Origin of the sequence: Streptomyces sp. YIM 121038 (assembly GCF_006088715.1) — a bacterium.
GTDB lineage: Bacteria > Actinomycetota > Actinomycetes > Streptomycetales > Streptomycetaceae > Streptomyces.
Map to the genome: position 1 here is coordinate 3,251,537 of NZ_CP030771.1, position 230,686 is coordinate 3,482,222.

156 protein-coding genes and 3 tRNA genes (2 of these 159 cut by a window edge) are annotated in these 230,686 nt (G+C 73.8%); 70 read left to right on the top strand and 89 right to left on the bottom strand.

Annotation, left to right across the window (positions count from 1 at the left end; translation table 11 throughout):
• Both C9F11_RS13675 and C9F11_RS13680 read left to right on the top strand, forming a co-directional pair.
• Positions 1-445 carry the end of a rod shape-determining protein gene (locus tag C9F11_RS13675; RefSeq protein ID WP_138959557.1) on the top strand. 593 nt of this gene lie to the left of the window's left edge, so the window shows 445 of its 1,038 coding nt (coding positions 594-1,038); its start codon lies beyond the left edge, outside the window; it ends in the stop codon at positions 443-445.
• Between the two features lie 39 nt (positions 446-484).
• Positions 485-1,978, top strand: a complete 1,494-nt coding sequence (locus tag C9F11_RS13680) for a GAF domain-containing protein (RefSeq protein WP_138959558.1) — start codon at positions 485-487, stop codon at positions 1,976-1,978.
• 118 nt (positions 1,979-2,096) lie between these two features.
• On the opposite strand, the gene C9F11_RS13685 is transcribed toward C9F11_RS13680, so the two are convergent.
• Positions 2,097-3,317: an MFS transporter gene (locus C9F11_RS13685; RefSeq protein WP_249401719.1), complete on the bottom strand. Its 1,221-nt coding sequence runs from the start codon at positions 3,315-3,317 to the stop codon at positions 2,097-2,099.
• A 350-nt stretch (positions 3,318-3,667) separates the two neighbouring features.
• Between C9F11_RS13685 and C9F11_RS13690 the strand changes: the two genes are divergently transcribed.
• Genes C9F11_RS13690 through C9F11_RS13725 form a run of 8 tightly spaced genes read left to right on the top strand, consistent with a single transcriptional unit; the run spans position 3,668 to position 11,162 of the window.
• Entirely contained in the window at positions 3,668-4,684 is a 1,017-nt protein-coding gene (locus tag C9F11_RS13690; protein WP_138959560.1) for an ABC transporter substrate-binding protein, read from the top strand.
• The gene (locus C9F11_RS13695) at positions 4,674-5,840 is read left to right on the top strand and encodes an iron chelate uptake ABC transporter family permease subunit (protein ID WP_138959561.1); all 1,167 of its coding nucleotides are present in this window, start codon (positions 4,674-4,676) and stop codon (positions 5,838-5,840) included. Before C9F11_RS13690 ends, C9F11_RS13695 begins: the two co-directional genes overlap by 11 nt.
• Positions 5,837-6,634: an ABC transporter ATP-binding protein gene (locus C9F11_RS13700; protein WP_138959562.1), complete on the top strand. Its 798-nt coding sequence runs from the start codon at positions 5,837-5,839 to the stop codon at positions 6,632-6,634. The genes C9F11_RS13695 and C9F11_RS13700 overlap by 4 nt, the downstream gene beginning before the upstream one ends.
• Complete coding sequence (locus C9F11_RS13705) at positions 6,634-7,371, top strand: methyltransferase (protein ID WP_138959563.1); 738 nt, start codon at positions 6,634-6,636, stop codon at positions 7,369-7,371. The genes C9F11_RS13700 and C9F11_RS13705 overlap by 1 nt, the downstream gene beginning before the upstream one ends.
• Complete coding sequence (locus C9F11_RS13710) at positions 7,368-8,198, top strand: DUF364 domain-containing protein (RefSeq protein WP_138959564.1); 831 nt, start codon at positions 7,368-7,370, stop codon at positions 8,196-8,198. Before C9F11_RS13705 ends, C9F11_RS13710 begins: the two co-directional genes overlap by 4 nt.
• Positions 8,195-9,208 carry a GHMP kinase gene (locus C9F11_RS13715; RefSeq protein ID WP_138959565.1) on the top strand — a complete coding sequence of 338 codons (1,014 nt, stop codon included), beginning with the start codon at positions 8,195-8,197 and terminating at the stop codon, positions 9,206-9,208. Before C9F11_RS13710 ends, C9F11_RS13715 begins: the two co-directional genes overlap by 4 nt.
• Positions 9,129-10,178 (top strand): pyridoxal-phosphate dependent enzyme, encoded by a 1,050-nt coding sequence (locus C9F11_RS13720; RefSeq protein ID WP_138959566.1) that lies wholly within the window; start codon positions 9,129-9,131, stop codon positions 10,176-10,178. Before C9F11_RS13715 ends, C9F11_RS13720 begins: the two co-directional genes overlap by 80 nt.
• Positions 10,179-10,202: 24 nt before the next feature.
• Positions 10,203-11,162, top strand: coding sequence for a DNA-binding protein (locus C9F11_RS13725; protein WP_249401720.1), 960 nt, complete (start codon positions 10,203-10,205; stop codon positions 11,160-11,162).
• Here C9F11_RS13725 and C9F11_RS13730 read toward each other — a convergent pair.
• The 5 genes from C9F11_RS13730 to C9F11_RS13750 all read right to left on the bottom strand — a co-directional run bounded on the left by C9F11_RS13730 (position 11,137) and on the right by C9F11_RS13750 (position 16,961).
• A complete protein-coding gene (locus tag C9F11_RS13730) occupies positions 11,137-11,910 on the bottom strand; it encodes an FHA domain-containing protein (RefSeq protein WP_138959567.1) in 774 nt (257 codons plus the stop codon). The genes C9F11_RS13725 and C9F11_RS13730 overlap by 26 nt on opposite strands.
• 79 nt (positions 11,911-11,989) lie before the next feature.
• On the bottom strand, positions 11,990-13,894 hold the full coding sequence (locus tag C9F11_RS13735) for a serine/threonine-protein kinase (protein WP_138959568.1): 1,905 nt from the start codon (positions 13,892-13,894) through the stop codon (positions 11,990-11,992).
• A 98-nt stretch (positions 13,895-13,992) separates the two neighbouring features.
• A complete protein-coding gene (locus C9F11_RS13740; protein WP_138959569.1) occupies positions 13,993-14,817 on the bottom strand; it encodes an ABC transporter ATP-binding protein in 825 nt (274 codons plus the stop codon).
• A 6-nt stretch (positions 14,818-14,823) separates the two neighbouring features.
• Positions 14,824-15,897, bottom strand: a complete 1,074-nt coding sequence (locus C9F11_RS13745) for an iron ABC transporter permease (RefSeq protein ID WP_138959570.1) — start codon at positions 15,895-15,897, stop codon at positions 14,824-14,826.
• A gap of 2 nt (positions 15,898-15,899) precedes the next feature.
• Positions 15,900-16,961, bottom strand: a complete 1,062-nt coding sequence (locus C9F11_RS13750) for an ABC transporter substrate-binding protein (RefSeq protein ID WP_171075731.1) — start codon at positions 16,959-16,961, stop codon at positions 15,900-15,902.
• Positions 16,962-17,069: 108 nt separating this feature from the next.
• On the opposite strand from C9F11_RS13750, the gene msrA reads away from it, so the two are divergent.
• On the top strand, positions 17,070-17,744 hold the full coding sequence (gene msrA, locus C9F11_RS13755) for a peptide-methionine (S)-S-oxide reductase MsrA (RefSeq protein ID WP_138959571.1): 675 nt from the start codon (positions 17,070-17,072) through the stop codon (positions 17,742-17,744).
• A 75-nt stretch (positions 17,745-17,819) separates the two neighbouring features.
• Here the strand turns inward: msrA and C9F11_RS13760 are convergent, their stop codons facing one another.
• A complete protein-coding gene (locus tag C9F11_RS13760; RefSeq protein WP_138959572.1) occupies positions 17,820-19,154 on the bottom strand; it encodes an acyltransferase domain-containing protein in 1,335 nt (444 codons plus the stop codon).
• 272 nt (positions 19,155-19,426) lie between these two features.
• Between C9F11_RS13760 and C9F11_RS13765 the strand changes: the two genes are divergently transcribed.
• A complete protein-coding gene (locus C9F11_RS13765; RefSeq protein ID WP_138959573.1) occupies positions 19,427-20,818 on the top strand; it encodes a helix-turn-helix domain-containing protein in 1,392 nt (463 codons plus the stop codon).
• Positions 20,815-27,255 (top strand): type I polyketide synthase, encoded by a 6,441-nt coding sequence (locus C9F11_RS13770; RefSeq protein ID WP_249401721.1) that lies wholly within the window; start codon positions 20,815-20,817, stop codon positions 27,253-27,255. The genes C9F11_RS13765 and C9F11_RS13770 overlap by 4 nt, the downstream gene beginning before the upstream one ends.
• Before the next feature lie 101 nt (positions 27,256-27,356).
• Here C9F11_RS13770 and C9F11_RS13775 read toward each other — a convergent pair whose 3' ends face one another.
• The 17 genes from C9F11_RS13775 to C9F11_RS13855 all read right to left on the bottom strand — a co-directional run bounded on the left by C9F11_RS13775 (position 27,357) and on the right by C9F11_RS13855 (position 77,802).
• Positions 27,357-28,505, bottom strand: coding sequence for an acyltransferase (locus C9F11_RS13775; RefSeq protein ID WP_138959574.1), 1,149 nt, complete (start codon positions 28,503-28,505; stop codon positions 27,357-27,359).
• Between the two features lie 431 nt (positions 28,506-28,936).
• Complete coding sequence (locus tag C9F11_RS13780) at positions 28,937-34,384, bottom strand: type I polyketide synthase (protein ID WP_138959575.1); 5,448 nt, start codon at positions 34,382-34,384, stop codon at positions 28,937-28,939.
• 12 nt (positions 34,385-34,396) lie between these two features.
• Positions 34,397-42,748, bottom strand: a complete 8,352-nt coding sequence (locus C9F11_RS13785; protein ID WP_138959576.1) for a type I polyketide synthase — start codon at positions 42,746-42,748, stop codon at positions 34,397-34,399.
• Between the two features lie 219 nt (positions 42,749-42,967).
• Positions 42,968-44,197: an acyl-CoA dehydrogenase family protein gene (locus tag C9F11_RS13790; RefSeq protein WP_138959577.1), complete on the bottom strand. Its 1,230-nt coding sequence runs from the start codon at positions 44,195-44,197 to the stop codon at positions 42,968-42,970.
• Positions 44,198-44,423: 226 nt separating this feature from the next.
• Complete coding sequence (locus C9F11_RS13795) at positions 44,424-45,905, bottom strand: MFS transporter (RefSeq protein WP_138966452.1); 1,482 nt, start codon at positions 45,903-45,905, stop codon at positions 44,424-44,426.
• Positions 45,906-46,005: 100 nt separating this feature from the next.
• Entirely contained in the window at positions 46,006-48,870 is a 2,865-nt protein-coding gene (locus tag C9F11_RS13800) for an aminotransferase class III-fold pyridoxal phosphate-dependent enzyme (RefSeq protein WP_249401722.1), read from the bottom strand.
• Between the two features lie 15 nt (positions 48,871-48,885).
• Positions 48,886-59,232, bottom strand: coding sequence for a type I polyketide synthase (locus C9F11_RS48615; RefSeq protein ID WP_138959578.1), 10,347 nt, complete (start codon positions 59,230-59,232; stop codon positions 48,886-48,888).
• A 35-nt stretch (positions 59,233-59,267) separates the two neighbouring features.
• A complete protein-coding gene (locus C9F11_RS13810; protein WP_138959579.1) occupies positions 59,268-65,588 on the bottom strand; it encodes a type I polyketide synthase in 6,321 nt (2,106 codons plus the stop codon).
• 131 nt (positions 65,589-65,719) lie between these two features.
• A complete protein-coding gene (locus C9F11_RS48620; RefSeq protein WP_249401723.1) occupies positions 65,720-67,585 on the bottom strand; it encodes a BTAD domain-containing putative transcriptional regulator in 1,866 nt (621 codons plus the stop codon).
• Between the two features lie 87 nt (positions 67,586-67,672).
• Entirely contained in the window at positions 67,673-68,764 is a 1,092-nt protein-coding gene (locus C9F11_RS13820) for an HAD-IIIC family phosphatase (protein WP_138959580.1), read from the bottom strand.
• A 27-nt stretch (positions 68,765-68,791) separates the two neighbouring features.
• The gene (locus C9F11_RS13825) at positions 68,792-69,892 is read right to left on the bottom strand and encodes an acyl-CoA dehydrogenase family protein (RefSeq protein ID WP_138959581.1); all 1,101 of its coding nucleotides are present in this window, start codon (positions 69,890-69,892) and stop codon (positions 68,792-68,794) included.
• The gene (locus C9F11_RS13830) at positions 69,885-70,160 is read right to left on the bottom strand and encodes an acyl carrier protein (RefSeq protein WP_138959582.1); all 276 of its coding nucleotides are present in this window, start codon (positions 70,158-70,160) and stop codon (positions 69,885-69,887) included. Before C9F11_RS13830 ends, C9F11_RS13825 begins: the two co-directional genes overlap by 8 nt.
• A 14-nt stretch (positions 70,161-70,174) precedes the next feature.
• Positions 70,175-70,846 (bottom strand): class I SAM-dependent methyltransferase, encoded by a 672-nt coding sequence (locus tag C9F11_RS13835; RefSeq protein ID WP_138959583.1) that lies wholly within the window; start codon positions 70,844-70,846, stop codon positions 70,175-70,177.
• On the bottom strand, positions 70,846-71,706 hold the full coding sequence (locus C9F11_RS13840; protein WP_138959584.1) for a 3-hydroxyacyl-CoA dehydrogenase family protein: 861 nt from the start codon (positions 71,704-71,706) through the stop codon (positions 70,846-70,848). The genes C9F11_RS13835 and C9F11_RS13840 overlap by 1 nt, the downstream gene beginning before the upstream one ends.
• A gap of 704 nt (positions 71,707-72,410) precedes the next feature.
• The gene (locus C9F11_RS13845) at positions 72,411-73,394 is read right to left on the bottom strand and encodes a LuxR C-terminal-related transcriptional regulator (protein WP_138959585.1); all 984 of its coding nucleotides are present in this window, start codon (positions 73,392-73,394) and stop codon (positions 72,411-72,413) included.
• 537 nt (positions 73,395-73,931) lie between these two features.
• The gene (locus tag C9F11_RS13850; RefSeq protein WP_138959586.1) at positions 73,932-74,546 is read right to left on the bottom strand and encodes a flavin reductase family protein; all 615 of its coding nucleotides are present in this window, start codon (positions 74,544-74,546) and stop codon (positions 73,932-73,934) included.
• Between the two features lie 262 nt (positions 74,547-74,808).
• A complete protein-coding gene (locus tag C9F11_RS13855; protein WP_138959587.1) occupies positions 74,809-77,802 on the bottom strand; it encodes a BTAD domain-containing putative transcriptional regulator in 2,994 nt (997 codons plus the stop codon).
• Between the two features lie 222 nt (positions 77,803-78,024).
• Between C9F11_RS13855 and C9F11_RS13860 the strand changes: the two genes are divergently transcribed.
• From C9F11_RS13860 to C9F11_RS13875, 4 genes are all read left to right on the top strand, one after another.
• On the top strand, positions 78,025-79,251 hold the full coding sequence (locus C9F11_RS13860) for a sensor histidine kinase (protein WP_138959588.1): 1,227 nt from the start codon (positions 78,025-78,027) through the stop codon (positions 79,249-79,251).
• A gap of 14 nt (positions 79,252-79,265) precedes the next feature.
• Positions 79,266-79,940 (top strand): response regulator transcription factor, encoded by a 675-nt coding sequence (locus C9F11_RS13865; RefSeq protein WP_138959589.1) that lies wholly within the window; start codon positions 79,266-79,268, stop codon positions 79,938-79,940.
• A 153-nt stretch (positions 79,941-80,093) separates the two neighbouring features.
• Positions 80,094-80,585: a hypothetical protein gene (locus tag C9F11_RS13870; RefSeq protein ID WP_138959590.1), complete on the top strand. Its 492-nt coding sequence runs from the start codon at positions 80,094-80,096 to the stop codon at positions 80,583-80,585.
• 834 nt (positions 80,586-81,419) lie between these two features.
• Entirely contained in the window at positions 81,420-81,932 is a 513-nt protein-coding gene (locus tag C9F11_RS13875) for a hypothetical protein (RefSeq protein WP_138959591.1), read from the top strand.
• 273 nt (positions 81,933-82,205) lie between these two features.
• On the opposite strand, the gene C9F11_RS13880 is transcribed toward C9F11_RS13875, so the two are convergent.
• From C9F11_RS13880 to C9F11_RS13890, 3 genes are all read right to left on the bottom strand, one after another.
• Positions 82,206-82,279, bottom strand: a tRNA-Ile gene (locus C9F11_RS13880).
• 264 nt (positions 82,280-82,543) lie between these two features.
• A tRNA-Asn gene (locus C9F11_RS13885) sits at positions 82,544-82,616 on the bottom strand.
• 5 nt (positions 82,617-82,621) lie between these two features.
• Positions 82,622-82,694 (bottom strand) — tRNA-Asn (locus tag C9F11_RS13890).
• 168 nt (positions 82,695-82,862) lie between these two features.
• Here C9F11_RS13890 and C9F11_RS13895 point away from each other — a divergent pair.
• The 4 genes from C9F11_RS13895 (at position 82,863) to C9F11_RS13910 (ending at position 89,102) form a co-directional block, all read left to right on the top strand.
• Complete coding sequence (locus C9F11_RS13895) at positions 82,863-83,165, top strand: YtxH domain-containing protein (protein ID WP_138959592.1); 303 nt, start codon at positions 82,863-82,865, stop codon at positions 83,163-83,165.
• A 315-nt stretch (positions 83,166-83,480) separates the two neighbouring features.
• Positions 83,481-84,908, top strand: a complete 1,428-nt coding sequence (locus C9F11_RS13900; protein ID WP_138959593.1) for an FGGY family carbohydrate kinase — start codon at positions 83,481-83,483, stop codon at positions 84,906-84,908.
• Positions 84,909-85,443: 535 nt separating this feature from the next.
• The gene (locus C9F11_RS13905) at positions 85,444-87,177 is read left to right on the top strand and encodes an ABC transporter ATP-binding protein (RefSeq protein ID WP_138959594.1); all 1,734 of its coding nucleotides are present in this window, start codon (positions 85,444-85,446) and stop codon (positions 87,175-87,177) included.
• 26 nt (positions 87,178-87,203) lie between these two features.
• Positions 87,204-89,102: an ABC transporter ATP-binding protein gene (locus C9F11_RS13910; protein ID WP_249401724.1), complete on the top strand. Its 1,899-nt coding sequence runs from the start codon at positions 87,204-87,206 to the stop codon at positions 89,100-89,102.
• Between the two features lie 2 nt (positions 89,103-89,104).
• Here the strand turns inward: C9F11_RS13910 and C9F11_RS13915 are convergent, their stop codons facing one another.
• The 5 genes from C9F11_RS13915 to C9F11_RS13935 all read right to left on the bottom strand — a co-directional run bounded on the left by C9F11_RS13915 (position 89,105) and on the right by C9F11_RS13935 (position 96,213).
• Complete coding sequence (locus C9F11_RS13915) at positions 89,105-90,436, bottom strand: RNA polymerase sigma factor (RefSeq protein ID WP_138959596.1); 1,332 nt, start codon at positions 90,434-90,436, stop codon at positions 89,105-89,107.
• Positions 90,437-90,586: 150 nt separating this feature from the next.
• Positions 90,587-92,485 (bottom strand): DNA primase, encoded by a 1,899-nt coding sequence (gene dnaG, locus C9F11_RS13920; RefSeq protein ID WP_138959597.1) that lies wholly within the window; start codon positions 92,483-92,485, stop codon positions 90,587-90,589.
• A gap of 150 nt (positions 92,486-92,635) precedes the next feature.
• The gene (locus C9F11_RS13925) at positions 92,636-93,898 is read right to left on the bottom strand and encodes an FAD-dependent oxidoreductase (protein WP_138959598.1); all 1,263 of its coding nucleotides are present in this window, start codon (positions 93,896-93,898) and stop codon (positions 92,636-92,638) included.
• Positions 93,899-94,016: 118 nt separating this feature from the next.
• Positions 94,017-95,396, bottom strand: coding sequence for a deoxyguanosinetriphosphate triphosphohydrolase (locus C9F11_RS13930; RefSeq protein ID WP_138959599.1), 1,380 nt, complete (start codon positions 95,394-95,396; stop codon positions 94,017-94,019).
• Positions 95,397-95,442: 46 nt separating this feature from the next.
• The gene (locus C9F11_RS13935; RefSeq protein WP_138959600.1) at positions 95,443-96,213 is read right to left on the bottom strand and encodes a CbiX/SirB N-terminal domain-containing protein; all 771 of its coding nucleotides are present in this window, start codon (positions 96,211-96,213) and stop codon (positions 95,443-95,445) included.
• 347 nt (positions 96,214-96,560) lie between these two features.
• On the opposite strand from C9F11_RS13935, the gene C9F11_RS13940 reads away from it, so the two are divergent.
• On the top strand, positions 96,561-98,693 hold the full coding sequence (locus tag C9F11_RS13940; protein WP_171075733.1) for a molybdopterin oxidoreductase family protein: 2,133 nt from the start codon (positions 96,561-96,563) through the stop codon (positions 98,691-98,693).
• On the opposite strand, the gene C9F11_RS13945 is transcribed toward C9F11_RS13940, so the two are convergent.
• On the bottom strand, positions 98,647-99,096 hold the full coding sequence (locus tag C9F11_RS13945; RefSeq protein ID WP_138959601.1) for a gamma-glutamylcyclotransferase family protein: 450 nt from the start codon (positions 99,094-99,096) through the stop codon (positions 98,647-98,649). The genes C9F11_RS13940 and C9F11_RS13945 overlap by 47 nt on opposite strands.
• Positions 99,093-99,428 (bottom strand): divalent-cation tolerance protein CutA, encoded by a 336-nt coding sequence (gene cutA, locus C9F11_RS13950; RefSeq protein ID WP_138959602.1) that lies wholly within the window; start codon positions 99,426-99,428, stop codon positions 99,093-99,095. The genes C9F11_RS13945 and cutA overlap by 4 nt, the downstream gene beginning before the upstream one ends.
• Positions 99,429-99,678: 250 nt before the next feature.
• On the opposite strand from cutA, the gene C9F11_RS13955 reads away from it, so the two are divergent.
• On the top strand, positions 99,679-100,410 hold the full coding sequence (locus C9F11_RS13955; RefSeq protein WP_212767816.1) for a hypothetical protein: 732 nt from the start codon (positions 99,679-99,681) through the stop codon (positions 100,408-100,410).
• On the top strand, positions 100,407-101,849 hold the full coding sequence (locus C9F11_RS13960; protein ID WP_249401725.1) for a HAMP domain-containing sensor histidine kinase: 1,443 nt from the start codon (positions 100,407-100,409) through the stop codon (positions 101,847-101,849). Before C9F11_RS13955 ends, C9F11_RS13960 begins: the two co-directional genes overlap by 4 nt.
• Positions 101,850-101,864: 15 nt before the next feature.
• Here C9F11_RS13960 and C9F11_RS13965 read toward each other — a convergent pair whose 3' ends face one another.
• A complete protein-coding gene (locus tag C9F11_RS13965) occupies positions 101,865-102,500 on the bottom strand; it encodes an NAD(P)H-dependent oxidoreductase (protein WP_138959603.1) in 636 nt (211 codons plus the stop codon).
• Positions 102,501-102,563: 63 nt separating this feature from the next.
• Here C9F11_RS13965 and soxR point away from each other — a divergent pair, with 63 nt between their 5' ends.
• The 9 genes from soxR (at position 102,564) to C9F11_RS14010 (ending at position 111,883) form a co-directional block, all read left to right on the top strand.
• Positions 102,564-103,022, top strand: coding sequence for a redox-sensitive transcriptional activator SoxR (gene soxR, locus C9F11_RS13970; protein WP_138959604.1), 459 nt, complete (start codon positions 102,564-102,566; stop codon positions 103,020-103,022).
• A 105-nt stretch (positions 103,023-103,127) separates the two neighbouring features.
• The gene (locus tag C9F11_RS13975) at positions 103,128-103,976 is read left to right on the top strand and encodes an aminotransferase class IV (RefSeq protein ID WP_138959605.1); all 849 of its coding nucleotides are present in this window, start codon (positions 103,128-103,130) and stop codon (positions 103,974-103,976) included.
• 204 nt (positions 103,977-104,180) lie between these two features.
• Positions 104,181-104,726, top strand: coding sequence for a hypothetical protein (locus C9F11_RS13980; RefSeq protein ID WP_138959606.1), 546 nt, complete (start codon positions 104,181-104,183; stop codon positions 104,724-104,726).
• A gap of 109 nt (positions 104,727-104,835) precedes the next feature.
• Positions 104,836-105,483 (top strand): class F sortase, encoded by a 648-nt coding sequence (locus C9F11_RS13985; protein WP_138959607.1) that lies wholly within the window; start codon positions 104,836-104,838, stop codon positions 105,481-105,483.
• 414 nt (positions 105,484-105,897) lie between these two features.
• Positions 105,898-107,115: an FAD-dependent oxidoreductase gene (locus C9F11_RS13990; RefSeq protein ID WP_138959608.1), complete on the top strand. Its 1,218-nt coding sequence runs from the start codon at positions 105,898-105,900 to the stop codon at positions 107,113-107,115.
• A 1-nt stretch (position 107,116) separates the two neighbouring features.
• The gene (gene nirB, locus C9F11_RS13995) at positions 107,117-109,663 is read left to right on the top strand and encodes a nitrite reductase large subunit NirB (RefSeq protein ID WP_138959609.1); all 2,547 of its coding nucleotides are present in this window, start codon (positions 107,117-107,119) and stop codon (positions 109,661-109,663) included.
• Positions 109,660-110,004 (top strand): nitrite reductase small subunit NirD, encoded by a 345-nt coding sequence (gene nirD / locus C9F11_RS14000; RefSeq protein ID WP_138959610.1) that lies wholly within the window; start codon positions 109,660-109,662, stop codon positions 110,002-110,004. The genes nirB and nirD overlap by 4 nt, the downstream gene beginning before the upstream one ends.
• Before the next feature lie 62 nt (positions 110,005-110,066).
• A complete protein-coding gene (locus C9F11_RS14005) occupies positions 110,067-110,843 on the top strand; it encodes a glucose 1-dehydrogenase (RefSeq protein WP_138959611.1) in 777 nt (258 codons plus the stop codon).
• A gap of 107 nt (positions 110,844-110,950) precedes the next feature.
• On the top strand, positions 110,951-111,883 hold the full coding sequence (locus C9F11_RS14010) for an oxidoreductase (RefSeq protein WP_138959612.1): 933 nt from the start codon (positions 110,951-110,953) through the stop codon (positions 111,881-111,883).
• Positions 111,884-111,896: 13 nt separating this feature from the next.
• Here the strand turns inward: C9F11_RS14010 and C9F11_RS14015 are convergent, their stop codons facing one another.
• Entirely contained in the window at positions 111,897-112,481 is a 585-nt protein-coding gene (locus C9F11_RS14015; protein ID WP_249401726.1) for a hypothetical protein, read from the bottom strand.
• A 224-nt stretch (positions 112,482-112,705) separates the two neighbouring features.
• Between C9F11_RS14015 and C9F11_RS14020 the strand changes: the two genes are divergently transcribed.
• From C9F11_RS14020 to C9F11_RS14035, 4 genes are all read left to right on the top strand, one after another.
• Positions 112,706-114,565, top strand: a complete 1,860-nt coding sequence (locus tag C9F11_RS14020; RefSeq protein ID WP_138959613.1) for an APC family permease — start codon at positions 112,706-112,708, stop codon at positions 114,563-114,565.
• Positions 114,566-114,792: 227 nt separating this feature from the next.
• On the top strand, positions 114,793-116,052 hold the full coding sequence (locus C9F11_RS14025; RefSeq protein ID WP_171075734.1) for a sugar ABC transporter substrate-binding protein: 1,260 nt from the start codon (positions 114,793-114,795) through the stop codon (positions 116,050-116,052).
• Positions 116,049-116,993, top strand: a complete 945-nt coding sequence (locus C9F11_RS14030) for a sugar ABC transporter permease (protein ID WP_171075735.1) — start codon at positions 116,049-116,051, stop codon at positions 116,991-116,993. The genes C9F11_RS14025 and C9F11_RS14030 overlap by 4 nt, the downstream gene beginning before the upstream one ends.
• Positions 116,994-116,996: 3 nt before the next feature.
• Positions 116,997-117,833 carry a carbohydrate ABC transporter permease gene (locus C9F11_RS14035; RefSeq protein WP_138959614.1) on the top strand — a complete coding sequence of 279 codons (837 nt, stop codon included), beginning with the start codon at positions 116,997-116,999 and terminating at the stop codon, positions 117,831-117,833.
• Between the two features lie 22 nt (positions 117,834-117,855).
• On the opposite strand, the gene C9F11_RS14040 is transcribed toward C9F11_RS14035, so the two are convergent.
• Positions 117,856-119,391: an alpha/beta hydrolase gene (locus tag C9F11_RS14040; RefSeq protein ID WP_249401727.1), complete on the bottom strand. Its 1,536-nt coding sequence runs from the start codon at positions 119,389-119,391 to the stop codon at positions 117,856-117,858.
• 221 nt (positions 119,392-119,612) lie between these two features.
• On the opposite strand from C9F11_RS14040, the gene C9F11_RS14045 reads away from it, so the two are divergent.
• Positions 119,613-122,384: a BTAD domain-containing putative transcriptional regulator gene (locus C9F11_RS14045; protein ID WP_138959615.1), complete on the top strand. Its 2,772-nt coding sequence runs from the start codon at positions 119,613-119,615 to the stop codon at positions 122,382-122,384.
• Between the two features lie 150 nt (positions 122,385-122,534).
• Entirely contained in the window at positions 122,535-123,284 is a 750-nt protein-coding gene (locus C9F11_RS14050; RefSeq protein ID WP_138959616.1) for a DUF4232 domain-containing protein, read from the top strand.
• Between the two features lie 96 nt (positions 123,285-123,380).
• Here the strand turns inward: C9F11_RS14050 and C9F11_RS14055 are convergent, their stop codons facing one another.
• From C9F11_RS14055 to C9F11_RS14070, 3 genes are all read right to left on the bottom strand, one after another.
• Positions 123,381-123,617: a hypothetical protein gene (locus tag C9F11_RS14055; RefSeq protein ID WP_138959617.1), complete on the bottom strand. Its 237-nt coding sequence runs from the start codon at positions 123,615-123,617 to the stop codon at positions 123,381-123,383.
• A gap of 359 nt (positions 123,618-123,976) precedes the next feature.
• Positions 123,977-126,703 carry a pyruvate, phosphate dikinase gene (ppdK, locus tag C9F11_RS14060; RefSeq protein ID WP_138959618.1) on the bottom strand — a complete coding sequence of 909 codons (2,727 nt, stop codon included), beginning with the start codon at positions 126,701-126,703 and terminating at the stop codon, positions 123,977-123,979.
• A 441-nt stretch (positions 126,704-127,144) separates the two neighbouring features.
• Entirely contained in the window at positions 127,145-128,395 is a 1,251-nt protein-coding gene (locus C9F11_RS14070) for an ROK family protein (RefSeq protein WP_138959620.1), read from the bottom strand.
• Positions 128,396-128,567: 172 nt separating this feature from the next.
• On the opposite strand from C9F11_RS14070, the gene C9F11_RS14075 reads away from it, so the two are divergent.
• Positions 128,568-130,082, top strand: a complete 1,515-nt coding sequence (locus tag C9F11_RS14075; protein WP_249401728.1) for a hypothetical protein — start codon at positions 128,568-128,570, stop codon at positions 130,080-130,082.
• The gene (locus C9F11_RS14080) at positions 130,075-132,102 is read left to right on the top strand and encodes a glycogen debranching N-terminal domain-containing protein (protein WP_138959621.1); all 2,028 of its coding nucleotides are present in this window, start codon (positions 130,075-130,077) and stop codon (positions 132,100-132,102) included. The genes C9F11_RS14075 and C9F11_RS14080 overlap by 8 nt, the downstream gene beginning before the upstream one ends.
• Before the next feature lie 200 nt (positions 132,103-132,302).
• On the opposite strand, the gene dusB is transcribed toward C9F11_RS14080, so the two are convergent.
• The gene (dusB, locus tag C9F11_RS14085) at positions 132,303-133,454 is read right to left on the bottom strand and encodes a tRNA dihydrouridine synthase DusB (protein WP_138959622.1); all 1,152 of its coding nucleotides are present in this window, start codon (positions 133,452-133,454) and stop codon (positions 132,303-132,305) included.
• A 62-nt stretch (positions 133,455-133,516) separates the two neighbouring features.
• Positions 133,517-134,464, bottom strand: coding sequence for a helix-turn-helix transcriptional regulator (locus C9F11_RS14090; protein ID WP_249401729.1), 948 nt, complete (start codon positions 134,462-134,464; stop codon positions 133,517-133,519).
• A 107-nt stretch (positions 134,465-134,571) separates the two neighbouring features.
• On the opposite strand from C9F11_RS14090, the gene C9F11_RS14095 reads away from it, so the two are divergent.
• From C9F11_RS14095 to C9F11_RS14115, 5 genes are all read left to right on the top strand, one after another.
• Positions 134,572-136,056: an MFS transporter gene (locus tag C9F11_RS14095; protein WP_138959623.1), complete on the top strand. Its 1,485-nt coding sequence runs from the start codon at positions 134,572-134,574 to the stop codon at positions 136,054-136,056.
• Between the two features lie 51 nt (positions 136,057-136,107).
• Positions 136,108-137,565: an MFS transporter gene (locus tag C9F11_RS14100; RefSeq protein WP_138959624.1), complete on the top strand. Its 1,458-nt coding sequence runs from the start codon at positions 136,108-136,110 to the stop codon at positions 137,563-137,565.
• 270 nt (positions 137,566-137,835) lie between these two features.
• Positions 137,836-138,852 (top strand): aldo/keto reductase, encoded by a 1,017-nt coding sequence (locus C9F11_RS14105; protein ID WP_138959625.1) that lies wholly within the window; start codon positions 137,836-137,838, stop codon positions 138,850-138,852.
• Positions 138,853-138,887: 35 nt separating this feature from the next.
• Positions 138,888-139,481 carry a TetR family transcriptional regulator gene (locus C9F11_RS14110; protein ID WP_138959626.1) on the top strand — a complete coding sequence of 198 codons (594 nt, stop codon included), beginning with the start codon at positions 138,888-138,890 and terminating at the stop codon, positions 139,479-139,481.
• Positions 139,482-139,572: 91 nt separating this feature from the next.
• Positions 139,573-141,102, top strand: a complete 1,530-nt coding sequence (locus C9F11_RS14115) for a GMC family oxidoreductase N-terminal domain-containing protein (protein ID WP_249401730.1) — start codon at positions 139,573-139,575, stop codon at positions 141,100-141,102.
• 18 nt (positions 141,103-141,120) lie between these two features.
• On the opposite strand, the gene C9F11_RS14120 is transcribed toward C9F11_RS14115, so the two are convergent.
• Positions 141,121-141,330, bottom strand: a complete 210-nt coding sequence (locus C9F11_RS14120) for a hypothetical protein (RefSeq protein ID WP_138959627.1) — start codon at positions 141,328-141,330, stop codon at positions 141,121-141,123.
• Positions 141,331-141,405: 75 nt separating this feature from the next.
• Entirely contained in the window at positions 141,406-142,788 is a 1,383-nt protein-coding gene (locus tag C9F11_RS14125; protein ID WP_138959628.1) for a glycine--tRNA ligase, read from the bottom strand.
• A gap of 286 nt (positions 142,789-143,074) precedes the next feature.
• On the opposite strand from C9F11_RS14125, the gene C9F11_RS14130 reads away from it, so the two are divergent.
• The 4 genes from C9F11_RS14130 (at position 143,075) to C9F11_RS14145 (ending at position 146,359) form a co-directional block, all read left to right on the top strand.
• Positions 143,075-144,049, top strand: a complete 975-nt coding sequence (locus C9F11_RS14130) for a metal ABC transporter substrate-binding protein (protein ID WP_138959629.1) — start codon at positions 143,075-143,077, stop codon at positions 144,047-144,049.
• Positions 144,050-144,090: 41 nt separating this feature from the next.
• A complete protein-coding gene (locus C9F11_RS14135) occupies positions 144,091-144,885 on the top strand; it encodes a metal ABC transporter ATP-binding protein (protein WP_138959630.1) in 795 nt (264 codons plus the stop codon).
• Positions 144,886-144,895: 10 nt separating this feature from the next.
• Entirely contained in the window at positions 144,896-145,789 is an 894-nt protein-coding gene (locus tag C9F11_RS14140) for a metal ABC transporter permease (RefSeq protein WP_138959631.1), read from the top strand.
• A gap of 159 nt (positions 145,790-145,948) precedes the next feature.
• Positions 145,949-146,359, top strand: coding sequence for a Fur family transcriptional regulator (locus C9F11_RS14145; protein WP_138959632.1), 411 nt, complete (start codon positions 145,949-145,951; stop codon positions 146,357-146,359).
• Positions 146,360-146,416: 57 nt separating this feature from the next.
• On the opposite strand, the gene C9F11_RS14150 is transcribed toward C9F11_RS14145, so the two are convergent.
• The 4 genes from C9F11_RS14150 to C9F11_RS14165 form a co-directional block, all read right to left on the bottom strand.
• A complete protein-coding gene (locus C9F11_RS14150) occupies positions 146,417-147,238 on the bottom strand; it encodes an isoprenyl transferase (RefSeq protein WP_138959633.1) in 822 nt (273 codons plus the stop codon).
• Between the two features lie 58 nt (positions 147,239-147,296).
• Positions 147,297-148,043: a DNA repair protein RecO gene (gene recO / locus C9F11_RS14155; protein WP_138959634.1), complete on the bottom strand. Its 747-nt coding sequence runs from the start codon at positions 148,041-148,043 to the stop codon at positions 147,297-147,299.
• A 128-nt stretch (positions 148,044-148,171) separates the two neighbouring features.
• On the bottom strand, positions 148,172-148,387 hold the full coding sequence (locus C9F11_RS14160) for a hypothetical protein (RefSeq protein ID WP_030674182.1): 216 nt from the start codon (positions 148,385-148,387) through the stop codon (positions 148,172-148,174).
• Entirely contained in the window at positions 148,384-148,626 is a 243-nt protein-coding gene (locus tag C9F11_RS14165) for a hypothetical protein (RefSeq protein WP_138959635.1), read from the bottom strand. The genes C9F11_RS14160 and C9F11_RS14165 overlap by 4 nt, the downstream gene beginning before the upstream one ends.
• 115 nt (positions 148,627-148,741) lie before the next feature.
• On the opposite strand from C9F11_RS14165, the gene C9F11_RS14170 reads away from it, so the two are divergent.
• Positions 148,742-149,584 (top strand): helix-turn-helix transcriptional regulator, encoded by an 843-nt coding sequence (locus C9F11_RS14170; protein WP_138959636.1) that lies wholly within the window; start codon positions 148,742-148,744, stop codon positions 149,582-149,584.
• Entirely contained in the window at positions 149,566-149,760 is a 195-nt protein-coding gene (locus tag C9F11_RS14175) for a DUF397 domain-containing protein (RefSeq protein ID WP_138959637.1), read from the top strand. The genes C9F11_RS14170 and C9F11_RS14175 overlap by 19 nt, the downstream gene beginning before the upstream one ends.
• Positions 149,761-149,817: 57 nt before the next feature.
• Here the strand turns inward: C9F11_RS14175 and C9F11_RS14180 are convergent, their stop codons facing one another.
• Positions 149,818-156,429 (bottom strand): non-ribosomal peptide synthetase, encoded by a 6,612-nt coding sequence (locus tag C9F11_RS14180; RefSeq protein ID WP_138959638.1) that lies wholly within the window; start codon positions 156,427-156,429, stop codon positions 149,818-149,820.
• 559 nt (positions 156,430-156,988) lie between these two features.
• Positions 156,989-157,591 carry a TetR/AcrR family transcriptional regulator gene (locus C9F11_RS14185; protein WP_138959639.1) on the bottom strand — a complete coding sequence of 201 codons (603 nt, stop codon included), beginning with the start codon at positions 157,589-157,591 and terminating at the stop codon, positions 156,989-156,991.
• A gap of 83 nt (positions 157,592-157,674) precedes the next feature.
• On the opposite strand from C9F11_RS14185, the gene C9F11_RS14190 reads away from it, so the two are divergent.
• Positions 157,675-158,106, top strand: a complete 432-nt coding sequence (locus tag C9F11_RS14190; protein ID WP_138959640.1) for a nuclear transport factor 2 family protein — start codon at positions 157,675-157,677, stop codon at positions 158,104-158,106.
• The gene (locus tag C9F11_RS14195) at positions 158,099-159,010 is read left to right on the top strand and encodes an NAD(P)H-binding protein (RefSeq protein ID WP_138959641.1); all 912 of its coding nucleotides are present in this window, start codon (positions 158,099-158,101) and stop codon (positions 159,008-159,010) included. The genes C9F11_RS14190 and C9F11_RS14195 overlap by 8 nt, the downstream gene beginning before the upstream one ends.
• Here the strand turns inward: C9F11_RS14195 and C9F11_RS14200 are convergent.
• Positions 158,968-160,902 carry a beta-galactosidase gene (locus tag C9F11_RS14200; protein WP_138959642.1) on the bottom strand — a complete coding sequence of 645 codons (1,935 nt, stop codon included), beginning with the start codon at positions 160,900-160,902 and terminating at the stop codon, positions 158,968-158,970. The two genes, C9F11_RS14195 and C9F11_RS14200, sit on opposite strands and share 43 nt — an antisense overlap.
• A 219-nt stretch (positions 160,903-161,121) precedes the next feature.
• Between C9F11_RS14200 and C9F11_RS14205 the strand changes: the two genes are divergently transcribed.
• Genes C9F11_RS14205 through C9F11_RS14225 form a run of 5 tightly spaced genes read left to right on the top strand, consistent with a single transcriptional unit; the run spans position 161,122 to position 167,861 of the window.
• Positions 161,122-162,750, top strand: coding sequence for an ABC transporter substrate-binding protein (locus C9F11_RS14205; RefSeq protein ID WP_171075736.1), 1,629 nt, complete (start codon positions 161,122-161,124; stop codon positions 162,748-162,750).
• 57 nt (positions 162,751-162,807) lie between these two features.
• Entirely contained in the window at positions 162,808-163,767 is a 960-nt protein-coding gene (locus C9F11_RS14210) for an ABC transporter permease (RefSeq protein ID WP_138959643.1), read from the top strand.
• A complete protein-coding gene (locus tag C9F11_RS14215) occupies positions 163,767-165,869 on the top strand; it encodes a dipeptide/oligopeptide/nickel ABC transporter permease/ATP-binding protein (RefSeq protein ID WP_171075737.1) in 2,103 nt (700 codons plus the stop codon). Before C9F11_RS14210 ends, C9F11_RS14215 begins: the two co-directional genes overlap by 1 nt.
• A complete protein-coding gene (locus C9F11_RS14220; RefSeq protein ID WP_138959644.1) occupies positions 165,856-166,941 on the top strand; it encodes an ABC transporter ATP-binding protein in 1,086 nt (361 codons plus the stop codon). Before C9F11_RS14215 ends, C9F11_RS14220 begins: the two co-directional genes overlap by 14 nt.
• Complete coding sequence (locus C9F11_RS14225; protein WP_138959645.1) at positions 166,938-167,861, top strand: dihydrodipicolinate synthase family protein; 924 nt, start codon at positions 166,938-166,940, stop codon at positions 167,859-167,861. The genes C9F11_RS14220 and C9F11_RS14225 overlap by 4 nt, the downstream gene beginning before the upstream one ends.
• A gap of 19 nt (positions 167,862-167,880) precedes the next feature.
• Here the strand turns inward: C9F11_RS14225 and C9F11_RS14230 are convergent, their stop codons facing one another.
• The 5 genes from C9F11_RS14230 to leuA form a co-directional block, all read right to left on the bottom strand.
• A complete protein-coding gene (locus C9F11_RS14230) occupies positions 167,881-168,555 on the bottom strand; it encodes a response regulator transcription factor (RefSeq protein WP_138959646.1) in 675 nt (224 codons plus the stop codon).
• Positions 168,552-169,862 (bottom strand): histidine kinase, encoded by a 1,311-nt coding sequence (locus tag C9F11_RS14235; protein WP_138959647.1) that lies wholly within the window; start codon positions 169,860-169,862, stop codon positions 168,552-168,554. Before C9F11_RS14235 ends, C9F11_RS14230 begins: the two co-directional genes overlap by 4 nt.
• A 75-nt stretch (positions 169,863-169,937) precedes the next feature.
• Positions 169,938-172,034, bottom strand: coding sequence for an MMPL family transporter (locus tag C9F11_RS14240; RefSeq protein ID WP_138959648.1), 2,097 nt, complete (start codon positions 172,032-172,034; stop codon positions 169,938-169,940).
• A 200-nt stretch (positions 172,035-172,234) separates the two neighbouring features.
• Positions 172,235-172,903 carry a TerB family tellurite resistance protein gene (locus C9F11_RS14245; RefSeq protein ID WP_249402176.1) on the bottom strand — a complete coding sequence of 223 codons (669 nt, stop codon included), beginning with the start codon at positions 172,901-172,903 and terminating at the stop codon, positions 172,235-172,237.
• A 296-nt stretch (positions 172,904-173,199) separates the two neighbouring features.
• Complete coding sequence (gene leuA, locus C9F11_RS14250; RefSeq protein WP_138959650.1) at positions 173,200-174,921, bottom strand: 2-isopropylmalate synthase; 1,722 nt, start codon at positions 174,919-174,921, stop codon at positions 173,200-173,202.
• A 384-nt stretch (positions 174,922-175,305) separates the two neighbouring features.
• Here leuA and C9F11_RS14260 point away from each other — a divergent pair, with 384 nt between their 5' ends.
• The 3 genes from C9F11_RS14260 (at position 175,306) to C9F11_RS14270 (ending at position 178,189) form a co-directional block, all read left to right on the top strand.
• Positions 175,306-176,391: a M4 family metallopeptidase gene (locus C9F11_RS14260; protein ID WP_138959651.1), complete on the top strand. Its 1,086-nt coding sequence runs from the start codon at positions 175,306-175,308 to the stop codon at positions 176,389-176,391.
• Between the two features lie 70 nt (positions 176,392-176,461).
• Positions 176,462-176,728, top strand: a complete 267-nt coding sequence (locus C9F11_RS14265; protein ID WP_138959652.1) for a protealysin inhibitor emfourin — start codon at positions 176,462-176,464, stop codon at positions 176,726-176,728.
• Positions 176,729-176,794: 66 nt separating this feature from the next.
• On the top strand, positions 176,795-178,189 hold the full coding sequence (locus C9F11_RS14270; protein ID WP_171076082.1) for a GH1 family beta-glucosidase: 1,395 nt from the start codon (positions 176,795-176,797) through the stop codon (positions 178,187-178,189).
• Between the two features lie 9 nt (positions 178,190-178,198).
• Here C9F11_RS14270 and era read toward each other — a convergent pair whose 3' ends face one another.
• The 3 genes from era to C9F11_RS14285 form a co-directional block, all read right to left on the bottom strand.
• The gene (gene era, locus C9F11_RS14275; RefSeq protein WP_138959654.1) at positions 178,199-179,152 is read right to left on the bottom strand and encodes a GTPase Era; all 954 of its coding nucleotides are present in this window, start codon (positions 179,150-179,152) and stop codon (positions 178,199-178,201) included.
• Between the two features lie 307 nt (positions 179,153-179,459).
• Positions 179,460-179,810, bottom strand: a complete 351-nt coding sequence (locus C9F11_RS14280) for a cytidine deaminase (RefSeq protein ID WP_138959655.1) — start codon at positions 179,808-179,810, stop codon at positions 179,460-179,462.
• A gap of 49 nt (positions 179,811-179,859) precedes the next feature.
• Complete coding sequence (locus tag C9F11_RS14285) at positions 179,860-180,765, bottom strand: helix-turn-helix transcriptional regulator (protein ID WP_138959656.1); 906 nt, start codon at positions 180,763-180,765, stop codon at positions 179,860-179,862.
• A gap of 85 nt (positions 180,766-180,850) precedes the next feature.
• Here C9F11_RS14285 and C9F11_RS14290 point away from each other — a divergent pair, with 85 nt between their 5' ends.
• The gene (locus C9F11_RS14290; RefSeq protein WP_138959657.1) at positions 180,851-182,287 is read left to right on the top strand and encodes an MFS transporter; all 1,437 of its coding nucleotides are present in this window, start codon (positions 180,851-180,853) and stop codon (positions 182,285-182,287) included.
• Positions 182,288-182,351: 64 nt separating this feature from the next.
• On the opposite strand, the gene C9F11_RS14295 is transcribed toward C9F11_RS14290, so the two are convergent.
• The 19 genes from C9F11_RS14295 to hrcA form a co-directional block, all read right to left on the bottom strand.
• Positions 182,352-182,708 (bottom strand): MmcQ/YjbR family DNA-binding protein, encoded by a 357-nt coding sequence (locus C9F11_RS14295; RefSeq protein ID WP_138959658.1) that lies wholly within the window; start codon positions 182,706-182,708, stop codon positions 182,352-182,354.
• Entirely contained in the window at positions 182,705-184,003 is a 1,299-nt protein-coding gene (locus C9F11_RS14300; protein ID WP_138959659.1) for a hemolysin family protein, read from the bottom strand. Before C9F11_RS14300 ends, C9F11_RS14295 begins: the two co-directional genes overlap by 4 nt.
• Before the next feature lie 4 nt (positions 184,004-184,007).
• Positions 184,008-184,505: an rRNA maturation RNase YbeY gene (ybeY, locus tag C9F11_RS14305; protein ID WP_138959660.1), complete on the bottom strand. Its 498-nt coding sequence runs from the start codon at positions 184,503-184,505 to the stop codon at positions 184,008-184,010.
• 13 nt (positions 184,506-184,518) lie between these two features.
• Positions 184,519-185,571 carry a PhoH family protein gene (locus C9F11_RS14310; RefSeq protein WP_138959661.1) on the bottom strand — a complete coding sequence of 351 codons (1,053 nt, stop codon included), beginning with the start codon at positions 185,569-185,571 and terminating at the stop codon, positions 184,519-184,521.
• A 135-nt stretch (positions 185,572-185,706) separates the two neighbouring features.
• Positions 185,707-186,879, bottom strand: coding sequence for a PfkB family carbohydrate kinase (locus tag C9F11_RS14315; protein WP_249401731.1), 1,173 nt, complete (start codon positions 186,877-186,879; stop codon positions 185,707-185,709).
• Positions 186,880-186,918: 39 nt separating this feature from the next.
• Positions 186,919-188,208, bottom strand: coding sequence for a glucarate dehydratase family protein (locus C9F11_RS14320; protein ID WP_138966478.1), 1,290 nt, complete (start codon positions 188,206-188,208; stop codon positions 186,919-186,921).
• A gap of 76 nt (positions 188,209-188,284) precedes the next feature.
• Positions 188,285-188,869: a hypothetical protein gene (locus C9F11_RS14325; RefSeq protein WP_138959662.1), complete on the bottom strand. Its 585-nt coding sequence runs from the start codon at positions 188,867-188,869 to the stop codon at positions 188,285-188,287.
• A 1-nt stretch (position 188,870) separates the two neighbouring features.
• Positions 188,871-189,374: a hypothetical protein gene (locus C9F11_RS14330; protein WP_138959663.1), complete on the bottom strand. Its 504-nt coding sequence runs from the start codon at positions 189,372-189,374 to the stop codon at positions 188,871-188,873.
• Between the two features lie 167 nt (positions 189,375-189,541).
• Positions 189,542-190,876, bottom strand: coding sequence for a hypothetical protein (locus C9F11_RS14335; RefSeq protein WP_138959664.1), 1,335 nt, complete (start codon positions 190,874-190,876; stop codon positions 189,542-189,544).
• A complete protein-coding gene (locus C9F11_RS14340) occupies positions 190,876-191,184 on the bottom strand; it encodes a hypothetical protein (RefSeq protein ID WP_138959665.1) in 309 nt (102 codons plus the stop codon). Before C9F11_RS14340 ends, C9F11_RS14335 begins: the two co-directional genes overlap by 1 nt.
• Positions 191,185-191,291: 107 nt before the next feature.
• Positions 191,292-192,293, bottom strand: coding sequence for an adenosine deaminase (locus tag C9F11_RS14345; RefSeq protein ID WP_138959666.1), 1,002 nt, complete (start codon positions 192,291-192,293; stop codon positions 191,292-191,294).
• 213 nt (positions 192,294-192,506) lie between these two features.
• The gene (locus tag C9F11_RS14350; protein ID WP_138959667.1) at positions 192,507-193,415 is read right to left on the bottom strand and encodes a ribonuclease Z; all 909 of its coding nucleotides are present in this window, start codon (positions 193,413-193,415) and stop codon (positions 192,507-192,509) included.
• Between the two features lie 6 nt (positions 193,416-193,421).
• Entirely contained in the window at positions 193,422-193,775 is a 354-nt protein-coding gene (locus tag C9F11_RS14355) for a histidine triad nucleotide-binding protein (protein WP_138959668.1), read from the bottom strand.
• A gap of 104 nt (positions 193,776-193,879) precedes the next feature.
• A complete protein-coding gene (locus tag C9F11_RS14360; RefSeq protein WP_138959669.1) occupies positions 193,880-197,110 on the bottom strand; it encodes a S41 family peptidase in 3,231 nt (1,076 codons plus the stop codon).
• Positions 197,111-197,155: 45 nt separating this feature from the next.
• On the bottom strand, positions 197,156-197,713 hold the full coding sequence (locus tag C9F11_RS14365) for a hypothetical protein (RefSeq protein WP_249401732.1): 558 nt from the start codon (positions 197,711-197,713) through the stop codon (positions 197,156-197,158).
• 156 nt (positions 197,714-197,869) lie between these two features.
• Positions 197,870-198,619 (bottom strand): 16S rRNA (uracil(1498)-N(3))-methyltransferase, encoded by a 750-nt coding sequence (locus C9F11_RS14370; protein ID WP_138959670.1) that lies wholly within the window; start codon positions 198,617-198,619, stop codon positions 197,870-197,872.
• On the bottom strand, positions 198,616-199,698 hold the full coding sequence (locus tag C9F11_RS14375; RefSeq protein WP_138959671.1) for a nitronate monooxygenase: 1,083 nt from the start codon (positions 199,696-199,698) through the stop codon (positions 198,616-198,618). Before C9F11_RS14375 ends, C9F11_RS14370 begins: the two co-directional genes overlap by 4 nt.
• A gap of 207 nt (positions 199,699-199,905) precedes the next feature.
• Positions 199,906-201,042 (bottom strand): molecular chaperone DnaJ, encoded by a 1,137-nt coding sequence (dnaJ, locus tag C9F11_RS14380; RefSeq protein ID WP_138959672.1) that lies wholly within the window; start codon positions 201,040-201,042, stop codon positions 199,906-199,908.
• Positions 201,043-202,059, bottom strand: a complete 1,017-nt coding sequence (gene hrcA, locus C9F11_RS14385) for a heat-inducible transcriptional repressor HrcA (RefSeq protein ID WP_138959673.1) — start codon at positions 202,057-202,059, stop codon at positions 201,043-201,045.
• A gap of 251 nt (positions 202,060-202,310) precedes the next feature.
• On the opposite strand from hrcA, the gene C9F11_RS14390 reads away from it, so the two are divergent.
• The gene (locus C9F11_RS14390) at positions 202,311-203,063 is read left to right on the top strand and encodes an MBL fold metallo-hydrolase (RefSeq protein WP_138959674.1); all 753 of its coding nucleotides are present in this window, start codon (positions 202,311-202,313) and stop codon (positions 203,061-203,063) included.
• A 56-nt stretch (positions 203,064-203,119) separates the two neighbouring features.
• Positions 203,120-203,938, top strand: coding sequence for a DUF3097 domain-containing protein (locus tag C9F11_RS14395; RefSeq protein WP_138959675.1), 819 nt, complete (start codon positions 203,120-203,122; stop codon positions 203,936-203,938).
• 38 nt (positions 203,939-203,976) lie between these two features.
• On the opposite strand, the gene hemW is transcribed toward C9F11_RS14395, so the two are convergent.
• Both hemW and C9F11_RS14405 read right to left on the bottom strand, forming a co-directional pair.
• Positions 203,977-205,203, bottom strand: coding sequence for a radical SAM family heme chaperone HemW (hemW, locus tag C9F11_RS14400; RefSeq protein ID WP_138959676.1), 1,227 nt, complete (start codon positions 205,201-205,203; stop codon positions 203,977-203,979).
• Positions 205,204-205,257: 54 nt separating this feature from the next.
• A complete protein-coding gene (locus tag C9F11_RS14405) occupies positions 205,258-207,183 on the bottom strand; it encodes a SpoIIE family protein phosphatase (RefSeq protein ID WP_138966484.1) in 1,926 nt (641 codons plus the stop codon).
• A 530-nt stretch (positions 207,184-207,713) separates the two neighbouring features.
• On the opposite strand from C9F11_RS14405, the gene C9F11_RS14410 reads away from it, so the two are divergent.
• Positions 207,714-211,901, top strand: a complete 4,188-nt coding sequence (locus C9F11_RS14410) for a HAMP domain-containing protein (RefSeq protein ID WP_138966486.1) — start codon at positions 207,714-207,716, stop codon at positions 211,899-211,901.
• Positions 211,902-211,913: 12 nt separating this feature from the next.
• Positions 211,914-212,498, top strand: a complete 585-nt coding sequence (locus C9F11_RS14415) for a response regulator (RefSeq protein WP_138959677.1) — start codon at positions 211,914-211,916, stop codon at positions 212,496-212,498.
• Positions 212,499-212,535: 37 nt separating this feature from the next.
• Here the strand turns inward: C9F11_RS14415 and C9F11_RS14420 are convergent, their stop codons facing one another.
• Both C9F11_RS14420 and lepA read right to left on the bottom strand, forming a co-directional pair.
• Positions 212,536-214,425 (bottom strand): AMP-dependent synthetase/ligase, encoded by a 1,890-nt coding sequence (locus C9F11_RS14420; RefSeq protein WP_138959678.1) that lies wholly within the window; start codon positions 214,423-214,425, stop codon positions 212,536-212,538.
• A gap of 400 nt (positions 214,426-214,825) precedes the next feature.
• Positions 214,826-216,688 (bottom strand): translation elongation factor 4, encoded by a 1,863-nt coding sequence (gene lepA, locus C9F11_RS14425; protein WP_138959679.1) that lies wholly within the window; start codon positions 216,686-216,688, stop codon positions 214,826-214,828.
• 201 nt (positions 216,689-216,889) lie between these two features.
• Between lepA and rpsT the strand changes: the two genes are divergently transcribed.
• Positions 216,890-217,156 (top strand): 30S ribosomal protein S20, encoded by a 267-nt coding sequence (rpsT, locus tag C9F11_RS14430; RefSeq protein ID WP_138959680.1) that lies wholly within the window; start codon positions 216,890-216,892, stop codon positions 217,154-217,156.
• Between the two features lie 470 nt (positions 217,157-217,626).
• On the opposite strand, the gene holA is transcribed toward rpsT, so the two are convergent.
• Entirely contained in the window at positions 217,627-218,613 is a 987-nt protein-coding gene (holA, locus tag C9F11_RS14435; protein ID WP_138959681.1) for a DNA polymerase III subunit delta, read from the bottom strand.
• A 90-nt stretch (positions 218,614-218,703) separates the two neighbouring features.
• Between holA and C9F11_RS14440 the strand changes: the two genes are divergently transcribed.
• Complete coding sequence (locus C9F11_RS14440) at positions 218,704-218,949, top strand: hypothetical protein (RefSeq protein WP_138959682.1); 246 nt, start codon at positions 218,704-218,706, stop codon at positions 218,947-218,949.
• A gap of 3 nt (positions 218,950-218,952) precedes the next feature.
• Here the strand turns inward: C9F11_RS14440 and C9F11_RS14445 are convergent, their stop codons facing one another.
• The 6 genes from C9F11_RS14445 to leuS form a co-directional block, all read right to left on the bottom strand.
• Entirely contained in the window at positions 218,953-219,855 is a 903-nt protein-coding gene (locus C9F11_RS14445) for a YceI family protein (protein ID WP_138959683.1), read from the bottom strand.
• Positions 219,856-220,077: 222 nt separating this feature from the next.
• Positions 220,078-222,771, bottom strand: a complete 2,694-nt coding sequence (locus C9F11_RS14450; protein WP_138959684.1) for a ComEC/Rec2 family competence protein — start codon at positions 222,769-222,771, stop codon at positions 220,078-220,080.
• On the bottom strand, positions 222,768-223,934 hold the full coding sequence (locus C9F11_RS14455; RefSeq protein ID WP_138959685.1) for a ComEA family DNA-binding protein: 1,167 nt from the start codon (positions 223,932-223,934) through the stop codon (positions 222,768-222,770). The genes C9F11_RS14450 and C9F11_RS14455 overlap by 4 nt, the downstream gene beginning before the upstream one ends.
• Before the next feature lie 119 nt (positions 223,935-224,053).
• Positions 224,054-224,899 (bottom strand): DegV family protein, encoded by an 846-nt coding sequence (locus C9F11_RS14460; RefSeq protein ID WP_138959686.1) that lies wholly within the window; start codon positions 224,897-224,899, stop codon positions 224,054-224,056.
• A gap of 145 nt (positions 224,900-225,044) precedes the next feature.
• A complete protein-coding gene (locus C9F11_RS14465) occupies positions 225,045-225,827 on the bottom strand; it encodes a hypothetical protein (RefSeq protein WP_138959687.1) in 783 nt (260 codons plus the stop codon).
• A gap of 294 nt (positions 225,828-226,121) precedes the next feature.
• Positions 226,122-229,031, bottom strand: coding sequence for a leucine--tRNA ligase (gene leuS / locus C9F11_RS14470; protein ID WP_138959688.1), 2,910 nt, complete (start codon positions 229,029-229,031; stop codon positions 226,122-226,124).
• 457 nt (positions 229,032-229,488) lie between these two features.
• Here leuS and C9F11_RS14475 point away from each other — a divergent pair, with 457 nt between their 5' ends.
• Positions 229,489-230,686, top strand: partial view of a cytochrome b/b6 domain-containing protein gene (locus tag C9F11_RS14475; protein WP_249401733.1) — the 5' portion only. Its footprint extends 53 nt past the window's final position; the window shows 1,198 of its 1,251 coding nt (coding positions 1-1,198); it begins with the start codon at positions 229,489-229,491; its stop codon lies beyond the right edge, outside the window.

Sequence of the window (230,686 nt, forward strand, 5' to 3'; positions counted from 1 at the left end):
CCTGCGCCACCAGCACGAACTGATGCTGCCCTCCCAGTCGGTACGCCCCCTCCAGCTCGCCCTCAGCGGCAACGGCCTGACCCCGCACGGCCCGGAGTCCACCGAGATCCACGGCAGGGACGTCGCGACGGGCCTGGCCCGCTCCGTCCAGGTCGACACGGCCGCCGTCCGCAACGCCATCCACACCCCGCTCACCGCCGTGCTCGACGGCATCGGCAAGGTGCTGCGCGACTGCCCGCCGGACCTCGTGGCCGACCTCGCCGACCGGGGCATCATGATGGTCGGCGGCAGCGCGCTGCTCCCCGGCCTCGACCAGATGCTGCGGAACGCGACGGGCATGCCCGTGCACATCGCGGAGCGCCCCGACGTGTGCGCGGTGCTCGGCCTCGGTGCCATGCTTGAGGGCAAGATCCAGCCGCTGGTCCTCGCTCCCCTGACAGGCTGACGAGGCCCGGCCCGTCCGGGACGGGAGTACGCCGCCGCCATGACCGACGACGTCGTCAGCGGAGCTCCGCCGCCCCTGCCGCTGCTCCTGGACGCGGTCATCGGCATCGGCACGGAGCTGTCCCTGCGCCCCACGCTCCAGCACATCGTGGACAGCGCCGCCGCGTTGACCGGGGCCCGGTACGCCGTGCTGCGGGTCCCGGCGGCGGAGGGCGCGCGGCCGGAGCGGTTCACGGCCGGGGCAGAGCGGGAGCCGGAGCCCGGCGCGACGGACTCCGGGGGCGGCACGGACCCCTCCATGCTGAGCGTCCCCATCCGCGTCCAGGACGAGGAGTTCGGCCTGCTCCGCCTCACCCACGCGCGGGGCGGCGCCTTCACCGCCGAGGACCGGGGGATGCTGCGGGTCCTCGCGAGCCAGGCGGGCATCGCCATCGCCAACGCCCGCCTGTACGAGACCGCCCGGCAGCGGGAGCGCTGGATCGAGGGCGCGGCGGCGGTCACCACGGCCCTCCTCACCGGTGAGGCGGCGCCCGACGCCCTGATGACGGTGGCTCAGCAGGCCCGGCTCCTCGCGGACGCGGCGGCGGGCGTCGTCCTCCAGCCGACGGCCGAGGGCGGCATGCGGATCGTCGCGGCGGCGACCTCGGGGGCGGCCGGGCCGGGATACCGGCGCCACCCCGCCGCGGCCGCGCAGAACGACCTCATGGGGACCACCATCGAGCCCGGCAGCGCGGTCCTCGAACAACTCCTGGGCGGGCAGCCGGTGTTCATCGAGGACTCGGCGACCGACCCCCGGATGACGACCCATGTGCGGTCCCGTTTCGGGCCGAGCATGATGCTGCCGCTGCAGGCTGGCGGCCGTCTCATCGGTACGCTCGCGCTGCCGCGCCGCCGCGGCGAACGCCCGTACACGGCGGTGGAGCGGCTGCTCGCCACCCAGTTCGCCTCGCAGGCCGCGCTCGCCCTCGTGCTCGCCGACGCGCAGCAGTCCCGGCAGCGGCTCGCCGTGTTCGAGGACCGCGACCGCATCGCCCGCGACCTGCACGACCTCGTCGTCCAGCGGCTCTTCGCGACCGGCATGATGCTGGAGTCGACGCGCCGCAGGGCCGGTTCCGCCCCCGAGCAGTCGGCGCTCGACCAGGCGGTGGACGAGCTGGAGTCCACCATCCAGGAGGTGCGGACGGCGATCTTCGCGCTCCAGCAGCCGCCCGCCGACGCGCCGACGACGTTCCGGGGCAAGGTGCTCAAGGAGACGGCCGGGGCGGGCGCGGTGCTCGGGGTGCAGCCGTCGGTGCACTTCACGGGCGCCGTGGACACCCGGGTCACGGAGCCCGCCGCGGGCCGCCTCCTCGCCGCCCTGCGCCGGGCCCTGGCCGCGACGTCGCGGCGCCCCGGCGTCTCCCGGATCGAGGTGACGGTCGAGGCGGGGGTCCTGCCGGACGGGCGTGCCGGGGTGCGGCTCGTCGTCCACGACGACGGCGAGACGGACGCCGCCTCCGACACCGGCACCACCACCTGGCAGGCCCCGCTGTAGCCGGGCCCTCCGGGGGCTGCCGCCCCTCGGACCCCCTCCTCACCGGCGCTCCGCGCCTTGTCCTCAAACGCCGGACGGGCTGAATCCTTCGGCCGCGCGCCGTCGCCTTCCGCCGGGATCAGGCCGGAGACCTGCTGAACCCCCGACTGCTCGGCACCAGGGCCGCCGCCGCCGGGGCCGCGAAGCACAGGGCCGCGCAGGCCGCGAGGACCGGGCGGGGGCCGAAGGTGTCGATGGCCGGGGCGATCAGGGCGAGGCCCGCGGGGGCGAGGCCGTAGGACAGCATGAAGTCCAGGGACGACACCCGCGCCAGCTTGTCGGGCGCGACCTCGCGCTGGGTGGCGGTGAACCACGGCACGTTGAACAGTTCGATGCCCACCCCGGCCACCGCGTACGCCGCCACGACGACCGTCCAGTGCACCGGCAGGACGAGGCTCAGCGGCGCGAAGCCGTAGAGGGCGAGGCCCGCGAGGGCGGCCCGGCCCTGGGCGCGCGGCCGCCAGCGGGCGACGACCAGGGCGCCGCCGAGCGCCCCGAGGGTGTACGCGGTCATGGCGGCGGCCAGGACCACCCCGGTGCCGTACTTGTCGCGGCTGACCAGCGGCAGCGCCACGCCGGTCGCCGAGTAGCCGGTGGCTATGACGGTGGTCAGCGCCCCGAGTCCGGCCAGGAACCAGGGGTGGCGCCGGGCCTCGCGCAGCCCTTCGCCGAACTCCGCGAGGAAGGAGGGGCGTTCACCGGGCGGGCCCGCGTCCGCCGCGGCCGCCGTGTCCGCCCGGCCGGGGCCCGGCACCAGCGCCGCCACCAGCCACAGCACGCCGATCCCGAGCAGCAGCGCCCAGGTGTCGAGGACGACGGCGAGCAGCGCGGTGAGCGCGGGCCCGGTGAGCGTGGTGACCCGTACGGAGAGGGTCATCGCGGCGTTGGCGGCCTGGCGCCGGTCCTCGTCGACGACCTCGGCGGTCAGCGCCTGGAAGGCGGGGCGGCACGCGCCCTGCCCGGCGCCCGCGACCGCGGCGGCCACGAGCGTCAGCGCGAGCGAGCGGCCGAGGCCGAGCGCGAGGAGGGGCGTCGCGGCCGCGGCGGCGAGGCCCGACCAGAGCACCACGCCGCGCCGCGAGTACCGGTCGGCGAGGACGCCGCCGACGGCGACCGCGACGAGGAAGCCCGCGGTGCGGGCGGCGAGCAGCAGGCCGAGGGCGGCCGCGCCGATGGTGCGGTCGAGCACGGCGAGCCCGAGGACGAAGGGCAGCGCCCAGGTGGCGAGCCCGGACGCGGTGGTGCCCGCCCAGAGCCGCAGGAAGGCGGGTTCCCGCAGGACGCTCCGCGCGGGAGCCACGCCCCCTTCCGCGCCCCGTTCCACGCCCCCTCCCGTGCCCCGTTCCGCGCCCCGTTCCGCGCCCTCTTCCGCGCTTCCTACCGCGCTCCCTTCCGCACCCTCGGCGGGCCCGGCCGCTTGCGTTGGCGTGGTCGCCACGTGACGTACTCCTCTGCTGTCGTCCGCGCGGACCGCGCGGTCTTGAAATCGTTATGCGGCCTCGTTGGAGACCCCGAGTCCCCGCACTGGCAAGGGATTTGGCGCCCACCCACGGGTGGCCGCGCCACGTCGGCGGGCACCCCGAGACCTGTTAATGAAAATGATTGCCATTACAGTACAGTGGTCGCGTCCCCATCCACACCGGAGGTCCCATGCGTCCGCGTCACCCCGCCCGCCTCGGCACCGTCGCCCTCGCCCTGTCCCTCACGGCCGTCGGCTGCGCCTCCGGCGGCAGCGACCCGTCGGACGACGGGGCGGCCGCCGCCCACAGGACGACCGTCACGAGCTGCGGGAAGAAGCTGGAGCTCGACGGTCCGCCGAAGCGCGCCGTCGCCCTCGACCAGTCCTCCACCGAGGTGCTCCTCGCGCTCGGGCTCCAGGGCCGCATGGCCGGCACGTCCAACCTCAAGACGAAGATCGCGCCGGAGTACAAGGCGGCGTACGACGAGGTGAAGGTGGTCAGCCCGAAGATCCTCACGAGCGAGCAGCTGCGGGCCGCGGCGCCCGACCTCGCCGTCGGCGGCTTCGCGGACTACTTCACCAAGGACCGCGTCGGCACCCGCGAGGAGCTGGCCCGCCTCGGACTGCCGTCGTTCGTGAGCGCCGTGGACTGCCCGCCGCGGGGCACCGACCGCACCCCCTTCGAGCTGCTCTTCAAGGACTACGCCGACCTCGGCAAGGTCTTCGGCGTCGAGAAGCGCGCCGAGAAGCTCGTGCGGGAGCAGCGCGCCGCGCTCGCCGGGGCCGCGAAGACGAAGAAGCGGGTCAAGGGCGAGCCGACCGTGGTGTGGCTGTACTCGGTGTACGGCGACACGCCGTACGTGGCGGGCGGCTCCGCGATACCCAGCGAGATGAGCCGCGTGGTCGGCGCGCGGAACGCCTTCGACGACGTCGACGAGGACTGGCCGCAGGTCAGCTGGGAGGAAGTCGCCAAGCGCAAGCCGGACTTCATCGTGCTCGGCGATCTGTCGGAGCGCGGCAAGCCGGGCGACAGTGCCGCGGACAAGCTCGCCGCGGTCCGTGCCGACCCGGTGATGGCGAAGCTGCCCGCCGTGCGGGAGAAGCGCTTCATCGAGATACCCGGCACGGAGATGGACCCCTCGGTCCGCGCGGTCGGCGCCCTGCCGCGGCTCGTCACGGGGATGAAGGACCTCGGGTATGTCCGCTAGCCCGGGTCCGGTGGGCGTCGTCGGCCCGCCCGCGCCGCCGGGTCCAGGCGGCGGCGCGGTGGACCTGCTGCACCCGTCGGCCCGGACGGCGGCGCGCTCCCCCGGGGCCGCCGCCCCCTCCCCCGCCGCCCGGAACGTGCTGCGGGGGCCGGGCGCGCGGGCCGGGCTCTTCCTCCTGGCCGCGCTCGCCCTCGTCGCGTCCGCCGCCGTGTCCGTGCGCATCGGCACCACCGACGTCGGCTACGGGGACATCGCCCGCAGCGCGGGCTACCACCTGGGGCTCGGCGCCGAGCCCCCGGCGCCGCTCGTGGACTCGCTGATCTGGGAACTCAGGGTGCCGCGCGTGCTGCTCGCGGCCCTGGTCGGCGCCACCCTCGCGGTGTGCGGCGCCGCGCTCCAGGCGGTCACGCGCAACGCCCTCGCCGACCCCTATCTCCTGGGCATCTCCTCGGGCGCCTCGACCGGCGCGGTCACCGTCGTGGTGCTCGGCGTCGGGTCCGCCTCGCTCGGTGTGACGGGCGGCGCGTTCGTGGGCGCCATGGTGTCGTTCGCCCTGCTGATGCTGCTGCTGCGGCGCGGCGGCCTGGACTCGGTGCGGATCGTCCTGACGGGCGTCGTGGTGTCGCAGCTGTTCACGGCCCTCACCTCGCTCGTCCTGATGGCGTCCGGCGACGCGGAGATGATCCGGGCGATCACGCAGTGGCTGCTCGGCTCGATGGCGCCCGCGCGCTGGGACGCGGTGGCCGTGACGGCCGTCGTGACGGCGGTGGGCCTGCTCGTGCTCTGGCTCAACTCGGCGGCCCTCGACGGGTTCTCCTTCGGCGCGGACGCGGCCTCGTCGCTCGGCGTCGACGTGCGCACCACGCGCTGGGTGCTCCTCGTCGTGACGTCCCTGATGACGTCGGTGGCCGTCGCCTCCGTGGGCGCGATCGGCTTCGTCGGCCTGATCGTGCCGCACGGCGTACGGTTCCTCGTCGGCCCCCGGCACCGGGTGCTGCTTCCGCTGTCGGCCCTGGTCGGCGCGGTGTTCCTGGTGTGGACGGACGCGCTCGCGCGGGTCGCGTTCACCCCGCAGGAGGTGCCCGTCGGCGTGTTCACCGCGCTGCTCGGCGTGCCGCTGTTCCTGCTCGTCCTGCGCGGGCGGGGTGAGCTGTGAGGATCACCGCGCAGAACGTGAGCTGGGCGGTCGCGGGCCGGGCCGTCGTCGACGGCGTGTCCCTGGACGTCGCCCCGGGCGAGACCGTCGGCCTGATCGGGCCCAACGGCTCCGGCAAGTCCTCCCTGTTGCGGTGCCTGGCCGGGCTGCGGGCGCCCACCGAGGGCGTCGTCCGCTACGACGGCGAGCCGATCGGGCCCTGGGGCGCGCGGCGCGTCGCCCGGCGCGTCGCCTTCGTGGAGCAGGCCGCCGACACCGACAGCGAGCTGCGGGTCGTGGACGTGGTGGGCCTCGGCCGGACGCCGTTCGGGGACCGGTGGCGCGGGCCCGGCGCGCACGACCGGGCCGTCGTCGAGGCCGCCCTGGCGCGGCTCGGCCTGACCGGGCTGCGCGAGCGCGCCTGGAAGGCCCTGTCCGGCGGCGAGCGCCAGCGCGCCCACATCGCCCGCGCGCTCGCCCAGCAGCCGTACGCGATCCTCCTCGACGAGCCGACCAACCACCTCGACGTCAAGCACCAGTTGGAGCTGCTCGCCCTGCTCGCGGGCACCGACCAGACCGTCCTGGTCGCGCTGCACGACCTGTCGCTCGCCGCCCGCCACTGCGACCGGCTGCTCCTGCTGCACGGCGGACGCCTCGTCGCCGCCGGGCCGCCGAAGGACGTCCTGACGCCCGAGCTGCTCGCGGAGGTCTTCGAGGTCGACGCCGAGCCGGGCCCCGACGCCCTCGGCCATCTCGCGATCAGCTACCGCGGCCCCCTCCCTCCCCCCGACTCCCCTACGGAAAAGGACAGTTGATGAACACCCGAGCCACCGGCCCCGACCTGCTGCGGCAGCTGCCGCCGCCCCTGCCCGCCGAGCGGATCGTCGCGCTCAACCAGCCGAAGGCGGACCTGCACACCACGCGCGCGTACGAGTGGAACGGCTGGAGCTTCGACGTGCCGCCCGGCGTGTTCCTGCCCGGCGAGACCAGCCGGATGGTGCACGAGCGGATCCTCGACGGCCGCATAGAGACCCGCGGCCTGCGCTACGGCGCCATGGGGGCCGGGCTCGGCGTGGAGGCCGTGGCCGCCGGGGTGCGCGGGGCGCGCGAGATCTACGCGATGGACGTGCACGCCACCAGCGTCGCCACCGCGGCCCGGCACTACGCCCGTCTGGTCGGCCCCCGGGAGGGCACGGCGTTCCTGCCCGCCGCAGGCGACCTCTTCGACGGGCTCCCGCCGGGCGCGCGGCTCGACGTCGTCACCTTCAACCCGCCCGCCGTCAGCCGGCCGGTGAGCGACGACCCCGACGTCGTGCGCAACACCTGCGTCGGCTCGGGCCTGCTCGCGCGGTTCTTCACCCAGCTCGCCGAGCGGGACCTGCTCGCGCCCGACGGCGTGGCGTACGTGATCGCGTCGAACACCGCCGATCTGCGCCGCATCGTCCAGGACGCCCAGGAGCGGGGCTTCGCGCCACGGGTCGACTCGGTGCGCGACTGGCACGACGGCGTCCTCACCTTCCTGTTCGCCTTCACCCGCGGAGGCCGGGCATGACGCGCCCCGGGAACGTCCAGGAACTCCTCGGCGCCGCCCTCGCGGGCGAACTGGGGCCCGATCCGGCCGGTCTCACGGCCACCAGCGTGTTCTGGATCCACCACGGCACGCGGCTCGCCGGGGGCGACGTCACCTACCTCAACCAGTACGTCCTCGTCCGCGTCGGCGGGGCCTTCGGCGGCTGCGCCTTCGAGGCGGGCGAGATCGACCCGGCCATCTGCCGCGAGGCGTCGGGGAGTTCGCTCGGCACACTCCTGAAGGACGCGCCGACGCCGCTGCGCACGGCCGCCCTCGACGCCTATCTGGCCTGTGTCGCGCCGCACCGGCGAACGCCCGGGGCCGAGCCGGTGACGCTGCCCGCCGGGCCGCCGGAGGTGCGCGCGGTGGCCCGGGACACGGCCATCGCGGGCCTGCTCGACATCGAGCCGGGCGCCAGGGTCGCGCTGATCGGCGTCGTCAACCCGCTCGTCGCGGCGATCCGCGAGCGCGGCGGCGACCCGCTGCCCTGCGACTTCAACCTGCGGACGACCCAGTGGGGCGACCCCGTGAGCCGCGACATGCACGAGGTCCTCGACGCCGCGGACGCCGTCGTCGCCACCGGCATGACCCTGTCCAACGGCAGCTTCGACACGATCCTCGCCCGCTGCCGCGAGCGGGGCGTCCCGCTGGTCGTGTACGCGCAGTCCGGCAGCGCGGTCGCGCGGGCCTTCCTGGGCGCGGGGGTCACCGCGCTGTCCGCGGAGCCGTTCCCGTTCTCGCAGTTCAGCGCCGAGCCGACGGTCCTGTACCGGTACCGGGCCGCGCCGGGCGACGAGGACGGGGCGTGAGGGCCGGGACCGGGCGGGCCGCCTGTCACCACGGCGAGATCCTCCAGGGCGTGTTCCTTGACGGGCGCGGGCGGCGCGTCGCGGGCCTGGTCACGCTGCCGCTCGCCGGGCTCGGCACCCGCGCGGAGTTCACCCGCCGCCCGGGCACCGCGGCAGTGACGGTGGTCCCCGCCGACCGCACCAAGGCGCTGCGCGCGGCGACGTACGCCCTCGCCGAGTGCGCCGCGCACTGCCGGAGGCCGCTGGGCGGCGGCGAGTTGCGGCTCGTCGGCGACGTCCCGGTGGGGCTCGGCATGGGTTCGTCCAGCAGCGACGTGATCGCGGCCGTGCGCGCGGTCGCCGACGCGTTCGGCGTGCGCCTCGCGCCTGCGGCGGTCGCGCGCCTCGCGGTGCGCGCCGAGCGGGCCTCGGACCCGCTGATGCTGGACGGCCGCGCGCTGCTGTTCGCCCAGCGCGAGGGCCGCGTCCTGGAGGACCTCGGCGCGGCCCTGCCCCCGGCGGTCGTCGTCGGCTGCGCGCTCGGCGGCGGCCGGTCGGTGGACACCCTCGCGCTGCCCGCCCCCGCCCCGGCGGACGACACCGACGTACCGGCCTACGAGCGGCTGCGGGGACTGCTGCGCCAGGCCGTCGCCGCCGCCGACCCCGCGCTGCTCGGCCACGTCGCCACCGAGAGCGCCCGGCTGCGCCAGCGGGTCCTGCCGCACGCGGAGTTCACCGCGCTCACCGGCATCGCGGGCCGCGTCGGCGCGCTCGGCGTACAGGTCGCGCACAGCGGCAACGTGGCGGGGCTGCTCTTCGACCCCGCCGCGCGGGACCTGCGCGGCCGGGTGCGCGCCTGCCGCCGGGCCCTCGCGGCCACGGGCATCCCCGCCACCTACACCTTCCACACCACCCCCACCCCGCCTGCGACCCCGAGCGAGGAGTCCCCGCATGGACGAGCACATCGCGGAAGCGATCGGCCGCCCCGACCTGATACGCGTGGCCGACGGGTTCGTCTGCCTGCGCTTTGAGACCATGAAGGCCGTCTCGGCCCTCGCGGCCGTGCGCCACCTCCTGGACACCGGCGCGGTGCGCCGCGGCGACACGCTGCTCGACAGTTCGAGCGGCATCTACGCCTACGCGCTTGCGCTCGCCTGCCACCGCTACGGCATGCGCTGCCACATCGTCGGCTCCACCACCGTCGACCACACCCTGCGCACCCAACTGGCCGTCCTCGGCGCCACCTTGGAGCAGATGCCGCCGAGCGACGACCTGAAGCTCGACCAGCGGCGGCGCGTCGCGCGCGTCCACGAGATCCTGCGCGAGCACCCCGAGTACTTCTGGATGCGGCAGTACCACGACGACATCCACTACCTCGGCTACGAGGCGATCGCGGACCGCGTGTGCGCGGAGACCGGCGCCACCGGCGGCCTCACCCTCGTCGGCGGCGTGGGCTCCGGCGCCTCCACCGGCGCCCTCGCCCGCTACGCGCGGGCCCGCCGCCCCGACGTGCGCCTGGTCGGCGTGCAGCCCTTCGGCAGCGTCACCTTCGGCAGCGAACACGTCGCCGACCCGGAGATCATCATCGCCGGGATCGGCAGCTCCATCCCGTTCGCCAACGTCCGCCACCCGGCGTACGACACCCTGCACTGGCTGTCCTTCGACACCGCGCTCGCCGGGAGCGTGGACCTGCTGCGGCGGCACGCGGTGTTCGCGGGCCTGTCCACCGGCGCCGGATACGCGGCCGCGCGCTGGGAGCACGCCGCCGACCCCGGCCGCACCACGGTCTTCGTCGCCGCCGACACCGGCCACCGCTACGTGGACACGGTCTTCGCCCGGCACGCGGAGGCGGCCCCGCTGGCGTCCCTGGCGCCGCGCACGGTCACGTCCCTGGACGCGCTCGCGCTGCCCTGGTCGCGGATGGAGTGGGCGGGCGCGGCGGCCCCGGCCCCGGCCGCGGCGGGAACAGAGTCCGCGCGGGGGCCGTTGCAGCGCACATAGAGATCATTGCGGCCGCGGGGAGGCGTGGTGGAGCACGGGGCGGGCGAGGAGGGCGACGTCACCGCGTACGCCGTGGACGCGGTGCGGCGGCTCGTCGCCGTGGACGCGGCGCACGGCGCCCGCGCCGCCGTGCCGCTGGTGCGCGCGGCCCTGCGTGGCCTGCCCGGCACGGCCGCGGGGCCGCACGCGCACCCGGCCCGCCGCCGCCCGCCCGGCGCCGCGCGGGGCGCGGCCGGCGACCGGCTCGCCGCCCTCGCCGAGCTGTACGAGGTCGCCGGGTGGGTCCTGTTCGACGCGGGCCACTACCGGCGGGCGCACCGGCTCAACGCGCGTGCGCTCGCCCTCGCGGAGCGGTGCGGCGACCGCTGGACGGCCCGCCTCACGCTCCTGAACGACAGCATGCTCCTGGCCCACACCGGGCGCCCCCGCGCCGCGCTGGCCGCCGCCGCCCGCGCGCGGGGGCCGCGGCCGCTGCCGCCGCGGGTGGCGAGCCTCGTGCTGGTCCGCGAGGCGCACGCGACCGCGCTGCTCGGCGCCCGGCGGGAGCCGCGCGTCCTGCTGGCGCGGGCCGGGAGCCGGTTCCTCGACGGCGTCTCGCGGCACGACCCGCCGTGGGCGTGGTGGCTCGACGAGTGGGAGCTGCTCGGCCACCGCGGCTGGGTCCTCGCCCGGCTCGGCGACACCGAGGGGGCGGTGCCCGCGCTGCACCGCGCGGCCACCGCCCCCGGCCCGTCCTACCGGCACCTGTTCACCGCCCAGCTGCTCGCGGCCCTCGTCCGCGCGGGGGCCTGGCGGGACGCGGAGCACCTGGTCGCGGACCTCGCCCCGCACGCCGGGGCCATCGGCTCCGCGCGCACCACGGAGGTCCTCGGGCGGCTCGCCCGCCGCCTGCGGGAGCCCGGCGCCGCGCCCCCGTCCCTGCGGGACGCCGCCGTGTTCCTCCTGGAGTCACTGCCCGCTACCGGTCCGGCTCGTCGTCCATGAGGCCGAGGTCGGGCGGCACCAGCGTGGTGGACTCCACCAGGCCCCTGAGCAGGTTGTGCAGCAGGCTGTTGTCGGACGGGCGGCCCACCGACGTGTCGTGCAGGAGCGGGTACGGGAAGCCGCTGTCGTGCAGCCTGCGCCGCACGACCTCGATCCGGTACTCGATCCTGCGCTCCCCCCAGAGCTCGTCGGGGCGCAGATAGGCGAGCTGCTCGGCCGCCCTGGGATAGGTCAGCGGGCGCGGGCTCTCCTCGTACAGCAGGTACTCCTGGCCGAGGACGACGAGCAGCAGCCGCTCCTCGTCCGACAGCGCCCACCGCTTGGGCGGCACGGTGTCGGCGCGGCGGCGGGAGACCGGGCCCAGGTCGTCGTGGCCCGTGACGTACAGCTCGACCAGGTGCTCGCGGTAGCCGGAGCCGCGTACGAACAGTGGGGTGTAGCCCGGCGCGAGCGGCACCGGGTCGGTGCTGGAGTGCATCATCCGGCCGCGCGGCAGGCGCAGCAGCTGGCGTCCGGTGTTGCGCAGCCACCAGGCGCGGTCGCGGTAGGTGAGTTCGCCGTGGCGGCGGCTCACCATCAGGTCGTGCTCGCCGACGCCGAGGTCGACGCCGGGCTCCTCGCCGCGTCCGAACCGCACGGTCAGGCCGGGCCTCGGCGGGGCCTGGAGGTCGCCGGTGACGGTGCGCGCGTGCAGGGTGCCCGGCGGCGCGGGCGCGACGCCGCGCGCGAGGCTCGCGGGACCGTTCATGGGCGTCTCCTCCTTGACCGCACGGTGTCCGCCAGTGTGGGCGGCCGGGCCCGGGACCCGTCCCGGAGCGCCCCTGCGGTCAGCGGAGTTCGGCCACCGCCGCCGTGGCGAAGCGCAGGGCGAGGCGGCGCAGCCGCTCCTGGGAGGGGTCGCCGCCGACGGTGACGTTCAGGGTCTCGACGGAGCGGCCGCCGCCCGGGCCGCGGTGGACGACGCGGACGCGGCAGGTGCGCGGCCCCTCCGCGCCCGGCTCGACGACGGCGCGGCGGCCGCCGACGCGGGTGAGCGTGCCGTCGCTCGCGTCCGGCACCGAGCTGCCCTGGTCGAAGCGCAGCTCCAGCCAGAGGCGGCTGGTGGTGCTCGCCCACTTGCATTCCCAGTTGCCGAAGCCGACGTGGGGGTCGCGGGCGTCGACGCCGGGCATGGCTTCGAGGGCCCGCCCGGTCAGGAGCGCGCAGGCGTCCTGGTGGACGAGGGAGTCGGGCCCGGCCTCGGGGCGGCGGGCGAGCGGCCCGGCGTTGAGCCGCCGCACGGCCGTGCGGGTGGCGGCGTCCGCCATGGCGCACAGCCGCGCGGCGTCGACGCGCTGGGCCCGATTGCCGGACCCGGTGTCCTCCACGACGACGACGGCGTGCGCGTCGCGTTCGGTGGCCGGGAACAGCGCACGGACGCACTCGTCGCTGTCGCCGGACTCCTTCGCCACGGCCACGTCGCCCTGGGTGCGGTGGGGTGCGGGCCGTCCGGATGCGCCGCCCGTGTCGAGGTGGAACTGGACGTCCACGGGGGCGTCGCCGCCGGTGTCCACGAGGATGTCGCAGCGGTCGAAGTTGCCGTAGCGGCGGTCGAGTTCGGTTTCGCCGAAGCGTTCGAGGGCGGCCGGGTCCGCGAGGGCACACGGGTCGACGGTGCGGTGGTCACCGAGGGGCGGGGCCGCCGGGGTCCGGTGCGCGCCGCCGGAGCCGTCGTCGTGGCCCCCCGGCCGCAGGGGCGGCAGCCACAGGGCGGCGGCGAGCGTCACCCCGGCCACGGCCGCCACGATCAGGAACTGCCGTGACCTGCCCGGCAGCACCATCCGCCCGGAGCTCTCGCTGTCCTGGCCGACGCCCTCGCCCGCGCCGTCGCCGCCCATGTCGCCGCGCGGCAGCGGCTCCTGCGGGCCCGCGATCCCGGCGAGCAGCCGGCCCGCCTCGGCCGCGCCCGGGCGGTTCTTCGGCGCGGGGTCGAGCATCGCGGGAAGGAGGTCGCCGAGCGGGCCGAGGTCCGGGTCGAGGGCGACCTCGCCGCGCTCGGCCTGCCGCTCGGCGACGAACGGGTCGACGTCGCCGCCGGTGCGCGGGCGCGGCGGGCGGCCGGTGACGAGGGTGTGCAGCAGGGCGGCGAGGGAGAACACGTCCGACGCCGGTTCGGGACGGCCGCGCACGACTTCGGGGGCGGCGTAGTCGGGCGTGTAGCTGAGCGTGCCGGGCGGGGTGAGGGTCTCCTGACCGCCCACCCGGTAGGCGGCGCCGAAGTCCGCGAGCTTGGCGAGGCCTTCGGGGGTGGCGACGACGTTGCCGGGCTTCACGTCGCCGTGCACGATCCCCTCGGCGTGCAGGGCGGCGAGCGCGGCCGCGACCTGGGTGCCGACGCGCGCGGCCCGCCGGGGCGTGAGCGGCGGCCGGTCCGCGAGGCTGCCCCCGGACACGTACTCCATGACCAGCCAGGACGCGGTCCTGCGGCGCGGCAGGGCGCGCTCGGGCAGCGTGAGCACGTCGTGCAGGGTGACGACGTGGGGGTGGCTGAACCGCGCGAGGGCGCGGGCCTCGGCCTCCAGGCGGTCGGACTCCCTGCGGTCGGTGCCGCGGCGGCCGCGCCGCCGCAGCCGCTTGAGGATGACCTGGCGGGGCAGCCGCTGGTCGCGGGCGATCCACACCTCGCCCATGCCCCCGTGGAGGGGGCCGCGCACCAGCCGGTAGCGCCCGCCGACCGTCGTGCCCCGGCGCACCCCTGCTCCCCTCAGCCGTGGTCAGCACCCCGCGGGCGGCCGTGGGCGGCCACGCGCTCACCGAACCTACTGCGGGTACGGGGCACGCCACAGGGCCTTCACGGGATGTCCGCGCACCGCACGCGCTCCGGCGCACCGTCCGCGGGCTCCCCCGCCGGTTCCCGGTGGTCGAAGGCGATCAGGGGGTCGCCGGTCAGCGGGTGGTCCAGGACGGCCGCCCGGACGCCGAACACCTCGGCGAGCAGCGCGGGCGTGAGCACCTCGCGCGGCGGCCCGGACGCGACGACGCGCCCGCCGTGCAGCACGTGCAGGCGGTCGCAGACCGAGGCGGCCGCGTTGAGGTCGTGCAGGGACACGAGCGTGGTGCGCCCCTTGCCGCGCAGCAGGGCGAGCAGTTCCACCTGGTGGCGCACGTCGAGGTGGTTGGTCGGCTCGTCGAGCACGAGGACGTCGGGGTCCTGGGCGAACGCGCGGGCCAGCAGGACGCGTTGGCGCTCGCCGCCGGACAGGGCCGCGAAGCGGCGCCCGGCCGCCGCGTCCATGCCGACCTCGGCGAGGGCGCGCGCGACGGTGTCCCGGTCCGCCGCGTCGTCCCCGGCGAAGGCCCGCTTGTAGGGCGTGCGTCCCATCGCGACGACCTCGCGCACGGTCAGCTCGACGTCCGCGCCGCGCTCCTGCGGCAGCGCGGCGACGTGCCGGGCCGACCGCGCGGGGGTCAGCTCGCGCAGATCGGTCCCGTCCAGGAGCACCCGGCCCGCCACCGGCCGCAGATGGCGGTAGACGGTGCGCAGGAGCGTGGACTTGCCGCTGCCGTTCGGGCCGACGAGCCCGGTGATCTGCCCCTCGGCGGCGACGAGGTGGGCGCCCGCGACGACGGTGCGCCCGGCGTAGGCGACGGACAGGTCCTCGATGTCGACGCGCACGCGGCCTCAACTCCCGTTCTTCAGACGCCGGTCGAGCAGGAACAGCATCGCCGGGGCGCCGATCAGCGAGGTGACTACCCCGACGGGCAGCTCCTGCGCGTCCATGGCGGTCCGGCACACGATGTCGACGACGACCATGAGGACGGCCCCGCCGAGCGCGGACAGCGGCAGCAGCCTGCGGTGGTCGTCGCCCACCAGGAGGCGCAGGGTGTGCGGCACCATCAGGGCCACGAAGGCGATCGCCCCGGACACCGCCACCAGGGACCCGGTGAGGACGCTCGTCACCACGAACAGCTCCCGGCGCAGCCGTCCCACGCCGACGCCGAGCCCGGCGGCCGTCTCGTCGCCCATCAGGAGCGCGTTGAGGCCCCGGGCGCGGGCCTGGAGCAGCACCAGGGCGGCCGGGACGGTCACCGCGGGCACGGCGATCAGCTGCCAGGTGGCGCCGCTCAGGCTGCCCATGAGCCAGAAGAGCACGCTGTGCGTCTGCTGCTCGTCCCCGGCCTGGAGCACGAGGTAGCTGGTGAACCCGGACAGGAACTGGCCGATCGCGACCCCGGCGAGCACGAGCCGCAGGGGCGCGAAGCCGCCGCCGCGCCGGGCCACGGCCCACACCAGGGCGAAGGTCACGAGGGCGCCGGCGAAGGCCGCGCCGGAGAGCCCGAGCGCGCTGCCCGCGCCCGCCCCGAGGACGATCGCGGCGACGGCCCCCAGGGAGGCGCCGCTGGAGACCCCCAGCAGATAGGGGTCGGCCAGCGGGTTGCGTACGAGCGCCTGCACGGCGGTGCCGACCAGGCCGAGCCCGGCGCCGACGAGCGCGGCGAGCAGGGCGCGCGGCACCCGCAGCTGCCACACGATCAGGTCGCTGGTCCCGGGCCTGGGCGCGGCGCCGGTCAGCCTGCGCCCGACGACGCCCCACACCTCGCCCGGCGGCAGCGACGTCGAGCCCCAGGACACGGCCGCGGTGAGGGCCGCGAGGAGCAGCACGGCCAGACCCGCGGCGACGGGCCCGGCGGGCAGGACCCGCGCGTCGCCGTCGGCGCGGCCCGCCTCCTTCGCCCCGGTGCGCGGGGACGCCACGGCTAGCGGACCTTGCCCGGGTAGAGGGTCTTGGCGATCCGCACCACGGTGTCGGCGTTGGAGACGCCCGCGATGGTCGTGGCCTCGGAGCCGACGCGCAGGAACTTCCCCTGCCTCACCGCGCGCAGGCCCTTGGTGGCCGGGTTGTTCTCCAGCCACTTCCTGGCCTCGTCGAAGGCCTTCTCGTTGGCCGCGGCGCTGCCGCGGTTGCGGACGCCGAGCTGGATCCAGTCCGGGTTCTTGGCGACCACGTCCTCCCAGCCGACCTGCTTGAACGCGCCGTCGCAGGAAGCGAAGACGTTCCGGGCGCCCGCGAGGTTGATCACCGCGTGGCCGACCTGGCGGTTGCAGACGGCCGTGGGCTGCTTGGTCCCCGCGTCGTAGTCGAAGAAGAAGTACGTGGGCCGCTTCCGCTCGGGGACGCCGCGCACCGCCGTGCGCACGGCGGCCAGCTTCGTCCGCATGCCGTCGACGAGTTCCGCCGCCGTGCTCCGGTTGCCGGTGACGGCGCCGAGCGAGGTGATGTCCCGCTCCACGGCGGACAGATCGGTCACGGGGCCCTTCCGGCCCTGCGCGCAGGCGGTGGACTTCAAGTAGATGTGCTTCATCCCGACGGCCTTGTACTCCTCGGGGGTCGGGGCGTCACCCATGCCGCCGCCCATCCCGCCCATGGAGGCGAAGGTGTCGATGTACAGCTCGGCCCCGGAGCCGAGCAGCTTCTCCTTGGGGATCACGGAGCGGCTGAGCACCTTCACGTCGTCCGCCCGCGCCCCGAGCGCGCCCGGCAGCGTGCCCTTGCCGGGCGGGAAGCCGGTGCCGACCACCCGGTCCCCGGCGCCGAGCCTGAGCAGCAGCTCCAGGGCGGCGGCGTTGCTGGTCACGATCTTCCGGGGCGCGGCGGAGAAGGTGGTCGCGTCGCCCTCGCAGTCGGTGACCCGCACCGGGAACCCCGCGGCCCCGCCGTCCGCTGCGGAGCCGTCCGTGCCGTCGCCGCCACCGCCGCAGCCCGCGACCAGCAGACCGCCCACCGCGACCGCCACACCCCACCCCGTACGCGTACGCATCGCACCTCTCCTGGAACCGCTCGAAGGGCCGGGCCTCGCGCACCGGCAGCCCAGGAGTCGCGCCGGGGCCCCGCCGGGTTCCCGCCGCTTGCGCACGGGGGCGGGCGCATGCGCCGCCGAACCCGCGAAACCGCCGAACTCCCCTTCCCGCACAGGCTCTTCACCCACCCGCTGGAATTGTTATTCCTGCTACAATCCAGCGAAAATTCGGACCTGAGTCTGGGGAGGACTCCGATGGCCGATGAAATATCCGAATCCGGGAATGCCGAGACCGCGACACTCGGTCCCGGATGCTTTTGGTCCTTCGACGCGGTGATGCGTCGGACCCCCGGTGTGACATCAAGTGTCGCGGGTTTCGCGGGAGACCACGGCCCGCCCCCCAACTACGAGGACTACGAGCGCTACGGACTCAATCCGCAGAAGTTCGTCGAGGCGGTGCAACTGACGTTCCGGCCCGACACCATCTCTTTCGAGGAGATACTCACCCTCTTCTTCCAGAGCCATGATCCGACCACGCCGAACCAGAGCGGCGCGGACCACGGCACCGTTTACCACTCGACGATCTTCTACGCCGACGAGGACCAGCGGGCGCGTTCCGAGCAGGTCATGAACCGGGTGCGGAAGGAATTGGGGCAGGACATCGTGACCGATCTCCGGCCCTATCAGCAGTTCGTCGTGGCCGACTCCGATCAGCAGGACTTCTACAACAAGAACCGCTTCCAGCCGTACTGCCGGGCGGTCATCGAACCGAAGCTCCGCACGCTGGGCATCGACGTCGACTGACGGCGCGACCCCGGCCGCGTACGGGAAGGCCCTGACCGGAACCCCGGTCAGGGCCTTCGGCCCCGTGGGGGTCCGTCACGCGAAGGCCGCCGTCCAGTCCACGGCGACCCCGTGCACGTACGCCTCCGCCAGCGCGGCGAGGAACCGGGCGGCGCCGCCGTCCTCGTTGCGCAGCGTCGCCATGAGCACCGCCGAGCGGCCGAGCTCCTCCACGATGTCCTGCATGCCGACGGTGAGCACGGGCTGGGCGCTGCACTCGACGAAGACCTCGTGGCCGTCGGCGACCAGGGAGCGCACGGCGTCGTCGAACCTGACCGTCTGGCGCAGGTTCCGGTACCAGTACTCCGCGTCGAGGCCCTCGGTGTCGACGCGCCGCCCGGTCACCGTCGAGTAGAACGGCACGTCGCCCGCCGCCGGTTCGACGCTCGCGGCCAGGTCGAGGAGGGTCTCCCGGAGGTCCTCCACGTGCGGCGAGTGCGCGGCGAAGTCCACGCCCGGCACCCGCCAGCGCATCATCCGGGCGGCCCGCAGCGCGGCGCCGAAGTCGGCCATGGCGGCCGCGTCGCCCGAGACGGTGATGGTCGCCGGGCCGTTCACCGCGGCCACCGAGAGGGCGCCCTCCCAGTCGGCCAGCATGGTCCGCACCTGGTCGCCCGGGGCGAGCACGGTCAGCATCTCGCCCCGGCCGCGGATCTTCGTCAGGGCCTGGCTGCGCAGCGCGACGATCCGCGCGGCGTCGTCGAGGGACAGCGCGCCCGCGACGTGCGCCGCGGCGATCTCGCCCTGCGAGTGGCCGACCGCCGCGCCCGGCTCGACGCCGAAGCGGCGCCACAGCCGGGCCAGGGACACCATCATCGAGAACAGCACCGGCTGCACGACGTCGACCTGGTCCAGCGGCGGGGTGCCCGGCACGCCGCGCAGCACGTCCTCGAGAGACCAGTTCAGATACGGCGACAGGGCCTTCTCGCAGTCCCGGACCGCCTCGGCGAACACGGGCGAGGCGTCGAGCAGCGCCACCGCCATGCCGGCCCACTGGGTGCCCTGGCCGGGGAAGACGAACACCGGCCGGGTGCCCGGCCCGGCCTGCCGCGGCGCCCGGCCGCTGATCACGTGCGGCGCGGGCCGGTCCTCGGCGAGCGCGCGCACCCCGTCGAGCAGTTCGGCGCGGTCGCGCCCGATGACCACGGCCCGGTACTCACCCGCGGCCCCGGCCGCCACGAGCGACCGGCCCACCTCGGCGAGCAGGCCGGCCTCGGCCTCGGCCGCGCCCGCCGCCGGGCCCGGGGCGAGCCGGGCGAGGAGGCGGCCGGCCTGGGCGCGCAGTCCCGCCGTGCTGCGCCCGGACAGCACCCACGGCACCGTGCCGGTCACTGCGCCGGTTCGAAGGTCTTGCGTGGCGGGCTTGGTCACGAGCACTCCTCGTCACTGCCAATCAGGGGGGACCGGTCGATGGCGGGGCGCGGCGCAGGACCGCTGCCCGTCGGCGGGACCGGGCAGCGCCAAGGCCACTGCCGATCGGTGGACCGCGAGCGCAAGATATCCCCGAAGCCCGGAACTACCGCCCACCGCGCGGTAATTCCGCCGGTCAGGCCCGGTTACCGGGCGGTTACCCGCCGTGGCCGAAAGCGCGTATAGGCTGCCCGCACCCAGTCGCGTCCGCTTTCCGTTAGGGAGGCTACTCGTTGTCAGGCTGCCCGACTTCGCAGGCCACTATTCCTGCGCGTCCACAGATCACGTCCACCAGTTCCCTGCTGCATCTACTGCGCCCCGCTGACGACTCCGTACTCCATTTACCGGCGACGAATCCGCAGCTGGTCGAGGAGGTAGTCGCCCGCGTCGGTACGGGTGCGACCGGCTGGGCGATCGAGAACAGCCGCCTGCTGCTTGCCGAACTCTCCGGAGAGCCCTTCGCCCGTTTCGACCAGAAGTCCCGCAGCGAGACCAGGCTCGTCGAGGCGATAGCGCTCTGGGTGGTCCTGCGGCTCAGCGGCATAAGATCCATCACCGGCGTCCTTTCCGCGGAGCTCACCCATACCATTCGGGAACGCATCTCGGACAACACGACCGTCGACCACGTCCTTCGCTATGTCCGAGCCGCCCACGCGAGTTTCACCCGTGAGCTGTTCGAGTTCCGCGACGCCGTGATCCCCGCCGAGGACCAGGCGACGATGATGCGGTCCATTTCCGCCGACCTCTTCGAGGGCATGGAGACGCTGTCCGCCGCGGTCGCCGAGAAGTTCGCCGCCGAGCGCGACCGCTGGTTCGCCGGTTCGGTGGGCGAGCGCCTGGAGCTGGTCTCCTCGATCCTCAAGGGCAAGCCCGTCGACACCATGCGGGCGCTGCGCCAGCTCGGGTACGACCTGACGCTGCACCACGTCGCGCTCGTCCTGTGGCAGGACGAGATCACCCCCGACAGCAGCCGCGAGCTGGAGGCCACGGCCCTGCGCCTGCTCGACCAGGTCGGCTGCTCCTCGATGCTGATGCTCCCCGCGGGCCCGGGGCGGCTGTGGGCGTGGGGCGGCCGCGCCACCGACCGCCCGGCCGAACTGCGGCGCTCCGAGCAGCCCGTGGACCTGCCCCCGCACATCCACGTCGCCTCCGGCCTGCCGGGCGACGGCGTGGCGGGCTTCCAGCGCTCCCACGAGCAGGCCGTCACCGCGGAGCGCGTCGGCGGCATCATCGAGCCGGGACCGTACGGGCTCTGCGACTACGGCGACCTGGAGCCGGTGATCCTGCTCGGCAACGACGCCGAGGCCACCGCCGACTTCGTGCGCCGCGAACTCGGTCCGCTCGCCGCCGACAACAGGTCCATGGCCGCGCTGCGCGAGACCGTGCGCTGTCTGCTGGACAACGAGCGCGGCGTCGCCCTCACCGCCAAACACCTGCACATCGCGAAGAACACCGTGGTCTACCGGGTGAAGAAGGCGGAGCAACTCCTCGGGCGGTCCCTGCGCGAGGACCGCCTCCGCTTGCACCTCGCGCTGTACCTGGCGGGACGGCTCGGCTCCACGGTGCTCGCCGACCACGATCCCGCGACAGGCCTTGAGAACTCGATTCGGGCGGTAGCCAAATGAGCGGTCAGCAGATGAACAAGGACGAGAAGCTCCTCGACTACCTCAAGTGGGTCACCGCCGACCTGCACAAGGCCCGGGCCCGGGTCGAGGAACTGGAGGCGGGCCGCTCCGAGCCCATCGCCATCGTCGGCATGGGCTGCCGCTACCCCGGCGACGTGACGACGCCCGAGGACCTGTGGCGCCTTGCCGCCGACGGCGTCGACGCGGTCTCCGGCTTCCCCGCCGACCGCGGCTGGGACGTGGACGCCCTGTACGACCCGGACCCGGACGCCACCGGCAAGGTCTCCGCGCGCGAGGGCGGCTTCCTCAGCGACGTGAAGGGCTTCGACGCGGCCTTCTTCGGGATATCCCCGCGCGAGGCCCTCGCGATGGACCCGCAGCAGCGGCTGCTCCTGGAGACCACGTGGGAGGCCGTCGAGCGGGCCCGCATCGACCCGCGCTCGCTGCGCGGCAGCGACACCGGCGTGTTCGTCGGCGTGATGTACACGGGCTACGCGTCCGACGTCGACGCCTCGGCCGCGGGCACCGAGGGCTACATGATGACCGGGATGCTGACCAGCGTCGCCTCCGGCCGGATCTCGTACCTCCTCGGCCTCGAAGGCCCGACGGTCACCGTGGAGACGGCCTGCTCGTCGTCGCTGGTCTCGATCCACCAGGCCGTGTCGGCGCTGCGCGGCGGCGAGTGCTCGCTGGCCCTGGCGGGCGGGGCGATGGTCCTGCCGGTGCCGGACCCCTTCGTGGAGTTCTCGCGGCAGCGCGGCCTCGCGCCGGACGGCCGCTGCAAGGCCTTCGCCGCCGCCGCGGACGGCACCGGCTTCTCCGAGGGCGTCGGCGTCCTCGCCCTCGCGCGGCTCTCCGAGGCCCGGCGGCGCGGCCTGCCGGTCCTCGCGGTGATCCGGGGCACCGCGGTGAACTCCGACGGCGCCTCCAACGGCCTGACCGCCCCGAGCGGACCCTCGCAGCAGCGCGTCATCCGCGCGGCCCTGGCCAACGCCGGGCTCTCCCCCGCCGAGGTCGACGTGGTCGACGCGCACGGCACGGGCACGATGCTCGGCGACCCGATCGAGGCCCAGGCGCTCCTCGCGACCTACGGCCAGTCCCGGACCGACGACCAGCCGCTGCTGCTGGGCTCGTTGAAGTCGAACATCGGGCACACGCAGGCCGCCGCCGGGGTCGCGGGCGTGATCAAGATGGTCATGGCGATGCGGCACGGGGTGGTCCCGAAGACCCTCCACGTCGACGAGCCCACCCCCGCCGTCGACTGGACCGCCGGGTCGATCGAGCTGGTCACCGAGGAACGCCCCTGGCCGACGACCGGCCGCCCGCGCCGCGCCGCCGTCTCCTCCTTCGGCGTCAGCGGCACCAACGCCCACCTGGTCGTCGAGCAGGCCCCGGCGGCCGATCCCGGCGAGCCGGTGGAGCCGACGGCGACGCTGCCGGTGGTGCCGGTGCCGGTGTCGGCCAGGAGCGAGCAGGCGTTGCGGGCGCAGGCGGAGCGGTTGGCCGCGGTGGTGGCCGAGGGTGCCTCGGCGTTGGATGTGGGTGTGTCGGCGGCGGGTTCGCGGTCGGTGTCGTTCGAGCATCGTGCGGTGGTGCTGGCGGCCGACAGTGCAGAGCTGGTGGCGGGGTTGGAGGCGTTGGCTCGTGGTGAGTCGGTGCCGGGTGTGGTGGCGGGGGTTTCCGGTGAGGGGCGTACGGCGTTCTTGTTCACCGGGCAGGGCGCGCAGCAGCCGGGTATGGGGCGGGAGTTGTACGAGGCCTTCCCGGTGTTCGCGGCGGCGTTCGATGACGTGTGTGCGGGGTTCGAAGGCCTGGTACCGGGTTCGTTGAGGGAGGTGGTGTTCGGCGGGGCCGGGCTGGACGAGACGGGGTGGACGCAGCCCGCGTTGTTCGCGTTCGAGGTGGCGCTGTTCCGGCTTGTGGAGTCCTTGGGTGTGGTGCCGGACTGCGTGACCGGGCATTCGGTCGGGGAGCTGGCGGCGGCGCATGTGGCGGGTGTGCTGTCGCTGGAGGACGCGTGTGCGGTGGTGGCGGCGCGGGGTCGTTTGATGCAGGCGCTGCCGTCCGGTGGGGCGATGGTGGCGGTGCAGGCGGATGAGGCCGAGGTCCTGGAACTGCTGGAAGGCCATGAGGCGCAGGCGGGGATCGCGGCGGTCAACGGGCCGACCTCGGTGGTCATCTCCGGGGTCGAGGACGTGGTCACCGGCATTGCGGAGGTGCTGCGGGAGCGGGGTCGCAAGACGAACCGGCTCACGGTCAGCCACGCCTTCCACTCTCCGTTGATGGATCCGGTGCTGGAGGAGTTCGCCGCCGTCGTCAATGGCGTGACCTTCACGGAGCCGCAGATTCCGATGGCGGCGGACAGCGAGCAGGTGTGTTCGGCCGCGTACTGGGTGGAGCACATTCGTGGGGCGGTGCGGTTCGCTGATCACGTCGTACGGCTGCGGGAGCGGGGGGTGTCCCGGTTCCTGGAGATCGGGCCGGACGGGGTGCTCACCGCGATGGGGGCGCAGAGTGTGGAGGCGTCGTTCACGGCGTTGCAGCGGCGTGAGCAGCCTCAGGTGCGGACCGTGCTGGCCGGGCTCGCCCGGTTGCACGCGGCCGGGCACGCGGTGGAGTGGGCGCGGCTGTTCGAGGGCACCGGGGCCGCTCTGGTCGACCTGCCGACGTACCCCTTCCAGCACCAGAACTACTGGCTGGACAGCACATCGGCGGCCTCGCGGAGCACGCCCGGGCTCGGGCTCGCCGCGCCGGGGCACCCGTTCCTCACCACGGCCGTGCGGCTCGCCGGTGGTGACGGCGCGGTGTTCACCGGGCGGCTGTCGCTGCACGCCCACCCCTGGCTCGACGGGCACCGCGTCGGCGGCACCGCGACGCTGCCCTCGGCCGCCCTGGTCGAGCTCGCGGTCCGCGCCGGTGACGAGGCGGGCTGCTCCGGCGTCGCCGACCTGACGGTCAACGCCCCGCTGACCGTGCCCGAGAGCGGCGGCGTCCAGGTGCAGGTGGCCATCGGCGCGGCGGGCGAGGACGCGTACCGGCGGATCACCATCAGCTCGCGGCCCGACCGGGACGAGCAGGGCGCGCCGTGGCGGACGCACGCCACCGGCCTGCTCACCGAGGCGCAGCCCGCGCCCCTGGTGTCGCTGGCGGCCTGGCCGCCGCCGGGCGCGACCCCGGCCGGGCTCGACGGCTTCTACCAGCGGCTCGACGAGAAGGGCTTCGCGCACGGGCCGGTGTTCCAGGGGCTGCGGGCGCTGTGGCAGCGGGGCGACGACCTGTTCGCCGAGGTCGCGCTGCCCGACGACGCGGACCTGGACACGTTCGGGATCCACCCCGCGCTCCTCGACGCCGCGCTGCACCCGCTGCTCGCCGCCGGGCGCGACACCACCGGGCTGTCCTGGCACGGCTTCAACCTGTACGCCTCCGGGCCGCGCACGCTGCGGGTCTGGCTCAGGTCCAAGGGCGACGACGCGTTCCGGCTGTGGCTGGCCGACGGGGCGGGCGAGCCGGTCGCCGAGGCCCGCGCGCTGCGGCCGACCCCGGTGGCGCCCGCGGAGCGGCTCGCCGGGGCGGCAGGCGACTCGCTGTTCCACGTGGTCTGGTCGCCGGTCGGCCTGCCCGACCCGGAGGACCTCACGCCCGCCCGGCTCGCCGTGCTCGGTGAGGCGCCGGACGGGCTCGGGCACCGCGTCGAGAGCGTCGCGGAGGCCGCGGGGGACGTCCTCGTGGCCGTACTCGACGTACCGTCCGGGGACGGGGTCGGCACGGTGGACGCGGCGCACCGGAGCACCCTGCGGGCGCTGGAACTGGTGCAGGACGGTCTCGCCCTGGAGACGTCCCGGCTCGTCCTGGTCACGCGGAACGCCGTCGCGACCCGTGACGGCGAGGACGTCGACCTCGGCGCGGCCCCGGTGTGGGGCCTGGTCCGGTCGGCCCAGGTGGAGAACCCCGGCCGGATCACCCTGATCGACCTCGACGACGACCCGGCGAGCGCCGGGGCCCTCACCGCCGCGATCGCCTCCGGCCACGAGCAGGTGGCCCTCCGGGCGGGCCGCGCGAGCACCCCGAGGATGGCCCGGGTGCGCCCGGCCACCACGGCCGTGCCGGTGTTGGCGGCGGAGGGGACGGTGCTCATCACGGGGGGTACCGGTGCGCTCGGTGGTCTGTTCGCCCGGCATCTGGTGGGGGCGTACGGGGTGCGGCATCTGGTGTTGACCAGCCGTCGGGGCCAGGACGCTCCCGGGGCCGGGGAGTTGGCCGCGGAGCTGGCCGGTCTGGGCGCCACCGTCACGGTTGCCGCGTGTGACGCCGCCGACCGCGACGCGCTCAAGGCCGTCCTGGACGCCATCCCCGCCGAGCACCCGCTGACCGGTGTCGTGCACACCGCCGGTGTCATCGACGACGGCATCATCACCGCCCTCACCCCCGAACGCCTCACCACCGTCCTGCGGCCCAAGGCCGACGCCGCCTGGCACCTGCACGAACTCACCCGCCACCAACCCCTCGCCCTCTTCACCCTCTTCTCGTCGGTCGCCGGTGTCATCGGCTCGCCGGGGCAGGCGAACTACTCGGCGGCCAATCTGTTCCTCGACGCCCTCGCGCAGCACCGCCGCGCCCACGGCCTCCCGGCGGACTCGCTGGCCTGGGCGGCGTGGGCGCAGGAGCACGGCATGGCGTCGCGGCTCTCCGAGGTCGACTGGAGCCGGGCGACCCAGTCGGGCCTGAGGCCCATCGCGCCGGAGGAGGGGCCCGAGCTGTTCGACGCGGCGCTCGCCTCCGCGCACCCGGCGACGGTGCCGATGCACCTCGACGTCGGGCTCCTCGAACGGCAGTCGGGACCGCTCTTCCCGGTGCTGCGGAGCCTGGTGCGCAGGCCGGACCGGCGCGTGGTCACCGCCGCGGCCGCGCACAGCGGGCGGCTCGCGGAGCGCCTCGCCGAGCTCGACGGGCCCGGCAGGCACGAGCTGCTGCTCGACCTGGTGCGCTCGTCGGTGGCCGCGATCCTCGGCCACGGCAGGACCGACGGCATCACCCCCGCCACCGTCTTCACGGACCTCGGCTTCGACTCGCTCACGGCCGTGGAGCTGCGCAACCACCTGGAGGGCGTGACGGGTCTGCGGCTGCCGCCGACCCTGCTGTTCGACCACAACACCCCCGCGGCGCTCATCGACCACCTCGGCGCGGAGCTGGCCAGCCGGTCCGAGGCGCCCGCCCGGTCCGCGGTGGACTTCGCGGCCGAGGTGCGGCTCGCCGACGACGTGGTCCCGGCCGCCGAGGTCGTCCGCGTGGTCGCCGACCCCGGGCAGGTGTTCCTCACCGGGGCGACCGGGTTCGTCGGGGGCTTCCTGCTCCGGGACCTCATGCGGTCGACGGGAGCCACCGTGCACTGCCTGGTCAGGGGCGCCGACGAGGCGGCCGCCCTGGACCGGCTGCGGTCCGGCCTGACCTGGTACGGCATCTGGGACGACATCGACCCCGACCGCCTCAAGGTGCTCCCCGGCGACCTCTCCGCACCGCGCTTCGGACTCACCGCGGAACGGTACGACCGGCTCGCGCGGGAGGTCGACGCGGTGTACCACGCGGGCGCCACCGTCAACTGGCTGCACCCGTACCAGTCGTTGAAGGCGGCCAACGTCACCGGCACCGAGGAGGCGCTGCGGCTCGCCGCGCTGCACCGGACGGTCCCGCTGCACTACGTGTCGAGCACCGGCGTCTTCGCCAAGGCGGCTCCCGGCGGCGCCGGTCTGACCCCCGAGGACCCGACCGGGCCCCCGGAGGAGCTGACCAACGGCTACCGGCAGAGCAAGTACGTCGCCGAGAAGATCATCGGGCTCGCCCAGGAGCGCGGTCTGCCCGTGTCGGTCTACCGCGCCGACGTCATCTCCGGGGCCCGGACCAACGGAGCCTGCCAGACCCGCGACTTCGTCTGGCTGAGCCTCAAGGGCAGCCTCCAGGCGGGGAAGGTGCCGACGGGCGCGAACGCGCTGTTCCCGATGGTGCCGGTGGACTACGTCAGCGCGGCCGTCCTTGAGCTGTCCCGCACGGCGGACAGCCGGACCTTCCACCTGTTCAACCCGGTGGCGGTCAGCTTCGCCGACATGGTGACGCGGCTCCGCGCCCTCGGTCACGTCCTGGACGAGGTGTCCTGGGACGAGTTCGAGGCCACGGTCCGCGACGACCGGGAGAACGCGCTCTTCCCGACGATCGACATCTTCCGCGCCTACATGACGGCGGGCGAGGCCCTGTACATGCGGGTGGACGTCAGCGCGACGGAGACCGCCCTGGCCGGCACGGGCATCACCTGCCCGGAGATCGACGCCGAACTCTTCGCCACGTACGCGGAGTTCTTCACGGAGGCCGGATACTTCCCGGAGCCCGACGGCGCCCCGCAGGGGCGCGGGGAACTGCGCGACCAGCCACAGTCGGCCGGCAGGTGAACGACGGCCCGACGCGGCACTCCCGGTAGAGCACTGGGCCCAGGCACGGAGGGCCGGACGCGTCCCACGGACGCGTCCGGCCCTCCGGCTTGGGGTGGCGCTCAGTCGAGTACGCGCTGGCCCTCCGCCTTCGCGGGGGGAACCGCGGCGACCGCGGCCGGGCGGTGGCGGCCGAAGCGGCGCATCAGGGGCCTCTCCACGCACCAGTACAGGACGGTGGCGGACACCACGGCCGCCGCCAGCAGGACGAGGACCATGAGCGAGCCGGTCGCGAGGGAGAAGGTGCGGGTGGGGCCGAGCCAGTCGGCCACCGTCACGATGATGATCCAGTGGACCATGTAGAAGGCGAAGGAGATCTCGCCGAGGAACACCATCACGGGCCTGCGGAACACCGACGGGGTCTGCTGCCGGTCGGCGACCGCGGCGGCGGCGATGAGCGGCGCGGTCCACACCGTCGACATCCCGGCCGTGCCCGCCAGGTACGGCAGCTTCAGGGCGAGCACATAACCGGCGACGGCGATCGCGAAGGCGGGCACCAGGCCGATGCGCGGCCACCGCCCCGCCGCCACGATCCGGGCCAGGACGATGCCGAGGACGAATTCGAGCGCGCGGACCGGCGGGAAGAAGTACACGAACCACACCTGGTCGAAGGAGACCTCGCCGGTCAGACCGAAGCCGATGAGACCGGGCCGGTCGCTCACCGCGTAGGTGGCGACGAGGAACGCGCCCACGATCAGCCCGAGCACCACGGCGAGCGCCGGCCACAGCCATTCCTCGCGGATGCGGCGCACCACGGGGAAAAGGACAGGAAAGGCCAGATAGAAGAAGAATTCACAGGCCAGTGACCAGCTCACCCCGTTGACGGCCGAACTCGTCCGGATGTCCGGGAACCACGCCTGCTGCATGGTCAGGGACGCGAGCCAGTCGACGGTGCGCGTGGGCCGGTCGGTGCTGAGCACGAAGAGCGCCGCGAGACCGAAGGTGACCCAGTGCATGGGCCCGATCTTCACCAGGCGGCGGCGCCAGAACGAGGTCGTCGTGTCGCTCGCGCGGGCGGTCCAGGCGAGGACGAAGCCGCTCAGGATGAAGAAGAAGCCGACGCCGTACGAGCCGGAGAGGGCGAAGGCGTCCCGGAGCTTCACCCCGGTGTCGCCCGGGATGAGCTGGGTGTACCAGACGACGTGCGTGGCGAAGACCATCAGGGCCGCCACGAAGCGCAGGCCTGTGAGGGACGGCAGCCGCGTCAGCATGCGGTCCGCCCGGAAAGCGAGCGGCCGTGCGCAGGCCGGGCGGAATACGGCCGCCCGGAAAGCGACTGACGGGAAAGCGACCGGCCACAACGTGACCAGCCGGAACTCGGCCGAAAACAAACGGAATTGGTCTGTGATTGCGCAGGAATGGCCCACGCTATCGGGTAACCTGACATGGGTGGCCTCCGTACCGGAAAGCGAATGTGACTGGGTAGCGGAAGACTGACACGCTTTCCCACGCGCGCGGTCATGCCACGGTAACCGCGCGCCCCGGAGGGAATTACCGCGCGATGGGCGTGGAATTGCCGCGCGGGCAGGAAAGAGCGAAGGGCCCGTTCGGAGCAGCGGCCGATGCCCCGAGCGGACCCTTCGCGACTTTCGGGCCCGCCGCCCCGCGGCGCCTCAGCGCGCGGTCACGGCGGGCCCCGCCCTCAACTGCCGTCCAGGAACTGGAAGAGCTCCTCGTCCGTCGCGTCCGTGACGTCGAGCTTCGGCCCGGACCTGTCGGCGTCCCGGAGCGTGCGCAGCCGTACCAGCAGGCCCTCGATCCGCTGCGCGATCTCGTCCCCGTCGGGCCCCGTCGCCGAGGACGCCGTCAGGGCCGCCTCGACCCGGTCGAGCTCCGTGAGGACCGAGCCCGGCGCGGGGCGCGGCGCCCGGTCCGCGAGCTCGCGGACCAGTTCACGGGCCACCGCCACGGCCGTCGGATGGTCGAACACCAGCGTCTGCGGCAGCCGCATGCCGGTCTCCGCGCCGAGCCGGTTGCGGAACTCCACGGCGGCCACCGAGTCGACGCCCAGCTCGGAGAACGCCCGGTCGGGAGCCACCGTCCGGCCCGCCGGATAGTCCAGGACCCGGGCCATCTCCGTGCACACCAGGTCGAGCAGCACCGCGTGGCGCTCGTCCTCCGCGAGACCGGCCAGCCGGTCGAGGACGGAGCCCGCGCTCACCGGCGCCGGGCGCACGGGGCGCGGGGCCCCGCCGCGGCCCGCGAGCCGCCGCAGGATCGGCGGCACGTCCGCCTGGGCGCGCATCGACGCCAGGTCGAGCGCCACCGGCACCAGGACCGGCTCGTCGAGGCCGAGCGCGGCGTCGAGGAGCGCCACGCCCTGCTCCGACGAGGACAGGGTCACGCCGAACCGGGCCAGCCTGGCCAGGTCCATGTCGGTCAGGTGCTCGGTCATCGTGCTGCGCTCGGCCCACATGCCCCACGCCAGGGACACACCGGGCAGGCCCCGGGCCCGCCGGTGCTGCGCGAGGGCGTCCAGATAGGCGTTGCCCGCCGCGTAGTTGGCCTGGCCCGCCGGGCCGATCAGACCGGACATCGAGGAGAAGAGGACGAACGCCGACAGGTCCAGGCCGCGGGTCAGCTCGTGCAGGTTCCACGCGGCGACCATCTTGGGGCTGAGCACCGCGTCGAGCCGCTCCGGGCTCAGCTCGGTGAGCACCCCGTCGTCGACGACGCCGGCCGCGTGCACGACCGCCGTCAGCGGGGCGTCGGCCGGGACGTCCGCGAGGACGCGGACGAGCGCGGCCCGGTCGGAGGTGTCGCAGGCGGCGAGGACGACCTCGGCCCCCAGCTCCGTCAGCTCGGCCGCCAGCTCCGCGCCGCGCGGCGAGTCCGCGCCCGCACGGCTGACGAGCACCAGGCGCCGTACGCCGTGCGCGCTCACCAGGTGCCGGGCCACGACCCCGCCGAGCGTGCCGGTGCCGCCGGTGACGAGCACCGTGCCGGTGCCGAACGCCCCCGCGGGCGCGGTGGCGCCGCCCGCTTCGGCCCGGGCGAGGCGGGGCACGAGGACCCGGCCCTGCCGGAGGGCGAGCTGCGGCTCCTGGTCGAGCAGCGCGGCGAGTTCGCCCCACGCCACGGCCCCGGCCGCCGCCTCGTCCTCGTCCACGTCCACCAGGGCGAACCGGCCCGGGCTCTCCGTCTGCGCCGAGCGCACCAGGCCCCACACGCCCGCCTGGGCGAGCCCGTCGACCGGCTCCCCGGACGCGGTGGCGACCGCGCCCCCGGTCACCAGGGCGAGCGTGCCCGAGGCGCACCGCGGGTCGGCGAGCCACTCCTGCATGACGGCGAGGACCTCCGCGGTGACCTGCCGCGCGTCGGGCCCGTCCGGGCAGCGCAGGAACACCACGCCCGGGTCGTCGGGAACCTCCGCCAACTCCCGTACGAGCGTCCACCGGGCGGCGGCGGCCGCTTCGGCGGGCGCGGCCGACCAGTCGACGCGGAACATCGAGTCCGCGGGCGCGCCCGGCCCGTCGGCGGGCATCTGCCGCACCCGCAGCGCGTCGACCGACGCCACCGGCACCCCGGCGGTGTCCGCCAGCTGCACCGACACCGCGTCCGTCCCCGCGCCCGTCATCCGCACCCGCAGCGCGGCCGCCCCGGCCGCCGAGAGGGACACGCCCGACCAGGCGAACGGCAGGACGGCGCCGTCCGACCCGTCGAGGAAGGAGCCGCACCAGATGGTGTGCAGGGCCGCGTCGAGCAGCGCCGGGTGCAGCCCGAAGCGGTCCGCGTCGGCCGCGGCCTCCGCGGGCAGGGCGACCTCGGCGAACACCTCGTCGCCGCGCCGCCACAGCGCCGAGAGCCCCTGGAACACCGGGCCGTAGTCGTAGCCGCGCGCGGCGAGGGAGGCGTACAGGTCGCCGAGCGCGACCTCCCGCGCCCCCTCCGGCGGCCACACCGCGGCCTCGAAGCCCGCGGGCTGGGCCCAGTCGGCCAGCGAGCCCTCGGCGTGCCGGACCCACTCGCCGCCCTCCGCCTGGGCGTGCACCGACACCGCCCGGTGGCCGGACGCGTCGGCGTCCTCGACCACGACCTGGACACGGGCCCCGGTCCGCTCGCCGATGACCAGCGGGGCGTGCAGCGTCAGCTCGTCGAGCAGGCCGCAGCCGACCTCGCGGCCCGCGCGCAGGACCATCTCCACGAACGCCGCGCCGGGCACCACCACCCGGCCGAACACCGCGTGGTCGGCCAGCCACGGCTGGGTCTCCAGGGAGAGCCACCCGGTCAGGACCGTCGCACCGGACTCCGGCAGCGCGAGGACCGCGCCGAGCAGCGGGTGCTCCCCCGCGGTCAGGCCCGCGGCCCGCAGGTCCCCGGCCGCCGCCGTCCCGTCCATCCAGTACCGCTCGCGCTGGAAGGCGTACGTCGGCACCTCCACGGCCCGCGCGCCCGACCCGGCGAACACCTGCTGCCAGTCGGCCTCCACGCCGTGTACGTACAGCGCGGCGAGCGCGGTCAGCGCCGTGGCCGCCTCCGGCCGTTCGGCGCGCAGGACCGGCACCACGACCGGCGCGGGCTCCCCGCCCCGCTCCGCGAGGCAGCCCTCCGCCATGGTCGTCACCGCGGCGTCGGGGCCCGCGCCCACGAACCGGGTGACCCCGTCGTCCTGGAGGCGGCGCACCGCGGCGGCGAACCGCACCGGCTCGCGGACCTGGCGCACCCAGTACTCCGGCGAGCACACCTCCCGCGCCGTCAGCGGCTCGCCGGTGACGGTCGACACGACGGGCAGGACCGGCTCGTGGAACGCCACACCGGTGAGCACCTCGCGGTAGGGCTCCAGCATCGGGTCCATCAGGGGCGAGTGGAAGGCGTGGCTCACCCGCAGCCGCTTGGTGCGCCGGCCGAGGGCCGCGAAGTGCCCGGCGACCGCGAGGACCGCCTCCTGCGCCCCCGAGACGACCACGGACCGGGGCCCGTTGACGGCGGCGATGCCCACCCCCTCGCCGGCGGCGCCCGCCAGGGCCTCGGCACCGGGTGTGCCCGCCAGGGCCTCGGCGACCTCCTCCTCGGTGGCCTGCACCGACACCATCGCGCCGCCCCCGGGCAGCCGCTCCATCAGCCTGCCGCGCGCCGCCACCACGCGGCACGCGTCGTCCAGCGTCCACAGGCCCGCGACGAACGCCGCCGCGAGCTCGCCGATCGAGTGCCCGGCCAGGACCTCGGGGCGTACGCCCCACGAGCCGAGGAGCCGCGCCAGGGCCACTTCGACCGCGAACAGCGCGGGCTGCGCCCAGCCGGTCCGGTCGAGCAGTTCGGCGCCCTCCGCCGCGAACAGCACCTCGCGCAGCGGCCGGTCGAGCAGTCCGTCGAACCCGGCGCACACCTCGTCGAGCGCCGCCGCGAACACCGGGAACGCCGCGTACAACTCGCGTCCCATGCCGAGGCGCTGGGTGCCCTGCCCGGCGAACACGAAGGCGGTGCGGCCGCCCCGGGCGACGCCGCGCACCACGCCGGAGCCCGCGCCGCCGCCCGCGATCGCCCGCAGGCCCGCGAGCAGCCCCTCCTGGTCCTTCGCCACCACGGCGGCCCGCTGCTCGAACGCCGTCCGGGTGGTCGCGAGGGCGAACCCGGCGTCCAGCGGGTCCAGGGAGTCCACCGCGGCGAGCAGCTGCCGGGCCTGGGCGGCGAGCGCCTCGGGGGTCCTGCCGGAGAGCACCAGCGGCACGGCGGGCAGGGGGACGTGCTCCTCCCGCGCGGCCTCCGGCGCCTCGGGCGCCTGCTCCAGGACGAGGTGCGCGTTGGTGCCGCTGATGCCGAACGAGGACACCGCGGCCCGGCGCGGCTCGCCGGTCACCGGCCACTCGCGCCGCTCGGTCAGCAGGTTCACCGCCCCCGTCGACCAGTCGACGTGCGACGACGGGGTGTCCACGTGCAGGGTCCGGGGCAGCACGCCGTGCTGGAGCGCGAGGACCATCTTGATGACGCCGCCGACCCCGGCCGCGGCCTGGGTGTGCCCGATGTTGGACTTGAGCGAGCCGAGCCACAGGGGGCGGTCGCGCTCGGCGCCGTAGGTGTCGAGGACGGCCTGCGCCTCGATGGGGTCGCCGAGGCTGGTGCCGGTGCCGTGCGCCTCGACGGCGTCGACGTCCGCGGGGGTCAGGCCCGCGTCCTCCAGGGCCTGCCGGATCACCCGCTGCTGCGCCGGGCCGTTGGGCGCGGTCAGGCCGTTGGACGCGCCGTCCTGGTTGACCGCGCTGCCGCGCACCACGGCGAGGACCGGGTGGCCGAGCCGCCGGGCGTCCGAGAGCCGCTCCACCAGGAGCATCCCCGCGCCCTCGGCCCAGCCGGTGCCGTCGGCAGCGTCGGCGAAGGACTTGCAGCGCCCGTCCGGGGACAGGCCGCGCTGCCTGCTGAAGGCGACGAGCATGCCCGGCGTCGACATCACCGTGGCACCGCCCGCGAGCGCCATCGTGCACTCGCCCCGGCGCAGCGACTGCACCGCCAGGTGCAGCGCCACGAGCGACGAGGAGCACGCCGTGTCGACGGTGACCGCGGGGCCCTCGAACCCGAAGGTGTACGCGATCCGCCCGGAGGCGACGCTGTTGGTGGTGCCGGTCAGCAGGTGCGCCTCCGCGCCGCCGACGGCCTGGTGCAGCCGGGGCCCGTAGTCCGGGGCCATGGCGCCCGCGAACACCCCGACCCGGGCGCCGCGCAGCGAGGCCGGGCGCACCCCGGCCCGCTCCAGGGCCTCCCAGGAGGTCTCCAGGAGGAGGCGCTGCTGCGGGTCCATCGCCACCGCCTCGCGCGGCGAGATGCCGAAGAACTCCGGGTCGAAGTCCGTGGCCCCGCGCAGGAATCCGCCGCGCCGGGTGTACGTACGACCGGGGGTGTCGGGGTCCGGGTCGTACAGCGCGTCACCGTCCCAGCCCCGGTCGGCGGGGAACACGGTGATCGCGTCGCCGCCCGCGTCGAGCAGCCGCCACAGCTCCTCCGGCGAGCCGACGTCGCCGGGGAAGCGGCAGCCCATGCCGACGACGGCGATCGGCTCCCGGCTCGCCTTCTCGGCGTCGGACAACCGCTGCTTGGTCTGCTGCAGTTCGGCCGTGACCCGCTTGAGGTAGTCGACCAGCTTCTCTTCGTTACTCACAAGACCCCCGCTTCAGGACGTGCCAAGTTCGCCATCGATGAGATCGAAGAGCTCCGCGAGCTCAAGACCGTCGAGCTCGCCGCCGGGCGGCGCGGACTCCGGTGCGGCCGTGGCCTCTTCGGCCGGTTCGGGTACGGCGGGCGCGGCCGGGCCGAGCGCGGCGCAGATGTGCGCGGCGAGCGCCGACGGCGTCGGGTAGTCGAACACCAGGGTCGCCCGCAGCCGGAGGCCGGTCGCCGTGCCAAGGCGGTTGCGCAGCTCCACGGCCGTCAGGGAGTCGAAGCCGAGCTCCTTGAAGGTGCGGCCCGGGTCGACCCCGCCCGGCTCGCCGTGGGCCAGGACGGTCGCGGTGTGCTCGCGCACCAGGGTGAGGAGGGCCTCCGCGCGCTCCTCGGCGGACAGCGCGGCCAGGCGCTCGCCGAGCGGGGCGGGGCCGCCGGGGCCGCCGGTGGCCGCCGCGGCGCGGCGGACCCGCTCGCGGACCAGGCCGCGCAGCAGCGCGGGCACCGCCCCCTGGGCCCGTACGGCCGCCGGGTCGAGACGGGCCGGGACGAGCAGGGGCGCGGCGGAGGACACCGCCGTGTCGAAGAGGGCCAGGCCCTCCGCCGACGTCAGCGGCGCGAGTCCGGCGCGGCGCATCCGGCTCAGATCGGCGTCCGCGAGGTGGCCGGTCATGCCGCTGGCCTCGGCCCACAGGCCCCAGGCGAGCGACACGCCGGGCAGGCCCCGCGCGGCGCGGTGCTGCGCGAGGGCGTCCAGGAAGGCGTTGGCGGCGGCGTAGTTCGCCTGCCCCGGGAGGCCGAGGATCCCGGCGACCGAGGAGAACAGCACGAACATCGACAGGTCGAGCCCCAGGGTCAGTTCGTGCAGGTTGAGGGCGGCGTCGACCTTGGGCCTGAGGACCCGGCCCAGCTGCTCGGGGCGCATCGCTTCGAGCACGCTGTCGTCGAGCAGCCCGGCGGCGTGCACCACGCCGGTCAGCGGCCGGTCGGCGGGGACCGCGGCGAGGAGCGCGGCCAGCGCGTCCCGGTCGGCGACGTCGCAGGCCGCCACGGTGACGTCCGCGCCCAACTCGGTCAGCTCGGCGGCGAGTTCGGCCGCGCCGGGGGCGTCGGGGCCGCGCCTGCTGGTGAGCAGCAGCCGCGTGGCGCCGTACCGGGTCACCAGGTGCCGGGCGAAGAGGCCGCCGAGCGTGCCGGTGGCGCCGGTGACGAGGACCGTGCCCCGCGCCAGGTCCGGCCGGGCCGTCGGCAGGCCCGTGGCGCGGGCGAGCCTGGGCACGAGCAGCCGCCCCTCGCGCAGCGCCAGCTGGGGTTCGGCCGCGGCCAGGGCGGTGGAGAGGGCCGCGGTGGACGCCGCGTGGGCATCCAGGTCGATGACCGCGAAGCGGTCGGGGTGCTCCCGCTGCGCGGTGCGGACCAGGCCCCACGCTGTGGCTCCCGCCATGGTGGGCCGGTGCTCGGGTGCGGGTTCATCGTGGCTGGTCGCGCAGTTCCCCGCGCCCCTGCGGGGCGCGTCTGCCGCCACCGCTCCGCGGGTGACGAGGACCAGCTTCGACGACGCGAAGCGCTCGTCGGCCAGCCACTCCTGGATCAGGCTCAGGGCGCGGCCCGCGACGGCGTGGGCGTCGGCCTCGGTGAGTGGGGCGAGGACGGTGTCCGGCACGGATCCCGCGGCGGCGAGCGCGCCGAGTCCCGCGTGGAGGGGCGCGCCGGTCGCGAGGTCGTCGGTGCCGACGGCCGCCCACGCCGGGGCCGCCTCGGGGGCCTCCGGCACGCGCGCCTCGGTCCAGTCCACGCGGAACAGCGCGTCCGGGGGCCCGGCGGTCAGCTCGCCCGCGGGCATCGGCCGCAGCGCGAGGGCCTCCACCGAGGCCACCGGCGCCCCGGAGGCGTCGGCGAGCCGCAGGGCGAGGGTGTCCGGGCCGTCAGGGGTGATCCACACGCGCAGCGCGGCCGCGCCGGTGGCCCGCAGCGACACGCCCTGCCAGGAGAACGGCAGACGGCAGTCCGGGCCGTCCCCGACGGCGGCGTGCAGGGCCGCGTCGAGCAGCGCGGGGTGCAGTCCGAACCGGCCCGCGTCCGCCGCGACCTCCTCGGGCAGGGCGACCTCGGCGAAGGTCTCCGCGCCCCGCCGCCACCAGGAGCGCAGGCCCTGGAACGCCGGGCCGTAGCGGTAGCCGAGCTCGGTCCAGCGGTCGTAGCCGCCGTCCCAGTCCACCGCGACGGCGCCGGGCGGCGGCCACGCGCTCAGGTCGAACTCCTCGGCGGGGCCCGAGGCGAGCAGGCCGCTCGCGTGCCGGGTCCAGCCGCCGGAGCCGTCCGCCGGGCGGGCGTGGACGGCCAGGGCGCGGCGGCCGTACTCGTCCTCGTCGCCGACCGTGACCCGGACGGCGACCGCGCCGTGCGGCGGCAGGACCAGCGGCACCTCGCAGGTCAGGTCCGCCACCTGGTCGCAGCCGACCTCGTCGCCCGCGCGGATCGCCAGTTCGGCGAAGGCCGCGCCGGGCAGGACCACCGTGTCGCCGAGCCCGTGGTCGGCCAGCCACGTCTGGGTCCGCGCGGAGAGCTGCCCGGTCAGGACGACGCCGCCGGAGTCGGGCAGTTCCACCACCGCGCCGAGCAGCGGGTGGTCGGCGGCGGCGAGGCCCGCGGCCGTCACGTCCGCCGCCGCGTCGGTGCGCGCGGGCTCCAGCCAGTAGCGCCGCCGCCGGAACGCGGAGGTGGGGACGTCGACGGGCCGGGCGCCGGGGAAGACGGCCCGCCAGTCGGGCCGCACGCCGCGTGCGTACGCCTCGGCGAGCGAGGTGAGGAAGCGCTCCTGGCCGCCGTCGTCGCGGCGCAGAGAGCCCACGGCGACCGCGTGGTCCACCAGGTCCTCGACCGCGGTCGTCAGTGCCGGATGCGGGCTGACCTCGACGAACACCGAGTGCCCCCGCTCGGCGAGCACGCCCACGGTCTCGGCGAAGCGGACCTGTTGGCGCAGATTGCGGTACCAGTACGCGCCGTCGAGGGCGGTGGTGTCCAGGGCGTCGGCGGTGACCGTCGAGTAGAACGGGATCGCCGCGGGGCGCGGCGTGAGGCCGGTCAGGAGCGCGGCGAGGTCGTCGGCGATCCGCTCCACGGGCGCCGAGTGCGAGGCGTAGTCCACCGGGAGCCGCTTGACGCGCACCCCGTCGGCCTCGCAGGAGGCGACGAGTTCGTCGAGGGCGTCCAGGGCTCCGGCGACGACGACCGCCCCCGGGCCGTTGACGACGGCCACGGAGATCCGGCCGTCCCACGGGCGCAGGCGTTCGGCGGCCGCGTCCTCGGACAGGGCGACGGAGACCATGCCGCCGGTGCCGGACAGGGCCAGGATGGCCTTGCTGCGCAGGGCGACGACCTTCGCCGCGTCCGCGAGGCCGAGGGCCCCGGCGACGCAGGCGGCGGCGATCTCGCCCTGGGAGTGGCCCACCACCGCGGCGGGCTCCACGCCGTAGGAGCGCCACAGCGCGGCGAGGGACACCATCACCGCGAACAGCGCGGGCTGGACGACGTCCACCCGCTCCAGGGCGGCGGCATCGCGCAGCACCTCGAACAGGTCCCAGTCGACGTGCGGGGCCAGGGCCTCGGCGCACGCCCGCATCGACGCGGCGAACACCGGGGCCGCGTCGAGGAGTTCCACCGCCATCCCGGCCCACTGCGAGCCCTGGCCGGGGAAGACGAACACGATGCCGCCCGGCTCGCGCGCGGTGCCGCGCACCACGCCGGGGGCGTCGCTGCCCTCGGCGAGCGCCGCGAGGCCCCGGCGCCGCGCGGGCAGGTCCGCCGCGACGACGGCGGCCCGGTGCGGCAGTCCGGAACGGGCGGCGGCCAGCGCGAACCCGGCGTCCACCGGGTCGAGGCCGGGGTGCGTGTCCAGGAAGGACAGCAGGGCCGCCGCCTGGTCCGCGAGGGCGTCCGGCGCGCTCGCGGAGAGCACCCAGGGCAGCGCGGGGCCGGGCTCCGGGCGCGCCGAGGGGGGCCGTGCCGCCTGCTCCTGCTCCTGCTCCTGCTCCTGCGGGGCCTGTTCGATGATGACGTGGGCGTTGGTGCCGCTGATGCCGAACGAGGACACCCCGGCCCGGCGCGCCCGGCCCGTCTCCGGCCACCGGCGGGCCTCGGTCACCAGCTCCAGGCCGCCCGCGGCCCAGTCCACGTGCGGCGTCGGCTCGTCGACGTGGAGGGTCCGCGGGACCGTGCCGTGCCGCAGGGCCTGCACCATCTTGATCACCCCGGCCACGCCCGCGGCGGCCTGGGTGTGGCCGATGTTGGACTTCAAAGAGCCGAGCAGCAGCGGGCGTTCCGGTGCCCGGCCGCGGCCGTACGTGGCCGCGAGCGCGTCGGCCTCGATCGGGTCGCCGAGCGTCGTGCCGGTGCCGTGCGCCTCGATCACGTCGACGTCGGCGGGCGACATCCCGGCACCGGCGAGCGCCTGGCGGATGACGCGTTCCTGGGCGACGCCGTTGGGCGCGGTGAGGCCGTTCGACGCGCCGTCCTGGTTGACCGCGCTGCCGCGCACCACGGCGAGGACGCGGTGGCCGTTGCGCCGCGCGTCCGAGAGCCGTTCGAGCACCACGGTGCCCGCGCCCTCGGCCCAGCCGGTGCCGTCGGCCCCGGCGGCGAACGCCTTGCACCGGCCGTCCCCGGAGAGGCCGCGCTGCCTGCTGAACTCCACGAACATGCCGGGCGTGGACATCACCGCGACGCCTCCGGCGAGGGCCAGCGAGCACTCCCCCGCCCGCAGGGCCTGCGCCGCCAGGTGCAGCGCCACCAGCGACGAGGAGCACGCGGTGTCCACGGTGACGGCGGGGCCCTGGAGGCCGAGCGTGTAGGCGATGCGGCCGGAGGCCACGCTGATGGTGCTGCCGGTGAGGCGGTAGCCGTCGGACTCGGCGTGGGCGGCGTGCAGCCGGGGCCCGTAGTCCTGCGCCATCGCCCCGACGAACACGCCCACGGACGCGCCGCGCTGCCCGGCGGGGTCGAGCCCGGCCCGCTCCAGGGCCTCCCAGGACGTCTCCAGGAGGAGGCGCTGCTGCGGGTCCATCGCGAGGGCCTCGCGGGGCGAGATGCCGAAGAACTCGGGGTCGAACTGGTCGGCGTCGTGCAGGAATCCGCCGTGCCGGGCGTAGGACGTGCCCGCCCGGTCCGGGTCGGGGTCGTAGAGCCGTTCGGTGTCCCAGCCCCGGTTGGCGGGGAACTCCGAGATCGCGTCGGTCCCGTCCAGGACGAGGCGCCACAGGTCCTCCGGCGAGGCGACGCCGCCGGGGAGGCGGCAGGCCATCCCGACGATCGCGATCGGCTCGTCGGCCGCCGCGACGGCGGCGGGGGCGGAGGCCGCGGGGGGCCGCGCGTCCGTGGTCCGCTCTCCCGCGGGCGTCAGCGTACGCAGATGGTCGGCGAGCCGGGCCGGCGTCGGGTGGCCGAACAGCGTCCCGGCCGGGAGCGCGAGGCCGGTCGCCGCGGACAGCCGGTCCCGGAGCTCCACCAGGGACAGCGAGTCGAAGCCGAGCTCCTTGAAGGTCGTGCCGGGCTCCACCGCGTCGCCGTCCGCATGTCCGAGCACGACGGCGACCGTCGACCGTACGAGGGCCAGCAGACCGGGTCCGGCGGGGAGGGCGGGGGCCGCCACCGCGGCGGCCGTCGGGGGCTCGGCGCCCAGGGCCTCGGGGACGTCGGGGGCCGCGGGCCGGGCCGTGGCCTCGGCCAGCCAGTACCGCTCGCGCTGGAAGGCGTACGTGGGCAGGCGCAGCGTCCGGGCGCCGCGCAGGGCGAAGACGCGCGGCCAGTCCACCTCGGCGCCGCGCGCGTGGAGTTCGGCGAGCGAGGTGAGGAACCGCTCGGGGCCGCCCTCGCCCCGGCGCAGCGAGCCGGTGACGACGGCGGACGCGACGCCGGCCCGCTCCACCGTCTCCCGCAGCGGCGGCACGAGCACCGGGTGCGGGCTGCACTCGACGAACACGCCGTGCCCGTCGCGCACCAGCGCCTCGGTCGCCCGCTCCAGCTCCACGGTCCGGCGAAGATTGCGGTACCAGTACGCCGCGTCGAGCTCGGCGGTGTCCAGCAGGCCGCCGGTCACCGTGGAGTAGAACGGCACCGCCGACGTCCTCGGGCGGATCCCTTCGAGAACGGTGTGCAGGCGTTCCTCGATCTGTTCCACGTGGGCGGAGTGGGACGCGTAGTCGACGGCGATCCTGCGGGTCTCGACGCCTTCCGCGGTCCACCGCTCGACGAGCCGGTCCAGGGCGTCGGCGTCGCCCGAGAGCACCACCGACGACGGGCCGTTGGCCGCGGCGATCGACACCGCGCCGTCCCACGCGGCGATCCGGTCGCGCACCTCCGCGGCGGAGCGCAGGACCGACACCATGCCGCCGCGCCCGGAGAGCGCGAGGACGGCCCGGCTGCGCAGCGTCACCACGCGCGCGGCGTCCTCCAGGGACAGGGCGCCCGCCACGCAGGCGGCGGCGATCTCGCCCTGGCTGTGCCCGACGACCGCCGCGGGCTCGACCCCGCAGGAACGCCACGCGGCGGCCAGGGACACCATCACGGCGAACAGCGCGGGCTGGACGACGTCGACCCGCTCCAGGGCCGCCGCGTCGCGCAGCACCTCGTCGAGGGACCAGTCGACGTAGGGCGCGAAGGCCTCCTCGCACGCGCGCATCGACGCGGCGAACTCCGGTACGGACTCCAGGAGTCCGACGGCCATGCCCGCCCACTGCGAGCCCTGCCCGGGGAAGACGAACACCGTCTTGCCGGCCGCCGTGGCCTGCCCCTCGACCACTCCGGCGACGGCCGTGCCGGAGGCGAAGGCGGCCAGGCGGGCGCGGAGTTCGGCCCGGTCGCCGCCGGTCACGACGGCGCGGTGCCGGAAGGCGGTCCTGGTGGTCGCGAGGGACAGGCCGATGTCCGCGGCGGGCACCGCCGCCCGCGCGTCGGCGAAGGAGAGGAGCTGGGCGGCCTGGGCGCGCAGCGCCTCGGGGGTGCGGGCGGAGAGCGGCCAGGCCAGGGCTGCGGGGGCCGGGCGCTCCTCGGCGGCCGGGGCGGCGGTCGGGGCGGTCGCCGGGCCGGTCGCGGCGTCGGCGGTCGGGGGCTCGCTGACCACCAGGTGGCAGTTGGTGCCGCCCATGCCGAACGAGCTCACCCCGGCCACCAGCAGCTTGTCCGGCTCGGGCCACGGCGTCAGCTCGGTCTGCACCCGCAGGCGCAGCTCGTCGAGGGGGATGTCCGCGGGCGGCGCGGTGAAGTGCAGGCTCGGCGGCAGCTGCCGGTGGTGGATGCTGAGGACCACCTTGAGGAGCCCGGCGATGCCGCCCGCGCCCTCCAGGTGCCCGATGTTGGACTTGACCGAGCCCACCGCGAGCGGGGCGTCCGGCTGCCGGGCGTGCCCGAGGGCGGCGCCGAGCGCGGCGGCCTCGATGGGGTCGCCCACCCGGGTGCCGCTGCCGTGCAGCTCCACGTACTGCACGCCGCGCAGGGCGACACCGGCGCGCCGGTACGCCTGCCGGACGACCTCCTCCTGCGCGGAAGCGCTGGGCACGGTCAGGCCCGCGTGGTCGCCCTCGCCCGCGCCGTCGTTGTTCATGGCACCGCCGTTGAGGACGCAGTAGACGTCGTCGCCGTCGGCGAGCGCGTCGGCCAGCGGCTTCAGCACCAGGACGCCGCCGCCCTCGCCGCGGACGAACCCGTTCGCCCGCTCGTCGAAGGTGAAGCAGCGGCCGTCCGGCGACAGGCCGCCGAACCGGGCGGCGCCGAGCGTCGTCTCGGCCAGGACGTTGAGGTTCACGCCGCCCGCGATGGCCACGCCGCACTCGCCGCGGCGCAGGCTCTCGCACGCCATGTGGACGGCCACGAGCGAGGAGGACTGCGCGGTGTCGACGGCGAGGCTCGGCCCGCGCAGGCCGAGGTGGTGCGAGACGCGGTTGGCGATGATGCCGCGGCGGGTGCCGGTCATCGTGTGGCGGCCGATCCCGGCCTCGCCCAGGCGGTCCTGGAGCGCCGCGTAGTCGTCGTACATGACGCCGACGAACACGCCGGTGTCGCCGCCGCCGAGCGTGGCGGGGACGATCCCGGCGTCCTCCAGGGCCTCCCAGGACAGTTCGAGCATCAGGCGCTGCTGCGGGTCCATCGCGGCGGCCTCGCGCGGCGAGACGCCGAAGAAGGAGGCGTCGAACCGGTCGATGCCGTCGACGAACCCGCCGAGCCGGTGCGGCAGTCCGGCGCCGCGCCAGCGGTCGTCGGGGGCCTCGCGTATCGCGTCGGTCCCGGTCCGCAGCACCTGCCAGAACTCGTGGCCGTCGCTGGCCCCAGGGAACCGACAAGCCAATCCGACCACGGCGATCTGTCTCATGCCATGCAGTCAACAATGCGTACGGGAGCCCCGGCTTGTCGCCGGGTCCCAAAACACGATGCGGAATCTGGTGGCCGGGAACAGCGTAGGAAAAGAAGGCCCATACAAAAGGGCGCACCGGCATTATCCAGTGACCGTATTCTTTCGGCCACGGATAATACCGGCGCGCGGGCGACACAGGGGTCCGGACTCCCTTTCCGGAGGGCCGGACCGATGGTGTCAGTAGAGCAGGGTCACCGCCGGGTGCACATCGAGGACGGCACGGCTGTAGTCCTCCAGGATGAGCGGCGCGTTCAGCGCGTTGTGCCGGCTCATCACCGCGATGTCACGCCACAGGCGCTGCAGCGGGTTCGAAAGGGCGAAGGCGCTGCCGCCGACCGCGTCGAGGAGCTTCTCCACGCCCGCCCGCGACTTCTCCTGGGCGGACTTCTCGTGCATGCGGATCCGCGCCCGGTCCGCCCACGGCATCTGCTGGGTCTCCGGAATGCCGTCGAGCGCCCTGCCGACCTCCGTCAAATGCAGCTGGGCGGTCTCGATGAGGTGCGCGGCCTCGCCGAACCACATCTGCACCGAGGGCGCGTCCGCGGCCCGCTCGAAGTTGGCGTACGTGATCGGACGGCCCTTGTCCAGGTGCGCCTTGGTGACCTCCAGGGCGCCGTGGGCCGCCCCGACGATCGCGGCGAGCGACTGCGCGCTGCCCTGGATGAGCATGCTGTCCCGGTGGTCCTCGCCCACGAGGTCCGTGAGGCTGAACGGGGTCGCCCGGCGCTCGGGGATGAACACGTCCTCGGCCACGACCGTGTGGGTGCCGGAGCCGGACAGACCCGCGGAGTGCCAGGTCCGCTCGATCCGCAGGTCGCTCATGGGCACCACGACGCCGACGAGGTCCGTGGTCTGCTCGTCGCCGTCGTAGACGTGCACGACCGGGATGTACGCCCAGTCCGCGATCTCACAGCCCGAGCTCCACGGGAAGGTGCCGGTCACCTTGAACCCGCCCTCGGCGCGCCACGCCTTGGTCGTGGACAGGTGCGCCGTGGAGATCACGTACGCGTCGGGGTTGCCCTCGAAGACGTCCTCCAGCGCGGTCTCCGGCAGCGCGTTCAGCGCGAACCGGGTCGACGCGGTGTCGATGGACAGGTTCCAGCCCGCGGAGCCGCAGGCCTTGCCGACCTCGACGATGATCGACAGGAGGTCGGGCATCGGCAGCTCGTAGCCGCCGAACCGGGTCGGCGTCGTGAGCCGGAAGAGACCGGCGTCCCGCAGCGCGACCACGACCTCCTCCGCGAGCCTGCGGTCCTGCTCGGTCTTCACCGCGTGCTCGCGGATCAGCGGAGCGAGCTCGCGGGCCCGGCGCAACAGCTCCGCCGCGTCCACCGCTGCCGCTCCGGTTGTGATGTCAGCCCGCTCACCGGCCACTGCTGTCACGAAGTCCTCCTCGGTAGGTCGCATCACTCCGTGCGGCCCAGTCAATCCAGTGGGGCCTTGCGGCCCCAGGGGCCCCGAACACCAAAAGCGGCCGCCCCGCTGGTACTTGGGACCAAGTACCAGCGGGGCGGCCGCATCGCGTCTTGCCACGATGCGCCCGCCTTTCGCCTGCGGGTGCACCGTGGCTCGTCGCGCCCGCGCGGCGGAGCCGCATATCGACGCAGCCCCGCGCCCCTTTGGGGCGCTGTCCTCACACCCCGGGTACGGGGGCTGCCCCTCCCACCTCCGCGTCGGCCTGGGCCGTCACATGGCGGTCGAAGAGGAGGCCGCAGATGACCGCCCCCGCGAGGAAGACCACCGCGCCCCAGAAGAAGGCCGTGGTGTAGCTCTCCACGGATGCCTCCGCGGCGAGCTGCGGCGTGGGCTGCTTGCCCTCGACGAAGTTGTCCGCCGCGGTGATCGCCAGGGTGCTGAGCAGCGCGGTGCCGATCGAACCGCCGACCTGCTGCACGGTGTTGACCAGGGCCGACGCGGCTCCGGCGTCCTGCGGTTCGACCCCGACCGTGGCGACCGCCGCGCCCAGGGAGACCACCAGGCCGAAGCCGACGCCCGCGATGAAGATGGGCGCGAGGATGCCGGCGGCGTACGAGCTGTCGACGCTGAGCTGGCCGAGCCAGAACGAGCCCACGGCGGCGAGGACGAGACCGCCGGGGATCAGCACGCGCGAGCCGAGCTTCGGTTCGAGGACCGGCGGGATGGTGGTGGCGCCGATCGCGATGCCGACGATCATCGGCAGGAAGGCGAGACCGCTCTCGATCGCCGAGAAGTCCAGGACCAACTGGAGGTAGTAGGTCAGGAAGAGGAACTGGACGAACAGGCCGATGCCCAGCAGGAACATGCCCAGATACGCGCTGCCGCGGTTGCGGTGCAGCACGATCCGCATGGGCAGGAGCGGGGTGCGCGTACGGAGTTCGAACAGGACGAACGCGATCAGCAGGACGCCGCCCGCGAGGAGCAGGCCCCATACGTCGGTGCCGCCCCACTCGCCGTCGTCGGCGTTGGACAGGCCGTAGGCCAGGCAGAACAGGCCGAGGGACGCCGTCACCGTGCCGGGCAGGTCGAGCTTGTCCGGGCGGTGCTCCGCCTGCCGGTTGTGCATGGTCAGCATCGCGCCGACGAACACCGCCGCCGTGAAGACGACGTTGACGTAGAGGCACCAGCGCCAGTCGAGCCAGTCGGTGAGGGCACCGCCGAGCAGCAGGCCGAGCGCGAGCCCGCCGCTGCCGAGCGCGCCGTAGACGCCGAAGGCCTTGACCCGTTCCTTCGGATCCTTGAACACGGTCAGCAGGAACGACAGCGCGGCCGGTGCGACCAGGGCGGCGAAGGCGCCCTGCAACGCGCGCGCCGTGACCAGCATGGAGAAGCCGTTGGCCGCGCCGCCGAGCACCGACATGATGCCGAAGCCGACGATGGAGATCATCAGCGACCGCTTGGCGCCGATCAGGTCGACGACCCGGCCGCCGAGCAGCAGGAGGCTGCCGAAGGCGAGGGCGTAGGCCGTGACCACCCACTGCCGGTCGCCGTCGCCGAACCCGAGGTCGGCCTGGGCCGACGGCAGCGCGATGTTGACGACCGTGGTGTCCAGGAAGATCGTGAACTGGGCGACACCGATGACGGCGAGGATTAACCAGCGCTTGGCGTAGTGCGGATCGGACGAGAGTTCCGCCGCCACCTTTGCTCCGGATTCTGCTGACTCTGACATTCCACTTACCCTTTGTCGATCAGGCCGGACCATCGGCCGATGGTCCGGCGAGCTGAATTCCCGGCAGACGTCAGGTGGAAATCGCCTCGAACCCGTGCTGCTGGGCGAGGTCGATGATTGCGTGCACCCGTTCCTGGGTAATGGCGCCTTCGCTCAACGTTCCGCCAGCGCCGGACAGGGCGAGGACGATTGCTTCCGCAGTCCCCGCCAGCAATTCACCCGTGTTCAATGGACCATTGAAACCACGCGGCAGAATAGTATCCTCCGCTACCGAAAGAACACCACCCCGGATGTAAAGCAAATCGTCCCGCCCGGTGACAATGGCTGATTCCGCACCCGTGCCGAAGAAGGAGAGATCGGCGACGATCGCGCCCTGGGCGAGATGCTTCTCCGCGAGAACCGGAACCGGACTCGAATGCGCCGCAAGGACCGCGTGCGCATTCCGCACCTCGGCCAGGTCGTCGGTCGCGACGACGAACGGGTTGACGTCATAGGAATCAGCGAGATGCGCGGCGATGGCCGCGGCGCTCGGCTCGTCACCGGAGCGCCCGTCGGCGAGCCACTTGGTGACGAGCGGCTCGGCGGACAGCGCCGCCGCGATGCCGCTCAGCTCGCCCCCGGCCGCGATCCGCGTCCACGCGTCCTGGTAGATCCGGTGCTCGGTGGCGCGCAGCCGCTCGGCCGAGCCCTCCCGGCCGCTGCCCACCAGGACGATCCTCGCGACGTACTCGGCGCTGAGCGCGGCGAGCGCGGAGCCCACGCGGCCACCGCCGCCGACGACCGCGACGGTCAGCCCGGCCAGGTCGCCGAAGCGGGCCAGCGCGGGCTGTTCGAGCGCGGCCAGGGTGGCGCCGACCGCGAGGGTGCTGCCCGCGGTGACCGTGACGCCGGGCACCCGCAGCGCGCCGCCGTGCCCGCTCACCGTGCCGAGGCCGAAGCCGATGCCGACGGTCTCGTGGCCGTCCGCCTTGGCCGCGCGCACCCGGCGGTCGAGGTCGAGGCCGATCAGGAAGGTCTGCCCGGTGGTCCGGTAGGCGCGCAGCTGGTGCTGCGACACCAGGAGCGGGTAGACGGTGAGGTCGACGGAGGCGCCCTGCGGGGACGTGTAGCGGACCGGGGGCGTCGCGGGCAGGTCCTTGAGCAGCTCGGAGCGCTGGACGTAGGCGAGCAGCGCCGCGTCGTCCAGGTCGGCGAGCGAGGGGTCGAGCTCGCGCAGCGTGTCCGGGGTCAGCGGGTAGCTGACGAGCGCGACCTTGTGGGCGGCCGGCTCGGCGGGCGCGGCCGGCTCCGGTGCGGCGGCCTCCGCCTGGGGCGTCCGGAAGTCCTGGATCTCGCGCGGCTGCCCCGCGGCGCCGGTCAGCGGGTGGATCAGCGGCAGCGCGTCCTGGTGGCGCAGGATCTCGCAGACCGCGGTGAGACCGGTGCGCAGCTGCTCGATCTCCGCGTCGGTGAGGTGGATCGAGGGCTCGATCCGCAGCATGTTGGGCACGCTGGCCGTCGGCCCGGTGCGGATGCGGTGGACCAGCTGGAGGTAGCTGCCGATCAGGAAGACCAGCAGGCCCGCGGCCGCCTTCTCGCGGATGACCGGGGAGGCGGCCTGGCTCTGGTCGGCGAACTCCAGGCCGATGAGCAGGCCCTTGCCGCGGACGTCGAGCACCACGTCGGGGTACTCCTCGGCCAGCTCGCGCAGCACGCCGAGGACGCGTTCGCCGCGCTCGGCGGCCAGGTCGTAGGCGGCGCCGCCGTCGGCTTCGAGGAGTTCGAGGGTGCGCAGGGCGATGGCCGTGGTGAAGCCGTCCTTGGCGAAGGTCGAGCTGTGCACCAGCTCGAACTCGGGGCGGTAGCGCGACTGCCGGACCAGCATGGCGGAGGTCTTGCCGATGCCGCCGCCGAGGGACTTGCCGAGGAGGTAGTAGTCGCCGAGCAGCCCGATGTGGGAGCTCGCGAAGAACTTCCCGGTGCGGCCCATGCCGGTCTGGATCTCGTCGATGACGACCGGGCACCCGGCCGCGTCGCAGATCTCCCGGACGCGGGCGGCGTACTCGGGCGTCAGCGCGTGGATCCCGCCCTCGCCCTGGATCGGCTCCACGATCAGCCCGCCGACGACGGGGAAGGGCCGCTCGACGAGGGTGACCCTGCCGTCCACGACCTCGACGTCGAGCGCGGCGAGCCGGTGCTCGGCGAGGGCGCTCTCCAGCGCCGCCGCGTCGTTCGGCGGTACGAACGTCACGGGCAGGCCGAGCGAGGCGAACGCCGCGCGGAACGTCGGGTTGAAGGTGAACTGGGTGCTGCCGAGGAGCTTTCCGTGGAAGGCGCGCTCCAGGGCGAAGAACACCGGGCTCGTGCCCGCGAGGCCGATGTTGTGCGCGGCCACCGCGCCGAGCAGCGCGCCGAACTCCTCGGCGGTGGTCGGCACCGGCACGTCGCCGGGCAGCAGGGACGTGTCGTCCGGCAGCCGCGCGGAGCCGTCGCCCACGGCCCGCACGGCCGCGTCGACGTTCCACTCGACCTGCTCGAACAGGCTCTTCACCCGCAGCACGCGGTCGAACTCGCAGTGCTTGACGGCCGCTTCGACGGCCTCCGCGCCGCTGTTGGCGAAGATCACCGGGTAGGGCTCGGCGCCGGGGAACTCCCGGCCGAGTATCCCGTTCAGGACCGCGCCGACCCGGTCGGCGGTCGGGTGCTCGGAGAACTGCGAGTGCACGGGTACGCCGGTGTCGAGGAGCTCCTTGGCGTGCGCCACGATCTCCGGGTGGTTGTGGCCGAGCATGAGCGAGCCCCAGCCGCCGACCAGGTCGAGCACCGGCACCTCGGTGCCGCTCTCGTCCAGGTAGTACAGGGAGTTCCGCTCCGCCCGGACGTACTTGAGGTTCAGGCCGAAGGTGCCGAGCATGCCGGTCAGTAGGGCTTCGGCGTATCGGGTGGGTGAGTTCACCGTGTCTCCTGGTGGTCAGCGGTTCGGTTGGGCGGAAGCGCGGCCGAGTTCCCGGTCGATGAAGTCGAAGACCTCGTTCTCCGTCGCGGTCTCGATCGCGGCGGCCAGGTCCGTGTCGCCGGTGCCGGGGACCGCGTCGGGCCGCGCGTCGGTCCAGGCCTTGTTCCAGCGGGTGAGGATGGCGTTGAGCCGGGCGGCGATCTCGGTGCGGCCGGACTCCTCATCGGCCTCCGCGTCGACCGGGACGGCCATCAGGACGGCCTCCAGCTTGTCCAGTTCGGCCAGGGCCGAGCGCCGGCTGACGCCGTCGGTGAGGGCGAGGCGTTCCAGCAGGTGGTCGACGAGGGCCCCGGGCGAGGCGTGGTCGAAGACCAGCGTCGTCGGCAGGGACAGACCGGTCTGCTCGCCGAGCCGGTTGCGGAACTGCACGGCGGACAGCGAGTCGAAGCCGGAGTCCCGGAAGGACACCTCCCACTGGAGGTGGTCCGGTGCCGCGTGGCCGAGCACCGCGGCCGCCTCGGCCCGCACCAGGTCCCGCAGGTGCGCCTCGGCCTCGGCCCGGCCCATGCCCGCGAACCGGTCGCCCGGCTTGTCGGCACTGGCCCGGCGGCGCTCACCGCGCGGCACGAGTCCGCGCAGCACCACCGGGACCTGCGCCGGGTCGCGGCGCAGGGCGGCCAGGTCGAGCGGCGCGGGCGCGACCACGGCGAGCCCGGTGGCGAGGGCGGCGTCGAACAGCGCGCACGCCTCGTCCCCGGCGATCACCCGCAGGCCCGGCTGCCCGCCCTCGACCATCCGGCCCCAGGCGAGCGACACCGCGGGCAGCCCGCGGGAGCGGCGGTGCGCGGCGAGGGCGTCCAGGTAGGCGTTCGCCGCGGCGAAGTTGGCCTGCCCGGGGCTGCCGAGCAGGCCGACCACGGAGGAGAACAGGGCGAACAGCGCGGGCGGGGCGTCGGCCGTCAGCTCGTGCAGATGCCGGGCCCCGTCCACCTTGGGCCGCAGCACGGCGGCGACGCGCTCCGGGGTGAGCGCGGTGAACACCCCGTCGTCCAGGACGTTCTCGGTGTGGACGACCCCGGTGAGCGGGTGCTCGGCCGGGATGTCCGCGAGCAGCGCGCGCACGGCCTCGCGGTCGGCCAGGTCGCAGGCCACCACGGTGGCCCTCGCGCCCAGGGCGGTGAGTTCGTCGCGCAGCCCCTCGGCGGGCGAGCCGGGGCCGTGCGGGTCGGCGAGCACCAGGTGCCGCACTCCGTACGCGGTGACCAGGTGCCGGGCGAACAGGGCGCCCAGTTCCCCGTCGGCGCCGGTGACCAGCACGGTGCCGCCGTCCACGAGGGCGGGCGGCGCCGCCTCGGACGCGGCCGTGGGCACGAGCCTCGGCGCGTACAACTTTCCTGCCCGGACGGCCAGTTGGGGCTCACCCGCCTGGGCCACCAGGGGCAGCTGGTCGACGGAGGCCGGGTCGTCGTCCAGGTCGACGAGCACGATCCGGTCGGGGTGCTCCGCCTGGGCGGAGCGCAGCAGGCCCCACACGGCGGCTCCGGCCGGGTCGCGCATCTCGTCCTCGGCGCCGCGGGACAGCGCGCCCCTGGTCACCACGGCCAGGCGGTTGTCCGGCAGGTCCTCCTGGGCCAGCCAGCGCTGGGCCGCGTCCAGCGCCCGCGCCACGGCCCGGTGCGCGGCGGCCACCGGGTCGCCCGCCGGGTCCGGCTCCGACGGCTCGACGAGGAGGACGTCCCACGGGGTGAAGGACGCGGCCGCCTCGTCGACGCCGTCGAAGCGCAGCGACGCGATCTGGGCGAGGTCGCCGGTGGCGTCGCCGAGCAGGGCGAGCAGGCTCTCCGGCTCGTCGTCGGACACCGGTGCGACCGGTGTCCACTCGGGCGCGAACAGCGGGGCCGTACCGGCGGACACCGGAGCCGCACCGCCGTCCCTGGGGGTCAGGACCGCCGGGGCGAGCCGCACGGATTCGGCCACGAGGACGGGGAGCCCGGCCTCGTCGACGGCCTCCAGACGGAACGCGTCCGCACCGGCGGGGGCCAGGCGCACGCGCACGGCCGTCGCCTCACCGGCGTGCAGGGCGACGCCCTCCCAGGCGAGCGGGAGCAGCGCGGAGCCGTCCGGGCCCGCCCCGGGCCCGCCGAGCAGGAGGGGCTGCACGGCGGCCTCCAGGAGGGCCGGGTGGATCCCGTAGCCTCCGGCGTCCGCGGCGGCGCCTTCGGGCAGCCGGACCTCGGCGAACAGTTCGTCGCCCCGGCGCAGGACCGACGCGAGGCCCTGGAACGCCTCGCCGTAGCGGTACCCGGCGTCGGCGAGGTCCTCGTACGCCCAGTCCACGGCCTTGGCCTTGGCCGGCGGCCAGACGGCCGGTTCGGTGTCGGCCCGGTCGGCGGCGGGGGCGAGCACGCCGGTGGCGTGGCGGGTCCACTCCGGGGCGGTGCCGTCGCCGTCCCGTGCGGGGTCTTCGGCGGGCCGGGAGTAGATCCCCACGGTCCGCCGCCCGGCCGCGTCGGGCTCCCCGGTCACCACCTGTACGCGTACGGCGCCCTGGTCGGGCAGGACGAGGGGCTCGGTGACGGTGAGTTCGGCGAGGTCGGGGCAGCCGGTGGCGTCCCCGGCGCCGATCGCCAGGTCCACCAGGGCGGCCCCGGGCAGCACCGGCACCCCGGCGACGACGTGGTCGGCGAGCCACGGGTGGGTGGTCAGGGACAGCCGGCTCGTGAACACCGTCTCGTCCCGGCCCGCCACGGCGACGGCCGCGCCGAGGAGGGCGTGCTGCCCGGCCCCGGCGCTCTCGCCGCCGGCGGGGGCAGACTCGGCGGCCCAGTACCTGCGGCGCTCGAACGGATAGGTGGGCAGGGCCGTCCGGCCCGCTCCGGTGCCCGCGAACACGGCCGCCCAGTCGACGGCCGCACCGGCGACGAACAGCTCCCCCACCCCGTCGAGGACGGCGTGCACGGAGGGACGCCCCTCGGCGAGCAGGAGCACCGAGCCCGCGAGCACCCGCCGGGGGCCGGACTCGACGCACCGGGTCACGCCGTGCTCGGTGAGCCACCGCTCGGCGGCGGCGCTGCCCTCGGTCCCGCCGTCGCGGCCGGGCCGGTCGTCGGCGGTGAGCGGCGTGCCGGTGCGCAGCGACACCACGGGGATCCGCGGCGCGTCGTACGTCACGTCGGCCGCGCCCCGCGCCGTCAGGAGGCGGCCCGCGTCGGCCAGGGAGAGGGCCCCGGCGACGTGCGCGGCGGCGAGCTCGCCGACACCGGTGCCCGCGACACAGCCGACGGTGACGCCCCAGGCCCTGACCAGGCGGTACAGCGCCACCTCGGCGGCGAACCCGGCCGCGTCCCGGCCCTGTTCGCCGAGCCCGGCCAGCGTCTCGTCGTACGCCTTCGCGTACGCGGGCAGCGTCTCGTACAGCACCTGGTCGGGGCCGTCGGCGGACCCGGTGAACAGGAACGCGGTCCGGCCGTCACCCGCGGCGGGCGCGTCGGCCCCGGCGATCGCCCGCAGCCCGGTCAGGGCCGCGGCGCCGCCGCCGGTGACGAGCACCGCGCGGTGGTCGAACGCGGAGCGCTGCGCCAGCGAGAACCCGACGTCGAGCGGGTCCGGCTCGGTGTCGGCCTCCAGGAGGGCGAGCAGCCGCTCGGCCTGGACGCGCAGGGCCTGCGGCGACTTGGCGGAAAGGACCCACGGCACCACCGGCAGGGCCACCTCGGCCCGGGGTCCGGCCGGGGCGTCGGGGGCCTGCTCCAGGATGACGTGCGCGTTGGTGCCGCTGAGCGCGAACGCGGAGACCGCGGCCCGGCGCGGCCGGTCGAGCTCCGGCCACGGGCGCGCCTCGGTGAGCAGCTCGACCGCGCCGGACTCCCAGTCCACGGCGGAGGTCGGCTTGTCGATGTGCAGGGTCTTCGGCAGGACGCCGTGGCGCATGGCCATGATCGCCTTGACCAGGCCGCCGGCGCCCGCGGCGTGCTGGGCGTGCCCGATGTTGGACTTCACCGAGCCGAGCCAGGCCGGGCGGTCGGCGGGCCGCTCCCTGCCGTACGTCGCCATCAGGGCCTCGGCCTCGATGGGGTCGCCGAGCTGGGTGCCGGTGCCGTGCGCCTCGATGAGGTCCACCTCGGCCGGTGCGACACCGGCGTTGGCGAGGGCCTGGCGGATGACGCGCTGCTGGGAGGGGCCGTTGGGCGCGGTCATGCCGTTGGAGGCGCCGTCGGAGTTGACCGCGCTGCCCCGGACCACGGCGAACACCGTGTGCCCGTTGCGCCGGGCGTCGGAGAGCCGCTCCAGGACGAACAGGCCCACGCCCTCGGACCAGCCGGTGCCGTCGGCGGACTCGTCGAACGCCTTGGACCTGCCGTCGGGCGCGAGGGTGCGCTGCCGGGAGAACTCGACGAACCCGATGGGCTGCGCCATCACGGTCGCGCCGCCCGCGAGCGCGAGGCCGCACTCGCCGCTGCGCAGCGCGTTCGAGGCGAGGTGCAGGGACACGAGGACCGAGGAGCAGGCCGTGTCGATGGACATGGTCGGGCCTTCGAGGCCGAGGACGTAGGAGATCCGGCCGGAGCCGAAGGACGTCGTGGAACCCGTCAGGAGGTAGCCCTCGGCGCCCCCTTCGGCGGCGCCCGCGCCCGCGCCGTACTCCTGCGCGGTCAGACCGGTGTAGACGCCGGTGTCGCTGCCGCGCAGCGACTGCGGGTCGATGCCGCCGCTCTCCAGGGCCTCCCACGAGGTCTCCAGGAGCAGGCGCTGCTGCGGGTCCATCGCGAGGGCCTCGCGCGGCGAGATGCCGAAGAAGCCCGCGTCGAACTCGGCGGCGTCGTAGAGGAATCCGCCTTCCCGCGTGTAGAAGGTGCCCGGCTTGTCGGGGTCCGGGTCCCACAGCCGCTCGATGTCCCAGCCGCGGTCGTCCGGCATGTCGCCGATCGCGTCGACGCCGTCGGCGACGAGCCGCCACAGGCCCTCGGGCGTGCTGGCCCCGCCGGGGAAGCGGCAGGCCATGCCGACGATCGCGATGGGCTCGTTCGCGCCGCCGGGGCCCGGGACCGCCGCCGCGACGGCCGCGGCCGGAGCCGCGAGGTCGCCGCTCAGCTCGGCCAGGACGTACGCGGCGAGCGCCGAGGTCGTCGGGTAGTCGAAGACCACGCCGGGCGACAGGCGCAGGCCGGTGACCGCGGCGATCCTGTTGCGCAGCTCGACCGCCGTCAGGGAGTCGAAGCCGAGGTCCCGGAACGGCACGTTCTCGCTGATCCGCTCGCCCGCGCCGAACTGGAGCACGGCGGCCACCTCGGTCCGCACCAGCTCGGTGACGTGCTCGTGCCGGTCCTGCTCGGGCAGCGCGGCGAGCCGTCCGGCAAGCGCCCGCTGGTCGCCCGCGCCCTGGCGGACCACCCGGCGCGACGGGCGGCCGACGAGGCTCCGCAGCATCGCCGGGACCGGCACGGAGCCGGACCGCAGCGTCCGCAGGTCGAGCCGCGCGGGCAGGGTGACCGGGCTCGCCAGGGCGAGGGCCCGGTCGAACAGGGCCGCACCGGCCTGTGGCGTCAGGGGCCGCAGGCCCGTCCGGCTCAGCTGCTCCGCGGCCCCGGCCTGCAGCCCGCCCTCGGTGTCCCACAGGCCCCAGCCGAGGGAGATCGCCGGGAGGCCGTGGGCGCGGCGGTGCTGCGCGAGGGCGTCGAGGAACAGATTGGCCGCGGTGTATCCGGCCTGCCCCGCGTTGCCCAGCGTGCCCGCGAGGGACGAGAAGAGGGTGAAGAGGGCGAGGGGTTGGTGGCGGGTGAGTTCGTGCAGGTGCCAGGCGGCGTCGACCTTGGGCCGCAGGACGGTGGTGAGGCGTTCGGGGGTGAGGGCGGTGATGATGCCGTCGTCGATGACACCGGCGGTGTGCACGACACCGGTCAGGGGGTGCTCGGCGGGGATGGCGTCCAGGACGGCCTTGAGCGCGTCGCGGTCGGCGGCGTCACACGCGGCGATCCGCACGGTGGCGCCCAGGCCGGCCAGCTCCTCGGCCAACTCCCCAGCCCCGGGAGCGTCCTGGCCCCGGCGGCTGGTCAGGACCAGATGCCGCACCCCGTACGCCCCCACCAGATGCCGGGCGAACAGACCACCAAGCGCACCGGTACCACCCGTGACCAACACCGTCCCCTCCGCCGCCAACACCGGCACGGCGGCGTCCGTCGGGGCCTGCGGGGCCAGGCGCGGCGCGGTCACCGCACCGGCGCGCACCGCGGCCTGGTCGTGGCCCGCCGCGAGCACCGCGGGCAGGGCCGTGAGCGAGGCCGGGTCGTCGTCGACGTCCACGAGCACGATCCGGTCGGGGTGCTCGGCCTGCGCGGACCGCAGCAGGCCCCACACGGCGGCGCCCGCCAGGTCCGGCGCGCCGTCGTCCTGGCCGGTCGTCACCGCGCCGCGGGTCACCACGACGAGGCGGCCCGACAGGAACGCCTCGCCGGTCAGCCACTCCCGCACCAGGTCGAGCGTTTCGGCGACCGTGTCGTGCACCGAGGCCACGACCTCGGCGTCCGCCTGCCCGGCGGGGGCGAACAGGAGCACGTCGGCCCCGGCCGCGTCCGCCAGGGTCGCGCAGCTCTCGACGGGCAGTGCCTCGCCGACCGGCAGGGCGGGGGTGCCGAGCAGGGCCCAGCGACCGGCCGGTTCGGCCGGGGCCGCCTCGACGGGCGCCCAGTCCACGCCGAAGAGCGAACCGGCCGTCTCGTCCCGCCCGGCGGGCTGGTCGGCCGAGACGGGGCGGGCCTCCACGGAGCGCACCTCGGCGACCGGCTGCCCGGTGTCGTCGGCGAGCTGCACCTGGCAGGACGTCTTGCCGTCGGTCTCGGCGCCGATGACCACGCGCACCCGCAGGGCGGTGGCGCCGGTCGCGTAGAGGTGGATCCCGTTCCACACGAAGGGCAGCTGGAGCGTGAAGTCCTCACCCGCGTCGGCGATCGCGGCGACGACGCGCGGGTGGATGGCCGCGTCGAACAGGGCCGGGTGGATGCCGAACCGCGCCGTGTCGGCGCCGTCCGGCAGCGCGACCTCGGCGAAGAACTCGGCGCCCGCGTCGCCGTCGCGGCGCCACAGGGTGTGCAGGCCGCGGAAGAGCGGGCCGTAGACGTAGCCGCTCTCGGCGAGCCGGTCGTAGAACCCTTCCGTCGTCACGGTCTCGGCGCCCGCGGGCGGCCACTGGCTCAGCTCGAACGCGGGCTCCGGGGCCTCGGGCGCGAGCACGCCGGTGGCGTGGCAGGTCCACTCCTCCGCGGCGTCCTGGCCGGCCTCCGGGCAGGAGTAGATCGCGAACGGCCGATGGCCGGAGTCCCGCTCCTCGCCCACCACGAGCTGGACGCGGACGCCGCCCGACTCGGGGACGCGCAGCGGCGCGGTGATCACCATCTCGTCCACACCGGCGCAGCCGACCTCGTCGCCCGCCGAAACGGCCATGTCGATCAGCGCGGTGCCCGGCACCAGGGCGCGGCCGCCCAGCTCGTGCTCGGCCACCCAGGCGTGCGTCCGCGCGGAGAGGCGCCCGGTGAACACGACCTCGTCGGCACCGGCGACGCGCACCACCGCGTCGAGCATCGGATGGCCCGCGGCCACCTGCCCCGCCGACACGACGTCGCCGGACGCCGGGCCCGCCATCCAGTAGTTCTGGTGCTGGAAGGGGTACGTCGGCAGGTCGACCAGGACGGCCCCGGTGCCCTCGAACAGCCGCGCCCACTCCACCGCGTGCCCGGCCGCGTGCAACCGGGCGAGCCCGGCCAGCACGGTCCGCACCTGAGGCTGCTCACGCCGCTGCAACGCCGTGAACGACGCCTCCACACTCTGCGCCCCCATCGCGGTGAGCACCCCGTCCGGCCCGATCTCCAGGAACCGGGACACCCCCCGCTCCCGCAGCCGTACGACGTGATCAGCGAACCGCACGGCGTTGCGGATGTGCTCCACCCAGTACGCGGCCGAACACACCTGCTCGCTGTCCGCCGCCATCGGAATCTGCGGCTCCGTGAAGGTCACGCCATTGACGACGACGGCGAACTCCTCCAGCACCGGATCCATCAACGGAGAGTGGAAGGCATGGCTGACCGTGAGCCGGTTCGTCTTGCGACCCCGCTCCCGCAGCACCTCCGCAATGCCGGTGACCACGTCCTCGACCCCGGAGATGACCACCGAGGTCGGCCCGTTGACCGCCGCGATCCCCGCCTGCGCCTCATGGCCTTCCAGCAGTTCCAGGACCTCGGCCTCATCCGCCTGCACCGCCACCATCGCCCCACCGGACGGCAGCGCCTGCATCAAACGACCCCGCGCCGCCACCACCGCACACGCGTCCTCCAGCGACAGGACACCCGCCACATGCGCCGCCGCCAACTCCCCGACCGAATGCCCGGTCACGCAGTCCGGCACCACACCCAAGGACTCCACAAGCCGGAACAGCGCCACCTCGAACGCGAACAGAGCAGGCTGCGTCCACCCCGTCTCGTCCAACCCGGCCCCGCCGAACACCACCTCCCTCAACGAACCCGGTACCAGGCCTTCGAACCCCGCACACACGTCATCGAACGCCGCCGCGAACACCGGGAACGTGTCGTACAACTCCCGGCCCATACCGGGTTGTTGCGCGCCCTGCCCGGTGAACAAGAACGCCGTACGCCCCTCACCGGAAACCCCCGCCACCACACCCGGCACCGACTCACCACGAGCCAACGCCTCCAACCCCGCCACCAGCTCTGCACTGTCGGCCGCCAGCACCACCGCACGATGCTCGAACGACACCGACCGCGAACCCGCCGCCGACACACCCACATCCAACGCCGAGGCACCCTCGGCCACCACCGCGGCCAACCGCTCCGCCTGCGCCCGCAACGCCTGCTCGCTCCTGGCCGACACCGGCACCGGCACCACCGGCAGAGAACCGGTCGGCTCCACGGCGGTCGGCTCCACCGAGGTCGGCTCCTCCGCCGCGGGCTCCTCCGCCGGGGCCTGCTCAAGGATGACGTGGGCGTTCGTGCCGCTGATCCCGAAGGAGGAGACCGCCGCGCGGCGCGGCCGCCCCGTCTCCGGCCAGGGGCGTTCCTCGGTGACGAGTTCGACCGCACCGGCGGTCCAGTCGACGGCGGGCGTGGGCTCGTCGACGTGGAGGGTCTTCGGGACCACCCCGTGCCGCATCGCCATGACCATCTTGATCACGCCCGCGACCCCGGCGGCGGCCTGCGTGTGCCCGATGTTCGACTTCAACGACCCCAGCAGCAGCGGCTGGTCGTCCGAGCCGTCCGTACGCGCCTGCCCGTACGTGGCGAGCAGCGCCTGGGCCTCGATCGGGTCGCCCAGCTTCGTGCCGGTGCCGTGGGCCTCCACCACGTCGACCTCGGCGGGCGAGAGGTCGGCGTCGGCGAGGGCCTGGCGGATGACGCGCTGCTGGGAGGGGCCGTTGGGCGCGGTGAGGCCGTTGGAGGCGCCGTCGGAGTTGACCGCGCTGCCCCGGACCAGGGCGAGTACGGGCAGGCCCCGCTCCCGCGCCACCGAGAGGCGGGCGAGGACGAGGACGCCGACGCCCTCGGAGAAGCCGGTGCCGTCCGCGGCGGCGGCGAAGGCCTTGCAGCGGCCGTCCGGCGCGAGGCCGCGCTGCCGCGAGAACTCCACGAACACGCTGGGGCCCGACATCACGGTGGCGCCGCCCGCGAGGGCGATGTCGCACTCCCCGTTGCGCAGCGCCTGCTCCGCGAGGTGCATCGACACCAGCGACGACGAGCAGGCCGTGTCGAGGGTCACCGTCGGGCCCAGCAGGCCGAGCACGTAGGAGATGCGGCCCGAGGCGACGCTCGTGGTGCCGCCGGTGAGCACGAAGCCCTCCAGCTCCTCGGGCGTCTCCCCCGCGCGCGGCATGTACTCCTGCGGGATCACGCCGACGAACACGCCGCCCGAACTGCCGCGCAGCGACGCCGGGTCGATGCGGGCGTTCTCCAGGGCCTCCCAGGACGCTTCGAGCAGGACGCGCTGCTGCGGGTCCATCGCCTGCGCCTCGCGCGGCGAGATCCCGAAGAACTCGGCGTCGAACCCGGCCGCGTCGGCCAGGAACCCGCCCTTGGTGAGGTACGTGGTGCCCGGCGTCCCCGGGTCGGGGTCGGAGAGTCGGTCGAGGTCCCAGCCCCGGTCGTCGGGGAACTCCGTGAGGGCGTCGCCGCCGTCGCGGAGCAGCTCCCACAGCTCCTCGGGGGTGCGGGCGCCGCCCGGGAAGCGGCTGGCCATGCCGACGATCGCGATCGGCTCGCGGGCGGCGGTCCGTACGTCGTGCAGCTCCCGCCGCGCCCGCTGCAGGTCGGTCGTGACCCGCCGCAGATACTCTCGAAGCTTCTGCTCGTTGGAGTTGGACATCCCGGGCAGCCCCCTTTCGTTCGGCACAGGCGAGATCACGCGATGTCGAGTTCGCCGTCGATGAAGTCGAAGATTTCGTCGTCGGAGGCCTCGGTGAAGTCCCGTTCCTCCCCGCCCGCCTCGGCCGGCGCCGCGAGGCGGCGCAGCACCTCCTGGAGCCGCTTGGCGAGCACGTCCCGCTCGTCCTCGTCGAGGTCGGCCACGGCGAGCCGGTCGAGTTCCGTCACGAGCGAGCCGACGGTCGTCTCCTGCGCGGGGACGAGCAGTCCGTCCAGGAACGCGGCGAGCCCGGCCGGGGTCGGATGGTCGAACACGACCGTCGGCGGCAGCCGCAGGGCCGTGGCGGTGCCGAGGCGGTTGCGCAGCTCCACCGCCGTCAGCGAGTCGAACCCGAGGTCCTTGAACGCGCTGTCCTCGTCGACCGACTCGGCCGTGCTGTGGCCGAGGACGACCGCCGCGGACTCCCGTACGAGTTCCAGGAGTTCCTTGCGGCGCTGCCGCTCGGGCAGCTCGACGAGCCGGTCCGCCTGGGTGGTGGCCGCGGCCCGCGCGACGACGCGCCGCCGGACCCGCGCGGCCGGGTCGAGGGCCGAAAGGAGCTCCGGCACCGGCTGTCCGCTCTCCCGCAGCCGGGCCACGTCGACGGGCACCGCCACCGCGAGCGGGCGGTGCAGCCCGAGCGCCGCGTCGAACAGGGCGAGCCCCTGCTCGTCGTCGATCGCGCCGAGGCCCATCCGGGCCAGGCGGTCCTTGTCGCCCTCGCTCAGATGGCCGGTCATGGCGCTCTCCCGCGCCCACAGGCCCCACGCGATGGACGTGCCGGGCAGGCCGAGGCCGCGCCGGTGCTCCACGAGCCCGTCGAGGTAGGCGTTGGCCGCGGCGTACCCGCCCTGGCCCGCGCTGCCGAGGACCCCGGCGACCGAGGAGAACAGCGCGAACAGGGCCAGGTCGTGGTCCTGCGTCAGCTCGTGCAGGTACTGGGCCGAGCGGGCCTTCGTGCGCAGCACGGCGTCGAGGTCCTCCCGCGTCAGGGCCTCAAGGACCCCGTCGGACAGCACGCCCGCCGCGTGCACCACGCCGGTGAGCCGGTGCGCGGAGCGGACGAGCCCGGCGACGGACTCCCGGTCGGACACGTCGCACGCCACCACGGACACCTCGGCGCCCGCGGCCCGCAGGTCCGCGACCAGGGCGTCCACGCCGTCGGCCGCCGGACCGCGCCTGCTGGTCAACAGCAGCCGCCGTACGCCGTGTTCGGCGACGAGGTGCCGGGCGACGAGTCCGCCGAGCACCCCGGTGCCGCCGGTCACGAGGACCGTGCCGTCGGGGTCGAGCGGCGCGGGCAGGGTGAGGACGATCTTGCCGACGTGCCGGGCCTGGCTGAGGTACCGGAAGGCCTCCGGCGCGCGGTGCACGGGGTACGTGGTGAGCGGCATCGGCCGCAGCGCGCCCTCGTCGAACAGGACGCGGATCTCCTCCAGCATCTCCGCGATGCGGTCGAACCCGGCCTCCATCACGTCGAAGGCCCGGTAGCGCACGCCGGGGTGCGCCGCCGCGATCTCGTCGGCGTCGCGGATGTCGGTCTTGCCCATCTCCACGAACCGGCCGCCGCGCGGCAGCAGGGCGAGGGACTCCTCGACGTGCTCGTGCGCGAGGGAGTTGAGCACCACGTCCACGCCGCGCCCGCCGGTGGCCTTCGCGAAGTGCTCGGCGTAGCCGAGGCTGCGGGAGTCGGCGAGGTGGTCGTCGTCGAAGCCCCAGGCCCGCAGCACGTCCCGCTTGCCGGAGCTGGCGGTGCCGAAGACCTCGGCGCCCCAGTGCCGGGCGAGCTGGAGGGAGGCGAAGCCCATGCCGCCGGTCGCCGCGTGCAGGAGCAGCGACTCGCCCGCCGTGAGCCCGGCCAGGTCCGCGAGTCCGTAGTACGCCGTCAGGTACACCACCGGCACCCCGGCGGCCTGGGCGAACGTCAGGCGCTCGGGCATCGGGACGACCAGCCTGCGGTCGGTGACCGTGACCGTGCCGAGGCCGCCGGTGAACAGGCCCATCACCCGGTCGCCCGCGGTGAGCCCGGTGACGTCGGCGCCGACCTCCAGGACGATGCCCGCGCCCTCGCCGAGCGACGACCACTCGTCGCGGGCCACCATGCCGAGTTCCAGGAGCACGGCCTTGAAGTTCAGGCCGCCCGCGCGCACCGCGACCCGCACCTCACCCGGCTCCAGCGGGCGCAGCACCTCGGGGCACGGCGTGAGCGACAGGCTGTCGAGGTCGCCGCGGTAGGTCAGGCCCAGGCGCCAGGGCCGCTCGGCCGGTTCGGGCAGGGCCGGGGACGCGGCCGCGCGGGTGAGCCGGGGCACGGCGGCGGTCGCGCCGCGCAGGGCCAGCTCCGGGTGGTCCGCGGCCATCGCCGCGGGCAGGGCGGCCCGCGCCAGCGGGTGGCCGTCGATGTCGATGTGGCGCAGGCGGCCGGGGTGTTCGCCGCGCGCGGTGCGGAGCAGCCCGGTCACCGCGCGGTGGGCGAGGTCGTCGGCGCGGGTGAGGACGACGAGCGGGACGTCGGTGAGGTGCGGCTCGGCGAGCCACTCCCGTACGACGTGCAGCGTCCGGTCGACGACGTCCTCGACCTCGCCCTCGGGGCAGGTCCACAGGGCGGCCGTCGCCGACACCGGTGCGGCCGGGCGGTCGCCGCCGTCGGCGCCGAGCTCGATCCAGGTCCGCTCGGCGGGCGGCTCCGGCAGGTCGACCGGCACCAGGTCCAGGGCGAAGAGCGCCGAGGTGTCCGCGCGCCGGTGCCCGAGCGCGGCCACGTCCACCGGCCGCAGGGCCAGCTCGCCCACCGAGGCGACGGCCTGCCCGGCCTCGTCGGTGACGAGTACGGCGACCGCGTCGGGCCCCGCCGGGGTGAGGCGGACCCGGGCGGCCCGCGCGCCGGTGGCGTGCAGGCGCACGTCGCTCCAGCTGAACGGGGCCCGGACGCCGTCGGCACCGGAGAGGCCCGCCGCGTGCAGCGAGGCGTCGAGCAGCGCGGGGTGCAGGCCGAAGCCGGTGACGTCCTGCTCGTCGGGCAGGGCCACCGAGGCGTAGAGCGCGTCACCGTCCCGCCAGGCCGCGCGCAGGCCCTGGAAGGCGGGGCCGTAGGCGTAGCCGCGCTCGGCGAGGGTCTCGTAGAACCCGTCGAGGGGCACGGCCGCGGCGCCCGGCGGCGGCCAGGCGGTCAGGGCGTCGGGGGCCGGGTGGCTCTCGTTGGTCAGCCGGCCCGTCGCGTTGCGGATCCAGTCGTCCGTCCCGGCCAAAGTGGTGTGCACGCTCACCGGGCGTCCGTCACCGCTCTCCGCGCCGATGAGGACCTGGAGGTCCAGGTCGGCGTCCAGGACGACCGGCGCGTGCAGGGTGAGCTCGGCGAGGTGCCCGCAGCCGACCTGGTCCCCGGCGTGCAGGGCCAGTTCGACCAGGGCCGTGCCGGGCAGCAGCACCGACGTGCCGAGCCCGTGGTCGGACAGCCAGGGCTGTGCGCCGCGGGAGAGCCGTCCGGTGAGGACGAGCGTGTCCGCGTCGGCCGTGCGCAGGGCCGCGCCGAGCAGCGGGTGCTCCGCCCTGCGCAGGCCGAGGGCCGAGGTGTCGCCGACCGCCGCGGGCTCCTCCAGCCAGTAGCGGCTGCGCTGGAAGGGGTAGGTGGGCAGCTCCGCGGCGGTCGCGGCGCCGGGCGGGATCCGCCAGTCGACCTCGACGCCGTGGACGTACGCCTTGGCGAGCGCGGTGTGGAAGCGGGCCCGCCCGCCGTCGTCGCGGCGCAGCGACTCCAGGACGACCGCGTCGGCCGCCGCCTCCTCGACGGTCTCGCCGATCGCGTTCACGAGGACGGGGTGCGCGCTGACCTCGACGAACACTGCGTGTCCCTGGTCGAGCAGGGCGCGCGTGCCCTGGGCGAAGCCGACGGTCCTGCGCAGATTGCCGTACCAGTACGCGGCGTCGAGCTCGGGTCCCGCCACGGCCTCGTTGGTGACGGTGGAGTGGAACGGGACCCGGGACGGGCCGGGGGTGATGCCGGAGAGCGCACTGAGGATCTCCTCGCGCAGCGCCTCGACGTGGGCCGAGTGCGAGGCGTAGTCCACCGGGACGAGGCGGGCGCGGACGCCGTCGGCCTCGCAGGACGCGACGAGCTCCGCCAGGTCCTCGGGCCTGCCCGAAACGACCGTGCTGCCGGGGCCGTTGACCGCGGCGACCTCCACGGAGCCGCCGTACGCCTCGATGCGCCGCTCCGTCTCGTCCTGCGCCAGCTGCACGGAGGCCATGCCTCCGGTGCCCGCGAGCCGGGTGATGGCCTTGCTGCGCAGGGCGACGACGGCCGCGGAGTCCTCCAGGGACAGCGCCCCGGCGACGTACGCGGCGGCGATCTCGCCCTGGGAGTGGCCGAGGACCGCGTCGGGGGTCACGCCGTGGTGCCGCCACAGCGCGGCGACCGAGATCATCACGGCCCACAGGGCGGGCTGGACGACGTCGACGCGGTCCAGGGGCCCGGCGAGCGCGTCGAGGAGGTTCCAGTCGGTGTACGGCTCCAAGGCGGCGGCGCAGGCGTCCAGTTGGGCGCGGAAGACGTCCGAGTCGCGGTACAGGTCGAGCGCCATGCCGGACCACTGCGAGCCCTGCCCGGGGAAGACGAACACCGTCTTGCCGCGCGGGCGCGCGACCCCGGTCAGGACGTCCCGCGACGGCCGCCCCTCGGCGAGGGCCAGCAGGCCCGCCGCCGGGTCGTCGCCGGTCACGGCCGCGCGCTGGGGAAGCCGGGGCGCGCGGGTGGCGAGCGCGACGGCCAGGGGGCCGCCCGCGGCCGCCGGGGCGAGGGCGTGCAGCTGCTGCGCCCTGGCCGCGAGCGCGGCCGGGGAGGAGGCGGAGAGGAGCAGCGGCAGGGCGGCGCCAGCAGGCCGCGGGGTCTCCGCCCCGGCCTCCGGTCCCGCCCCGGCCGAAGGTTCCGGTGCCTGCTCGATGATCAGGTGGGCGTTGGTGCCGCTGATGCCGAACGCCGACACCGCGGCCCGGCGCGGCCGGTCGTTCTCGGGCCAGTCGCGCGCCTCGGTGAGCAGCTCCACCGCGCCCGACTCCCAGTCCACGGCGGGCGAGGGCTCGTCGGCGTGCAGCGTCCGCGGCAGCACGCCGTGGCGCAGCGCCTGGGTCATCTTGATCACGCCGCCGACCCCGGCCGCCGCCTGGGTGTGGCCGATGTTGGACTTCAGGGAGCCCAGCCACAGCGGCCGGTCCGCGGGGCGCTCCTGGCCGTAGGTGGCGAGGAGGGCCTGCGCCTCGATCGGGTCGCCGAGGCGGGTGCCGGTGCCGTGCGCGTCCACGACGTCCACGTCGGCCGCGGTGAGGCCCGCGTCGGCGAGGGCCTGGCGGATGACGCGCTGCTGGGAGGGGCCGTTGGGCGCGGTCAGGCCGTTGGAGGCGCCGTCGGAGTTGACCGCGCTGCCCCGGATCACCGCGAGCACCCGGTGCCCGAGCCGCTGGGCGTCGGAGAGCCGCTCCAGGACGACCATGCCCGCGCCCTCGGACCAGCCCGTGCCGTCCGCGGCGGCCGAGAACGCCTTGCAGCGGCCGTCCTCGGCGAGGCCGCGCTGCCGGCTGAACTCGACGAAGGTGTCCAGGGTCGCCATCACCGCGGCCCCGCCCGCGAGGGCGAGCGAGCACTCGCCGCCGCGCAGCGCGCGGGCGGCCAGGTGCATCGTCACGAGCGACGACGAGCACGCCGTGTCCACGGTGAGCGCGGGCCCCTCCAGGCCGAGGAGGTAGGCGATCCGGCCGGAGGCGACGCTGGCCGCGCTGCCGGTCCCGCCGAACCCCTCGCCGCCCTGCCCCGACTCCTCCGCGCCGAGTCCGTAGCGCTGCCCGCCGTGGCCCATGAGGCCCACGAACACGCCGGTGTCGCTGCCCCGCAGCGTCTGCGGGTCGACGCCGGTGCGCTCCAGGGCCTCCCACGACGTCTCCAGGAGCAGCCGCTGCTGGGGGTCCATGGCGAGGGCTTCCCTGGGGGATATCCCGAAGAACTCGGCGTCGAACTCGGCCGCCTCGTACAGGAATCCGCCCCCGCGGGCGTAGTAGGTGCCCGGCACGCCGGGGTTCGGGTCGTAGCGCCCCTCGACGTCCCAGCCGCGGTCGGCGGGGAACGCCCCGACGGCGTCCCGGCCCTCGGTCACCAGGTCCCACAGGCCGTCCGGCGAGACGACGCCGCCCGGGTAGCGGCAGGCCATGCCGACGATCGCGATCGGCTCGCTGGCCGCCCGCTCCAGCTCCTGCAGGCGCTCGCGCGTGTCCTGCAGCTCGCCGACGGCCTGCTTGAGGTAGTTCCGCAGCCTGCCCTCGTTCTCCATCGTCTCGTCACTCCTCCGGCCGGGGTACTCAGCTCGGCCAGTCAACATTGCGGGGGTGGTGGGCAGCCGGGTTCGAGAACACCGGACCGGGCGGCGAATTTGGCCCCCGGAACCAACCGGCGGGCGCGTTCTCAACTGGCGACATGGCAGAGCCTCACCAGGCGGGGTGCCCGGGGCGCCTCGACGCGCGGTTCGACCGCCACCGGTTCGAGGGTCATCCGGCTGGCGTGCCGCTGCCCCGCGCCCCACCCCGGGCGCCTGCGGAACAGCTCGGAGCGGGCCGCGGCGACCACGAGCACCGGCAGCGGCTGCGGCGCGTCGAGGAGCTCCTCGACGAACTCCAGGACCGCGGTGTCGGCCCGGTGCAGATCGTCGGCGAACACCACCAGCGGACCGTGCTCGGCGAGCTTCGCCACGTTCGGCGTGCCCGCCCCCGCGGGGCCGAGCCGCACGGTCGCCGCGTTCTCCACGCGCCGCTCGAACGCCGCGAGCAGGGGCGACTTCCCGATGCCCGGCCCGCCGACGACCAGGACGAGATGCGGCCGCGAGCGGCGCCTGACCCGCTCCAGGAGGCTGTTGAGCACGCCGAGTTCGGGCTCGCGGTCGAAGACCTCCGCCCTGGCGAAGGAGTCGCGGTAGCGGCCCTTGACCGCCCAGCGCGGCCGGGTGCCGCCCTCCCGGCCGTACGCGATCGCCGCTCCGGTGAGTCTCCTGGTACGGCCGCACACCACGATCTCCGTGTCCTCGGCGGCCTGGAGCAGGGACTCGCTGTCCACGAGCAGCGCGCCGTTGACGGGCAGTGGCTCCCGGTCGGACCCGCCCGGGCGCGCCCGCATCTCGCCGGTCGCCACCGCGACGCGCAGCACGGGCCGCTCGCCGTCCGGTACGTCGAAGCAGATCCGCTGCCGCAGCGCCATCGCGGCCCGCACCGCGCGCTCGGCGGCCTGTGCGGCGCCCTCCTCGCGCGGCGTCGCGGCCCGGAACAGGGCGAGGGTGACGGAGCCGGTCGACCCGGCGACCACGCCGCCGAGCCGTCCCACCTCCTCGTGCACGATCCGCGCGGTGCGCTCCAGGGCCCGGCCGACGTCCCCGGCCCGGCCGCCGGTGGCGTAGTCGGCGCGGATCAGGACGGTGCTCACCCCGCTCCGGGCGACGGAGCGCTGCGCGGGGACGAGCTGGACCGGCCGGGCGACCGGGCGCTCGCGGGGCTCCGTCTCCTGCCCGAGGCCGGAGAGCACCACCGGTCGGGCGGGCACCGCGGGCGCCGCGATGGCCGGGTCGTGCACGAGGATCGCGTGCTGCAACAGGCGCAGCTCACGCCCGGGTTCGAGCCCGAACTGCTCGGCGAGCCGCACCCGCACCCGCCGGTAGGCGGCGAGGGCGTCGGCCTGCCGGCCGCCGCGGTAGAGCGCGAGCATCAGCTGGTGGCACGCCCGCTCCCGCAGCGGCTCGGCCTCGACCATGGCCTCCAGGTCGCTGAGGACGGCCTGGTGGCGGCCGCCCGCCAGCTCGGCCTCGTAGTAGTCCTCCATGACGTCGAGCCGCGCGTTCTCCAGGGCGGTGAGCTCCGCCCAGGAGTGCCCGGACTCGACGAGGTCGGCGAGGGCCCGCCCGCGCCACAGGGCGAGCGCCTCCCGCAGGGTGGCCGCGGCGGCGCCGGGGCGGGCGGCCGCCAGCTCCGCGCGGCCCACCCGGGCGAGGCGGTGGAAGCGGAACATGTCGACCTGTTCGGGGTCGACGTCGAGCCGGTAGCCGTGCGCGCACGTCAGCAGGGCGGGCGGCCGCGCGTCGCCGTGCGCGTGCTCGGCGAACGTGACGCGCAGGCCCCGCACGGCGTTCTGCAGGACCTTCCGCGCCGTCACGGGCGTCTCGTCGGTGCCCCACAGCCCGTCGAGGAGCTTGCTCGTCGCCACCTCCCGGTTGGCGTTGAGCAGCAGCAGGCCGAGCGTCGCCCGGCGGCGGTCGCCGCCGAGCGCGATCGGCTTCTCTTCGTCCATCAGTTGCAACGGGCCAAGTACCAAGAACTGCAAGACATCCCCCGTAGATCGTGCGTGTTCAGCGTGAGCCGTGCGTGCTGTCCCCGCCTACCGCCACTCCGCCTCGGCCCCGCCGACGAGCGGCTCGGGGGCGAGGACGCGCAGGGTGGTCGGCGGGTCCTGACGGACCGGCTCCAGATGCAGGCACTCGGTTCCCTCGGGCGCGGAGAACGCGGCGAGGCAGGCGCACTCGGCGGCGGCGAACCCCGCGAACCGGTAGGCGACCTCCATCATCCGGTTGCGCTCCGTACGCCTGAAGTCGGCGACGAGGTGTACCCCGGCGCGCGCGGCGGCGTCGGTGAGCCACCGGAGCAGCACCGCGCCCGCGCCGAACGACACGACCCGGCACGAGGTGGCGAGCAGCTTGATGCGCCAGGCGCCCGGCGTCTTCTCGATCAGCATGACCCCGACCGCGCCGTGCGGCCCGAAGCGGTCGGCCATGGAGACCACGAGGACCTCGTGGTCGGCGTCGGACAGCAGGGAGCGCAGCGCGGCGTCCGAGTAGTGCACGCCGGTCGCGTTCATCTGGCTGGTCCGCAGGGTCAGTTCCTCGACCCGGGTGATCTCCTCGTCCCTGGCCTTGCCGATCCGCATCACCAGGTCGAGCGAGCGCAGGAACTCCTCGTCGGCGCCCTGGTACTCCTCGCGTTGCTGGTCGCGCTGGAACCCGGCCTGGTACATCTCGCGGCGCCTGCGCGCGTCGACGGTGACGACCGCCGGGCTGAACTCCGGCAGGTCGAGCAGCTGGCCCGCCTGCTCGGCCGGGTAGCACCGCACCTCGGGCAGGTGGTAGGTGACCTCGGCGCGCTCGGTGGGCAGGTCGTCGATGAACGCGATCGTCTTCAGGGAGAAGTTGAGGCGCTCGGCGATGGAGCGCACGGACTCCGACTTGGGGCCCCAGCCGATGTGCGGAAGGACGAAGTACTCGGCGAGGCCGAGCTCCTCCAGCTTCGCCCACGCCTCGTCGTGGTCGTTGCGGCTCGACACGGCCTGCAGGACGCCCCGGGCGTCGAGCTCCGCCACGACCTTGCGGAGGGTGTCGTCGACCTCGACGTGGCCGTCCTCGACGAGTGTGCCCTGCCACAGGGTGTTGTCGAGATCCCAGACCAGGCACTTCACGATGGGTGGTGCTTCTGACATGTTCGCTCCCCCGTTCCGTGGGACCGTTCAGCCCGCCGCCGCGGCGGCGTGCTCGGCGAGTATGAGCTGGCAGATCTCGTTGCTGCCCTCGATGACTTCCATCAACTTGGCGTCCCGGAAGGCCCGTTCCACCACGTGTCCGCCCGCCGCTCCCGCGGAGGCGAGCACCTGTACCGCGGCGGCCGCGCCCCGGGCCGCGTTCGTGGCCGCGACGTGCTTGGCGAGGACCGAGGCGGGCACCTGCTCCGGCGAACCGGCGTCCCAGGCGGCGCTGGCCCGCTCGCAGGCGAGCGTCGCCGTCCGCTCGGCGGCGTACAGCTCGGCCAGGTGCCGGGCGACGAGCTGGTGCTGGAGCAGGGGCTTGCCGAACTGCTCGCGGGTCTTGGCGTGCCGGGCGACGGCCGCGAGACAGGCGCGCAGGATGCCGACGCACCCCCAGGCCACCGAGAGCCGGCCGTAGGTGAGCGCGATGGTGGTCAGCATGACGACCGGCTGGCCCGCCACGGCGAGCAGCTGCCCGGCGGGCAGCCGTACGTCGTCGAGCTGGACGGTGGCGTGTCCGGCCGCGCGGCAGCCCAGCGGTTCGGGCACCCGCGTCACCTGGACCCCGGGGGCCGTGGCGGGCACCACGGCGGCGGCTCCGCCGCCCTCGTAGCGGCCGAAGACGATGATCAGGTCCGCGTACCCGGCGACCGTGATCCACGTCTTGGTGCCGCTGACGACGATGTCATCGCCGTCGCGGCGGATCTCGGTGCTCATCGCGGCGAGGTCGCTGCCCGCGCCGGGCTCGCTGAACGCCACCGCGGCGAGCTCGCCGCCGGTGAGGCGGCCGATGTACTCGGCGCGCTGGGCCTTGTCACCGAACCGCTGGAGCGTCCACGCGGCCATGCCCTGCGAGGTCATCACCGACCGCAGCGAGCTGCACAGCGCCCCGGTGTGCGCGGTGAGTTCGGCGTTGTCCAGGCCGGACAGGCCGAGCCCGCCGAACTCCGGCTTCGCCTCGGCGCACAGCACACCCTTGGCGCCGAGGCCGCGCAGCACGCCGATCGGGATCTCGCCCGTCACGTCCCACTCGCTCGCGGCGTCGCCGACCGTCTCGGTCACCAGCGCCGTCAGGGCGTCAAGCACCGGTGCCCCCGCCGCGCAGCCGGGTCACGAGCGCGCTCATGGTCCGCAGGGTGCGGAAGTTGTCCAGGGCGAGGTCGGGGCCCTCGACCTCGACGTCGAAGGTGCTCTCCACGAACACCACGAGTTCCATGGCGAAGAGCGAGGAGACCGCGCCCGAGGCGAACAGGTCCACCTCCGGCTCCCAGGTCAGCTTGGTCTTGGCCTCAAGGAACGCGCCGATCTGCTGCTCGATGGCGGCGACGGGCAGTTCCGTTGTCGAGTCCGTCATGGGAAGTCCCTTTCTCACTGCGCCTTGTTCTTGCGTGCCAATGTGATGCCGTCGGCCATGGGGAGCAGCGAGAGCTCCACCCGGCTGTCGGCGTGGAGTGCGGTGTTGAGCTCGCGGATGGCCTCGGTGTCGGCGTCGTGCGCCTCGGGGTCCGCGACCCGCCCGAAGTAGAGGGTGTTGTCGAGCACGACGAGGCCGCCGGGCCGCAGATGGGTCAGCGCCTCTTCGTAGTAGCGGGCGTAGCCGGTCTTGTCGGCGTCGATGAAGACCAGGTCGAAGGTCTCGGGGCCGTGCTCGGCGAGCAGCGCCGCCATGGATTCGGCGCCGTCACCGAGGCGCAGTTCGATGCGGTCGGCGACCCCGGCGCGCTCCCAGTACCGCCGGGCGATCTTCGTCCAGCGCGCGCTGATGTCGCAGGTGACGATGGACCCGCCGGCGGGCAGCGCCCGCGCCATGCACAGCGTGCTGTACCCGGTGAACGTGCCGACCTCCAGGACCCGGGAGGCGCCGGTCAGACCGACGAGGAGGGCGAGCAGCTGCCCTTCCTCGGGCATGGTCACCATGGCGTTCAGGGACGGCATGAACGCCGTCTCGTTGACGAGGTCGCGCAGGATCTCGTCGTCGCGCAGGGACACCGAGCGCACGTAGTCGAGGACGCTCTCGTCCAGCTCCACCTGGCCGGCCATCAGCGGACCTCGTACTCGTAGAAGCCGCGCCCGGTCTTGCGGCCGTGGTGGCCTTCGGCGACCTTGCGCAGGAGCAGCTCGCTGGGGCGGCAGCCCTCGTCCCCGGTGCGCTCGTGCAGCACCCACAGGGAGTCGACGAGGTTGTCGATGCCGATCAGGTCGGCGGTCCGCAGCGGGCCCGTGGGGTGTCCGAGGCAGCCCTCCATCAGGGCGTCGACGTCCTCGGCCGTGGCCCGGCCCTCCTCGACGACGTTCGCCGCGTCGTTGATCATGCGGTGCAGGACCCGGCTGGTGACGAAGCCGGGGCCGTCGCCGACCACGATGCCCTTGCGGCCCAGGACGGCCAGGAGTTCCCGGACGGCCGTCATCGTCCGCTCCGACGTGCGCGGGCCGCGCACGACCTCGAGGGTCCCGATCAGGTACGGGGGGTTCATGAAGTGGATGCCGGCCAGGTCCTCGGGGGCCGGAACCTGGCCGGCGAGCTCGTCGACCGGGATGGACGAGGTGTTGGTGACCCGCAGCGTGCCGGGGGCGACCGCGGCGGCGATCTCCCGGTGCACCTTGGTCTTCAGCTCGGCGACCTCGGTGATCGCCTCGATCACCCAGGTCGCGTCCGCCGCGGCGGCCACGGAGTCGGCGAGCTCCAGCTCACCGGCGGGGCCGCTCCTCGGCAGGGCGCCCATCATCTGCGCGAGCCGCAGCTCGTCGCGGAGCCGGCGCCGTGCCGTGCCCAGGCGCTCCTGGTCCACGTCCACGAGCGTCACCGGTACGCCGCGGCCGACGGCCAGCGTCGCGATGCCGATGCCCATCACGCCCGCGCCGAAGACCGCGAGCCGCTGCTCTCCCCCGTTGCCGGTCATCGTCCGACCACACCCGTCCGTTCCCGAGCGGCCGGGGGGTTTCCCGGCCCCCGACCGGCGCCACACACGACAGACCCGCTCATTGAGCACACCTCAGCTTTACGTCCGACAAGGATTTTCCGGAAGAAAATAGCCGAATTCAGAGAATCGCGCTTGATGTATGCGAACACGAAAATGGATCGCCAGGCCGGTCAAGCCGCATGTGCGGCGCCGACGATAAAGACCTCGCCACCGAGGACTTTACGATACTCGACCCAAAGGAAGTAACCAAGAAATATTAAACATTCGCATGGGTCGCGCGCCACGAAACTCGTGTGCACCGCCCTATGCGCAGATTACCCCGCCGCGATGACTTCGGAGGCACAACATGTACTGCCCCGACCGGTCTGCGAAACGAGGAATGAATAGATGGACGCGGCCCCCTTGGTGTTCAGCGAACAACTCCGCGGTTGCACTGTTGCAACGGCCCACAGTGTCTGACATAACGCACGGCGGCTCCACCCCACAGCCCGCTCATCAAGCTGCACTTCCACTTGAGGAACCTCCCCCACCCCCCGCCCGACCTGGGCACACCTCGGCCCCGGGGCAGGGCGGCCCACCGGACGCGGCGGGCGCGGGCCAAGGCCCCGGGGCAGCGCGCGGCCGCCCGGCGTCCGGCTGTGTTGCGTAAGGCCGGGCGCCGTGCGGCTTCCTCGGGTCGCGCTTTACACGTCCTCCTCCAGGTTCGCCTCCTTCACGAGGTAGCCGAACTGGAAGCGGCTTGTCGCGCCGAACATCTGCATGACCTGACCGATGTGTTTGCGGCAGGTGCGCACGGATACGCCGAGGCGCCGGGCGATGGCTTCGTCCTTGGCGCCGGAGATCAACATCTTGACGATCTCCTTTTTCATGTCACCGCCGATGACATCGATTTCCGCCCGCCGGGTGTCGAACTCCTTCGCGGTCGCCCAGACGTGCTCGAAACAGGAGTGGAGGAAGTCGATGAGCGAGCGCTCCTGGATGACGACGGCACCGCCGTCCTCGCCGCTCGCCGGTATGTACGCCGCGGTGCGGTCGAAGATGACTATCTTGCCGAACAGCGCGCCGGCCGTCCGTATCTCGGCGCCGGACTCGATCAGCTTCCCCGCGTGCTCGCGGGTCGGTGTGTCGAACCTGGCGGCGTGCTGGTAGAGGACTCGCAGACGCACCCCCCGCTTGAGCGCCTGAAAATCGTTGTTCTGCGACTCGACCAGGTCGTCGGCGGGCCAGCCGCTGCCGGGCTGCATGCAGACGACTTCCTGGGAACTGTTCGCGGCCGCCTCCGAGAGCAGCAGTCGGACCGTCTCGGGGACTTTCACAATATCGAACGAGTTTGTATATTGACTACCGAACTTGCTCGACCGGAAGAGCAGCGAGAGCCGCGCGAGGTCGTTTCTGAGCTGGCCCACGGCCAGCTTGCGTTCGAGCAGGTCGAGCTCGCCCTGGTTCAGGAGCTGCGAAGAGGCGATGCCCGGGTCCGTGGGAATGAACCAGGCGTCCCGGTCCCGGGACGGCTGAATGAGCTGGAGCTCCAGGAGCTTGGCGACGATCTCCTCACTCTCGGCAGGACGGAATCCCAGCTCATGGGCGACGTCATCGACGGCGAAGCCGTCCCTGTCTAAACTCCATTCATAAACTTCAAAAACTCCAGCAACCGGCTTGGGAAACAAAGGCGCTCCAAGTTCACTAAGTATCCCCTCCAATTCCCCCAGGATGGGATAATCTGCCCGAGCGGTGTTCGATGTTTCTACCAATACGCCAATGTATAGGACTCACCCCCGATGAGCCAGGTGCCATTAGCCGTGGTTGCTGTGGTAAGTCTGGTTTATTCGCTTCTCTGCCCCGATGGGCGACACGCGAAAAGAAGAATCGTTTCTGCGGAGCTCGCCGCACGTCCGCCCCGACGACCGGGGAGACCTGGAAGTGCGCGGCAAAGAGTGCCGAACGCGATATTCCGCTCTTCTATCCGAAACCACTGACCTGCGGAAAGGCGCGGCGATCGCGCGTCACACGGGGTCACGTCCGGGCAGTGGACACGGGGGCGCCGATCGCGGGCGGCCATGCCGCCCCGCCACCATGGCACAGTTATCCGGACCAATGAATTCCGGGGGTCCGCATTGCCGGACAGTCCAGAATCTGGACAGCGCATACCCCTGCCCGGTTCCGCGGCCGAAGCCCCGGTACGGGACGCCGGCGGCCTGCGCCCCTTATCCGTGCGCGTATCCGTACGCGTATCCCTGCGCGTATCCGTACGCGCCCGGCGCGGCCGGTGGTACGCGACGGCTGCCGCCGACCGTCTGCCGGGGCAGTGCGGCCACCGCGGAAAGCGGTTCCACGCTCTCGTAGAACGATCCGAACTTTCCGCGGTGGAACACCAGCGGCGCGGGCTCGTCCGGGTTCACGCGCAACGCGGTCACCCTGGCGATGATGATGACGTGGTCCCCGGCATCGTGCTCGACCTCGATGACACAGGACATCCAGGCGACGGCACCGCCCAATTCAGGGCCGACGGGCGAATCGGTCCACGGAACACCGGCGAACCGGTCGATGTCCTTGATAGAGAACTGCCGACACAGCTCCCCTTGGTCGCCGCCCAGGATATTGACGCAGAATCTGCCGCTCCGCCGGAAGTCGACCAGGGTCGCCGACGCTTTCCCGGCGCAGAACATGACCAGCGGAGGATTCAGCGAAACCGACATGAAGGAGTTGCAGGCCATGCCCACCGGCTCGCCGAACTCCCCGGTGCTGGTGATGACCGTAACCCCGGTCGGCAGATAGCCGAGGGTCCGCCGGAACTCCGTCGCGTCGAACGGGGCAACCATAATCGACTCCTCGACTAGCCAACTCCTCGATATATCGAAAGTATATGGAGCCCGGAGATCCCCATGTTGGGACGAGTCACCAAGACCGTCGACCGGATTTGGCCTTCGAACGCAGTCGGCCGGGGCCGGGGCGCGGTACGCCGAGCCCGTCGAGGACGATGCCGACGGCCCGGCCGAACGCCTCGCCCTCGCCGGGGTCCTGGCCGTCACCGGGCTCCAGCGCCCGGGCGGTCAGCTGGGGAACCCGCGCCGTCCCCGTCCGCTACGCCGGGTCCATGGAGGCCAGGACGCCGGAGATGTGGTCGACGTCCCGCGTCATGTCCAGGCTGGTGTAGGCGGCGAGGGCGGAGTGGAGGTGGGGGCGGGCCGCCGCTTCCCTGCCGACGCCGGCGAGGGCCTTGCCCATGGCCTGGTGGGCGCGGGCCGTCATCACGTCGTCGCCGCACAACGAGGCGCCGTCCACGGCTGCTTCGGCGTGGTCGAGCGCACACCGCAGCAGTGCGTCCCGAGGGCCCGAGGCGGCGGCCAGGTACGCCTCGGCGGCCCGGTAGTGGCACAGCGTCTCGATCATGGTGCGGTCGAACTTGCGGGCGAGGGCCGCTGTCCGTTCGTAGACGTCGGCCGCCTCCACGGGCCGCTCTCCGTGGAGATGCGCGAGTCCGGCGAGGACCAGGGCGGCGATCTGCCCGTCGCGGTTCCCGGCCTGCTCGAACCAGTCCGCCGCTTCGAGTGACCGGGCCGCGATGGTGCCGAGGTCCGTCTCCCGGTCGGGGTCGAACGCCTCGATCTGGAGCGCGGTGATGTGCTGCTGGTGCACGAGGGCCTCGTGGCCGGTCAGGCGTGCCGCCTCGATGCTCAGCCGGGCGTGGTGGCGTGCGGCACGGTAGTCCCTGAGGCGGATCAGGATGTCCGACACCCCCTCGTGGCTGTGGCTGAGGAGATGGTGCGTCCGCGGGTCGTCCGCCGGACCGCCGTCGGCGTAGCGGACCGCTTCCTGGAACGCCGCGAGGGAGGCGTCGTGCTGCGGCCCGCCGAAGCGGAGGGAACCCAGTGCGCAGCAGGCCGCGCCGTGGACGAGGTCGTCGGAGTAGGCCCGGCCGCCGGGTGCCGTCGCGACGGCCAGTGGCTCGGCGGCTTCGAGGAGGGCCGCCATGGGCACGGCGTCCGTCCAGCAGCTGAGCAGGCTCAGCAGGGCCACGCTGTGGGCGGCGGCGTGCCGGTCGCCCTCGGCCGCCACCTGGACGGACAGGGTCACCAGGGCGGGCAGGTGCGCGCGTATCCAGGCCACCGCGGTCGCGTTGTCGACGATGTCGGGGGCACCGGGGCTCGCGGTGGGGACGTCACCGTCGGGACCGAGGTACGGGACGACGCCCGAGGCCGCGAGCCTGAGGGCGGTCCGGACGCTGGCGTGGCAGAAGTCCGCGGTGCGGGTGAGGGCGGCGATGCGTTCCCCGTCGGCGAGCCGGTGGACCGCCTTGGTGCGGGCGTAGGCGACGACCAGGTCGTGGAAGGCGTACTGGCCCGGCTCCGGCGAGGTCAGCAGCGCGGTGTCGACCAGTTCCTCAAGGACCGTCTCGGCCCGCTCCTCCGGGAGGTCGAGCACCGTGGCCGCGGCGGCCAGGCTCCAGTCGTGCACCTTCGGGACCGCCAGCGTGACGAAGGCGGCGGCCTGCTCCGCGGTGAGCTGGCCGAAGGAGAGCTCGAAGGCCCGGTCGACGCTCAGGTCCCCGGTGCGCAGCTCGCCGAGGAGCCGGTCCTCGCTGGACAGCCGCTCGACCATGGACCGCACGCTCCAGCGGGGGCGCTGGGCGAGCCGGGTCGCCATGATGCGCAGGGCCAGCGGCAGGTGCCCGCAGGCCGCCGCGAGGGCGGCCACGTCGGCCGGTTCGGCCCGGGCCCGCCGCTCGCCGATGATCGCCGTGATGAGCCCCTGGGCCTCGCTCTGTTCCATCCCGTCCAGGACGACCGCCGTGCTCACCGCGGTGGTCACGCGGGTGCGGGAGGTGATGAGGGCCGCGCTGCCGGGGGCGGGCGGGAGCAGCGGGGTGAGCTGGGTGGCGTCGGCCGCGTCGTCCAGTACGACGAGGATCCTCTTGTCGGCCGTGACGGTGCGGTACAGCGCGGCCCGCTCCCGCGTGCCCTCGGGCAGCCGTTCCGGGGCGACGCCGAGCGCGAGCAGGAAGTCGGCCAGGATGTCGCCGGGCTTGGCGGGCGCGTCGGAGGCTCCGTGCAGGGCGGCCCAGAGCCGTCCGTCGGGGAAGTCCTCCGCGACGGCGTGCGCGACCAGGGTGGCCAGCGTGCTCTTCCCCTCGCCGCCCATGCCGGTGATGAGCCCCACCGCGTGGTCGGTCGTACGGAGCGTCCCGGACAGGTGCGTGACGTGTTCGTGGCGTCCGGTGGCGTCCGCCGGGGGCGCGGGAAGCTGGTGCGGCACGATCTTCGGTGCGGTGAGCGGCGGGAGGGGTGCGGGCGTGGGCGGTGGGGCGGGTGCGGGGTCGGGAGGCCGGGGTGCGGCGTACGGGGGGCCCGGGTCGTCGCCGCGCAGGATGGCGTCGTGGACCTGGGTCAGTTCCTGCCCGGGGTCGATGCCCAGTTCCTCGGTGAGGGTGCGGCGCACCCGGCGGTAGGCCTGGAGTGCCTCGGCCTGGCGCCCGCAGCGCAGCAGCGCGCGCATGTGGGTGGCGTGCAGGTGCTCCGCGTAGGGGTGGTCGGCGCAGGCGTCGGCGAGGTCCGAGAGGATCTCGGCGTGCTGCCCCAGGTCCAGTCGCCGGTCGAACCAGCGCTGGCGGACGGCCTCGCGCAGCACGGTCAGGGACTCGCGCTGGCGGGCACACCACGGACCGGGCAGCCCGGCAAGGGCGATCCGCCCGGACCACAGGTCGAGGGCGGCGGCCAGCCGTGCCGCTTCCGCTCGCGGGTCGTCCAGGGCCGGTGCGCCCGCCGCCCGGAGGAAGGCGGTCGCGTCCACGTCGGCGGGGTCGGCGTCAAGGAGATAGCCCGCCGGGGTACGGACGATCAACGACGGCACCAGCGCCTTGCGGAGCCTCAGCACGTAGTTGGCGATCACGTTGGTGGCGCTGGCGGGCGGCGACGCGTCGTACAGGCCGTCGATGATCTCTTCCACGCCGACCGGTGTGCCGGCCCGCAGGGCCAGAGCGGCGAGTACCGCCATCTGCTGCGGTGACATCATCAGGGCCTGGCCGCCGTCGCGCGCCACGGCAGGCGGCCCGAGCAGCACAAACCGGTATGTGTCCATGGTTCCCCCTGAAACGACCGCGCGTCCGGCCCCCCGCCGGTTGGCGCATCTTAAGTCACCGCAAGACGGGCAGCAGCGTGGCTTCGGGGCGTGGCGGGGCGGGAAATTCCGCTGGGGCACCGCCGCGCGGGACGGGCCGGCAAGGGAAGTCCGTCGCAGGTTGACGGCGACTCAACCGCGGGGCTGACGACAGGCGTGGCGCGCGGGCCTACCATCCCCCCGATGCAGGTGAGATCAGTGCGGTCCGCGCCCGTTCAGCGGATCGTCTACGCGGCGCTCGCCGCCGGGCTCGCGGTGAGCGGAAGCGTCGCGGGGCACGAGTACCACCCCGAGGGGTGGGCGCCGTTCGACGCGTGGGCGTACCTGCTCACCTGTCTGGTCGCGCTGCCCCTCGCGTGGTGCCGCTCGGCGCCCGTGGTGGCCCTCGCCGTGTCCTGCGCGGCGTACACCGGCTATCTCGCGCTCGACCACCAGCCCTCGCTGAACTGGTGGGCCCCGATGATCGCCCTGGTGAGCGTGGCCGCGACGCGCGCGCCACGCGTGTCGCTCGCCTCGGCCGCGCTGACCGGCGCGGTGATCCTGTACAACGGCGTGTGCGGGCGCCTTCCCGCGATCCTCGTCCTCGCCCAGGGGCTCCTCATCCCGGCGATCGCCCTGGCCTTCGGGCACGCGATGCGCCTGATCACCCAGCGCAACCTCGAACTGCGGCGGCTGAGCGCACAGTTGGCGAACGAGCAGGCGGCGCACGCGCGCACCGCCGTCCTCGGCGAGCGGGTCCGCATCGCCCGCGAACTGCACGACGTCGTCGCCCACCACCTGTCGGCCATATCCGTGCAGGCCGGGCTGGCCGCGTACGTCTTCCACTCCGACGGCGCGACGGCCCGGTCGGCCCTGTCCGCCGTGGCGGACTCCAGCCGGGAGGCCCTGGACGAGCTGCGGCGCCTGTTGTCGATGCTGCGCGTGGACGACGTCGGAGACGAGCAGGGGGACGGCGCGCCGCGGCACGCTCCGCCCGGGCTCAGCCGGGTCGGCGAGCTCGCCGAACGGCTCGGGGCGGCCAACGTCAGCGTCACCGTCCGTACCCGGGGCACCGTGCGGAAGCTGGCCCTGGGCCCGGACCTGTGCGCGTACCGCGTCGTCCAGGAGGCCTTGACCAACGTGGTCAAGCACGCGGCGCCCACCAGCGCGTACGTGCACATCACCTATGGGGCGGACCAGGTGACGGTCGTCGTGCGCGACGATGGCAGGGCGCCCGGCGACAGCCACGGACCGGCCATATCGGCGCCGGAGAGCGGGTACGGCTTGATCGGGATGCGGGAACGGGCCAACCTCTGTGGGGGTTCGCTGTCCGCCGGGCCGCGGCGTGACGGGGGGTACGAGGTCCGGCTCACCCTTCCGACCGGCGCCGCGACGCCGGTGCCTGACGCACCGGACGGCAGCGAAGCGTAAGGGGGAGCTCGTACATGACCAGTGTTCTCGTCGTCGACGACCAAGACCTGATCCGGGCGGGGGTGGCCGCGCTGGTGCGCGCCACGCCCGGCTTCACATCCGTCACGGAGGCCGCGGACGGCGAAGAGGCCGTGTCCCTGGCCGAGCGGCACCGGCCCGACGTGGTGCTCATGGACGTCCGGCTGCCCGGCATCAGCGGCCTCACCGCGGCGGAGCGCATCCTCGCCCTGGACCTCGCTCCGCCGCCGCGCGTCGTCGTCCTCACCACGTTCGACGTGGACGAGTACGTGTACGACGCGCTGCGCGTAGGCGCCTGCGGCTACCTCCTCAAGGACACCCCGCCGGAGCGGCTGCTCGGCGCCATCGCCACCATCGCCGGTGGTGACGCGCTGTTCGCGCCGACGGTCATGCGCCGCCTCATCGAGGCGTACACGCCCCGCCCGGGTGCCGCGCTGCGCCGGCCCGAGCAGCTGGCCGAGCTGACCGCGCGCGAACTCGACGTCCTCACCCTGGTGGCGCGCGGGCTCACCAATGACGCGATCGCCGCCGAACTCTTCCTCAGCGAAGGCACGGTGAAGACGCATCTGCACCGCATCATGTCCAAGCTGGACCTCAAGAGCCGCGCCCAGGCCGTGGTCGTCGCCTACGAGAGCGGGCTCGTGGTGCCGGGGTCCGCGCCGGGAGCCTGAACCGGCCGGCTGCCGCCCAGGTTTACCCCGGTTACGTGCTCGGTTGACGAGCAAGGTCTAACGAGCGCCTGACGCGCGCCCCGAGGCCCTCCCCCTAGGTTCTCGTGTCGAGCACACCACCGGAGAACAACCGGATAACAAGGGGGAATCACCATGCGCACAGCACACGCGTTGACGGGCCTCGCCCTGGGCGCCACGCTCGCCCTCGGAGGCACGGCCGTGACGGCCCAGGCCGCCACGGGCGCCGAGAGCCGCGGCGCCGCCCTGGCCGTGTCGGACCCGGGAACGACCTACCAGAGCGGCGGATGGTGCCACTACAGCAACTGGGGCGGCAGCTTCTACTGCGACAGCCAGCTCAAGCACAAGCTGCCCAACGGGCAGTGGCAGGTCTTCGTCATCGGCACGAACAAGCAGGCGTACACGAAGTGGGGCTCGGGAACCGGAACGAGCGGCTGGACCTCGCTCGGAGGGCAGTGCACCCAGCCCGGCAACCACTCCATCGACATGGCCTGGGCCAACGGCTGGAACTTCGCGATCACTTGTAAGGGGACCGACGGAAGGGCCTGGTACAAGGAGCGGTTCAACGGCGGCAACACCGGCGGCGCCCCCGGGCACTGGAGCAACTGGCGCCTGAACAAGTACTGAGCCATCCAGCGCGGTTCCTGACAGCGCGGCGCACGCTCTGCCGACGCGTCGTCCGGTTCCGCGGTGCGCAGGCCCGGCGCGAGCGCGCGAGGGGCCTGCGCACCAACGGGGAAGGCGAGCCCGGCCGCGCCACGCGGCCGGGCTCGCGCCTGCCGCCGACGCCATCGCCGGAACGGACGAGGCCCGCGCGGGCTGCCACGCCGCCACCGTCCTGCTCCCCCTCCTCGGGGGCGCCCTCATGGGCGCGGTCTTCACCGCCACCTGCTTCCTGGAGAGAAAACGCCAGCAGAGGCTGTCCGGAGACCACTGACCTCGCTGGAGAGTCGCTGCGGAGTCGCATGCATCCACCGGTCCACCTGATGCGACCCTGCCCTGCCGATGACGCCCGACCAAGGCTCACGCCGACACATCTCTACAGACGTGGCTCCAGCACGAGTTCGCCGCCGGGACACTGTGGCCAGGAAGGCCTTTACGGCACGTGGCAGCGGTTTGCGCGCATCCAGGCGGAAGGCCGGTATCGCTAGAAGGTAGGGGAAAGTCCACCGCCGCCCGCATCGAGCCGCAGGTCACGCCCTGCGGCCCCCGCGTGCGGGAGTGGCCCTCCGCAATTGGGCCCAGCAGGTCCGCAGGCGGAGCGGTCCGTCCCCGTCCGGGGGGATGCCCCCACCGCAGCCACCCCCGTGATCGCCACACCGCAGTACACCGATCGGCCCCGCAACCCGAGCAAACGACAGGCGCCCCCGTCACCCCACTGCCGCTCGCCCGGCCTCCCTCCGATCCACTGCGTAAGTTGAGGCACAGCACCGGTCCGCGCAGCTGACCCGAGGGAACGGAATGAACCCCGCCGCCAAAGGCATAGCGATCGGCTCCGCCCGCCTCTCCCTCCTCATCGCGGCCATCGCCGTCATCTACACCCCATGGATCGCCGGATGGCCCCACTTCACGTCCGTCATCTGGGACGCGTCCCTCGTCGTCCTTGTTTACGCCGTAAATCTCTCGCTGTTACGCACCGTTGCCCGATGGGACATCCGGGAGCAAGTACCGCAAGGTGAACAAGTGAGACTGGTGGTGGCAGTGCGCCGGAAGGTTGGACGACTGCCCTTCTCCCTGCTCGGCGATGAGTTCTCTGTAGCGCTGACCGACCAGCGCCTGCTCATCCAGTCACGATCCACGTTCACCGGACGCCCGAAAGGGGCGCTGCACCTGGGCAAGCACGTCGCCTTCCGCCAGGGAAAGGTCCTCTCCGTCGAGATGGAATCCGGCGCCAGGATCGACGCGCTGGTGCAGATGGCGCATCGAGGCGACGTCGCCCATTGGATACGACAGCGGCAGGAGCGCTCACCATGACCTGCCCTTCTGGGCCGGCAACGATCTGGCGGCCTGCCGCACATAGCCGCATCCCCCGGCGCAACCGCAACAGCTGTTGAACCCACCCCGCCTGGGACTACGAACAGCAGCCACCTGGCAGCAACGCCGCGCCTCTACAGGCGCGACTCGAGCACGAGTTCGCCGCCCGGCTCCCGAACGGCAGCGGCCCCAGCCGGGTCGAAGCCGGTGGGGCCGCTGTGCGATTGCCTCGCGTAGTGGCAGGTGTCACGTTTCTGCACCTGCGCCGCGCAGTGGGGCGGGTGGGACTCGAACCCACGGCCGACGGATTATGAGTCCGCTGCTCTAACCGGCTGAGCTACCGCCCCTAACGGCGCGTCGCGCACATTTGTGCGCGCCGTCTGCCGCAGCATAGCCGCTCATACGATCTCCTGCTCCGGCTGGTCGGCATCGCACGACCATGAGGATGCCGCTGCGGCCCGCGCGGTTCCACCAGGGGCGGAACGAGTTCGTGTGCGCGGGCCTCGAGGGCCCGGGCGAGGGGCCGTTGGGGGCCGGGGCGGGGGGCGGCTCCGGCACGCGCGAGGACCCCTGGGCGCCGTGGTGGTGCCTCAGGGGTCCTCGTCGTACAGCTCTCCCGACTGGACTCGAACCAGTAACCTGCCGGTTAACAGCCGGCTGCTCTGCCAATTGAGCTACAGGAGACCGAGCTCCCCCGACTGGACTCGAACCAGTAACCTGCCGGTTAACAGCCGGCTGCTCTGCCAATTGAGCTACAGGGGAATGACTCTTGGTGACGGAGTCACTGCAACAATGTCACCTGCCTGGGGATTCCCGGGCGGCGTGCGCTCGCTGCGACACATACATTAGCGCAAGCAGGGGGGTGCTCCGCCAATCGGTATCCCCAGGCGACCGACGTCGGCAGTCGAGGCAAGGGAAAGGGTGGCCGTCATGCGCTACCGGCTCACGTTCGTGGCAGGTCTGGCTCTGGGGTACGTGCTCGGCACGCGCGCCGGGCGCGAGCGTTACGAGCAGCTGAAGAAATCCCTCCGCGAGGTCTCCCAGAACCCCGCCGTGCGCAACACCGTCGAGTCCGCCGCCCTCCAGGGGCGCGAGGTCGCGGGCAAGGCCTTCCACACGGTCTCGGAGAAGGTGGGCGACCGCATGCCCGAGTCCGTGGCCGAGCGGGTGCGGTCGCTGCGCGAGCGCGGGCAGGGCGACGTCGAGGACGACTGGGGGACCAGTAACACCTAGGTGGTCGGGTGACGCCCGGGCCGTCAGGTACGACCTGGGCCGTCAGGTAGGGCCTGGGCCGTCAGGTATCACCCAGTAGTCAGGCGGGGCGGAGGTGGCGTGATCGCCTCCCCCCGGGCCCGGCGGGGAGTGACGTGATCGTCGCCCCCGCCCGGCCGCGCCGCCGCCCCGGGCCGGAGCTGGGACTTTCCGCCCGGGGCGGATCCATGCCCGGGGCCGTGCCAGGGCGTCGCCCGTGGCCTTCCCCGGCCCCCCGCCACCGCCTTTCCGGACGTATGTGCGGGGCATCCCCCCGGGTGCGGCAGAATCCTCGGCATGGGGATAGTCGCGGGGTTGGACAGCTCGCCCGATTTCACACGCATCGTGGTCTGTGACACCGACACGGGCGCCGTACTCAGGCAGGGGTACGCCCCGCATCCGCTGGAGGGCCCCGAAGGCGCGCGGCCCAGCGACGTCGACCCACAGGCCTGGCTGCTCTCCCTCGGCGAGGCGGCGGGCGGCGGGCTCCTCGAAGGCGTCCAGGCGATCGGCGTCTGCGCGCAGGAGCACGCCCTCGTCCCCCTCGACGCGCAGGGCGCGACCGTGCGGCCCGCGCTCGTCGGCAACAACCCGCGCGCCCAGGTCGCCGCCGCCGACCTCATCGACGGGCTCGGCAGCCGCCAGGCCTGGGCGCAGGCCGTGGGCTCCGTCCCGCAGGCCGCGCAGCCGGTCGCGAAGCTGCGCTGGCTGGCCCGGCACGAGCCGGAGGCGGCGCTGCGCACGAACCTGCTCATGCAGGCCCCCGACTGGCTGGTGTGGCAGCTCCTGGGGCGGCCCGCGCGGCGCACGACGGACCGGGGCGGCGCGTCCGGCACCGGCTACTGGTCGGCGGCGACCGGCGGGTACCGGCCGGACCTGGTCGAGCTCGCGCTCGGCCACCAGGCGATGCTGCCCGAGGTCATCGGCCCCGCGGACGCCGCCGGGACGACGCCGGAGGGGCTGCTGATATCGGCGGGCACGGGTGCGACCATGGCCGCGGCGTTCGGGCTCGGCGTGATGCAGGGCGACGCGGTGGTGTCGCTCGGCGCCTCCGGCTCCGTGATGGCCGTCCACCACGAGGCCCTGGTCGACCCGAGCGGCACGATCACCTCGCTCGCCGACGCCACCGGCATGCACCTGCCCGTCGTGCACACGGCGAACGCGGTGCGCGCGCTGCGCGGCACCGCCGAGATGCTGGGCGTCCCGGACCTGGAGACGCTCTCCGACCTGGCCCTGAAGTCGACCCCCGGCGCCCACGGGCTCGTCCTGCTGCCCTATCTGGAGGGCGAGAAGACACCGAGCCTGCCGCACGCGGCGGGCACCCTGACCGGGCTGCGGCGCGAGTCCATGAAGCCGGAGCACCTGGCGCGTGCGGCCTTCGAGGGCATGCTCTGCGGGCTCGGTGACGCGCTCGACGTGCTGCGCGGGCGCGGGGTGGAGGTGCGGCGGGTGTTCCTGCTCGGGTCCGCCGCCGAGCTGCCCGCCGTGCGGGCCGTCGCGCCGATGCTCTTCGGTACGCAGGTCGTGGTGGTCCAGCCCGCCGACTACGCCGCGATCGGCGCCGCGCGCCAGGCCACGTGGGCGCTGACCGGGCAGCTGCCGCAGTGGCGGGGCGCGGTCACGCAGGTCTTCGAGCCGGGCGAGGAGCTCGCGGTGGGGCAGGCGGTGCGCCAGCAGTACGTGACGGTGCGCGAGCAGGCGCACCCGGGCGCGTTCGCGCCCTGAGCCGCCCCCGCACCCCGGCGCCCCCGCCTCCTCACCCCGCGCCCAGCATCCCGCACCCCGCACCCTCCATCTCGCACCCCCGCTCATCACCCGGCACCCCGCGCTCCGCCCCCGCACCTCGCGCCCAGCACCCCGCAGCCCGCACGCCACGCGCCGCGCCTCCCCCGGCCCCGGGGCGGCGGCCACCGCCGTCCCGGATGCGTGCCCCCGAGCCGCGCTCGACGCCGAGGCCGCTCCCGTGCGCCCCACGCCTCCCCCACGCCCCGGAAGCCCCGGACGCCCACACACCCCGACGCACTTCCGCACGCCCCGGCACGCCCCCACCCACCCCCCGGCCCGGAATATGGCATTCCGCCACGTTCCGTGAGGGAAATGAAGCGTTCAGTGTGCCCAGAACTTGACCAGGGCTGATTTTTGACCCGGTCATGGGTTAATCGGTTGCACACGCCCGGGGTCGGTGGCGCAGGATGGTGGGCGGCCCTTCGCCCGCCGCCCCGACTCCGTCCCAACTCCGAGACTCTGCCGAGAGACGAGCGTGCTCATACGACTTCTGCGGACCCACTTGGATCCGTACAAAAAGCCCATCGCCCTGCTGGTGCTCCTGCAGTTCCTGCAGACCTGCGCCTCTCTCTACCTCCCCACCCTGAACGCCGACATCATCGACAACGGCGTCGTGAAGGGGGACACCGGCTACATCCTGACGTTCGGTGCCGTCATGCTGGCCGTCACCGTGGTCCAGATGGTGTGCAACATCGGCGCGGTCCTGTACGGCGCGCGCACCTCCGCCGAGCTCGGCCGCGACGTACGGGCCGCCGTCTTCGACCGCGTGCAGTCGTTCTCCGCGCGCGAGATGGGGCAGTTCGGCGCGCCCACCCTGATCACGCGGACCACCAACGACGTGCAGCAGGTGCAGACGCTGGTCCTGATGGCGTTCACGCTGATGGTGTCGGCGCCGATCATGTGCGTCGGCGGCATCGTCATGGCGCTCGGCCAGGACGTGCCGCTGTCCGGCGTGCTGCTCGCCGTCGTGCCGGTGCTCGGCATCAGCGTCAGCCTGATCGTGCGCCGCCTGCGGCCGCTGTTCCGCACCATGCAGGTGCGGCTCGACACGGTGAACCGCGTGCTGCGCGAGCAGATCACCGGCAACCGCGTGATCCGCGCCTTCGTGCGCGACCCCTACGAGAAGGACCGCTTCCGGGGCGCCAACAGCGACCTGACCGACGTCTCGCTCGCCAGCGGCAAGCTGCTCGCGCTGATGTTCCCGGTCGTCATGACGGTGGTGAACCTGTCGTCGATCGCCGTCGTCTGGTTCGGCGCGCACCGCATCGACAGCGGCGCCATGGAGATCGGCGCGCTCACCGCGTTCCTCGCGTATCTGCTCCAGATCGTCATGGCCGTGATGATGGCCACGTTCATGTTCATGATGATCCCGCGGGCCGAGGTGTGCGCCGAGCGCATCCAGGAGGTCCTGGACACCGAGACCAGCGTGGTGCCGCCCGCCGAGCCCGTCCGCGAGCTGCGCGGCCACGGCCACCTGGAGCTGCGCGGCGCCGGGTTCCGCTACCCGGGCGCGGAGGAGCCGGTGCTCAAGGGCATCGAGCTGACCGCGCGGCCCGGCGAGACGACCGCCGTGATCGGCTCCACGGGCAGCGGCAAGTCGACGCTCCTGAGCCTCGTACCGCGTCTGATGGACGTCACCGAGGGCGAGGTCCTCGTCAACGGCGTCGCGGTGAGCGCCGTGGAGCCCGCGCTGCTCGCGCGGACCGTGGGGCTCGTCCCGCAGAAGCCGTATCTGTTCGCCGGGACCGTGGCGGGCAACCTGCGGTACGGCAACCCGGACGCCACCGACGAGGAGCTGTGGCACGCCCTGGAGGTGGCGCAGGCCAAGAACTTCGTGGAGTCCCTGGAGGAGGGGCTCGACGCGCCCATCGCGCAGGGCGGCACGAACGTGTCCGGCGGGCAGCGGCAGCGGCTCTCCATCGCGCGCACGCTCGTGCAGCGCCCGGAGATCTATCTGTTCGACGACTCGTTCTCCGCGCTCGACTACGCCACCGACGCGGCGCTGCGGGCCGCGCTCACGCACGAGACCCGCGAGGCGACGGTCGTGATCGTCGCGCAGCGCGTGTCGACGATCCGCGACGCCGACCGGATCGTCGTCCTGGACGAGGGCCGGGTCGTCGGCACCGGCCGCCACCACGAGCTGATGGCTGACAACGAGACGTACCGGGAGATCGTCCTCTCCCAGCTGACGGAAGCGGAGGCCGCGTAATGCCCCCTGGTGGCATGGGTGGACCCATGATGGGACCCGACTCCCGGTCCATGGACTTCAAGGGCTCGGGGAAGCGGCTGCTCGGGCAGTTCCGTTCGGAGCGGGCCACGATGTACGGGATGCTCACCGCGGTGGTCCTGAGCGTCGCGATGTCCGTGCTCGGGCCGAAGATCCTCGGGCACGCCACCGACCTGGTGTTCGCGGGCATCGTCGGGCGGACCATGCCCGAGGGCGAGTCCAAGGGCGAGGCGATCGAGCGGCTGCGCGAGCACGGCGAGGGCGGCATGGCCGACATGCTCACCGGCCTCGACTTCACGCCGGGCCAGGGCATCGACTTCGGCGCGGTCGGCGAGGTGCTGCTGCTCGCCACGGCCGTGTTCGCGGTGGCGGGCCTGATGATGACCGTGGGCACGCGCCTGGGGAACCGCGCCATCAACCGCACCGTGTTCCGGCTGCGGGGCGACGTCCAGGCGAAGATGTCGCGCCTGCCGCTGTCGTACTTCGACAAGCGGCAGCGCGGCGAGGTGCTCAGCCGGGCCACGAACGACATCGACAACATCAACCAGACGCTCCAGCAGACGCTGGGGCAGCTCATCAGCTCGCTGCTCACGATCGTCGGCGTCCTGATCATGATGTTCTGGATCTCGCCGCTGCTCGCGCTCGTCGCCCTGGTGACGGTGCCGCTGTCGTTCGTCGTGGCGACGAAGGTCGGCAAGCGGTCGCAGCCGCAGTTCGTGCAGCAGTGGAAGTCCACCGGGCAGCTGAACGCGCACGTGGAGGAGATGTACACCGGGCACACCCTGGTGAAGGTGTTCGGCCGCCAGGAGGAGTCGGCGAAGGCGTTCGCCACGCACAACGACGCGCTGTACGAGGCGTCGTACAAGGCGCAGTTCAACAGCGGGCTCATGCAGCCGCTGCTGTTCTTCATGTCGAACGTCAACTACGTCCTGGTGGCCGTGGTCGGCGGTCTGCGGGTCGCCTCCGGCGCCCTGTCGATCGGTGACGTCCAGGCCTTCATCCAGTACTCGCGGCAGTTCTCGATGCCGCTCACGCAGGTCGCGTCGATGGCGAACCTCGTGCAGTCCGGCGTCGCGTCCGCCGAGCGGATCTTCGAGCTCCTCGACGCCGAGGAGCAGGGGCCCGACCCCGTCCCCGGCGAGCGCCCCGCCGAGCTGCGCGGCCGCGTGGAGATGGAGCACGTGTCGTTCCGCTACGCCGAGGACAAGCCGCTGATCGAGGACCTGTCGCTCGTCGTGAAGCCGGGCCACACCGTCGCCATCGTCGGCCCCACCGGCGCGGGCAAGACCACGCTCGTGAACCTGCTCATGCGGTTCTACGAGGTCACGGGCGGCCGCATCGCGCTGGACGGCACGGACATCACGAAGATGACGCGGGACGAGCTGCGCGGCGCCATCGGCATGGTCCTCCAGGACACCTGGCTGTTCGGCGGCAGCATCGCGGACAACATCGCGTACGGGGCCGCCGGCGAGGTCACCCGCGAGCAGATCGAGGAGGCCGCGCGGGCCGCGCACGCCGACCGGTTCATCCGCACCCTGCCGGACGGGTACGACACGGTCATCGACGACGAGGGCACGGGCGTCAGCGCGGGCGAGAAGCAGCTCATCACCATCGCGCGGGCGTTCCTGTCCGACCCGGTGATCCTGGTCCTCGACGAGGCGACCAGCTCGGTCGACACCCGCACCGAGGTGCTCATCCAGAAGGCCATGGCGCGGCTCGCGCACGGGCGCACGTCGTTCGTGATCGCGCACCGCCTGTCCACCATCCGCGACGCCGACACCATCCTCGTGATGGAGGACGGGGCGATCGTGGAGCAGGGCACGCACGACGCGCTCCTGGCCGCGGGCGGGACGTACTCCCGCCTGTACGCCGCTCAGTTCGCCCAGGCCGTGGCGGAGGTCGGCTGACCTCAGTCCAGATAGCCGCGCAGCTGGTCCGCGAAGGCGTGGTCCCGCAGCTTGTTGAGGGTCTTGGACTCGATCTGGCGGATGCGTTCGCGCGTCACGCCGAAGATCCGGCCTATCTCCTCCAGGGTGCGGGGCCTGCCGTCCGCGAGGCCGTAGCGCAGCTGGACGACCTTGCGCTCGCGCTCGCCGAGCGTGGAAAGGACGGCCTCCAGGTGCTCGCGCAGGAGCAGGAAGGCGGCCGACTCCACGGGGCTCGCCGCGTCGCCGTCCTCGATGAGGTCGCCGAGCGCCACGTCGTCCTCCTCGCCCACGGGCGCGTGCAGCGACACGGGCTCCTGCGCGAGCCGGAGCACCTCGCTGACGCGCTCGTGCGGCAGGTCGAGGTGGGCGGCGACCTCCTCGGGCGTCGGCTCGTACCCGCGCTCCTGGAGCATGCGGCGCTGTACCCGCACCACCCTGTTGATCAGCTCGACGACGTGCACCGGCACGCGGATGGTGCGGGCCTGGTCGGCGAGCGCCCGGGACATGGCCTGGCGGATCCACCAGGTCGCGTACGTGGAGAACTTGTAGCCGCGCGCGTAGTCGAACTTCTCGACCGCCCGGATGAGGCCCAGGTTGCCCTCCTGGACGAGGTCGAGCATCGTCAGGCCGCGCCCCACGTACCGCTTCGCCACGGACACCACGAGGCGCAGGTTCGCCTCGATGAGGCGGCGCTTGGCCATGCGGCCCACGACGACCAGCCTGTCCAGGTCGAGGGCCAGCTGGGAGTCCAGGTCGGGGGTGCCGGCCAGCTTCTCCTCGGCGAAGAGCCCGGCCTCGACGGCGCGGGCGAGCTCGACCTCCTCGGCGGCGGTGAGCAGGGGGATGCGGCCGATCTCGCGCAGGTACTGGCGGAACAGGTCGGAGGACGGGCCGCCGGTATCGGCCCGGCCGCGCGGGCTCGGCAGCTCGATCGTCTCGACGCCGGGCTCGGCGGGCTCGGCGGGCTCGACGGCCTCGGGGGCTTCCGCCCCGGGCGCGGGCGGGCCGGCCAGGCGTTCGTCCGGCGCGAGCTGCGGGTGCCGGGTGCCACGGCTCTGCGGCGGCACGGTCGTGATGACGTCGGCTTCCGCCTCCACGTCGGCGCCCGGCGCGGTGTCGGTGTCGGTGAGGGTCTGGGTCTGCACGGGGGCGACCTCCAGGGTGATCGCTGCTGAGGCGGGTGGCAGCGGTACAACGGGACCGGCGTCGACGGCCTCGCCGCTGTCCGTCCCGAACACGATGTGTGGAACCGCGGAATCGTCGGACCCGCAGGCACTGTCTGCGGTCCGGCCGCGCTCCGAGGACTCAGGCACCGCCCCCCAGTGTGGAGTACGACACACGGCCGCCACGAGGGGCGTGCGGTGACTTTTTGAGTCCGGTCCGTAACCAGTCGGTTACCCCTCGCGGGGCGCCTCAGACCCGCCTCTCGAAGATCCCGGTCGCGGCCCGGCGCGGCGCGCGCGTCAGAGGGCCGCCGCGCCCCGTTCGCGCAGGGCGCGGGCGTACTGCTGGAGGACCCACAACTCGTTCTGGACGTTGGTGAGTTGCTGGGGGTCGCCGTGGCCGCCGCTGAGGCGGGTGAAGGTGCCCTGGACGTCGCGGATGCGCCGGTCGACGGCCCGCAGCCGCACGGTGACCAGCTGCTCCCCCGCGTACGCCTCGTCGACCGTGCGGCGCATGATCGCCTCCACGGCCAGCTCCGTGACCATGGCGCGGACCGCGTCGTCGGGTGCGGCGTCGCGCACCCGCACGAGGTACTCCTGCGGGTCCTGGGCGCCGAACTCGGTGCCCCCCGCCTCCATGACGGCCTGGCGCACGGCCGCGTACGGGGCGGCCGTGAACTCGTCCACGCCGTACGCGTCGAAGGCCGGGGAGACCAGGTCCGGGCGCTGGAGGGCGAGCTTGAGGAGCTCGCGCTCGGTGGCGTAGACGGGGTTGCGGAGGTTCAGGGCGGGCCCGGACGGGGCCGTGGGCGCGGCCTGGGTGACCGCCTGGGGGCCGCGGCCCGGCGCCGGGCCCTTGCCGCCGCGGTCCCGCGCCCAGCGGGCGAGCTGCGCGACCCGCTTGACGACGAACTGCGTGTCGAGGATGCCGAGCATGCCCGCGAGCTGCACGGCGACCTCGTGCTGCGCGCCGCTGTTCTTGATGCGGGCGACGACGGGCGCGGCCTCGTCCAGGGCGGCGGCGCGGCCCGCGGGGGTCTCCAGGTCGTAGCGCGCGACGATCTGGCGGAGCGCGAACTCGAAGAGCGGCGTGCGGGGTTCGACCAGGTCGGTGACCGCGGAGTCGCCCTTGGCGAGGCGCAGGTCGCAGGGGTCCATGCCGTCGGGCGCGACGGCGATGTACGTCTCGGCGGCGAACTTCTGGTCGTCCTCGAAGGCGCGCAGGGCCGCCTTCTGCCCGGCCGCGTCGCCGTCGAACGTGAAGATCACGCGGGCCGAGCCGTTGTCCATGAGCAGCCTGCGGAGGATCTTGATGTGGTCGCCGCCGAAGGCGGTGCCGCAGGTCGCGATGGCCGTGGGCACCCCGGCGAGGTGGCAGGCCATGACGTCCGTGTAGCCCTCGACGACGACGGCCCTGCTGGACTTGGCGATCTCCTTCTTGGCGAGGTCGATGCCGTACAGGACCTGGGACTTCTTGTAGATCGGGGTCTCGGGCGTGTTCAGGTACTTCGGGCCGTTGTCGTCGTCGCGGAGCTTGCGGGCGCCGAAGCCGACGACCTCGCCGCCGATGTCCCTGATCGGCCACATCAGCCGGCCCCGGAAGCGGTCGATGGGGCCGCGCCTGCCCTCCTGGGAGAGGCCGGAGAGGGTCAGCTCCTTGTCGGTGAAGCCCTTGCCGCGCAGGAAGCGGGTGAGGTGGTCCCAGCCCGCCGGGCTGTAGCCGACGCCGAAGTGCGCGGCGGCGGCCTGGTCGAAGCCGCGCTCGGCGAGGAACTTGCGGCCGATCTCCGCCTCGGGGGACTCCAGCTGGGCCGTGTAGAACTCGGCGGCCGCCTTGTGCGCCTCGACCAGGCGGATGCGCTCGCCGCGCTGGTGGGAGGGGTTGTACCCGCCCTCCTCGTAGCGCAGGGTGATGCCCGCCTTGGCCGCGAGGCGCTCCACCGCCTCGGAGAAGGTGAGGTGGTCGACCTTCATCACGAAGGTGAGGGTGTCGCCGCCCTCCTGGCAGCCGAAGCAGTGGAAGAGGCCCTTGCTGGGGCTGACCTGGAACGACGGGGACTTCTCGTCGTGGAAGGGGCACAGGCCCTTGAGGTTTCCGCCGCCCGCGTTGCGCAGCTGGAGGTACTCGGACACCACGGCGTCGATCGGGACCGCGTCCCGAACCGCCTTCACATCCTCGTCATTGATCCGCCCAGCCACGCCGAAATTCTACGGCCCGGCGGCGACACTCCTGCCCTCGCGGTGCGCCCCGGGCCCGCCCCTTCCCGATTCCGGGGGCTCCGCCCCCCGGACCCCCGCTCCTCAAACGCCGGAGGGGCTGGAAGATCCAGCCCCTCCGGCGTTCGGCTGTCAGGCGAGCAGGGTCGTCAAGGGGCGGGACGGGTCCGCCAGGGCGTCGGGGTCGGGGCGGGTGCCGGACCTGATGAGTTTCTGGACGGTCTCCGTGACGTCCCACACATTGACGTTCATCCCGGCGAGGACCTGCCCCTCGCTCAGCCAGAAGGCGATGAACTCGCGCTTGCCCGCGTCACCGCGGATCACCACCTGGTCGTACGTGCCCGGGGGCGCCCAGCCCGAGTACTCCAGGCCGACGTCGTACTGGTCGGAGAAGAAGTACGGCACGCGGTCGTAGGTGACCTCCTTGCCGAGCATGGCGCGGGCGGCGGCCGGGCCGCCGTTGAGGGCGTTGGCCCAGTGCTCGACGCGCAGGCGGGTGCCGAAGAGCGGGTGGCGGACGGCGGCCACGTCCCCGGCGGCGTAGACGTCCGGGTCGGAGGTGCGCAGGCTGAGGTCCACGGCGATGCCGCCGCCGTCCGCGCGGTCGACGAGGGCGAGGCCCGCGGACTCCGCGAGGGCGGTGCGCGGGGCGGCGCCGATCGCGGCGAGCACGTCGTGGGCCGGGTGCTCCTCGCCGTCGTCCGTGCGGGCGGCGAGGACCATGCCGTCCTGCCCGGTGATCTCGGTGAGGCGGGCCCCGAAGTGGAAGCGGACGCCGTGCTCGGCGTGCAGGTCGGCGAACATCTGGCCGACCTCGGGGCCGAGGACTGAGTGCAGCGGGGTCGGCTCGGGCTCGACGACGGTGACCTCCGCGCCGTACTCCCGTGCCGCCGCGGCGACTTCGAGGCCGATCCAGCCCGCGCCCGCGATCACCAGGTGGCCGTTGTCGCGGCCGAGGGCGGCCAGGACGTGGCGGAGCCGGTCGGCGTGGGCGAGGCGGCGCAGGTGGTGCACGCCCGCGAGCCCGGTGCCCGGCACGTCGAGACGGCGGGGCTCGGCGCCGGTGGCCAGAAGCAGCTTGTCGTAACGGATGACGGTGCCGTCGCCGAGCCGGACGGTGTGCGCGGCACGGTCTATGGCGACGACGGTCTGGCCGAGGTGCAGCTCGACGTCCGCCTGCGCGTACCACGCGGGCTCGTGGACGAAGACGCTGTCGCGCTCCTCCTTGCCGAGGAGGTATCCCTTCGAGAGCGGTGGGCGTTCGTACGGGTGGTCGCGCTCGTCCCCGATGAGGATCACCCGGCCGGTGAAGCCCTCGGCGCGGAGCGTCTCCGCCGCTTTCGCACCCGCGAGACCTCCTCCGACGATGACGAACGTCTGATCCGCGTCGACCACTTGATGCCTCCTCGAAACCTTTAAGTCCACTGGGAGAGTCCCGCACGCAGCGTGAGGGCGGAAGGGGCTGTACCCCAATCCGGCCACTTTCCGTCACATCCTGTGGTCACCTCCCCGGTCACTCACCACTGTGCGCATTCCGGGACGATCCGGTGAGCCGCGCGTGCAGGGAACGGGCGGCGGCGTCCGTGAGCGACGCGATCTGGTCGATGACCACGCGCTTGGCGGCGCGGTCGTCGGGCGCGGCGTCGTACAGGGCGCGGAACTGGGGGTCGAGGCCCTCGGGGGCGCGCGCGGTGAGCGCGTCGGCGAGCTCGGCGACGCAGACGCGCTGGTCGGCGCGGAGCCGGGTCTGGGCGGGGCGCTGCATCACATAGCGGTCGGCGACGGCCTTGAGGACCGCGCACTCCAGGCGCGCCTCGCGCGGGACGACGAGCTCGGCGGCGTAGCGCGTGAGGGGGCCCGTGCCGTACCGCGCGCGGGTCGCGGTCTCCGCGGCGAGGCAGAAGCGGCCGATGAGCTGGCTGGTGGCGTCCTTGAGCCGGGCCTGGGCGACGGCGGACCCGTCGTAGCCGTGCGGCCACCACTCCTGGTCCTGGAGGCGGTCGAGGGCCGCGGCGAGCTCTTCGGGGTCGGTGTCCGCGGGGACGTAGCGGCCGATGGCGACCGCGTACACGTCCCGGCGCTCGGGCTCGGCGCGCAGCGCCTTCGGGTCGATGTGGCCCGCGTGCAGGCCGTCCTCCACGTCGTGCACCGAGTACGCGACGTCGTCCGACCAGTCCATGATCTGCGCCTCGAAGCAGGTGCGGTGGCCGGGGGCGTCCTTGCGGACCCAGTCGAAGACGGGCCGGTCGTCGTCGTAGACGCCGAACTTCACGGAGTCCGGCTCGGTGGGGTGGGCGCCGCGCGGCCAGGGGTACTTGGTGGCGGCGTCGAGAGCGGCGCGGGTGAGGTTGAGCCCGACGCTGACCAGGTCGCCGGTGTCGGCGCTGAGGACGAAGCGCTTGGGCTCGATGCGGGTGAGCAGGCGCAGGGACTGGGCGTTGCCCTCGAAGCCGCCGCAGTCCTGGGCCAGGTCGTTCAGCGCCTGTTCGCCGTTGTGCCCGAAGGGCGGGTGGCCGAGGTCGTGGGAGAGGCAGGCGGTCTCCACCAGGTCCGGGTCGCAGCCGAGGGCGGCGCCCAGCTCGCGGCCGACCTGGGCGCACTCCAGGGAGTGGGTGAGGCGGGTGCGGGCGCTGGCGTCCCAGGCCTGGGAGGGGGTCTCTCCCGCGCGGGCGAAGCCGCGGACCTGGGGAAGGGTGCCGGGCGTGACGACCTGGGTCTTGCCGGCGAGGCGGCGCAGCGCCGCGGAGTGCAGGACGCGCGCGCGGTCCCGCTGGAAGGCGGTGCGCCCCGGCCGTTTGTCGGGCTCGGCGGCCCAGCGCTCGGCGGCGGCTTCGTCGTAGGCGGAGGGGTCCGCCGTGTGCTCGGTCCGGGCGTGCGGTGCGGTGCCTGCCATGCCCCGACAGTAGACGCAGGCGTCGGCGGGGCGTGCCGCGGCCCCGTCAGGCGGGCGCCGGGCACGGCGGCGGCGCCGGGGCGCGGCCTGCGGAACGCGCCTGGTCGTAGCGGTGCAACAGGAGCGCGGCGAGGGCCGGGTGCGCGCCGAGCGGGGCGGCGGCGAGCCACGGCGTGGCGGCGGCGGCCTCGGTGGCGAAGCGGCCGGGCGCGGTGAAGTACGAGGCGACGGCGGCGCGGCGGACCCCGGCGGCGGTGAGGGCGCGCACGGCGGCGGGCACGCCGGTGGGGGTCGCGGGGGTGGGCGCGGCGTAGCCGGGGACGACGGGCACGCCGAGGCGGCGGGCGAGCAGGGCGGCGGCGCGGCGCGTGTCGGCGGCGTACGCGGGGTCGCGGGAGCCCGCGGCGGCGAGGACGACGCCGTGGCCCGCGGTGGCCGCGGTGGCCGTGGGCCAGCCCGCCTCCAGGAGCCGGGCGTGCAGGACCTCCGTGAGCAGCGGGTGCGGGCCCAGCGGGGCGGCCACGCGGGTGTGCGGGTGCGCGGAGGCCGCGGCGGGGATGTCGTGGCGGGCGTGGTGGCCGTTGCTGAGCAGGAGCGGTACGAGGACGGCGGGCCTGGCCCCCAGGGCGTGCAGGGTGTCGCTCAGCAGGGGGCGGGTGAGCTCGATGTGGGTGAGGCGGACGTCCAGGCCGGGGCGGTGGGCGCGGGCCGCCGCGAGCAGCGCGGTGGCGGTTGCCAGGGCGCGGGGGTCGCGGCTGCCGTGCGCCACGGCCAGCAGGGCCGGGGCCTGGCTCTCGGTGGGGTGGGGCGGTGTCATGGGGTGAGGGTGGCGGGGGCGCGTTGCCTTGCTGTTGCGGGGCGGTTTCTGGCGGGGGCGCCCTGCGCCGGGCCTTCCCGCCCGCCCACCCGTGGCTCCCCGGCTTCGGTCGCCCGGCCCCGGCGCTCCGCGCTGCCGGTGGTGCCCCGCCCGTGCCCGCCGCTACCGCGGCGGGAATCTCCCCACCCACCCACCCGTAACGCCCCGGCTTCGCCCGCCCGGCCCCGACGCTCCGCGCTCTCCGTCCGCGTCCTCACAAACGCCCCAGCGCCTCGTAGAGGCCCCCGTACCGGAGGCGTAACCCGCCGGGGGCGGGCGGGAAACACGCGCGGGGGAAGGTGGCGGGCATGCAGCTCTCCCCTCCCGTTCAGGGCGCCGTGTCCGGTGCCGTCACGCCCACCCACTGTCCGTACTGCGCGCTCCAGTGCGGCATGGGGCTCGCGCGGGAGGGCGGCGGCGTGAAGGTCGTGGAGCGGCCCGCGTTCCCCGTCAACGGGGGCGCGCTGTGCGGCAAGGGCCGTACGGCACCCGAGGTGCTCTCCTCCCGGGTGCGTCTGACCGAGCCCCTCGTCCGGTCCCACGCCACGGGCGGGCTCGTACCGGCCACCTGGGAGGAGGCCCTGGACCGCGTGGCCGAGGGGCTCGCCCGGACGCGCGCGGCGCACGGCGCGGACGCGTGCGGGGTGTTCGGCGGGGGCGGGCTCACCAACGAGAAGGCGTACGCGCTCGGCAAGTTCGCGCGGGTGGTGCTCGGGACCTCGCAGATCGACTACAACGGGCGGTTCTGCATGTCGTCCGCAGCGGCGGCGGGGCAGCGGGCGTTCGGCCTCGACCGGGGGCTGCCTTTCCCGCTGGCGGACGTGGCCCGCACCGGGTGCGTGCTGCTCGTCGGCTCGAACCTGGCGGAGACGATGCCGCCCGCGCTGCGCTACCTGACGGAGATGAGGAACAACGGCGGCACGCTGGTCGTCGTCGACCCGCGCCGCACCCGCACCGCCGAGCAGGCCGATCTGCATCTGGCGCCGCGCCCCGGCACGGATCTGGCGCTCGCCCTCGGCCTGCTGCACCTGGTGGTGACCGAGGGCCACGTCGACGAGGAGTACGTGGCCGCGCGCACCAGCGGCTGGGCCGGGGCGCGGGCGGCGGCGATGGCGCACTGGCCGGAGCACGTGGAGCGGATCACGGGCGTGCCGGTGCCCCGGCTGCGGGAGGCCGTACGGCGGTTCTGCGCGGCCGAGCACGCCATGGTGCTCACCGCGCGCGGCCCCGAGCAGCAGGCGAAGGGCACGGACACGGTGACCGCGTGGATCAATCTGTGCCTGGCGACGGGCAGGCCCGGACGGCCGCTGTCCGGGTACGGCTGTCTGACCGGGCAGGGCAACGGGCAGGGCGGCCGTGAGCACGGCCAGAAGGCCGACCAGCTGCCGGGCTACCGCAAGCTGACGGACCCCGCGGCGCGGGCGCACGTGGCGGCGGTGTGGGGCGTGGACCCGGACTCCCTGCCGGGGCCCGGGCGTTCGGCGTACGAACTCCTCGACGCGCTCGGCGGGGACGTGCGGGCGCTGCTGCTCATGGGCTCCAATCCGGTGGTGTCGGCGCCCCGGGCCGCGCACGTGGAGGAGCGGATCGGGTCCCTGGACTTCCTGGCGGTCGCGGACGTGGTGCTCTCGGAGACCGCCGCGCTCGCCGACGTCGTCCTGCCGGTGACGCAGTGGGCCGAGGAGACGGGCACGGTGACGAACCTGGAGGGCCGGGTGCTGCTGCGCCGCAAGGCGGTGGACCCCCCGCCCGGGGTGCGGACCGACCTCGACGTCCTGCACGGACTCGCTGCCCTGCTCGGTCACGGGAAGGGATTCCCCGCCGACCCGGAGGAGGTCTTCGACGAGCTGCGGCGAGCCGGCGCGGGCGGCCCCGCGGACTACGCGGGCATCACGTACGAACGCCTCGCGGAGGGCGACGGCGAGGGGGTGTTCTGGCCCTGCCCGGAGACCGCGGACGCGGGGGCGGCGCACACCGGGACGCCCCGGCTGTTCCTGGAGCGGTTCGCCACCGGGGACGGGCGGGCCCGGTTCGTGGCGGTGGCGCACCGGGAGGCCGCCGAGGAGCCGGACGCGGAGTACCCCGTGGTCCTCACCACGGGGCGGGTGCTCGCCCAGTACCAGTCGGGGGCGCAGACGCGGCGCGTGGCCGAGCTGAACGCCGCCGCGCCGGGGCCCTTCGTGGAGCTCCATCCGCGGCTCGCGGCGCGGGTCGGGGTGGCCGACGGGGAGCCGGTCGTTGTGGTGTCGCGGCGCGGCCGGGCCACCGCGCCCGCGCGGGTCACGCCGGACATCCGGCCCGACACGGTGTTCATGCCGTTCCACTGGCCCGGCGAGGGACGGGCCAACGTCCTGACCCACCCCGCGCTCGACCCGGTGTCGCGGATGCCGGAGTTCAAGGTGTGCGCGGTCCGCCTGGAGGCGCCGGCGGGACCGGGGTGACCCAGGAGCCGCCGCGCAGCGGCTCCGCCGTGGCCCGCAGGCGTGCCGCCAGGGGCGGGGCCGCCACGTACACCCAGGCCCGCGCCGTGGTGCCGTCCTCGCGGACGACGGCGAGGGCCTCGCGGAGGTAGAGGCTGCGGGGGTCGCCGGGGACGTACTCCTCCAGGTGGTCGAGGTCGGCGAGCAGCCGCCCGTACGTCTCGGGGCGCGCGGTCACGAGGTCGCCGTGGACGGGGCCCGCGCCGGGGGCCCGGACCGCGTACGGGTAGCCGGGTCCGGCGTAGAGGACGGCGTCGGGGAGCAGGGCGGGCGCGCGGGCCAGGACGCGTCCGGCCAGGAAGGCGTGGTTGCGCTCGCCCGGGCGCAGCGTTCCGTACACGAAGAACGGCAGCCGCTCGGTCACTCGGCGGTCTCCGCCGCGAGCCAGCCCAGATAGGCCGCGCTGCCCCGGGTCACGGGGGTGGCGATGATCTCCGGCGTCTCGTAGTCGTGGGTCTGGAGCAGCCAGGCCTCCAGGGCGGCGTACCGCTCCTGCGTCGTCTTCAGGAAAACCTGCCACTCGCGGGCCGTCTCCACGGCGCCCTCCCAGCGGTAGACGGAGGTGACGGGGCCGTTGATCTGGGCGCAGGCGGCGAGGCGGGCCTCGACCGCGGCGCGCGCCAGGGTGTCCGCCTTGTCGGCGGTGTCCGTGGTGGTCAGGACCAGCAGGAAGGCGGGCGTGCTCGGTTCCGTCACGGCGTGTGTTCCTTTCGTACGGGAAGGCCCCGCGCGCGGGGAGAGTCCGGTGCGCTGGGGAGGCTACCGGCCTGGCCGAAGGTCCCGAGCCGGAGGTTTTCCCACCTTTGGGGGCGACTGTTACACAACCTCCCGGTTTCCGTGATGCGTCCTTCCTAGCGTCGACCTCAGGTGGCCGGTCCCGTGCCGCACTCCCGGTGCTTCCCTCGGGCCGGCCGCCGTTCAGCCGCCGTCGTCCATCGGTCCCGTCATGACTCTGCGTCTCCGCCTCCTCCTGGGCGTGCCCCTGGCCGTCCTGACCGTCGTCGTGCTCTGCGCCTGCGGGTCGACGGGCGGCCTCGACGCGTCCGAGCCCGCGCCGCCGGTGTCGGTGCAGCCGAGCCCGAAGCCGCTGTGGCCCGGCTGGTCGGGTACGACGCCGTCGGCGCCGGGCGCCGAGACCGCGACGAAGCTGCCGCCGCCCGAGCCGCTCGACGGCCTCGGCGCGCTCGGGCCCGGCGGGCTCGCCAAGCTCGACGTGCGCGAGCTGCTGCGCGCGGACCCGCGCCTCAGGACGTTCGCGGACCGGCCGATGATCGAGAAGCCGGGGCGGTCCGGGATCCGGCCGCCGGTGCTCGTGGACCTGTCGGGGGACGGCAGGCCCGAGCTGCTGCTCGCGATCGACCTGGAGAGCGGGCGCAGCGCGGTCGTCGTCTACGCCGAGCGCGGCGGCAAGGTCTACCCGGTGCTGTTCACCGCGGGCAAGCGGATCGCCGTGGAGGTGCTCGGCACCGATCTGCTGGTGCGCAGCCCGTGCGCCGACGGCGGCGAGCAGGCCGTGCGCTACCACTGGGACGGCAAGCGGATGTCGACGGTCAGCGACACCAAGAGCTACCGGAAGCCGGACCGCTCCCCCGGCCACGGTGGGGCTGCCTCCCCGTCAGCCAGGCCGTCGTCCACGCCACCGCCCACGCCCTCCGCCCGCCCGGGAACCCGCCCGTGACGCCCGGACAGGTCAGCGGCATGGACGGTCGCGCCTTCGACAAGGGCGGCGGCGCCGCCGAGAGCGGCGCCGCCGAGCAGGGCAGCGTCCCCGAGCAGGGTGGCGCCCCCGCCGAGGGCCGCGCCCGCGCGCGGTGGCTCGTGCGGGCCCCGCGCCGCGTGCTCGGCGCGCTCAACACGCTCGGCCTGCGGTGGAAGATCGCCGCGCTGCTCGCCGCGGGCTGCGCGGTCGTGGCCGTGGCGATCGGGCTCCTCATCCACCAGGCGCGGCTCGACCAGGTCGGCGCGAGCGCGCGCTCCGGGGCGACCGCGCAGCTGGTGCGGGTGCGGCAGCTGTACGAGCTGACGGGCCAGGTCGACCAGGACGGCACCCGGGACGGCACGCGCGCCGCCCTCGACGCGCCGGGCCTGCCGGAGCCGCTGCGCGCGGCGGCGCTCGCCGGGCGGCGCGGCACGTACCTCGACATGGAGTCGGGCGACCCGTCGGTGTGGGCGGCGCGCCCGGTCGGCGACCGGGTCCTGTCCGTGCGGCTGCCGCTGCGCGAACAGGCCGACGAGATGGCCGAGTTCGACCGGCAGCTCCTGGTGTCCGGCGCCGTGGTCGTGGCGCTCGCCGCGCTCGGGGGCGCCGCGCTCGCCAGCAGGCTCAGCCGGGATCTGCGGGCCGCGGCCGCCATCGCCCGCCGCATCAGCCAGGGCGATCTGGACGCCCGCATCGGCCATCCGCTGCCGCCCGGCTTCCGGCACGGCAGGAACGAGGTCGCCGACCTGGCGACGGCCGTCGACACCATGGCCGCGACGCTCCAGCGGCGCCTGGAGGCCGAGCAGCGGTTCACCGCGGACGTGGCGCACGAGCTGCGCACCCCGCTGACCGGGCTGCACACCGCCGCCGAGCTGCTTCCGCCGAGCCGCCCCACGGAGCTGGTGCGCGACCGGGTGTGCGCGCTGCGCGCGCTGACGGAGGACCTCCTGGAGGTGGCGCGGCTCGACGCGGACGTGGAGCGGCCCGACCTGGACGTGCACCCGCTCGGCGCGCTCGTCGGGGGGATGGCCCAACGGGGGCTCTTCGCGGGGCAGTCCACGGACCGCGGCGTACGGTTCGCCAGTGCCGGGGAGCGGCTGGTGCGGACCGACGCGCGCCGCCTGGAGAGGATCCTGGCGAACCTCGTCGGCAACGCACGGCGGCACGGCGGCGACCCCGTCGAGCTCAGCGTCGACGGGGCCGTGGTGACCGTGCGCGACCACGGGCCCGGCTTCCCCGAGCACCTGCTGCGCGAGGGCCCGCAGCGGTTCGAGACCGGCGCCCGTGAGCGCGGCCAGGGCACCGGGCTCGGCCTGACCATCGCGCTCGGCCAGGCCGCGGTCGTCGGGGCCCGGGTGGAGCTGGCCAACGCGCCGGACGGCGGCGCGGTCGCGGTCGTCCGGCTGCCGGAGGCGTGAGCGGGGCGGACGGGGTCAGCTCCCGTACGGCCGGACCTCCTTGGCCGCGCGCAGCGCCCACGCCCACCACGCGAGCTGGTCCAGCATCGCCTTCGCGGCGGCGTCGGCGGCCGCGGGCTCCTTGTGGTTGCCCTCGTCGTCGAAGAGGGCGCCCGCGTTGTGGAAGGAGACGGTGTCGCGGATGGTGACGGCGTGCAGCTCGGCGAAGACCGGGCGCAGGTGCTCGACCGAGCGCAGGCCGCCGGAGAGCCCGCCGTAGGAGACGAACGCGATGGGCTTGGCCTGCCACTCCGGGTGGTGCCAGTCGATCAGGCTCTTCAGGGACGCGGGGTAGGAGTGGTTGTACTCGGGGGTGAGGACGACGAAGGCGTCGGCGGCGGCCAGCTTCGGGGAGACCTTGGCGAGTTCGGCGCGGGTCGCGGCGTCCGGCCGGTGCGAGAGGGAGGTCGGCAGGTCGACCTCGGCGAGGTCGACGACGTCGACCTCGAAGCCCTGGTGCGCGCGCACGTGGCGCAGCAGCCACTCGGCGACGACCGGGCCGAAGCGGCCCTCGCGGTTGCTGCCGACGACGACGGCGACCTTCACGGGCTTCGCGGCCGTGGCGGACAGGGCGGCGGCGGGGGACGGGGAGACGTCGGTGGTGGTGTTCATGCGGCAAGCCTCTTAGTTAAACCTTGGTTCAGGTCAAGCGGCTTCCGTGGCTAATCTGTCGGCATGACCTCGCACCTCGCACCGGACGCCAGGGAAGCCACCGTCGGCGAGCTCGCCGAGCGCAGCGGAGTGGCACCCTCCGCCTTGCGCTTCTACGAGCGGGAGGGGCTCATCAACAGCCGCCGCACCACCGGCAACCAGCGCCGCTACAGCCGGGACACGCTGCGCCGCGTCGCCTTCATCCGCACCTCGCAGCGGCTCGGCATCCCGCTGGCCACGATCCGCGAGGTGCTCGCCCTGCTGCCGGAGGACCGCACGCCGACCCGCGAGGACTGGGCCCGGATATCCGAGTGCTGGCGGGAGGACCTCGACCGGCGCATCCGCACCCTGCGGCGGCTGCGCGACAACCTCACGGACTGCATCGGCTGCGGCTGCCTCTCGCTCGACAAGTGCGCCCTGTCCAACCCGTGGGACGAGCTGGCCGCGCACGGGCCGGGACCGCGCCGTCTGATCGAGGACTGACCGGGGGCCGCGCCGGGCACGGGGGCCGGGGCGCCATCCGCCCCTCCACGCCGGGGGCGCCGCCCGCCCGTCCGCGCCGGTGCCCGCGTCCGTACGGTGGTCCCCATGACGACATCGAACCCCGCCGCCCCCGACCGCCTGGAGATCGACGGGGCCCCGGCCACCGCCGAGCAGCTGCGCGCCCGCGCCCTCGACGGCTTCGGGCACTTCACCGCGATGCAGGTCAGGGGCGGTACGGTACGCGGCCTCTCCCTCCACCTGGAGCGGCTCGACGCGGCGAGCCGCGAGCTCTTCGACCAGGGTCTCGACGGCGACCGGGTCCGCGCGGCGATCCGGCACGCGCTCGCCGGGGACGGCTCCGCGAACGGCGGGGCGGGCGGCGGGACGGGCAGCGGGGTGCTCCAGAACGCCGCCGTGCGCGTCTACGTGCACGCCCCGGACGGCGAGCCCTCCCTGATGGTCACCGTCCGCCCGCCCGTCGAGCTGCCCGCGACCATGGCCGAGCGGGCGCAGTCCCTGAAGTCCGTCCCGTACGTACGGCCCGTCGCGCACCTCAAGCACCTGGGCGGCTTCGGGCAGACGTACCACCGGCGCGAGGCGGAGCGGCTCGGCTACGACGAGGCACTGCTCACCGGCCCGGACGGCGCGGTCAGCGAGGGCGCGGTGACGAACGTGGCCTTCTTCGACGGGCGCGAGGTCGTCTGGCCCGAGGCGCCGCACCTGCGCGGCATCACCATGGGGCTGCTCGAACCCCGGCTCGCGGACGCCGGGCTGCCCACCCGGCGGGGTCCGGTGTTCCTGCGGGACCTGCCCTCGTACCGGGCCGCCTTCGTCACGAACTCCTGGGGCGTCTCCCCCGTGCGGCGCGTCGACGACCAGGACTTCCCCGTCGACGAGCAGCTCATGGCGACGGTCGCCGACCTGTACGAGGGCGTGCCCGGCGACGTGATCTGAGGCCGGGTCACCCATTCACAGGTGCCGCGCCGCGCCTTCGGAGTCTTTCCGCCGATACGCCGGTGACCTGCTGGAACGCGACCGCGGAAGCGCCGGGGCACGGACCGGCGCGGCATTTCTGATGGGGCATCAGCAGGCGTGCGGGGCGGAGTGCACGTTACCTCGGAGGTGTGTCCCGTACGCGGCCCGACAGGAGCACGCCCCATGCGCACCGCCCGCCACCTGACGACCACCGCCGCACTCGCCGTCGCCTCGGCGGGCCTGCTGGCAGGCCCCGCGTCGGCGGCGGGCACGGGCGGCCTCGGCATCGCGCCGTCGCCGGTGACGCCGGGCACCACCGTCACGGTGCGCACGGCGGCGTGCGGCGCGGACGGCACCGCCGCGGGTGACGCGAGCGCGGTGGGGGCGGGCACCTTCGCCCTGGCCTCCGCGACGGGCGCGGCCGAGGCGACCGGGCGGTTCCGGGTGCCGCCGTCCGCGCAGCCCGGCACGTACGAGATCGTGGCCCGCTGCTCCGGGTCCGCCGCCCGCGGCCGGACGGTCACCGGCGATCTGACGGTGACGCTCACCTCCACGGCGGCCGCGCGCGAGCAGGTGCCCGCGCATCCCAGGGGACACGTGAAGACGGGGGTCGGCGGCGCGCTCGGGCCCGACCCCGCCCAGACCGCGGCGGGCGTGGCTGCTCTCGCCGTCGCCGCCGCGGGCGGTACCTGGCTCCTGCATCGCCGGGCGAGAGGCGACAGGATCTGACGGACACCCTCCGCAGTCCGCAGGTACCACCGTCCCCTCCCCCCGCCGGGCCGCCGTGTCCCTCGCGGCCGCGGCGGCGGGGAGGGGCCCCGACCTCCGAGGGGACGCCATGGCAGACCGCTCGCGCGCGGGCCGCGGCAGGGCCGGGACCGCGCTCATAGGGACCGTCACCGCGCTCGCCCTGTGCTCCGGCGCGTGGCTGCTGCACAGCGGCACGGCCGGGCATCCGCCGCCGCAGCCCTCGGCCGCGCAGGCCGCGTCGCCGGGGGCGCGTTCCGTGTCCGCCGCCGCGCCGCTGCCGCCCTCGCCGCCCGACCGCGTCCGCGTCCCCGCCATCGGCGTGGACGCGCCGCTGATGGGGCTCGGCCTGACCCGCCAGGGCAGCCTCGACGTGCCGCCGCCGCGGCACACGAACCTCGCCGGGTGGTACGAGGCGGGCACCACGCCCGGCGAACGCGGCACGGCGGTCGTCGCCGGGCACGTCGACAACGCCGACGGGCCCGCGGTCTTCTACCGCCTCGGCGCCCTCAGGAAGGGGCAGGTGATCGAGGTGGAGCGGCGCGACGGCACGGTCGCGCTCTTCGCGGTGGACGCGGTGGAGGTGTACGACGCGAAGTCCTTCCCGGACGAGAAGGTGTACGGGGCCGCGGCGCGGGCCGAGCTGCGGGTGATCACCTGCGGCGGGGCGTACTCCAAGCGCACGGGCTACCAGGGCAACGTGGTCGTCTTCGCCCACCTGACGGGCTCCCGCCAGTAGCGGGCGCCCCGCCCCGCGCGGCCCTTCCCCGCCGCCCGGCGGTCCTTCCCCGCCGCTCCGCGGCGGATTCTCCCACCCGCCCACCCGTGACTCCCGGCTTCGCCCGGCCCGGCCCCGACGCGGGGCGCCGCGGCCGAGTGGGTGGCTCCGCCGCTGCCGCGGCGGTGGTTTCCCTTCGCGGACCCGGGTGGGGGCGGGTGGGTGGGACCGCCCCGCGGTTCACGGCCGTCGGCCCCTGCCCTCCCCGACCCCTCCCGCTGTGGGCAGCTGGTCCGCCCAGGGGCGGAACGGGTGGGCACAGCCGACCGCCGCCCCGCACCTCACAGCTCCCCGGGCCGGGGCCTGAGGTCACCGTTCCCCCGGGGAAACACCGTGGTGGCCGTCGGGTAACACCCGGCCCGCAGGCTGCGGGGCATGACCAGTGACTGCGCGCGGACCGTCGTGGTGGGGGCCGGGCTCGCCGGAGCCCGGCTCGCCGCGCGGCTCGGCCCGGACGCCCTGCTGATCGGGGAGGAACCGTACGCCCCGTACAACCGCGTCCTGCTCACGGACGTGCTCGCGGGACGGCTCGCCCCCGAGGTGATCGCGCTGCCCGCCCCGGCCCGGCACCTGCGCACCCGGGCGGTGCGGATCGACCGCGCGGAGCGGGTGGTCCGGTGCGCGGACGGCTCCCGGGTGCCGTACGGCACCCTCGTGCTCGCCACCGGCGCGAACCCGGTCCTGCCCCCGCTGCGCGGCCTCTTCCCGCCGGGCGCCACGGACCTGCCCGGCGGCGTGCACGCGTTCCGCACCCTCGACGACTGCCTGGCGCTCTCCGCCGCCGTGACGCCCGGCTGCCGCGCCGTGGTCATCGGCGGCGGCCTCCTCGGCGTCTGCGCGGCCCGCGCGCTCGCCGACCGGGGCGCCCGGGTCGTCCTGGCCCAGCAGGGCGGCCGGCTGATGGAGCGCCAGCTCGACCCGGCCGCCTCGGGCCTGGTGCGCGAGCACCTGACGCGGCTCGGCGTGGAGGTGCACACGGAGTGCCGGGTGCGGGGCGTGCGCCGCGACGGGGACGCCGTGACGTCCGTCGAGCTCGCGGACGGGTTCGTGCTCGACACCGAGCTGACCGTCCTCGCCTGCGGCGTCCGCCCCCGCGTCGGGCTGGCCCGCGCCGCGGGCCTCGCCGTGCGCCGGGGCGTCGTCGTCGACGACGCGCTGCGCACCGACGACCCCCGCGTCCGCGCCGTCGGCGACTGCGCCGAGCACGACGGCCGCGTCCCCTGCCTGGCCGCGCCCGCGCTCGACCAGGCCGACGCGCTGGCCGCGGCCCTGACCGCGCCGGAGTCGGCGCGGCCCTACGCGGGCACCCGCTCGCTGACCCGCCTCACGCTCCCGCACGCCGAACGCCCACTGGACGTGGCCGCGTTCGGGGAGCCCGAGGCCCGCCCCGACGACGACGTCCTGCGTCTCGCGGACGCCACCCGCGGCACGTACCGCAAGGTCGTGGTGCGCGGCGACCGGCTCGTCGGCGGCGTCCTGCTCGGCGATCTCGCGGCGGTCGGCGCGCTCGCCCGCGCCTGGGAGGCGGACGAACCCCTGCCGGACGACGGCGTCCCGCCGCTGCATCTGCTCACCCACGACGGAGGTCACTGACATGCCGCCCACCCTTGTCCTCGTCGGCCACGGCATGGTCGGCCAGCGCTTCCTCGAGGAGCTGGCCGAGCGCGGGGTCACCGCCACGCACCGCGTGGTCGTCCTGTGCGAGGAGCCGCGCCCCGCCTACGACCGCGTCCGGCTCACCTCGTACTTCGAGGGCCGCACGCCGGACGAACTCTCCCTCACCGACCCGGAGTTCCTCGCCCGGCACCGCGTCGAGCTGCGCGTGGACGACCCGGCCGAGCGGATCGACCGGCAGGCGCGCACGGTCACCGCGCGCTCCGGGTTCACGGTCGCGTACGACACGCTCGTGCTGGCCACCGGCTCGTACCCGTTCGTGCCGCCGGTGCCGGGGCGGGACGCCACCGGCTGTTTCGTCTACCGCACCGTCGAGGACGTCCTCGCCATCGAGGAGTACGCGACCAAGCACGCCACGACGGGTGCGGTGGTCGGCGGCGGGCTGCTCGGCCTGGAGGCGGCGGGCGCGCTCCAGGGCCTCGGACTCGCCACGCACATCGTGGAGTTCGCGCCCCGCCTGGTGCCCGCCCAGGTGGACGAGGGCGGCGGCGCCGCGCTGCTGCGCACCCTGACCGGGCGCGGCCTGAGCGTGCACACGGGCGTCGGCACGCGGGAGATCGTCGCGTCGGACGAGGGCGCCGTGGCGGCGATGCGCCTGTCCGACGGCTCGGAGCTGGCCACCGAGATGGTGGTGTTCTCCGCCGGCGTCCGCCCCCGCGACCGGCTGGCCCGCGACTGCGGCCTGCCGGTGGGCGAGCGCGGCGGGATCACCGTCGACGGCCTGTGCCGCACCGGCGACCCCGCGGTGTACGCGATCGGCGAGTGCGCGCAGGCCGCGGACGGGCGCGTGTACGGCCTGGTCGCGCCCGGCTACGAGATGGCGCGCACGGCCGCCCAGGCCATCGCCTCCGGTACGGGGCAGGCGTTCACCGGCGCCGACCTGTCGACGAAGCTGAAGCTGCTCGGCGTGGACGTCGCGTCGTTCGGCGACGCGCACGGGGCCGCCGAGGGCTGCCTCGACGTCGTCTACTCCGACTCGCGCTCGGGCACGTACAAGAAGCTGGTCGTCGGCGCGGGCGGGGAGCTGCTCGGCGGCGTCCTCGTCGGCGACGCGGCGGCGTACGGCACGCTGCGGGCGCTGACCGGGCAGGTCCCGCCGGTCCCCGCCGAGCAGCTGGTGCTTCCCGCGGGCGCGGGCGCGGCGAAGGCGCTCGGCCCCGAGGCGCTGCCCGGCGACGCGGTGATCTGCACCTGCCACAACGTCACGAAGGCCGCGATCCAGGCCTGCGCGACACTGCCCGAGGCGCGGAAGTGCACCAAGGCCGGTACGGGTTGCGGCAGTTGCGTGAAGGTCATCGGGCAGCTCCTGCCGGACTCCGGCGACCAGGGGCTGTGCGGCTGCTTCCCGCACACCCGCGCCGAGCTGTACGAGATCGTCCGGGTCCGCCGTGTGACCTCGTACGCGGAGCTGCTTGACACCTGCGGCCGGGACGGCGCGCGCGGCGGCGAGGGCTGCGAGACGTGCAAGCCCGCCGTCGCCTCGGTCATCGCCTCGCTCGCGCCCTCGATCGGCGCGGACGGCTACGTCCTGGACGGCGAGCAGGCGGCGCTCCAGGACACCAACGACCACTTCCTCGCCAACCTCCAGAAGAACGGCTCCTACTCGGTCGTGCCGCGCGTGCCCGGCGGCGAGATCAGCCCGGAGAAGCTCATCGTGATCGGCGAGGTGGCCCGGGACTTCGGCCTCTACACGAAGATCACGGGCGGGCAGCGCATCGATCTGTTCGGGGCGCGCGTCGAGCAGCTCCCGCCGATCTGGGCGCGGCTCGTGGACGCGGGCTTCGAGTCCGGGCACGCGTACGGCAAGGCCCTGCGCACGGTGAAGTCCTGCGTCGGCTGGACCTGGTGCCGCTACGGCGTGCAGGACTCGGTGCGCATGGCCATCGGCCTGGAGCTGCGCTACCGGGGCCTGCGCGCGCCGCACAAGCTGAAGTCGGCCGTGTCGGGCTGCGCGCGCGAGTGCGCGGAGGCCCGGTCGAAGGACTTCGGCGTGATCGCCACGTCGGGCGGCTGGAACCTGTACGTCGGCGGGAACGGCGGCGCGAGCCCGCGCCACGGCGACCTGCTCGCCCAGGACCTGGACGACGGCGAACTGGTGCGCCTGATCGACCGGTTCCTGATGTTCTACATCCGGACGGCGGACCGTCTGGAGCGCACCTCGACGTGGCTGGAGCGGATCGAGGGCGGCGTCGAGCACGTGCGGGACGTCGTCGTCCACGACTCGCTGGGCCTCGGCGCCGACCTGGAGGCGCTGATGGCCGAGCACGTGAGCCACTACCGCGACGAGTGGGCGGCGACCCTCGACGACCCCGAACGCCTCGCGCGCTTCGTGTCGTTCGTGAACGCGCCCGGGGCCCCCGACCCGACGGTGGCCTTCGTACCGGAGCGCGAGCAGATCAAGCCGGACCTGCCGCTGCTGGCCATCGGCCCCCGCCGGGCCGCCGACCTGGAAGGAACCTCCGCGTGACGACGACCGACGCGAGCGTGCAGCTGCGGCTCGACGGCGGCTGGCTGACCCTGTGCGCCGCCTCCCGGCTCACGCCGGGGCGCGGGGTGGCCGTCCTGCTGCCCGACGGGCGGCGGCAGGCGGCGGTGTTCCTCGACCGGTCCCGGCGCGTGTACGCCATCGACAACCGCGACCCGTTCTCCGGCGCGGCCGTGCTCTCGCGCGGCCTGCTCGGCTCGGCGGACGGCCGCGTGTTCGTGGCCTCGCCGCTGCTGAAGCAGCGCTTCGACCTGGCGACGGGGCAGTGCCTGGACGATGACGACGTCCGGGTGGGGGTGTACGCGGCGCGGCTCGGGACCTAGTATTGGATCGCTCGGTCCAGAATGGGGCCGGGCCCGTCCGCGTCCCGCCGTAGGAGTCCGCCATGACCGTCGCCCCCCGCACCCGCTTCACCGGCCGCACCGCCCTCGTCACCGGCGGCGGCTCCGGACTCGGCCGCGCCGTCGCGCTCGCCCTCGCCGCCGAGGGCGCGAACGTCGTCGTCGCCGGGCGCTCCGAGGCCCCGCTCAAGGAGACGGTCGCGCTGATCGAGGAGGCGGGCGGCACGGGGCTCGCGCACGTCGCCGACGTCACGCGCGCCGCCGAGGTCCAGGCCCTGGTGCGGGCCGCCGTCGACCGCTTCGGCTCGCTCGACGTGGCGGTGAACAACGCGGGCGTCTTCAAGGGCGGCGCGCCCGTCGCCGAGCTCTCCGAGGACGACTGGCGCACACTGCTCGACGTCAACGTCAGCGGCGTGCTGTTCGCCCTCCAGGCCCAGGTGCGCCAGATGCGCTCCCAGACCGGCGGCGGCGCCATCGTGAACATCGCCTCCAACCTGGGCGCCCACAAGCGCCGCCCGGGCATCGCCGGGTACGTCGCCTCCAAGGCCGCGGTGTCCGCGCTGACGCGCGCGGCCGCCCTGGACCACATCCAGGACGGCGTGCGCATCAACGCCGTGTCCCCCGGCGCGTCCGCCACCACCATGTCGCTGCGGCCCGGCGAGACCGAGGCGGATCGCGCTGCGCGGATGCTGAACGAGTCGCCGCTCGGCCGGGTCGTGGACTCGGCCGAGATCGCGGCCGCCGTGCTGTACCTCGCGTCGGACGACGCGGCGTCGGTGGTGGGCACGGACCTCGTCGTGGACGGCGGGGCCTCTTCCTGACGTGGGCGTCCTGCGCGGGTTATCGGCCTTCGGCCTCGTCCTCAAACGCCGGACGGGCTTGAAAACGCCGCTCGTCCGTTCACGTGTTCCGGCGTACGCTCGCGCGCATGGGATGGAGCGCTGCCGACATGCCCGATCTGAGCGGACGCGACGCCGTGGTCACCGGGGCCAACAGCGGCCTCGGTTACTGCACGGCACGGGAGCTGGCGCGGCGCGGCGCCCGGGTGGTGCTCGCCTGCCGCAGCGAGGCGCGCGGCGCCGCCGCCCTGGACCGGCTCGCCGCCGAGGTGCCGTCCGCCGACGCGCGGGTGTGGCCGCTCGACCTCGGAGACCTCGGCTCCGTACGGGAGTTCGCGGAGCGCCACGACCGCGAGCGCGGCGGGCGGCTCGACCTGCTCGTCAACAACGCGGGCGTGATGGCCCTGCCCCACCGCCGCACCGCCGACGGCTTCGAGACGCAGTTCGGCGTCAACCACCTGGGGCACTTCGCGCTGACCGGGCTGCTCCTGCCGGCGCTCCTTGCCGCCCCGGGCGCCCGGGTCGTCACCGTGTCCAGCATGCTCCACCTGCTCGCCACCGTGGACCCGCGCGATCTCAACAGCGAGCACCGCTACCGCCGGTGGCTCGTGTACGCGCGCTCCAAGTCCGCGAACCTGCTGTTCACGCACGAACTGGCCCGCCGCCTGCGCAGTGCGGGCGCGGACGTCGTCGCGGCCGCCGCCCACCCCGGCTACGCCTCGACGAACCTCCAGGCGGCCGGGCCGAGGATGGAGGGCCGCAAAGCCGTGGAGGCGGTCATGGCGCTCGGCAACCGCCTGGTCGCCCAGCCCGCGGAGGCCGGGGCGCTCCCCGTCCTGTACGCGGCCACGGCGCCCGGCGTGCGCCCGGACTCCTTCACCGGGCCCCGCCTGCTCAACTGGCGCGGCTCCCCCGCGCCGTCCCTGCGCGCGAAGTGGACCCGCGACGACCGGGCCGCCGCACGGCTGTGGAAGGCGTCGGAGGAACTGACCGGCGTGCGGTACGAGGCCCTCAAGGGCTGACCGCACCGCCGCGTCAGCGCAGGCCCGACGCCTCGAAGACGGCCTTCGCGCAGCTGCCGTCCAGGCGAGCCGTGAGCCGGGCGAGGTCGGTCACCCCGCAGCGCAGCAGGCCCGACGCCCGGGCGGCGCGGGCCCCCGCGTCCAGGCGGTGCAGCAGCAGCGGGTTCTCGGCCAGGACCCTCGGGTCGAACTCGACCCGGTGGCCGAGCGAGTCGCACAGGACGAGCCGCGCGGCGACGGTCCGGCTGACGTGGACGCTGGTCAGCAGGTTCGTGCACACGTGCCGCTGCCGCAGCGGGCCGCGCACCGCGAGCCAGCCGGGGCCCGCCGTGACCCGCGCCGGGTGCAGGATCACGTACAGGAGCACCGCGAGGACCGCCCACAGGGTGACGCGGAGCGCGCTCAGCGTGCCCGCGCCCAGGTCGACGAGGACGATCAGGACGAGCAGGGCCAGCGAACAGAAGACGGCGGCCCGCAGGTCGGCCCCCCAGCGCCGGTCGGTCACCACCTCGTCCCGCGTCGGCATCCGGTGCTCGCGCGTCCCCCCGCGGACGGCGCCGCGGTGCGCCGCGGCCCGCGTCCTCCAGTCACGTCCCATGAGCCGCACCGTAGAGCGGCCGCACGGGCCCGGACGCGCTGTTGACGTACCGCATACACATTCATGCCACACCTTGACGCGAAGCTGACAGCTCTCCTTAACAAGCCGTCAAGAAGCAGCTCACCCCCGCCAAGGAGCCGCCAAGAACGGGCGCCGGGGCAGGTCCGCGCGCTGACGCTGAGGTCAGCCGCGTTTTTGGCCATCCCGTTCGAAAGGCACCCACCATGACGACCGTCTCCCAGCGCCCCGGCGCCCCGGCCATCGAGGAGCCCCCCGATACCGGTACCGGCGTCCCGGACCCGGGCGACCGTCACCGCCTCACCGCGCTGCAGGGCCTCGCCGCCCTCTCCCTGGACGCCATGGCCTCCGTGGCCTACGGGCCCGAGGCCATCGTGCTCGTCCTCGCCGCCGCCGGCGGCTACGGCCTCGGCTTCACGCTGCCCGTGACGCTCGCGATCGCCGGTCTGCTCGCCGTCCTCGTCGCCTCCTACCGGCAGGTCATCGCCGCCTTCCCCGACGGCGGCGGCTCCTACGCGGCCGCGAAGACGCATCTGGGCCGCCGCGCGGGCCTGGTAGCCGCCGCGTCCCTCGTCCTCGACTACGTCCTGAACGTGGCCGTGGCCGTGACCGCCGGTGTGGCCGCCCTGACCTCCGCCTTCCCCGAGCTGTACGGCGAGCGGCTGTGGCTGTGCCTGGGCGTCCTCGTCCTGATCACCGCCGTGAACCTGCGCGGCATCGTCGACTCGGCGCGGGTGTTCATCGTGCCGACCGCCGTGTTCGTGGGCGCGATCCTCACCATGGTCGCCGTCGGCCTGTTCCGGGACGGACCGGTCTCCACCGAGGCCGCCGCGGGCCACGCCTCCGCCCTGGCCGACAACGCCACCACGGTCGGCGCGCTGCTCCTCCTCAAGGCCTTCGCATCCGGCTGCTCGGCCCTCACCGGCGTCGAGGCGATAGCCAACGCGGTGCCGTCCTTCCGCTCCCCGCGCGTCAAGCGGGCCCAGCACGCGGAGGTCGCGCTCGGCGCGCTCCTCGGCGTGATGCTGATCGGCCTGTCCGTCCTGATCTCCCGCTTCGGGCTCCAGCCCGTCGAGGGCGTCACCGTGCTCGCGCAGCTCACGGACGCGTCCCTGGGCCACAACTGGGCCTTCTACGTGGTGCAGTTCGCCACCATGATCCTGCTCGCCCTGTCCGCGAACACCTCCTTCGGCGGACTGCCCGTCCTGATGAGCCTGCTGGCCCGGGACAACTACCTGCCGCACGTGTTCGCCCTCAAGGCCGACCGGCAGGTCCACCGCCACGGCGTGCTCGCGCTGGCCGTCGCGGGCGCGGCCCTCCTGGTCTTCTCCGGCGGCGACACCAACACCCTCGTGCCGCTCTTCGCCATCGGCGTCTTCGTCGGCTTCACGCTCTGCCAGACCGGCATGGTGCTCCACTGGCGCGCGGCGGGCCGGCCCGCGAAGGCGTTCCTGAACGGCTTCGGCGCGGTCCTCACCGGCGTCTCCGCGGTCGTCGTGACCGCCACCAAGTTCACCGAGGGCGCCTGGCTGATCGTGCTCGCGCTGCCCGCGATCGTGTGCGGCTTCGAGGTCGTGCACCGGGCGTACGGGCGCATCGGCGAGGACCTCGGCCTCGGCCGCGTACCCGAGCCGCCGCACCGCGACCACTCCCTGGTGATCGTGCCGGTGTCCGGCCTGTCCCGGCTCACCTGCGAGGCGCTCAACGCCGCCGTGTCCCTGGGCGACGAGGTCCGCGCCGTCACCGTCACGCACGACGACCCCGAGGACCGCGCGGCCACGGCGGCGCTGCGGCGCGACTGGGAACTGTGGAACCCCGGCGTCGACCTGGTCGAACTCCCCTCGGCCGCGCGCACGGTCGGGCGGCCCGTCGCCGCGTACGTCCGCCGGGTGTACCAGTACCACCCCGGCACCCGGGTCACCGTCCTCATCCCCGAGGTCGAGCCCGCGCACCTGTGGCAGCGGCTGCTGCAGAACCAGCGCGGCGCCGTCCTCGCCCACGCGGTGCGCCGCGACACGGACGCGGTCATCTGCCGCCTCCGCTTCCGGCTCGCGGCCCGCAGGTAGCCCGTACGCCGAAGGGGCGGCGCCCTGTGCGGGTGCCGCCCCCGCTGCCGCACCGAGCCGCGCTCGCAGCGGCCGCTCGGGCGCGGGCCTCCCACCGCGGGCCGGTCAGGGCCTGAGGGGAGCCGACCGGGGCAAACACACGGCCGCAATACGCCTGTCGTAATCCCCCTGCATGGTTGATCGTTGGGCCCGACACGTACCCGTCGATCCACGCAGGGGGACACGTCATGACCATCAACCGCAGGACACTGCTCGGCTCGGCCGCCGCGCTCGGGCTGCTCACCGCGTGCGGCTCCAACACCGGCCGCGACGGCGGCGGTTCGGGCGGCAAGGGACCACGGCTCTCGCACTGGTACCACCAGTACGGCGAGGCGGGCACCGAGCAGGCCGTCAAACGGTACGCGGCCGCGTACCGCGAGGCGGACGTCGCGGTCCAGTGGCGCCCGGGCAACTACGACGAGCAGACCGCCGCGGCCCTGCTCACCAAGTCCGGCCCCGACGTCTTCGAGGTCAACGGCCCCAGCCTGGACCAGATCCGGGGCGGCCAGGTCGTGGACGTCACCGACCTGCTCGACGGGGTGAAGGACGACTTCAACCCGGTGGTGCTCGCGCCCAAGACGTACGACGGCCGGATCTGGGCGGTCCCGCAGGTCGTCGACATGCAGCTGCTGTACTACCGCAAGAGCCTCCTGGCCGACGCGGGCGTCGAGCCGCCGCGCACCCTCGACGCGCTCGTCGACGCGGCGAAGGAGCTGACCACCAAGAAGACCAAGGGGCTCTTCCTCGGCAACGACGGCGGCGCGGGCGTCCTCGGCGGCACCCCCCTGTACGCGGCGGGCCTCACCCTCGTCACCGACGACGGCAAGGTCGGCTTCGACGACCCGGCCGCCGCCCGCGCGCTCGCCAAGGTGCGCGAGCTGTACAAGGCGAAGGCGCTGCTGCTCGGCGCGCCCTCCGACTGGTCGGACCCGTCGGCGTTCGTGCAGGGCCTCACCGCCATGCAGTGGTCGGGCCTGTGGGCGCTGCCCGCCGTGCAGAAGGCGCTCGGCGACGACTTCGGGGTGCTCGCGTTCCCCGCGGACGGTCCCGACGGCAGACCCGCCGTGCCGGTGGGCGCGTACGGCGCGGCCGTCAGCGCCCGCACCCGGCACAAGGACGCGGCCAAGGACTATCTGAAGTGGCTGTGGGTCGACAAGACCGCCTACCAGCGGGACTTCGCGCTCAGCTACGGCTTCCACATCCCCGCCCGGCTCTCCCTCGCGAAGAAGGCCGACGCGCTCGCCGAGGGCCCCGCGGCCGACGCCGTGCGCTTCTCCACCGAGAACGGCCACGCCGAGCCGCTCCTGTGGACACCCGCGAGCCGCGTCGCCTACCAGGACGCGCTCAGCCGCGTCATCAAGTCCGGCGCGAATCCGGAGAGCGAGCTGCGGTCCGTCGTCCGCAAGGTGTCGGCGGAGCTGTCCCGCGTGCGGAAGAAGTACGCGTGAGCGGCGGCCGCCCCGGCCTCGCGCGGCGGCTCGCCGGGCCGCAGAACCGCAACCTGTGGTTCTGGGTGTTCGTCGGCCCCTTCGTGCTCGGCCTGTTCGTCTTCACGTACGTCCCGCTCGGCTGGAGCGTCTACCTCAGCTTCTTCGACGCCCACAACACCGTCTCGCCCACGGAGTTCGTCGGCCTCGACAACTACACGGCGATGCTGAGGAACGACGCGTTCACCGACAGCCTGTGGACGTTCGCCGTGTTCACGGCCTTCATCGTGCCGACGACGTTCGTCCTTTCCCTGTCGCTCGCCCTGATGGTGAACCGGCTGCGGCGCGCGCAGGCGTTCTTCCGGTCGGTGTTCTTCCTCCCGGCGGCGTGCAGCTATGTCGTGGCCGCCCTGATCTGGAAGATGTCGATCTTCAACGGGGTGCGGTTCGGGCTCGCGAACACCGTGCTCGGCTGGTTCGGCGCCGACCAGACGGCCTGGCTTTCGACCACGGACCCGCCCTGGTACTGGCTGGTGATCGTCACCGTACGCCTGTGGCTCCAGGCCGGTTTCTACATGGTCCTCTTCCTCGCGGGGCTCCAGCGGATCTCGCCCACCCTGTACGAGGCGGCCGCCGTGGACGGCGCCCGGCCCGGCTGGCAGGTGCTTCGCCACATCACGCTGCCGCAGCTGCGCGCCACGTCCGTCGCCGTGGCGCTGCTCCTGGTCATCAACGCCTTCCAGGCCTTCGACGAGTTCTACAACCTGCTCTCCGACGCCCGCGGCTACCCGCCGTACGCCCGGCCGCCGCTGGTCTACCTCTACTACACGGCGCTCGGCCAGGGGCAGAACCTCGGCCTCGGCAGCGCGGGCGCGGTGCTCCTCGCCCTGATCATCGCGGTGGTGACGGTCGGGCAGGCGCGCTGGTTCGGGCTCGGCCGGAGCGACGAGAAGGGAGCCTGAGCCATGCACGACGCGTGGGTGCGCGTGGGCCGGGCACTGCGGCTCGCCCTGCTGATCGCCCTTGCCCTGCTCTTCCTGGTCCCGTTCTACCTCCTGGTGCGCAACGGCCTCGCCGCGGAGGAGGACATCACCTCGCCCGACTGGACGTTCTTCCCGTCCACGCTGCACTTCTCGAACGTCACCGAGCTGTTCCGGGACTCGACGGTGCCCATGGCCCGCTCCCTGCTCAACTCGGCGCTCATCGCGGTCCTGACGACCCTCGGCACGCTGCTGCTCGCCTCGCTCGCGGGCTACGGCCTGGCCCGCATCCCCTACCGCTACGCCAACCACGTGTTCTACGCGATCCTCGCCACGCTGATGGTCCCGGCCGCCGTCACCTTCGTGCCGAGCTTCGTCCTCGTGTCGTCGCTCGGCTGGGTCTCCACCCTGCGTGGCCTGATCGTGCCGACGCTGTTCTCGGCCTTCGCCTGCTTCGTCTTCCGCCAGTACTTCCTGGGCTTTCCCCGGGAGCTGGAGGACGCGGCGCGCGTGGACGGGCTCGGCTACTGGCGCACGTACTGGCGCGTGGTCGTGCCGAACACGCGGCCGGTGTTCGCGGCGGTGGGGACCATCGTGTTCATCGGCGCCTGGAACTCCTTCCTGTGGCCGCTGGTGATCGGCCAGGACCGGGAGGCGTGGACGGTCCAGGTGGCGCTCGCCTCGTTCACGACCTCGCAGGTGATCCGGCTGCACGAGCTGTTCGTGGCGGCGGCGGTGTCGATCCTGCCGCTGCTCGTGGTGTTCCTGTTCTTCCAGCGGTGGATCGTGGCGGGGGTGGAGCGGTCGGGCATCGACGACTGACCGGCCCACCCCCGCGGGGCCGCTAGAAGGCGTTCGGCGCGGCTCCGGCACGGCGCTGGCCGGGCGTGACGCGACACGTCACGTCCTTGGCCGGGAGCTTGCCGGTGGCCAGGTAGCGCATGGACGGGTTCTCCACGCACGGGTAGCGGTGCTCGCCGTTGAAGAGGACGCCGTGGCCCTCGCCCCCCTCGACGGTGATCATCCGCGAGCCCTTGAGGGCGCGGTGCATGTTCCGCGCGCCGGGGAGCGGGGTCTGCGAGTCCCACTCGTTCTGCACGAGGAGCAGCGGGACGCCGTTGTCCACCTCGGTGACGGGCTCGGCGCCCTCGGGCCAGTACGCGCACGGCGCGATGCCGGACGTGAAGTCCCCGTACAGCGGGTAGCGGACGGTGTCGCGCACCACGTCGCGGTAGTACGTCTCCGGGTCGCGGGGCCAGGCCGCGTCGGCGCAGACCACGGCGAACTGGGCGGCGAGTTCGTTGTCCTCGACCGGCGCCGCCGAGGGCCCGGACACCGTGGCGCCCGCCGCGGCGCGCTTGAGCTCGCGCACCAGCTCGGCCCCGCTGCGGACGGTGAAGAACTCGGGCCGGACGAGGTCACGCACTCCGGCGCCGTCGAGCTTCTGGCCGTCGACCACGATGGGCTCGCGGTCGGCCCGCTCCACGAGCTTCCAGAAGGTCCGCTGGACCTTCGCCGGAGAGGTGCCGAGGTGGTAGGTCGCGTCGCGCCCGGCGGTCCACTTCGACCAGCGCTCGAAGGCCGGTCCGACCTCCTGCGCCCAGATGCGGAACATGCCCCGCCACATCAGCCCGGGGTCGACGGCGCTGTCGAGGACGACCCGGTCCGCGCGCTTCGGGAACAGCTGCGTGTACACGGAGCCGAGCGCGGTGCCGTAGGAGACGCCGTAGTACGACAGCTTCTTCTCGCCGAGGGCCGCCCGCATGACGTCCATGTCGCGCGCGGTGTTGCGGGTGTTGATGTACGGCAGCACGCCGGGGTTCTTCGTGCGGCACCTGTCCGCGACGGACTTGGACCACTTCGCGTTCCGGTCGAACTCGGCCCGGGACCGGGTCGGCCGCGGGAAGTACTGGTCGGCCTCCGTGAGCCCGCAGCTCAGCGGCGAGCTCCTGCCGATGCCGCGCGGGTCGAAGCCGATCAGGTCGTACCGTTCGAGGACGGCCTTGGGCAGGCCCCGGGACGCGGCCAGGGGCAGGTCGAGCCCCGACGCGCCGGGGCCGCCCGGGTTGAAGGTCAGGATGCCGTGGCGCTTGCCGGGCTTGCTGGTCCTCACCCGGGAGATCTCGACCTTGAGGGTCTTGCCCCGCGGCGCGCCGTAGTCGAGCGGCACCTTGAGCGTCGCGCACTGGAACTTCGCGGGCATGTCGGCCGCGCACCGCTTCCAGGTGAGCTGCTGCTGGGTGTACCGCGTGAGGTCGCGCGCCCCGGCGTCGTCGGGCGCGGCCGCCGCCGGGCCCGCGGCCAGGGAGGGCGCGAGGGTCGCCGTCAGGCCGAGCGCGAGCAGTGGCACGACGAGGCGTCTCGGTGCGGAGTGGGCCACGTGGAGCTCCCTTCGGTTCGTGTGGACGTACCGCACTGTGGGACGCGAACGCGGGCACCTCGCCTCCGCCCGCCGCGCTCGGAACGAGCCAAAGGTGGCGTGAACGCGGCCAACCGGTGAAGGAGGGCGGCCCTCCGGTACAGGAAGGCGGCCGGCCGGTGCAGGAAGGCGGCGGCGGGCCCTCCGATAAACTGACCGCTTTCCCCCTGGAAGGTGCGCACGTGGAGTTCCGGCTGCTCGGAGCGGTGTCCGTCGGCACCGAGGCCGGTGAGCTGCACCTCGGTCCCGCCAAGCGGCGCAGCCTCCTCGCCGCCCTGCTGCTGCGGCCCAACCGCCCCGTTCCGGTCGAGCAGCTGACCGCCACCCTGTGGGAGGACGAGCCGCCGCCGCGCGCCCGCAGCGTCATCCAGGGCCATGTGTCGCGGCTGCGGAGCCTGCTGGCCGACGCGGGCGCCGAGGTGTTCGGGGTCGAGCTGGTCACGCGGGGCACGGCGTACCTCCTGCGGATGCCCGAGTCGCTGCTCGACGCCCACCGCTTCGAGGAGCTGGTGACGCTGGCCCGCGAGCAGCGCGCGCCCGGCGACGCCGTGGCCATGTACGAGGAGGCCCTGTCCCTGTGGCAGGGGCCCGCGCTGACCGGGGCCTATCCGAGCCCGCCGCTACTCGCCGCCGCGCACGCCCTGGAGGAGCTGCGGCTCGCCTCGGTGGAACTGCTCGCCGCGGCCTACGCGCGCCAGGGCGAGCACCACCGGGCGGCGGCCGTCCTTCGCGCGGAGGCCGAGGCCCATCCGCTGCGCGAGTCCCTCGCGGCCTCGCTGATGCGGGCGCTCCAGCGCGCGGGGCGCCGCTCGGAGGCGCTCGACTGGTTCCACCGCACCCGGCGGCTGCTCGCGGACGAGCTGGGCGTGGACCCGGGCCGAGAGCTCGCGGACGCGTACGCGGCGGCGCTGCGCGGCGCGGACGACGAAGCGGACGCCCCGGCACCGGCCCCTCCGGCGGCGTCCGCCCCGCCCGCCGCCCCGCCCGCGCCCGCCGCCCCGCTTCCCGCCCCGCTCGCGCCCCCGCCGCCCCGGCCCGCCGTCACCGTCGACCTGCTGCCCCGGATGCCCCGCGGCTTCCACGGGCGCGCCGCCGAGCTCACCGCGCTGTCCCGCGCCGCCGCGGGCGAGGCGCCCGTGTGTCTGGTGACCGGGCCCGCGGGCGTGGGCAAGACGGCGCTCGCCGTGCACTGGGCGCACCGCGAGCGCGCCGCCTTCCCCGGCGGCCTGCTCTACGCCGATCTGCGCGGCTTCAGCGACACGGGCGAGCCGGACCACCTCGAAGTGCTGCGCGAGTTCCTGCTCGCGCTCGGGGTCGGGCCGCGCCGGATACCGGAGTCGGCGGGCGGCGCCTCCGCCCTGTACCGCTCGCTCGCCGCCGACCGGCAGCTCCTCGTCGTCCTCGACAACGCGCGCGACTCCGCGCAGGTCAGGGAGTTGCTGCCGGGCGGCGCCCGGTGCGTCACGGTGGTCACGAGCCGGTACCGCCTGCGCGGCCTGATCGCCTCGGACGCGGCCCGGCCCGTGCCGGTGGACGTCCTCGAACCGGACGACGGCACGGCCCTGCTCTGCGCGGTCCTCGGCGAGGATCGGGTGCGCGCGGAGGCGGTGGCCGCCCGGCGCCTGGCCGAGCTGTGCGGCGGGCTCCCGCTCGCGCTGCGGGTGGCCGCGGCGCGGCTCGCGGACCAGCCGGACTGGTCCCTCGGCGCGATGAGCGCCGAACTGTCCGACGAGTCGCGCCGACTGGGCCTGCTCGACGTGGAGGACACGGGCGTACGGGCGGCGCTGCGGCTCACCGTGCGCCGCCTGCCCGCGGACGTCGCGCACCACTTCGCCCATCTGGGCCGCCACCCGGGCACGCACGTCGACCGGTTCACGGCCGCCGCCCTCGCGGGCACCGACCCGGAGGCGGCCGAGGCCGCCCTGGAGCGGCTCGCCGCGGCCCACCTCGTCACCCGCTCCGCGCCGGGGCGCTGGTCGCTGCACGACCTCGTGCGCCTCTACGCGCGTGACCTGGACGCCGGGCCCGAGGCGGTGCCCCGGGTGCTCGACCACCAGATCGCCACCGCCCTCGCCGCGATCGCCGCGGCCGAGCCGGGCGAGGAGGCCTGCTTCGGCCTGCCCGAGGACTTCCACCGGCCCGCCGCCGTACGGGAGTTCGGCGGCCGCGAGGAGGCCATGGCCTGGTACGCGGCCGAGCGCGACGATCTGACCCTGGCGGTCGGCGCGGCCCGTGCCGCCGCCCTGCACGGCAGGACCTGGCGGCTCGTGCTCGCGCTGTGGCCGCACATCGTGTGGCGGCACCGGGACGGCTGGGCCCCGCTCCTTCAGACCGCGCTCGACGCCGCCCGGGCCGACGCGGACGTGCGGGCCGAGGCGCGGGTGCGGGCCCTGCTCGGCTGGGTCCTCGCCGAGGAGGGCCGCACCGGCGAGGCCCTGGCCCATCTGGAGGCCGCGACCGGGCTCGCCGCGCGCGCCGGTGACGTGCCCGGGGAGGCGACGGCGCTGATCAACCTGTCGCTCGTCCAGGCCGCCCTCGGCGACCCCGAGGAGGCCGCGGAGGGCTGTCTGCGGGCCGCCTCCCTCGCGCGCGAGGCGGGCGACCGGCACACCGAGCGGCTCGCCCTGCACCATCTGGCCCGGCACCGCCTCGTCCTCCAGGAGTGGCGGGCGGCCCTCGACACGGCCACCGCCGCGCTCGCCGTCGACATTCCCCCGCAGACGTCGGCGGCGTCGCGGGTGCTGCTCCTCACCACGGCCGGAGAGGCCCTGATCGGCCTCGGCGACGAGGGCGGGGGCGTGTCCCGCCTGGAGCAGGCGGCCCACGAAGCGGAAGCGTCCGGTTTCGACGAAGGGGCTGTCGGGGCGCTCGGCGCGCTGCTGCGCGTCTCGGCGGACGTGGGCCTGCGGGCCCGCTACGACACAGCGGTGATGCGGTTCAGGGCACAGCCCTGAGGGCGGCCCGCAGGGGTGCGGGCGGCACGTCAGCGGGACATCAGCCGGGCGTAAGCGGAACGCCAGCGGGGGCGACGAAAGTAGTGCTCACAGCGGGGGCGACCCCGCGAGGACCGCACCGACCAGCACCACCGCACAGGGGGACCTTCCATGCGTACGTCGCGTATCCACACCACCGCTCTCGCCGCCGCGGCCACCGCCGCCCTGGCTCTGTCCCTGACCGCCTGCGGCAGCTCGGACGACAACGGCGCGGGGAAGCCCCGGGTGAGCACGGTCGGCAAGACCACGGAGTCGTCCGGCAAGTCCGCGGGCACGGACGCGGCGGGCACGGCGGACACGGCGGCGGGCACGGCGGCGAAGACCGGCGGCCAGGCCGCGGCGGGCGGCGGGCAGGCCGGGCCGTCCCGCTCCGCGTCGGCCTCGGTCGCGAAGGGCTCCGGCGCCGCCGTCGACGCCGCGCGCTCCGCCTCCGTGCGCCAGTGCGACGGTACCGAGATGTCGTACTCCGTCCTCCACCGCTTCGCGAAGCAGCGCGGCGAGCACCTGCTGATCACCGCGGTGAACGCCGACACCAAGCCGTGCTGGGTCACCTCGTACCCGTCGGTGATGCTCGGCAACACCGTGAACGTCCTCGGCCACTCCGCCAAGGACGCCCCCGGCGGCGCCGCCCGCATCACCGTCAAGCCCGGCGGCAAGGTCTACTCCGCCGTGAGCCTCTTCGCCGACGGCCCGCGGTCGCACACCTCGTCGAGCCTGTCCCTGGCGCTGCGCGACCGCACCGGCGACACCGGCCCCGGTACCGACCAGGAGGCCTTCGACGCCAAGGGCGCGCCGTCGAAGTTCACCTGGTCCAGCGCGGACGTCACCAACTGGAACACCGCCAAGCCGTACGGCTTCTGAGACCTGCCCGGACACCCCCCAGTCCCGGGCAGCCCGAAGGGGCGGCACCCCGTGCGGGGTGCCGCCCCTTCACCGTCGACCGGAGCCGTGTCCGCGCTAGACGGTGTGCCTGACCTGGTGGCTGTAGACGCCGACGAAGTAGTGCCCGAACTGCGGCGTGGAGAAGACGTAGTACGGCTCGTTCATGCCGGGGAAGAGCGGCCAGCGCAGGTCCACCTCGTTGACCGGACCGGTGTAGTGGGCCTTCTCCCGGAGGATCTTGTCCGCCTCGGTGAGTTCGAGGTTGACGGGCCAGGGGATGATCCGGTCCCCCGCCATGTACTCGCTCCTCATGAGGGTCGGGTGGTGGAGCCTGGGCGCACGGAGAGGCCACCGGGCACCGAGTGCGGATCCGACAGTGCCGGGGCAGCGGTGAATTGCGCCTCTTGTGCGCTGGATGGGCAACTGAAGCGCCTTGCCCGTAAAGGGAATTGTTACGCCCGGCTCTCGTGCCGCACCAGGAGCGGATTCGGTCAGCGGACACGTGACGCGATCAATCCTGCGCAGAGGTTGACGCTACGCACAGGGGCGGCACCCCCGCACAGGGTGCCGCCCCTTCCTCGTGGACCGGGGCCGTCGCCGCATCGGTTGAGGGTCGGGGACACGGCGACGGACCCGGGGTCTCTTCGGGCGGTGGGCGCCGCCCGGATTCCCTACCGGTGGTCGCTGCCCCGGGCCTGGGAGGCGGCGCGACCGGCTTCGAGGCGGGCGACCGGGATGCGGAAGGGCGAACAGGACACGTAGTCGAGGCCCACCTCGTGGAAGAAGTGCACCGACTCCGGGTCGCCGCCGTGCTCGCCGCAGACGCCGAGCTTGATGTCGGGGCGCGTGGCGCGGCCCGCCTCGACGGCGCTGCGCACCAGGGAGCCGACGCCGTCCTTGTCGATGGTCTCGAAGGGGCTGACGCCGAAGATGCCCTTCTCCAGGTACGCCGTGAAGAACGAGGCCTCCACGTCGTCGCGGCTGAAGCCCCACACTGTCTGGGTGAGGTCGTTCGTGCCGAAGGAGAAGAACTCGGCGGCCTCGGCGATCTGACCGGCCGTCACGGCGGCGCGGGGCAGCTCGATCATGGTGCCGATGGAGAGCTTCAGATCGGTGCCGGTGGCGGCCTGGACCTCGGCGATGACCCGGTCGGCCTCGTCGCGGACGATCTCCAGCTCCTGGACGGTGCCGACCAGCGGGATCATGATCTCGGCGCGCGGGTCGCCCTTGGCGTTCTTGCGCTCGGCGGCGGCCTCCGCGATCGCGCGGACCTGCATGGTGAACAGGCCGGGGATGACCAGGCCGAGGCGGACGCCGCGCAGGCCCAGCATCGGGTTCTGCTCGTGCAGCCGGTGCACGGCCTGGAGCAGGCGCAGGTCGTTCTCGTTGGCGTCCTTGCGGGACTCGGCGAGGGCGACGCGGACCGAAAGCTCGGTGATGTCGGGCAGGAACTCGTGCAGCGGCGGGTCGAGCAGGCGGACGGTGACCGGCAGCCCGTCCATCGCCTCGAAGAGCTCGACGAAGTCCTGCTTCTGCTGCGGGAGCAGGGCCTTCAGGGCCTCCTCGCGCTCCCCGTCGGTGTCGGCGAGGATCAGCTTCTCGACCATCTCGCGGCGCTCGCCGAGGAACATGTGCTCGGTGCGGCACAGGCCGATGCCCTGCGCGCCGAAGCGGCGGGCGCGCAGCGCGTCCTCGGCGTTGTCGGCGTTGGCGCGCACCCGCAGCCGGCGCTTGCCGTCGGCGAAGGCCATGATGCGGTGCACGGCCTGGACGAGCTCGTCGGCGTCGTCGGCGCCGGCGTGCATGCGGCCCTCGAAGTACTCGACGACCGGGGACGGCACGACCGGGACCTCGCCCAGGTAGACCTTGCCCGTGGAGCCGTCGATGGAGACGACGTCGCCCTCCTCGACGACGGTGTCGCCGACCGTGAGGCGGCGGCGCTTGGTGTCGACCTCCAGCTCCTCGGCGCCGCAGACACAGGTCTTGCCCATGCCGCGCGCGACGACGGCCGCGTGCGAGGTCTTGCCGCCGCGCGAGGTCAGGATGCCCTCGGCGGCGATCATGCCGTCCAGGTCGTCGGGGTTGGTCTCGCGGCGGATCAGGATGACCTTCTCGCCGGAGCGCGACCACTTGATGGCGGTGTAGGAGTCGAAGACGGCCTTGCCGACGGCGGCGCCCGGCGAGGCGGCGATGCCCCGGCCGAGCTGCTCGACCTTGGCCTCGTCGTCGAAGCGCGGGAACATCAGCTGCGCCAGCTGGGCGCCGGTGACGCGCTGGAGCGCCTCGGCCTCGCTGATCAGGCCCTGGTCGACGAGCTGGGTCGCGATGCGGAAGGCCGCGCCCGCGGTGCGCTTGCCGACGCGGGTCTGGAGCATCCACAGCTGCCCGCGCTCGATGGTGAACTCGATGTCGCAGAGGTCCTTGTAGTGGGTCTCCAAGGTCTCCATGATCTGCATGAGCTGGTCGTACGACTTCTTGTCGATCTGCTCCAGATCGGCGAGCGGGACGGTGTTGCGGATGCCCGCGACGACGTCCTCGCCCTGCGCGTTCTGGAGGTAGTCGCCGTAGACGCCCTGGTGGCCGCTCGCGGGGTCGCGGGTGAAGGCCACGCCGGTGCCCGAGTCGGGGCCGAGGTTGCCGAAGACCATCGAGCAGACGTTGACGGCGGTGCCCAGGTCGTGCGGGATGCGCTCCTGGCGGCGGTAGAGCTTGGCCCGGTCGCCGTTCCAGGAGTCGAAGACCGCCTTGATGGCGAGGTCCATCTGCTCGCGCGGGTCCTGCGGGAAGTCGCGGCCCGCCTCGGCCTTGACGATCTTCTTGAACTTGGTGACGAGCTTCTTGAGGTCGGCCGCCTCCAGGTCGGTGTCGACCGTGACCTTCTTGGCGTCCTTGGCCGCCTCCAGGGCGTCCTCGAAGAGGTCGCCCTCGACGCCGAGGACGGTCTTGCCGAACATCTGGATGAGCCGGCGGTAGGAGTCCCAGGCGAACCGCTCGTCGCCCGCCTGCTGGGCGAGACCCTGGACGGACTTGTCGGAGAGCCCGATGTTCAGGACGGTGTCCATCATGCCGGGCATGGAGAACTTGGCGCCCGAGCGGACCGAGACGAGCAGCGGGTCGTCGGCCTGGCCGAGCTTCTTGCCCATCTTCCGCTCGAGGGCGTCGAGGTGCGCGCTCACCTCGTCGCGCAGCGCCACGGGCTCCTCGCCGCTGTCGAGGTAGACCTTGCAGGCCTCGGTGGTGATGGTGAAGCCCGGAGGGACGGGAAGGCCCAGGTTGGTCATCTCGGCGAGGTTCGCACCCTTGCCACCGAGGAGGTCCTTGAGGTCCTTGTTGCCCTCGGTGAAGTCGTAAACGAACTTCACGCCCTGAGCTACGTGGGGATCTTTGTTTTCCGACACGGGTCTCGACTCCTCGAGGACGCGGCTGCCCTGACGGCGAGGAACATACCCAGATCGAAGGCTTCTGGGTACGTCCACTTGTGGGTCATGCGGTCGCAACCACCCGTGTGCCAGCAGATCGAAAGTAACGCGCGAGTAATGATCTTGACGAGAGCGATTTCACCTCTTGAAGACATAGATGCGCACCGTGAGGCGATACCCGCGGGCGGCCACGGAACGTAGCAATGTGATCGATCATTTGAAGTGTCAACGCGTGGCACTCAGTGCCACCCTTTGGAAAGGTGCAGCGGGGCAAGATCCGCTCATCTGAGCGTAGGGGCGATCAGGGGTGGCGAGAATCACGCCCCGACTTGCCAAAGTTTTGGCATCTGAGCGCCCCTCGGCTCACCCGAGAGGTGACCGAGGGGGGTGGGGCGAAGACCGGGGCACCCGGTGCCCGGCTCAGAAACCGAGGGCCGCGAGCCGCTCCTCCGCACGCTGCGGCGCGTACAGGTGCTCCACGACCAGGGCCCCCGCCCCGGTCACGGCAGCCCGCTCGCCGAGCCGCGAGGTGACGATCTCCAGATGAGCGGTGGAGCGCGGCAGGGCCCGCTGGTAGAGCAGCTCCCGCACCCCTGTCAGGAAGGGCGTTCCGGCCAGATCTCCCGCGATCATCAGAACGCCCGGGTTGAGGAGCGTCACGACCGTGGCGAGCACCTCGCCGACCCGCTGCCCCGCCTCGCGCGCGAGGCGCACCGCCTGCGGGTGCCCGGCCGCGAGCAGCTCCGCCACGTCGGAGCCGGAGGTCACGTCCGCGCCGGAGGGCGCGGGCACGCCCGCCGCCGCGAGCCGCCCGGCGAGCGCGCGCCCGCTGGCCACCGCCGCCAGACAGCCGTACGAGCCGCAGCGGCACAGGGCGGACTCGCTCCCCGGCACCCACGGCACCCGTATGTGCCCGATGTCGCCCGCCCCTCCGTCCGCGCCCCGGTACACGGAGCCGTCCACGACGACGCCCGCGCCGATGCCGGTGGAGACCTTGACCAGGGCGAAGGCCGAGCAGTCGGGATAGGCGGCGCGCTGCTCCCCGTACGCCATGAGGTTGGCGTCGTTGTCGACGAGGACCGGCACCCGGGCGGAGCCGCCCGCCCGCGCGGCGAAGGAGCGGCGCAGCCGTGCTCTTATGTCGTAGCCGTCCCAGCCCGGCATGATCGGCGGCTGCACCACGCGGCCCGTCTCGCTGTCGACCGGGCCCGGCACGGCGAGCCCGATGCCGCACACCGCGCGCGCGGTCCTGCCGCCCTCGCGAAGGAGCGCGGCGAACCGGCCCCCCAGCTCGTCCAGGACCCGCTCCGGCCCCTCGTCCACCCGCAGGGGCCCGGTGTGCTCGGCGAGGACGTCCCCGGTGAGGGTGAGCAGGGCCGCGCGGGCGTGCCGGGTCTCCAGGCCCGCGGCGAGGACCACGGCGTGTCCGTCGTCGAACTCCAGACGCGCCGCGGGGCGGCCGCCGAGCGGGGAACCCGCCACCGTTCCGGAGCCCTCGCGCAGCCAGCCCGCGCGGAAGAGGCGGTCGAGGCGCTGGCCGACCGTGGCCCTGGAGAGGCCCGTGACCTGCTGGAGGGCGCCGCGTGTGGTGGCGCGGCCGCTGCGCACGAGGTGCAGCAGGTCGCCCGCGCTCGCCTGGGCGGTCCCGCGCACCGAGGTCCCGTTCCTCATGGCCACTCCTCGTCCCCTGCTTCCTTGCCTACCCACGTCTCCCCTTGCGCGCGTCAACTCGACGTTACATATTGGGTTTTGCGTGTTAAGTAGACGTAACCCTAGGGTGGAAACAGCCGAACTGACAGCCTGTCGGCACGGGAAGCGCGCTGCCGGGCTGAGGGAGAGACGCGTGGACCGCACCACCACGGGCGCCGCGGTGACGGCGCCGTCCTCCCCGGCGGCCGCGGGCCGGGCCGACGGGGCGACGAGCGGCGCGAGCGCGCCGAAGAGCACGGCCGAGGCGGGCGCGAGGGGCGACCCCGACCCCTTACGCGCGGCCGCCGCCCGGGTGCTGCACGGCAACTGGACCGGCGCCTCCACCGTCCCGTCCCGCGAGCTGTACCCCCACCAGTGGTCCTGGGACTCCGCGTTCATCGCGATCGGTCTGCGCCATCTTTCGCCGCTGCGCGCCCAGCTGGAGCTGGAGACGCTGCTCGGCGCGCAGTGGGGCGACGGCCGCGTCCCGCACATCGTGTTCAACCCCTCCGTGCCCCTTGACGCGTACTTCCCCAGCCCCGACTTCTGGCGCTCCGCCACCGCGGGGCGCGCGGCTGGCGCGCCGGGCGGCGTGCAGACCTCCGGCATCGTGCAGCCGCCGGTGCACGCCCTCGCCGCCTGGCTGGTGCACCTCGCGGACCCCGGTCTGTCCCGGGCCCGCTCCTTCCTCGCGCGCCTCCACCCGCGCCTCGCGGCCTGGCACCGCTTCCTGCTGCACCGGCGCGACCTCGGCGGCGCGGGGCTCGCCGCCGTCGTCCACCCCTGGGAGCAGGGCATGGACAACAGCCCCTGCTGGGACGGCCCGCTGAGCCGCGTGCCCCCCGCGCGGCCGCGCACCTTCCGCCGCGCCGACCTGGACCACGGCTGCCCGCGCGACCGGCCGACGGACCTCGACTACGGGCGGTACGTACGGCTCGCGGCGGACTACCGCGACCGCGGGTACGGCGCCGCCGACCCCCGGCCCGCCGAGCGGCAGGGCGGCTTCGCCGTCGAGGATCCGGCCTTCAACGCCCTCCTGATCGCCTCCGAGCACGCCCTCGCCCGCATCACCGGCGAGCTCGGCGTCGCCGCGACGGCCCGGCACGAGCGCGCGGAGCGGCTCACCCGGGCCCTGGTGGAGCGGCTGTGGGACCCGGGCTCCGGGATCTTCCGGTGCCGCGACCTGCGGGCCGGGCCGGACGGGGGCGCGCTGGTGGCGGAGCGGGGGGTCACCGGGCTCGTCCCGCTGCTCCTTCCGGGCCTGCCGGGCGAGGTCGTCACCGCCCTGGTGGACACGGTGTGCGGCCCGCACTTCGCCCTCGGCGGCCGGGCCCGGCTCGTGCCCAGCCACGACCTGCTGAGCCCGGCCTTCGACGCCCGCAGGTACTGGCGCGGGCCCGCCTGGATCAACACCAACTGGCTGGTCGAGCGCGGCCTCAGGCTGCACGGCGAGCGGGCGCGGGCCGACGCCCTGCGCGCGGCGCTGCTCGACGTGGCCGTGGCCTCCGGCTTCTCCGAGTACGTCGATCCGTACACAGGGCGCGGCTGCGGCACCCGCGGCTTCAGCTGGAGCGCGGCACTGGCACTGGATCTGCACCTGGACGCGGACCACGCGTCCGCCCACCACACAGCGGGGGCTGGCAGGAGCGAGAGGGCCCGACATGACTGACCGGCACCACCACCACCTGCTCGTACGCGGTACGACGTTCGCGGCCGTCGGCCCGGGCGGCGACATCCGCGGCGTTCCGGGCGGCGGCTCCCCCGACGGCCTCTTCGTGCGCGACGCGCGGCACCTGAGCCGCTGGCAGCTGACCGTGGACGGCGCCGTCCCGGAGGTCCTGAGCCCCGCCGGGGGCGGACGCACCGGGACCGGCGGGCCCGCCCCCGGGACCGGCGGCGGGGGCGTGGGCGCGGACGTGGCGCGCTGCGTGCTCGTGCCGCGCGGCGGCCGTCAGGAGCCGCCCGCCTACACGCTCTTCCGCGAGCAGGCCGTCACCGACGGCACGCTGGTCGAGGCCGTGCGGATCACCAGCAACCGCCCGGTGCCGACGACGCTGCGGCTCGCGCTGACCGCCGACGCCGACTTCACCGACCAGTTCGAGCTGCGCGCGGACCACCGTACGTACGCGAAGCCGGGCGCGGTCCGGTCCCGGCGGGTCCTGGAGGCCCCGGGCGACGCGGACGAGCGGGGGCCCGGCGGCATCGAGTTCGCCTACCGCCGCGGGGACTGGCTGGCCCGCACCACCGTCACCGCCGAGCCCGCGCCGGACGCCGTGGAGGAGACGGGCACCGGGGCCCGGCGGCTCGTCTGGGCGCTCGAACTGGCCGCACACGCCTCCGCCGAGCTGGCCCTGACCGTCGCCGCGGCGCCGCACGGCGCGCCGCCGCTGCCGCCCGTGCCCGTGTCACCGAGCGCCGCCATCTCCCAACTGGCCGCGGTCCAAAGGGAGTTCACCGCCGACGTGCCGCTGCCCGCGGCCTGGCCCGAGCTGGCCGCGGCGTGTACGCGCGGGCTCTTCGACCTCGCCGCGCTCCAGGTGCCCGCGCGCGGACCCGACGGCGAGGAGCTGCGGGTGCCCGGGGCCGGGGTTCCCTGGTTCCTCACCCTGCTCGGCCGTGACGCGCTGTTGACCTCGCTCTTCGCGCTGCCGTATCTGCCGCGCCTGGCCGCCGCGACGCTGCCCGCGCTCGCCGCGACCCAGGCCACCGAGGCCACTCGGGGGCGGGCCGCGCAGCCCGGCAAGATCGTGCACGAGGTGCGGCACGGCGAGCTCGCCCACTTCGAGCAGGTCCCGTACGGGCGTTACTACGGCTCCGTGGACGCCACTCCGCTCTTCCTCGTCCTGCTCGGCGCGTACACCGAGCAGACCGGTGACACCGCGCTCGCCCGCCGGTTGCAGGCGCACGCGCGCGCCGCCGTCGGCTGGATGCTCGACCACGGCGGGCTCACCGCGCGCGGCTACCTCGTCTACCGCGCCGACGAGGGCGGGCTCGCCAACCAGAACTGGAAGGACTCCCCCGGCGCGATCTGCGGCGCCGACGGGGACCGGCCGACCGGGCCCGTCATGGCCGCGGGCGCCCAGGGCTACGCGTACGACGCGCTGCGGCGCACGGCCTGGCTCGCGCGGGCCGTCTGGGACGACCCCGTCTACGCGGACCTGCTCACCCAGGCCGCCGCCGACCTGCGGGACCGCTTCCAGCGGGACTTCTGGATGGCCGGTCGCGGCTTTCCCGCGCTGGCCCTCGACGGGGAGGGGCGGCAGGTCGACGCGCTCGCCTCCGACGCGGGGCACCTGCTGTGGTCCGGGCTCCTCGACAAGGAGTACGGCGAGGCGGTGGGGCGCCGTCTCCTCGAACCCGACTTCTTCTCCGGCTGGGGCGTGCGCACGCTGGCCGCCGGGCAGGGGGCGTACCACCCGCTCTCCTACCACCGCGGGTCGGTGTGGCCCCACGACAACGCGCTCATCGCGCTGGGGCTCTCGCGGTACGGGCTGCACGACGAGGCCCGCGTCGTGGCCCACGCCCTGGTGGACGCGGCCGGCACCGCCTCCGGGCGGCTGCCCGAGGTCCTGGCCGGCTACGAACGCACCGCCTACCCCGAGCCGGTCCCCTACCCCCACGCCTGCACCCAGGACTCCCGCTCGGCAGCGGCCCCCCTGGCCCTGCTCACCGCGGTGACGGGCGGCTGACCCCCTGCCCTCCCCTGTGGGCGGCTGGTCCGCCCAGGGGACGGAACGGGCGGGCACAGGGGCGGACCCGCGCCGCCGGGCTGCGCGCCCCGCCTGCACCCCAGCCCGAGCGGAACGGCCCGGGGCACCTCGGCGCTGTGCCCACCCGTCCCGCCCTGCGGGACGATTGCCCACAGCAGGCAGCGGGGGGCGGAGGGCGGTCAGCCGCCGGAGGTGTCCAGTTCGGCTTCCTCGGAGACGCCCGCGCAGTCGTAGGGGTCGCGGAGCCACCCGTCCGGCAGGACCACCCGGTTGTTGCCGGAGGTCCGCCCGCGCGGCCCGTCCGCCCCGTCGGGCCACGCCTGGTCCAGGTCCAGCTCGTCGAGCCCGCCCCGCAGCTCCGCGAGGGACGACGTGATCGCGAGGCGCTTGCGCATCTCGGAGCCGACCGAGAACCCCTTCAGGTACCAGGCCACGTGCTTGCGGAAGTCGATGACGCCCCGCGCCTCGTCCCCGATCCACTCGCCGAGGAGCCCGGCGTGCCGGACCATGACGTCGGCGACGGTCCGCAGCGTGGGCCGGGCCAGGTCCTCCGTACGGCCCTCGAAGGCCGCCACCAAGTCGCCGAACAGCCACGGCCGCCCCAGGCAGCCGCGCCCGACGACCACGCCGTCGCACCCGGTCTCGCGCATCATGCGCACGGCGTCCGCCGCCGACCAGATGTCGCCGTTGCCGAGGACGGGGATCTCCGGGACGTGCTCCTTGAGGCGGGCGATCGCGGACCAGTCCGCGGTGCCGCCGTAGTGCTGCGCGGCCGTCCGCCCGTGCAGGGCGATCGCGGTGACGCCCTCCTCCACGGCGATGCGCCCGGCGTCCAGGTACGTGATGTGGTCGTCGTCGATGCCCTTGCGCATCTTCATCGTGACCGGCAGGTCGCCCGCCCCGCTCACGGCCTCCTTCAGGATCGCGCGCAGCAGGTGGCGCTTGTACGGCAGCGCGGAGCCGCCGCCCTTGCGCGTGACCTTGGGGACCGGGCAGCCGAAGTTCAGGTCGATGTGGTCGGCGAGGTCCTCTTCCGCGATCATGCGGACGGCCTTGCCGACGGTGGCCGGGTCGACGCCGTACAGCTGGATCGAGCGCGGCTTCTCGCTCGCGTCGAAGTGGATCAGCTGCATGGTCTTCTCGTTGCGCTCGACGAGCGCACGCGTCGTGATCATCTCGCTGACGAAGAGGCCCTTGCCGCCGCTGAACTCCCGGCACAGGGTCCGGAACGGCGCGTTCGTGATCCCCGCCATGGGCGCGAGCACGACGGGCGGCTGCACCAGGTGGGGACCGATCGACAGCGTCGACGGGGCGGTCTGCGGCTGGGACATCGGGCGGCTCTCCGGGAACGTACGGGACTCACGATGAGGAGCGGGCAAGCATCCATTGTCCCTCAGCCCGCGACCGGCCCGTCCCCCGAGCCCGCCGGGCCCCTGCCCCGGACCCCGGCGGGCTCGGGGGACGGGCCGTCCGCCAGCTCCGCGAGCCGCTCCAGGCGCTCCTCGGTGGCGTCGTCGGCGGGCACGTACGCGACGAGCCGGTAGGCCTGCGACTCCGGCGCGAGCCACATAGTGCGGTGCTCCAGGCTGAGCAGCCCCACCTCGGGGTGCTCATAGCGTTTGACGTGCGGCGACATCGCGCCCAGCTCATGGCGCCGCCACAGCGCGCGGAACTCCGCCGACTCCTGGAGCAGCCCGTCGAGCCGCTCCTTCCAGGCGGGCTCGGCCACGTGCTCGGCCATGCCCGCGCGGAACTTCGCGATCAGGTCGCGCAGCATCTCGTCCCGGTCGAGGAAGGTCTCGCGCCAGCGCCTGCTGGTGACGAGCAGCCACAGGCAGTTGCGCTCCCGGGGCGGCAGCTCGGTCAGGTCGCCGAAGACCTGACCGAAGGGGCCGTTGTGGGCGAGCACGTCGTAGCGGGCGTTCTGCAGGCTCGCCGGGTAGGGCGCCATGCGGTGCATCAGGCGCAGGGCGGTGCCGGTCACGAGGGGGCACTCGGTCTCGGGGCGCGGGTCGACGGCGCCGGCGAGCGCGAAGAGGTGGCCGCGCTCGGTCTGGTCCATGAGCAGCGCGCGGGCGATGGCGTCGAGGACCTGCGCGGAGACCCGGATGGGCCGCCCCTGCTCCAGCCACGTGTACCAGGTGACGCCCACCGCGGAGAGCTGCGCGACCTCCTCGCGGCGCAGGCCGGGCGTGCGCCGCCGCGGGCCGCGCGGCAGGCCCGCCTGCTCGGGCGTGATCCGCTCGCGGCGGCTGCGCAGGAAGGCGGCGAGCTCCCGCCTGCGGGTGGCGTCGTCCGCGACGGGCCCGGTGGGCGTCAGCGGCTCTGCGGTCATGGCCATGGTCACGCTCCCAGCCTCGCGCAGCCCGCGCCCCGCTTCCAGGTGCGCCTACTACCAGGATAAAGACACTCTGGTACCCGTCTTGGCGACCGCTCATCGTCGTATCCGTGACTCGCACAACGACTCCTACGACGACTCCTACGACGACCCCCGCGACGCCCCCGACGACGGCTGCCCCCACGACCGGGACCGCCGCCGCGGCCGCGGCTCCCGCGCTCGGCGCCCTGGGCCTGTTCGCCCTCCTGCTCGGCACCTCCCTGCCGAGCACCGACTTCTTCGTCGTCAACGTGGCCCTGCCCGACATCGAGCGCGACCTGGGCGCCTCCCCGTCCGCCCTGGAGATGGTCGCCGCCGGATACGCCGTCGCGTACGCCGTGCTGCTGGTCCTCGGCGGCAGGCTCGGGGACGCGTACGGGCGGCGCAGGCTGTTCCTGTGGGGCGTCGCCGGGTTCGGGATCACCTCGCTGGCCTGCGGTGTCGCCCCCGACGCCTGGTCGCTGGTGGCGTTCAGGGCCGCGCAGGGCGCCGCGTCCGCGCTGTTGCTTCCGCAGGTGCTCGCCACCCTCCACGCGACGACGCGCGGCGAGCGGCGCGCGCGGGCCGTCGCCCTGTACGGGGCGGTGAGCGGGCTCGCGATGGTGCTCGGGCAGGTGCTCGGCGGGGTCCTGGTGTCGGCCGATCTGGCGGGGACCGGCTGGCGCATGGCGTTCCTGATCAACGTGCCGGTCGTCGCGCTCGCGTGGCCGCTCGCGCTGCGGGCGGTGCCGGACAGCCGGGCCGGGCGGCCGGGGCGCGGTGACGTCGGCGGCAGCGTGCTGCTTGCCGCCGCGCTGCTCGCGCTGCTGCTGCCGCTGACCGAGGGCCGCTCGGCGGGCTGGCCGCTGTGGTCGGTGCTCACGCTCCTTGCCGCGCCCCTGCTGATCTGGGCGTTCGCCACCGTGGAGCGGCGCGCGGAGCGCACCGGCGGCAGCCCGCTCCTGCCCCCGTCGCTGCTGCGCGAGCCCGGGGTCGTCCGGGGGCTGCTGATCGGCGCCCCGATCTTCATCGGCTTCAGCGGCTTCATGTTCGTCAGCGCCGTGACGCTCCAGAAGGGCCTGGGCTACGGCGCCCTGAAGGCGGGCCTGACGCTGGTCCCCATGGGGATCGCGCAGTTCGGGGCGTCCCTGCTGCTGCCGCGCGTGGTGGACCGGTTCGGCAGCCGCACCCTGCCCCTGTGCGCCCTGGTGCACGGCGCGGGCCTGTCCGTGCTCGCCGCCACCGTCCTGTGGGCCCCGTGGTCCGCGCTCGGCCCGCTGACGCTCGCCCCCGGCCTGCTCCTGTGCGGCCTCGGCCAGGGCATCCAGCTGCCGCTGTACTACCGCGTGCTGCTGGCCGCCGTGCCCGCGGCGCGGGCGGGCGCGGGCAGCGGCCTCGCGGCGACCGCCCAGCAGTCGGGCCTGGCCGTCGGCGTCGCCACGCTGGGCTCGCTGTTCCTGGCCCTGGAGCCGGGCCTCGGCCTGCGCGCCGCGTTCGCGATCGTGCTCGGCGCGCAGCTCGCGGGCCTGCTCGGCCTGGCCGCGCTGAGCCTCAGGCTGCCGCGCGACCCGGGCTGAGCCCCGGGCGGCCCGGGGCACGGCACCCGCCCCGGGGATACCGTCGGCTGTATGCCCGAGTCCGAGCTGAGCCCCCGGCGCCGCCAACTGGTGCTCGCGATCTGCTGCATGAGCCTGCTGATCGTGAGCCTGGACAACACCATCCTGAACGTCGCCCTGCCCACCATGGCCAGGGAGTTCGACACCAGCATCTCGGGCATGCAGTGGACCGTCGACGCGTACACCCTCGTCCTCGCCTCGCTCCTGATGCTGGCGGGCTCGACGGGGGACCGCGTCGGGCGCCGCCGGGTGTTCCAGGCGGGCCTCGCCGTCTTCACCCTCGGCTCGGTCCTGTGCTCCCTCGCCCCGAACCTGGAGTCGCTCGTCGCCTTCCGCATGATCCAGGCGGTGGGCGGCTCCATGCTCAACCCCGTGGCCATGTCGATCATCACGAACACCTTCACCGAGCCGCGCGAGCGGGCCCGTGCCATCGGGGTGTGGGGCGGCGTCGTCGGCATCTCCATGGCGGCGGGCCCGCTGGTGGGCGGCCTGCTCGTGGACGCGGTGGGCTGGCGCGCGATCTTCTGGGTGAACCTGCCGGTGGGCCTCGTCGCGCTGTTCCTGACCACCCGGTACGTCCCGGAGTCCCGCGCGCCGAAGCCGCGCCGCGCCGACCCGGTCGGGCAGGTCCTGGTGATGCTGCTGCTCGGCGCCCTCACCTACGCGATCATCGAGGCGCCCACGGCGGGCTGGACCTCGCCGCTGATCATGCTGTGCGCGGGCACCGCGGCGGCGGCGCTCGCGGGGCTGCTCCGGTACGAGCCGCGCCGCGCGGAGCCCCTGATCGACCTGCGGTTCTTCCGCTCGGCGCCGTTCAGCGGGGCCACGGTCATCGCGATCAGCGCGTTCGCCGCCCTGGGCGGTTTCCTGTTCCTGTCCACCCTCTACCTCCAGGACGTACGCGGTCTGGACGCGCTGCACGCGGGCCTGTGGATGCTGCCCATGGCGGCGATGACCCTGGTGTGCGCCCCGCTCTCCGGCCGCCTGGTCGGCAGCCGGGGCCCACGGCTCTCCCTGCTGATCGCGGGGGTGGCGATGACGGCCTCCGGCGTCCTCTTCGCCGCCTTCGACGCGGCGGCGGAGCCCGCCACCCGCCTTGTCGCCTACGTCCTCTTCGGCATCGGCTTCGGCGTCGTGAACGCGCCGATCACCAACACCGCCGTGGCCGGGATGCCCCGCGCCCAGGCCGGTGTGGCCGCCGCCGTGGCCTCCACCAGCCGCCAGATCGGCCAGACCCTCGGCGTCGCGGTGATCGGCGCGGTCCTGGCCTCCGGCGTCACGACGTCGTACGCCCGGGACTTCACGGCGGCGAGCCGCCCGGCCTGGTGGATCATCACGGCCTGCGGCGCGGCGGTCCTCTGCGTGGGCGCCCTGACCAGCGGCCCCTGGGCCCGCGCCACGGCCCGGCACACGGCGGCCCGCCTGACACCGGAGCCGGACGGGGCGCCCCCGGTGTCCAGGCCCACCTGACGGAACGGCACCTACGGCCCGCGAGGGCCCTTGGGTCGCGAGGGTTCAGCCCATCTGCCAGGGAGGTCCCGTAAACGCGTAGCCAGTCACCGGCCGGGCTCCGCGCGGGTTCCCGCCAGGGCCGGGGCAGTCGCGACCCGAGCCGAAGTTACAAATTACAGAACTTGAAATCTGTAACCGGAGGGGGCATGCTGGAGGCACGGCGCTCGTCCGGGCCCTTTCCGGGGACCGCGGCGCCGTCCCCTACCCAGCACACCCCCAGGAGCCCTCATGCGCACCCTGAAGCTCGGCAGCACCGGTCCCGTTTCCTCCGCTCTCGGCCTCGGCTGCATGGGGATGTCCGCGCTGTACGGCGAGGCGGACCGGGGCGAGTCGATCGCCACCCTCCACGCCGCGCTCGACGCGGGCGTCACCCTGCTGGACACCGGCGACTTCTACGCCATGGGCCACAACGAGCTGCTGATCGGCGAAGCCCTGCGCACCGCGCCCGCCGCGCACCGCGAAAGGGCGCTCACCAGCGTGAAGTTCGGCGCCCTCCGCGACCCGGACGGCGGCTGGGCCGGCTACGACGGCCGCCCGGCCACGGTGAAGAACTTCGCCGCGTACTCGCTCCAGCGCCTCGGCGTCGACCACATCGACGTCTACCGCATCGCCCGCGTCGACGAGACCGTGCCGATCGAGGAGACCGTCGGCGCCATCGCCGAGCTGGTCGAGAAGGGCCACGTGCGGCACATCGGCCTTTCCGAGGTCGGCGCCGACACGCTGCGCCGGGCCGCCGCCGTCGCACCGATCTCGGACCTCCAGATCGAGTACTCCCTGATCTCGCGCGGCATCGAGGACGAGATCCTGCCCACCGCCGCCGAGCTCGGCATCGGCGTCACCGCGTACGGCGTGCTCTCGCGCGGCCTGATCTCCGGGCACTTCGCGCGCGACCGCAAGCTCGCCGCGAACGACTTCCGCGGGGTCAGCCCCCGCTTCCAGGGCGAGAACCTCCAGCGCAACCTCGACCTGGTCGACGCCCTGCGGAAGATCGCGGAGGCGAAGGGCGTGAGCGTCGCGCAGACCGCGATCGCCTGGGTGCTCGCGCAGGGCCCCCGGTTCGGCGCGAGCATCGTGCCGCTGGTCGGCGCCCGCCGCCGGGACCGCCTCGCCGAGGCCCTCGGCGCCCTGGACGTCCAGTTCGACGCCGCCGACCTCGCCGCCGTCGAGGAGGCCGTGCCCGCGGGCGCGGCGGCGGGCGACCGCTACCCCGAGGCACAGATGGCACACCTCGACAGCGAGCGCTGACGGGGGCGCCGACGGCGCCCGGTACCGTCTTGACCATGGCTACGACCGAGACCCTGACCGCCGAGCGCATCCTCGCCACGACCGAGGACGTGCTGCGCCGCCACGGGGCCGCCAAGGCCACGGTGGTGGACGTGGCCCGCGCGCTCGGCGTCAGCCACGCCGCCGTGTACCGCCACTTCCGCACGAAGGCGGCGCTGCGGGAGGCGGTCACCGAGCGCTGGCTGGACCGGACGACGGCCGAGCTCCAGCGCGTCGTGGACGACCGCTCGGTGGGCGCGGACGAGCGGCTGCGCCGCTGGTTCACGGTGCTGTTCGCGGCCAAGCGCAAGAAGGCGGGCGACGACCCGGAGCTGTTCGCGACCTACGAGGTCCTGCTCGGGGAGAACAGCGGCGTGGTGGAGGCGCACATCGCCGACCTGGTCTCCCATCTGCGCCTGATCGTCGAGGAGGGCGTCGCCCGGGGCGAGTTGGCCTCCCCCGTCGCGGACGCGGGGCGCACGGCCCGCGCGGTCTTCGACGCCACCGGCCGGTTCCACGACCCGGGCTACTCCCGCGAGTGGTTCACACCTGGCATCGACGAGGCCTTCGCGGCGGTCGTCGACCTGACCCTCGCCGCCCTCCGGCCCTGAGTCCCCCGCGGTTTCGGCGTTTCGCTGCGCCCCGGCCGCCCCTCCTGATTGCCTGGCCCCACTCATCACCCAGGCAGACAGGAGGAGCCAAGTGGCTTTAGGGGCAAGGGAGTTGGCGGCGGAGTACGACTACGTCGTCGTGGGGGCCGGGTCCGCCGGATGTGTCGTCGCGGCCCGGCTCAGCGAGCAGCGGGACCGCGCCGTACTGCTCCTCGAAGCGGGCCCCGAGCGCCCCAAGGCGGACCTCGCGACGCCGTACGCGTGGCCGTCGCTCATGGGCGGCGACGCCGACCACGGCTACCGGACGGTGCCGCAGCCGGGCGTCGGCGGGATCTCGCTGCCGTGCCCGAGGGGCCGGACGCTCGGCGGGTCGAGCGCCGTCAACGGCCTGGTGTTCCTGCGCGGGCACCGCGCGGACTACGACCGCTGGGCGGCGGCGGGCTGCGCGGGCTGGGGCTTCGACGACCTGCTCCCCCACTTCAAGCGGATGGAGTCGGTGCCGGGCGGCGACCGGGCGTACCGCGGGGACGCGGGCCCGCTGCGGGTCGCGCCCGTGCGGCCCGAGGACGCCAACCCGCTGTCCGCGGCCTTCGTCGAGGCCGCCGTCGCGGCGGGCCACGCGCGCACCGACGACTTCAACGGCGCGGCCCAGGAGGGCGTCGGCTGGCCCGATCTGACGATCGCCGACGGGGTCCGGCAGAGCGCCGCCGACGCGTATCTGCACCCCCTCGACGGCACCCGGCCGAACCTCACGGTGTCCGCCGACTCCCGCGCGCACAGGCTCCTTCTCGACGGCGACCGGTGCACGGGCGTGGGGTTCAGCCGCCGCGGCGCCCCGGTCACGGCGCACGCGCGCGCCGAGGTGATCGTGTGCGCGGGCGCCGTCGACTCGCCCCGCCTGCTGCTGCTCTCGGGCGTCGGCCCCGCCGACGAGCTGCGCGCGGCGGGCGTCGACCCCCGGCACGAGCTGCCGGGCGTGGGCCGCGCGCTCCAGGACCATCCGCTGTGCGGGGTGGTCTTCGAGGCGGACCTGCCGATCCCGGCGGGCCGGGCGAACCTGTCGGAGGCGTCGTTGCACTGGCGCAGCGAGGCGTCCCTGCCGGGCCCCGACATGCAGGTGCTGTGCGTCCACGTCCCGTACCACCCGCCGACGCTCGCGGCGCCGGAGAACTGCTTCACGCTCGGCGTGGCCACGGTGCCGCACTCCCGGGGCGCGGTGCGGATCGCGGACGCGGACCCGGACACGCCGCCGCTGATCGATCCGGGCTATCTGACCGACGAGGACGACGTACGGCGCATGCTGCACGGCATCGAGGTGGCGCGGGAGATCGCGGCCGCCGGACCGCTCGCCCGCTGGGGTGCGCGGGAGGTGCTGCCCGGCCAGGCGCGCGCCCGGGCGTTCCTGACGGCGGCGACGGGACCGTACTTCCATCTGGCGGGCAGCTGCGCGATGGGCACGGGGGCGGACGCGGTGGTCGACCCGGAGCTGCGGGTGCGGGGCCTGCGCGGCCTGCGCGTGGCGGACGCGTCGGTGATGCCCTCGATCGTGTCCGTGAACACGCACGCGGCGGCGCTGGTGATCGGCGAGAAGGCGGCGGACCTGGTGCGGTCAGGAACCTGAGTCCCGAAGCCCGGGGCGCTAGGGCCTGGCCGCCGGGTTCACCGTCGCCTGGTGGATGCGCTCCAGATGTTCCTCGGCCTGGAGCCACGGCAGGAACCGTGCCCTCGCGCGCCAGCCGCACGTGTCACAGACCAGCTGCCGCCGCACGCCCGCCCGGTGCAGGCGCACGACGTGTCCGCGCCCGTGCTGGTCCCATCTGCTGACCTTGCTCGTGGCCGTCGTCCGCATGGCCCTCAGTGTGCACCGGAGCCCCCGGTTCCGTTCCGGGAACCGGGGGCTCGGTGGCGCAGTGGTGCGGTCGCGTCAGCAGCCGACCAGACGCGTGGCGAGGTAGCCCTCGATCTGGTCGAGGGAGACCCGCTCCTGCTTCATGGTGTCGCGCTCGCGCACGGTCACCGCGTTGTCCTCAAGGGTGTCGAAGTCGACGGTGACGCAGTACGGCGTGCCGATCTCGTCCTGGCGGCGGTAGCGGCGGCCGATGGCGCCCGCGTCGTCGAACTCGATGTTCCAGTTCTGCCGGAGCGCGGCGGCCAGGCCCTTGGCCTTCGGCGACAGCTCCGGGTTGCGGGACAGCGGCAGGACCGCGGCCTTGACCGGGGCGATGCGGTGGTCGAAGCGCATGACCGTGCGCTTCTCCAGCTTGCCCTTGGCGTTCGGCGCCTCGTCCTCGAAGTACGAGTCGAGCAGGAAGGCGAGCATGGTGCGGCCGACACCGGCCGCGGGCTCGATGACGTACGGCGTGTAGCGCTCGCCGGCCTCCTGGTCGAAGTACGACAGGTCCTGGCCGGAGGCCTTGGCGTGGGCGGACAGGTCGTAGTCGGTGCGGTTGGCGACGCCTTCCAGCTCGCCCCACTCGTTGCCGCCGAACTGGAAGCGGTACTCGATGTCAGCGGTGCGCTTGGAGTAGTGGGAGAGCTTCTCCTTCGGGTGCTCGTACCACCGCATGTTCTCCTCGCTCAGGCCGAGACCGGTGTACCAGTTCCAGCGCTGCTCCATCCAGTACTCCTGCCACTTCTCGTCCTCGCCCGGCTTGACGAAGAACTCCATCTCCATCTGCTCGAACTCGCGGGTGCGGAAGATGAAGTTGCCGGGCGTGATCTCGTTGCGGAAGGACTTGCCCATCTGGGCGATGCCGAACGGCGGCTTGCGCCGCGACGTCGTCTGCACCTGGGAGAAGTTGGTGAAGATGCCCTGCGCGGTCTCGGGGCGCAGATAGGCGACCGAGCCGGAGTCCTGGGTCGGGCCGAGGTGCGTGGAGAGCAGGCCCGAGAACTGCTTGGGCTCGGTGAACTGGCCCTTGGTGCCGCAGTTGGGGCAGTTGATGTCCGCGAGGCCGTTCTCGGGGGCGCGGCCCTTCTTCTCCTCGTACGCCTCCTCCAGGTGGTCGGCGCGGTAGCGCTTGTGGCAGGAGGTGCACTCGGTCAGCGGGTCCGTGAAGGTGGCGACGTGGCCGGAGGCCTGCCAGACCTCGGTGGCCAGGATCACGGACGAGTCGATGCCGACGACGTCTTCCCGCGAGGTGACCATGTAGCGCCACCACTGGCGCTTGAGGTTCTCCTTCAGCTCGACGCCCAGCGGTCCGTAGTCCCAGGCGGCGCGCTGGCCGCCGTAGATCTCGCTGCAGGGGAAGACGAAGCCTCGGCGCTTGCTCAGGCTGACGATGGTGTCGATCTTGTCGGCGGCCACGGTGCTCTCTTCATTACGACGACGACGAAACGGCCGCCCTGTGGGCGGCGGCTCCAGGAGCGAATGCTTCAGGTTACCGGCGCCCGCACCCCCCGGATCAAATCGGTTCTCCCCCCGGCCGATTCCCTCCCGCCCGCCCGCCCCTCTCCTCCGCCTTCGCCCCATTCCCCGCCACCGCCCGGCCGGGCCCGGGGGCGGGAGAGGGCCGGGGCGCGGGGCGTGAGCCCGCGCACAGGCACCGCCCCTTTGTTGACAATCGTTTCCATAATTGTTGAAAATGACTGTCATGAACGTACGACGCCACCTCATACCCCGCACCGCCCTCGCCGCCGCCGCGGCCCTCGGCCTCGCCACGCTCTCGGCGTGCGCCTCCGACGACGCGGCGGCCACGAACAACAAGGGCAAGCTCGACGTGGTGGCGTCGTTCTACCCCATGCAGTACCTCGCGGAGCAGATCGGCGGGAAGCACGTCGAGGTCACCAGCCTCACCGAGCCCGGCCAGGAGCCGCACGACCTGGAGATCAGCGCCAAGCAGCGCGCCCAGCTCGAGGAGTCCGACGCGGCCCTCTATCTGAAGGGCCTCCAGCCGAACGTGGACGAGGCGATCAGCCAGTCCGCCATCAAGACGAAGATCGACGCGACGACCCTCACCAGCCTGGAGGAGCACGGCACCGAGGTGGGCGGCCACGCCGAGGAGCACGACGAGCACGAGGGCCACGACCACGGCCATGACCACGGCGGCAAGGACCCCCACATCTGGCTGGATCCGGTCAGGTTCGGCGAGGTCGCCGAGGGCGTCGGCAAGGCCTTCGCGAAGGCCGACCCCAAGCACAGGGCCACGTACGAGAAGAACACCGAGGCCCTGGTGAAGAAGCTCAAGGGCCTCGACACGGAGTTCAGGAACGGCCTGAAGGACACCAAGTCCAAGGTCTTCATCACCACGCACGCGGCCTTCGGCTACCTCGCCGAGCGCTACGGCCTCACCGAGGAGGCCATCTCGGGCCTCGACCCCGAGGGCGAGCCGAGCGCGAACCGCGTGCGGGAGCTCCAGAAGACGGCGAAGGCCGACGGCGTGACGACGGTGTTCTACGAGACGCTCGTGAGCGACAAGACCGCGCGGACCCTCGCGGACGACACCGGGCTCAAGACGGACGTACTCGACCCGATCGAGGGCATCACGGAGAAGTCCCGGGGTGACGACTACGTCCAGGTGATGCGGTCGAACCTGAAGTCCCTGCGCACGGCGCTGGGCGCCGAGTGACCACCGGCCGAGGGCCGACCCCCTCCGGAAAGGGGCCCGACATGGGCGACGCGACAAGCGCCACGAGCGGCGCGGGTGAGCCCGTCATATCCCTGCGCCGGGTGACCGCCGAGCTCGGCGCGCGCCCGGTCCTGCGCGGCATCGACCTGACGGTCGGCGCGGGCGAGGTCGTCGCGCTGCTCGGCGCGAACGGCTCGGGCAAGTCCACCGCGGTGCGCGCGGTCATCGGCCAGGTGCCGGTGACGGGCGGCGCGATCGAGCTCTTCGGCACGCCGCGCCGCCGCTTCCGCGCCTGGTCGCGGGTGGGCTACGTCCCGCAGCGCACCACGGCCGCGGGCGGCGTGCCCGCGACCGTCACGGAGGTCGTGGCCTCCGGCCGCCTCTCGCGCGCCCGCTTCGGCGTGCTGCGCAAGGCCGACCGGGAGGCCGTGCGGGACGCCCTGGAGCAGGTCGGCATGGCCGACCGGGCCAAGGACTCCGTGAACGCCCTGTCGGGCGGCCAGCACCAGCGGGTGCTCATCGCCCGCGCCCTGGTCTCCGAGCCCGACCTGCTGATCATGGACGAGCCGATGGCGGGCGTGGACCTCGCCAGCCAGGAGGTCCTCGCGGCCACCCTGCGCCGCCAGGTGGAGCGCGGCACCTCGGTCCTGCTCGTGCTGCACGAGCTGGGCCCCCTGGAGCCGCTGATCGACCGCGCGGTGGTGCTGCGCGACGGCTGCGTGCTGCACGACGGGCCGCCCCCGAAGGCCGTGGGCCAGCACGCGCTGCCCGGCCACGACCACGTACATCCGCACGAAGCCGACGCGGCCCCCGTCCGCACCGGCCTGCTGACCTGAGGACCCGGCGATGGAAATCCTGAACTACGCGTTCATGCAGCGGGCGCTGCTCGCGGCCGTCCTCGTCGGCATCACGGCCCCGGCCGTCGGCATCTATCTGGTGCAGCGCCGCCAGGCCCTGATGGGCGACGGAATCGGCCATGTGGCGATGACGGGCGTCGGCCTGGGCTTCCTGCTCTCCACGTCTCCGGTGTGGATGGCGACGGCCGTCGCCGTCGTCGGCGCCGTGATCATGGAGCTGATCCGCTGGTACGGCCGCACGCGCGGTGACATCGCGCTCGCGATGCTGTTCTACGGCGGCATGGCGGGCGGCGTGATGTTCATCAACCTCGCGCCGGGCGGTTCGAACGCGAACCTCAGCTCGTATCTGTTCGGCTCGCTCTCCACCGTCTCGCAGGACGACGTGACGGCGATCTGTCTGCTCGCCGCGTTCGTGGTCCTGGTGACCGTCGGACTGCGCCGCCAGCTGTTCGCGGTGAGCCAGGACGAGGAGTTCGCGCGGGTCACGGGCCTGCCGGTGCGCGCGCTCAACCTCCTCACCGCGGTCACCGCGGCGGTCACCGTCACCGTCGCCATGCGCGTGGTGGGCCTGCTGCTCGTGTCGGCCCTGATGGTGGTCCCGGTGGCGGCGGCGCAGCAGCTCACCCGCAGCTTCGCGGCGACGTTCGCGATCGCGGTGGCGATCGGCGTCTCCGTGACGATCGGCGGCACGGTCACCTCGTACTACCAGGACGTGCCGCCCGGCGCGACGATCGTGCTCCTGACGATCGGGGTGTTCATCGCCCTGACGATCCTGGCCGCGCCGCTCGCCCGCAGAAGGGCGCGATCGCTGGCCAGGGGGGACGCGGCGTGCACGGCGGACGTGCCGGGCGCGCGAGGCACGGCGGACGGGGTCAAGGTCTGAGGCGGCTTCCGTCGGGGCAGTGATCGAAGAGGCATGGTCCAGACCGCGCCGGATCACTGTCCGAGAGCACTCTGGTCACGGTGGAGTATCGACCTGGCACAATGGCGGGACGAGAGACGACCTGTGACAGCTGTGCGGACGAGCGCTGAGGAGGCATCTGTGACGACGGCGGGACCCCCCGTGCGAGGCCGGGCCACACGGCAAAGAGCCGCGGTGGCGGCGGCTCTCGACGAGGTGGACGAGTTCCGCAGCGCGCAGGACCTCCACGACATGCTCAAGCACCGCGGCGACTCGGTCGGCCTGACCACGGTCTACCGCACGCTCCAGTCCCTCGCCGACGCCGGCGAGGTCGACGTCCTGCGGACCAACGACGGCGAGGCGGTCTACCGCCGCTGCTCGACCGGCGAGCACCACCACCACCTGGTGTGCCGCGTCTGCGGCAAGGCCGTGGAGGTCGAGGGCCCGGCGGTGGAGAAGTGGGCGGAGGCCATCGCCGCGGAGCACGGGTATGTGAACGTGGCGCACACGGTCGAGATCTTCGGCACGTGTTCCGACTGCGCCAAGAAGTAGCGGCACGCACGAGGGCCCGCACCGCCGGTACGGCGGTGCGGGCCCTCTGCCGTGCGCCTAGCCCTTCTTGAGCTGGTCCTCGTTCGGGATCGCGCCGCCGAAGCGGCGGTCGCGCGAGGCGTACTCCAGGCACGCCCGCCACAGGTCGCGACGGTCGAAGTCCGGCCACAGGACGTCCTGGAAGACCATCTCGGCGTACGCGCTCTGCCAGATCAGGTAGTTGGAGGTGCGCTGCTCGCCGCTCGGGCGCAGGAACAGGTCCACGTCCGGCATGTCGGGGTAGTACAGGTACTTCGCGAGGGTCTTCTCGGAGACCTTGGACGGGTCGAGCCGCCCGGCGCGCACGTCCTCGGCGAGGGCCTTCGCGGCGTCGGCGATCTCGGCGCGGCCGCCGTAGTTCATGCAGAAGTACAGCGTCAGCTTGTCGTTGTCCTTGGTCTGCTCCTGGGCGACCAGGAGTTCGTTGGCCACGGACTTCCACAGCTTGGGCATGCGGCCCACCCAGCGCACGCGCACGCCGAGCCGGTCGAGCTGGTCGCGGGACTTGCGGATGAAGTCCCGGTTGAAGTTCATCAGGAAGCGGACCTCGTCGGGCGAGCGCTTCCAGTTCTCGGTGGAGAAGACGTACAGGGAGATGCTTCCCACGCCCATCTCGATCGCGCCCTGGAGGACGTCGAGGACGCGCTCGGCGCCGACCTTGTGCCCTTCGGTGCGCGGCAGGCCCCGCTCCTTGGCCCACCGGCCGTTGCCGTCCATGACGACGGCGACGTGCTGCGGGACGAGCTCGCCGGGGATCTTCGGCGGCCGCGCGCCCGAGGGGTGGGGCTCGGGCGAGGCGTACTCACGGCGGGACCGTCCGAGGATTCCGCGTCGTGCCATGGGGAGCTACTCCAGTTCTTAGCGATCTTCGCGGGCCGCGCGCCGCTCCGGCACGCGGCTACTTCTCCACGTACCGAAGCGAGCGCAGCCCGCGCTCCAAGTGCCAGTGCAGATAAGCCGATACGAGCCCGCTGCCCTCGCGCGCGTGCCGGGACTCGCAGGCGTCCGCCGTCCGCCAGTCCCCGGTCAGGAGCGCCGCGAGGTGCGTCAGGGTCTCCGCCGACGGTACGACGCTGCCCGGCACCCGGCAGTCCACGCAAATCGAGCCGCCCGCGGCGACCGAGAAGAAGCGGTTGGGGCCCGGCATGCCGCATTTGGCACAGTCGGTGAAGCTCGGCGCGTAGCCGTTCACGGCGAGCGAGCGCAGCAGGAAGGCGTCGAGGACGAGGTGCGGCTCGTGCTCGCCGCGCGCGAGCGTCCGAAGGCCGCCGACGAGCAGCAGGTACTGCTGCACCGCGGGCTCGCCCTCGTGGTCGGTGAACCGCTCCGCCGTCTCCAGCATCGCCGTGCCCGCCGTGTACCGCGCGTAGTCGGTGACGATGCCACTACCGTACGGAGCGATGGTCTCGCTCTGCGTGCACAGCGGGAGGCCGCGGCCGATCAGCTCGCTGCCCCGCGCGAAGAACTGCACGTCCACGTGCGAGAACGGCTCCAGGCGCGCCCCGAACTTCGACTTCGTCCTGCGCACCCCGCGGGCCACGGCCCGCACCCGCCCGTGCCCGCGCGTGAGCAGCGTGATGATGCGGTCCGCCTCACCCAGCTTCTGGGTGCGCAGCACGACACCGTCGTCACGGAACAGGCTCATGCGCCCATTGTCCCGTACCCCCGCCGTCGCTTTGCCTGCGGGCCGTCTGCGGCTGGTCGCGCCCGCGCGGCGGAGCCGCAGATGAGCACAGCCCCGCGCCCCTTCGGGGCGCTGCCCCCGGCCCGCAGTCAAGGCACCTCCCCCCTGCTCCGGGCGTTCGCGTACGCCGTTGCCGCGCGCAGGCGCTCCGCCGACGTCGCCGTCCGGAGCTTCTCCGGGGCGCAGTCCCACTCCCGCCCCCCTCCGTACGGGCGCAGCTGTACGTACGGCCCCTCGTGGCCCATCACCCTGCCGACCCTTCCCGTCCGGGTGTCCACCGCGTACGTCCCGATGGGGAGCCTCATGGGTGCATCCCCTTGCCCGGCAGCAGGGCCGCGAGGCGCGCCGCCGCCTCCACCGAGCACCGCCCCAGGTCCACCAGCGGGCACGGCGCCTGCCGCGCGACGGTCGCCGGGTCCACCCGCAGCGACGGCAACGACATTCCCGCCCTCTCCAGGGCAGCGCGCAATTCTTTCACCGTGTCCTCCGCCTCTTCCACACACGCCCGCGAGTGCGACTCGCCGGTGGCTCCATTCGCCGTCACGTGGCTCCCCTTGGCCGTTGAATTTCACGCTTCGTGTCTCCACCGTGACGCAGTGCGTCTACTGTTGGCAGGAGTCTGTGCTCTACAACGTCGGCGCAGAGGAGGGGAGTTATCCATGGCCAAAGGTGCCCATGGGTCACGCCAGGCGGCCTGGGAGTTCTTCGGGGCGGAGTTAAAGCGACGGCGCGAGAACGCGGGCCTCACCCAAGTGGAGTTGGGGGCCCGCGTTTTTGTGTCCGGCGGCTACATCGGCCAATTCGAACAGGCCATTCGGAAGCCGCAGTTGGATGTGGCCCAACGGATCGACGAGGTCCTGCAAACCGAGGGCTTTTTCGAACGTACCTGGCGCAAGTTGATCGACGACAAGCGCTACGCGGACTATTTCGCCGCCGTCGCGGACCTGGAGGCCCTGGCCACCAAGATCTGCGAGTTCGCTCCGTCGGTGGTCCCGGGTCTGTTACAGACGGCGCCGTACGCGAAGGCGGTCACCCTGGCGGCCAATCCGTTCGCCGCCGACGAGTACGTCGACGACATGGTGTCCGCCCGGCTGGACCGGCAACGCATCCTCGCGGACGCGGCGCGACCTGTGTATTGGGCGATCCTGCACGAGAACCTGCTGTCCGTGCCGGTCGGCGGCTGCACCGCGATGGCAGAACAGCTGGAGCACATCGCCGCGCTGGCGCGCGAGCGCAAGGCGCTGGTGCTGGTGCTGCCGCGCGCGGAAGGAGCCTGTGCCTCCATGACCGGAGATCTCAGGCTTATGGAGTTCGACGATGCTCCGCCCACGGTCTATACAGAGACCTCGTTTTGGGGCGAACTGCTGGACGATCCGGCCGTAGTGAAGCGTGCGCGGCACGCATACGATCTGCTCAGGGGCGCCGCGCTGTCGCCGGGGGTGTCCCTCGCCCGGATCGAATCGGCGGCTAAGGACTTCAGACGATGCGCGAGTACGACCTGAGCAACGCCCGCTGGCGCAAGAGCAGTTACAGCAACGGCGAGGGTGGCAACTGCGTCGAGGTCGCTGACGGACGTGACGGCGTCGTCCCCGTTCGGGACAGCAAGGTCCCGGGCGGCCCCGCCCTGGTGATAGGCGGGGCCGCCTGGGAGGCCTTCATCCGCGAGGTGGCCCGCTGAGGGGCGCCCCTTAAGGGGCGCGGGGAACTGCGCGATCAGCCACAGCGAACCGGCAGGTTACGACGTCGCGGCCTCGCTGAAGCGGCGCAGCCGGGGCGCGGCGTCCACGGGGGCCGAGGCCACCGTCCGCGCGAGGTCCGCGATGCTGTTGGCCTCGAACACCGCCCGGATCGGCACCCGCACCCCCATGGCCTTGCTGATGCGGCTCGCGAGCTGGGTCGCGTACACGGAGTCCCCGCCGAGGCGGAAGAAGTCGTCGCCCATGCCGACCCGCTCGACGGAAAGCACCTGCCCGACCAGCTCGCAGAGCTGTCGCTCCTGGTCGGTGGACGGCGCGACGTACGTGCTCGCGTCCAGCTCGGGCGCGGGCAGCGCTCCCTTGTCGACCTTGCCGTTGGTGGTCAGCGGCAGCGCGTCGAGGACCATGACGACGGCCGGGACCATGTGCTCGGGCAGGGACTCCGAGGCGAAGGTGCGCAGCTCCTCCACCGACAGCGGGGCGGCGCCCTCGGCCTGCTCGGGGACGACGTACGCCACGAGGTGCTTGCCCTGCCCGGTCGCGTCCTCGCGCGGCACGACCACCGCCTGGGCCACGTCGTCGTGCTGCTCAAGGGCGGCCTGCACCTCGCCCGGCTCGATGCGGAAGCCGCGGATCTTGACCTGGGCGTCGGCGCGGGCCCGGAAGTCGAGGCGGCCCTCGGGCGTCCAGGCGACCACGTCGCCGGTGCGGTACATGCGCCCCCCGGCCACGCCGAACGGATCGGCGGGGAACCGCTCGGCGGTCAGCGCGGACCGGCCCCGGTAGCCCCGGGCCAGGTGGTCACCCGCGATGTACAGCTCGCCGGGCGTCCCGGGCGGCACCGGCCGCAGCGCCCCGTCGAGGACGTAGAGGCGGGTGTTGTCCAGGGGGCGGCCGATGGGCACCACCGCACCGATGTCGTCGGGGCCCGCCATGCGGTGGGTCGTGACGCCCACGGTGGTCTCGGTGGGTCCGTAGACGTTGACGACCTTCGTGCCGGGGCAGGCCGCGAGGACCCGCTCCGCCGTGGCCGGGGGCAGCACGTCCCCGCCCGACAACACCTCGCGGAAGCCCGCGAAGACCTCGGGCTGCTCGTCGGCGACCACCCGGAACAGGCCCGTGGCGAGGAGCGCCCCGGTCGGCCGGTGCTCCTCGGCGATCCGGGCGAGGGTGGCGACGTCGAGGCGTCCGGGCGGGGCGACCACGATGGCCCCGCCGTTGAGCAGCGGCACCCACAGTTCGTAGGTGGAGGCGTCGAAGGCCTGCGCCGAGTGCATCAGGACCCGCTCGTGGGCGCCGCCCTCGTAGACGCGGTCCGCGGCGAGCGCGGTCACGGCACGATGGGGGACGCCGACGCCCTTGGGCGTGCCGGTCGAGCCGGAGGTGTAGATGACGTAGGCGAGGCGGTCCGGATGCCCGTGCCAGGACGGCGGCAGGGCCCCGTCCCCGACGGCCGCGAGCTCGGCCTCCGTGCCGGGGTCGTCCAGGACCAGGCGGGGGCAGTCGGCCGCGGGCAGCGCGGCGGCCGACCGCCGGACGGTCACCAGGGCGGCGGGCGCGGCGTCGCGGAGCATGAACTCCAGGCGCGCGGCCGGGTAGTCCGGGTCGAGCGGCAGATAGGCGCCGCCCGCCTTGAGGGCCGCGAGGACGGAGACGACGTACTCGGCGGAGCGGGGCACGGACACGGCGACGACCGCGTCCTGGCGCACGCCGCGCTCGCGCAGCAGCCGGGCGAGACGATTGGCCCGGCCGTCGAGCTGCCGGTACGTCAGGGTGGTGCCGTCGGCCTCGGTGAGCGCGGGCGCGTCGGGGGTCTCGGCGACGTGCCGCGCGAAGGCCTCGGTGACGGTCTCCTCGGGGTGCTCGCGGGCGGTGTCGTTGAACGTCTGGAGCACGCGTGCGCGTTCCGTGGCGCCGAGCGCCCCGATCTCGCTCACCCGGACGTGGGGGTCCCCCGCGAACCGGCCGAGGACGTAGGCGAACCGGGCGGCGAGCTTGTCGGCCGCGGCCTGGTCCAGGACGTGCCGCTGGTAGTGCACGACCAGGCGCAGGTGCGGGCCGTCCGGGTAGACGAACACCGTCACCGGATAGTGGCTCGCGGTGAACGAGCGCAGCCCGGTCACGTTGAACCCGGCCGCCGCGCTCGCCTCGGCCACCGCCGCGCGGTCCAGCGGGAACGACTCGAAGCCCATGGCCGTGTCGAACAGCTTCGGCAGCCCGGTGCCGCGCTGGATGTCGGCGAGGCTGTGGTGATGGTGGTCCAGGAGCGCGGCCTGCCTGCGCTGGAGGTTCCTGAGGACCTGCGCGACGGTGTCGCCCGGGGAGTACCGCACCCGCACCGGCGGCGCGTTGAGGAACATCCCGACGATCGACTCCACCCCCGCGAGCGCGGGCGGCCGTCCCGACGAGGGCGCCGCGAACACCACGTCCTGGCGGCCCGTCAGGCAGCTGACGAGGACGCCCCAGGCGCCCTGCACCAGCGTGTTGAGGGTGATGCCCAGCTCGGTGGCGCGCCGGGTCAGCTCCCGCGCCCGCGCCGCCGGCAGGGGCACGTCGGCCAGGCCGATGCCGGTGCTGTCGGCGTCGGACTCGGCCTCGGGGAAGAGCAGCGTGGGCTCCTCGACCCCCGCGAGCTCCTCCTGCCACACCCGGGCCGGATCCCGGGTGTCCTGGCGGGCCAGCCAGGCCAGGTAGTCGCGGTAGCCGCGGGCCCTCGGCAGCGCGGACCCGTCGCCGTCGGCGGCGTACAGGCGCAGCAGGTCCTGCGTGAGCAGCGGCAGGGACCAGCCGTCGAGCAGCACGTGGTGCGCCGTCAGGACCAGCTCGTGCCGGTCGGGGGCCAGCGTGAGCAGGGCCATGCGCAGCATGGGCGGGGCGGCCGGGTCGAAAAGGACGGTGAGGTCGTGCGCCAGGAACTCCTCCAGGGCGTCCCGCTGCGCCGCCTCGTCGAGCGCGCCGAGGTCCCGCCGCGTCCAGGGCAGGGCGGCTCCGTCCACGAGCAGCTGGACGAGTTCGCCGGTGGGCCCCGGCACGAACGCGGTGTGCAGGGCGGGGTGGCGGTCGAGGAGGGCCTGCGCGGCGGTGCGCAGCCGCCCGGCGTCCACCGGCCCCGACAGGTGCAGCGTGTACTGGCACAGATAGGCGTCGAAGCCCGCCCCGGACTCGCGCGCCATCGTCGAGTGGAACAGCAGGCCCTTCTGGAGCGACGACAGGGGCCAGATGTCGGTGAGGCCCGGGTAGCGCTCCCGCCAGCCGTCGATGTCGGCCTGGCTCACCCGCACCAGGGGCATGTCGGACGGGGTCGGGCCGCCCGCGCCGGGCCGCTCGGCGTGCCGGGCCAGGCCTTCGAGCGCACGGCACCACAGCTCCGCGAGCTCCTGGACGTCGGCCTCGGACAGGACGCCCTCCGGCGCCGTGAACAGGGCGCCGAGGCAGGGGCCCGCTGCGGTGTCGGACACGTGCGCGTTGATGTCCAGCTCGGCGGGCGCCCGCATCGCCGGGTCCTGCCCGGTGTCCAGCTCGGCGAGGTCGGCCACGCCGGGCGCCTGGGTGAAGCCGAGGCCGCGCAGCTCGGCGGGCATGTCGGCGTCGGCGGAGAACCGGCCCAGGTAGTTGAAGCCGATCTGCCCCACCGGGTGCGGTGCGAGCTCGGCGGCCGTCTCGGGGTTGAGGTAGCGGAGCAGGCCGTAGCCGATGCCCTTGTCGGGCAGGGCGAGGAGCTGCTCCTTGACCGCCTTGACGAGGGTGCCCGCGGCGGGGCCGCCCGCGAAGGCCTCCTCCAGGTCGGCGCCCGACACGTCCAGGCGTACCGGGAAGAAGCTGGTGAACCAGCCGACGGTGCGGGACAGATCGGCGCCGGGAGCGGCCGCCTCCTCGCGCCCGTGGCCCTCCAGGCGGATCAGCGCCGACGGCTCGGCCACGCCGCGCGCCGCGCGCCAGCGGGCCACGGCCATCGCGAGGCCGGTCAGGAGGCCGTCGTTGACGCCGCCCCGGAAGGCGGCGGGCAGCGTCGTCAGAAGGGTCTCGGTGACGTGCGCCGGGAGCTGGACGCGGACCTTGGACAGGGTGGCGACGGTGTCGACCGCCGGGTCGAGGCGCCGCGCGCCAAGGACCGGGTCGGGGCCGGTCACGACGGAGCGCCACAGGCCGAGCTCGGCGGCGCGCTCCGGGCGCCGGGCCTCGGCCACCAGGGCGTGGGCCCAGCGGCGCACCGAGGTGCCCACCGGGGCGAGTTCGGGGGCCTCGCCCCGGCCGACCGCCCGCCAGGCCCTGGCCAGGTCCGGCATCAGGATCCGCCACGAGACGCCGTCCACGACGACGTGGTGCAGCACGGCGAGCAGCCGCCCGGCGCGCCCCTGGCCCGCGTCGAACCACACGAACTGCGCCATCACGCCGCCGTCCGGGTCCAACCGCCCGGCCGCCGCGTCCAGTTCGGCCAACAGCAGGGCGCGCCAGGCCTCGGCGGGCGCGCCCTCCCCCGCCGCGTCCCAGGGGCCGTCGTGGGCGACGCGGCGGATCAGGGCGTCCGCGTCCACCGCGCCGACGGGCGCGACCACCAGGCCGGGCCCCTCGTCGGAACCCTCCTCGGTCAGGCGGGCGCGCAGCAGGTCGTGGCGGTCGACGACCGCGCCGAGCGTCGCGGCGAGACCCGCGCGGTCGATGCCCTCGGGCAGCTCCAGGACCATGGCCTGCGAGAACCGGCCGAAGCCCGGGCCCCACTCCCGTACCCACCGGGTGACGGGCAGGTGCGGCAGGAAGCCGACGCCGCCGCCGTCCAGCTCGTCGAGCACGAGCGCCGCGGTGTCGGCCGTGGTCACGGCCTCGGCGAGGGCCGCCACCGTGCGGTGCTCGAAGAGGTCGCGGGCGCTGACGGCGAGGCCCTGGCCGCGGGCGCGCGTCGCGACCTGGATGGACTGGATGCTGTCGCCGCCGACGGCGAAGAAGTCGTCGTCGACGCCCACCCGTTCCACGCCGAGGACCTCGGCGAACAGCGCGGCCAGGCACTCCTCGCGGGCGTCGCCCGGAGCCCGGTACTCCGCGCCGTGGAACTCGGGGTCGGGCAGGCCCGCCCGGTCCACCTTGCCGCTGGCCGTCAGCGGCAGCTCGTCGAGCACCACGAACGCGGCCGGGATCATGTACGAGGGCAGCCGCTGCGCGAGGTACGCCCGCAGCTCCCCGGGCCCGGCCCCGGAGTCGAGGGAGAAGTGGCCGGTGCCGCCGCCGCGCCCGGCCTCGAAGGTCTCCTCCCCGGCGCGCACGGTGTACGCCACCAGGTGCTTGCCCCGGCCGCCGGCCAGTTCGCGCGGGACGACCACCGCGTGGGCCACCTGGCGGTGGGTCTCCAGGGCGGCCTCGATCTCGCCGGGCTCGATGCGGAAGCCGCGGATCTTCACCTGGGCGTCGGCGCGCTCCCGGAACTCCAGCTCGCCCTCGTCCGTCCAGGCCACGAGGTCGCCGGTGCGGTACATGCGCTCGCCGGACCCGTCGAAGGGGCAGGCCACGAACCGCTCGGAGGTCAGGCCCGGGCGGCCCAGATAGCCGCGGGTCAGGCCCTCGCCCGCGAGGTACAGCTCGCCGGGGACGCCCGGCGCCACCGGGCGCAGCGCGGCGTCGAGGACGTACGCGCGCGTCCCCTCCAGCGGCGAGCCGATCGGCACGGGCTCGCTCACGGCGTCCGCCGAGGTGACGGGGCGGCAGGTGGCGTAGACGGTGGACTCGGTGGGCCCGTAGGCGTGGTGGACCGTCAGGCCGGGGCAGGCGCGCAGCACCCGGCGCACCGCCTCCGGCGGCACGACGTCGCCCCCGGTCCACACCTCGTCGAGCCCGGCGAAGGCGTCCGGCTGCTCGTCGGCCACCACCCGGAACAGGCCCGCGGACACGAAGGTCCCGGTGACGCCGTGCCGGGTGACGAGCGCGGCCATGCCCTCGCCGTCGAGGACGCCGGGCGGGGCCACCACGACGGTGCCGCCGTGCAGCAGGGGCATCCAGATCTCGTAGGTCGAGGCGTCGAAGGCCAGGGGGGCCTGCTGGAGCGTGGTGGTGTGCGGGCCGCCCGCCACCCGGGGGTCGGCGACCATCGTCAGGACGCCCCGGTGGGTGACGCCCACGCCCTTGGGGGTGCCGGTGGAGCCGGAGGTGTAGATCACGTTGGCGAGCCCGCCGGACCTGTCACCGGCCCGCGGCGGGGGCCCGGCCGGGGCGGACGCCAGCGCGGCGGCCGTGTCCGGGGTGTCGAGGAGGAGGAGCTCGCGGTCGTGGTCCGGCAGCTTCGCGGCCGTGGCCGTGTCGCTCACCACGACGACGGGCGCGGCGTCCGCCAGCATGAACGCGAGCCGCCGCGCCGGGTATTCGGGGTCCAGCGGCAGATAGGCGCCCCCCGCCTTGAGTACCGCGAGGACCGTCACCAGGTACTCCGCGGACCGGTCGAGCGCCACCGCGACCAGCGTCTCTTCGGCCACCCCCCGCGCCCGCAGCAGGCGGGCGAGGCGGTCGGCCCGCTCGTCGAGCCGGCCGTACGTCATCGACGCGCCGTCGGCGCCGACCACGGCGACGGCGTCCGGGGATGCGGCCGCCCGCCCCTCGAAGACCGCGGCGATGGTGGCGCCGGAGGCCTGCGCGGCCCCGGCGCCCGTCCCCTGAAGATGGGTCACAAGAAACTCCTACTGATTCCGGAATAGGCCGAACGTGAGGTCAACCCGGACCCAGAACCGGGGCACACGGCAGGAGCGAACCGGTGCGCACGGAGTCTCTTTTCCGCGCGCACGGCTCTGCCGCGTGCAAGGAGCGCGGCAGCCGACGCGGGCGGGGGGACGCGCACGTCAGCAGCCGCTCGGCGACGGCCGTCACGGGCGGGGGGCGCGCGTGTCGGCAGCCGCGTACAGCTGTTGTGAATGGTGAAAGCAGGAGCGCCGCGCGTGCGGCGCCACGACCGGGGCGGAAATCGGCTCAGCGAAGTGCCGGAATCCGCCCGGTCCCTTTGCCGGACCTTAACTCGCTCTCTCGTACGAGGAAAAGACCGCAGCGCATTGCTGCCGCACGGCGCGGGACCGGCTCAAGGGGATGGAAGCCGTCCGTATTTCTGGAACACCCGGGCGGGGTGTCTGGTCGACGAGACAGCGGGCGGAAGGGAATTCCCGTGCCTTCCGGCTCCGCTCCATAACCGCGTACGCCCCGGATTCCCTTGACCGAGGGCGCCCTCCGAGGACGCCCTCAATCGAGCACGTTCGCCACGTACGCGGCGAGCCGCTCCCGCTGCTGGCGTGCCGTCAGGCCCTCGACCGCCGCCAGGTGTTCCACGAGGTCCGCCCGCACGGCCGCGAGCAGCGCGTGCGCCGCGTACCCCGGGTCGGGCACGCCTCCGGCCGCCGCGAGGGCGTCCCGCAGGACGCCGTGCCACCAGGCGTAGTGCGCGGACCGGTAGGGGCTGTTGCCGCCGGGCTCCTCCAGGGCGAGCGCGAGGGGGCGGTTGTCGAGCTTGAAGCCGAGGAGCGCGTCCAGGAGCGCGGGGACGCGCTCGCGCGCGGGGGTGTCCGGGCCGAGCGGCGCGGGCCCCGACTCCACCGCCGCGCGCAGCGCTCCGCTGCGCGCGTCGAAGACGGCGCGGATCAGGCCGTCCCGGTCCCCGAACCGCCGGAACAGCGTGCCCTTGCCGACCCCGGCCGCCGCCGCGACCTGGTCCATGGACACGCCGCGCGGGCTCTCGCTGCGGGCGAAGAGGGCGTCGGCGGCGGCGAGGACGGCCTCACGGTTGCGGGCCGCGTCGGCGCGGGCCTTGCGCACGGGCGTCTCGGGGCTCTCAGGGCTCTCGGGCATCAGCTCACCTTTACAAAGCGGACCGCCGGTCCGTATCGTCAAAGCGGACCAGCAGTCCGAATCGTAAGGGACGGTACTCACCCATGCCCACCACCCCACCCCCGGCCCCCGGCCCCGCCGAGCTGTTCCGGCACGGCCTCGACCTCCTGATCCGCGGTGACATGGAGGGCTGGATCGCCCTCTTCGCCGAGGACGCCGTCGCCGAGTTCCCCTTCGCGCCCGACGGCTACCCCCGGCGGCTCGACGGCCGCGCCGCCCTCGGCCCGTATCTGCGCGGCCTCGCCGGCCACATCGCGTACGACGCGTTCCCGTACGTGGAGGTCCACGAGACCGGCGACCCGGGCACGATCGTCGCGGAGATGCGCTCCGAGGGCCGCGTGCTCGCCACCGGCGGCCCCTTCGCCATGGCCTACGTCGCCGTCGTCACGGTCCGGGACGGCCTGATCGTGCGCTACCGCGACTACTGGAACCCGCTCGCCGTCCCCGCGTCCCTGACGGCGGCCGTCCATGACTGAGCCGCCGCGGGCGGCCGAGCCGCTGACGGCGGCCCGGCCGCTGACCGTCCTCGTCACGGGCGCGACCGGCACCACCGGCAGCCGCGTCGCCGCCCGGCTCGCCGCCCTCGGCCACACCGTGCGCGCCGCGAGCCGCCGGGGCGAGGCGGGCCGTGGCCCTGTCCGGTTCGACTGGTACAACCCGGACACGCACGCCGCCGCCCTGCGCGGAGCCGACCGCGCCTATCTGGTCCCGCCCGTCGCCGAGCCCGAACCGGTCGCCGTCATGCGGCCCTTCCTGGAGCGGGCCCGCGCGGCGGGCGTGACGCGCGTGGTGCTCCTCAGTTCCTCGGCCATCGAGGCGGGCGGGCCCGGCGTGGGACAGGTGCACCAACTCCTCGCCGACAGCGGCCTGTTCGACGAGTGGTCCGTGCTCCGCCCGTCGTGGTTCATGCAGAACTTCACCGGGGACCACCTGCACGCCGACAGCATCCGCGGCGACGGCGTGCTCACCACCGCGACCGGCACCGGACGCGTCGGCTTCGTCGACGCCGACGACATCGCCGCCGTGGCCGCCCGCGCCCTCACCGACCCGCTCCCGCCGGGGCCCGACCTCGTCGTCACCGGCCCCGAGGCGCTGTCGTACGCCGACGTGGCGGCGGTCGTCGGCCGCGTCACGGGCCGCGCCGTGCGCCACCGGGCCGTGCCGCCCGACGCGCTCGCCGCGCGGCTGACCGGGGGCGGCATGCCCGCCGCGTTCGCGGAGCTCCTGGCCGCGCTCGACGACGGGATAAGCCGGGGCGCCGAGGACCGGGTCACCGACACCGTCGAGCGCGTCACGGGCGCGGGGCCCCGCAGCTTCGCGCGGATGTACCGGGAGGCCTACGCGTCGTCCCGCTCGACGGCCACCGCCCCGTCGCGGTAGTCGAGCCGCACCCGCAGCCGCTCCCCCGCCGCCGTGACCCGGGTGCGCACCTGCACGCCCGCGGCGAGCCCCGCCGCCACCGGGCGCACCCCGCACTCCGCGCGCACCCGGTCCAGCAGGGCGCGCAGCGCCTCGGGGCCGGGGTCGCACGCCACGTACCAGGCGGTGCCCCGCCCGTACGCGTGCCGGGTCACGGCGGGGCCTTCACCGCCGCCCTCGCCGTCCCCGCCATCCGCACCGCCCTCGCCGCCGAAGCCCGGCACGGCCTCGGCGCCCTCCAGGCGGAGCACCTCCGCCCAGCCGCCGTCCGCGCGCGGCGCGAACTCCTCCACCGTCAGGCCGAGCACCTCCCGGAACGGCCCCGGATAGCCGCCCAGGTACACCCGGTCGTGCTCGTCGGTGATCCCGGAGAAGTACGACATCACGAGGGTGCCGCCGCCCTCCACATACGCCACCAGGCGCGCGGCCGCCGCCCGCGACACGGAGTACAGGTGCGGCACGAGCAGCAGCCGATAGCCCGTCAGATCCCCGTCGACCGGCACCACGTCGCACGCTACAGACGCGTCGTGGAGAGGCCGGTGGTAGGCGAGCGCGCCCTGAAGGTAGTCCACCTCGCTCGGGTGGGCGCCCGTGTCCAGGGCCCACCAGGCGCCCCAGTCGAACAGGAGCGCCGCGTCGGCCCGCTCGGGCACCGCGCCGAGCAGCTCGGGCCGCCCGGCCAGCTCCGCGCCGAGCGCGCTCACCTCGCGGAAGATCCGGGTGTCGGGGCCCGCGTGCGGCACCATCGCCGAGTGGAACTTCTCGGCGCCGCCGCGCGACTGGCGCCACTGGAAGAACAGGACCGCGTCGGCGCCGTGCGCCACCGCCTGCCAGCTGTCCAGGCGCATCCGGCCGGGCGGTTTGCGGCCGTTGTGGGGCCGCCAGTTGACCGCCGACGGCGCCTGTTCCAGGAGCAGCCAGGGGCGCCCGCCCTTCAGGCCGCGCATCACGTCGTACGAGAAGGCCGCGCGCCGGGCGGCGTCCGGGTCGTGCGGGTCCGGATAGGAGTCGTACGAGACGACGTCGAGGTGCGGCGCCCAGCGGAAGAGGTCCAGGGTCCTGGCGACGGGGACGAAGTTGGTGGTGACGGGCACACCGGGGGTGAGCCGGGCGAGCACGGCCTTCTCCGCCAGATAGCAGTCGAGCAATTCATCCGATGAGAAGCGCCAGTAGTCGGCGAGCTGGGCGGGGTTGCGGAAGGACGGCGCGGCGCGCGGGGTGTGGATCTCGTCCCAGGCGGCGTAGTGCTGCGACCAGAAGTCCGTGGACCAGGCCTCGTTGAGCGCGTCCAGGGTCTGGTAGCGGGCGCGCAGCCAGGTGCGGAAGGCGGCCGTGGACACCGCGCAGTGGCAGTGCCGCGAGACGTGGCAGCCGTACTCGTTGCCGATGTGCCACAGGGCGAGCGCGGGGTGGTCCGCGTACCGCGCGGCGAGGCGCTCCACCAGGCGCACCGCGTACCGCCGGAAGACCGGGCTCGACGGGCACCAGTGCTGGCGCGAGCCCGGATAGAGCCGGGTGCCGTCCGCAAGGACGGGCAGCGTCCCGGGGTGCAGCCGGGCCAGCCACGGCGGCGGTGACGCCGTCATCGTCGCCAGGCACACCCGCACGCCCGCGGCGGCGAGCCGGTCCATGTGGTCGTCCAGCCAGGTGAAGTCGTGGCCGCCGGGCGTGGGTTCGGTCCGCGCCCATGCGAAGATCCCCAGCGTGACGAGGCCGACGCCCGCCTCCCGCATCAGCCCGACGTCCTCGGCGTGCACGTCCGGGCCCCACTGCTCGGGGTTGTAGTCCCCGCCGAAGCCCACGGATCCCAGCGGTCCGCGCCACCACCGGAGCCGCCCGCTCTCCTCGCTCACGTCCCGAAACACCCCCGTCCGACACCTTGACCAGGCCCTGGCCCGCTCCTATGGTCGCTGCGCCAGCACGACGTAGGACGTCGGACCTTTCCGCCGCAGCGTACTCCCGCGGGGCCCGCCCGGCCCGCGTCCGCACCGCGCATCTCCCCACCGTCCCCCCACCCGATCCGCACCGGTACGTGGGGAGCACCCTCTCCCCACTCCTTCAGGGAGGCACTCGTGAGCGACCCCATCCCCGTGACACGTGACGGCGACGGACCCGGTCGGCGGTCCTTCCTGCGGTACACCGGCGCCCTGGGCGCGGCCGCGGGCCTCGGCGGCGGCCTCGTGGCGTGCGGCGGGCCCGAGTCCACCAACGACACCGGGGGCAGCGGCGGCGGGACCCTCACCGCCGTCATCGGCTACGGCAACGACGGCAGTTGGGACCCCACGCAGACGGCGTCCGCGTTCGCCATGGCGGGTAACGAACACATCTACGAGGCGCTGCTCGGCACCGACCCGATCAGCCGCGAGCCGTACCCGCAGCTCGCCACCGCGGTGCCGAGCGACCTGAAGGCCACGACCTGGAAGTTCGAGCTGCGGGCCGGCGCCACGTGGCACGACGGGAAGCCGGTCACCGCCGACGACGTGGTGTTCGTCTTCGACCGCATCCTGGACCCCGGCACCCAGACCCTGGCCAAGGGCTTCTTCGCGGCCTGGCTCAAGGAGGTCCGCAAGGTCGACGCGCGCAACGTCGAGCTCGTACTCAAGTTCCCCTTCCCCGACGGCGCGGCGCGGCTCACCCTCGCCAAGATCATGCCGAAGCACGTGTACTCCGCGCCGGGCGCCTGGGACGACGCCACCAAGGGCAAGGCGATCGGCTCGGGCCCGTACCGGCAGGCCTCGCACCACCCGAAGTCCAACACGACCTTCGAGGCGTACGACGACTACAACGGGCCCCGCAAGGCCGCCTTCAAGAAGATGAACTGGCTGACGATCGTGGAGGCCGCCCCGCGCGTCGCCAAGGTCTCCGGCGGCAGCGCGGACGCGCAGATCTCCGACAACATCCCGTACGCCAACATCGAGCAGCTCAAGAGCGGCGGCATGACCGTCGAGGGCGGCGCCGGGATGAACAACCTCTTCCTGATGTTCAACACCGCCCACAAGCCCTTCGACGACGTGCGGGTGCGCCAGGCCCTGCACTACGCCATCGACCGCGCGAAGATGATCGACGTCGCCCTGAAGGGCCACGGCAAGGCCGCCACGTCCTTCCTGAACGAGGGCAACCCCAGCTACCGCCCGGCCAAAACTGTGTACGGCTACGACCCCAAGAAGGCCAAGGCCCTGCTGAAGGAGGCCGGGGTCTCGGGCCTGAAGATCAACCTGATGGCCGTCAACGTCAGCTGGATCAGCGACTGCCTGCCCACCATCAAGGCCTCCTGGGACGCGATCGGCGTCAAGACCACCCTGGACCCGCAGGAGACCACGGCCGTCTTCACCAAGCTGGACCAGAAGAAGGACTTCCAGGTCGTCGCGGCCGCCTCGAACCCCAACCAGTTCGGCATCGAGGCCGACCTGATCATGCACTACAACTACGGCCCCGAGAACATCTGGATGGGCTACGCCCGCTGGGCGGGCAACGCCCGCGCCAAGGAGCTGTTCCGGCTCATGGACAAGGCGACCCGCGAGTCCGACGCCACCCGCAAGAAGTCGATGGTCCAGGACTACATCGACCTCGTCGCCGAGGAGGCCGTGCTCTACCCCGTCGTCCACAACGAGCTGATGACGGCGTGGAACCCCAAGCGGCTCAGCGGCATAAGGCCCCAGCCCTACCCCGGCGTCAACCTCCTCCAGGCCCGGTGGGTCTGACGGGCACGCCCCGCGACCCGAGGAACCGCACCCCTCCGGAATGAGGAGCCGTACCACGTGACCGCGATCCTGCGCATCCTGCTCCGCCGCCTCGCCCTGCTCGTCCCGCTGCTGCTCGGCATCGTCCTGTTCGTCTTCCTCGTCATGCGCTTCTCGGACGTCGACCCGGCCTCCGCGTTCTTCCAGGGCGCCAACCCGACCCCGGAGCAACTGCATCAGTTCCGCGAGGAGAACGGCCTGCTCGACCCGCTGCCCGTGCGCTACGCCGACTTCGTCGGCGACCTGCTCCACGGCGACATGGGCATCAGCGTCCTGACCCGCTCCGCGGTCGTCGACCAGGTCACCACGGCCCTGCCCCTGACCATGCAGCTCACCTTCCTCGGGCTCGGCATCGCCGTCGTCGTCTCGCTGCTGCTCGGCGTGACCGCCGCGATCTACCGCGACCGGCTGCCCGACCAGATCGTCCGCGTCGTCTCCCTGACCGGCGTCGCCGCGCCCGGCTTCTGGCTGGCCCTGCTCATGATCCAGTACCTGGCCGTGGACCTGGGCTGGTTCCCGACCGGCGGCTACATCAACCCCAACGACTCCTTCACCGGCTGGCTCAGAACGATGACGCTGCCCGCGCTCGCCCTGTCCCTGCCGGTGGCCGCGCAGATGACCCGCATCATCCGCACCGCCGTCGTCGAGGAACTCGACAAGGACTACGTCCGCACCGCCGTGGGCAGCGGCCTGCCGCCCGTCGTGGTCGTCGGCCGCAACGTCCTGCGCAACGCCCTCATCAACCCGCTCACCGTGCTCGGCCTGCGCGTCGGCTATCTGCTCGGCGGCGCCGTCGTCATCGAGACGATCTTCTCCCTGCCCGGCATGGGCAAGCTGATGATCGACGCGGTGAAGAACGGGGACCCCGCCGTCGTGCAGGGCGTCGTCATCACCACCGCCGTCGGCTTCGTCGTGGTGAACCTCGTCATCGACATCCTCTACCTCCTGGTCAACCCGCGCCTGAGGGGAACCTCCTGATGCCGTTCGCCTCGCGCAAGGCGCTGACCGACAGGCTCGCCCGGCCGGGCCTGCGGCTGCGGTCGCTGCGCAAGCTGCCCGTCCTGTCGCGGATCGCGGTCGGCGTGCTCGCCGTCGTCGTCCTCGTCGCCCTGTTCGCCCCGCTGCTCGCCCCGCACGACCCGCTCGAACAGCAGTCCCTGGTGGACGGCACCGGGCACCCCTCCGCCGACCACTGGATGGGCCAGGACAGCCTCGGCCGGGACATCCTCAGCCGGCTCATGTACGGCGCCCGCTGGTCGCTCGCCATCGGGCTCGGCGCGACCCTCCTTGCCCTCACCGTCGGCGCGGTCGTCGGCGCGGTCGCCGCGACCTCGCGCAAGGCCGTGGACGAGTCCCTCATGCGGGTCCTGGACATCGTCATGGCGTTCCCCGGCATCGCGCTCGCCGCCGTCCTCGTCGCCGTGTTCGGCGGCGGCATCACCGTCCTGATCTGCGCGATCGCGTTCCTGTTCACCCCGCCCATCGCCCGGGTCGTCCGCGCCAACGTCCTGGACCAGTACAGCGAGGACTACGTCACCGCCGAACGCGTCGTCGGCGCCCGCACCCCGCACATCCTCATCAAGCACGTCGCCATCAACTGCGCCGCGCCCGTCCTCGTCTTCTGCACCGTGCAGGTCGCCGAGGCCATCGTCTTCGAAGCCTCGCTGTCCTTCATCGGCGCGGGCGTCCGGCCCCCCGACCCGTCCTGGGGCAGCGTCATCGCCGACGGCAAGAACATGGTGCTCATCGGCGGCTGGTGGGCCACCGTGTTCCCCGGCCTCCTGATGCTCCTGACCGTGCTGTCCCTGAACGTGCTGTCCGAAGGCGTGTCCGACGCCTGGGCCGCGCCCTCGGGCCGCGAGGTCGACCCCGCCCGCGCCGAGGACGAGGTCGAGGCCCCCGAGCCCGGCAGCGGCGAGGTCCTCGAACTGCCCGGCCTCGCCGACGCCGCCGCCCGTCTGCGCACCCGCGCCCGGCCGCTGCCCGAGGGCACGCCCGTCCTGGACGTACGGGACCTGGCCATCGGCTTCGACGCCCGGCACGGCGGGGTCGACATCGTCGACGGCATCAGCTTCCAGGTCCGGCCCGGCGAAGTCCTCGGCCTGGTGGGCGAGTCCGGCTGCGGCAAGTCCCTGACCGCCCTGACCGTCATGGGGCTCCAGCCCAAGGGCGCCCGCGTCCGCGGCCGCGTCACCTTCGCCGGGCAGGAGCTCATCGGCCTGCCCCCGCGGGCCCGGCGCCGGCTGCTCGGCCACGACATGGCGATGATCTACCAGGACGCCCTGTCCTCCCTGAACCCGGCCATGACCGTGCGCGCCCAGCTCAAGCAGGTCGTCCGGCGCGGCGGCCACCGCTCCCCCGCCGAACTGCTCTCCCTGGTGGGCCTCGACCCGGACCGCACCCTGCGCAGCTACCCGCACGAGCTGTCCGGCGGCCAGCGCCAGCGCGTGCTCATCGCGATGGCCCTGTCCCGCGACCCGAAGCTGATCGTCGCGGACGAGCCCACCACCGCCCTGGACGTCACCGTGCAGGCACAGGTCATCCAGCTCCTCCTGCGGCTGCGCGCGGAGCTCGGCTTCGCGCTGATCCTGGTCTCCCACGACCTGGCGCTCGTCGCGGACGTCACCGACCGCGTCGCGGTGATGTACGGCGGCCAGATCGTCGAGACCGGGGTCACCGCGGAGCTGGTGGAGTACCCCACCCACCACTACACGCGCGGCCTGCTCGGCTCCGTCCTCTCCCTGGAGTCCGCCGCCCAGCGCCTCACCCAGATCAAGGGCGTCGTGCCGTCGCCCGCCGACTTCCCCGCCGGGTGCCGCTTCGCCGACCGCTGCCCGCTCGCGAGCGAGCTGTGCCGCACGACGGCGCCGGAACTCCTGGGCGTGCTCTCCCACCGGACGGCCTGCCACCACCCGGCACTCGCGCCCCACGAACCCTCGGCACGGGAGCGCCCCGCACCGGAGCGCCCCGAAGGGGCGCGGGACGGTGTCGACAGCGGCTCCGCCGCGCGGGCGCGCCCAGCCACGAACGACCCGCAGCCGCCAGAATCACGGGAGGGAATCGCCCATGACGCCCGCTGAAGAGCCCGCTGAAGAGCTCATCGCGCTGCGCGACGCCCACGTCGTCCACAGGGCCCGCACCGGCGGCGTCTTCTCCCGCGACAAGGTGTACGCGCTCACCGGCGCCGACCTGACCATCGCCCCCGGCGAAACCGTCGGCGTCGTCGGCGAGTCCGGCTGCGGCAAGTCCACCCTGGCCAAGGTACTCGTGGGCATCCAGCGCCCCACCGCAGGCACCGTCGAGTACCGCGGCCGCGACCTGTGGCGGATGAAGCCCCCGGAGCGGCGCACCACCATCGGCAGCGACACCGCCATGATCTTCCAGGACCCCTCGACCGCCCTGAACCGGCGGCTTCCCGTCCGTCAGATCCTGCGCGACCCGCTCGACGTCCACCGGCGCGGCAGACCGGCCCAACGGGACGCACGCGTACGGGAGTTGATGAGCCTGGTCGGCCTGCCCACGGCGCTCGCGGACGGGCTGCCCGGCCAGCTCTCGGGCGGCCAGCGCCAGCGCGTCGCGATCGCCAGGGCGCTCGCCCTGGAGCCCGAGCTCGTCGTGGCCGACGAGCCCACCAGCGCCCTGGACGTCTCGGTCCGCGCCCAGATCCTCAACCTCCTCCTCGATCTGAAGGAACGTCTCGGCCTCGCCCTGGTGTTCGTCTCGCACGACATCCAGACGGTCCGCAGGATGAGCGACCGGGTGATCACCATGTATCTGGGCCGGATCGTCGAGGAGGCGCCCGCCGCCGACATCCTCGACCAGGCCCGGCACCCCTACACCCGCGCCCTGTTCTCCGCCACGCCCGGCCTTCTGGACCCCATCGACCCCATCCCGCTCGTCGGCCCCGTCCCCTCGGCCACCCGGCCGCCCAGCGGGTGCCCCTTCCGGACACGCTGCTGGAAGGCGGACGACGCCTGCGCGGCGGCCATGCCGGACACTACGGAGGAGGGGTCCGCGCACCGCTTCCGGTGCCACCACCCCGTACCGGCGGGCGAGACCACGCGCGACCTCGTCAGCCAGTCGGCACAGGCCACACAGCCGGCATCCACCGCGACGGCCGCCGCCACGGCCACGTCCAAGGAGGCTCCATGACCGCACTCCCCACCCTGTTGACCGGTGTCGTCCCGCCCGTCTGCACCCCCCTGACGCCGGACAACGAGGTGGACGTCGCCTCGCTGGAGCGCCTCGTCGACCACCTGGTCGGCGCGGGCGTGGACGCGCTGTTCGTCCTCGGCTCCTCGTCGGAGGCGGCGTACCTGCCCGACGCCCACCGCAGGACCGTCGTGTCCGCGGTCGTCCACCACGTCGGCGGCCGACTCCCCGTCCTGGCCGGGGCCATCGACATGACGACGCTGCGCGTCCTCGACCACGTGCGGGCCGCGGCCGCCGCCGGGGCCGACGGCGTCGTCGTGACCGCGCCCTTCTACACCCGCACCCACCCCGCCGAGATCGCCCGCCACTACCGGCTCGTCGCCGAGCGCGGCGGCCTGCCCGTCTTCGCGTACGACCTGCCCGTCTCGGTGCACACCAAGCTCGACGCCGACCTCGTCCTCGACCTCGCGGCCGAGGGCACCCTGGCCGGGCTCAAGGACTCCAGCGGCGACGACGGAGGCCTGCGCCGCGTCCTGCTCGGCGCGCCGCCCGCCTTCAGCGTCCTCACCGGCTCGGAGCTGACGGTCGACTCGGCCCTCGCGATGGGCGCGCACGGCGTGGTCCCCGGCCTCGGCAACGTCGACCCCGACGGCTACGTCCGCCTCTACCGCGCGGCCCGCGCCGGGGACCTCGACGGCGCCCGCGCCGAGCAGGAGCGCCTCTGCGCCCTGTTCCGCATGACCGAGACGGGCTCCCCCGCCCGGATGGGCCGCAGCTCCTCCAGCCTGGGCGCCTTCAAGGCCGCCCTCCATCTGCGCGGCGTCATCGCCCACCCCACCACGGCCGTTCCCCAGATCCCCCTCTCCCCCGAGGACGTGGAGCGCGTGGGCAAGCACCTGGCGGCGGCGGGCCTGTTGTAGCGGCCCGTCGCCGCGGCCCTCACCCGCCCGGTCTGACCAGGCCCGCCTCGTACGCGGTGATGACCAGCTGGGCACGGTCGCGGGCGGTCAGCTTGCCCATGATGCGGCTGACGTGGGTCTTGGCCGTGAGGGGGCTGAGCCCCAGGGCCTCCGCCACCTCCGTGTTGTTCAGGCCGCGGGCGACCAGGGTGAGCACCTGGCGCTCGCGGTCGGAGAGCGCGGCCAGGGAGCGGGGCGCGTCGGCCGTGGCGCCGGGGGCCTCCGGCTGGCGCAGGACGCGGGCGATGAGGCGGGCCGTCGGGCCGGGGGACAGCAGGGAGTCGCCCGCCGCCACCGTGCGGATCGCGTCCAGGAGCTCCGCCGGCCTGGTGTCCTTGACGAGGAAGCCGGACGCCCCGGCCCGCAGCGCCTCGACGACGTGCTCGTCGGTGTCGTACGTGGTGAGCATGAGGACCTTCACCCCGGCGAGGTCCTCGTCGGCGGCGATGAGGCGCGTCGCCTCGATCCCGTCGAGGTCGGGCATGCGCACGTCCATGACGACGAGGTCGGCGCGCCGGACGCGGGCCAGCTCCACCGCCTCGCGCCCGGTGCCCGCCTGGGCCACCACGTCCATGTCGGGCGCCGACTCCACGAGCATCGCGAACGCGGCCCGCACCAGGGCCTGGTCGTCGGCGAGGAGCACGCGGATCTTCACCGCGCCACCTCCTCGGCCCGCTCGGACTCCCGTGCCCCCAGCGGCAGTTCCGCCACCACTTCGAACCCCCGTCCCTCGCGCGGCCCGGCCTGGAGCGTCCCGCCGACGCTGCGGGCCCGCTCCCGCATGCCGATGATGCCGAACCCGGGCGCGGCCCGCGCGGCGGGGGGTGCGGCGGGCCCGGTGCCGTCGTCGCTCACGGACAGGCACAGGGCGCCCGCGCGCTCCCCCAACGCCACGCGCACCGCGAGGCCGGGGCCACCGTGCCGCACGGCGTTGGTCAGGGCCTCCTGCACGATCCGGTAGGCCGCGGCCCCGACCACGGGCGGCACCGCGGTCACCTCCGCCATCGCGAGCTCGACCTTCGCCCCGGCCGTGCGGGCCGCCCCCGCGAGGTCGCCGATGCCGTCGATGCCGGGCAGCGGGCCGCGGTACTCGTCGGCCCCCGCGCCCGACTCGGGCCCGGAGCGCAGCACTTCGAGGGTCGCCCGGAGTTCGCCGCGCGCGGCCCGGCAGGTGTCGGCGATGTCGTCGAGGGCCCCGGCGACGGCCGCCCGGTCCAGGCGCTCGGGGTCGGCGGAGAGCACGTGCGCGGCCACCGACGTCTGCACGCCGACGAGCGTGATGCTGTGCGCGAGCAGGTCGTGCAGATCGCGGGCGACCCGCAGCCGCTCCTCCGCGACGCGGCGCCGCGCCTCCTCCTCGCGGGTGCGCTCGGCCCGCTCGGCGCGCTCCACCACCGAGGCGACGTACTGCCGGTGCACGCGGACGTACGTGCCGAAGACCAGCACGGCGACGATCCAGCCGGTGATCCGCACGACCTCCGTGACCGGGTCCCCGCCGACGCCCGTGTTGACGACGAGGATGAGCGCGATGATGTGCACGCCGGTCAGGAGGGTGCGGCGGGGGCGGCCGGAGACGGCGACGGTGTAGAGGGCGACCATGCCCACGTGGGTCGCGGCGGCGTGGTCGTAGTCGAGGGCGTGGTACGGGCCGACGAAGGCCATGGTGGCCAGGAGCACCGCCATCGGCCTGCGGCGGCGCCAGACGATCGGGACGTGGCCGCACAGCAGGAGGGCCCAGCCGAGGGCGTCCGGCGACCGGCCGTCCTTGATCAGGACGGCGAGCAGTGCGGCGCAGGCGGCGAGGACCACCGCGAACAGCGCGTCCTCCCGCAGGGCGCGGCGCGAGTCCGGCGCCGCTCCGGAGAACGGCCACCAGGGGCGGGTGGCGGGCGGCGGGTACGGCACGTCGTCGGGTCCCCCTTCCCGCGGACACGGGTCGAGTGCGGCGGTGTCCGCGTCCATGGTGATGCGGCCCTCATCATCCAGGAAGGCGGTGCCCCTCCGGCAGGGAGGGGCACCGCGGTGTGTGCGCAAGGGTCAGCGTGCCGCGGTCAGTTCGGGCTCCTCCCGCTCCGGCGCGGCGGGGGCGGCGGGCCGCCGCGACAGCGGGCCCGGCCACCACACCTTCCGGCCGAGCGCGAGGCTCGCGGACGTCACCAGGTACGTACGGACCAGGAAGGTGTCGAGGAGCACGCCGACGGCGATGACGAAGCCCAGCTCGACGAGTTGGACGAGCGGCATGTTGACGAGCACCGAGAACGTCGCGGCGAGCACCAGACCGGCGGAGGCGATCACGCCGCCGGTGGTGCGCAGCGCGGTGAGCGCGGCGGCGCCGGTCTCCGCTCCCGCGAGGCACTCCTCGCGCATGCGGTGCATGAGGAAGATGCCGTAGTCGACGCCGAGGGCGACGAGGAAGACGAAGGAGAGCAGACCGAGCCCCGGGTCGGTGCCCTCGAAGCCGAAGAGCGGTTCGAAGACGAGGCCCGCGATGCCGAGCGAGGCGCCCCACACCGCGACGACCGCGAGGAGCAGCAGGAGCGGCGCGACGAGGCTGCGCAACAGCGCGACCAGGATGAGGAGCACGGCGGCGAGGACGATCGGCACGACGACCAGGCGGTCGCGGGCGTTGGTGTCCTTCAGGTCGAGCTGTTCGGCGCTCGGCCCGCCGACGTACGCCCCTCGCGGGTCGAGCTCGTCGCGCAGGGCCTCGATGGTCGCGGTCTCGGCGGCGGTCTGCGGCGGGGCCTTCGCGACCACGGACAGCTCGGTCCACTTCGCGGCGGTGCGGCCGCGCGTGACGCTGTCGACTCCGGCCACGGACCGGGCCCGGCCGAGGAGTTCACCGGCCTCGGCGGTCGGCACGATGACGTTGATGGGCTGGGTGCCGCGTTCCGGATAGGCGGCGGCGAGGGTCTCCATGGCGGCGATGGAGTCGGGCTTGCTGGTGAAGGAGTCCTCCTGCTTGAGGTTGCCGGGCAGGTTGAAGGCGCCGAGGGCGAGCGCGCCGAGCAGCACGGCCCCGGAGGCGAGGACGACCAGCGGCCTGCGCCCGGCGGAGGAGCCCATGGAGGCGAACAGCGAGCGGCGCTTCCCCGGCTCGCTGCCGAAGGCGGGCACCAGCGGCCAGAACACCCGCCGCCCGAGCACCACGAGCAGCGCGGGCAGCAGCGTCAGCATCGCCACGAGCGCGCACAGCACGCCCACCGCGCCCAGCGGGCCCATGCCCCGGCTGGAGTTGAGGTCGGCGGCGAGCAGACAGAGCAGGCCGACGGCGACGGTGCCGGAGGAGGCGAGCACGGCGGGGCCGCAGCCGCGCAGGGCGGCGGCCATGGCGTCGTACGGCCGCTGGACGCGGCGCAGCTCCTCGCGGTAGCGGGAGACGATGAGCAGGGCGTAGTCGGTGCCCGCGCCGAAGACGAGGATCGTCATGATGCCCGAGCTCTGGCCGCTGACGCTGGTGCCGAAGGCCTGGTTGAGGCCGTAGGCGACGCCCATGGAGAGGACGTTGGCGACGCCCGCGACGACGAGCGGCACGAGCCACAGGAACGGGCTGCGGTAGATGAGCACGAGCAGGACCGCGACCACGGCGACGGTCGTGTAGAGCAGCGGCCCGTCGAGCGACTGGTAGACCTCGCCGGCGTCGGTGGCGAGCGCGCCGGACCCGCCGACGTCGACGCTCAGGCCGCCGCCGCCCTTGACGACGTCCCGTACGTCGTTGACGAAGGCGTCGCGCTTCTCCTCGTCCGTGCCGGGTGCGGTGCTCGCGACCGGGTACATCAGGGTCGCCCCGTCCTTCGACGCCACCCCCGTGGGCGTCGCGACGAGGTCGAGCTCCCGGTCGACCTCCTTGACCTGGCGGTCCGCGAGCGCGCGGTCGGCGGGCTCCAGGCCGCCGTCGCGGTGGTAGACGAGCACCAGCTCGGTGCTCTCGCCGCCGGGCAGCCGCTCCTGGATCCTGGCGACCTGGGTGGAGTCGGCGCTCGACGGCAGATAGTCCACGGCCCGGTCGTGCTGGACGTCGCCGAGCTTCCCGGCGAACGGCCCCGCGAGCGCCATGACGGCGACCCAGATGCCGAGCAGCACCCAGGGCACCGCACGTGTTCGCCGGCGCTTGGTGGTTGTCGCGGCCCCCATCGGTGGGCCTCCCTCCCGTGACGGTGTCTGACGGCTTCCAGAGTTCCGTCACGGGAGGGTCGACGCGTCGGACGCGGGGGCGAGGTGGGCGTTACGCCCACGGGTGGCACGGGCCGGGGACTACTCCCCGGGGAGTATCCGCGGGGAGTACGGGGGTGCCGTACGGGCACCCCCGTACGGCACCGGGTGCGCGGTCGCGGTCAGGACGGGGTGCGCTGGGCGGCCGCCATCAGCCGGGCCACGTCGTCCGTGCCGATGGTGAGCGCGCAGCCCGCCGTGGCGAGCACGTCGCGCTCCGCGGGCGTGTACGGCCCGTCGGCGAGCGCGATGCGGGCGCCCTTGAGCAGCAGCGCCTCGCGGCCCGCGGGGGCCAGGTGCGGGGCGAGGGGGCCGAGCGCCTCGTGGAGCTCGATGGCGAGGCCGGGCGCGCAGTCGGGGGCGCCGGGGCGGCCGGTGTCGGCGGCGAGGGCGTTGACGAGGGCGACGACGCGCTCCTCGGTGCAGTCGTCGAACCCGGCGCCGCGCAGGGTGGCGACGGCCGCGTCCAGCGTGCCGCGGGAGGCCGCGCCGCCGGTGGTGAGCACGGCGATGACGACGGTGTGCACGGCCTCGCGGAGCATGGCGGCGAGCCGGATGGTGGTGGGGTGGTCGAGCGCGTCGAGCCCGAAGTGGTCCTGGCAGGCGGCGCATTCGACGACGGGCCCGGTCCGGCCGCGGGACAGCAGCGGCACGCCGAGCAGGACGAACCTGCGGTGTCCGCTGCGCCGCTGGTAGTTGCGGTCGCCGCCGCAGCCGGGGCAGAAGAACTCGCCGTCGCAGACGGTGGTCCAGGCGGTGCGGGTGCCGATCAGGCGGCGCACCCGGGCCAGGCCCGCGAGGCGGCCGTGGCGTCGGCCGCGGTCCGGCGGGGCGCCCGGGGCGCGGGAGTCGGGGACGTTCCGGCCGTCTCGTTCCCGGTCTGGCAGCACCACGCACCTCCACGACTCCGCGGCCGCCCTGCCGCGTTGGCGTGATGTTAGCCACATCGATGATGCCGCGTCAGTACCCCGGACGGGAGATGGCCGGTAGCAGGTCCGTGACCAGGCGCCCCGCGCGCCGTGGCCCCGCCCGCCGAGGGGGCGGGCGGGGCCACGAAAACACCGGTCGAACTGGGGGTCGAACAGCCTCAGCGGGCCGCGCGGTTGACGGCCGAGACGACCGCCTTCAGCGAGGCGCGTGTCGTATTCGCGTCGATGCCCACGCCCCACAGGACCTTGTCGCCGACGACGCACTCGATGTACGACGCCGCCTGCGCGGAGGCCTCGGCGCTCATCGTGTGCTCCTGGTAGTCCAGCAGCCGGGCGTCGATGCCGATGGACTGCAGGGCCGCGAAGAACGCGGAGATCGGGCCGTTGCCGGTGCCGGTGAGGACCGTGGAGTCGCCGTCCACGATCGCCCCGACGGTCAGGGTGTCGGCGCCGTCCTCGCCCATGGTGGTCTGGCTGGCGCGCAGCTGGATGCGGCCCCAGGGGTTCTCCGCGTTGGGCAGGTACTCGTCCTGGAAGACGCTCCAGATGGCGTCGGGCGAGACCTCGCCGCCCTCGGCGTCGGTCTTCGCCTGGATGATCTTCGAGAACTCGATCTGCATCCGGCGCGGCAGGTCCAGCTTGTGGTCGTTCTTCAGGACGTAGGCGATGCCGCCCTTGCCGGACTGCGAGTTGACGCGGATCACGGCCTCGTACGAGCGGCCGACGTCCTTGGGGTCGATGGGCAGGTACGGCACGGCCCACTCGATGTCGTCGACCGTCTTGCCTGCGGCGGCCGCGCGGGCCTCCATGGCGTCGAAGCCCTTCTTGATGGCGTCCTGGTGGGAGCCGGAGAAGGCGGTGTAGACGAGGTCGCCCGCGTACGGGTGGCGGGGGTGGACCTCCATCTGCGTGCAGTACTCGTACACCCGGCGGATCTCGTCGATGTCCGAGAAGTCGATCTGCGGGTCGATGCCCTGGCTGAACAGGTTCATGCCCAGGGCGACCAGGTCCACGTTGCCGGTGCGCTCGCCCTGGCCGAACAGGCAGCCCTCGACGCGGTCGCCGCCGGCCATCACGGCCAGCTCGGCGGCGGCGATGGCGGTGCCGCGGTCGTTGTGCGGGTGGATGGACAGGCACACGTACTGTCGGCGGGACAGGTTGCGGCTCATCCACTCGAAGCGGTCGGCGTGCGTGGAGGGCGTCGAGCGCTCCACGGTCGCGGGCAGGTTCAGGATGATCTCGCGGTCGGCGCCGGGCTGCCAGACGTCCATGACGCCCTCGCAGACCTCCAGGGCGAAGTCCAGCTCGGTGTCGGTGAAGATCTCCGGGCTGTACTGGTAGCCGAAGACCGTCTCCGGGCCCAGGATCTTGTCCGCGTACTCCATGACCAGGCGCGTGCCGTCGACGGCGATCTGCTTGACCTGGTCGCGCGAGCCCCGGAAGACGACCTCGCGCCAGACCGGCGCGGTCGCGTTGTACAGGTGCACCGTGGCGCGCTTGGCGCCCTTCAGGGACTGGACGGTGCGCTCGATCAGCTCCTCGCGGGCCTGCGTGAGCACCGAGATCGTCACGTCGTCGGGGATGGCGCCCTCGTCCTCGACGATCGAGCGTACGAAGTCGAAGTCGGTCTGCCCGGAGGAGGGGAACCCGACCTCGATCTCCTTGTAGCCCATCTTGACCAGCAGGTCGAACATCGCGCGCTTGCGGGCCGGGGACATCGGGTCGATCAGCGCCTGGTTGCCGTCGCGCAGGTCCGTGGACAGCCACCGGGGCGCCACGGTGATGCGCTGGTCGGGCCAGGTGCGGTCGGGCAGGTCCACCTGCTCGTACTGGCCGTACTTGTGGATCGGCAGGGCGGAGGGACGTTGGAAGTTCGGCATGGTGTGCGGGGCTCCTCGGTGAGTCCTTCTGGACGGCCGACGGTCTTGCGCAGCACCGAACTCCGCGGGGAGGGGGTCGGCCTCGACTACAGGCCCTCGCCGCGGCAGCTAAGAAGAAGCAGCCCGTAACGCATGATGCTCAGCAGCCTAACCGAGCCTCCGCCGATACGGCGTCCCGTATCAGTATGCGGGACCTGTATCGGTGCTCCGCGGCCATTCCAGCCGCTCCGGCGGCCGAGGACGAGTGCGGGGGGCGTTAAAGAGGGGGGAGCGCACGCCGGGCCTTAGCAGCCGGAGCCTCCGGGCGGGCCCCGTATCCCGGTATTTCACCAATCATGGTGGCAGCTAGTGACAGCGGCATGACCCAGTGCCACATTGCCACGCATGACCGCCAACCCAACGGGGAACCCGGAGAGGTTCGAACCCGTTTTCTGCACCATCGTGCCGCCGTTCGTCCTGGACACGCTCGCCCAGAACCAGGACCCCGCCCTCGCGGGACCGGCCCGCCGCACCCTCCAGCGGGACGCCTTCGAGCGCACCCAGCGCCGCCTGACGACCGTCATCGGCGCCCCGTCCGTCGCCGCGCCCAAGGGCGCGGAGGAGGGCAAGCCGCACCGCACCGTCCACGACGCCAAACACCGCACCGAGCTGCCCGGCCGCAAGGTGCGCGGCGAGGGCGACAAGCCCGGCAAGGACGCGACCGTCAACCGCGCCTACGACGGCCTCGGCGCGACCTTCGAGGTGTTCTTCAAGCACTTCGAGCGCGACTCGATCGACGGCGGCGGCCTGCCGCTGAACGCCACCGTGCACTACGGCGAGGACTACGGGAACGCCTTCTGGAACGGCGAGCAGATGGTGTTCGGCGACGGGGACAGGGAGATCTTCCTCGACTTCACCATCCCCGTGGACGTGATCGGCCACGAGCTGACCCACGGCGTGGTCCAGTACACCGCCAACCTCACCTACTTCGGCCAGCCCGGCGCCCTGAACGAGTCCATGGCGGACGTCTTCGGCTCGCTGATCAAGCAGTACACCCTCGGCCAGACCGCCGCCGAGGCCGACTGGCTGATCGGCGCGGGCCTGCTCGCCGAGCGCGTCACCGGCACCGCCCTGCGCTCCATGAAGGCCCCGGGCACCGCGTACGACGACGACGTCCTCGGCAAGGACCCGCAGCCCGCCACCATGGACGGCTTCGTCCGCACCGGCCGCGACAACGGCGGCGTGCACATCAACTCCGGCATCCCGAACCACGCCTTCTACCTGCTCGCCCAGGCCCTCGGCGGGCACTCCTGGGAGCGGGCGGGACAGATCTGGTACGCCGTCCTGACCGGCGGCGAACTGGCCCAGGACGCGTCCTTCGCGGACTTCGCCAAACTGACGGTCGCCGCGGCCCGCGCCAAGTACGGCGACGGCGAGGAGCTCAAGGCCGTCCTGGACGCGTGGGCGCAGGTGAAGGTGGTCGCCACCTGATCCGGCCGGAAGCCGTCGGGCCCGCCGGGGCCGCCTGGCGGGGCGCCCGGGCCTGGAGTAGACAGGACCCATGCGTATCCAGGTGAAGCGCACCGGAGGTTTCGGGGGCATCGAGCGGCACGCGGAGGTGGACACCACCGCGCGCGTGGACGCCCAGGAGTGGCACGCCCTGGCCGAGCGGGCCGTCGCCGACGGCCGGGGCGAGCCACCGATCGGCGTGCCCGACGGCTTCAGCTACCAGATCACCGTCGACGGACGCACCGTGTACTGCGCGGACCCGCGGCTGACCGAGGACCAGCGCCAGCTGATCACCCGGGTCCTGAAGGAGGGCGCGTAGGCGGCGCACGGCCACCGCAACGCCCTTTGCCCGCACGGGCGTTGACTTCCGTTCCGGCCGGTGCGGATGATCCCGCGCATGGCGACCATCCCCCCGGGCCCCCGTGCCCCGCTGCCCCCGTTCCCGCGCGACTTCCTGTGGGGCGTGGCCACCTCGGCCCACCAGATCGAGGGCGCCGCCGACGAGCGCGGCCCCTCGGTGTGGGACGCCTTCACGGCCCTGCCGGGGAACGTGAAGGACGGCACCACGGCCGCCGTGGCCTGCGACCACGTGCGCCGCTACCGCGAGGACGTGGCGCTCGTCCGCGACCTGGGCGTCGGCGCGTACCGCTTCTCGGTGTCCTGGCCGCGCGTGCTGCCCACCGGCACGGGCGCCGTCAGCGAGCGGGGCCTGGACTTCTACGACCGGCTCGTCGACGAGCTGTGCGCGGCGGGCGTGCGGCCCGTGCCGACGCTCTTCCACTGGGACACGCCGCTGGCCGTGGAGGAGGCGGGCGGCTGGCTGGCCCGCGCGACGGCCGAGCGCTTCGCGGAGTACGCGGCCGTGGTCGCGGCCCGCATCGGCGACCGCGTACCCAAGTGGATCACCCTGAACGAACCCGCCGAGCACACCCTGCTCGGCCACGCCCTCGGCCAGCACGCGCCCGGCAAGCGGCTGCTCTTCGACGCCCTGCCCGCGGCCCACCACCAGCTCCTCGGCCACGGCCTCGCGGTGCGGGCGCTGCGCGCGGCGGGCGCCCGGGACGTGGGCATCGCGAACTCGCACGGCCCCACCTGGCCCGCCTCCGAGAGCCCCGCCGACCGCGAGGCCGCCGACTTCTACGACGTCCTGCTCAACCGGCTCTTCTCCGACCCGCTGCTCCTGGGCCGCTACCCCGAGGTCGTCATGGAGCTGCTCGCCGCCGACGTACCGGACCTCGCGGCGGACCTGGCGGTGATCGCCGAGCCGCTCGACTGGTACGGCGTGAACTTCTACCAGCCCACGAAGGTGGGCGCCCCCGCCGAGCACGCCACGCGGTTCTCCGGCGTGACGCTGCCGCCGCAGCTGCCCTTCGCGCCCCGCGAGATCACCGGGCACCCCCTGACGGACTTCGGCTGGCCGGTGGTCCCCGAGGCCCTCACCGAGCTGCTCCTGACCCTGCGCGAGCGGTACGGCGACCGGCTCCCGCCCCTGGTCATCACCGAGAACGGCTGCTCCTACGACGGCCTGGACGACCAGGACCGCATCGCGTACCTGGACGGCCACCTGCGGGCCCTGCACCGGGCGATGACGGCCGGGGTCGACGTCCGGGGCTACTTCGTCTGGTCGCTCCTGGACAACTTCGAGTGGGCGGAGGGCTACCGCCGGCGCTTCGGCCTGGTCCACGTCGACCACGCCACGCAGCAGCGCACCCCGAAGGCGTCCTACCACTGGCTCGGAGCGGCCCTGGCCCGGCTGCGGACCGGCCCGGGTGCTCCCTGAGGAGGCCCCTCAGAAGCCCAGGCGGCGGAGCTGCTTGGGGTCGCGCTGCCAGTCCTTGGCCACCTTCACGTGCAGGTCGAGGAAGACCGGTGTGCCGAGCAGCGCCTCGATCTGCTTGCGGGACTTGATGCCCACGTCCTTGAGCCGCTTGCCCTTGGGGCCGATGATGATGCCCTTCTGGCTGGACCGCTCGATGAACACGTTGGCGTGGATGTCCAGCAGGGGCTTGTCGGCGGGGCGGCCCTCGCGGGGCAGCATCTCCTCGACCACCACGGCGATGGAGTGCGGCAGCTCGTCCCGCACGCCCTCCAGGGCCGCCTCGCGGATCAGCTCGGCCACCATGACCTGCTCGGGCTCGTCCGTGAGGTCGCCCTCGGGGTAGAGCGCGGGGCCCTCGGGCAGCAGCGGCACCAGGAGGTCGGCGAGCAGGTCCACCTGCTTCTCGCCGACGGCGGAGACCGGCACGATCTCCTGCCACTGGAAGCCGAGCTCCTTGGCGAGCTGGTCGATCGCGATGAGCTGCTCGGCGAGCGCCTTGCTGTCGACCAGGTCGGTCTTGGTGACGATGGCGACCTTGGGCGCCTTCTTGATCGACGCCAGCTCCTTGGCGATGAACCGGTCGCCGGGCCCGATCTTCTGGTCCGCGGGCAGACAGAAGCCGATCACGTCGACCTCGGCCCAGGTGGTGCGGACCACGTCGTTGAGCCGCTCGCCGAGGAGCGTGCGCGGCTTGTGCAGGCCCGGGGTGTCGACGAGGATCAGCTGCGCGTCGGGGCGGTGCACGATGCCGCGCACCGTGTGCCGGGTGGTCTGCGGCCGGTTCGAGGTGATGGCCACCTTCTTGCCGACCAGAGCGTTCGTCAGGGTCGACTTGCCCGCGTTCGGGCGGCCGACGAAGCAGGCGAAACCCGCACGGTGGTCGCTCCGCCGGGTCGGCTGGGGGGTCTGGGTTCGCACGCTCATGCCGCCATTCTCCCTGATCTTTTCCGCCCGGGTCGCCTCGGACCGCGCCTTCCCCCACCCGCCCGCCCTTCCATCGCGCTGCGCGCTCGTCCTCAAACGCCGGACGGGCTGGACAGTGCCACTGCGGGCGCGTCCTGTCTGCGGGCCGGCACTGGACCGCGGTCCGCGGACGAGACGCGGCCCGCACCGGAGACTTTCAGCCCGTCCGGCGTTTGAGGACGAGGCGCGGAGCGCCGATAAGGGCGGGAGCCCGGGGGCGGCAGCCCCCGGTTCGGGAAGGGGCGGGCCCGGGGCGCGCCGCGAGGGGTCAGGCCTGCGCGGTCAGCCGGAGCGCCCCGTCGGGCCCCGCCAGGAACACCGGGGTGCCCGCCCCGCCCAGGTCCCGCACCGCGGCCAGGTCGGCGTCCGCGAGGGCCTGCGCCCCGGAGACGACGGCCGCCGCCTCCAGGGACTCCGCCCCGGACGCCACGGCCATCGCCACGGCCGTACGCAGCGCGGACAGCTCCAGGGACGCGAGAGCGACCGTCCCGGCGACGTACGTGCGCCCGGTCCCGTCCCGTACGGCCGCGCCCTCCGGCACGCCGTTGCGGGCCCGCGCCGAACGCGCGAGGGTGACGATCTTCTGGTCCTCGGGGCCGAGGTCGGTGCGCTCAGTCATGGCACGAGCATAAGGAGACGGCCGCGGCCGCCGGGCACAGGCCCGCGGCTCAGCCGGCCACCCGGTACATGGCCCCGCGCCGCGCCTGGGGCGTGGCCAGCCACTCCAGCTTCGCCGCCGTGTCCGCGAGCGGCAGCGGCGTATGCATGACGATCGTCAGGTCGGGCCGCGCGGGCACCTTCAGGGCGGTCGACTCCACGTGCAGGAGGCCCGCGAGGGGATGGTCGATCTCCTTGTGGACGAGGCCCGCGGGGCGGATGTCCTGCCGCTCCCACAGCGCCGTGAACTCCTCGCCGACGGCGTGCAGCCGGGCGAGGAGCTCCTGGAAGCCCTCGTCGCCCGGGTTCTCGGAGCAGGCGGCGCGGAACTGCGCGACGAGCGTGGCCGCGTTCTCCTCCCAGCTGACGCTGCGCGAGCGGTACATGGGGTCCGTGAAGAAGTCGAGGATGCAGTTCTGCGTGGTCTCGGGGCGCATGCCGAGGACCATGGCGGCCGCGTCGTTGTAGACGACGCAGTTGTAGTAGCGGTCCATGATGTGCGCGGGGTACGGCATCCAGGTGTCGATGAGCCGCCGCAGGCCCTCGCTCATGTGCTCGGCGTCCCGCTCGGCCCGCGGCGCGGGCGGATTGAGGCCCGCGAGCACGTACAGATGGCGGCGCTCGGTGCCGGACAGCTTCAGGACGCGCGCCACGGAGTCCAGGACCTGCGGCGACACGGAGATGTCGCGGCCCTGCTCCAGCCACTGGTACCAGGACGCGCCGACACCGGCGAGCACGGCGACCTCCTCGCGTCTGAGCCCCGGTGTGCGCCGCCGCCCGCCCTCGGGGAGCCCGGCCTCCGCCGGGCTCACCCGGGCGCGCCTGCTCATCAGGAAGTCGCGCAGCTCCACTCGGCGACGGGCCTTCGCCCCGTCGGTCCGCTCCCCGGCCCCACTGGCCACCTGTTCCCCCGTCATCCGCCCGCCGATCTGCCTGGTGGTCGTACCACCAGCATAAGTTCCGGCTCCCCACGGCTATTCCGGCGGCCACAAGCTCGTGACCATGGCGACAGACACCTCCGTTCCCTCCCCCGCCGCAGTGGTCTCCCCCGTCGCGGACGCGCCCGCCGCGGCCGCGGGGCCCCCGAAGCTCTCCCCCCGCGACAAGCTCATCCTGTTCGTGCTGTGCGCCGCGCAGTTCATGGTGGCGCTGGACTTCTCCGTCCTGAACGTGGCGCTGCCCGTGCTCGGCGCGGACCTCGGCATGAGCCACACCGCGCTCCAGTGGGCCGTCACCGCCTTCGCGCTGCCGTCCGGCGGCTTCCTGCTGCTCTTCGGCCGCGTCGGCGACCTGTTCGGGCGGCGCAGGCTGTTCCTCGGCGGGCTCGCGCTGTTCGGCGCGGCCTCGCTGCTCGCCACCTTCGCCTGGGACCCGGCGTCGTTCCTGGCCGGGCGCGCGCTGCAGGGCGTGGGCGCCGCCGCGATCGTGCCGACCGGCATGTCGCTGCTCACCACGACGTTCCCGGAGGGCCCGCAGCGCGACCGGGCGCTCGGCATCTCCGGCACGCTCCTGTCCCTCGGCTTCACCGTCGGCATGGTGCTCGGCGGCGTCCTCACCGACACCCTCGGCTGGCGCTCCACGATGGGGCTGCTCACCCTCTTCGCGCTGATCGTGCTGCCGCTGGCGCCCGGCCTGCTTCCCGAGTCCCGCACGCCGCGGCGCCCGCGCCTGGACGTCCCCGGCGCGGTGACGGTCACCGGCGGTCTGCTCGCCCTGATCTACGCCCTGTCCACGGCCGCCGAGCGCGGCTTCGGCGGCACCGACGTGCTGGTCGGCCTGGTCGCGGGCGTCGCCCTGCTGGCCGCCTTCGGGTACGTCGAGACGCGCGCGGCGGCGCCGCTGGTGTCCCTGCCGATGCTGCGCCGCCGCACGGTGGCGTGGGGCAACATCGGCGGTCTCGTCACCTTCTCGATGATGTCGACGGTCGTCTTCGTCCTGACCCTCTACTTCCAGGACGTCCTGGACCTGTCCGCCTTCGAGACCGGCCTGGTCTTCGGCGTCCAGGGCGTGGTGTCGGTCTTCGCGGGCATGCGCGCGCCGAAGGTCATCGGCCGCTTCGGGCCGCGCCGCACGCTCGTCGGCTCGCTGCTCGGCCAGGGCGTGTTCGTGGCGGCGCTCCTCGCGATCGGGGAGGGCGCGTGGTCGGTGTGGCTCGCGACCGTGGCCGTGGCGGTGGCCAGCATGTTCCACCTCGGCGCGATCGTCAGCTACGGCGTCACGGTCACCTCGGGCGTGCCCGACGAGGAGCAGGGCCTGGCCACCGGCCTGGTCACCTCCACCCAGCAGGTCGGCATCACCATCGGCATCCCGCTCCTCGGCGTCCTCGCGACGACGGGCGACGACACCCTGACGGGCACGCACACGGTCCTGGCCATCGACGCCGCGATCGTCCTCGTCACGGCGGCCCTGCTTGCCAGGGCCCTGCTCCGGCGCCGCTGAGCCGCCGCCGGACGGCGCAGCGCCCCCGCCCGGTACGGGCGGGGGCGCTGCGGTGTCGTTGAGGTCAGGGGCGGTCGAGGCGCAGCCGCTCGGCGCGTGGCAGGCCCGCCACCACCAGGTCGTAGGAGTCCTCGATGAGCTCGCGGACCAGCTGGTCGGGCAGGTCGGCGTCGGCCGTGACCGTGTTCCAGTGCCGCTTGTTCATGTGCCAGCCGGGCACGATGTCGGGGTACTGGGCCCGCAGCTGCGGGGCGATCTCGGGGTCGCACTTCAGATTCACCGTCAGTGGCCGCCGGTCCAGGGCGCTCAGGGCGAACAGCTTGCCCGCCACCTTGAACACCGACGTCTCGGGGCCGAAGGGAAAGTCCTCGACCGCGTCGTTGAACGCCAGGCAGAACGTCCGCAGCTCCTGCGGGGTCATCGTCCGGACTCCTCCCCGGAGGCGGCTCCCACCGGCTCCACGAGCACCGTCACGATCTTGTTGCGCCGCCCCGCCGCGGCCTCGGCGGTCAGCCGCAGCGCCCGCTCGTCCGGCAGCGTCACCACGGCCTTGGCACCGGCGATCGGCACCCGCCCGAGCTGCTTGGCGAGCAGCCCGCCGACGGTCTCCACGTCCTCGTCGTCGTACGCCTCCAGGCCGTACAGCTCGCCGAGGTCGCCGATGTCGAGCCGGGCGGTGACGCGGTAGGCGCCGCCGCCCAGGTCCTCGACGGGCGGCAGCTCCCGGTCGTACTCGTCGGTGATCTCGCCGACGATCTCCTCCAGGATGTCCTCGATGGTGACGATCCCGGCGGTGCCGCCGTACTCGTCGATGACGACGGCGACGTGGTTGCGTTCCTGCTGCATCTCGCGCAGCAGGTCGCCCGCGTTCTTCGTGTCGGGCACGAAGGTGGCGGGGCGCATGGCGGTCGACACCAGGTCGTTCTCGGCGTCGCGGTTGATGTGCGTCTTGCGGGCCAGGTCCTTCAGATAGACGATGCCGACCACGTCGTCCTCGCTCTCGCCGGTGACCGGGATGCGCGAGAAGCCGGAGCGCAGCGCGAGCGTCAGCGCCTGCCGGATGGTCTTGTAGCGCTCGATGGAGATCAAGTCGGTGCGCGGGACCATGACTTCGCGCACGAGCGTGTCGCCCAGCTCGAAGACGGAGTGCACCATGCGGCGCTCCTCGTCCTCGATCAGGGACTCCTTCTCGGCGAGGTCGACCATGGCCCGCAGCTCGGCCTCGGAGGCGAACGGGCCGCGCCTGAAGCCCTTGCCCGGCGTGAGCGCGTTGCCGATGAGGATGAGCAGGGGCGGGACGGGTCCCATGACGCGGGCCAGCGGGAGCAGTACGTACGCGGCGGCCGTGGCCGTGTTCAGCGGGTGCTGGCGGCCGATGGTGCGCGGGGACACGCCGACGGCCACGTACGAGACGAGGACCATGACGCCGATGGCGACGGCGAGGGCCTCCCAGGTGGCGTCGAACTCCTGGAGGCAGGCGTACGTCACGAGGGCCGCCGCCGCCATCTCGCAGGCGACGCGGACGAGCAGCGCCACGTTCAGATAGCGGGTCGGGTCGGCGGCCACCTGGGCGAGCTTCGCGCTGCCGCGCCGCCCGGAGCGGACGGCCTCCTCGGCGCGGAAGCTGGAGACGCGGGCGATGCCCGCCTCGGCGCAGGCGGCGAGCCAGGCCACCACGACCAGGGCGACGGCGCCCGCGATGAGCTGGAGGGACATGCGCTTACGAGACGGTCGGCGCCGGAGAGGGCCCGGTGAGGCCCTGCTCGGCCCGCCAGCCGTCGACGATGGCGGCCTGGAGGCCGAACATCTCGGCCTTCTCGTCGGGCTCCTCGTGGTCGTACCCGAGCAGGTGCAGGACGCCGTGGACGGTCAGGAGCTGGAGCTCCTCGTCCATGGAGTGGGCCGTGGGGGCCTCCTCGCCCTGCTTGAGGGCGACCTCGGGGCACAGCACGATGTCGCCGAGGAGCCCCTGCGGGGGCTCCTCGTCGTCCTTCATCGGCGGGCGCAGCTCGTCCATCGGGAAGGACATCACGTCCGTGGGGCCGGGCAGGTCCATCCACTGGATGTGCAGCTGCTCCATGGCGTCGGCGTCCACGACGATCACCGAGAGTTCGGAGAGCGGGTGGATCCGCATCCGCGCCAGCGCGTAGCGGGCGATGTCGAGGATCGCCTGCTCGTCGACCTCGGTGCCGGATTCGTTGTTGACGTCGATCGACATGGCGCTGTGTCTTCTACTTTCCTCTGGACCGGCCCTTGTGGGAGCCGTTCTCCGTGCCGTTCTCGCTGTCGTACTTCTCGTACGCGTCGACGATACGGCCGACCAGCTTGTGCCGGACGACATCGTGGGAGGTGAGCCGCGAGAAGTGCACGTCGTCGACGCCGTCCAGGATGTCCTGGACCTGGCGCAGGCCGGACTTCGTGCCGTTCGGCAGGTCGACCTGGGTGACGTCGCCCGTGATCACGATCTTGGATTCGAAGCCGAGCCGGGTGAGGAACATCTTCATCTGCTCGGGGCTCGTGTTCTGCGCCTCGTCCAGGATGATGAACGCGTCGTTCAGCGTCCGGCCGCGCATGTACGCCAGCGGGGCGACCTCGATGGTCCCGGCCGCCATCAGGCGCGGGATCGAGTCCGGGTCCAGCATGTCGTGCAGCGCGTCGTACAGCGGGCGGAGGTAGGGGTCGATCTTCTCGTACAGCGTGCCGGGCAGGAAGCCGAGGCGCTCGCCCGCCTCGACGGCGGGGCGGGTCAGGATGATGCGGTTGACCTGCTTGGACTGGAGGGCCTGGACGGCCTTGGCCATGGCCAGATAGGTCTTGCCGGTGCCCGCGGGGCCGATGCCGAAGACGATCGTGTGCTTGTCGATCGCGTCGACGTACCGCTTCTGGTTGAGCGTCTTGGGGCGGATGGTGCGGCCGCGCGAGGAGAGGATGTTCTGGGTGAGCACCTCGGCCGGGGTCTCGTCCGGCCCTTCGCCGGTCTCGCCCGCTCTGAGCATGGCGATCGAGCGTTCCACTGCGTCCTCCGTCATCGGCTGTCCGGTGCGGAGCACCAGCATCATCTCGTCGAACAGGCGCTGCACGAGGGCGACTTCACGGGCGTCCCCCACGGCGCTGATCTCATTGCCCCGGACGTGGATGTCGGCCGCCGGGAAGGCCTGCTCGATCACGCGCAGCAGCGCGTCTCCGGAGCCAAGGACGGTCACCATCGGGTGCTTGGCCGGGACCGTGAAGTGGGCTCGCGCCTGTGCCTGCGCAGGGGTCTGAGCTGTCGGTGTCTGAGTCATGGGCCGGCGCTTAAGGCCTGCACGTCCTCCTCGTCGCGGGGCCTCCCCCGCTCGGCGTCCTTCGTACTGCCAAGAGTACGACTCACCACGGACAACGCCGTAGGGCTTTTCCACGGCCGTTGGATCCCGGGCGCCTCAGGCGGAACGCCGGAAGCCGATGGTGGGCACGGCGCGCCGCAGCGGCCAGGGGCGGGCGGCGTCCGGGAGCAGCGCCTCCAGGAAGCCGTAGCGCTCCAGGGCCACGGGGTCCTGCCGGTCGAGCTCGCGCACGCGCCGCCACCAGGCGCCGATCTCCTCCCAGCCGGGCGCCGACAGGGAGCCCCCGAACTCCTGCACGGACAGCGCGGCCGTCAGTCCGGCGAAGGCGAGCCGGTCGGCGAGCGGCCAGTCGGCGAGGGTGCTGGTCACGAAGCCCGCGACGAACACGTCGCCCGCGCCGGTGGGGTCGAGCGCCTCCACCTCGATGGCGGGCACGGACGCCGTCTCGCCGGTGCGCCCGTCCACCGCGTACGCGCCCTCGGCGCCGAGGGTGACCACGGCGACCGGCACGTGCTCGGTCAGGGCGTGGGCGGCGGCGCGCGGGCAGGTGGTGCGGGTGTACCGCATCGCCTCCTCCGCGTTCGGCAGGAAGGCCTCGCAGTGCCGCAGGTCGGGCAGTTGCCCCAGGTCCCAGCGGCCGGTGTCGTCCCAGCCGACGTCGGCGAAGATCGTCGTGCCGCGCCGGGCCGCGGACTCGATCCAGGGGGCGCGCGTGCCCGGCGTGAGGGAGGCGACGGCGGCCCGCGCGCGGGGCGGGCACGCGGGCGCGCCGCCGTCCGGCGCGTGGGCGTCGGGCGGCGGCTCGTGGCCGTGGCTGACCATGGTCCGCTCGCCCTCGTACGCCATGGAGACCGTCACCGGCGAGTGCCAGTCCGGCACGGTCCGTGAGGAGGTCAGGTCGATGCCCTCGCCCTGCTCCAGGGCGTCCCAGCAGTACTCCCCGTAGTGGTCGTCGCCGAAGGCGGCGGCGAGCGAGGTGCGCAGGCCGAGCCGGGCGAGCGCGGTCGCCATGTTCGCGACGCCGCCGGGGCTCGACCCCATGCCCCGGGCCCAGGACTCCGTGCCGCGCACGGGCGCGGAGTCGAGGCCCGTGAAGATGATGTCGAGGAACACGGTGCCGGTCAGATACACGTCGCAGGGCGGATCGCCCGCGCGCCGGGCCGACTTGAGCGGGTCCACGGCGGTGCCGGCGGGCGCGGCGCGCGTGCTTCCCGGCGCCACGGGCGTTCCGGTGGGTACGACAGGTGGTACGGCAGGTGGTACGGCCATGGAGGCAACGTAACCGACGGGTCCGACAGACCGGGCCCGCTACCAGCGCGGCACGGACGGAGTCACCCACTCCGGTTTCGCGCGCCGCATCGCCGCCGCGTCGTCGCGGTCCCGCAGCGCGGCGAAGTCCTCGTCCAGCCACCGCCGGTGCAGCGCGTCGAGCCGGTCGCGGTCGATCTCGACCCCGAGCCCGGGGGCGTCGCCGACGGTGACGCGCCCCCGCTCGAACCGCGGCCGCTCGGTGAGCACGTCCTCGCTCTGCCACGGGTAGTGCGTGTCGCAGGCGTGCCGCAGGCCGGGCACGGTGGCCGCGACGTGCGTCATGGCGGCGAGGCTGATCCCCAGGTGCGTGTTGGAGTGCATGGAGACGTCCACGCCGAACGTCCGGCACACGGCGGCCAGTTCCCGCGTCCGCCGCAGCCCGCCCCAGTAGTGGTGGTCGCTGAGCACCACGCGCACGGCCCGCCGCGCGAAGGCCTCGGGTATCTCCTCGAAGGTCGTCACGCACATGTTGGTGGCGAGCGGCACGGAGGTCCGCGCGGCGACCCCGGCCATGGCGGCGGTGCCGAGGGCCGGGTCCTCCAGGTACTCCAGTACGTCCGCGAGCCCGTCGGCGACCTTGACGGAAGTCTCCACGGACCAGGCCCCGTTGGGGTCGAGCCTGAGCGGCGCCCCCGGGAAGGCCGCGGCGAGCGCCCTGATGGCGGCGGCTTCCTCCTCCGGCGGGAACACACCGCCCTTGAGCTTGAACGACCGGAACCCGTACCGCTCGGCGAACGCCCGCGCCTGCGCGACGATGCCGTCCGGGTCGAGCGCGGGCCCCCAGCCGTCCTCCTCGGCGGCCGTGCCCCGCGGGTGCGCGGCGTACTTGTAGAACAGATAGCCGCTGTACTCCACGGAGTCCCGCACCTTGCCGCCGAGCAGCGCGTGCACGGGCAGCCCGAGCGCCTTGCCGAGGGCGTCCAGGCACGCCACCTCGAAGCCCGACACCACGGAGAGGCGCAGCTTGTCCGCGGTCTGCGCGCCGCGCAGGCCGCCGCCGTCCACGGCGGTGTCCACGCGGTGGGCGTCCACGCCGATGCCGTCCGCCAGTGTGAACAGTCCGTTGAGGTCCCCCACCGCCCGCCCCACCAGCTTCGCGGCCAGCGGCCGGGCCAGCTCCAGATACCTCCCGTCGCCGTACGTCTCCCCCGCGCCGACCGTGCCGTCCTCCGTCTCCACCTCGATGATCAGGCGCGGTGTGTACGGCTGGTGCAGTCCCTGGGCGTTCAGGAGCGGGGGGTCGGCGACGAGCACGGGGGTGAGCCGCACATCGGTGACGGTGAGCATGGCGCCTCCGGCGGGGTGAACGCTGTCCACATATAAGAACGCACCTTAGGGAGGCCCACCTGCGCCGTCAATGCCCTCACTGCCAGTGCAAGGTCCCCGCCACGGCGTCGAAGAGCTCGACCATCCGGGGCGCGAGGGCCTCCATGGGCGTGGAGAAGGTGAGCGTGAGCCAGGCCGTGCTCGCCGGTACCGGCACGTTGTAGACCACCGTGGTCGTGCGGAGGGTGCCGCCCATCAGGCGCTCCGGGGCCGGTGCCTCGGTGCGCCGCTCCCGCACGGCTTCCCCCGCGCCCGGCAGCTCCACCACCTCGGCTGCCAGGCGCCGGGCCAGGTCGTCCGCCGTCCGGCAGCCGGGCCAGCCGTCCGGGGTGAGGCTCACCAGCAGCGAGGAGGCCAGGGGTACGCCGCCCAGCGTCAGCAGCGACAGATACAGCTCCACCCCACCCACCCGCCCCGCCCCCTTGGCCCACCTCCGCAACTCCCCCACCAGCCGCTCCTTGACCACCGGCGCACCATCCCACCCGGCGAACTGCCGCCCAACAAGAGCCCCGATGGCCCGGTCACGCTCCTTCGGGGGATCCAGGGGGAGCTGGAACCACCCTTCGGGGACGAAGACCGTGTAGTCGCGGGGAGGAGTGGACCACTCCGTGCGGAGCCCCATGTCACCCACCACCCTCACCGGCACGCTCGCGTTCGTCGTGGTCGGAGGGGACGGGGACGAGGCGCATCGTCGGCACCAGCCGGTCCACGAGATCCGCCATCTCCTCGGCGCGCTCGAAGTGCTGCCAGGCCGCCTCGACGAGGAGGATCTCCTCCTCGCCCTCCGGCCAGACCGCGTACCGGACCGACTCGCTGAGCTTGCTGCCCCAGCCGAAGCGCCGCTTCTCCACGAGCACGGCCTGAACCCTGACGGCAGGCCCGACGGGCAGCTCCATCTCCGTAACGGACGGCTCGCCCTTCACCTCGGCGTAGGACCAGCGCCGCAGCTTGGGCAGGTATTCCTGGGGTGACGGCCGCGCCACGTTGTCCTCGCCGTAGGCGAACAGCATGAGATCCGCCAGTACGGTGCCGCCTTCACTACAAGTGGCGGCCACGAGCAAAGGGGCGAACTCATAGGCGCGCAGCGCCAGCTGTGCCAGCTCGCTCTGGAGTGCGCTCTTGCTCACGCGGAGAAGCAGCGGGTTGAACTGTGCCACGTACTCAGCGGCTAGCCGCTCGGCCTCCTCTTTCGTACCCTCCCGGAGAGTCAGTACGATCCAGTCATCGCGGAAGTCGAATTCGACAACATAATCCTCCTCAGACTCAGCCCCTGCTGGAGATTTCCGCTCCGCCATCACTGCACCTCGTCAATGAACAGGCCGCCCGCGGTGACCCCGCTTCCGGCGACGGTAAGAGCTGTCGCATTCCGTGACACTTGGTTGACGGCGTAGCTCCCGCCCAAACTCTTGCTCAAGTGCTTCATTTCCTTGAGGTCAGACGCCACCGAGGCATCCGCCAGGGAGACTGACTTCGCAGTTCCTTTCAAGATGCTGCCCTCTCCGCGATCCTTCAACTCGCGCCATGCCTGACGGTATCCCCCCTGGAATCCGCCCTTCCAAGTGGTGCTCCTGAAGAGCTCCGTGACTGGTTCCCGAAGGGATTGGGGGACATCACCCTTCTGTACCCCTCCGGCCCTTCCGGCCTCACGATTCAGCTTCTGCCGGTTGCGCTTGGTCTGAATTCCTGTCTGCCTGCCACCCTTGGCCAACCGCATCCGATGCAAAGTCCCCGAAACATACCGCCCAGCCACCTTCGAAAAGGCCTTTCCGGCTCCTATTGCCAACAGGCCCAGTGCCGACCACGCGAGGGCTGTCCATTCCGTGTCGCCCATGGCGACCTGCGTGGCGGTGCAGGCGATGCCTGCCAGGGTGGCGGCCATGGAGACGGCGCCCAGGAGGCCGGCCAGGCCCTGGCCGATGGCGGGGATCCAGCCGACGGCGAGGGCGGCGATGCCGGCCCACTTGGCGATGACCTCGGTGACGGCCGCGACGCGGGCGACGAAGGCGGCGAAGCGGTCCCGGAAGCCGTCCTTGAGGGAGTCGTCGGAGGCGGCGTCGTCGAGGGCGTCGCGGGCCCGCCGCGCGGCGGCGTCGCGGATCCGCCGCGCCTCGCGGAGCTTCGCGCGGGCCGCGTCGAGGGCGTCCCCGGCTTCCCGTTCCCGCTGATCCAGCTCCGCCTTCAGGCGCCGGCCCACGTCACCGTCGAGGCCCTTCCGCGCGGCGCCGCCCCGCTCCTGCGCGTCCCGGGCCTCGCGCAGGGCGATGTCGGCGATCTTCTGGGCCCGGTGGAGTTCGGAGGCGTACGTACCGGCGGGCGCGGCGGCGTTCGACTCGTAGTCGCCGCCGTGGTCGACGATCCGGTCGCCGATGGCATCGGCGGCCGCGCGGTAGCGCCGGTGCGCGGCTTCCAGGCGGCCCCGGCACTTCCTGGCCCCGCCGCGGAACTCGCTGCCCGCCTCGCTGTCCCAGGAGGTCACATCGGCGGCGGCCTCGAGGTGGCGGACCTGCCGCTCCAGTTCGTCGGCCGTGCGCCGGAGCTTGCGGCCGAGCTCCTCGACGCGGTCCGGGTCGCCGGGGACGGGGTCGCCGTCCGCGAGGGGCTGCCAGTCCCGGGGCCGGGCGGCGCCCATCAGGGCCTCTTCGGCTTGTCACAGGCGCGCAGGGCGCGGGCCAGCTCGCCGTCCACGCCGTCGTACGCCCTCGCGGCGGCCTTCGCGATGCCGGAGAGGCGTGCGACCTCGTCGGCCAGTTCCTCGCGGTGGCTCTCCCAGTCACCCGCGAACGCACCGAAGCGCTCGGCCAGGCCGCCGTCGCCGAAGTCGTCCTCGTACTGGCCCCTCAGCTTGCCGAGGCCGTCGAAGGCGTCCTTGACGCGGCCGAGGCCCACGCCCATCTCGTGGATCAGGCGCAGATCGTCGATCTTCGTGTACTCGCCCACGCCCGCCGCCCCTCCCGGCCCGGTCGGCATCAAGGAGGGGCGAGCGTATCGAGCGCGAGATCAACTCCGGCGCGGCAGCGCCGGGTTGACCACTCGAAAGGAGGCCTCTAGTCGAACTGGTACGCCTCCACCTCGGCCAAGTACGCCGCGCGCAGCGCCTCTTCCTCCGGGGAGCCGTCGAGGAAGGCCGCCTCGAAGGAGTTGCGGGCCAGTTCGCGGAGCTGGTCCTGGTCGAGGCCGAGGGCCTCGTGCACCGCGTGGAAGGTGTCGCCGACGTAGCCGCCGAAGTACGCGGGGTCGTCGGAGTTGACCGTGCACAGCAGGCCCGCGGCCATCATCTGCGGCAGGGGGTGGTCCTCCAGGACGTCGACGGCGCGCAGACGGACGTTGGAGAGGGGGCAGAGGGTCAGCGGGACGCGGTCGCGGACCAGGCGGCGGACCAGCTCCGGGTCCTCGACGCAGCGCAGGCCGTGGTCGACGCGCTCGACGCCGAGGACGTCCAGGGCCTCGGTCACGTACGCGGCGGGGCCCTCCTCGCCCGCGTGGGCGACCCGGCGCAGGCCGAGCGCGGCCGCCGCCTCGTACACGGCGGCGAACTTGCGCGGCGGGTGGCCCACCTCGGCCGAGTCGAGGCCGACCCCGGTGATGCGGTGGAGGTGGGGCTTCGCGGCCTCCAGGGTGTCCATGGCCGACTCGGCGGACTCGTCGCGCAGGAAGCACATGATGAGGCGGGTGGTGATGCCGTGGCGCTCGCGGCTGCGGTCGAGCGCGCGGCCCAGGCCCTCGACGACCGTGCCGATCTCCACACCGCGCGCGGTGTGGGCCTGGGGGTCGAAGAAGATCTCGGCGTGGCGCACGCCCTGGGCGGCGGCGCGGGCGAGGTAGGCGTCGGCGAGCTCCTCGAAGTCGGCCTCCGTGCGCAGCACGGCCATGAGGCCGTAGTAGAGGTCGAGGAAGGACTGGAGGTCCTGGAAGAGATAGGCCTTGCGGAGGGCCTCGGTGTCGGCGTACGGCAGGGTGACGCCGTTGCGCTCGGCGAGGGCGAAGGCGAGCTCGGGCTCCAGGGTGCCTTCGATGTGCAGGTGGAGTTCGGCCTTGGGGAGGGGCATGAGGTGCTTCTTCGTTCTTGGGGGCTGGGGAGTGTGAGGGCTGGGGAATGTGGGGCGGTGGGGAAGGCCCGGCGGCTCAGGGCCCCGGGCGACGGGGAATGCCCGGCGGCTCAGGGCCCCGGGGGAATGCTCGGCGGCTCAGGGTCCCGGGCGGTGGCCCGGGGGGCTCGGCGGCTCAGGGGGCCCGAGCGGTGCCGGCGGGCCCCCGCGCCCTCAGGGGCTGCGCTTCGGCAGCGGCACCCGCATCAGGTCCCGCGCCACCGTCAGCTCCCCCTCGAAACCGGCGGCCCGCGCCTGCCGCTCGAAGGCGGACGGGTCCGGGTAGCGCTGGCTGAAGTGGGTGAGGACGAGGTGCCTGACCCCCGCGTCCCTGGCCACCGCCGCCGCCTGACCCGCCGTCAGATGGCCGTGGTCGGAGGCGAGTCGATGGTCCTCGTCGAGGAACGTGGACTCGATGACGAGCATGTCGCAGCCGTCCGCGAGCGCGTACACGCCGTCGCACAGCCGGGTGTCCATCACGAAGGCGAACCGCTGTCCGCGCCGCACCTCGCTCACCTCGTCGACGCTGATCCCCCGCAGGCTGCCCGCGCGCTGGAGGACACCGACGTCGGGCCCGGTGACGCCGCGCTCGGCGAGGAGCCGCGGCAGCATGCGCCGCCCGTCGGGCTCGACGACGCGGTAGCCGTACGACTCGACGGGGTGGGAGAGCTTCGCCGCCTCCAGGCGGTACGACGGCGCGGTGGCGAGGAGGCCGTCGGCGGCGACGGGCTCCTGGGCGATGCGGACCGTCTCGCGGTACGCGGTCGCGTACCGCAGGCGGTCGAAGAAGTGCTCCCCGGACGCCGGGTAGTGGGCGGTGACGGGGTGCGGCACGCGGTCCAGGTTGATGCGCTGGATGACGCCGGCGAGGCCCAGGGAGTGGTCCCCGTGGAAGTGCGTGACGCAGATGCGGTGGAGGTCGTGCGCGGCCACGGAGGCACGCAGCATCTGCCGCTGCGTGCCCTCGCCGGGGTCGAACATGATGCCCTCGCCGTCCCACAGCAGCACGTACCCGTTGTGGTTGCGGTGCCGGGTCGGGACCTGGCTCGCGGTGCCGAGCACCACCAGTTCGCGTACGGACACGAGGTGCTATCCGGGGGGCCACTGGAGGCCGCGGCCGCCCAGGACGTGGGCGTGCGCGTGGAAGACGGTCTGCCCGGCGCCGGCCCCGGTGTTGAAGACGATGCGGTAGCTGTCCGCCTGCTCCTGGGCGGCCACCTCGCCCGCCTCGCGCAGCACGTCGGCGGCGGCCGAGGGCTCGGCGGCGGCGAGGGACGCGGCGTCCGGGTAGTGCACCTTGGGGATCACCAGGACGTGCGTCGGCGCCTGGGGGTTGATGTCGCGGAAGGCGAGGGTGGTCTCCGTCTCGCGCACGACGGTCGCGGGCACCTCCTTCGCCACGATCTTGCAGAACAAGCAGTCGTCCTGTGGTTCGCCCGCCATGGTCCAACCTCCTGATCATGTTTGCGTACGTCGGCATGCTATCCGCCCGTGTGTGCGGGCCCGCCGGGGACCGGTCGGCCCGCGCACGGGCGGACCGGTCCCGGTCAGGGCAGCGGCGGCGGCGTCTTGGCCGGGTTCTCGGCCAGCGCGGCCAGGGCGATGCGGACGGCCTCGTCGAGCTGCGGGTCGCGTCCGGCCGCGTGGTCGTCGGGGGTCACCACGACCTCGACGTCGGGGTCGACGCCGTGGTTCTCCACGCCCCAGCCGTGGCCCTCCATCCAGAAGGCGTACTTGGGCTGGGTGACGAGGGTGCCGTCGACGAGGTGGTAGCGGCTGTCGATGCCGACGACGCCGCCCCAGGTGCGCGTGCCCACGACGGGGCCGATGCCGAGGGCCTTGATCGCCGCGTTCACGATGTCCCCGTCGGAGCCGGAGAACTCGTTGGCCACGGCGACGACGGGCCCGCGCGGGGCGTCCCCGGGGTAGCTGAGCGGCCCGGAGCCGCGCGGCAGGTCCCAGCCGACGATGCGCCGGGCCAGCTTCTCCACGACGAGCTGCGAGGTGTGCCCGCCGCGGTTCTCGCGGACATCCACGACCAGGCCCTCGCGGGCCACCTCGACGCGCAGGTCGCGGTGGATCTGCGCCCAGCCGGGGGCCTGCATGTCGGGGACGTGGAGGTAGCCGAGGCGGCCGCCGGAGAGCTCGTGGACGTAGGCCCTGCGGTCGGCGACCCACGCGTGGTAGCGCAGCGGCTCCTCGTCGTCCACGGGGATCACGACGGCGTGCCGCGGGTCGCCGCCCCCGGCCGGGGACACGGTCAGCTCGACGGGCTTGCCCGCGGTGCCGACGAGCAGCGGCCCGGGACCGGTGACGGGGTCGACGGGCCGCCCGCCGACGGCGAGGACCGCGTCGCCCGCGCGCACGGCCACGCCGGGCGCGGCCAGCGGGGAGAGCCCGGCCGGGTCGGAGGTCTCCGACGGCAGGACCCGGTCGACGCGCCACAGGCCGTCCTCGCCGCGCGAGAGGTCCGCGCCGAGGAGGCCCTGCCTGCTGCCGTAGCCGCCGCGGGGCACCACGTAGGCGTGGGAGGTGCCCAGTTCGCCCTGGACCTCCCACAGCAGGTCGACGAGGTCGTCGTGGGTGGCGACGCGGTCCAGGACGGGGCGGTAGCGCTCCAGGACGCCGTCCCAGTCGACGCCGCCCATGTCGGGACGCCAGAAGTTGTCGCGCATGAGGCGGCCCGCCTCGGCGTACATCTGCCGCCACTCCGCGGCCGGGTCGACCTCCTGGCGGACCCGGCCGAGGTCGACGGTGATGTTGGTGTCGCTGTCCTCGTCGGCGGAGGCCCGCCGGTCGCTCGGCACCACCTTGAGCTTGCCGTCGGCCCACAGCAGGATCCGCTTGCCGTCGCCGGTGACGGCGAAGTGGTCGGCGTCGCCCGCCAGTTCCTCGACGCGGCGCTGGGCGAAGTCGTAGCGCTCCAGGGCGGAGCAGGGCTCGGGCCCCGACGGGGTGGCGCGGGACGCGCCGAGCACGCCGCGCACCGGGTGGCGCAGCCACAGCAGCCCGTCCTTGGCCGCGCGCAGCGTGCTGTAGCGGGCGGCCTCGACGGGGAAGGGCACCACGCGGTCGACGAGGCCTTCGAGGTCTATCCGGGTCACCGGCGAGCCCTCGCTGTCGGGCGTCTCGGCGTGCGGCCCCTCCGCGGAGTCGAAGGCGCGGCCGTGCCGCTGCGGCCCGAACGGCGACGGCGTCGTGGCCGCGAGGGTGAGCAGGTGCGGCCGGGAGCCGCCGACGAAGGCGAGGTCGAAGACGTGGTCGTCGTAGACCGGGTCGAAGGCCCGCGCGGACAGGAACGCCAGGTGCTTGCCGTCGAGCGTGAACGCCGGGCTGTAGTCGCGGAAGCGCAGCTGGGTGGCCTCCGAGACCGACAGGTCCGCGGTGTTGGCGAGCTTGAGCTGGCGCAGCGGGCGCGGCCCGGGGTGGGACCAGGCGAGCCAGGCGCAGTCCGGCGAGAAGACCAGGCCGGTGGCCTCGCCGTGCTCGGCGCGGTCGACCTCGCGCACCTCGCCGCTCTCGCGCTCCACGAGCAGGACCCGGCCGTCGTGCGAGGCCACGGCCGCACGGCTGCCGTCGGGCGCCACGGCGAGCGCGAGCACCCGCCCGAGCTGCCCCGCGGCCAGGCGGCGCGGGGTCGCGCCGGGGGCGAGGCCGGTGGCGGGCGCGAACTCCAGGGCGTCGTCGCCCGCCGCGTCCGTCACCCACACCACGTGCTCCTCGCCGTCCACGCGGAAGGTGCGCGGAAGCCGGGCCCGGACGCCGGGTGCGGCGGCGAGCGCGCGGGCGGGCCCCTCGCGGTGCGTGACCCAGTGCACGGCGCCGCGCACCGAGACGGCGCTGCCGCGCCCGCCGTGGTCGGGCGCGGCGGCCCCGAACCAGCGGGCCGCGCTGACCGGATGCGGCTGGAGGTCGACGCGCTGCCCGCCGAGCCGGACGTCAAGGCGGCGCGGCGCGGCGTCCGACAGGTCGTCCAGGAGCCAGAGTTCACCGGCGCTGGCGTAGGCGACGCGGGTGCCGTCGGTGGCGGCGTGCCGGGCGTAGAAGCCGTCGACGGGCGTGTGGCGGCGCAGGTCGGTGCCGTCGGGCAGGGAGGAGTACAGGGCGCCGACGCCCTCGTGGTCGGAGAGGAAGGCGATGCGGCCGCCCACCCACAGGGGGTGCTCGATGTTGCCGTCGAGGCCCTCGTGGACGCGCACGAAGCCGGGGCCGGAAGAGGCTTCGGCGGCGTCGGCGGAGGTCTCGGGCCGCCGCGTCCGGATCCACAGCTTCCCCGCCGTGCCGCCCCGGTACCGCTTCCACCAGGCGGCCTCGCGGCCCATCGGCGCGGACAGGAGCAGGACTTCGCCGTCGGGGCCGTGCGCCGCGTCGCCGACGAGTCCGTACGGCAGCTTCTCGGCGGGCCCGCCGTCGAGCGGCACGGCGTGCGCCCAGGTGCGGCGGAAGGAGGCCTGGCCGTGCGCGCCGACCACGAGGACCCGCCCGTCGGGCGTCCAGCCGCGCACGGACGTCTTCGCGTTCCCCCAGTACGTGAGGCGCTTGGACGGGCCGCCGTCGACGGGCGCGACGTGCACCTCGGGCGCTCCGTCACGCGTCGACGTCCACGCGACGGTGGTGCCGTCCGGGGAGATCCGCGGGTGGCTGACGGGCGTGTTGTCGGCGCTGACCCGCCAGGCGCGGCCGCCGTCGAGCGGCGCGATCCAGACGTCGTCCTCGGCGGTGAAGGCGGTCAACTCGCCGTGCGGATGCGGAAACCGGAGGTAGGCAGGCTGTGTCACACCGTCACCCTAAGCAGGCGACGCCGCGCGGGGCACCGTTTTGGATCACTTGCCCGGATAGCAGTCGCAGGTGGGGTCCGGCCGCTCGGTCACCGTGACGGTGGCGGTGGGCCCTGGCCGGTCCCGGCCGGGGTCGTGGCGCACGGGCGGGGTGTGGCGGCCGCCGCCGTGGTCGCCGTCGCCCTTGTCGCCGTCGTCGTCATTCCCCTTGCCGCCCTCGCAGTTGCCGAGCACGTCGACGCGGAACCACTCCTTGCCCTCGACCCGCGCGGTCAGATTCCCGCGGACGCACTTGCCGTTGCGCACGTCGGTGACCCTGCCCTTGAGGGTGATGGCTTTCCCTCCGTCGGCACCCTCGGACTTGCCCTGGCAGTCGACCTCAGCCTCGCGCGGCTCGTCGGTCGACTTCCGCTTGCCGTCGCCGTCCTTCTTCACGAACGAGGCCGTGCAGTTGAACCAGGCCACGTCCAGGTGCTGGCGCTCCAGCTCGGCGGTGCCCATCTTGTCGGTGGTCAGCGCGATGGCGGAGGTGCTCATGTCGCCCTCGACGGGATCGCAGGCGGCCAGGGCGAAGCCGGTGGCCCCCGCGGCCACGAGGGTCACGAGGATCCGCCGCCCTCTCGCCGTGCCCGGGCCCGGGATCCGCCTACGCCGGACAGGTCGCGGTAGTCGCCTCACAGCCCCCATGGATGGCAGCGTGCCACCGCGCGGGCCCGGGCGGTAGACCGGTTGCGGCCATCTGTCCAGTCGTCCGTCCGGTCAGGACCAGCGGCCCGTGCGGCCGAGGAGCAGCGCCGTGGCCGCGGTGCCCGCGGTCGACGTGCGCAGCACGCTGCGCCCGAGCCGGTACGGCTTGGCGCCCGCCTCGGCGAACGCCGCGAGCTCCTCCGGGGAGACGCCGCCCTCGGGCCCGACGACGAGCACGATGCGGCCGGACGCCGGGAGCGGGGCGGTGGCCAGCGGTTCGCTGCCCTCCTCGTGCAGGACGCCCGCGAAGTCGGCGTCCGCGAGGAGCCGCGCGACCTGCTTGGTCGTGGCGGCCTCCGCGACCTCGGGGAAGCGGACCCGCCGGGACTGCTTGCCCGCCTCGCGCGCCGTCGCCCGCCACTTGCCGAGCGCCTTCAGGCCGCGCTCGCCCTTCCACTGCGTGATGCAGCGGGAGGCGGCCCAGGGCACGACGGCGTCCACCCCGGTCTCCGTCATGGTCTCCACGGCGAGTTCACCGCGGTCGCCCTTGGGCAGCGCCTGTACGACGGTGATCAGGGGGCTCTCCGCGTCCTGTTCGCGTACGCCGTCGTCGTCGAGGGCGACCAGGAGCCGGTCCTTGCCCTCGGCGGCGGCCACGGTGCCGTGCGCCCAGCGCCCAGCGCCGTCGGTGAGCACCACGTCCTCACCGGCGCGCAGCCGCTTCACGGACACGGCGTGCCGCCCCTCGGGGCCTTCGAGCACGTACGTCCGTCCGGGCGCGGCACCCGCGAAGTCGTCGACGACGAACACCGGCGCGGTCATACGGCACCGCCCGCGTCCCGGCCCGCGGACCCGGCCCGTGCCTCGTCGAGTTCGGCCACGAGCACCTCCACGAGTTCCCCGGCGGGCAGCTGCCGCGCGAGCCGGTGGCCCTGGCCCGCCCACAGGGCCATGGCCTGCGGGTCGCCGGTCCTGGCCGCGGCCTTGCGCAGGTCGGACGTCAGATAGTGGATCTGCGGGTAGGCGGCGGGCGCGTACGGGCCGTGCTCGCGCATGAAGCGGTTGACGAGGCCGCGCGCGGGGCGGCCCGAGAACGCCCGGGTCAGCTCGGTCCGCACGAACCGCGGGTCGGTCATGGCCTGCTTGTGCAGCGGCTGCGCGCCGGACTCCGGGGTGACGAGGAAGGCGGTGCCGAGCTGCGCCAGGCCGGCGCCCGCCGCGAGCACCGCGGCGATCTGCGCGCCGCGCATCAGTCCGCCCGCGGCGATCACGGGCAGCTGTACGGCCTCCCTGACCTGCGTGATGAGGCTCAGCAGGCCGATCCCGGCGCCGTCGGTCTCCGGGTTGTCGCGGTGCGTGCCCTGGTGGCCGCCCGCCTCGACGCCCTGGACGCACACGGCGTCGGCGCCCGCGGCCTGCGCGGCCAGGGCCTCCTCGGGCGTGGTGACGGTGACGACGGTGGTGGTGCCGACCCGCTCCAGGGCCTGGAGGTCCTTGCGGGAGGGGCAGCCGAAGGTGAACGACACCAGCGGCACGGGGTCGTCGCGCAGGATCGCCAGCTTCGCCTCGTAGCCGTCGTCGAGCTTGACGTCGGTTTCGCCGAGCTCCGTCTCGTACCAGGTGGCCTCTCCGGCGAGCTGGTTGCGGTACACCTCGACGGCCGCCGGGTCCGCGCAGGCGGGCTGCGGCATAAAGAGGTTCACCCCGAACGGGCGCGCCGTCAGGCCCCTGACCTGCTTTATCTCCTGGTACATGCCGTCGGCGGTCTTGTACCCGGCCGCGAGCGAGCCGAGCCCCCCGGCCTCGGACACGGCCGCCGCGAGCTGCGGGGTCGAGCCCCCGCCCGCCATCGGGGCCTGCACGATCGGATGACGACAGAGAGCGTGGAGAGGGGAGACCATAAGCGCATCGTGCCACGTCTGGCGGGGGCGCCTCGTGCGGGGTGCGTCCCCACCGCTACCGCGGCGGGATTCCTCCCACCCGCCCACCCGTGGCCCGCGGCTTCGCCGGTCACGGCCCCGACGCGGAGCGCTCGACCGCCGTCTCCCGCTGGGGATGGGCCCAGCCCCGGTGCCGAGCACCTGGAAACCGGGCCCACCGTCCACGCGCTAACGCCCGTTGAACGCGTCCTTCAGGCGCGAGAACAGCCCCTGCTGCCCCGGCTGGAACTGCCCCGTGGGCCGCTCCTCGCCCCGGAGCTTCGCGAGCTCCCGCAGCAGCCGCTCCTGCTCGGCGTCGAGCTTCGAGGGCGTGAGCACCTCCACGTGCACGATCAGATCGCCGCGACCGCCGCCCCGCAGATGCGTGACGCCGCGCCCGTGCAGCGGGATCGACTGCCCGGACTGCGTGCCGGGCCGGATGTCGACCTCCTCGACGCCGTCGAGCGTCTCCAGCGGGACCTTCGTGCCGAGCGCCGCCGCCGTCATCGGGATGGTGACGGTGCAGTGCAGATCGTCGCCGCGCCGCTGGAAGACGGCGTGGGGCAGCTCGTGGATCTCCACGTAGAGGTCGCCCGCCGGGCCACCGCCCGGGCCGACCTCGCCCTCGCCCGCGAGCTGGATCCGCGTGCCGTTGTCGACACCCGCGGGGATCTTGACCGTGAGGGTGCGCCGGGAGCGGACCCGGCCGTCGCCCGCGCACTCGGGGCACGGCGTGGGCACCACGGTGCCGAAGCCCTGGCACTGGGGGCAGGGCCGCGAGGTCATGACCTGGCCGAGGAAGGACCGCGTGACCTGGGACACCTCGCCGCGGCCGCGGCACATGTCACAGGTCTGCGCGGAGGTGCCGGGTGCGGCGCCCTCGCCGGAGCACGTCGTACAGACGACGGCCGTGTCGACCTGGATGTCCTTGGTCGTGCCGAAGGCCGCCTCGTTGAGGTCGATCTCCAGCCGGATCATGGCGTCCTGGCCGCGGCGGGTGCGCGAGCGCGGCCCGCGCTGCGACGCCGTACCGAAGAACGCGTCCATGATGTCCGAGAAGTTGCCGAAGCCACCGGCTCCGAAACCGCCCGCGCCCGCGCCGCCCGACTGGGACAGCGGGTCGCCGCCGAGGTCGTAGACCTGCTTCTTCTGCGGGTCCGAGAGGACTTCGTAGGCGGCGTTGATCTCTTTGAAGCGCTCTTGCGTCTTGGGATCGGGATTGACGTCCGGGTGCAGCTCGCGCGCGAGCCGCCGGAAAGCCTTCTTGATCTCGTCCTGGGACGCGTCGCGGCGCACGCCGAGCACGGCGTAGTAGTCCGTGGCCACTTACGACTCCGCCAGGATCTGTCCGACGTAACGTGCCACTGCGCGTACTGCTCCCATCGTTCCCGGATAGTCCATGCGGGTCGGTCCGACCACGCCTAGCTTGGCCACTGCCTCGCCTCCCGAACCGTAGCCGACGGAGACCACGGACGTGGAGCTGAGTCCCTCGTGGGCGTTCTCGTGACCGATCTTCACGGTCATGCCCGAATCCGTAGCCTCACCAAGCAACTTGAGGAGGACGACCTGTTCCTCCAGGGCCTCGAGGACCGGCCGGATCGTGAGAGGGAAGTCATGTCCGAAGCGGGTGAGATTGGCGGTGCCGCCGATCATCATCCGCTCCTCGTTCTCCTCGACCAGGGTTTCGAGGAGGGTGGACAGGACCGTCGCCACCGTGGCCTGGTCCTCCTTGTCGAAGGACTCGGACAGGTCCTGGACGAGCTGCGGCACGTCCGAGAACCGGCGGCCCGCGACCCGGCTGTTGAGCCGCGCCCGCAGGTCCGCGAGTGACGTTTCACCGAACGGCGCCGGGCAGTCGATCAGGCGCTGCTCGACCCGCCCCGTGTCCGTGATCAGGACGAGCATGAGCCGGGCCGGCGCGAGCGAGAGCAGCTCCACGTGGCGCACCGTCGACCGCGTCAGGGACGGGTACTGCACCACGGCGACCTGCCGGGTCAGCTGCGCGAGCAGCCGCACCGTACGGCCCACGACGTCGTCCAGGTCGACGGCGCCGTCCAGGAAGTGCTGGATCGCGCGGCGCTCGGGGGAGCTCAGCGGCTTGACGCCCGCCAGCTTGTCCACGAACAGCCGGTAGCCCTTGTCGGTGGGGATGCGCCCGGCGCTGGTGTGCGGCTGGGCGATGAACCCCTCCTCCTCCAGCGCCGCCATGTCGTTACGGACCGTGGCCGGGGAGACGCCCAGGTGATGACGCTCGGTGAGCGCCTTGGAGCCGACCGGCTCCTGGGTGCCCACGTAGTCGTGGACGATGGCGCGCAGCACCTCAAGCCTGCGTTCACTGAGCATCGCGCACACCTCCACCTGTCGTCCCTCGTCCTTGGCCCCCGCGGCGGCCCCACCCTGGCACTCACCACGCGCGAGTGCCAACCTTCATCGAGTCAGTGTACGGCCGCCGGGTACAGCCCCGGCAAGGGCCGACTCCTTTAGTCATGCCCACGTGTGGCCCGTGCCACCGGCCCGCTCGCGCCCCGTGCGGCGGCCCCGGCGGCACGGGGGCACCGGCTGCCGGGGGACGGCGGTGGCGCTAGCGTCACCGTATGGACGTAAGCGTGACACCGGCCCCTGACTGGCGGGAGGCGGGCTGGGAGCGGCTCGCCGCACGGGTGGGGCGGTACCGGCTGCCCGTGTGGGACTGCACGGTCGGCCTGGTCGTCGGCGACGAGGCCGCCCTGATGATCGAGGCCGGATCCAGCCTGCGGGAGGGCGCGTGGCTGCGCGCCGAGGCCCGGCGGCTGCTCGGCGGCGGCCGCCGTGTGACCCATCTCGCGCTGACGCACCCCCACTTCGACCACGTGCTCGGCGCCGCGGCGTTCGCCGGGGTCGAGGTGTTCGGCGCGGTCGGCGTCGACGCGGTGCTCGACCGGGACCGCGAGGGCCTGCGCACGGACGCCGTCAGCCAGGGCCTGGACGCCCGCGCCGCCGCCGAGGCCACCGACCTCCTGGTCCTTCCGCGCCACCTGGTGAGCGGCGAGTGGACCCTCGACCTGGGCGGCGTCCAGGTGCTCCTCGCGAACGTCGGCCCCGGCCACACCGGCCACGACCTGGCCGTCCTGGTGCCCGGCGGGCCCGGAGAGCCCGAGGTCGTCTTCTGCGGGGACCTCGTGGAGGAGTCGGGCGAGCCCCAGGCCGGCCCCGACGCGGTCCCCGGGCGGTGGCCCGCCGCGCTCGACCGGCTGCTCGACCTGGGCGGCCCGGACGCGCGGTACGTGCCGGGGCACGGGGCGGTCGTCGACGAGGCCTTCGTACGGGCCCAACGCAAGGAGCTGGCGGCACGGTTCGGGGTGCGCTGAGCGGCGCGGGCACGTCCCCGTGACGGGACGTCACGCGATGTCATAACGTCTGTCGAATGCGCAGCTACAACCCGGACCTCACCCCGCCGTGGAAGAGGTCGGCCCCCGTTCCCGAAGTCCCCGCCGACGTCGACCTGGTGGTGGAGGAGGTCCGGACCGGCTTCTGCGGCGCGGTGATCCGCTGCGAGAAGACCGCCGAGGGCCCGACGGTGACCCTTGAGGACCGCTTCGGCAAGCACCGGGTGTTCCCGATGGTGCCGCGCGGCTTCCTCCTGGAGGGCAGGGCCGTCACGCTCGTCCGCCCGAAGGCCGCGGCGGCGGCCGCGCGGCCCGCGCGCACCGCGTCGGGATCGATCGCCGTTCCCGGGGCGCGGGCCCGGGTGGCGCGCGCCGGGCGCATCTATGTGGAGGGCCGCCACGACGCGGAGCTCGTCGAGAAGGTGTGGGGCGACGACCTGCGCATCGAGGGCGTCGTCGTCGAGTACCTGGAGGGCGTCGACGACCTTCCGGCGATCGTCGCGGAGTTCGCGCCGGGCCCCGACGCGCGCCTCGGCGTCCTCGTGGACCACCTCGTGCCCGGCTCCAAGGAGTCCCGGATCGCGGCCGGGGTCTCCAGCCCGCACGCGCTGGTGGTCGGCCACCCGTACATCGACGTCTGGGAGGCGGTGAAGCCGTCGTCCCTGGGCATCGCGTCCTGGCCCCGCGTGCCGCGCGGCCAGGACTGGAAGACCGGGGTGTGCCGGGCCCTCGGCTGGCCGGAGAACACCGGGGCCGCGTGGCAGCGGATCCTGGGCTCGGTGCGCAGCTACAAGGACCTGGAGCCGGAGCTTCTGGGCCGCGTCGAGGAACTGATCGATTTCGTGACGGCCCCGTAGCCCCCGGGGGGGCTCAGTCGCCCCCCCCCGGGACGGCCTCAGTCGACCAGGTCGCGGACCACCGCGTCGGCCAGGAGGCGGCCGCGCAGGGTCAGCACCGCCCGCCCCTGCTCGTAGGGCCCGGGGGCCAGGAGGCCGTCCGTCAGGGCGCGGCGCGAGGCGGCCAGGCCCGCTTCCTTCAGGAGCGACAGCGGGCAGCCGTCCCGGAGCCGCAGTTCGAGGAGGATCCGCTCCACCCGGCGGTCCTCGTCCGCGAGGAGCTCACGCCCGGCCCCCGGCGAACGCCCCTCCGCGAGGGCGGCCGCGTACGCGCCGGGGTGCTTCACGTTCCACCAGCGCACGCCCCCGACGTGGCTGTGCGCGCCGGGGCCCGCGCCCCACCAGTCGGCGCCCCGCCAGTACAGCTCGTTGTGCAGACAGCGGCCCGCCTCCGAGGTGGCCCAGTTGGACACCTCGTACCACTGGAACCCGGCGGCCGACAGGGCCTCCTCGGCGATCAGATAGCGGTCGGCGTGCACGTCGTCGTCCGTCATGGGGACCTCGCCGCGCCGGATGCGGCGGGCCAGCTGCGTGCCCTCCTCGACGATCAGCGCGTACGCGGACACGTGGTCGGGCCCGGCGCCGATCGCGGCGTCGAGGGAGGCCCGCCAGTCGTCGTCGCTCTCGCCGGGGGTGCCGTAGATCAGGTCGAGGTTGACGTGCTCGAAGCCCGCCGCGCGCGCCTCGGCGACGCAGGCCTCGGGCCGCCCGGGGGTGTGCGTGCGGTCGAGGATCTTCAGGACGTGCTGCCTGGCGCTCTGCATGCCGAAGGAGACGCGGTTGAAGCCGCCCTCGCGCAGGGTGCTCAGATACGCGGGGTCGACCGACTCCGGGTTCGCCTCGGTGGTGATCTCCGCGTCGGCGGCGATGCCGAACTCGTCGCGGACGGCGCTCAGCATCGTGACGAGGTCGTCGGCGGCGAGGAGCGTGGGCGTGCCGCCGCCGACGAAGACCGTGCGGACCGGGCGCGGGTCGTCGCCGAGGACCTTGCGGGCCAGGCGGACCTCGTCGACGAGGGTCTCGGCGTAGTTGTCCCGGGAGGCGAGGACGCCGCCGGTGCCGCGCAGCTCGGGGGCGGTGTAGGTGTTGAAGTCGCAGTAGCCGCAGCGCGTGGCGCAGTACGGAACGTGCAGGTAGAAGCCGAGTGGGGCCGTTCCGCCCAGGGCGGACGGGGGGAGCGTCCCGTCCAGGGGCACGGGTTCTCCATCGGGCAGGGCGGAAGGCATGCCTTCCATTATGGGCCCGGTCCGCGGGTCCCCCCGGTCCCCACCGCCGCGGGGTCAGCGGGCCTGGAGCACCAGGAGCGCCAGGTCGTCGTCGGGCGGCCGCGTCGAGAACTCGTGGACGAGGCGGCGGACCCGCTCGGCCACGAGCTCCGCGTCGAGCCCCGCGCAGTCGGCGAGGGCCTGGGCGAGCCCGTCGCCGTCGTCGAAGAGGCGCCCGCCGCCGCGGCGCTCGGTGACGCCGTCCGTGACGCACAGCAGCGTGTCACCGGGGAGCAGGTCGAAGGTCTCGCTCGTGTACGTCTCGTCGTCGACCACCCCGAGGAGCATCTGCGGCCCGGTGGCGGGCCGCACCTGGCCGTCGGCGCCCAGGAGCAGCGGCAGCGGGTGCCCGGCGCACGCCACCGTGCAGCGCACCCCGCCGTCGTACGGCACGAGCTCGCCGTACAGGAGGGACAGGAAGCGCGCGGTGGCGCCCTCGGGGGACACGCCCTGGCCGCCCGCGACGGCCACGACGGCGGCCGCCGCGTCCGCGGCCTCGGTGGCGTCGTCGAGGAGGAGCTGGTTGAGGCGGTCGAGGACCTCGGCGACCTGGTAGCCCTCGCGGGCGAGCAGCCGCAGCCAGGGGCGCGCCAGGCCGATGACGACGGCGGCCTCGGGGCCCTTGCCCTGGACGTCGCCGAGGGCGAAGCACCAGCGGCCGTCGCCCGCGGGGAACACGTCGTAGAAGTCGCCGCCGGGCCCGCCCTGCTCGCGCGGCTCGTACACGACGCCGCTCTGCACGCCGGGGATCTCCGCGACGGTGCTCGGCAGCAGTCCGCGCTGGAGGACCCGGCTGATGGTGGCCTGGCGCTGGTAGCGGCGGGCGGCGCTGATGGCGAGGGCCACGCGGCGGCTGAAGTCCTCGACGAGGCCGGTGGCCTCGTCGGGGAAGCGCGGCAGGCCGGCCCGGCCGATGACCAGGGCGCCGAGGCACCGGCCGCCCGCCACCAGGCGGTAGGCGACGGCGGCGCCGGTGGAGTCGCCGCCGAAGGCGTCGCCCGGCCAGGACACCGGCACCGCGCCGGGGCCCGCCGTGTCGGCGAGGCTCGGCGGCTCCTTCTCCAGGACGCGGCGCAGCTCTTCTATCCGCTGTTCGCTGGTGTGCCAGACGCGCGCGAGGTGGGTGCCGGGGGCGCGGGCGCCCGCCGCGCGCCCGGCGCTGTCGGCCTCGTCGTCGAGCCAGACCGCGCACCAGTCCGCGAGCCGGGGCACGAGGAGCTGTCCGGCGAGGGCCGCGACCAGGTTCTCGTCGAACTGGCCCGCCAGCATGTCGGAGGCCTCGGCGAGGAACGTGAGCGCGCCCCGGTTGATCCACTCCGTGTCGTGCGCGACCCGCTTGGGCGCCGGGGCGAGGATCTCGGCGGAGCGGAGCCCGCGCTGGAGCACCGTCTCACCGGCGTACGCCTCGAAGTCGGGGAGGTCGGCGAGCATCCGCTCGTGGTCCACGGGCAGCCGCGCCCAGACCGTCTTGGTGCCCGAGCGGTAGGTGATGCCCCAGGACTCGGCGAGGGTGGCGACGAGTTGCAGGCCGCGGCCGTACTCGGGCGTGCCGGGTTGGGGGGAGCGCGGCTCGCTGCGCACGGCGCGCGCCGGGTGGTGGTCGGAGACCTCCACGACCAGGGCGTCGAGGCCGTCGAAGGGGCCTTCGCCGGGCGTCACCTCGTCCAGGCGGCACAGCAGCTCGACGGACGTGCCCGCGTGCACCACCGCGTTCGTCACCAACTCGCTGACCAGCAGCACCGCGTCGTCCACGAGCCGGTCGCCGATCCGGGCGGCGGCGGGCACCGCGAGCTCCACCCAGTCGGCGAGCGCCGCGCGGACGAACCGGCGCGCGGCGGAGGGCGCAAGCGGGTTTCCCGGCAGGGACGTGCGCACTACCGTCGATGGCCCTGGGCGTGAAGCGGGCTCGACGGAGGCGCGGACAGCGGTCTCCCGTTGCATCGGAATGGCCCCCACAGTGCGGCTCCTGAGCAGTTCGGACGTTACGCCTCAGGCGACACGGACAGAGTGACAGACTGACTGGGCCCATAAGCACCGAGTTACCGAAGTGGGCCATCATGAGTGAGAACAGTGCCAAGCCCGCGCCCGGACACGGTCAGATTTCGGCATCGGCAGACACGCCGGTATCCCCCCGGACCCCGACCCCCGCCTCCGCAGAGGCACCCGGCCCCCTTCCGCTCCCCCACCTCTCAGTGACCTCGGACTCTCCCATGGCATCGCCCGGCCAGACGCCGCCCTCCGCCGCCGGCACTCCCCCGCCGACTCCGCCCACCCGCCCACCGGCCGCCGCCGGGGGCAAGGAACCGGGGAAGGTGTCGCGCGCCTCCACCACCCGCCGCTCCCCCACCGCGCGCGCCAAGCTGCCCGCGCCCGCCGAGCCCCCGGGCGTGGAGACGCCGGCCGCCGTCGGCGCCCCGTCCTCGGGGATGTCCGAGGCCGAGACCGCGAGTCTGCGGGCCCTGCTCGCCGCCATGCGGGCCGCCCGCGACGGGAACTTCACCAAGGCGCCGCTGAGCGGCTCGGGCCTGACGGCCGAGCTGATCACCGTCTTCAACGAACTCGTGGACCGCTCCACGCACTTCGACGGCGAGCTCATCCGGGTGCGCAGGGAGATGGTGCGCCACGGGCGGCTCGACGAGCGGTTCACGGCCAGCCCGGGCCAGGGCAGCTGGGCCACCCGGATCATCGAGGCGAACTCCCTCCTGGAGTCCCTGGTCGCGCCCGCCACGAACGCCACCCGGGTCCTGAACGCGGTCGCGGGCGGCGACCTCACCCAGCGCGTCGACCTGCACGACGGCTCGCGCGAGCTGCGCGGCGACCTGCGCAGGCTCGGGCGCGCCGTCAACACGATGGTCGACCAGCTGTCCCTCTTCACGGGGGAAGTCACGCGCGTGGCCCGGGAGGTGGGCACCGAGGGCAGGCTCGGCGGGCGCGCCAAGGTCCGGGGCCTGTCGGGCAGCTGGCGCGATGTGACGGAGGCCGTGAACACGATGGCCTCGCGTCTGACCGCGCAGGTCCGCGACATCGCGCTTGTCACCACGGCCGTGGCGCAGGGCGACCTCACCCGCACGGTCACGGTCGAGGCCACCGGTGAACTCCTCGAACTGAAGCTCACCGTGAACACCATGGTGGAGCAGCTGTCGGCGTTCGCCGCCGAGGTCACGCGCGTGGCCCGGGAGGTCGGCACCGAGGGTCGGCTCGGCGGCCGCGCGCAGGCGCGCGGCGTCTCCGGCGTCTGGAAGGACCTCACCGACAACGTCAACTTCATGGCGTCGAACCTCACCTCACAGGTCCGCAACATCGCCCAGGTCACCACCGCCGTCGCCAACGGCGACCTGAGCCAGAAGATCACCGTGGACGCGCGCGGCGAGATCCTGGAGCTCAAGGACACCGTCAACACGATGGTCGACCAGCTCTCCGCCTTCGCCGACGAGGTCACCCGGGTCGCCCGCGAGGTCGGCACCGAGGGCAACCTCGGCGGCCGCGCCCACGTACGCGGCGTGTCGGGCGTCTGGAAGGACCTCACCGACAACGTCAACTTCATGGCGGACAACCTCACCTCGCAGGTCCGCAACATCGCCCTGGTGTCGACCGCCGTCGCCCAGGGCGATCTGTCGAAGAAGATCACCGTCGAGGCCAAGGGCGAGATCCTGGAGCTGAAGTCGACGATCAACACGATGGTCGACCAGCTCTCCGCCTTCGCCGACGAGGTCACCCGCGTGGCCCGCGAGGTCGGCACCGAGGGCAACCTCGGCGGTCAGGCGCAGGTGCGCGGCGTCAGCGGCGTCTGGGAGGAACTGACCGACAACGTCAACTTCATGGCGTCGAACCTCACCTCACAGGTCCGCAACATCGCCCAGGTCACCACGGCCGTCGCCAACGGCGACCTGTCCAAGATGATCACGGTGACGGCACGCGGCGAGATCCTGGAGCTGAAGGACACCGTCAACACGATGGTGGAGCAGCTGCGCGCCTTCGCCGCCGAGGTGACACGCGTCGCCCGCGAGGTCGGCACCGACGGCCGCCTCGGCGGCCGCGCCCAGGTCCTCGGCGTCTCCGGCGTCTGGAAGGACCTCACCGACAACGTCAACTACATGGCGGACAACCTGACGGGCCAGGTGCGCAACATCGCCCAGGTCGCGACCGCCGTCGCCCAGGGCGACCTGTCGAAGAAGATCGACGTGGACGCGCGCGGCGAGATCCTGGAGCTGAAGACCACCATCAACACGATGGTGGACACCCTGTCGTCCTTCTCGTCCGAGGTGACACGCGTCGCCCGCGAGGTCGGCTCCGAGGGCCAGCTCGGCGGCCAGGCCCGCGTCGAGGGCGTGTACGGCACCTGGAAGCGCCTGACCACGAACGTGAACGAGCTGGCGCTCAACCTGACCACGCAGGTCCGCGCCATCGCCGAGGTCGCGTCCGCCGTGGCGCAGGGCGACATGTCCCGCTCCATCACCGTCGAGCCCAGGGGCGAGGTCGCCGAGCTGAAGGACAACATCAATCTGATGGTGTCCAACCTCCGCGAGACCACCCGCGCCAAGGACTGGCTGGAGTCCAACCTCGCCCGCCTCGCGGGCCTGATGCAGGGCCACCGCGACCTGATGGAGGTCGCCGACCTGATCCTGCGCGAGCTGACCCCGCTGGTGAACGCCCAGTACGGCGCGTTCTTCCTGGCCAACCCGGACGCCGACGGCACCGCCCCGCTCCAGGCCTCGCCCGCGAAGGGCCTCGCCTTCATCGCCGGGTACGGCTCGGCCCAGGACACCGGCACGGAAGAGCAGGGCTTCCTCGTCGACACCACGGGCATGCCCGCGCACGGCCTGGTGCGCCAGGCGGCCCTGGAGAAGAAGCGCATCCTCCTCGACGAGGTGCCGCCCGACTACATCAAGATCCATTCGGGTCTCGGTGACGCCTCGCCCGCGAGTGTCGTGATCATCCCGATCCTCTTCGAGGACAAGCTGCTCGGTGTGATCGAGCTGGCCACGTTCTCCCGCTTCTCCGACGTCCACCTGGCGTTCTTCGACCAGTTCGTGAACACCATCGGCGTCGCGATCAACACGATCATCGCCAACTCCCGTACGGAGTCCCTGCTCAGCGAGTCCCAGCGGCTCGCGACCCAGCTCCAGGAGCGCTCCGACGAGCTCCAGCGCCAGCAGGCGGAGCTGCGCCGTTCGAACGCCGAGCTGGAGGAGAAGGCGGCGCTGCTCGCCACCTCGTCGCAGTACAAGTCGGAGTTCCTCGCGAACATGTCGCACGAGCTGCGCACCCCGCTGAACTCGCTGCTCATCCTCGCCCGGCTGCTCTCCGACAACCCCGACGGCCATCTGTCCGACCAGGAGGTGCAGTTCGCCACCACCATCCACCGCTCGGGCTCGGACCTGCTCCAGCTGATCAACGACATCCTCGACCTGTCGAAGATCGAGGCGGGCCGCATGGACGTACGCCCGAAGAAGCTGCCGCTGATCAAGGTCCTGGACTATGTGCACGCCACGTTCCGCCCGCTCACGCTGGACCGCGGCCTCGCCTTCGACGTCACGGTCGGCCACGACGTGCCGCGCGAGATGTTCTCCGACGAGCAGCGCCTCCAGCAGATCCTGCGCAACCTGCTGTCGAACGCGGTCAAGTTCACCGCGAACGGCCGCGTCGAGCTGAGCGTGCAGCACGTCAAGCAGTCCCCCGACCCGCTGCTCAGCGACCGCGGCGACCTGATCAGCTTCACCGTCAAGGACACCGGCATCGGCATCCCGCCCGAGCAACTCCCGGTGATCTTCGAGGCGTTCCAGCAGGTCGACGGCACCACCAACCGCAAGTACGGCGGCACCGGACTCGGCCTGTCCATCAGCCGCGAGATCGCGGGCCTGCTCGGCGGCCGCATCACCGCCGAGTCCCGCCCCGGCGAGGGCTCCACCTTCACGCTGTACGTGCCCGTGGTGCACCCCGGCCACGGCGCGGCGGCGGTGGCGTACGCGTCCTCGCGCACGGTGCCCGCGCCCGAGCCCCGGGAGCAGATGGTCCTGTCGGCGCACACCGTGCCCGAGGCCGACGACAACTGGCCCGCGCCGACCAAGCTGGAGGCCTGGAAGGAGGGCATCGCGGGCCGGGTCCTGCCGGGCCGCCGGGTGCTCATCGTCGACGACGACATCCGCAACGTCTTCGCGCTCACCCACGTCCTCAGCCGCGTCGGCCTGGTGGTCCTCTACGCGGAGAACGGCCGCGAGGGCATCGAGACCCTGGAGCGCAACCCCGACACCGACCTGATCCTGATGGACATCATGATGCCGGAGATGGACGGCTACGAGACCATCGCCGCCATCCGCCGCTCCCCGCGGTGGACGGGTCTGCCCATCGTGGCCCTGACCGCCAAGGCCATGCCCGGCGACCGCGAGAAGGCCATCTCGCAGGGCGCCACCGACTACGTCCCGAAGCCGGTGGACGTGGATCAGCTGCTCACCGTCGTCTGTGCCCTCCTGGACCCCGAGGGCGAACCGGCGGAGCCCAAGGCGCCCGCGTCCCCGGAGACCGTCAGGTCCCCGGAGACCGCCGAGCCCCCACCGGCGAGCGAGCGCCGGGAAGCCGTCGAGGCGGCACCCGCAGAAACCGCCGATACGGAACCGCGCGGCACTCAAGGGAAGACCGCGATTCCGCCGACGACCGAGTGAGGCACTGTCACCATGAGCACTGAGGCCACCACAGCGGACCACGCGAGCATCCTCCTCGTCGACGACATGGAGGACAATCTCGTGGCCCTGGAGGCCGTCCTGGGGTCCCTGAACGAACCGCTGGTACGCGCCCGTTCAGGAGAGGAGGCGATGAAGGCCCTGCTGCGGCAGCGGTTCGCCGTGGTCCTCCTCGACGTACGGATGCCGGGCATGGACGGGTTCGAGACCGCGTCCAACATCAAGCGCCTCGACCAGACGAAGGACGTGCCGATCATCTTCCTGACGGGCACCGACAACGACGCGGGCTACGCCTTCCGCGGCTACGCGACGGGCGCGGCGGACTACCTCACCAAGCCCTTCGACCCGTGGGTGCTGCGCGCGAAGGTCACCGTGTTCCTGGAGCTGCACCGCAAGAACCAGCAGCTGGAGCACATGCTGGCGCGCGAGCAGGAGCACTTCGACGAGCTGTCGCTGCGCCTCGCGGCGGTCGAGCGGCAGCTGGCGGACCGGGGCTTCGACGACATCGCGGACGTCCGCCGCCAGATCGCGCGCATGGAGGAGATCCTGCGGGAGATGCGGCGCAGACGGAGCGCGTGAGCGCCCCGCCGCACCCCACCGCGCCGCGGGCGCGGACTCAGGCCTCGCGTGCGCCCGCGTACATCTCCTCGATCAGGTCCTTGTACTCCCGCTCCACGACCGGGCGCTTGAGCTTCAGGCTCGGCGTCAGCTCGCCGTGCTCGACGTCGAGGTCGCGCGGGAGCAGCTTGAACTTCTTGAGGGTCTGCCAGCGCTGGAGGCCCTCGTTGAGCTGCTGTACGTACCCCTCGACGAGGGCGACGGTGGCGGGGGCCGCGACGACCTCGGCGTAGCTCTTGCCCGCGAGGCCGTTCTCCCCGGCCCAGCCCATGATGGCGGCCTCGTCCAGGGCGATGAGGGCGGAGCAGAAGTTCCGGTCGGCGCCGAGCACCAGGATGTTGGAGACGTACGGACACACGCCCTTGAACTGGCCCTCGACCTCCGTGGGCGCGACGTACTTGCCGCCGGAGGTCTTGAACAGGTCCTTCTTGCGGTCGGTGATCCGCAGATAGCCGTCGGGGGACAGCTCCCCGATGTCGCCGGTGTGGAACCAGCCGTCGGACTCCAGGACCTCGGCGGTCTTCTCGGGCAGCTTGTGGTAGCCCTCCATGATGCCGGGGCCGCGCAGCAGGATCTCGCCGTCGTCCGCGATCCGCACCTCGGTGCCGGGCAGCGGCTTGCCGACGGTCCCGGTGCGGTAGGCCTCACCGGGGTTGACGAAGGAGGCCGCGGAGGACTCGGTGAGCCCGTAGCCCTCCAGGACGTGGATCCCGGCGCCCGCGAAGAAGTAGCCGATCTCCGGGGCGAGCGCCACCGAGCCGGACACCGCGGCCCGCAGCCGCCCGCCGAAGGCCTCGCGCAGCTTGGCGTACACCAGCTTGTCGGCGACCTTGTGCTTGGCGCCGAGGGCGAAGGGCACCGAGGCCACACCGGTCCTGCGGAAGTTGTCCTGGCTGGTCTTCGCGTACTCGCGGGCGATCTCCGCCGACCACTGGAAGATCTTGTACTTGGCGTTGCCGCCGGCCCGGGCCTTGGCCACGACGCCGTTGTAGACCTTCTCGAAGATGCGCGGCACGGCCGCCATGTAGGTCGGCTGGACCACCGGCAGATTCTCGATGATCTTGTCCACGCGGCCGTCGACGGCGGTGACGTGCCCGAGCTCGATCTGCCCGCTGGTGAGCACCTTGCCGAAGACGTGCGCGAGCGGCAGCCACAGGTACTGCACGTCCTCGGCCGAGAGCAGACCGGTCGCCGCGATGGCCTTCGCCATGTACGACCAGTTGTCGTGCGGCAGGCGCACGCCCTTGGGGCGGCCCGTGGTGCCCGAGGTGTAGATGATCGTCGCGAGGTGGTCGGCCCTGATGGCCTCGATGCGCTGCCTGACCGCGTCCGGGTTCTTCTCCAGGTGGGCGGCGCCGCGCGCCTCCAGCTCCGCGAGGGTGAGCACCCACCCCTCGGGGTCGTCGTCGGCGGGCTCGACGCCCGCCGGGTCGAAGACGACGACGTGCTTCAGGTCGGGCAGGTTCGCCCGCTGCGCCCGCGCCTTGACCAGCTGCTCCGCGTTGTCGGCGATCAGGACCCGGCTGCCGGAGTCGGCGAGGATGAACGCGGACTCCTCGGCGTTGGTCTGCGGGTAGACCGTCGTCGTGGCGGCACCCGCGCACATGATGCCCAGGTCGGCGAGGATCCACTCGATGCGGGTGGCCGAGGCGAGGGCGACCCGGTCCTCGGGCGCGAGGCCCAGATCGATGAGGCCCGCCGCCACGGCGTCGACGCGCTCGGCGGCCTGCGCCCAGCTCAGCGACTTCCAGTCGTCCGGGCCCTCGCCGGAGGCCGCGGGGACGGGGTAGCGGTAGGCCTCGGCCTCCGGCGTCGCCGCGACGCGCTCCAGCAGGAGGTGCGCCACCGAGGGCGGTCGGTTCTCGATCAAGGTCTGTGTGTCGCTCACGACATCCTCCGGGCCCGCGACGGTGCGTCCTACTGGCTGGCTGCGTGTGGCTACTGGCTGGCTGCGTGGGGCTGCTGCGCTCCGCTGCCACTCCAGGCGCGTTGTTTAACTTGCGAGTAACCTCCGAGCAGTGATCAGGGTAGAGGCCGGACGCCCGCCACGTAAGGGGCTGCTGCCTGTCACTTTCTACAGAACGGGGCGGTAGCTTCACCGCCGCCGGACGACGCGCCGGCCGCCGCACGGCGCTCACCGCCAGCCGGGAGCGGCACTCACCGCCAGCTGAGCGCGGCGCTCACCGCCAGCCCGGCGCGGCGCTCGCCGACAGACGGAAAGCGCTCGTCCGGGCGACGGACGAGCGCTTTCCACGCGGCGGGGAACCCGGCGGCGGCCGGGCGGACGGCTACTTCTTCTTGGGGCCCTCGTCACTGGAGAGCACCGCGATGAAGGCCTCCTGCGGAACCTCCACGGAGCCGACCATCTTCATCCGCTTCTTGCCTTCCTTCTGCTTCTCGAGCAGCTTCCGCTTACGCGAGATGTCACCGCCGTAGCACTTGGCGAGGACGTCCTTGCGGATGGCACGGATGGTCTCGCGGGCGATGACCCGCGAACCGATGGCGGCCTGCACCGGCACCTCGAACGCCTGCCGCGGGATCAGCTCGCGCAGCTTGGCCACGAGCCGCACGCCGTACGCGTACGCCGCGTCCTTGTGCGTGATCGCCGAGAACGCGTCGACCTTGTCGCCGTGCAGCAGGATGTCGACCTTGACGAGCTGCGCGGACTGCTCGCCCGTGGGCTCGTAGTCCAGCGAGGCGTAGCCGCGGGTCTTCGACTTCAGCTGGTCGAAGAAGTCGAAGACGATCTCCGCGAGGGGCAGGGTGTAGCGGATCTCGACGCGGTCCTCGGAGAGGTAGTCCATGCCGAGCAGGACGCCGCGCCGGTTCTGGCACAGCTCCATGATCGAGCCGATGAACTCCGACGGCGCGAGGATGGTCGCCCGCACCACCGGCTCGAAGACCTGGTCGATCTTCCCCTCGGGGAACTCACTCGGATTGGTGACGACGTGCTCGGCGCCGTCCTCCATGATCACGCGGTAGACCACGTTCGGCGCGGTGGCGATCAGGTCGAGCCCGAACTCCCGCTCAAGACGCTCCCGGATCACGTCCAGGTGCAGCAGGCCGAGGAAGCCCACGCGGAAGCCGAAGCCGAGCGCCGCCGACGTCTCCGGCTCGTACACCAGCGCGGCGTCGTTGAGCTGGAGCTTGTCGAGCGCGTCGCGCAGCTCCGGGTAGTCCGAGCCGTCCAGCGGATACAGGCCCGAGAAGACCATCGGCTTGGGGTCCTTGTACCCGCCGAGGGCCTCGGTGGCGCCCTTGTGCAGGGAGGTGATCGTGTCACCGACCTTGGACTGGCGCACGTCCTTCACGCCGGTGATGAGGTAGCCCACCTCACCCACGCCGAGGCCGTCGGCGGCGAGCATCTCGGGCGAGTTCGTCCCGATCTCCAGGAGCTCGTGCGTCGCGCCCGTCGACATCATCCGGATCCGCTCACGCTTGTTGAGCTGGCCGTCGACGACACGGACGTACGTCACGACGCCCCGGTACGAGTCGTACACCGAGTCGAAGATCATCGCGCGGGCGGGCGCGTCCGCGACGCCGACGGGCGCCGGGACCTCGGCCACGACCCGGTCGAGCAGCGCCTCGACGCCGAGCCCGGTCTTCGCGGAGACCTTGAGGACGTCCTCCGGGTCGCAGCCGATGAGGTTCGCGAGCTCCTCGGAGAACTTCTCGGGCTGGGCGGCCGGGAGGTCGATCTTGTTGAGCACCGGGACGATCTTGAGGTCGTTCTCCATCGCCAGGTACAGGTTGGCGAGGGTCTGCGCCTCGATGCCCTGGGCGGCGTCGACGAGCAGGACCGTCCCCTCACATGCGGCGAGCGACCGCGAGACCTCGTACGTGAAGTCCACGTGTCCCGGGGTGTCGATCATGTTGAGGATGTGCGTCCTGCCCTGGTCCGGGCCCTCGGTGGGGGCCCAGGGCAGACGCACCGCCTGGGACTTGATCGTGATGCCGCGCTCACGCTCGATGTCCATGCGGTCGAGGTACTGGGCGCGCATCTGGCGCTGCTCGACCACACCGGTCAGCTGGAGCATGCGGTCGGCGAGCGTGGACTTGCCGTGGTCGATGTGCGCGATGATGCAGAAATTGCGGATCAGAGCCGGGTCGGTACGGCTCGGTTCGGGCACATTCTTAGGGGTCGCGGGCACGCAGGGTCCTGTCTCTTGAGGCGCCTTATGCCTCGGGTCGGATCGATACGTAGCCTCCATGGTCCCACGGGTGGGCCGTGCCCATCGGTTTGGGCCGCCCCGAAGGGGGCTGGTACCGTGGTCAGCTGTGTCTCGTAGCCCTCTCAGCGCGAGGCGCATGTCAGAGAAACCAGCGGTACCTGAACCTGAAAAGGCTCTTTCGTGGCGAACATCAAGTCCCAGATCAAGCGGAACAAGACCAACGAGAAGGCGCGCCTGCGCAACAAGTCGGTCAAGTCCGCCCTCAAGACGTCGATCCGCAAGACCCGTGAGGCCATCGCCTCGGGCGACGTCGAGAAGGCCACCGTCGCCCTGCGCGACGCCCACCGCAAGCTGGACAAGGCCGTCTCCAAGGGCGTCATCCACAAGAACCAGGCCGCCAACAAGAAGTCGGCGCTTGCTTCGAAGGTCGCGTCCCTCCAGGGCTGAGTCCTTCTGGACCACACCTGATGTACCTGATGTAACCGTCGGCCGGACCCAGAGCGGGCCCTCTCTCATCCGCTCCCGACCGACACCTCGAGCTCGCACGCGGCCTGCGTTCGCCACGCGGGTGCGAGCTCAACACATTGCGTAACCAAAGGCCCCACATCCGCTCCTCCCCCGGGGCGGGGGTGGGGCTTTTTGGTGTTTGGGGTTGCTCCCGGGTTCTGGGGTTCCCGGGTTCCGGGGTTCTGGGGTTCTGGGTTTTGCTGTTCCGTACGGTGTTCTGGCGGGGCTGGGGCTGGGGAGCCGGTGCACGGGACCCCGGGGCCAGGTCAAACCTGGTAGGGGCCGGTGCGAGGCCTCGGGGACGGGTCCGCCCGGGGAGGGGCCGGTACGCGGGGCCCGGGGCTGGGGCAGGCTCGGGAAGGGGCGGGGCAAGCCGGACCGGGCCGGGGGCGGTGTGGCCTCGGGGTGGGTCAGGTGCGGCGGGGGCGGGCTGCGCGGGCTACGGCGACGACCGCCTTCTCCAGGGCGTACTCGGGATCGTCCCCGCCGCCCTTCACCCCGGCATCGGCCTCCGCGACAGCGGCAAGCGCCACCGCCACCCCGTCGGGAGACCACCCCCGCATCTGCTGCCGCACCCGGTCGATCTTCCAGGGCGGCATCCCCAGCTCCCGCGCCAGGTCGGCGGGCCGCCCGCCCCGGGCGGAGGACAGCTTCCCGATGGCCCGCACGCCCTGCGCGAGCGCGCTCGTGATCAGCACGGGCGCGACCCCGGTGGCGAGCGACCACCGCAGCGCCTCCAGCGCCTCGGCGGCCCGCCCCTCCACGGCCCGGTCGGCCACGGTGAAGCTGGAGGCCTCGGCCCGCCCGGTGTAGTACCGCCCGACGACCGCCTCGTCGATGGTCCCCTCGACGTCCGCGACCAGCTGCGCCGCGGCGGAGGCGAGCTCCCGCAGATCACTGCCGATCGCGTCCACCAGGGTCTGGCAGGCCTCTGGCGTCGCCGACCGCCCGAGCGCCCGGAACTCTCCCCGCACGAACGCGAGCCGGTCCGCGGGCTTGGTCATCTTGGGGCAGGCGACCTCCCGCGCCCCGGCCTTGCGGGCCGCGTCGAGCAACCCCTTGCCCTTGGCGCCGCCCGCGTGCAGGAGCACGAGGGTGATCTCCTCCACGGGCGCGCCGAAGTACCCCTTCACGTCCTTGATCGTGTCCGCCGACAGGTCCTGCGCACTGCGCACGACCACGACCTTGCGCTCGGCGAACAGCGACGGGCTGGTCAGCTCCGCGAGCGTCCCCGGCGCCAGCTGGTCGGGGGTGAGGTCCCGCACGTCGGTGTCGGCGTCCGCGGCGCGGGCCGCGGCGACGACCTCCTGCACGGCACGGTCGAGCAGCAGGTCCTCCTGCCCCACGGCTACCGTGACGGGGGCGAGCGGGTCGTCTTGTGCGTTCTTCCTGGCCATCGCCGTCAAGCATCCCACGCGCCACCGACAGCCGGAGGCGCCGCCGGAACCCCGTCCGGGCCCCGGCCGCCCGTGGGCGAGAATGGCCAGGTGACCGACGTACGACATGTCCTGGTGCTGCCCGACCGCGACGCGGCGGAAGAAGTCGCCGAAGAGCTCCCCGACCGCTTCGGCGTGGCCGAGGAGCCCCAGCTCGTACGCGACGCGCTGGCGGGCGAGGACGACGCCGAGGACGCCCAGTGGCTGGTCGTCGTCGAGGACCCCGAGCGGCGCCTCGACCCGACGGCGCTCGACGGCCTCGCCGCGGAGTACGAGGGCTGGCTGGAAGCCCCCTGAGGCCTACGCCGCGGCCGCCGCGGCGACGCTCTTCGGCACGACCTGGATGTCCAGCTCGATGGTGATGCTGGCGCCGACCGCGGCGATGCCCCGGGCGAGCATGGTCTGCCAGGTGATCGTGAAGTCGTCGCGGTGCAGCTCGGTCGTCGCGCGACAGGCCGCCCGGGTCTCGCCCTGGATGCCCTGGCCGACGCCCAGGTACTCGGCGTCGAGCGTCACCGTCCGCGTCACGCCGTGCAGCGAGAGCGCGCCGGTGATCGCCCAGCGGTTGCCGCCCTTGTGCACGAAGCGGTCGCTGTAGAACTCCATCGTCGGGTACCGCTCCACGTCCAGGAAGTCACCGGACCGCAGATGGTCGTCGCGCATCTTGACGGCCGTGTCGATGGACGCGGCGTCGATCACCACGTGCATCGCGGACTCCTCCATCCGCTCGGCGAGACGGATCGCCCCCGCGAACGTGTTGAACCGCCCGTGGATGCGCGCCAGCCCGATGTGCCGGGCCGTGAACCCGATGGTGGAGTGCATCGGGTCGATGTCCCAGTCCCCCGAGTCCGGGAGCGTCGGCAGCTGCGCCACCTGGAGCGTCACGTCGCCCATCGACGCGTGCGCACCCTCGGTGACCGTGACGTTCGCCCGGTACGGCGTGAACCCTTCCGCCGACACCGCGAGCCGGTACTCCCCCGCGGGAACCGCCGCCACGAACGACCCGAACGGGTCCGTCCCACCACTGACGACCTTGCGCCCCATGGTGTCGGTGACGGACAGCTCCGCGTGCTGCACCGACTCGTTCACGGGGTCGAGCACCCGGCAGCTGAGCACCCCGGCACCTGGTGGGACCGCCACCGCCGACAGCGGGCCGGACCGCCCTCCTCGGCTCCAACGGTTTCCCAGCCAACGGCCGAACACTGCGACGCACCCCCGCGGGCCTTGACAACACTTATAACGAAGATGCATTCGATCACCGTTGCGGCTTTCGATGCAAACGCGCCCACTTCAGCAAGAACATTGCAGAAACGGAAGAACTGCTCCGACTGTCCGGCTGACCCGAATTGATCTCTCCCCTCGCCACCGCCTTGCCGCCCACTCGGCGCCCCCTCGCCACCGCCCAGCCACCCACTCGGCACCGCCTCAGGACCGGCGCGTGACCACCCCCAGCTCCGCCTCCCCTCCCCCGCCCGCGACCCCGGCGGCCCCTCCGCCGCTCTCCCCGGACCCGCCACCGGCCCGCCCTCCGACCACCGCGATGGCGCCGTCCACGTCGGTCCGCACCACCATCGCCCCCATCCCGCGCAGCGCGGCCACCGTGCGGGGCGAGGGGTGTCCGTAGGAGTTGTCCGCCCCACAGGAGATCAACGCCAGACGCGGCCCGGCCCGCCGCAGGAGCCCCGGATCCTGATACGCCGACCCGTGGTGAGCGACCTTGAGAACGTCCACACGCGGCAGCGCCGCCCCCTCCGGCGTGCGCAACAGGGCTCGCTGCGCGGGCGGTTCGAGGTCGCCGAGCAGGAGCAGGGTGAGGCCCCGGGTGCGCACCAGGATCGTGACGCTGGCGTCATTCGCCCCCTCCGGGTCCGGCGCCGGGCGCGGCGCGGGCCAGAGCACCCGCCAGTCGAGCTCCCCCGCACGCCGGCGCTCCCCGGCCTCGGCCCGCGTCACCGGCACCCCGCGCGCGGCCGCCTGCGCCCGCACGAACGCCACCTGCCCCGGCGGCTCCCCGAACCCCGTCGTCTGGATCGCCCCCACCGAACGCCCCCTCAGCACCCCCGGCAGCCCCGCCACATGGTCCGCGTGGAAGTGCGTGAGCAGCACCAAGGGCACTCGCGTGATGCCGAGCGACCGCAGACAGCGATCCACGAGCATCGGGTCGGGCCCCGCGTCGACGACCACCCCGGCACCGGGCCCCGCCGCGAGGACGGTCGCGTCCCCCTGCCCCACATCGCACATCACCAGGCGCCACCGGGGCGGCGGCCAACCCGCGATGACCCGGGTGAGCGGCGGCGGCTGGACGACCACGGCGAGCAGCAACAGCGCGCAGGCCGCGCACACCCACGGGTGCCGCACGAGCCGCCTGCCGACCAGGACGAGCACCACCGTGACGGCGGCCAGCAACAGCGCGCCACGCCAACTGCCCGGCCAGTCCACCCCGTTCCCGGGCAGCGCCGCCCCCGTCCGCGCGATGCCCGCGATCCACTCGGTCGGCCAACTGGCCCCCCATGCCAGGACCTTGGCCACCGGCATCGCCACCGGCGCCACCGCGAGCGCGGCGAACCCGAGCACCGTGGCGGGCGCCACCGCGAACTCCGCAAGGAGATTGCACGGCACCGCCACCAAGCTCACCCGCGCCGCGAGGACCGCCACCACCGGCGCGCACACCGCCTGCGCCGCAGCCGCGGCCGCCAGCGCCTCGGCGAGCCGCCCCGGCACCCCGTGCCGCCGAAGCCCGGCGCTCCACCTCGGCGCGAGCGTCAGCAACGCCCCCGTGGCGAGCACGGACAGCAGGAAGCCATAGCTCCGCGACAGCCACGGGTCGTAGAGGACGAGCACCAGGACCACGGCGGCGAGCGCCGGGATCAGCGATCTGCGCCGCCCCGTGGCGAGGGCAAGCAGCACCACCAGGCCGCACGCCGCCGCCCGCACCACGCTCGGCTCAGGCCTGCACACCAGCACGAAGCCGAGCGTCAGCACACCCCCGAGCAGCGCCGTCACCCGCAGCGGAATGCCCAACCGTGGCGCCAGACCGCGCCGTTCAGCCCGGTGGGCCGTTCCCGGCGGGCCGATGAGCAGCGCGAGGACGATCGTGAGGTTGGCCCCGCTCACGGCCAACAAGTGCGTCAGGTCGGTCGCCCGGAACGCCTGCTCCAGCTCCGGAGGAACCCGGGAGGTGTCCCCGATCACCAGCCCCGGCAGCAGCGCCCGAGCGTCGGCGGGCAGCCCGTCCGTCGCCTCCCGCAGCCCCCCGCGCAGCTCTCCCGCGAACCGCTGCGCCCGCGAGGGCTCCCCGATCACCCGTGGCCCCCGGTCCCCCTGCACGCGCAGCACTGCCGCGATGCCTCCGCTGTCCGGCAGCGGCGGCACGAGGTCCGCCCGCACCCGCAGCCGCGTGGACGGCAGCAGTCCGAGCCACGGGGAGTCCCACCGCTTCCCGGCTCCGCGCGCCTCCCGCGCTCCCTGCGGACCTTCGGTGCCGGTGTCGCGCCCCGCCTCCTTCTCCTCCTGCCGCACGATGACCAGCACCGGTGTCCGCGTCGCGGTCGTCGTCCCGTCCGTCTCCGTGACCCGCACGGCGTCTGCGTTCAGCATCACGGCCGGTGGCATCGGCCGGTCGCCCGTGACCCGGGGTCTGGTGCGGCGCGGGTCCGACGTCACCTCCAGCTCCGCCGTCACCGTGGCGTACTCCCGGGCGAGCCCGGGGACCGGGCCTCGGTACAGATCCGCCCCGTGCAGCCCCGCCGATGCCGCGGCCGCCCCGGCGCACAACAGGACGGCCGCCACACTGACCCGCCCCCAGGCTCCGCCCCGCCACCGGCCCGGGCGGCGGTGTCTCCCGGCCGACGGGCGCCCGCACGCCGTCCACGTCACCAGCAGGGCCCCGGCGACCACCACACAGACCACCACCGCGCCCACCACCAGGCGGGGCGGGGCGTCCAGCGCAAGGGCCGCGGCCGCCCAGGCCGCCAGGGCGGGCGGCACGAGACGCAGGTCCGCCGGGCCTTCCTGGCGGGGGTGGGCCGAGCCGAGGCGGTGGGCCCCAGCGGCACGGGCGGCCGCGCGCCCCGCCCTCCCCTGCCCCTCGGCCACCGGCCGGACACCCGGCCGCCTCATGGCCGCACGAGATTCCGCAGGTCGGCGAAGCGTCGATCGCCGATGCCATTGACCTCGCGGAGCTCGTCCACCGAGCGGAAGCCGCCGTGCTCCGTGCGGTAGTCGATGATGTGCTGCGCGAGGACCGGGCCGACGCCCGGCAGGGTGTCCAGTTGCTCAGCCGTGGCGGTGTTCAGCGCGACGGGGCCCGTGGGCGCTCCGGAGACACCGGGCGGTCCGGCCACCGCTCCCCCTGCGGGCACCCCGAGGGCCGGGGGCGCGGGCCCGCCCACGACCAGTTGCTCCCCGTCCACGAGCAGTCGGGCGCGGTTGAGGGCGTCGGTCTTCGTGCCGGGGCGCACCCCGCCCGCGGCCCGCAGCGCGTCGGCGACACGGGAGCCGGCGGGCAGGCGGAGGACACCGGGGCTGCGGACCTTGCCGCTGACGTCCACAACGAGCCCGCCGCTCGCCACGCCCGTGGCCCCGGCACCGCCGCCCTGTCCCGCACCGGCCCCCTGGGCGCCCTCAGCCTCTTCGGCCCCCGGAGGCGGCCCCGCGTCCGGCAGCGCTCCCGGTGACGGGGACGGACCTCCCTCCGGACCGGGCGCCGCCGCCTCACCCACCACGTCCGGCGCCCGCACCGGCTGCGCCCGGCCGCTCCAGAAGTGCTGGGCCGCGAACACCGCCGCCACGACGAGGACCACCCCGAGCGCGAGCACGCTCCGCCGCTCCAGGCCGCATCTGCGCTGCATCCAGACCGGAAGCCGCTCCCGCACGGCGAGCCCGACCCGCGCCCGCCACGAAGGGGCCGCCCGCGGGGGCCGGTCGTACGCGTCCTCCGCCTCCGGCACCGCCCCCGCGTGCTCCTGCTCGACCGAGGTCGGCGTCAGCGAGGGCGCACCACGCTCCGCCGCACCAGCTCCCGCCCGGCGAAGCCCCGCCGGACCGGGCCCGGCCCCACCGACCCCGCCAGCCCCACCACCCCTGACAGCCCCGGCAGCCCCGGCAGCTCCGGCAGCTCCAGCGAAGAGCGTCTCCGCCCGCAGCCGCATCGCCTCCGCCGCGGCCCTCCTGCGCCGGGCCCGCCGTCGGGCGTGCCGATGTGTCTCTCGGGCGGGAGAGGCCGGGCTCGGCTCTCCGCTCGCCGCGCCTGCCGCTGTCCGTGAAGGTGATCGAAGTTCCATGCCAACGACGCTAGACAGCCCGCGGAAAGCGCGTTGATCTTGGTCAATTCCCGGGGACTACCGGAGAGTTGTGGATAACTCAGTCACCCACACGAGTTCCGGCCGTCACTCACGTCACCTCACCGAGGCGACACCACAGCCCCCAGCAGGCCCGGTCCCGTGTGCGCCCCGATCACCGCGCCCACCTCGCTGACGTGCAGCTCCGCCAGGGACGGCACGCGCTCCCTGAGCCGCTCCGCGAGCGCTTCGGCGCGCTCGGGCGCCGCCAGGTGATGGACCGCGATGTCGACCTCGTGCGCACCGGCCCGCTCGACCGCGATCTCCTCGAGACGGGCGATCGCCTTCGACGCGGTGCGCACCTTCTCCAGGAGCTCGATGCGCCCGCCGTCCAGTTCGAGGAGCGGCTTCACGGCGAGCGCGGAGCCAAGGAGCGCCTGTGCCGCGCCGATCCGCCCGCCGCGGCGGAGGTAGTCGAGGGTGTCCACGTAGAAGTACGCGGACGTGCTCGCGGCCCGCTTCTCGGCGGCGGACACCGCCTCGTCCACGGAGCCGCCCGACTCGGCGGCCTCGGCGGCCGCGAGGGCGCAGAAGCCGAGGGCCATCGCGACCATGCCGGTGTCGACGACGCGCACCGGCACCGGCGCCTCGCGCGCCGCGAGGACGGCCGCGTCGTACGTCCCGGAGAACTCCGCCGACAGATGCAGCGAGACGATGCCCGTGGCGCCCGCCTCGGCGACCTCGCGGTAGGTGCGCGCGAAGACCTCGGGGCTCGGCCGGGACGTGGTCACGGGCCGGCGCTTCTGCAGGGCGAGCGCGAGGGAACGGGCCGAGATCTCGGTGCCCTCTTCGAGCGCCTGGTTGCCGAGCACCACGGTCAGCGGCACCGCGGTGATGCCGTGCCGCTCCATCGTCCGTTGCGGCAGGTAGGCCGTTGAATCGGTGACGATCGCGACATGGCGGGACATGAGCTGGAGATTACCCGCAGGAACCCTGACGCGGCAGTCCGACCCCGTCACCCGGGCGACGGCCCCCATGACGGGCCGCGCGGAGCCGGGCGGACCCCTGGCGGAGCGATGCCTCGCGGCGGTGCCGACGGCGGATCGCCCGGGCTCAGGTGGTGCTCTCCGGCTTGGTCTGCTTCTCCCAGGAGTACGTCGGCCGCGGGCTCGGCGGTGTGATCGCGGGTCTCGTCGGCTCCTGGGCGGTGCGGTCGGAACGCTCCGTGGGGGCCGTCGCGGCGGGCCGGGGCGACGGCTCCGCCGGTGCCGGGTCGGGCCACGGCGGCGTGGACGCGGCGGACGGCGGGGCCGAGGGGGTGGAGGACGCGGTGGGCTGGGTGTCGGAGGGCTCCGTCGTCCAGTGCCGCAGGGCGCCCGCCTCCATGTCGATCTGGGTGCGCAGCAGGTCCAGGTCGTCGTCCGCGAACTTGTGGGCGCGGTCGCGGGCCGCCCAGCGCAGGGAGTCCGCCGCCTTCGTGATCTGCTGCGTGCGCTCCTTCAGGGAGGGCAGGCGCTGGCTCAGGGTGATCCGGTCCGGCTCGCTCTCCAGGCGCTTCAGCTCGTCGTCCAGCTCGTGGCCGTGGACGCTCAGGCGCTCGAAGAGTGCGAGGGACTCGTGCAGCGAGGGGTCCTCGGCTACGCCCGCGTGCAGCGCGTCCTGGGTGGCCCGCATCGACGTGCGCAAGGTGAGCCGGAGCTGGGCCAGCTCGCCGACGGCGCCGGGCTGCGCGAACGTCTTCGCGCGCAGCGTGGTGTCCTCGACCGTCCGGCGGGCCTGGGAGAGGGTGCGGTCCACACCGCGCTTGGCGGCGCCCACGGCTTTGACCACCGCATACGCCCCGACTGCCAGGAACAGCACGAAGAGCAGCGCGACCACTGCGATCACGGCTTCCACGATGCTTCTCCTTCGGCCGGGCGGGGCGGTCGGTGAGGTCGTCGGCGGACGGGCCCGTCTGCCTCTCCACGGTAAACGCAGCAGGCCGGTCGAGGGTTCCAGCGGAACCCGGAACCTGCCCGTAGGGGACTACCCGGATGCGTCGGCCCGACGCCACGGCGTGCCCGGGGCAACGTACCCCGCCCGGCGAACAGTTGACCGGCCGGACCCCGTGCGGGGTCCGGCCGGTCACCATCCATCGCCTCACCGGCCGTCCGGAGCGCGGCGAGCGTCCGGGCGGGCGGCCGGGAAGGGTCAGGCGGGAACGATGTTCACCAGCTTCGGCGCCCGCACGATGACCTTGCGGATGCCCGCGCCGCCCAGCGCGGCCACGACCCGCTCGTCGGCCAGGGCGACCTTCTCCAGCTCGTCGTCGGAAATGGCCGGGGAGACCTCCAGGCGCGCCTTGACCTTGCCCTTGATCTGCACGACGCAGGTCACGGTCTCGTCCACGACGTACGCGGGGTCGGCGACCGGGAAGTCCTGGTGGACGACCGAGTCGGTGTGGCCCAGACGGCGCCACAGCTCCTCGGCGACGTGCGGGGCCAGCGGCGCCACCAGCAGCACCAGACGCTCGGCCACGGAGCGCGGCACCGCGCTCCCGGCCTTGGTCAGGTGGTTGTTCAGCTCGGTGATCTTCGCGATGGCGGTGTTGAACCGCATGCCCTCCAGGTCCTGGCGGACGCCGTCGATCGCCTTGTGCAGGGCGCGCAGCGCGTCCTCGCCGGGCTCCGCGTCCACGACGGTCGCCTCACCGGTGGCCTCGTCGACGATCAGGCGCCACAGACGCTGCAGCAGCCGGTACTGGCCGACGACCGCGCGCGTGTCCCACGGGCGGGACACGTCCAGCGGGCCCATCGCCATCTCGTACAGGCGCAGGGTGTCCGCGCCGTACTCCTCGCAGATCTCGTCCGGGGTGACCGCGTTCTTCAGGGACTTGCCCATCTTGCCCAGCTCGCGCTTGACCGGCTCGCCCTCGAAGAAGTACTGCCCGTCGCGCTCCTCGACCTCGGTGGCCGGAACCGGGAAGCCGCGGCTGTCGCGGTAGACGTACGCCTGGATCATGCCCTGGTTGAACAGCTTGTGGAACGGCTCGGCCGACGAGATGTGGCCCAGGTCGAACAGGACCTTCGACCAGAAGCGCGCGTACAGCAGGTGCAGCACGGCGTGCTCGGCGCCGCCGACGTACAGGTCGGCGCCGCCGGTGGGCTGGCCCGCGCGCGGGCCCATCCAGTAGCGCTCGATGTCGGGGGCGACCAGCTGCTGGTCGTTGTGCGGGTCCAGGTAGCGCAGCTCGTACCAGCAGGAGCCCGCCCAGTTGGGCATGGTGTTGGTCTCGCGGCGGTACTTCTTGGGGCCGTCGCCCAGGTCCAGCGTGACGTTGACCCAGTCCTCGTTGCGGGACAGCGGGGTCTCCGGCCGGGTGTCGGCGTCGTCCGGGTCGAAGGTGCGCGGCGAGTAGTCGTCGACCTCCGGCAGCGGCAGGGGCAGCATCGACTCGGGCAGCGAGTGGGCGACGCCGTCCTCGTCGTAGACGATCGGGAAGGGCTCGCCCCAGTAGCGCTGGCGGCTGAACAGCCAGTCGCGCAGCCGGAAGTTGACGGTGCCGCGGCCGATGCCCTCGCGCTCCAGCCACTCGGTGACGCGGGCCTTGGCCTCGACGACGGACAGGCCGTCCAGGGAGACGTTGTCACTGGAGGAGTTGACGATCTTCGCCTCGTACGAGGCGAAGGCCTCGTCCCACGTCGACGGGTCCGTGCCCCGGTCGTCGGAGGGCTCGACCACACAGCGCATCGGCAGCTCGAAGGCGCGCGCGAAGGCGAAGTCGCGGGTGTCGTGCGCCGGGACGGCCATGATCGCGCCGGTGCCGTAGCCCATCAGGACGTAGTCGGCGATGAAGACCGGGACGCGCTCGCCGCTGACCGGGTTCGTGGCGTACACGCCGGTGAAGACGCCGGTCTTCTCCTTGGCGTCGGCCTGGCGCTCGACGTCGGACTTGGCGGCGGCGACGGCACGGTACTTGGCGACGGCCTCGGCGGGCGTCGCGTGGCCGCCGGTCCACACCTCGTGGGTGCCCTCGGGCCAGGCGGCCGGGACCAGCGAGTCGACCAGCTCGTGCTCGGGCGCCAGGACCATGTACGTGGCGCCGAACAGGGTGTCCTGGCGGGTGGTGAAGACCGTGATCGCCGCGTCGCCGGAGCCGACGGGGAAGTCGACGCGGGCGCCTTCGGAGCGGCCGATCCAGTTGCGCTGCTGCAGCTTGATGGCCTCGGGCCAGTCCAGCGCGTCCAGGTCCTCCAGCAGGCGGTCGGCGTACGCCGTGATGCGCATGTTCCACTGGCGCAGCTTGGACTTGAAGACCGGGAAGTTGCCGCGCTCGGAGCGGCCGTCGGCGGTGACCTCCTCGTTCGCCAGGACGGTGCCCAGGCCCGGGCACCAGTTGACGGGGGCCTCGGAGGCGTAGGCCAGGCGGAAGCCGCTCAGGACGTCGGCGCGCTCCGTGGCGGACAGCTCGCTCCACGCGCGCGTGGAGTCCGGTACGACGCGCTCACCGGTCTCGAACTGGGCGACCAGGTCGGCGATCGGACGGGCCTTGCGCAGCTCGTCGTCGTACCAGGAGTTGAAGATCTGCAGGAAGATCCACTGGGTCCACTTGTAGTACTCCGGCTCGATCGTCGCGAACGAGCGGCGCTTGTCGTGGCCCAGGCCCAGACGGCGCAGCTGCGCCTTCATGTTGGCGATGTTGGCCTCGGTGGACACGCGCGGGTGCGTGCCGGTCTGCACCGCGTACTGCTCGGCGGGCAGGCCGAAGGCGTCGAAGCCCAGGGAGTGCAGGACGTTGTGGCCCGTCATGCGCTGGAAGCGCGCGAACACGTCCGTGGCGATGTACCCCAGGGGGTGACCCACGTGCAGGCCCGCACCCGAGGGGTACGGGAACATGTCCATGATGAACTTCTTGGGGCGGGCCGCCAGCTCCGGGTCGCCGGCCAGGTCACCGCTCGGGTTGGGTGCTTCGTACGTGCCGTCGGCGTCCCAGACGTCCTGCCAGCGCGCCTCGATCTCGGCCGCCAGGGCGGCCGTGTAGCGGTGCGGCGCGGCCGCCTCGGCGGCCGAAGGGGCGCCCCCCGCGCCTTCGGCGGTGGCGGAGGAATTCGTCTCGCTCATGGTCCTCAAAGCTCCATCGATCGTCTCTGCCTGCGGAAACGGCCGTGCGGCCAAATAAAAATGCCCCTCGCACAGGAGGGGACGCCGCGCCGATTCCGACCACGCTCACTGGGCGGTCGGGACTGATCAGCGCGGCCCGCTAAGCAGAAGGCGTACGGCACGCATGGCGTCAGAGTACCGCAGGGCCCCGAGCCCGGGCGACGCAGTTCGTCCCGCTCCGGCCGGATCCGGACCGCGGTGCCGCACGGAAAGCGGAGGCTCACCCTTGGCCAAGGATTACTCCGCGTACCGCCCACTATCGGGGCAACACCAAGATCGAGTCGCACTTTGATAACAACGCAATAACTCAAACCACGTACCCGCCGGTATGGGGCGACTTAGCATGCGGCGACCGGACCATTTCGGAGTCGCCCCCATGAACCCTCTGCACCCGCACCGCAAGCGTCCCCGGAGCCCCGTGTTATCCGGCTCCCCCTCGCTCCGCTCGCCGGCCGGGCCGTTCACCGGCTCGTTCGCCGGGCCGGGCAGAGCGGCCCGCGGCCTGCTGACCACGGCCGCACTGCTCCTGATACCCCTGCTGGTGTTCGCGGGAGGCGACGACTTCCGTGCCGCCCTCGACTACACCACCGGCGTCCTGTCCCTGGTCTCCCTGACCGCGTCCGTCGCCTGGGGCCTGGTCGCGTCGGACCGCCTCTTCCTGGGCTCCCGCCAGCGCCTGCTCGCCCAGGCCGTGCACCGGGCCACCGCGGTCGCCGCCGTCGGCTTCCTGCTCCTGCACGGCACCGTCAAACTCGCACTCGACCACGTGTCCCTGGTGGGCGCGGTCATCCCCTTCGGCCTCGGGCTCACCGGCGGCGACGGCCTCATCGGCCTGGGGTCGCTCGCCGGCCTCCTGATGGTCACCACCAGCGTCACCGGCGCCCTGCGCAGCGCCTTCGCCTCACCGGTCCAGGTCGCCTCGCGCTGGCGGGCCCTGCACATGCTCGCCTACCCCGCCTGGTGCGCCGCCCTGATCCACGGCCTGTACGCGGGCCGTCCGCCGAAGCCGTGGGTGGTCGCCCTGTACTGCCTGTGCCTCGTCGCGGTCGCCGGAGCCATGGCGCTGCGGGCGGCACCGCCGCCGGTCAAGCGCAAGGCGGCCGCCCGGATCCTCGCCGTCCTCGAACCCGACGGCCGGGGAGCGCCCGGCCGGTCGCGCCGCCGCGCCCGGGCGGCCGTCCGGGACCCCGGGACCGCCCCCCTCCCGGGCACGGCCCCCGGCGGCCGCATCCCGTCCGAGCAGGCCCCCGTCACCGGCATCGCCGCCGCCTACCGCGCGCTCGCCACGCCCGCCGAGCAGGACGAGGCCGACCTCCCGCCGGACCTAAGGACGACCGAGGTCCTGCCCACCGTCGCGCCCCGCTGGCCCGCCCCTTCGCCCCCGCCTCCCGCCGAGGCCCCCGGCCCCCCGTTTTCGTATGACTCCGTAGACCCTCAGGACACGCAACACGACTACGGAGACACCCGGTTCGGCCCCGACGGACCGGGCCCGCACTCCGAGGGCCGCTACGACACCGGATCCCGGCCCGTCTACCACCCGCCCGCGGACGACCCGCCGTACGAGCCCGTGCGCGAAGGCGACGGAGCCGCCGCGCAACCCCTACTAGGCCCGTTCC

Coding starts and splice junctions, on each gene's coding strand:
- C9F11_RS14460 (WP_138959686.1), bottom strand. CDS start 224,899: ATGTCCCGCCATGTCGCGATCGTCACCGATTCAACGGCCTACCTGCCG.
- C9F11_RS14220 (WP_138959644.1), top strand. CDS start 165,856: ATGACGCCCGCTGAAGAGCCCGCTGAAGAGCTCATCGCGCTGCGCGAC.
- C9F11_RS14100 (WP_138959624.1), top strand. CDS start 136,108: ATGCCCGAGTCCGAGCTGAGCCCCCGGCGCCGCCAACTGGTGCTCGCG.
- msrA (WP_138959571.1), top strand. CDS start 17,070: ATGCGCCGCCGAACCCGCGAAACCGCCGAACTCCCCTTCCCGCACAGG.
- C9F11_RS14020 (WP_138959613.1), top strand. CDS start 112,706: ATGACGACCGTCTCCCAGCGCCCCGGCGCCCCGGCCATCGAGGAGCCC.
- C9F11_RS14370 (WP_138959670.1), bottom strand. CDS start 198,619: ATGACCGCGCCGGTGTTCGTCGTCGACGACTTCGCGGGTGCCGCGCCC.
- holA (WP_138959681.1), bottom strand. CDS start 218,613: ATGGCCAGGAAGAACGCACAAGACGACCCGCTCGCCCCCGTCACGGTA.
- C9F11_RS13850 (WP_138959586.1), bottom strand. CDS start 74,546: ATGGTTGCCCCGTTCGACGCGACGGAGTTCCGGCGGACCCTCGGCTAT.
- C9F11_RS14320 (WP_138966478.1), bottom strand. CDS start 188,208: ATGCTCACCGTCACCGATGTGCGGCTCACCCCCGTGCTCGTCGCCGAC.
- C9F11_RS14345 (WP_138959666.1), bottom strand. CDS start 192,293: ATGCCCCTCCCCAAGGCCGAACTCCACCTGCACATCGAAGGCACCCTG.
- C9F11_RS14035 (WP_138959614.1), top strand. CDS start 116,997: ATGCACGACGCGTGGGTGCGCGTGGGCCGGGCACTGCGGCTCGCCCTG.
- C9F11_RS13965 (WP_138959603.1), bottom strand. CDS start 102,500: ATGAACACCACCACCGACGTCTCCCCGTCCCCCGCCGCCGCCCTGTCC.
- C9F11_RS14290 (WP_138959657.1), top strand. CDS start 180,851: ATGGCGACAGACACCTCCGTTCCCTCCCCCGCCGCAGTGGTCTCCCCC.
- C9F11_RS14015 (WP_249401726.1), bottom strand. CDS start 112,481: ATGGGACGTGACTGGAGGACGCGGGCCGCGGCGCACCGCGGCGCCGTC.
- C9F11_RS14190 (WP_138959640.1), top strand. CDS start 157,675: ATGCCCACCACCCCACCCCCGGCCCCCGGCCCCGCCGAGCTGTTCCGG.
- C9F11_RS14225 (WP_138959645.1), top strand. CDS start 166,938: ATGACCGCACTCCCCACCCTGTTGACCGGTGTCGTCCCGCCCGTCTGC.
- hemW (WP_138959676.1), bottom strand. CDS start 205,203: ATGCCTTCCGCCCTGCCCGATGGAGAACCCGTGCCCCTGGACGGGACG.
- C9F11_RS13835 (WP_138959583.1), bottom strand. CDS start 70,846: ATGGCCGGCCAGGTGGAGCTGGACGAGAGCGTCCTCGACTACGTGCGC.
- C9F11_RS14405 (WP_138966484.1), bottom strand. CDS start 207,183: ATGCAACGGGAGACCGCTGTCCGCGCCTCCGTCGAGCCCGCTTCACGC.
- C9F11_RS13710 (WP_138959564.1), top strand. CDS start 7,368: ATGACGCGCCCCGGGAACGTCCAGGAACTCCTCGGCGCCGCCCTCGCG.
- C9F11_RS14110 (WP_138959626.1), top strand. CDS start 138,888: ATGGCTACGACCGAGACCCTGACCGCCGAGCGCATCCTCGCCACGACC.
- C9F11_RS14010 (WP_138959612.1), top strand. CDS start 110,951: ATGGGATGGAGCGCTGCCGACATGCCCGATCTGAGCGGACGCGACGCC.
- C9F11_RS13895 (WP_138959592.1), top strand. CDS start 82,863: ATGCGCTACCGGCTCACGTTCGTGGCAGGTCTGGCTCTGGGGTACGTG.
- C9F11_RS14395 (WP_138959675.1), top strand. CDS start 203,120: ATGCGCAGCTACAACCCGGACCTCACCCCGCCGTGGAAGAGGTCGGCC.
- dusB (WP_138959622.1), bottom strand. CDS start 133,454: ATGTCCCAGCCGCAGACCGCCCCGTCGACGCTGTCGATCGGTCCCCAC.
- C9F11_RS14390 (WP_138959674.1), top strand. CDS start 202,311: ATGGACGTAAGCGTGACACCGGCCCCTGACTGGCGGGAGGCGGGCTGG.
- C9F11_RS14325 (WP_138959662.1), bottom strand. CDS start 188,869: ATGGGGCTCCGCACGGAGTGGTCCACTCCTCCCCGCGACTACACGGTC.
- C9F11_RS14355 (WP_138959668.1), bottom strand. CDS start 193,775: ATGGCGGGCGAACCACAGGACGACTGCTTGTTCTGCAAGATCGTGGCG.
- nirB (WP_138959609.1), top strand. CDS start 107,117: ATGCCGCCCACCCTTGTCCTCGTCGGCCACGGCATGGTCGGCCAGCGC.
- C9F11_RS13900 (WP_138959593.1), top strand. CDS start 83,481: ATGGGGATAGTCGCGGGGTTGGACAGCTCGCCCGATTTCACACGCATC.
- C9F11_RS14335 (WP_138959664.1), bottom strand. CDS start 190,876: ATGGGCGCCGCCCGGCCCCGGGACTGGCAGCCCCTCGCGGACGGCGAC.
- C9F11_RS13840 (WP_138959584.1), bottom strand. CDS start 71,706: ATGACCGGCAACGGGGGAGAGCAGCGGCTCGCGGTCTTCGGCGCGGGC.
- C9F11_RS13750 (WP_171075731.1), bottom strand. CDS start 16,961: ATGCGTACGCGTACGGGGTGGGGTGTGGCGGTCGCGGTGGGCGGTCTG.
- C9F11_RS14415 (WP_138959677.1), top strand. CDS start 211,914: ATGAGCACTGAGGCCACCACAGCGGACCACGCGAGCATCCTCCTCGTC.
- C9F11_RS13875 (WP_138959591.1), top strand. CDS start 81,420: ATGAACCCCGCCGCCAAAGGCATAGCGATCGGCTCCGCCCGCCTCTCC.
- ybeY (WP_138959660.1), bottom strand. CDS start 184,505: ATGTCGATCGACGTCAACAACGAATCCGGCACCGAGGTCGACGAGCAG.
- C9F11_RS13935 (WP_138959600.1), bottom strand. CDS start 96,213: ATGACACCGCCCCACCCCACCGAGAGCCAGGCCCCGGCCCTGCTGGCC.
- leuS (WP_138959688.1), bottom strand. CDS start 229,031: ATGAGCGAGACGAATTCCTCCGCCACCGCCGAAGGCGCGGGGGGCGCC.
- C9F11_RS13720 (WP_138959566.1), top strand. CDS start 9,129: ATGGACGAGCACATCGCGGAAGCGATCGGCCGCCCCGACCTGATACGC.
- C9F11_RS13830 (WP_138959582.1), bottom strand. CDS start 70,160: ATGACGGACTCGACAACGGAACTGCCCGTCGCCGCCATCGAGCAGCAG.
- C9F11_RS14270 (WP_171076082.1), top strand. CDS start 176,795: ATGATCCCGCGCATGGCGACCATCCCCCCGGGCCCCCGTGCCCCGCTG.
- C9F11_RS14310 (WP_138959661.1), bottom strand. CDS start 185,571: ATGACTCAGACACCGACAGCTCAGACCCCTGCGCAGGCACAGGCGCGA.
- C9F11_RS14140 (WP_138959631.1), top strand. CDS start 144,896: ATGGAAATCCTGAACTACGCGTTCATGCAGCGGGCGCTGCTCGCGGCC.
- C9F11_RS14260 (WP_138959651.1), top strand. CDS start 175,306: ATGACCGCCAACCCAACGGGGAACCCGGAGAGGTTCGAACCCGTTTTC.
- soxR (WP_138959604.1), top strand. CDS start 102,564: ATGACCTCGCACCTCGCACCGGACGCCAGGGAAGCCACCGTCGGCGAG.
- C9F11_RS14285 (WP_138959656.1), bottom strand. CDS start 180,765: ATGACGGGGGAACAGGTGGCCAGTGGGGCCGGGGAGCGGACCGACGGG.
- C9F11_RS14150 (WP_138959633.1), bottom strand. CDS start 147,238: ATGGCACGACGCGGAATCCTCGGACGGTCCCGCCGTGAGTACGCCTCG.
- C9F11_RS14215 (WP_171075737.1), top strand. CDS start 163,767: ATGCCGTTCGCCTCGCGCAAGGCGCTGACCGACAGGCTCGCCCGGCCG.
- C9F11_RS48615 (WP_138959578.1), bottom strand. CDS start 59,232: ATGTCCAACTCCAACGAGCAGAAGCTTCGAGAGTATCTGCGGCGGGTC.
- C9F11_RS14410 (WP_138966486.1), top strand. CDS start 207,714: ATGCGGGCCGCCCGCGACGGGAACTTCACCAAGGCGCCGCTGAGCGGC.
- C9F11_RS14185 (WP_138959639.1), bottom strand. CDS start 157,591: ATGCCCGAGAGCCCTGAGAGCCCCGAGACGCCCGTGCGCAAGGCCCGC.
- C9F11_RS13930 (WP_138959599.1), bottom strand. CDS start 95,396: ATGGCAGGCACCGCACCGCACGCCCGGACCGAGCACACGGCGGACCCC.
- C9F11_RS13775 (WP_138959574.1), bottom strand. CDS start 28,505: ATGCTGACGCGGCTGCCGTCCCTCACAGGCCTGCGCTTCGTGGCGGCC.
- C9F11_RS13680 (WP_138959558.1), top strand. CDS start 485: ATGACCGACGACGTCGTCAGCGGAGCTCCGCCGCCCCTGCCGCTGCTC.
- hrcA (WP_138959673.1), bottom strand. CDS start 202,059: ATGCTCAGTGAACGCAGGCTTGAGGTGCTGCGCGCCATCGTCCACGAC.
- C9F11_RS14450 (WP_138959684.1), bottom strand. CDS start 222,771: ATGAGGCGGCCGGGTGTCCGGCCGGTGGCCGAGGGGCAGGGGAGGGCG.
- C9F11_RS14135 (WP_138959630.1), top strand. CDS start 144,091: ATGGGCGACGCGACAAGCGCCACGAGCGGCGCGGGTGAGCCCGTCATA.
- C9F11_RS13985 (WP_138959607.1), top strand. CDS start 104,836: ATGGCAGACCGCTCGCGCGCGGGCCGCGGCAGGGCCGGGACCGCGCTC.
- C9F11_RS14455 (WP_138959685.1), bottom strand. CDS start 223,934: ATGGAACTTCGATCACCTTCACGGACAGCGGCAGGCGCGGCGAGCGGA.
- C9F11_RS48620 (WP_249401723.1), bottom strand. CDS start 67,585: ATGGACGAAGAGAAGCCGATCGCGCTCGGCGGCGACCGCCGCCGGGCG.
- C9F11_RS13910 (WP_249401724.1), top strand. CDS start 87,204: ATGATGGGACCCGACTCCCGGTCCATGGACTTCAAGGGCTCGGGGAAG.
- C9F11_RS13990 (WP_138959608.1), top strand. CDS start 105,898: ATGACCAGTGACTGCGCGCGGACCGTCGTGGTGGGGGCCGGGCTCGCC.
- C9F11_RS13705 (WP_138959563.1), top strand. CDS start 6,634: ATGAACACCCGAGCCACCGGCCCCGACCTGCTGCGGCAGCTGCCGCCG.
- C9F11_RS13855 (WP_138959587.1), bottom strand. CDS start 77,802: ATGGACACATACCGGTTTGTGCTGCTCGGGCCGCCTGCCGTGGCGCGC.
- era (WP_138959654.1), bottom strand. CDS start 179,152: ATGAGCGTGCGAACCCAGACCCCCCAGCCGACCCGGCGGAGCGACCAC.
- C9F11_RS14265 (WP_138959652.1), top strand. CDS start 176,462: ATGCGTATCCAGGTGAAGCGCACCGGAGGTTTCGGGGGCATCGAGCGG.
- C9F11_RS14105 (WP_138959625.1), top strand. CDS start 137,836: ATGCGCACCCTGAAGCTCGGCAGCACCGGTCCCGTTTCCTCCGCTCTC.
- C9F11_RS13790 (WP_138959577.1), bottom strand. CDS start 44,197: ATGCGACCTACCGAGGAGGACTTCGTGACAGCAGTGGCCGGTGAGCGG.
- C9F11_RS13860 (WP_138959588.1), top strand. CDS start 78,025: ATGCAGGTGAGATCAGTGCGGTCCGCGCCCGTTCAGCGGATCGTCTAC.
- C9F11_RS14130 (WP_138959629.1), top strand. CDS start 143,075: ATGAACGTACGACGCCACCTCATACCCCGCACCGCCCTCGCCGCCGCC.
- C9F11_RS13770 (WP_249401721.1), top strand. CDS start 20,815: ATGAGCGGTCAGCAGATGAACAAGGACGAGAAGCTCCTCGACTACCTC.
- C9F11_RS13940 (WP_171075733.1), top strand. CDS start 96,561: ATGCAGCTCTCCCCTCCCGTTCAGGGCGCCGTGTCCGGTGCCGTCACG.
- C9F11_RS14375 (WP_138959671.1), bottom strand. CDS start 199,698: ATGGTCTCCCCTCTCCACGCTCTCTGTCGTCATCCGATCGTGCAGGCC.
- C9F11_RS14170 (WP_138959636.1), top strand. CDS start 148,742: ATGGCCAAAGGTGCCCATGGGTCACGCCAGGCGGCCTGGGAGTTCTTC.
- leuA (WP_138959650.1), bottom strand. CDS start 174,921: ATGCCGAACTTCCAACGTCCCTCCGCCCTGCCGATCCACAAGTACGGC.
- C9F11_RS13975 (WP_138959605.1), top strand. CDS start 103,128: ATGACGACATCGAACCCCGCCGCCCCCGACCGCCTGGAGATCGACGGG.
- C9F11_RS13955 (WP_212767816.1), top strand. CDS start 99,679: ATGACTCTGCGTCTCCGCCTCCTCCTGGGCGTGCCCCTGGCCGTCCTG.
- C9F11_RS14300 (WP_138959659.1), bottom strand. CDS start 184,003: ATGTCCCTCCAGCTCATCGCGGGCGCCGTCGCCCTGGTCGTGGTGGCC.
- C9F11_RS14050 (WP_138959616.1), top strand. CDS start 122,535: ATGCGTACGTCGCGTATCCACACCACCGCTCTCGCCGCCGCGGCCACC.
- C9F11_RS13820 (WP_138959580.1), bottom strand. CDS start 68,764: ATGTCAGAAGCACCACCCATCGTGAAGTGCCTGGTCTGGGATCTCGAC.
- recO (WP_138959634.1), bottom strand. CDS start 148,043: ATGAGCCTGTTCCGTGACGACGGTGTCGTGCTGCGCACCCAGAAGCTG.
- C9F11_RS14055 (WP_138959617.1), bottom strand. CDS start 123,617: ATGAGGAGCGAGTACATGGCGGGGGACCGGATCATCCCCTGGCCCGTC.
- C9F11_RS14160 (WP_030674182.1), bottom strand. CDS start 148,387: ATGAGGCTCCCCATCGGGACGTACGCGGTGGACACCCGGACGGGAAGG.
- C9F11_RS14070 (WP_138959620.1), bottom strand. CDS start 128,395: ATGAGGAACGGGACCTCGGTGCGCGGGACCGCCCAGGCGAGCGCGGGC.
- C9F11_RS13785 (WP_138959576.1), bottom strand. CDS start 42,748: ATGAGACAGATCGCCGTGGTCGGATTGGCTTGTCGGTTCCCTGGGGCC.
- C9F11_RS13810 (WP_138959579.1), bottom strand. CDS start 65,588: ATGGAGAACGAGGGCAGGCTGCGGAACTACCTCAAGCAGGCCGTCGGC.
- C9F11_RS14240 (WP_138959648.1), bottom strand. CDS start 172,034: ATGGGGGCCGCGACAACCACCAAGCGCCGGCGAACACGTGCGGTGCCC.
- C9F11_RS13980 (WP_138959606.1), top strand. CDS start 104,181: ATGCGCACCGCCCGCCACCTGACGACCACCGCCGCACTCGCCGTCGCC.
- C9F11_RS13695 (WP_138959561.1), top strand. CDS start 4,674: ATGTCCGCTAGCCCGGGTCCGGTGGGCGTCGTCGGCCCGCCCGCGCCG.
- C9F11_RS13870 (WP_138959590.1), top strand. CDS start 80,094: ATGCGCACAGCACACGCGTTGACGGGCCTCGCCCTGGGCGCCACGCTC.
- C9F11_RS14080 (WP_138959621.1), top strand. CDS start 130,075: ATGACTGACCGGCACCACCACCACCTGCTCGTACGCGGTACGACGTTC.
- C9F11_RS14175 (WP_138959637.1), top strand. CDS start 149,566: ATGCGCGAGTACGACCTGAGCAACGCCCGCTGGCGCAAGAGCAGTTAC.
- C9F11_RS14235 (WP_138959647.1), bottom strand. CDS start 169,862: ATGGACGCGGACACCGCCGCACTCGACCCGTGTCCGCGGGAAGGGGGA.
- C9F11_RS13730 (WP_138959567.1), bottom strand. CDS start 11,910: ATGAACGGTCCCGCGAGCCTCGCGCGCGGCGTCGCGCCCGCGCCGCCG.
- C9F11_RS14025 (WP_171075734.1), top strand. CDS start 114,793: ATGACCATCAACCGCAGGACACTGCTCGGCTCGGCCGCCGCGCTCGGG.
- C9F11_RS13865 (WP_138959589.1), top strand. CDS start 79,266: ATGACCAGTGTTCTCGTCGTCGACGACCAAGACCTGATCCGGGCGGGG.
- C9F11_RS14315 (WP_249401731.1), bottom strand. CDS start 186,879: ATGGCCGTACCACCTGCCGTACCACCTGTCGTACCCACCGGAACGCCC.
- C9F11_RS14295 (WP_138959658.1), bottom strand. CDS start 182,708: ATGACCCCGCAGGAGCTGCGGACGTTCTGCCTGGCGTTCAACGACGCG.
- C9F11_RS14120 (WP_138959627.1), bottom strand. CDS start 141,330: ATGCGGACGACGGCCACGAGCAAGGTCAGCAGATGGGACCAGCACGGG.
- C9F11_RS14090 (WP_249401729.1), bottom strand. CDS start 134,464: ATGGCCATGACCGCAGAGCCGCTGACGCCCACCGGGCCCGTCGCGGAC.
- C9F11_RS14005 (WP_138959611.1), top strand. CDS start 110,067: ATGACCGTCGCCCCCCGCACCCGCTTCACCGGCCGCACCGCCCTCGTC.
- C9F11_RS13690 (WP_138959560.1), top strand. CDS start 3,668: ATGCGTCCGCGTCACCCCGCCCGCCTCGGCACCGTCGCCCTCGCCCTG.
- C9F11_RS14280 (WP_138959655.1), bottom strand. CDS start 179,810: ATGACTGAGCGCACCGACCTCGGCCCCGAGGACCAGAAGATCGTCACC.
- C9F11_RS14195 (WP_138959641.1), top strand. CDS start 158,099: ATGACTGAGCCGCCGCGGGCGGCCGAGCCGCTGACGGCGGCCCGGCCG.